The sequence below is a fragment of the Mycolicibacterium boenickei genome, assembly GCF_010731295.1.
GTDB classification, from domain to species: domain Bacteria; phylum Actinomycetota; class Actinomycetes; order Mycobacteriales; family Mycobacteriaceae; genus Mycobacterium; species Mycobacterium boenickei.
The window spans coordinates 6,249,277-6,477,398 of the sequence record NZ_AP022579.1 but is presented as its reverse complement, the minus strand read 5'-3'; the positions used below and the strand labels follow the sequence as shown (position 1 = coordinate 6,477,398).

The following is a 228,122-nucleotide window of genomic DNA, read 5'->3' as shown; positions in this document are numbered from 1 at the left end:
CCAGGTCACCGGTATCCACGAGACCAATACCCGCATCAACGAACAGCCGCTGGTGAAGCTGGATCTGCAGATCTCGGGGCCCGGCATTGCGCCGTTCGCCAGTCAGGACCGTGTGCTGGCCTCGGTGTCGCGGTTGCCCATGATCACCAACCGCAAGTTGGTCGCGCTGGTCGACCCGACCACCAACGAGTACCGGATCGACTGGGAGAGAAGCAGTCTGGTCAGTGGTCTGATGCCTGCGACGTTCACGATCGCCGAGGAGAACAGAACCTACGACCTGACCGGTCAATCCGGCCCGCTGATGGAGATCCTGCAAATCCTCAAGGCGCACGGCATCGGCATCAACAGCATGGTTGATCTGCGGGCCAATCCCGCGGCCCGCGAAGAGGTGCAGGCGGTGGTGCGACGCGCGGACACATACTCTTCGCACGAGCGCTCATCGGCGACGCAGCAGTCGGCGCCGCCTCCGCCCGTGGCGACCACGGAGCCGGGCGCACCGTCGGCGCCCTTCCTCGCGCCGCCGGCACCGTCGACCGCCCAGCGGCTGCAGGAACTGGAAACGTTGCGTGCGACGGGTGCCGTCAGCGAGGAGGAGTACACCTCGAAACGGCAGCAGATCATCGCCGATCTCTGATCTGGTTCAGGATCAACCCGATTGGTGCGTTTACCGTTTGCGTCCGGCAAGTTCACCGGCCGTTTGGCGAACGTGCTCTATGGTTGACCGCATTCATGATCGTTCAGGCACCGTCCAGCGCACTGCGAAAGACGACATATGACCACGGCTGAACCGAAGACGGAATCGACGGGCCAGAAGGTCAGCCTGCCGACGCTGACCGCGATGGTGGTCGGATCGATGGTCGGGTCCGGGGTCTTCCTGCTGCCGCGGCGGTTCGGCGCGGAGTCCGGGGTGCTCGGGGCGATCATCGCCTGGACCATCGCCGGCACGGGAATGTTGATGCTGGCATTCGTATTCCAGCGGCTGGCCACCCGCAAACCCGATCTGGACGCCGGGATCTTCGCCTACGCCAAGGCCGGGTTCGGCGATTACGTCGGATTCAATTCGGCTTTCGGGTTCTGGGCATCGGCATGTGCGGGCAATGCGTCGTACTGGGTGCTCATCATGGCCACCGCCAGTGCGATGTTCCCGCAACTGGGCGACGGCAGCACCGTGCTCGCGGTGTTGGTCTCCTCGATCGGGGTGTGGCTGTTCTGCTTCCTGATCCTGCGCGGGGTCAAGGAAGCGGCGGTGATCAATCGGATTGCCACCGTTGCCAAGATCGTTCCCATCGTGGTGTTCATCGTGATCGCGCTGATCGCGTTCAAGGCCGGGGTGTTCGCCGACAATTTCTGGGGTGGCTGGAAAGCCGAAGGAGGCCCGTCGGCCTCGGTTTTCGAACAGGCCAAGGGCACGATGCTGATCACGGTGTTCGTGTTCATGGGCATCGAGGGCGCCAGTGTGTATTCGCGTTATGCCAAGAAACGCGAGGACGTCGGCCGGGCGACCGTCATCGGATTCCTGTCCGTGCTCGCTGTTTTCGCTCTGGTCACCCTGGTGTCCTACGGCGTGTTGCCTCAGTCCGAACTCGCCAACGTCAGCCAGCCGTCCATGGCCTCGGTGCTCGAATCGATCGTGGGCCCATGGGGTTCGGTGTTCATCCGGGTGGGCGTCGTGCTCTCGGTGCTGGGTGCGTATCTGGCCTGGACCCTGATGGCCGCCGAGATCCTCTACATCCCCGCCAAATCCGAGGACATGCCTAGATTCCTGGCCCGCACGAACAGCCACGACGCGCCGGTGACAGCCCTGGTGATGGCGGGCGGTCTGGTGCAGCTGCTGCTCATCCTGCTGCTGTTCACCTCCGAGGCACTGGATTTCATGCTGGACCTCACCGCGGCGCTGGCGTTGATTCCCTATTTCCTGGCCGCCGGTTACGCCCTGAAGCTGGTGCTGACCCGCGAGACTTACGGAGACCGGAGACCACCGCTCGCGGACGGCGTGGTGGCGGGCCTGGCGACGGTGTACACGTTGTTCCTCGTCTATGCCGCCGGATTCGACCACCTGCTCCTGTCGTGCATCCTCTACGCAGCGGGCGCGGTCCTGTACGTGATGGCCCGCCGGGAACGCGGCCTGCGGCTGTTCACGCCGCCCGAGGCGGTGTTGTTCGTGGTCATCCTGCTCGGGGCGGTGGCCGGAATCGTCGGGTTGTTCACCGGACACATCCAGATCTAGTGCCACACAACGTGAAAGGAAGATGATGTCGAATCCGTCCGCCACGTACGGCGTGCACTCCGAGGTCGGGAAGCTGCGTAAGGTTCTGGTCTGCTCACCGGGGCTGGCCCATGAACGGCTCACTCCGACCAACTGTGACGACCTGTTGTTCGACGACGTGTTGTGGGTGCAGAACGCTCGGCGCGACCACTTCGACTTCATGTCCAAGATGCGTGACCGCGGTGTGGAGGTCGTCGAGCTGCACAACCTGCTCACCGAGACGATCGAGCTTCCCGAGGCCAAGGCGTGGCTGCTGGATCGCAAGATCGTGGCCAACGAGGTGGGCGTCGGGTTGGTCGACGACACCCGCGGATTCCTGGACTCGCTCCCGGAGCGCCGACTCACCGAATTCCTCATCGGCGGCCTGTCCACCCGGGATCTGCCGGCCGAGGTCCGCTCCGGGTACCTGGCTCTGGCCCGCGAGGACACCGGCGTCAACGAATATCTGATGCCGCCGCTGCCCAACACGCTGTACACCCGCGACACCACCTGCTGGATCTACGGCGGGCTCACGCTCAACCCGCTGTTCTGGCCGGCCCGGCATGACGAAACCTTGCTGATGAAGGCGATCTATCAGTTCCATCCCGACTACGTGGGGTCGACGGTGTGGTGGGGTGACCCGGAAAAGTCCTGGGGCCAAGCCACTCTCGAGGGTGGTGACGTACTGATCCCCGGCAATGGCGTGGTGCTCATCGGGATGAGCGAACGCTCGTCCCGGCAGGCCATCACCCAGGTGGCCGCCGAACTGTTCGCCAGCGGCGCCGCGGAGAAGGTGATCGTCGCCGGCATGCCCAAGCTACGTTCCGCCATGCACCTGGACACGGTGTTCACCTTCGCCGACCGCGATGTGGTGACCATCTATCCGGAGATCGTCGACAACATCGTCGCGTTCACCCTGCTGCCCAGCGATACCGAACCGGGCGTCGAGGTGGTGCCGGAGTCCAAACCGTTCATCGAGGTGGTGGCCGCCGCGTTGGACCTGCCGAAGCTTCGTGTCGTCGAGACCGGCGGCACCGCCTACGACTCGGAGCGTCAGCAGTGGGACAGCGGCAACAACCTGGTCGCCGTCGAACCCGGGGTGGTGTTCGCCTACGACCGGAACACCCACACCAACTCTCTGCTGCGCAAGGCCGGCGTAGAGGTGATCACGATCGTCGGTGCCGAGCTGGGCCGCGGCCGAGGTGGCGGGCACTGCATGACCTGCCCGATCATCCGCGATCCCATTCAGTGGTAGGAGTCCAGGAACACGTTCTACTTCTGCTGTTAGCCTGTGGCCAGACTCACTGAAAGGACCCTGGCATGGCGGCAGGTAACGCAACACTGGAAGGCCGGGTGGCATTCGTCACCGGCGCTGCACGCGGCCAGGGGCGCGCGCATGCGGTGCGATTGGCCAACGAGGGTGCCGACATCATCGCGATCGATGTGTGCCGGCCGGTCGACGACACCATCACCTATCCGGCCGCGACGTCGGAGGATCTGGCCGAGACCGTCGCCGCGGTCGAGGCCGCGGGCCGCAAGGTGCTGGCGCGTGAGGTCGACATCCGAGATCTGGCGGCCCAGCAGCAGGTGGTGGCCGACGGCGTCGAGCAGTTCGGCCGGCTCGACATCGTGGTGGCCAATGCCGGGGTGCTGAGCTGGGGCCGGTTGTGGGAGCTGAGCCCCGAACAGTTCGACACCGTCGTCGACGTCAACCTCAACGGCACCTGGCGGACCATCCGGGCCGCGGTGCCCGCCATGATCGAGGCAGGCAACGGCGGGTCGATCATCATCGTCAGCTCGTCGGCCGGGGTGAAGGCCACCCCGGGCAATGGTCACTACGCGGCCTCCAAGCACGGCCTGGTGGCCCTGACCAACACGCTGGCACTCGAAGTGGGCGAGTACGGCATCCGGGTCAACTCGATCCATCCCTACTCAATCGACACTCCGATGATCGAGCCGGAGGCCATGGCTGAGATCTTCTCCAAGTTCCCGAGTTTCCTGCACAGCTTCGCCCCGATGCCGTATCACAAGGTGACCGATGGCAAGAACGAGGGACTCGCCGCGTTCATGGCGCCCGAAGAGGTTGCCGATGTGGTGGCCTGGCTGGCCGGCGACGGTTCGGCCACCCTGTCGGGCAGCCAGATCGCCGTTGACCGGGGCGTGCTCAAGTACTGATCTCCCGCGACCAGACATAAAACTGCCCATTTCCGCGCGGAAATGGGCAGTTTTATTGGGGGCCCCTCCCGCTTGCGGGGGACTGCTCGGCGGACTCAGCCCGGGAGGACGAGAACCGGAACCGGACTGTGCCGCAGGATCTTTGATCCATGTGATCCCAGGAAGACCCGGGCCACCGCGCTGCCCGGCGAGGTTCCGATCGCCAGGATCTCGCCCTCGAGCCAGTCGACGGCATCGAGGGCTTCGCTCCAGTCGTTGCCGGTGACGACCTGCAGTTCCACGTCGTCGCCGATGATCTTGTCGTCCTTCAACCGGGTCATCGCCTGCTGGGCCTGTTTCGCCCACTCCTGCAGGATCGCGTCCTCGGCATGCAGACCGACCGTCGGTGGATACATGTTGCGGCCCCGGACCGCGAAAGTGACCATGCGCATGGGCGTATCGAGCCGCCGGCTCAGGTCGGTCACCCGCTGGACGACGGAAACCGACTCGGGAGTGCCGGGGTAGGCGCACGTGATGCGTGCCAGCGCACCGGATTTCGGCCGCCGGTAACCGCGGGGGCTGATCGCCAACGGGACCGGGCAGGAGTGCAGCAGCCGATCCGCGGTCGAGCCCACCACCACCTGGCCCAGCTGACCCTCGGACGCCGAGCCGAGAACGAGCAGCTCGGCGTCGAGTTCGGCGACCGCCTCCAACAGCCCGCCCGACACCGACCGGTGCGCGAATTTGTGGAAGCTGACGTCGAGACGGTCGTCGAGCGCGGCCACGTGCTGGCGTGCCTGCTCGGCCGACGACGCTGCCAACTGGGCTGCGTACTCGGCATATTCGGCGTCGACGCGGGCGGGCGATGGCGTAAGCCACGGCCGCGGGACGACGGTGGCCACCGCCAGCGAGGTGTTCAAGGTGTGGGCTGCACCGACCGCGAGGTGCAGTGCCGACGCCCCGCCCTTGCCTGCGAGGTACCCGACCACGACGGTCATCGGTTCTCCTCGGCTCCCGGGGTGGTCATGACGTCGTCCTCACCGGCGGCCGCGCCAGGGATGTAGCCGTCGCCGCCGTCGTTGAGGGCACTGTGATGCCGGCTCCACAACAGGTAGAACGCCAGGACGAGGGCTACCCAGATGCTGAACCACAGCCAGGTGATGCGCGGCAGGCCCCACAGCACGAACCCGCAGGCCAGCACGGACAGGATCGGTGTCACCGGGTAGCCGGGAACCTTGAAGGACCGCGGCAGGTCCGGCTCCCGCACCCGCAGGATGATCACACCGATGGACACCACGATGAACGCCACCAGGGTGCCGATCGAGACCAGGTCCCACAGGTAGTCCAGCGGCACGAATCCGGCCAGGGTGCCGGTGACCGCCGCGACGACGATGGTGTTGTTCACCGGAGTCATGGTGCGCGGGTTCACTTTTGCGAACATCGGCGGCAGCAGGCCGTCGCGCCCCATGGCGAACAGGATGCGGGTCTGGCCGTACATCACCACAAGGGTCACCGAGAAGATCGAGATCACCGCACCGAAAGCGAGGATGCTGCTGGCCCAGGTCTGCCCGTGCAGGATGTTGGTGAGCATCACCGACAGCCCGGCTTCGGACTGTTCGTCGGAACCGAACTCGTCGGCGGACTGGGTTCCCAGGCCTGCGAATGCGACCAGGATGTAGATGCTGGTGACGACGACGAGTGCGCCGAGGATCGCCCGCGGCATGGTCTTCTGCGGGTTCTTCACCTCGTCGCCCGCGGTGGAGACGGCATCCAGGCCGATGAACGTGAAGAAGATGGTGCTGGCGGCGGCGGTGATCCCGGCGAAGCCCTTGTCCCAGAATCCGGCGAAATGGTCCGTGGTGAACGCGGTGAACGCAATGGCCACGAACATGGCGAGCACCGCGAGTTTGAGGATCACCATGACGGTGTTGACCGCCGCGGACTCGCTGGCGCCGCGGATCAGCAGTAGCGCGCACATGATGATCAGGACGGTTGCCGGCAGGTTGATCAGGCCGGGGTTGTCACCCCATGGGGCGGCGGACAGCGCGTGCGGCAAGCGCCAGCCGAACCAGTTGTCCAGCAGCTGATTCAGATAGCCGCTCCAGCCGATCGCGGTGGCCGACATGGAGACGCCGTACTCCAGCAGCAGGCACGCCGCGACGCCCATGGCGATGAATTCGCCCATCGTGGTGTAGGCGTAGGAATAGGTGGACCCCGAAACCGGTACGGCTGCGGCCATTTCCGCGTAACAGATCGCCGACAGCCCGGCAGCGATACCGGCCACCACGAACGACACCAGCACCGCCGGACCTGCTTTGGGGACGGCCTGCTGCAGCACGATGAAGATGCCGGTGCCGACCGTGGCACCGACGCCGAACAAGGTGAGTTGGAACGTGCCGATACTTCGTCGGAGGTGGTCGGACGCGCCGTGGGCGACCGGCGCTCCGAAAACCGGCCTTCGCCGCAGCATCTGGCCGGTCAAGTTGTTGGCTGGGGCGGACATGGTGCCTCCTTGGTGCCGGATCAACCGATTATCGGCGCGCCTCGGTCAGGGTGTCAGCGAATTGGTCAACAGCCCAGTCGAGCTCGTCGGCGGTCACCACCAGCGGTGGGGCGAACCGCAGGGTCGAGCCGTGGGTGTCCTTCACCAGCACACCGCGTTCGGCCAAGGCCAGGCCGAACTGCTTGCCGGTGCCCAGGTCCGGGTCGATGTCCACGCCGGCCCACAGGCCCATGCCGCGAACCGCGGTCACCCCGTGCCCGATCAGTCCGGTGAGCCGCTTGTGCAGGTGCTCGCCGAGTTGGGTTGACCGGAGCTGGTATTCGCCACGGCGCAGCATGCCGACAACCGTGGTGCCGATGGCCGCGGCCAGTGGGTTGCCGCCGAAGGTGGAACCGTGCTCGCCGGGGTGCAGCACGCCGAGGATGTCGCGGTCGGCCACCACCGCGGACAGCGGTACCACGCCGCCGCCCAGAGCCTTGCCGAGCAGGTAGACGTCTGGAACCACACCCCAGTGTTCGCAGGCGAAGGTGCGCCCGGTGCGGGCCAGGCCGGACTGGATCTCGTCGGCGATCATCAGCACGTGGTTGCGGCTGCAGATGTCGCGGACCCGGGGCAGGTAGTCGGCGGGCGGGACGATGATGCCGGCCTCGCCCTGGATGGGCTCGATCAGCACGGCGGCGGTGTTCGCGTCGACCGCCTCGGCGAGCGCCCGATGGTCGCCGAACGGCACCGACCGGAATCCCGGCGTGTACGGCCCGAAGCCCCGGCGCGCGGTCTCGTCGTCGGAGAAGCTGATGATCGTGGTGGTGCGCCCGTGGAAGTTGTTCTGCGCCACCACGATATTGGATTCTCCCGCGGGCACGCCCTTGACGTCGGTCGCCCATTTGCGGGCCACCTTGATGCCGCTCTCGACGGCTTCGGCGCCGCTGTTCATCGGCAGCACCATGTCCTTGCCGCACAACTCGGCCAGGGCCTGCGCGAACGGCCCGAGTCGATCGGAATGGAAGGCGCGGCTCACCAGGGTCAGCCGGTCCAGTTGTTCGTGTGCGGCGGCGATGATCTCGGGATTGCGGTGGCCGAAGTTGACGGCCGAGTAGGCGGCCAGGCAGTCGAGGTAGCGCCGGCCGCTCACATCGGTGATCCAGGCGCCCTCGGCGCTGTGTGCGACCACCGGCAGCGGTGAGTAGTTGTGGGCGACATAGCGATCGTCGCGCGCGATCGCGGAGGCGGTCGCAGCATCCGGGGTGGCCTGGTTGTCCACACTGTCCAGCATGGTCATGGGTGCAGCTCCAGGGTGCAGCATTTCACGGATCCGCCGCCTTTGAGGAGTTCGGAAAGATCGACGCCGATCGGCTCGAATCCGGCTTGCCGCAGCTGCGCGGCGAATCCGGTGGCGGCCGCGGGCATCACGACGTGGCGACCGTCGGACACCACGTTGAGGCCGAGGACGTACGCGTCGGCCGAGCCCACTTCGATGGCGGTGCCGAACAGTTCGGTCAAGCGCTTCCGGGCGTCGTCGCTGAAAGCCGGGGGATAGTAGGCGATCGTGGATTCGTCGAGCACGGCCAGTGCGGTGTCGAGGTGATAGAAGCGCGGGTCGACGAGCTCCAGGCTGGTGACGTCAAGGCCGGTGACCGCCGCGATCTCGTCGTGGGCGCGTCTGTCGGTGCGAAAACCGTATCCGGCCAACAGATTCGACCCGACGAGCAGCAGGTCGCCCTGCCCTTCGTTGATGTGTTCGGTGCGCACCGGGCGATACCCGGCCGCGGACATCCACTCGGCGTAGGCGTCGGCCTCGCCCGCGCGCTGCGGGTAGGCGAAGCGGGCCACCACAGCGGTGTCCCCGACCAGGAATCCGCCGTTGGCGGCGTAGACCATGTCGGGCAGGCCGGCGCGCGGTGCCACCAGGTCGACGGTGTGGCCGAGGTCGGCGTACACCCGCCGCAGCGTGTCCCACTGGGCCAGGGCGAGCGTGGTGTCCACGGGTGTGGCGGTGTCCATCCATGGGTTGATGGCGTATTCGACGGTGAAGTATTCGGGGGCGGTCATGGCGTAGTGGCGAGTTGTCGCGGTCCGTGTCGGCGCTACTGTCCCGCCGGTTTGAGGCACGGTGCCGTGCACGACTTCGTCGAAAATCGTCATGAATCGACGATATGAAGTGCCCGTAGCGCAATCAATCGCATCTTGTTGCGTGATATGCAGAGATATATTGCAGGAATCACGTGTTGGCGGCAGTTTGTTGCGTGGAGGTCGATGTGGAGCGTCTGGACGACACCGACGGCCGGATTCTGGCCGAGCTCACCGAGAACGCGAGGGCGACGTTCGCCGAGATCGGGCAGCGGGTGAACCTGTCGGCGCCCGCGGTGAAGCGGCGCGTGGACCGCATGGTCGCCGAGGGGGTGATCCGCGGCTTCACCACCGTGATCGACCGCAATGTCCTCGGCTGGCGCACCGAGGCCTACGTGCAGGTGTTCTGCCAGGGCACCATCGCGCCGGATCAGTTGCGCGCAGCGTGGATCGACATTCCCGAGGTGGTCAGCGCGGCAACGGTGACCGGCACCGCCGATGCCATCCTGCACGTGCTGGCGCGCGACATGCGCCATCTCGAAGAAGCCCTGGAACGCATCCGCTCGACGGCGCGCATCGAGCGCAGCGAGAGCATCGTGGTGCTCACCAACGTCATCGAGCGGGGCCAGCCGTGACGCACCTCATCGGCCTGCGCAAACGTAGGGTGCACTACAACGTTTGACTCCGATCGTGTAAAAACCCCACGTGACTACTTCAACGGGATCAGCGGCGGGCATCGTCATCGTCGGCGGTGGCTTGGCTGCGGCCCGGACGGCCGAACAGTTGCGTCGGTCGGAGTACGCCGGCCCCATCACCATCGTCAGCGACGAGGACCATCTGCCCTACGATCGGCCGCCGCTGTCCAAGGAAGTGCTGCGCGCCGAGACTGACGACGTCACGCTCAAGCCGGCCGAGTTCTACGCCGAGAACGACATCACGCTGCGGCTCGGCTCGGCCGCGCAGTCGGTGGACACCGCCGCCAAGACGTTGAAGCTGGCCGACGGCAGCGACGTGGCCTACGACGAGCTCATCATCGCCACCGGGCTGGTACCCAAGCGGATTCGGTCCTTCGGTGATCTGGCCGGCATCCACGTGCTGCGGTCGTACGACGAGAGCCTGGCCCTGCGCGAGCACGCCGGAAAGGCTCAGCGCGCCGTGGTGGTCGGGGCCGGGTTCATCGGCTGTGAGGTGGCCGCGAGCCTGCGCAAGCTGGGTGTCGATGTGGTGCTCGTGGAGCCGCAGCCGACGCCGCTGGCCTCGGTTCTCGGTGAGCAGATCGGGGCGCTCGTGACCCGGTTGCACCAGGCCGAAGGTGTGGACGTGCGGTGCGGTGTCGGCGTGAGCGAGGTTCGCGGCGCCGACAAGGTCGAGCAGGTCGTGCTGGGTGACGGTACTGAGCTCGACGCCGATCTCGTGGTGGTCGGTATCGGCTCGCACCCGGCGGTCGAGTGGCTCGACGGCACCGGTATCGAGCTCGACAACGGCGTGGTGTGCGACGAGGTCGGCCGCTCCAGCGCCGCGGGCGTGTGGGCCATCGGCGATGTCGCGTCGTGGCGCGATCACGTGGGTGACCAAGCGCGCGTTGAGCATTGGAGCAATGTCGCCGATCAGGCGCGCGCCATGGTGCCGGCGATCCTGGGCCAGGAGGCCTCGCCCGTCGTGTCGGTGCCGTACTTCTGGAGCGATCAGTACGACGTCAAGATCCAGTGCCTGGGTGAGCCCGAGGCCGACGACGTCGTGCACGTGGTCGAGGACGACGGGCGCAAGTTCCTGGCCTTCTACGAGCGCGACGGTGTCGTGGTCGGTGTGGTCGGCGGCGGCATGCCCGGCAAGGTGATGAAGGCCCGCGGCAAGATCGCCGCAGGCGCTCCCATCGCCGACGTCCTGGGCTGACTTCCGCTCTAGAACTGGCCGAGGTAGAACCGGCCGCCCTGGTCGTCGGTGCACTCGGCCATCAATCCGTAGTCCTGCCGTGACGGCTGCTGCAGCACGGTGCCGCCGGCCTCGACGACCCGGGTGACCGCGGTGTCGATATCGGCCACCGTCCACATGGGCACGGTCACGGCAGCCGCGGCACTACCGGCGATCCCCGACATCGGCTGGCTGCCCTGCACACCCCAGCCGTCGTTGATGCGGCCGGGCTCGAAGGTCCACGACAGCACGCGGCCGTAGAACTCCTTGAATGCCGCCGAGTCGGGCACTTCGTAGGTGAGGTACGAAAGTTCGCCCGGCCCAGCCCCGTTGAGCTCGGGGCGCGCGACGACACCGGCGGGTTGGAATACCGCGAATGCGGTGCCGCCCGGATCGGCGGCATCGAGCACGGTGCCGAACTCGAACTCCTGGGTGTCGCCCGGCTCACCGCCCGCGTCGGCGATGGCCTGCCGGGCCCGGTCGAGATCGGTCACGGCGTAGCAGCAGAACAGGGTGGGCGTGCCGGGCATCGGATAGATGCCGATGTGCTGGCGGGTGTTGGTGACCTGGCGGGTGGCCGGGTCGAAGGTCCAGCCCAACACCTGACCGTAGAAGCGGGCGGCCCGCGCGATATCGGGCGCCCAGACCGAGACGTAGCCGACGTCTCCGTGCTGGATCGGCACGACAGGGCGGGACACCGGACCGGTGAGCATCCACCGGTGACCCGACGGGTCGATGATCGACGCGTTGCGGGTGCCGTAGTTCTCGTACGGTTCGCGCTGCACCTGCGCGCCGAGGTTTCTCGCCCGTTCCAGCGCGGCGTCGGTGTCGGGGACGTCCAGCATCAGACTCACCGAATTCTCCTGTGGTGCCGGTGCTTTGAGTCCCAGCTCGGGGAACTCGTCGGCCAGGTAGAACACCCCGTCGGCGAGGGCCAGTTCGGCGTGGCCGATGCGACCGTCGGCCATCACGATCGGCTCTCCGACCGGCTCGGCCCCGAGCGCGTCGACGTACCAGGCGATGGCGGCGCGGGCGTCGGGTACGGCCAGATAGGGGATCGCCGCGGGCCGCGGGGCGGCCGGGGCAGCGGGCACAGCCTCGGGCTGGTTCAGTTCGGCGATGGCAGTGTCGGTTCCGCTCATGTCAACTCCTTCGGCGTGGATGGGCAGGGTGAGGGCCGATTCCAGCCGCGCGCGCAGCCGGGCGGCGAACACCGGATCGGGGGAAACCGGATGGTCCGCGCCGGTCAGCACGGCCAGCGGATCGTGGCTGTTGATCACGACGTCCCTCCCTCCGGCGCCGGGTACTGGGCTCTGAAAGCGCGGCGGGCCCGCACCAGCAGGGCCTCCGTGGCGTGCACGGTCCGTCCGATCAGCTCGGCGCATTCACCCACCGTGCAGTCGTCGAGGTAGCGCAGGGCCAAGACCGTGCGGTGCTGCTCGGGCAGCCGGGCCAAAACTGATTCGGCGACAATGCGATCCAGCTCGGCATCCCAGTCGTCGGCCGGATCCACCGGTTCGGGCAGTTCGGCCACGGGTACGGTGAACCGGTCGTGCCGCCTGCGGTAGTGATCGGCGAGTTTGTGCCTGGCGACCCCGATCAACCAGGGCACCGAGATCGGCGGCGGCGACGGTCTGCGGGCCGCGTCCATGGCGGCCAGGAACGTCTCCGACGTCAGGTCTTCGGCGGTTCCGCGGTCACCGCAGCGTCGTACGAAGTAGCCGTACACCACTGGCAGGGCCTCGTCGTAGCACCTCAGCAGTACCCGCGGAGCGTCAGTTTCGGCGCTCACACCCTTATCGTCGCCGCCGGGGGCCGAACTCCGACGGTGTTGTGCCGAGAATTTTGGCCGGAAAATCATTGGCCCGGGTCGGGCCGGGTGCGTCATGGTGGTCGTCGTGGTGGACGTCGATGCATTCAAGCGGGACGGGTTCGTCAAGGTCGAGCGGGCCGCTCCGGCTGAAATCGCCGATGCGGCCAGGGATCTGCTCTGGGCGCAGATCGGATTGCCCCCTGCCGATCCGGCGTCGTGGACCAGCCCGGTGGTGTGGGCCGCCGATCTCACCGGGGCGGGCCCGTTCGGCCAGGTGGTGAACAGCGCCCCGCTCGCCGATGCACTGGACCAGATCTGCGGAACCGGAGGTTGGCAGCCCCGCGGAGCCCTCGGCAACATCCCGGTCCGGTTTCCCGTCGACCCGCCCGCCGAGGACCGGGGCTGGCACGTCGATGCCAACACCCCGCTGCCAGGAGGTCAATGGGCGGTCAGCGGCCGCCCGCACACCGTTCTGGTGCTGACGCTGCTGTCGGAGGTGGGGCCCGACGACGCGCCGACGCGTATCCGCGTGGGTTCCCACCGCGACGTCGCCGGGGTGCTGGGGCCCGAGCCGATCGACTTCGTCGAGGCCGGCACGCTCGTGGACGAGGCCAGCCGAGACCGTCCGGTGGCTCGTGCCACGGGACGGCCCGGTGACATGTTCGTGGTGCATCCGTTCACGGTCCATGCCGCCGACGTACATCGCGGCAGCGCACCACGTTTCATGTCGCAGGCGCCTGTCGTGCTCGCCGAGGCGCTCAGCCCGCGAGGTCCCGCGGCACTGGCCTGCGTGTGGGACCAGCTAGCGCGGGGTTAGCGCTTCCAGCCCGGGCCGCGCCACCTCGAACGCCGCGGCGATGGCATCGGCCAGGGCGACCGACTCGTCGGCCAGCCAGTGCTCATACGCCGACAGTGCCACGCCCAGCATCAGCCAGCCCGCGGTCTGGGGCATCAGATCGCCGGGTGCCGCGCCGATCCGCTGTGCCACGTAGGCGGCGATGACCTCGCGCCACCCGGCGTACATGGTCATCGAATATGCCTGCAATCCAGCGGTTTCCAGAATCACCCGCATGCGGCGGCGGTGCTGGGCCATCTCCTGGTCGTCGTAGGTGTTGAACGACAGCAGGGCCGTGCGCAGCGCCTCGGCCAGCGGGATCTCTGTGCTCAGGGAGCCGAGCAGCTCGCGCAGGTGTTGCAGGTGGGCGTCGAAGTCACCCCAGGGGATGGCGTTCTTGGAGGCGTAGTACCGGAACAGCGTGCGGCGCGCGATGCCGGCGGCCTTGGCCACGTCGTCGACGCTCACCTCGTCGAAGCCCCGGCTGGCGAACAGGGCCAGGGCGACGTCGGTGATGTGGTCCTGCGTGGTGGACGGGCGCCGGCCGACACGGGGCCCCGATACCTGCCGCATGAAACCCGCCCTTCCATTTGTGCACTCGATGCCATATTCTTGCGACTCAGGTCACAATTGTCGAGACCCACAGTTGCAGGAAAGGTGCGATTCATGGATCAGAACCCGCAGGTTGAAACCGAAACCCAGCTCGTCACCGAGACGCTCGTCGAAGAGGTCTCGATCGACGGTATGTGCGGGGTCTACTGACGGTGTCCGCAGAGGTTGCCGATATGGCTGGGCGCACCGGCGTCGTATTCGACCCTGATGTCAGCTGGCGGTTGCACCACCAGGTGGCGGTGCGGCCCGAGCCGTTCGGCGCCCTGCTGTATCACTTCGGAACCCGCAAGCTGTCGTTTCTGAAGAACCGGACGGTCGTCGAGGTGGTCAACTCTCTGGCCGATCACCCCGACGCCCGGTCCGCGTGCCGCGCGGCCGGTATCGCAGATTCCGACCAAGGTCCCTACCTGCATGCCCTGAGCGTGCTGGTGTCCTCGAAGATGCTCATCCCCGGGAACTCACAATGACTTCTGTTGCCCCTGTGCCGAGGCTCGTCGAACAGTTCGAACACGGACTCGACGCCCCCATCTGCCTGACCTGGGAGCTCACCTACGCCTGCAATCTGGCGTGCGTGCACTGCCTGTCCTCCTCGGGCAAGCGGGATCCGCGCGAGCTCTCCACCGAGCAGTGCAAGGACATCATCGACGAGCTGGAACGCATGCAGGTGTTCTACGTGAACATCGGCGGTGGCGAACCCACTGTGCGCCCGGACTTCTGGGAACTGGTCGACTACGCGACCGAGCATCACGTCGGGGTCAAGTTCTCCACCAACGGTGTGCGTATCACGCCGGAGGTGGCCGCGAAGCTCGCCGCCAGCGACTACGTCGACGTACAGATCTCGCTGGACGGAGCCAACGCCGAGGTCAACGACGCGGTGCGCGGCAAGGGGTCGTTCGACATGGCCGTGCGTGCGCTGGAAAACCTTGCCGCCGCGGGCTTTTCCGATGCCAAGATCTCGGTTGTGGTGACCCGCCACAACGTCGACCAGCTCGACGAGTTCAAGGCGCTGGCCGACCGTTACGGGGCCACGTTGCGGATCACCCGGCTGCGCCCGTCGGGCCGCGGTGCCGACGTCTGGGACGAGCTGCACCCGACCGCGGACCAGCAGCGCCAGCTGTACAACTGGTTGGTTGCCCACGGTGAGCGGGTGCTGACCGGCGACTCGTTCTTCCACCTGTCGGGGCTCGGCGAGCCCGGCGCGCTGGCCGGGCTGAACCTGTGTGGGGCCGGCCGTGTGGTGTGCCTGATCGATCCGGTGGGCGACGTCTACGCCTGCCCGTTCGCCATCCACGACAAGTTCCTGGCCGGAAACATCCTGGAGGATAACGGTTTCCAGAACGTCTGGCAGAACTCCACCTTGTTCCGCGAGCTGCGCGAGCCGCAGTCGGCCGGCGCCTGCAGCGGCTGCGGTCATTACGACGCCTGCCGTGGCGGCTGCATGGCGGCCAAGTTCTTCACCGGTCTGCCGATGGACGGACCGGACCCCGAGTGCGTCGAAGGCTGGGGCGAGCCTGCCCTGGCGGCCGAGCGCGTCAAACCCAAGCCCAGCGGTGACCACTCCCGCGGTACCAAGCAGGGGCCGGTCGCACTCAAGTTGCTGACCAAGCCTCCCGCCCGCGCCTGTAACGAAAGTCCGGTGTAATCCATGGCCCGTGATACCTGGTTCGAGACCGTCGCCATCGCCCAGCAGCGGGCGAAGAAGCGGCTCCCCAAGTCCGCCTACTCGTCGCTGATCTCTGCCAGCGAGAAGGGCGTGACGGTCTCCGACAATGTGGAGTCGTTCGCCGAGCTCGGGTTCGCGCCGCACGTGGTCGGTGCGACCGAGAAGCGTGAGATGGCGACAACCGTGATGGGGCAGGACATCTCGATGCCGGTCATCATCTCGCCGACCGGTGTGCAGGCGGTTGATCCCGACGGTGAGGTGGCCGTGGCCCGCGCGGCGGCGGCACGTGGCACCGCCATGGGGCTGTCTTCCTTCGCGAGCAAGCCAATGGAAGAAGTCACCGCCGTCAACGACAAGATCTTCTTCCAGATCTACTGGCTCGGGTCCCGCGACGAGATCGCCGAGCGGGTGCAGCGCGCCAAGGATGCCGGGGCGGTCGGACTCATCTGTACGACCGACTGGAGCTTCAGCCACGGCCGCGACTGGGGTAGCCCGAAGATCCCGGAGCGAATGGACCTGCGCACGATGCTGCGGATGTCCCCCGAGGTGCTCACCAAGCCCCGGTGGCTGTGGAGCTTCGGCAAGCACCTGCGCCCGCCGGACCTGCGCGTGCCCAACCAGGGCCGGCGCGGTGAGCCGGGGCCGACGTTCTTCGAGGCCTACGGGCAGTGGATGGGGACCCCGCCCCCGACCTGGGAGGACATCGCCTGGCTGCGTGAGCAGTGGGGCGGGCCGTTCCTGCTCAAGGGCATGGTTCGGGTGGACGACGCCAAACGTGCCGTGGATGCGGGTGTTTCGGCCATCACGGTGTCGAACCACGGCGGCAACAACCTGGACGGCACGCCGGCAGCGATCCGCTGCCTGCCCGCCATCGCCGACGCGGTGGGGGACCAGGTCGAGGTTTTGCTGGACGGCGGGATCCGGCGCGGCAGCGACGTCGTCAAGGCGGTGGCGCTCGGTGCCCGGGCCGTGATGATCGGACGCGCTTACCTGTGGGGCCTGGCGGCCAACGGGCAGGCCGGCGTCGAGAACGTGCTGGACATTCTCAGCGGTGGCATCGACTCCGCGCTGCGCGGGTTGGGCAAGTCCTCGATCCACGATCTGACGCCGGACGACATCCTGGTTCCCGAAGGCTTCACCCGGACCCTCGGCGTGCCGCGCACCGACTCCTGACCGCCGGCCCTCGGCGAGTCGTCGGCGTGGCGTGACAGGGGTGGCAGAAGAGACGTACGTGATGCTCATGGCGGGTGTCAGAGAAAGCTAAGGCAAATCAATTGCTGCTTGTGCTCCAACAATTGGCGCACAGTAGGTGAATACGGCCTACGATCGGCACGTGGCTTTCCCCAGCGGGCTCGGGAACTCAACGTCGAGACAGCTACGAAGCGTGTCGCCAATGTTGATCATCCCGGTGGGCTCTACCGAGCAACATGGTCCGCACCTGCCTCTGGACACCGACACGCGTATCGCGACGGCTGTCGCGCGCGAGGTCCTCGAGCAGCTCGACGATGCCTCGGCCGGCGCCTGGATGGTCGCGCCGCCCGTCTCCTACGGCGCCAGCGGCGAGCACGAGGGGTTCCCCGGCACGGTGTCGATCGGCACCGCTGCATTGCAGTCGTTGCTGGTGGAGTACGGACGTTCCGCATCGAGCTGGGCCTCGCGACTCGTCTACGTCAATGGTCACGGTGGGAATGTGGAGGCGCTGGTCGCTGCGGTGGCCCTGTTGCGCCGGGAGGGCCGCGACGTTGGCTGGGTTCCGTGCATCGCCGAGGGCGCGGATGCACACGCGGGGCATACCGAAACATCTGTATTGCTACATATTTCGCCCGGTGATGTCTGGACCGACGACCTGACCGCGGGCAACACCGCCCCGCTGGCCGAGCTGATGCCCGCGATGCGCAGTGGCGGGATCGCTGCAGTCAGCGAAGTCGGGGTGCTCGGTGACCCGACCACCGCGACGGCTGCCGAGGGGGAGCGTATCTTTGCTGAAATGGTCAACGGCTGCGGCGGTCGGATCAGGCGGTGGCAGCCCGACCGGAACGGATTGCTGACATGACCGGACCGAGGCTGCCCGACGGTTTCGCCGTACAGGTGGACCGCCGTGTCAAGGTGCTCGGGGCCGGGGCGGCCCTGCTCGGCGGGTCGCCGACCCGGTTGCTGCGGTTGGCGCCGACGGCGCAGACCATGCTCAACGGCGGCCGCCTGGAGGTGCACGACGCCCAGAGCGCGCAACTCGCCCGGACTTTGCTCGACGCCACGGTCGCCCACCCCCGTCCGCCCAGCGGGCCGTCGCACCGCGACGTGACGGTCGTTATCCCCGTGCGGGACAACGTATCCGGTCTGCATCGGCTGATCGCCGCGTTGCGGGGCCTGCGGGTGATCGTGGTCGACGACGGCTCGGCGGTTCCCGTCGCGCAATCGGAGTTCGCTGGCATGCACTGCGACGTCCAGGTGCTCCGGCACCTCCGCAGCAACGGTCCGGCGGCCGCTCGCAACACCGGCCTGGCCGCGTCGGAGACCGACTTCGTGGCGTTCCTCGACTCCGATGTGGTGCCGCGGCGGGGGTGGCTCGAGGCGTTGCTCGGACACTTCTGCGACCCGGCCGTGGCCCTGGTGGCGCCGCGCATCGTCGGACTGCACACCGCCGACAACGTGGTGGCCCGGTACGAGGCGGTCCGGTCGTCGTTGGACCTCGGGGTCCGTGAGGCGCCGGTGGTGCCCTACGGCCCGGTGTCATACGTGCCCAGCGCGGCCATCATCTGCCGACGCTCGGCGCTGTCCGCGGTGGGTGGTTTCGACGAGACCATGCAGTCCGGTGAAGACGTCGACCTGTGCTGGCGCCTGGTCGAGTCCGGGGCCCGGCTGCGGTACGAGCCGATCGCGCTGGTGGCACATGACCACCGGACGGATCTGCGAGAGTGGTTCAACCGCAAGGCTTTCTACGGCACATCGGCAGCACCGTTGAGCGTCCGGCACCCGGGTAAGACCGCCCCGGTGGTGATCTCGGGCTGGACGTTGATGGTCTGGCTGTTCCTGGCCATGGGGTCCTACGTCGGGTATCTGGGCTCCGTGGTGATCGCGATCTTGACGGGCCGGCGCATCGCCCGCTCCCTCAGTACCGTCGACACCGAACCCACCGAGGTCGCGGCGGTCACGGCACGCGGGCTGTGGTCGGCGGCACTGCAGCTGTGTTCGGCGATCTGCAGGCACTACTGGCCCGTGGCCCTGATCGCCGCCCTGCTGTTCCGGCGGGCCAGACACGCGGTCCTGGTGGCCGCGGTGCTCGACGGCGTGGTCGACTGGGCGAGCCGGCGCGGCAACGTCGACGACGACACCAAACCGGTCGGCCTGCTGGCCCACATCCTGCTCAAGCGCCTGGACGATCTGGCCTACGGCATCGGCTTGTGGACCGGGGTGGTGCGCGAACGTCAGCTGGGTGCCCTCAAGCCGCAGCTGCGGAGCTAAAACCCAATTGACAGATGTACTGATCGTCGGCGCCGGAAGCGCGGGTTCAATTCTGGCTGAACGGCTTTCCAGTGATCCGCGCTGTCATGTCACCGTCGTCGAGGCCGGTCCGGCGCCCAGTGATCCGCGGGTGGCGGCCCAGATCACCGACGGCCTGCGGCTGCCGATCGGGGCGGCCAGCTCGGTGGTCCGCCACTTCCCATCGGTGCTGACGGAGAACCCGCCGCGGCACACCGAGATCATCCGAGGGTCGGTCGTCGGCGGTTCGGGGGCGGTCAACGGCGGCTACTTCTGTCGGGGGCTGCCCACAGACTTCGACACCTGGGCGGTGCCCGGCTGGGGCTGGAGCGATGTGCTGCCGCACTTCCGGGCCATCGAGACCGATCTGGATTTCGATACTGCGCTGCACGGGGACAGCGGTCCGATCACGGTTCGGCGGGTTAATGAATTCGACGGCTGCACAGCATCATTCGTCGAAGCGTCCACCAGATCCGGGTTCGGGTGGGTCGACGACCTGAACGGCTCGGACGCCGGTGCGGTGCTGCCGGCCGGGGTTGGGGCGGTTCCGTTGAACATCAACGGCGGCACCAGAGTCGGGCCCGGCGGTGCCTATCTGATACCGGCCCTGGAGCGGCCCAATCTCGAATTGCGCACCGACACCAGGGTTCATCGGGTGCTGTTCCGGGCGAACCGGGCTGTCGGGGTGCGGTGCGATGACGGTTCGATACTGCACGCTGATCGAATTGTGCTGTGTTCCGGTGCAATCGGATCGGCGCATCTGCTGCTGCTGTCCGGTGTGGGGCCGCCTTCGGATCTCGAGACGCACGGCGTCGAGGTGGTGGCGGGGTTGCCGGTCGGCATGCACACGGTGGACCATCCGGAATGGGTGATTCCGGTGTCCTGGTTGCCCACCCATGACCTGCCGCCGCTGGAGGCCGTGCTCACCACCGCCGACGGGATCGAGATCCGCCCGTACACGGCTGGTTTCGCGGCCATGGTGCACGGTCCCGGGCATGATCCCGCCGAGCTTCCACACCTGGGTGTGGCCCTGATGCGGCCGCACTCGCGCGGGCGGGTCCGGTTGGCTTCTGCGGACCCGGCGGCGGCACCGGTCATCGAGCACCGTTATGACACGGTCGCCGAGGATGTCGACGCGCTGCGCCGGGGTGCCGAGCTGGCCCGCGAATTAGTCAGTCACACAGCGCAAGTCGGTGAGCCGTCGTGGTCGACATCGCAGCATCTGGCCGGCACCGCGCCGATGGGGACCGGGCCCGACGCGGTACTCGACCCGACCTGCCGGGTGCTGGGAGTCGAGGGTCTGTGGGTCGTGGACGGGGCGATCATGCCCGCCATTACCAGCCGCGGCCCGCACGCGACCATTGCCATGATCGGTCACCGGGCTGCTGAGTTCCTCGCGACCTGATCCGGCGGACGACGCGCAGTTGTTCCCCGTCGCGGCCCGGTGCCCAGATGCCCACGAACGCCGCCGCCACTGCCAGCACGACCGCCATCACGAGCACGGCGGAGTTCGTCGCATCGAGGAATGCCTGCTTGGCCAGGTCCGCAACGGCGGTGCCCTGCGGGCCGAGCCGGGGTGCCACCGCAAGCGCTTCGGCCAGCGAGCTCAGGAGCGGCTCACGCACTTCGGCCGGTAGCCCGGTCAGCTTGGGCCCCAGGTGATTCTGGTAGTTGGCGGCCAGGATCGATCCGGCCACGGCGATGCCGAGCGCGGCGCCGACTTCCCGGGTGGTGTCGTTGACCGCGGATGCGACGCCCTGGTTCTCGTCGGGGACCGCCCCCATGATGGCCGATGTCGTCGGGGCGGTGCACATGCCGATACCGGTGCTGATGATCATCAGCGGCCAGGCGTAATCGAGGTAGCCGGAATCGAGTTCGAGCAGTCTCATGCACATCAGGCCGGCCGCGATCAGCAGCAGGCCGGCGGACACGCAGACCCGCAGCCCGAGTCGGGGTAGGTACCAGTGGGTGGTGGCGCTGAGGGCGAGTACCGGAAGCATCAAGGGGCACAGGGCAATCGCGGTCTGGATCGGGCTGTATCCCATGACGAGCTGGATGTATTGCATGCTGACGAAGAAGTAGCCGAAGTTCGCGAAGAACAGGAACGTGATGCCCACCGCCCCGGTGGCGAAGTCGGGTTGTCTGAACAGCCGGATGTCCAGCAGAGGGTGCGGGCGTTTGAGTTCGACCACGGCGAACGCGGCGGCCAGGGCGATGCCGCCGCCCATGCACCCCCAGACCAGCGGGTGCATCCAGCCGCGCACCGGGGCCTCGACCACCCCGAGTACGAAGACCGCGACTGCGCTGCCGATCAGGACGGCGCCGATCCAGTCCAGCGACGCGGCGTCTTCGTCTCGTGACGACGGCACGGTGCAGGTCAGGATGAACAACCCCGTTCCGGCGAGCGCGAAGGTGGCGAAGATCGATTGCCAACCCCAGAAGTGCAACAGGCCACCGGTGATCAGGAAGCCGAAAACGGCCCCTGATCCGACGACGCCTGCCCAGATCCCGATCGCCTTGTTGCGCTCCGACTTCGGGAAAGCAGCGGTCAGCAGGGACAGTGTGGCCGGCATGATGAAGGCCGCGCCGGCCCCGGCCACCGCGCGCGCCGCGATGAGTTGGGCAGGGTCGTCGAACACCATCGGTGCCGCCGAGGCCAGGATGAACACCGCGAGGCCGGCCAACAGCGCGCCCCGCCTGCCGTAGCGGTCGCCGATGGCTCCGGCCGGCAGCAGCAGGCAGGCCAGCACCAGGGTGTATCCGTCGATCACCCACGTCAGTTGGGCTTGCGTGGCGGTGGTCTGGCGGGCGATGTCCGGCAGCGCGGCATTCAGCGCGACCATCGATGCGACGACGATCGAGACATCCATGCAGGCCACCGCGAGCAGCCAGTACCGCTGCCTGATCGACAGATAGGCCATGGCCGGGTCGATATCCTGGCTGGACTCGACGAGGGTGTGCGACATGTCGTGCTCCTTCGTCGATGAAGTTTCGAGACTAACAGTCTCGGAGCGAGACGGTAAGTCTGTTTTTATGGAGGTGTGCGGCGAATGACTGCCGAGAGCGGTGACCCGCGTCCGGCCCGGTCCCGGGCCCGACTGCTGGAGGCGGCGACGGCGCTGTTGCGCTCAGGCGGGCCCAGTGCGGTCACCGTCGATGCGGTCACCAGGGCCGCCAACGTGGCCAGGGCGACGTTGTACCGGCACTTTCCGAGCGGAAATGACTTGCTGGCAGCGGCATTTCGGGCGCTGATCCCGGCAGCGCCGATGCCGCAGGCCGAGGGTTCGTTGCGAGACCGGCTGATCGCGCTGGTGCAGGCGCAGGCCGACTCGATCGCGGAGGCGCCGATCAGTATCACCGCGATGTCATGGTTGGCGCTGGGCGGTGACATGGAGCAACTGCCCTGGCGGACGGGTGACAGCGCCGAGGTACGGACTCTGCGCGAGCGGGTGGCCGAGCACTACGCCGCACCGTTCGAGGCGATCTTCGACAGCCCCGAAGCCGTGGCCGAGCTCGGTGAGGTGGATCGCACGCAGGCGGCCGCGCTGCTGCTCGGCCCGATCGTGCTGGGCAAGCTCAGCACGCTGTCGGAATTCGACTACAGCAGCTGCGTGCGCGCCGCGGTGGACGGATTTCTGGCCACCCACCGACTGCCCGAGCGGCCTCAGCGCAGCGAGTAACGAACCGGCAGGTGCTTGAGCCCGCCGACGAATGTGGTGGCGGAAAGCTCTGGCGTCCCGGCCAATTCGATCGAGTCCAGCCGGCCCGTCAGCTCGGTGAACAAGCTGTTCATCTCCATCCGGGCCAGCGCTGCACCCAGGCAGAAGTGCACGCCGTAGCCGAATGCCAAGTGCTTGTTCGGATCCCGCGCGACGTCGAACCGGTGTGGGTCGTCGAAAACATCCTCATCGCGGTTGCCGGAAACGTAGGCCAGGTAGACGGAGTCGCCCTTGGCGATGGGTGTGCCGCGCACGACGGTGTCGGCCGTGGCGGTCCGCATGAACTCCTTGACCGGCGTGGACCAGCGGATCATTTCTTCGACCGCGGTGCCCATCAGCTCGGGCTGCGCCTTCAATTTGGCCAGCTGGTCCGGATTCTCGATGAGGGCGTGCAGGCCGCCCGAGATCGCGTCCTTGGTGGTGTCGTGTCCCGCGCTGGCGACGATGACGTAGTACGAGGCGGTGTCGACATCCGACAGCGGTTCCCCGTCGATGGTGCCGTTGGCGATGGCCGACGCCAGGTCCTCGGTCGGGTTGGCGCGGCGCGATGCGGTCAGCGCCGAGAAGTACGCGAAGAAGTCCATCAACACCGCGAGGCCGTCCTCCAGGGACTTGCCCCGCTGGTACTCCTCGTCGTCGCCGCCGAACATCTCCTGGGTGAGCATGTGCATGCGGGCGAAGTCTTCCTCGGGCAGTCCGAGCAGCGACATGATCACGTAGAGCGGGAAGTCGACGGCGATCGCGGTGACGAAGTCGCACTCGGGTCCGATGTCGCGCATCTTGTCGACGTAGCGCTTGGCGAGCTCGTCGACACGGACCTTGAGGTCACGCATTGCCTTGGGGCGGAACCAATCTGCGCCGATGGTCCGGACCTTGCGGTGGTGCGGGTCGTCCATGTGGATCAGCGTGCGCAGGCCCATGCCGGCCTCGAGTTGCTGCTTGGCCATGTCATCGGCCGCGGCGGTGGCCAGCAATGGCCGCGGCTCGCTGATGAACAGTTCGTTGTCCCGCTCGACGGCCATGATGTCGGCGTGTTTGGTGATCGCCCAGAAAGGCCGGTAGGGGGCGTTGTCCACCCAGGCCACCGGATTGTTCGCGCGCAAATGGGTCAGTGCGGTGTGCAGGCGTACGTCGTCGGCATAGGCCGTCGGGTCGGCGAGCACCTTCGCGGCGTCATCCATCGTCGGCGCGCTCATACAGACTCCTCCCGGACGGGTTCTTGACGGGTGTCAATTTCCACCATATGTGATCGGCGCCACGTGAGGGAGGGGAATTTCGGAGATCCGGCCCGTACGCTCACAGCCATGCGATCGGGGCGGGGCGCCATCGCGTTGCTGGCAGTGCTGGCGATGCTGGTTGCAGGCTGTGTGCGTGGTGGCGGGCAGGCGCTGGCGCCGCCGCATCCCCTTGGGCCCACCGAGGGACACGTACAGGGCCCGGACCCGGCGCTCGTTCGCACCGCTGCCGGAACCCTGCGCGGCACAGTGGCATCCGACCACCGTTTGTTCGCCGGCATCCCCTACGGCGCCGCGCCGGTGGGGCCGTTGCGGTTCGCCGCGCCGGTTGCCGCTCCGGGCTGGCCGGGGGAGCGTGACGCCACCCGGCCCGGGCCCCGCTGCATCCAGGATCCCGATTCGGACCCCGAACGCGGAGCCAACACAGCGGAGGACTGCCTGAACCTGAACGTCTGGACGCCGCCGGTCTCGGGGGAGAAGCGACCCGTGATGGTGTGGATCCACGGCGGCGCGTTCGCGGGCGGCAGCAGCGGCATCTACGACGCGGGGCGGCTGGCAGCGGGCGGCGACATCGTCGTGGTCACGATAAATTACCGGCTCGGCACTCTGGGGTTCCTTGCCCACCCGGCACTGGGGATTGACGGCAACGTCGGCAACTATGGCCTGGCCGACCAGCAGGCCGCCCTTCGGTGGGTGCGGGACAACATCGCAGACTTCGGCGGCGATCCGGAAAAGGTCACTGTCGCCGGGGAATCCGCGGGCGGTATGTCGGTGTGCGACCATCTGGTGTCGCCCGGATCGGCGGGGTTGTTCCACGCCGCGATCCTGATGAGCGCGCCATGCCAGGCCCAGGCGGACCTTGCTGCCGCGGCCGGCCGCTCGCTCGAGTACGCGGCATCCGCCGGTTGTCCCGACCCCGCGACCGCGGCCATCTGCCTTCGGGCGCTGCCGGTGGATGGGCTGCGGAAACCGGTGTGGTACTTCAATATCGGCAGTGATGAGCTGACGGGCCCGGTCACCGGATCGGCCGCGATTCCGCAGGCGCCGCTGGCGGCCTTCGGCGCAGGCCGGGCCGAACCGGTGCCGATCCTGATCGGCACCACCCGCGACGAGTTCACGCTCTTCGTGGCGTTGCGCTATCTGCGGCTCGGGCAGCGTTACGTCGCGGCCGACTACCCGCGGCTGCTGGCCGAGACGTTCGGTGCCGATGCCGCAGCGGTGGCAGCGCACTATCCGATCGATCGGTACGGCGGTGTGGCGCAGGCGTATTCGGCGGCCGTCACCGACGGTGCCTTCGCCTGTGTGTCGGACCGGATCGCCGGTGAGCTGTCCGGCACCGGTCCCGTGTACGCCTACGAGTTCAATGACCGCGCCGCGCCCGCACCCGAGGTCATGCGGACCCTGCCCTTCCCGGTCGGGGCCAGTCACTCACTGGAGCTTCGCTACCTGTTCGATGTCGGCGGAGCGCCGCCGTTGAGCCCGGCGCAGCAACAGCTCTCGGACCAGATGATCGGCTACTGGAGCGCTTTCGTGCGCACCGGTGATCCCGCCGTCGAGGGTCAGCCCGGCTGGCCCGAGTTCGACGGCGCGGGGACGCCCGCCCGAATGTCGTTGCAGGCCGACGGCAGTCGCGTCGACAATGACTACGCGCATGTTCATCAATGCCCGTTCTGGGCGGGGCTGAAGGAGAAGTGACCTCGATGGCAACACCGGATCCGCAGGCCTTCGCTCGAGAGTGGGTGGCTGCGTGGAACGCGCACGACGTGGATGCGGTGCTGGCGCATTTCCACGACGACGTGGTGTTCAGTTCCCCGGTCGCCGCGCGCGTGCTGCCCGAGACCGGGGGCGTGGTGCGCGGTAAGGACGCGTTGCGGCACTACTGGACGACGGCATTGGCCGGCATGCCGGACCTGCATTTCGAGGTGCTCGGCACCTACTGCGGCGAGTCGGCCCTGGTGATCCACTACCGCAATCAGCGAGGTGGGTTGGTCAACGAGGTGCTGTTGTTCGACGGTGCCCTGGTGCGCGAAGGTCACGGCACCTATCTGGACTGAGGGTTCCTGGTTTGCGGGTCGAGCGTGCGCTCAGATCGTGGTTTCGGCGGAACTCGCGATCTGAGCGCACGCTCGGTTGCCTAGGCCGGCGTCACCCACGTGGTGATGTCGGCGTGCACCACTTCGACGCCGTTGCGGTCGGTGATGCTGACGGGAACCACTACGTCGGTGCCCTCGGTGATCGTGGCGAAATCCGGCGGTGCCAGCTCTGCGGTGGCCCGCAGTGAAGTAGTGGCCTTGGCGAGGTACTGCACGTTCATCGCCTTGGGAATCCAGCGGTGCGTCGTCGGCACGGTGGCCTCCATCAACATGCCCATCGCCATCTCGGCGGCATTGCACGACGCGATGGCGTGCACGGTGTGCAGGTGGTTGTAGACGTAGAACCACTTGGGCACGGTCACCTCGGCCAGGCCCGGCTCCATGCGGACCACGTGGGGGAGGATCGACGCGAAATAGGGCACCCGGGCCATGGCCGCCGCAGAGAATGCCCAGCTTCCCCCGGGTAGCGGCGACAACTTCTTCCATGCTTTGTAGGTGGCGCTGGGCTGTGTCATGCCCAAACCTTACTCAAAAGTAAGTTCCGTGCCCGCATGTGAAGTGCTGCGGCGGTCCGAAGCGGGATTTTCCGCCATGGCGCTTCACGCGGGGCGCACGTCTGGCCGGTCGCGCCGATGTCGGGAAACGGTGGGAAATCCGTGAGTTGGATCCTCATTGCTCCCGGCCGTGTCGACGGGTTCCGACCTGCTCGATCGCGGATTTGGAGGACGCCCCGATCTAAGGCATACTGTTCGGGTTGCCTTGAGCCGGGTATTCCTGGCCGGGCATACGACCGGCGCCCCCACGGGCGCATCCGGTTCCAACATTAGATCGCGGCTGATTTTCAGGGCGAGAAAATGTGCGCGAGGGCGACACGCCCGACCGCGGGGGCCGGTGGACCACAGACAGGTAAACAGCGGCGGCAATACTCGGCGCATCCGCGCGGGGGTACCAGGCCCGACGGGTTTTGGTGGGTTATCTCACCGGGGCTCCGATACGGCCGGCCGATGAACGAAGTAGAGGTAGGAGAAGCGTGGCGGGACAGAAGATCCGCATCAGGCTCAAGGCCTACGACCATGAGGCCATTGATGCCTCGGCGCGCAAGATCGTCGAGACGGTCACCCGTACCGGTGCCAGTGTGGTGGGCCCCGTGCCGCTGCCGACCGAGAAGAACGTGTATTGCGTCATTCGGTCGCCGCACAAGTACAAGGACTCGCGGGAGCATTTCGAAATGCGCACCCACAAGCGACTGATCGACATCCTCGACCCGACGCCGAAGACGGTTGACGCGCTCATGCGCATCGATCTGCCGGCCAGTGTCGACGTCAACATCCAGTAGGAGACCCGAGAAAAATGGCTAGAAAAGGCATTTTGGGCACCAAGCTGGGCATGACGCAGGTGTTCGATGAGAACAACAAAGTCGTCCCGGTGACGGTCGTCAAGGCCGGCCCCAACGTGGTGACCCTTATCCGTACCCCCGAGCGCGACGGCTACAGCGCCGTGCAGCTCGCCTATGGCGAGATCAGCCCGCGCAAGGTCAACAAGCCCGTCACCGGTCAGTACGCCGCCGCGGGTGTCAACCCGCGCCGCCACCTGGCCGAGCTGCGGGTCGACGAGGCTGCTGCCGCCGAGTACGAGGTGGGCCAGGAGCTGACCGCCGAGATCTTCGCCGACGGTGCTTACGTCGACGTGACCGGCACCAGCAAGGGCAAGGGCTTCGCCGGCACCATGAAGCGTCACGGCTTCGCCGGCCAGGGCGCTGCCCACGGTGCCCAGGCGGTGCACCGTCGTCCCGGCTCCATCGGTGGCTGCGCCACCCCGGGCCGCGTGTTCAAGGGCACCCGGATGTCGGGCCGCATGGGCCACGACCGGGTGACCACGCAGAACCTCAAGGTTCACAAGGTCGATGCCGAGAACGGCGTGCTGTTGATCAAGGGCGCCATCCCCGGACGCAACGGTGGTCTGGTGGTTGTCCGCAGCGCAATCAAGCGAGGCGAGAAGTAATGACTTTGAAGATTGACGTTAAGACGCCGGCAGGCAAGAAGGACGGCTCCATCGAGCTGCCCGCCGCGCTGTTCGACGTCGAGCCCAACATCGCTCTGATGCACCAGGTCGTCAACGCTCAGTTGGCCGCCAAGCGCCAGGGCACCCACTCGACGAAGACCCGCGGTGAGGTCTCCGGTGGCGGCAAGAAGCCGTACCGGCAGAAGGGCACCGGCCGGGCACGTCAGGGTTCGACCCGCGCACCGCAGTTCACCGGTGGTGGCATCGTCCACGGCCCGCAGCCGCGCGACTACAGCCAGCGGACCCCGAAGAAGATGATCGCCGCCGCCCTGCGCGGTGCGCTCTCTGACCGGGCCCGCAACGAGCGGATCCACGCGATCACCGAGCTGATCGAGGGTCAGACCCCGTCGACCAAGAGCGCCAAGGCGTTCCTGGGCAGCCTGACCGAGAACAAGAAGGTTCTCGTCGTCATCGGCCGCACCGACGAGGTCGGCGCCAAGAGCGTCCGCAACCTGCCTGGTGTGCACGTGATCTCGCCGGATCAGCTGAACACCTACGACGTGCTCAACGCTGATGACGTGGTGTTCTCGGTCGAGGCCCTGAACGCCTACATCTCGGCGAATACCAAAGAGGAGGTGTCGGCCTGATGGCTACCGTGACCGACCCCCGCGACATCATCCTGGCCCCGGTCATCTCGGAGAAGTCGTACGGGCTGATCGAGGACAACGTGTACACGTTCATCGTGCACCCGGACTCGAACAAGACGCAGATCAAGATCGCGATCGAGAAGATCTTCGACGTCAAGGTGAGCTCGGTGAACACCGCCAACCGGCAGGGCAAGCGCAAGCGCACCCGCTCGGGCTTCGGCAAGCGCAAGGACACCAAGCGCGCCATCGTGACCCTGGCCGCCGGCAGCAAGCCGATCGAACTGTTCGGAGCCCCGGCGTAATCGCCGGGAACTAAGAGGATTTAACTGATATGGGAATTCGCAAGTACAAGCCGACGACCCCCGGTCGTCGCGGTGCCAGCGTCTCCGATTTCGCCGAGATCACTCGTTCGACTCCGGAGAAATCGCTGATTCGCCCGCTGCACGGCAAGGGTGGACGTAACGCGCACGGCCGCATCACCACCCGGCACAAGGGTGGCGGCCACAAGCGTGCCTACCGCGTCATCGACTTCCGTCGCCATGACAAGGACGGCGTCAACGCCAAGGTCGCGCACATCGAGTACGACCCCAACCGCACCGCGAACATCGCGCTGCTTCACTTCCTGGACGGCGAGAAGCGCTACATCATCGCGCCCCAGGGCCTGAAGCAGGGTGACGTGATCGAGCAGGGTCCGAACGCCGACATCAAGCCCGGCAACAACCTGCCGCTGCGCAACATCCCCGCCGGCACCGTGATCCACGCTGTGGAGCTGCGGCCCGGTGGCGGTGCCAAGCTGGCCCGCTCGGCCGGCGTGAGCATCCAGCTGCTGGGTAAGGAAGGCACCTACGCCTCGCTGCGTATGCCGTCGGGTGAGATCCGTCGCGTCGACGTGCGCTGCCGCGCCACCGTCGGCGAGGTGGGCAACGCCGAGCAGGCGAACATCAACTGGGGCAAGGCCGGCCGTATGCGGTGGAAGGGCAAGCGCCCCACCGTCCGTGGTGTCGTGATGAACCCGGTTGACCACCCGCACGGTGGTGGTGAAGGCAAGACCTCCGGTGGCCGTCACCCGGTCAGCCCGTGGGGCAAGCCCGAGGGCCGCACCCGCAAGCCCAACAAGCCGAGCGACAAGCTCATCGTCCGTCGCCGGCGCACCGGCAAGAAGCGCTAGGCCGCGGAAGGAGTAGCAGCGATGCCTCGTAGTCTCAAAAAGGGTCCGTTCGTCGACGACCATCTGCTCAAGAAGGTCGACGTTCAGAACGAGAAGAACACCAAGCAGGTCATCAAGACCTGGTCGCGTCGGTCGACCATCCTCCCCGACTTCATCGGGCACACCTTTGCGGTGCATGACGGCCGCAAGCATGTCCCGGTGTTCGTCACCGAGGCGATGGTCGGGCACAAGCTCGGCGAATTCGCCCCGACGCGCACCTTCAAGGGTCACATCAAGGACGACCGGAAGAGCAAGCGGCGATGAGTACCACAGTCACTGAATACCCGTCCGCACAGGCGAAGGCGCGCTTCGTGCGCGTCTCGGCGAGCAAGGCCCGCCGTGTCATCGATCTGGTCCGCGGCAAGAGCGTCGAGGAAGCCCTCGACATCTTGCGGTGGGCGCCGCAGGGTGCCAGCGAGCCGGTCGCCAAGGTGATCGCCAGCGCTGCCGCCAACGCGCAGAACAACGAGGGCCTGGACCCGACGACGCTGGTGGTTGCGACCATCACCGCCGACGAGGGTCCGACGGCCAAGCGCATCCGTCCGCGTGCCCAGGGGCGTGCGTTCCGGATCCGCAAGCGCACCAGCCACATCACCGTCATCGTGGAGAGCCGTCCGCCCAAGCAGAAGGGCGCGGCCGCAGCCTCGGCGCGTAGCCGTCGTGCGCAGGGCAGCAAGGCTGCTGCCACGAAGGGCACGGCCGAGACGAAGGGAGGCTCGGAGTAGTGGGCCAGAAGATCAATCCCCACGGTTTCCGCCTCGGTATCACCACCGAGTGGAAGTCCCGCTGGTACGCCGACAAGCAGTACTCGGACTACGTGAAGGAAGACGTCGCCATCCGGCGTCTGCTGGCCACTGGTCTGGAGCGCGCCGGTATCGCCGACGTGGAGATCGAGCGCACCCGTGACCGGGTTCGCGTTGACATCCACACCGCGCGTCCCGGCATCGTCATCGGCCGCCGCGGCACCGAGGCCGACCGCATCCGCGCCGACCTGGAGAAGCTGACCGGCAAGCAGGTTCAGCTCAACATCCTCGAGGTGAAGAACCCTGAGTCGCAGGCTCAGCTCGTCGCCCAGGGTGTTGCCGAGCAGCTGAGCAACCGCGTGGCGTTCCGTCGCGCGATGCGCAAGGCGATCCAGTCGGCCATGCGTCAGCCCAACGTCAAGGGCATCCGGGTGCAGTGCTCGGGCCGCCTCGGCGGTGCTGAGATGAGCCGCTCGGAGTTCTACCGCGAGGGTCGGGTTCCGCTGCACACGCTGCGCGCGGACATCGACTACGGCCTCTACGAGGCCAAGACCACCTTCGGCCGGATCGGCGTGAAGGTGTGGATTTACAAGGGCGACATCGTCGGTGGCAAGCGTGAGCTCACCGCCGCCGCGCCGGCCAGTGACCGGCCGCGTCGTGAGCGTCCGTCGGGCACCCGGCCGCGTCGTAGCGGTGCCTCGGGCACCACGGCGACGAGCACCGAGGCCGGCCGCGCCGCGACCGGTGACGATGCACCGGCCGCAACCGAGGCCGCGGCTGCTTCGGCGCCCGCAGCTGAGAGCACGGAGAACTAATCATGCTGATTCCCCGCAAGGTCAAGCACCGTAAGCAGCACCACCCACGGCAGCGTGGCATCGCCAGCGGTGGCACGTCCGTGAGCTTCGGTGACTACGGCATCCAGGCCCTGGGCCACGCCTACATCACCAACCGGCAGATCGAGTCCGCTCGTATCGCCATCAACCGGCACATCAAGCGTGGCGGCAAGGTCTGGATCAACATCTTCCCGGACCGCCCGCTGACCAAGAAGCCCGCCGAGACCCGCATGGGTTCCGGTAAGGGTTCGCCGGAGTGGTGGGTCGCCAACGTCAAGCCGGGCCGCATTTTGTTCGAGATCAGCTACCCCGACGAGAAGATCGCCAAGGAAGCACTGACTCGCGCAATCCACAAGCTGCCGATCAAGGCACGCATCGTGAGTCGAGAGGAGCAGTTCTGATGGCAGTGGGAACTACGCCTGGTGAACTGCGCGAACTGTCCGACACCGAGTTGAAGGACAAGCTGCGCGAGTCGAAGGAAGAGCTGTTCAACCTGCGCTTCCAGATGGCAACCGGTCAGCTGGCCAACAACCGTCGGCTGCGCACTGTGCGCCAGGAGATCGCACGGGTCTACACCGTGCTGCGTGAACGTGAGTTGGGTCTGGCTTCCGGGCCCGGAGGTGAGGAAAGCTAATGGCGGAGACTAAGGGCCCCAAGCACACTCCGCGCACCGAAGAGACCCGTGGCCGTCGCAAGACCGCCATCGGCTACGTGGTGAGCGACAAGATGCAGAAGACCATCGTGGTCGAGCTGGAAGATCGTAAGAGCCACCCGCTCTACGGCAAGATCATCCGGACCACCAAGAAGGTCAAGGCGCACGACGAGAACGGTGACGCCGGCATCGGCGACCGCGTCTCGCTGATGGAGACCCGGCCGCTGTCGGCCTCCAAGCGGTGGCGCCTGGTCGAGGTGTTGGAGAAGGCGAAGTAGCTTTCTCGCGCGAGCAGACGCGAAAACCCCCAAAACTCTCGGGTTTTGGGGGTTTTTCCGTCTGCTCGTCATTGATCGGCGGGCGGCATGAGCACCGTGTCGATGAGATAGACCGTCGCGTTGGCAGTGTGGACCCCGCCGCAGACCACCGATGCGTCATCGACTTTCAGCGCGTCACCCGAGCCGGTCACCCGCACGGATGCACCCTGCACGGTCGGCCGGTTGCCGATCACCTTGGCCGGGCTGGCCTGCCCGGGCACGACGTGATAGGTCAGGATCTTGGTCAGCATCGCGGAGTCCGACTTCAGCACCTCGATGGTGGCCGGGTCGATCTTGGCGAAAGCGTCGTCGGTAGGCGCGAATACGGTGAACTCACCTCCGTTGAGGGTGTCGACCAGGTTCACGTTCGGATTCAGCCTTCCGGAGACTGCCGCGGTGAGCGTCGTCAGCAGCGGGTTGTGCGACGCGGCGACGGTGACCGGATCCTGGGCCATCCCCATGACCGACCCCGGACCGGACGGAACCTTTTCCGCGTACGACGCACAGCCCGGGCCGACCAGGTCTGACGCCGGGTCTGCGGCTATCGGTGCCGCGGGTGCCATGGTCATCTCCGGCGTTGCCGGTGCGGATTGTGCGGTGTCAGTCGAACAGGCGGGCAGCGCGAACAGTGCTGTCGCAGACATCGCCGCCACCGCGGCCATCTTGTATTGAAGGATCAACATTTTCCGACTCCCTGTGGGTGATTGACGGTGACCGCCGTCGCTTTCTCGGTCGGTGGGTATTCGGAGCGGGTGCGGATCCGGATGGGTTTCGATACGAACCAATCCGGCGCGACGTCGGCGCCGAATACCGGGCATGTACACATTGGTGCTCATCGGATTCCTCGGCGGTCTCATCACCGGCATCTCGCCGTGCATCCTGCCGGTGCTGCCGGTCATCTTCTTCTCGGGAGCGCAGAGTGCGCGCGTCACCGAGGCGCACGGCACGACGATCGTTTCCGCGAAGCCCACACTGTCCGAGACACTGCGCCCGTATCGCGTGATCGCCGGGCTGGTGCTGAGTTTCAGCGTGGTGACGTTGGCCGGCTCGGCGCTGCTGCAGCTGTTGCACCTGCCTCAGGACGCGCTTCGTTGGGCGGGCCTGCTGGCGCTGACACTGATCGGGTTGGGCCTGATCTTCCCGCGCCTCGAGCAGCTTCTGGAGAAACCGTTCAGCAGGATTCCGCAGAAGCAGTTCGGTTCTGGAAGTAGTGGTTTCGGCCTCGGCTTGGCGCTCGGTGTGCTCTATGTGCCATGCGCCGGTCCGGTTCTCGCGGCAATCGTCGTCGCCGGAGCGACCGGTTCGATCGGAGCCAACACAGTCGTGCTGACCCTGTCGTTCGCGATCGGCGCCGCGCTTCCTCTGTTTGCCTTCGCGCTGGCTGGGCGGCGGGTTGTCGAGCGCGTCAACGCATTCCGCCGTCAGCAGCGCAAGATCCGGCTGATCGGGGGCATCGTCATGCTGGTGTTCGCGGTGGCGTTGGCTGCCGACGTCCCGGCGAAGCTGCAGCGAGCGATTCCGGATTACACCAGCGGGTTGCAGGACCGGGTCGCCACGGCCGGCGAGGTTCGGGACCGGCTGGGTCCGACCGCCGGCGAGGAGTTGTCGAAATGCCCAGAAGGTGCGGAGGAACTCCAGAACTGCGGTCCCGCACCGGAAATCACCGGCATTGCCAGCTGGCTCAACACGCCTGACGGAGCCCCGGTCGACCTCAAGTCGCTGCGCGGCAAAGTGGTACTCATCGACTTCTGGGCGTACTCGTGCATCAACTGCCAACGGGCGATTCCCCACGTCGTCGACTGGTACGACAGATACCAGGACTCCGGTCTGACCGTGATCGGTGTGCACACCCCGGAGTACGCATTCGAGCGGGTTCCCGGCAACGTGGCGAAAGGTGCGGCCGACCTGGGCATCACGTATCCGGTCGCCCTGGACAACTCGTACTCCACGTGGACGAATTACGAGAACCGCTATTGGCCGGCCGAGTACCTGATCGATGCGAATGGTGTTGTGCGGCATGTGAAGTTCGGTGAAGGCGGCTACGACACGACGGAACGGTTGATCCGCGAGCTGCTGATGGAAGCGAAGGGCAGCGCATTGCCGGCCCCGGTGAACTCAGCCGATTCCACGCCGACGTCGGTGCTGACGCCCGAGACCTATCTCGGGGTGGGCAAGGAGATCAACTATGCGGGCGGTGGCACGTACGACGAGGGCGACGCGACGTTCGATTATCCGAAGAACCTGCCTGGCGACTCGTTCGCGCTGCGCGGGCCGTGGCACCTGGACTACCAGGGCGCCACCGCGCAGGGCGACGGTTCGGCGATCAAGCTCAACTACCAGGCCAGGCAGGTTTACCTCGTCGTGGGAGGGACCGGCACAGTGACGGTGCTGCGCGGCGGTGAGACGACAACCGTGGCGGTGAGCGGGCCGCCCACCCTGCGTCAGATCGTCAGTGATCGCGACGCGCACCGTGGTGAGATCGAGGTCCGGTTGAGCCAAGGGCTGCAGGCTTTCTCGTTCACTTATGGGTGAGCGACGATGAGCAGTGTCGACTCGGCGTTAGGCTACCGATCGATGGCACGCATGCCGGACGTGAGCACCGTCCTCGACGCTCAGTTGCGCCGGGTGGCCCGCGGCGACGCCGAGGCGTTCGCCGGGCTGTATGACGCCACCAGCGCCCGGGTATACGGACTGGTCATCCGCATCCTGCGCGATCCCGGATACAGCGAAGAGACCACGCAGGACGTCTACGCGCAGGTCTGGCGCAATGCGTCGGACTACGACCCGCAGCAGGGGTCGGCGCTGGCGTGGTTGATGACCCTGGCGCATCGCCGCGCGGTGGATCGGGTGCGGTCCGAAGTGGCCTCAAGCCGGCGCGAGGCGCGTTACACCGCGGTGAGCACCGAACCCGACACCGATGTGGTCGTAGATTCGGCGATCCGGTCCGACGAACGACGGCAGGTGGCCGACTGCCTGGGTTCGCTGACCGACCTGCAACGACAGGCCATCGAGCTGGCGTACTACGACGGGCTGACGTACCCGGAGGTGTCGGAGCGGCTGTCGACCAGTCTGGGCACGGTCAAGACCCGAATGCGCGATGGGCTGCGCCGGCTCCGTGATTGTCTGGGGGTGACATGACCAGCGATTCCGAGCTGCCCGATCTGGCGACCGCATACGCGTTGGATGCGGTGTCCGACGCCGAGCGCGCCGACATCGAACGTCGGCTGGCCGATGCGCCCGCCGAGATCGCCGAGGCGTTCCGCGCCGAGGTACGAGCGGTGCGCGAGGCGATGGCGAAGGCCTCGTCGACGTACGCGACGGCGCCACCGGCGTCGCTGCGGCAACAGGCGCTTGCGGTTTCGGGGGCTCCGCGCCGTGACCGCTCCCGTTGGCGCACAGGGTTGGTGGCGGCCGCCGCGGCCGTGGTGGTCGCTGCGGGGGGCTTCGGTGCGGGCCTGGCCCTCCGTCCGGCGAGCGCCCCGACGACGGCGGAACAGGTGCTCTCGGCGGGCGATGTCCGCACGGCGACAGCGCAACTCGGCGCCGGTGGCACCGCGACGTTCATGTACTCCCGCGACGAACGGAGCGGGGTCCTGGTGGTGAACAACGCGGCACCGCCCCCGCCGGGCATGGCCTATCAGATGTGGCTGATGACCGATGCGGGGCCGGCGTCCGCGGGAATGCTGGAGGCGGTCGCACCGTCGACCACTGCCATGGTGCGGGATCTGGGGGATTCGACGGCGTTGGCGTTCACCATGGAGCCCGACGGCGGGTCGCCGCGGCCGACGGGGGAGATGGTGGCGCGGCTTTCGTTGACGTGAGTGGCCCCACCCGGCGAACGAGCCTTCGGGTGAGTTCGAGCCGCTGTTTGCGGCACTTCAACGGCGACCGGAAGTCTCAGCGAATTCGTCCGAAACCTTCCGCGCCGCGCCGTGGGTGCGCATTGCATCACCTTTTCCGTTCATCCAGCTAAGTCCCCACGTGCGGCATAAGCTGCATCGAGTGACTGCCCGCATCTCTCGGCTGTTTGCCACCGCCCTTGTCGCTACCGCGGTCGTCATGCCGGGGACGGCCACGGCCGCCCCGGGCGACGACCCCTCGCTGGTCAGTTCCCCGACGCTGAACCTCCGCACGCTCGGTGTCGATTCGGACATCGCGTTGTACGGCCTTCAGGGGTCGCAAACCCTGACCGTCCCGGTGCCGCGCGGACTGACCCCCGCCGAATTGGTCGGGACCGTGCAACTCCCCGTCAACACCCGCGGCGGGACTCTCGAGGTGACCCAGGATCGGCGGGTGCTGTCCCGGGTACCGCTGCCGCCGGATCAGGCATCGATCACCGTTCCCCTCGCGGGTGCGCGGGTGGTGGGGAATGCGGTGACGGTGCAGTTGAACAGCTACCTGACCATGCCCGACGGGTACTGCGCATACGAGCTGCACAATCCGCTGCGGCTGATCAACAGCGACGTGCGGTTCACCGGTCTGGAACAACCGCCGACCGCGATCGCCGACTTCCTGCCGCCGGTGCTGGACAAGCTGACGCTGTTCGTCCCGCCGAATCCGTCACGGTCCGAGTCCGATGCGGCGATCCGGGTCGCGACGGCGGTGGTGGCCCGCTACAGCTTCCAGCGGCCGGCGGTCGACATCGTCACGACGGACGGGGGACCGGTCGCGGCGCCGCAGCCGCTGGAGCGCCAGGTCATAGTGCGCGAGGGCGACGCACCCGGCCTGAGCCTGCAGGGCCCGAATACGGTTCCGGCCCTGCTGATTTCGGGACCCGCCGGTGAGGTGACGAACCAGGCCCGGTTGCTGTCCAGCGACATTTCGAAACTTGCCGTGCAGTCGAAGGCCGTTGTGGGGCCGCTGTCCAACACCCCCCAGCTGCCCGCTGAGCACACCACGATCCGTCAGCTCGGCCAGCCCGGAGTCAATGCGACCGCACTGGTCAATCCCAGGGTCACCATCCCGCTGGATCAGACCAGGCTCGGTCGGACGGTGCACGATGTGCGGATCCATCTGCAGGGGTCCTACACCCCACTGCCCGCCGGTATCGCGGGCCAAGTGGTGGTCAGCATCGGTGGGCAGACCCTCGATCGGTGGTCGACCGAGGCGAACGGCCGGATCGACAGGTGGGTCGACGTACCGGACCGGCTCCTGCAGCGTTACACCAACTTGGACGTCGCGATCGATGCCGCGGGAAACACCGGCCGGTGCGGTGAATTCCAGCCGATCACGCTGACGATCGACGGCGAGAGCCCGGTGGAGAGCAAGCTGGCGAAACCTCCTGTGCCTGCCGGTTTCCAGTCGCTGCCGCAGGCGCTGATGCCGCGGGTCGAGGTGGGCATGGACGAAGGGTTCGCCGATCTCCGGCGTGCGGTCCAGATCCTGACCGGGCTGCAGCGCCTGAGCTCGCGTCCGTTCGAGGCGGAGGTCCGTTCGGTGGCCGACGCGGTTGCCTCGTCCAACCCTGCCTTGCTGATCAGTGCCGAGGGCTGGAACGACAAGCGGATCGCGCTGCCCGTCGCGGTCGATTCCGAAGGCGTCATCACCGTCGAAGACGTTGACGGGTCGGGCAACTCGTCCACGCTGACCCTGGATCCGAAGGTTGGCTTCGGATCACTGCAGTCCGTGTACACGGGTGGTCGGTCGGTCTTGATCGCTACCTCAAGCAATGCGCCTGCCGAGCTGGACCGGCTGCTCGGCTGGTTGGGCGGTGACGTGGAACTGTGGTCGGGATTGTCCGGTAACGCCGCGCTGGCGATGCCGGGACGCGAACCCTTCTCGCTGACCACGCCGGCCGCCGAGCCGGAAGGTGCGGTCGTCGCGGATCGAAAGTCGCTGCGGCTGTGGGTCGGAGCCGGTGCTGTGGTGCTCGCGGCGCTGGGCGCCGGTCTGGTCGCTTGGCGTGGGCGGTCCCGGGGCACGTCGTGACGACGGCCGCAGACACCCGTGGCGAGTGGGACCGGCTGGCAGCGTGGTGGTTCTCGCTGAATCCAGCGGTCCGGCTGACTGCCCGTTGGGCCCTCATCCTGGCGCTCACCGCAGTGGCATTCCGGCACAGTCTGGCGAACCTGTGGCAGACCACGCTGGCCGGCGGCCTGATCGGATACATGTGGATGGTTCCGGTCGCAGCCGCCCTGGCGGCGGTCGGGATCGATTTCCGTCGCCGCACCGAACTGCCCATCCATGACCGCCAGACCGATGTGATCGTCGGTGTCATCGGGCTCGGCCTGGCACTTATGGTCCAAGGTGTCCTGCTCAAGCGGTACTCCGAGTTCTTCCACCTGGTGCGCCTCGACATCTTCGCGATGTGGGTTTTCGTACTCAGCAGCGCACTGGTGTTGTTCGGGATCCGCCCGGTGGCCAGATTCGGTTGGGCCTGGGCGTTGATGGGACTGTCATCGGCGCTGCCCTATCAGGTGGTCGTGATCCTGCTCGGCGGCGGGAAGTTCCCCGCCGGGATCGGGACGTTGTTGATCGCCGCCGCCGCTTCGGCGATCGCGGTGGGCCGCACGCGCAGGCGCGCGGCCATCGGAGCGGCGGTGTCGTTCGCCTTCGGCCTGGTGGTGCTCGTGGGTCTGGAGGTGCTGGCGCCCGACGCGCCGATCCTCGCATATCAGATGATCCCGTCGCTGACGTCCATCGTGGTGGTCGGCGGCGCCGCGTTCGTGTACCGGCGCCGGAACCTGACCAAGGAGCTGTTCACCCGCAAGGTCGAACCCCTTGCCGCCAAACAGATCTGGTCGGCCATCCCGGTCGTGGTCGCGGTCGCGGTGGGATTGGCGCTCATGCCGCTTCCCACTCAGACGAGTACCACCCAGATCAGCCGGACGGTGCCATTCGACCTGACGCCCGGGCAGGGGCTGGTTGCCCCGCCGGGTTGGTCGATCACCGGGGTGGACACCGTCGCCGACGTATCTCGCTATTACGGCGACGGCGCGAAACTGGTGCGGCAGCGGATGACCGCCGACGTCGGTGATCCGCGGTTCGACAAACTGTCGGCGCCGCGCACCCTCATGGTCGACAGCATCGTCAGCGACCTGCCGTTCTCGTTCGACGCCTACCCCGGTCAGGTGCTCTATGACACCACGGCTGCGCGGCTGAGCAGCCAGCTGTCGATCGACCTCGGGCACGGGGTCACGGGCAAGCTGGTGTCGGCGGTCGACGACCGTCTGTTGGTCACCTGGGACGTGTTGCGGTTCGCGTGGGGTGACCAGGACGAGGAGATGGTCGTCGACATCTTCGCGGTGGACAACCATCTGCCGGACGCGCCGTTTCCCAATCCGCAGCGGGGTCTGGTGTCGACCCTCCGCAATCTGCTGACCGTGCTGTTCCGGGGTAATGCGGTGCTGGTCCAGAGCCGGCCGTCTTTCAAAGACGAGGAGCTGTTGACTGAGTTCGGCCGCGCGTTCGTCGCCGCGCAGTTCGCCCACGCGGAGGCTGCCCGATGACATTCAACGGGACGTTCGATGCGGACAGCGTCACCGAGGAACAGCGGGCGTACGCGCTCGACCGGGCGATCAACGGCCTGCGTGACGACGAGCCGATGCATTCGGCGTCGAAGCCCTTGATGGGTTGGCAGCGGCCGGTGATCGTGGCCGTTCTGATCATCGTGGTCGCCCTCGGTATCTGGAAGCCGCTGGAGACCGTCGTCGTGCTGATCGGGTTGTGCACGCTCGCTTATCTTTTGACACTCGCCGACCGGGTGTTGATCTTCAAGCGCGGCCTCGCGTCACGGCCCATCGTCATTCCCGATGACGTGGCGCGAGCCATTCCGGACGAGGAGTTGCCGCCGTACACCATCCTGGTGCCTGCCTACAACGAGCCGGAAGTGGTGGCCGACCTCATCGCGGCGATGGATGCGCTGGAGTATCCGCGGGACCGCTTGCAGGTGCTCCTGCTGTTGGAGGCCGACGATCACGTGACCATCGAAGCAGCGAAAGCATGCGGAGAGTCAGAGGTCATCACCATCCTGCTGGTGCCGCCGGCGGATCCGCGGACCAAGCCCAAGGCGTGCAACTACGGTCTGCATTTCGCCACGGGGGAGATCGTCACGATCTTCGACGCCGAGGACCTGCCCGAGCCGTTGCAGTTACGCCGGGTGGTCGCGGCGTTCCGCGATCTTCCCGACGAGGTGGCCTGTGTGCAGGCCAAACTGGTGTATCACAACGGGCACCAGAACCTGCTGACCGCCTGGTTCACCGCCGAGTATGCATTGTGGTTCGGCTACCTGCTGCCCGGCATGATGGTGAGCTCGTCGCCGATTCCGTTGGGCGGCACGTCCAATCACCTGCGCCGCGACATCCTGCGGGAGATCGGCGCCTGGGATCCGTTCAACGTCACCGAGGACGCCGACCTCGGCCTGCGCATCGCGTCATACGGATATCGCACCGCTGTGATCGACTCGTACACGCTGGAGGAGGCCAACAGTGACGCGATCAACTGGGTCCGGCAGCGGTCCCGGTGGTACAAGGGTTATCTGCAGACCTGGCTGGTCCATATCCGTGAGCCGCTGAAGCTGTACCGCACCTTGGGGTTACGCAGTTTCGTCCGGTTCAACCTGGTGCTCGCCGGCACGCCGATCATCGCGGTACTCAACCTGTTGTTCTGGTTCATCACCGTGCTGTGGTTCCTGGGCCAGCCCGGGGTGGTCGCGCAGGTGTTTCCGCCGCTCATCTACTTCCCGGCGCTGATCGCGATGATCATCGGCAATGTGACCGTGATGTACATGAACATGATCGCGCTGCGTGAGGACGACCGGTCCGATCTGCTCCTGGCTGCGCTGAGCGTGCCGCTGTTCTGGCTGATGATGAGCATCGCCGCGGCCAAGGGCCTGTACCAGTTGATCCGCCAGCCGTCCTACTGGGAGAAGACGTTTCACGGTCTGTCCGGGCGCCCCGGGGAGGCGGCCGCCGAAGCGAAGGCCGTGGCGTGACCGGCGCCGTGCTCGGCGGCTCGGACCGCCGAATGAAGATCACGGTCTATTTCGCGTTGCTGGTCGTCTACCTCGCGGTCGGTTACTGGCTGCAGGTCGGCCACGACTTCATCATGGGCGACACCCTGTCTCGCGTGGTGGCCACTCAATCCGTGTTGTTCAGCCGCGATCCGCACCTGGCGGCCTTGGGGTTCATCTTCACCCCGGTGTCCGCCATGGTGCAGATTCCCGCAGTCCTGCTGAGCCCGTGGTGGCCCGACATCGCGGTCCGGGCCTTCGCGGGGACGATCATGTCGTCGTTGTTCATGGCCGGCGCCGCCGTGCAGATCCTGAGCATGGGCACCGATCGCGGTCTGCCACGGGCATATTCGGTGACCATCACGCTGCTGTTCGCCCTCAACCCGATGATCGTCTTCTACGGCTCCAACGGGATGAGTGAGGCGCCGTTCATCTTCTTCATGTCGTGGGCGGTGCGTCGGCTCATATTGTGGATGGCCGATGACGATGTGCACCATCTCATCACCGCCGGCGGCATCGCGATGGGGCTGGCCTACCTCACCCGCTACGACGCGCTCGCCTCGGTCGGTTCCGCCGGGTTGCTCGTGGGGATCACCACGTACCTGCGCGCCAAGCCGCCGCCCAGGATGCGGCGGGCCGTCTTGGACATGCTGATCGTGAGCGGCCCGGGTGTCCTGGCGTTCTTCGGGTGGGCAGCCGCGGGCTGGTTGATCACCGGTGAGGCGTTCGCGCAATTCACTTCGCAGTACGGCAACACCGCCATCCTCGAGCAGTCCGGGCAGACGGCGCCCAACTTCGGTAACGGCGTCGAGTTCGCCATGGTCTGCATCATGCTGCTGGCTCCGACCATGCTGCCGCTGGCGTTGTGGGTTGCGATGCAACGCTGGGCGCGCCCGCACTGGCAGGTGCTCGTCGTGCCGCTGACGATGTTCGGTGCTGTGCTGGCATTCCAGACCTACAGCTACGCAACCGGTTCGACGTTCCCATTCCTGCGGTTCTTCATCATCGCCATTCCGATGACGGCCTGCCTGGCGATGCTCGCGGTGCCGGACGGTGTGCTCAGAGAGCCGACCCGACGCGGTAGGTATGCGCCACCGGCGCCGACTGAGACACCGCAGCGCGGTTCCACGGCGCGGTACGTCGCCGTCGCCGCAACGGTTGCCCTGGGCATTCCGCTGACGTTGTTCGGCATGGCGCAACCCAAATATGCGCCACAGGAATACGGGCTCGGCGCGATACTGAACCCCGACCCGTACAACGTCACCGATCGCAAGTCCATCGAGCACCGGATCGCCAGGACGTTCGGCACCGAGCGCAAGATCGCCCAGTACCTGGAGACCCTGAATCTGCCGGACAGCTCGGTGATCACCGACACCGTCTACGGTTTCGGTATCCTGGCCGCGTCGAGCAGGCCGCGGGTCTTCGTGATCCCGTCAGACCCGGATTTCACCGAGCTGCTCAACGATCCGCCCGCCAACGGGATCCGGTATCTGCTCGCGGTGCCGCGGACCGGCCGGGGCACTTCCGATGCACTCAACGTTCGCTACCCGACGCTGTACGACACCGGGGCCGAGGTCGCGACGCTGGAGTTGGAGATCCCCAATGACGGTGATGGCCAGCCGGATTGGCGGCTCTACCGGGTGAACGAGCCAGTCGGCCGGGGATGACGGATCAGCGTGGGTGAGCTGCGAGGAATGCCTGGCAGTCATTGGCCGCCGGAATGGATTTCATGCGATCGTTGAGCCAGCCCAGCGCGGCGACGGGTTCCACCGCTTCCCGTGTGGCGTCGGGCCAGAAGGCGATCTGGATGCCGTCGCCCATCTTGCAGGCTTCGGTGAGTGCCCGCTCCGTCGACGCAGCGGGGATGACCGAGTCCCTCCCGGCGTAGATGATGTACATCGGCGCCGCGGTGGGTCCCTGCGGCAGGTTCGTTTTCTGGAGGTAGCCCCGCAAGGTCGCCAGCGCCTCGGGATCCGCCGGGCGGAGGTCGTCGGCGCTGAGTTTGTCCGCCAGTGCGATTCGTTGTGCGCCATCCCCACAGCCGAGCAGCGCATCCCAATTCTCCTGGGCCGCCCCACGCCGATAGTCGTCGAGTTCGAAGTCGTAGTAGTACTGGTCTTTCAGCGCGGCGAGGTAGGCGATGTAGGCCAGTTTCTGGTCGGTGTTCAGCGTGCCGGCCATCGCGGCATCCGCGAGGTCGTCGATGTTCGCCGTCGGAGCCAGTGACGCGGTGGCGACCAGATTGAGGTCGTAACCGTAGTTGTCGATGAGTTCGTTTGCGGCCCAGGCGGCTTGGCCACCCTCGCGGGCGCCCAGCGCCGCCCAGGATGTCGACGTATCGGGCACCATGGTCCGGGCGGCCCGCACGGCGTCGATCATGTTGTAGCCGGCCGTGGTGGAGTCCAGATAGGGGTGGAAGTCGTACTCGTCGGGTGCACTGGGCTTTCCGAGCCCCTGATAGTCGGGCACGGTCACGACGTACCCGGCCTTCAGCAGCGCCACCACGGTGCTCGCTTCGCCGCGCAGGTCGGGCGACAGGGACGGTGCGCAGTCAGCGGCCGTCCCCGCCGTTCGGTGCCCCAGCGCGACCACCGGGAATCCGTCTTTGGGCGGATTGCCCTTGGGCACGAACACCGTCCCGGTCACGTGCGAGACCGCGTCGTTGACTCCGTTGCGGGAGGCGTACGTGATGGTCTTGGCCGACGAGCTGGCCTCGCGCAGGTCCGGGACCAGATTCTCCAGCGGCGCTTCGGAGAGAACGTGGCCGGCGTCGTCGGGACGTTCGGTCGCGGCCCGGTCCGACGATCCACCGCACGCGGTGAGGACGGCGAGAGCGAATAAGAGCGCGACGACGACTCGAACCATCTGGCGTCCCCTAGCTGGTGATCCGTATGCGGTGGGCGGCCTCCATCATTTCACTGCGGGCGCTGTGGCTACGCCGGATGGCCGATTGGACGACCGTCTTCGGTAATAGATTGGGCAGCATGGCTGTGATCGATGTGACGTCGCACGGTGCCACCGGGGATGGGACGACCGACGACCATGCGGCTGTGATGGCCGCGATCCGGCAGGCTGCCGAGGCCGGTGGCGGCACCGTGTTCTTCCCCGCCGGTGAATACGCGCTGTCGGGTTCGATCGGGAACGGCGCGGACGGGTTCTCCCACGTCTGGCTGCTCGGTGACGGTGAGCGTGCCGCGCGCCTGCGGGTCACCACGAACGTCACGCCGATCAGTGGATGCTGGACCGAAAGCCGGATCGAGAATCTGAAGATAGATACCGACTTTCAGGGCTCGCCGGCACTGGACGTCGACCTGGACAAGAGCTACGTCAAGCACTGCTGGATGGTCGGGTGGACCGATTACGGCATGCGGCTCAACGCCAACACCGAGGGCCTGCTGAATTGGGTCGATGACAATTTCATCGAGCAGAGCACGGGCTACGGCATTTACACCACATACCGGTTCTTCGACTCGTGGATCGTGAACAACAACATCGGATCGACGGGGCCCAACCTGTCGATCGAGGCCGGGCCGGTGCGCATCCTGGCCAACCACCTCGACGGGGCGCCGCAGCACAACATCGAGCTACGCGGGAACAAGCAACTGACGATCATCGGCAACATCTGTGAAGGCGCGCGCCGGGAGGCCATCGTTTTCACGATGCCGCCGTGGCTGGAGTCCGATGACGAGCAGGTGGCGATCGTCGGCAACAACATCACGAACGGCGGCAAGGGCGCGCCGAACCAGTATCCCGCGATCGGCATCTATTCGGTTGACGCCGACCGCCGGACCAAAGGGTTCAACATCACGGGCAACTTCATCGCCAACACCGACGACGGGGCGGGCTGGAGCTACGCGGTGGACGCGCAGTATGTCGACGACATCGCGATCTCCGGAAACCAGTGGGACAACAACGGATACAGCATCGCCCCGGTGCGGGCCGAAGGTCGTAACGTCGGGATTGCGGGCAATACATCGGGCAATCCGGTGTCGCCGGTGCACCGCACGGTCGCGACGTTGTCCGGGGGTGACACGTTCGAGGATTCGCCCGGAGCCGAGTACGTCTACCTGGTCCCGCCGGGGGTTTCGGCCGTCACGCTGCCCACTGCCGCGCGAAACACCTGCCGGTACACCGTCAAGAACGTCTCCGGCGCAGCCGTGACACTGAGTGCCGCACGGGATCAGGAGATCGACGGGAAGAGCGATTTCACCGTTGCGGATCGTGCGGCTGTCGATGTGATCTCCGACGGGGCGAATTGGTGGGCCCTGTGACCGGTACTTGAGCCATTGGTCAGTCACCCATTTTGGGTGAGGAATCTTATCGAGAGAGCGCGAAATCGTAATGAAGGTCAGCGAATTCGCTGCTGGCCCGGCGCTTTCGTACTACGGTCAGGTTCTGTTCGCGCGCATTTCCCAGCACAGCCCGCTAGGTAAAGGTGAACATGACCGCCTCAGGTACCCATTACGACGTCATCGTCATCGGCTCTGGATTCGGCGGAAGTGTCGCCGCGATGCGGGCCGCCGAGAAGGGTTATCGCGTTGCCGTGATGGAATCCGGCAAACGCTGGCCCGATGCCTCGATCGCGAAGACAAGCTGGAATGTCCGGAAGTTCCTGTGGCAGCCAGAGTTCGAGATGTTCGGAGTACAGCGCATCGAACTCCTCGATGATGTGCTGATTCTGTCCGGCGCCGGTGTCGGTGGTGGCTCGCACGTGTATGCGAACACGCTGTATGTGCCGCCGCGGAGGTTCTTCGATGCGCAGGAATGGGCCGGGATCACCGATTGGGCCGACGAACTCGCGCCCTACATCGACCAGGCCCGGCGCATGTTGGGTGTGGTCCGGGTGCCGTACATGCCGACCGATGTTGACCGCTACATGTGGCAGGTCGCCGATGAGATGGGTATCGGGCACACGTTCAACCGGGCGCCGGTGGGTGTGTATTTCGGCACCCCTGACGAGGAAGTCGAGGACCCCTACTTCGGCGGGGCCGGGCCTCGTCGTCGTGGCTGCGTCAACTGTGGCGACTGCATGATCGGCTGCGGGCGCAACGCCAAGAACAAGCTGACGGTCAACTATCTGTATCTCGCCGAAAAGCTCGGTACCGAGGTTCACGAACTACACGAGGTGTACGAGGTCGAGAGGCTGGAGGGCGGCGGGTTCGAAGTGCTGACCCGCCATCCGGGCTGGGCACATCGGGCGGCCCGCGCGCAGCGCCGACGCTACACCGCCGACCAGGTGATCGTGGCGGCACACGCGTACGGGACGGCAAAGCTGCTGCTGCACATGCAGCATGCCGGCAAACTGCGCGGGATGTCGAACCAGCTCGGTGAGCGGGCCCGCACCAATTCGGAGCAATTGCTGAGCGTGAATCGCTCGTACCCCGAGTGGAAGGAGGATCCCGAGAAGATCCACATCACCCCCGGTGCGGTGTCGATCACGTCCGGTGTCTGGCCCGACGAGATGACCAGCATCGAACCGGTCTACTACGGCGTCGGCAGCAACCTGATGGCGTTCATGTTGAGCTACCACCAGCGCGGCGACCAGAAGCATCCGACGCTGAACCTGCTGAAGGAACTCGTCACCCATCCGGGCAACGTGTTGCGTGGCAGCGATCCCCGACATTGGTCGGAGCGCATGGCCGTCCTGCTGTGCATGCAGGCCGACGACACGTCGCTCGAGTTGTATTGGAAGAACGGCATGTTGCGCAGTCGCAAGAGCAGCGTGAAGTCACCGCCGGTACACATCCCCGTGGTCGAGCAGTTCGCCGACCGGCTCGCCGAGACGATGGGGTCACAGCAGTACGCGATGCTGTTCGAATCGATCAACCGCACCGCCTCGGCGCATTTCATCGGCGGCATGCCGATCGGCGACACCGCCGAGGAAGGTGCCGTCGACCCCTATCACCGGGTGTTCGGTCAACCCGGCCTGCACATCTTGGACGGCAGCGTGATGCCGTCCAATCCCGGCGTCAATCCGTCGCTGACGATCACCGCGATGGCCGAACGTGCAATGTCGTTCTGGCCCAACAAGGGTGACCAGGACGGTCGGCCTCCACTCGGATCCGGTTACCAACGGCTGACCGCGACCATGCCGCACCGGCCGGTCGTCCCCGCCGGCGCACCCGGGGAGCTTCGACTGGACGCCCGGCACCAGGACGTCATTCCCGATTACCCGTACTGAGCGCCCAGAATCAGCGAGGTCACCATGACGACACCGAATGCACCGACGCAGCGGCGCCTCGGGCGCGCCGACGAATTGCCGGATGGCGCCGTCAACCCGTATTACCTCGACGACCGCAAATGGCGGGTGTCGGTAGCGCGGGTCGCCGGGAAGCTCTACGCGTTCGACGATCTGTGCACGCACGAGGCATGTCCGTTGTCCGCCGGAATGCTGACCGGAACCACCATTCTGTGCCAGTGCCATGGGTGCCGCTATGACATCGCCACGGGGACGGTACTCAAGGGCCCCGCGGTCCGGCCGCTGGCCACATATGAGGTCACCGAAACCGACGGAATGATAACCATTTCCGGCTGAGCCGTGCAGAGCCGGGAGTATAGGAACCGCCGCAATGCGACATCGTTTTGCTTGCTGTGCGATTCGCTTTGCTGGCAACGCGGCGGTAGTGGCGTTCCTTTGTGGGTCGAATTAGATCGCTGAGTTGGTTTTCCGCGTAATCCGGATCGTACATAGGCATAATTGGCCCGCATGGATCCCAATTCGAAGTCATATCAAGCAGATAAGTCTGACGAATTTCGTGGGAGGCTGCCGCGGCGCAGGATGCTGGGTGGGCTGGCGGTGGCCGGTGTGGCGACCACCCTGATCGCAGCGTGCAACGACGAGTCTGGCGGCGGATCGTCCGGCGGCGGCGGTGGGGGCGCAGTCAAGACCGACAACAGTGTCAAGGGCGCGAGCGAGGCCACCAAGGAAGCCAACAAGAAGGTCGCCGATGCCTTGCCGTTCAACGACAAGTCCGATTTCGAGGATGCCAAACGTGGGCTGCTGGAGCGACCGGAGACCCTGACGATCAAGGACGCCGACGGCAACGTGGTGTGGGACCTTGAGGAATACAAGAAGTACATCGCCGAGGACAAGCCGGCACCGGACACCGTCAACCCGAGCTTGTGGCGAAACGCCCAGCTGTGTATGGAATACGGGTTGTTCGAGGTGGTTCCGGACAAGATCTATCAGGTCCGCGGGTATGACCTGTCGAACATCACGTTCATCCGGGGCAATACCGGCTGGCTCGTGTACGACACCCTCATCTCGCCCGAAACCGCCAAGGCGGCACTGGATCTGGTCAATCAGAAGCTGGGTCCACGACCGATCGTCGCCGTGCTGCACAGCCACTCACATGTGGATCACTACGGCGGCGTGCGTGGCATCATCAACCAGGCCGACGTCGACTCGGGCAAGGTGAAAATCATCGCTCCGGCGAACTTCGTCGAAGACGCGGTCAGCGAGAACGTGATCGCGGGCAACGCCATGGGTCGGCGCGCGGTCTACATGTACGGCGCACTGTTGCCACGTAATGCCGAGGGTGGTGTCAACGGTGGCCTGGGTATGACGGTGTCCACTGGTCTGCCGACGCTGGTCCTGCCCACCGACACGATTTCGGCGTCGGGGCAGAAGATGACCGTCGACGGTGTCGACATGGAGTTCCAGTTCACCCCGGGCACGGAAGCGCCCACCGAGATGAACACCTACTTCCCGCAGTTCAAGGCCATGTGGATGGCGGAGAACACCACCAACACCATGCACAACCTGCTCACCCTGCGCGGTGCGCAGGTACGTGATGCGCGGATCTGGGCGAAGTTCCTCGACGACACGATCAACATCTACGGGCCGAACATCGACGTGAAGTTCCAGAGCCACCACTGGCCGATGTGGGGCAAGGACAAGATCATCGACTACTGGAAGAAACAGCGTGACATGTACAAGTACATTCACGACCAGTCGGTGCGCCTGATGAACAACGGCCTGATCGGTTCGGAGATCGCCGAAGAGATCCAGATGCCGCCGGAGTTGAACAACTTCTGGCCCGACCGTGGGTATTACGGCACGCTGAAGCACAATTCGCGGGCGGTGTATCAGCGCTACATGGGTTGGTATGACGGTAATCCGGCCGACCTGGATGACTTGCCGCCCGAGCCAGCGGGCAAGAAGTACGTCGAGTACATGGGTGGGGAGTCCGCGGTCCTGGAGAAGGCCAAGAGGGACTTCGACAACGGCGAATACCGGTGGACGGCCATGGTCCTCAAGCATGTGGTGTTCGCCAACCCGAACAATGCCGACGCCAAGAACCTTCTGGCAGACAGCTTTGAGCAGATGGGCTATCAGGCGGAATCCGGTCCGTGGCGGTCGGTGTATCTGCAGGGCGCCTACGAACTGCGCAACGGTGTGCCGAGCGCGGGCGGAACCGATGTCGCCAGCCCGGACACCATCAACGCCATGCCTCCGGAGATGATGTTCGATTATCTGGCCGTGCGACTCAATGGCCAGAAGGCCGCTGGTAAGAACATCACGTTGAACGTTGACTTCACCGATCTCAACAAGCAATACGGTCTGCGCGTCGAGAACGGTGTACTCAACTACACGACTGCGCCGATCCCGAACGCCAACGCGAATTTGAAGTTGACCAAAGACACGATGAACCAGATTCAGTTGGGCAAGCTCAAACTCAACGACGGCATCGACCAGAACAAGGTCACGCTCGACGGCAACCGACAATCGGTCGACGACTTCGTCGGCATGCTCGACACCTTCCCATTCTGGTTCAACATCGTCACCCCGTAGCCTGTTGCTTGTTGCCTCACCCAAAATGGGTGAGGCAACAGGCTTCTTGTGAATCTGCGCTCGGCGTCAGTCGGTAAATCATCAACAAGCTGTTGACGCGGAGGCATAATTCACCCCCATGGATCCCAATTCGAAGTCATATCAAGCAGATAAGCCTGACGAATTGCGGGCGCAGTTGCCGCGGCGAAGGATGTTGGGCGGCCTGGCGGTCGCCGGCGTCGCCACGACTCTCGTCGCCGCGTGTAACGACAAGAGCGGTGGCTCCACGTCCGGCGGTGCGGGAGGAGTCAGCACCGACAACAGTGTCAAGGGCGCCACCGAAGCGACCAAGGCGGCCAACCAGAAGCTGCTCGACACACTGCCGTTCAGCGACAAGAGCGATTTCGAGGACGCGAAGCGAGGTCTGCTCGCCAAACCCGACACCCTGACGATCAAGGACGCCGACGGCAATATCGTCTGGGATCTGGAGGAATACAAGAAATATATCGGCGACGACAAACCAGCGCCGGATACCGTCAATCCCAGCTTGTGGCGCAATGCCCAGCTGAACATGCAGTACGGCCTGTTCGAGGTCGTGCCCGACCGCATCTATCAGGTCCGCAACTACGACCTGTCCAACCTCACCCTGGTCAGGGGAGACACCGGTTGGATCCTCGTCGACGTGATGGTCTCGCCGGAAACCGCCAAAGCCGCGCTGGACCTGGCCAACCAACATTTGGGCGCCCGGCCGATCCATGCGGTGGTGATCAGTCACTCTCACACCGACCATTACGGCGGTATCCGTGGAGTCGTCAACCAGGCCGACGTCGACTCGGGCAAGGTCAAGGTCATCACACCGGAAGGTTTCGTCGACCACGCGGTGAGTGAGAACGTGATCGCGGGTAACGCCATGTCGCGCCGCGCGGTCTACATGTTTGGCGCACAGCTACCCCGCAACGCCCAGGGCGGCGTGAATGCAGGACTGGGGCAGACGATTTCGAATGGTGTGCCCACGCTGATCATTCCGACCGACGTCATCACGACCACCGGGACCAAGATGACGGTCGACGGGGTCGACATGGAGTTCCAGTTGACTCCCGGTACCGAGGCGCCGTCGGAGATGAACACCTTCTTCCCGCAGTTCAAAGCCCTGTGGATGGCCGAGAACACGGTCAACACAATGCACAATCTGCTGACCCTGCGCGGGGCGCAGGTGCGCGATCCGCTGAAGTGGTCCCAGTTCCTCGACGAGACGATCCGGTTGTACGGACCGAACACCGACGTGAAATTCCAGAGCCACCACTGGCCGATGTGGGGCAACGAGAAGGTCATCGACTATTTCAAGCGCGTGCGTGACATGTACAAGTACATCCACGACCAGTCGGTGCGGATGATGAACACCGGCATGATCGGGTCCGAAATCGCCGAAGCGATCTCGCTGCCGCCGGAGTTGAACAACTTCTGGCCCGACCGCGGCTACTACGGCACGCTGAAACACAACTCCCGTGCGGTGTATCAGCGGTACATGGGCTGGTATGACGGCAACCCGTCCGACCTCGACGACCTGCCGCCGGCGGATGCGGCCAAAAAGTACGTCGAGTACATGGGCGGAGAGGGGTCGATCCTGGACAAGGCAAAAAAGGATTTCGACGCCGGCAACTACCGCTGGACCGCGATGGTGCTCAAGCAGGTGGTGTTCGCCAACCCGGACAACTCCGATGCCAAGAATCTCCTTGCCGACAGCTACGAGCAACTCGGCTACCAGGCCGAGTCCGGGCCCTGGCGCTCGGTGTACCTGCAAGGTGCCTACGAGCTGCGCAACGGAGTGCCCGACGTGGCTGCGACAAACTCGGCGAGCCCCGACACCATCAAGGCCATGCCGCCCGAGTTGCTGTTCGACTACCTCGGGGTCCGGCTGAACGGGCCCAAGGCTGCGGGGAAGAACATCACGATGAACGTCAACTTCAAGGACCTGAAGAAAGAATATGGCCTGACGGTCGAGAATGCCGTGCTCAACTACGCGCCGGCACCGGTACCGAACGCCAATGTCACGGTCACCCTCGACAAGGCGACGCTCGACGACATCCAGCTCGGGAACCTCAAGCTGCAGGACGCGATCTCGCAGAACAAGGTCACGATTGACGGCAACCGGGCGTCGTTCGACGAGTTCATGGGCCTGCTCGACACCTTCCCGTTCTGGTTCAACATCGTCACTCCCTAGCTACTGCGAGAATGGTGTGCTGCCCTGCCGCCCGCAGGGCGGCACACCGTGCCCGGGACAGTGATCGATAGGAACCAACGTGCAGCCCTCCGGAACATCCTCGATGCAGCCGGTGCCGTGGTTTCTCGCCACCATCCCGTCGTCGAGCCCCGGGATGCTGCCGCGTCCGGCCATCGGCCGCACCCTGAACGAGCACAACACCGGCAGACGGGCCGTGCTCGTCGCCGCTCCGTCGGGGTTCGGCAAGACCGTCTCCGTCGCGCAGTGGGCTCACGAGCGTCAACGTGCCGAACCCGGCTCACTGGCGTGGCTGACGCTGACCGAGCGGATCAACGACCGCAGGGACGTCCTGCGCGGCATCTTGACCGCGTTGCTGAACAGCGCACGTGACGCCGGGGACGGCTCGCTGGATCAGGCCTTGTCCGGGGCGTTCGACTCGGCCTCCTACGATGCGGCGGTTGCGGCCCTGATGGCCATCGATCCGCGCCGGAACGTGACCATCGTGATCGACGATTTCCAATTCGCCCGGTCGGTATGGGCTGATGACGATGTCGTGGAGCTGGTCGAGAACGGACCGCAGTGGTTGCGGTTCGTCCTGATCACGACTGACCCGGTCGGCCCGTCGTGGGCTCGGCTGCGGGTCCACGACAAGGTGGCGGTCATCGGTTCGGCCGAACTGTCTTTCACCCGCGGCGACGTGCAGGCACTCGTCGAGCAACGCGGTACGTCGACCAGGCCCGAGGACGTCGACCGCATCTTGACGGCGAGCGGCGGCTGGCCCGGTGCGGTTCGACTCATCCTGGTCAGCGGCGACGAGGCCGCCGCGTTCTCCGACGATGTCGACCTCACCGACTACATCGGTACCGCGGTGCTGGCCCGGATGCGGCCGGACCTGGCCGATTTCGCGCTGAAGGCCACCGTCTGCCCCCGCGTGGACGAGCATCTGGCCCGCGTACTCACGGACCGTCAGGACAGTGGTGAACTGCTCAATGACTGCGTGGCAGCGGGCCTGTTCCTCGAGCGCATCAGTTCAGGGGAAAGCGCAGTCTTTCAATGGCATTCGATCTTCGTCAAGCATTGCCAGGAGATCCTGAGGCGGCGTCGGCCGGAGGAGTGGACGCGGCTCAACCGGTTGGCGGCGGTCGAGCTGGCCCAGCAGTACCCGCTGGAAGCTGTCGAGCACGCCGTCCGGGGTGATGACCGTTTCGGATATGACATCGTCGCCGACCACTGGCTCGAGCTCCTGCTGCAGTCTCGTTCGGGTGCACTCGATCTGGCCTGCGTGCGACTCACCGAGGCCTTCGGTGAGAATCCCGAGATCCTGATGATCCGGTCCAGCTGTCGTGCCATGGCCGGCGACGACGTGACGGCGGCGCTGTTGTTCAACCGGGCCGCGCGAATGTCGCAGTCGGAGCAGGAGCCGGGGCGGCTCGACCTGATCGCCGATCTCACGCAGCTCCTGATATCTGACGACCGTGACGTGATGGACAGCGCCGCAGGGCGCGTCGAGACCGCGCTGTCAGACCGTGAACTGGTCGCACCGCGTGTCTATGCGTGCGCGCTGTTCGTGCTGGGCTGGGCGGATTCGCGGATGCGGCGCAGTCCGACCCGTGGTTCGGAGTATCTGGAGGCCGCCGTGCACGAGTGTGCGGCCCTCGGGCTGCCGGAGGTGGCTTACCGCGCCAGGCAGAGCCTCGCTTTCGCACTGGCTCACTCGGGCGAATTGGGCCGTGCGCAGCAGGCGCTGCACCTGGCTGTGTCATCCGGCGAATCCACTCCCGAGCTTTGGCTGTCGCACGACGGTGACGGTATCGAACGCTTCACGGCGGGATGGATTCACTTCTGGCATGGTGAGATCACCTCGGCCGTCGAGGATTTGATCCCATCGAGCGGCACCGTCGGCGTGGGGTACCCCGATACGTCGCGGATGTTCCTGGCGTTCAGCGCGGCCACCCTCCGCGACAACCGTGTGCTGGCCGTCGCTGAAGCCGCCGTGGCCCGGATGCCCGATGCCGACACGCACGGAGTGCCGTGGGTCAGCTACAAGACGGCCAGCCGTGCCCGTCTGGCCGAAGCCCGCGGTGATCGCAACCTCGCGCTGGACCTGGCCGCGAGTGTGGTTGGTTCTCAACACGTTCCGATGGTGTCAGCGGTCCTCGCCGGGATGTGCCGTCGTCTGGGTGGTCTGAGCCTGGCCGACCGCCTGGCCCACCAGGCGCTGGAACCGCAGCTACCGGGGTATATCGGCGCGTATGCGCTGTACACGCTGGCGCTGTTGGCCTGGCAGAACGGACAGGCCGAACAGGCTCATCAGCGGATGGAAGAGATGTTGGCCGCCGCGTGCCCCGAGCACGTGCGCTACCAGTTCGTCGACAACCCGGACCCGGTCTGCCAAGAATTACTGGCCGCCCACCGCTCGTATACCGCATACCCCGATTTCGTCGAGCAAGCACTGCTGGCGAGCGAGCATCGCCGGTCGGATTCTGGCGCGGGAAGCCTGACGCCGCGTGAGCGCGAGATTCTGGCCTTCCTGCGGACGCCGATGACGATGCAGGAGATCGCCGACAAGATGTCGATCTCGGTGAACACGCTCAAAACCCACCAGCGCGCCATCTACCGCAAACTCGGTGCGACCAACCGGCGAGAAGCCATCAACCGGGCGGCCCGCTAGCGTGATGCCGTGACCGAAGAACTCGTCGCCGTGTATGACGCCGACGGCAATGTGATTGGCGCGGAGCCACGTTCGCGTGTCTATGCCGAGGGTCTGTGGCACGCCAGCGCCGGTGTGCTCGTGCGTTCTGCCGACGGGGCGCGCATCTATGTCCACCGCCGCACGATGACCAAGGCCGTGTTCGCCGGCATGCACGACTGCCTGGCCGGCGGGGTTGTCGACCCCGGGGAGACGCCGCGGCAGGCCGCAACCCGGGAACTGGCCGAGGAACTCGGTATCAGCGGCCCGCCCTTGGCGGCGCTGGCCTCGGCGGCCTGGGACGGGCAGTGGGCGGGAAAACCCATGCGGTGTCACCTGTTCGCCTACGAGGTGCGCTGGGACGGTCCGATCCACCACCAACCCGAGGAGATCGTCGACGGCTGGTGGTGGACCGACGAGGAGCTGGCAATGCACCTGGCCGACCCGGACTGGCCGTTCGTCCCTGATACCCGGGTCCTGATCCCGCAGCTGCTGCGCTTACGTCAACACCCTTGAGGTAGTGCGAGCGGTGGTCCTTACTGGTGGTAACTCACCATCCAGGAAGATAACCGTGCAAACCGTCTTCGAACGAAACGCCCCTGCAAGCAGCCTCATCGACCGCTCGTTGGCCACATCGGCACTCCAGCCGTTCTGGCTCGATGACCTGCCTGGTCAAACCCGCTACCCGGGGCTGACCAAGCCGTTCTCCCGCTACGACCTGGTCGTGGTCGGCGGCGGCTACACCGGGCTGTGGTCGGCCTTGCTGGCAAAACAGCGGGACCCGGGAATCCGGGTCGCTCTCATCGAGGGCCAGACCATCGGATGGGCAGCCTCGGGGCGCAACGGCGGTTTCGTCGAGGCGTCGTTGACCCACGGTGCCGAGAACGGCCGCAGCCGCTGGCCCGACGAGATCGAGACCCTCGACCGGCTGGGCCTGGAGAACCTCGACGGCATCGAGAAGACCGTCGCTTCGCTTCGCCTCGACTGTGACTTCGAGCGGACCGGCTCGATCGCGGTAGCGGTCGAGCCCTACCAGGCTGCCGAACTGGCCGGTGCCGCACTGCGGCCGGACCAGGTTTACTTCGACCAGCAGGCGATCCGCGCCGAGGTGCAGTCACCCACATACCTGGCCGGGGTGTGGTCCAAAGACGCCGCCGCGCTGGTTCACCCCGCCAAGCTCGCCAGCGAACTCGCCCGTGCCGCAGGTGAACTCGGCGTGGAAATCTACGAGAACAGCAAGGTGCTGGGGCTCCGGCAGGAGCATCGGGACGGGCCGCTGTCGGTGCGGACCGAGCGCGTGTCGGTGCAAGCCGACCGAGTGATCCTGGCGACCAACGGTTTTCCGTCGCTACTGAAGCGTTACCGCTACCACACGGTGCCGGTCTACGACTACGCCTTGATGACCGAACCGCTGACCGATTCGCAGCTGGCCGAGATCGGCTGGGGCAACCGGCAGGGCATCAGCGACATGTCGAACCAGTTCCATTACTACCGGCTGTCGAAGGACAACCGGATCCTGTGGGGTGGGTACGACGCGATCTATCACTTCGGCGGCCGGATCCGGCCCCAGTACGAGGATCGCGATGCCACCTACCGCAGGCTGGCAGGCCACTTCTTCACGACGTTCCCGCAATTGGAGGACGTCAGGTTCACCCACCGCTGGGCCGGTGTGATCGACACCTCGACGCGGTTCTGTGCCTTCTTCGGATCGGCGTACGGGGATCGAGTCGGATATGCCGCCGGATTCACCGGGCTCGGCGTGGCGGCCACGCGATTCGCGGCCGAGGTCATGCTCGACCGATTCGCCGGCGCGCCGACGCCCCGCACCGAACTCGAGATGGTCAAGTCCATCCCGGCACCGTTCCCTCCAGAACCATTGGCCTCAGCCGGAATTCAGGCCACCCGGTGGTCACTCGACCGCGCCGACCATCGTGAGGGGCGGCGCAACGTCCTGCTGAAGGCGCTCGATTCCGTGGGGTTGGGGTTCGACTCGTGAGTGAGCCCGCCCTGCCCAGCGGCGCCGTCGACGCCTCGGCGCTGGTGCTCGACCACACCCCGCTGCCCGACGAACTGGTGGTGGCGGGAGCGCCGACGACAGGACATCGTGACCTCACCGGATTGTCGGACGTGACGATCGGGATCTGGGAACACACGCCCGGGGTGTCCCGCGACGTGGAGGCCGACGAGGTGTTCGTCGTCCTCAGCGGCGACGCGACCATATCGTTCGACGACGGTGGGCCGGCGCTCGATCTCCGTGCGGGCAGCCTGGTCCGGCTGCACGAAGGGCAACGCACCACCTGGACGGTCCGCGAGACGCTGAGAAAAGTCTTCATCGCATAGCGTTCCCTCGTGCCATGGTGCGGTGACGCCGCACAATGGCACGAGGGTGTTGACGTAAGGGCGAAGAAGGCGCGCGGATGGGCAGAACACTGAAGTCCGAATCGCCGAGGCGACGGCGGCGGCAGACGAAGCAGGGCGTGGTGTTGTCCGAGGAGCTCATCGTCGAGGCCGCGCTGCGTGTGTTGCAGTACCACGGCGCCGCCGGCTTGAGTGTGCGGCGCCTCGGTCTTGCGCTGGGGGCCGACCCGACTGCGCTGTACCGCTACTTCCGCGGCATCGAGGACGTGGTGCTGGCGATCACCGACGAACTCCTGCGGCGGGTGGTCGACGGGTGGGAACCGACCGGGCACTGGCGGGAGGACATGCGTGAACTCGGGCTGCGCGTACACCGCGTCTATCTAGAGCACCCGCAGGCCGGAGTGCTCGCCGCGAGCCGGGTGACCGGCGGTGCCCACGAGGTCCAGATCATCGAGACAGTTCTGGGATTACTCCGGTCGGCCGGATTTCCCGAGCGGGAAGCCGTCGATGTGTATCACGCCTTCATCGACCAGATGCTGGGGTTCGCCGCGCTCGACGCGGCGTTCGAGGCGTTGCCTGCCGAACACCGTGAGCGCGACGACGAGACGTGGCGCCACACCTACGCGCAACTGCCGGCCGAGACCCATCCGAACATCGCCGCCACCAGTCGTTTTCTCGACGAGTCGATGAGGCGGAGTGGCTGTGAATCGGCCCTCGAGTTGCTGCTCGACGGTATCTCGTTGCGGCTCGACGGCTACCGGTCCTAGCGGGTCAGACTGCCCTGGCGGCGATGCCGTCGAGCAATTGGCTCAACCCGGAACGGAATTCGGTCTTCTGGTCCTCGTCAGGCTGATCGAATGCGCCGGCGTCGATCGCGGCGGCCAGGGCCGGGAAGCGCGCCGGGGTCACCAGCCGGCGCAGCAACGCGGGGTACTCGCTGTCGTCGACCTCGCGGCCCTCGATGGCCAGTGCCGCCGACCCTCGCGTGAAGATCAGCACGGCGATGACCGCGCTGAGCTTCTCGCGTTCGGTCAGGGCCGTGCCCGACAGGGTGGCCAGCCCGGCGTCCAGCCAGGCGAGTTGGCCGGGATCAGCGGGCAGACCGGCAGCCGCCGTCTGCAGGATCCATGGATGGCGGTGGTAGACGCCCCACAGTTCGTCGGCCCAATGCGTCAGTGCCGCACGCCAATCCGCGCGCTCGGGGGCCGAAGGCGGTGGGCCGGGGCCGGTGGCGAGCATGAACGTCACCAGCTCGTCCTTGTTGGCCACGTGCCGGTACAGCGACATGGTGCCGCACCCGAGCCGCTCGGCCAGCCGGGCCATCGACAGGGCCGCGAGGCCGTCGGTGTCGGCGAGTTCGACGGCGGCGGCGACGATGGCCTCCCTGGTGAGTCCACGTGACCGCCGCGGCGCCGCGTCCGGTTGCCAGAGCAGGCGCAACAGGCGGGGGAGCGGGGTATCTGGGCCGGTCATCAAGGCTCAGAGTAATCAGTGACATCGGAGTGCGTATGCCATACCCTTTTGCGTATGGCATACGCATCGAAGCGCTCGGCGGGGCCGGCGATGGCACTCGGACTGATCGTCGTGGCATTTCTCGGGTATTCACTGCCGCCGTACCTGGTGGGCGGCACCCGGGTGCAGTCCACGTTCGGCTTGCATTACCCACTGCTGGTCGCGCACGTCCTGTTCGCGAGCGTGGCGATGGTGTGCGCGGTCGCGCAGATCTGGCCGGGTCTGCGGCGTCGGCACCCGGTGCTGCACCGGCGCACCGGCCGCGTCTACGTCGCGATGGCGATCCCGGCCGCCGTCTGCGCGATGGTGATCGGGGCGGCGACACCGTTCGGCCCGATTCTTAGGGTCAGCGACGTGGTGCTCGGCGCGCTGTGGCTGTGGTTCACCGTCGACGGCTTTGTGGCGGCGCGCCGGCGGCGTTTCGGCGCGCACCGCCGCCAGATGCTGCGCAGCGCGACTCTGGCGTTGTCGATCATCACCAACAGGATCTGGTCGCCGGTGCTGTATCTGAGTTTCGAGCCGTTGCGCGACAGCGTTTTTGGCGGGAGCGAAGAGAAATTTGTCTGGGCGGTAGCGGGCGTGGGCGGTTGGTTGGGCTGGACGATTCCGCTCCTGCTCGTGGAGCTGTGGATGCGACGACGGCCGGTTCCGGTCACCGCCCGATCATTGAGTGGCGTCTGAATTGGCCGTGATCCGATCGATGATCGCCAATAGGCCGTCGTCCTGCTGCGCCTGCACCGCGTGCCCGCCGAGTGCGCGGTGCAGCGCGCTGTAGTACAGGCCGTCACCGATCAGCTTCACCGCGCGGGCCACGTCGAGGTCGCCGAGCGTGTCGTGAAGGAGGTTCAACCAGTTGGCCGAAACCGTCTCGATGACCGCCCGGGCGTGGTTGTCACCGGCCTGCTGCAGGCGGGATACCGCCACCAGGGTGCGATCGAGCGGAGTACCCGCGTAGTGCGATGACCGGATGTAGTAGCGCGCCGGGCCGTCGGGCGCCGTCCGCATCTCTTCCACGTCGTCAGCGGCCAGCGCCAGCAGTCGGTCGCACAGGGCGCCGGCGAGGCGGTCCTTCGATGGGAAGTGGTAAAGCAGACCGCCTTTCGATACACCCGCCTTTGCGGCCACTGCATCGAGGGTGGCGTACCGCTCGCCTTCGACGGCGAGGACGTCCTCATAGGCATCGAGGATGCGGTCCCGCGACGAAGCCATTCCCAGAGCCTACGACAACGAGCCAGAACTGTACCGTCTGGACGGTATAGTGAGCGGGTTCGGTCGGCGTGATGGTGAGGAGCTGGTGATGCGGGTGTACCGCGACGTGCTCGGCGCGCCGGGCGTGCTCAACATGACCGCTTCCCAGCTGTTCGCCCGGTTGCCGCTGGGCATGCTCAACCTGGCGATCCTGCTGCACGTCCAATCCAAGACCGGCTCCTACGCATTGGCCGGTGCCGCGGTGGCCTGCGTCAGCGTCGGGGAAGCCGTCGCGATGCCGGTAACCGCCCGGCTGGCCGGGCGGGGAATGACGGCGACGCTGGTGGTCGCGGCCCTGGCGAACGGTGCCGCCATGCTTGCCCTCGCTTTCGCCGGCCCCACACCGGCGCTGCTGCTGGCACTGGGGGTGGTGACCGGTGCCTCCGTGCCACCGCTGATGCCGGTGGTCCGCGCGCTCTATCCGCAGCTGGTATCCCGCGACGGGGTGCGCGCCCTGTTCGCGTTCGACACCACTGCACAGGAACTGATCTGGGTTGTCGGTCCGTTGGCCACGACCTTCCTCGCGTCGATGCTGTCGACCGCGATCCCGTTGATCGCCTCCGCGATGATCACTGTCGTCGGGACCGGTTGGTTCCTGCTGAGCGCCAGGCATCTTCGCCCGGCCTCGCGCAAGGGCGCCTCGGCATTCGGTCGGGTGATGGCGAACCGGGCGGTCATCCTCGCGATGGTCGCCAGCCTCGCGCTGGTTGCCTCCTTCATGGCGCTGGAAGTCGGCATCGTCGCTGTGTTCGGCCGCACGGGTCTGACCGCCGGCCTGGCGATCGCAGTGGCGAGCGTGGGATCCCTGATCGGTGGACTGGTGTTCGGGCACCGCCGATTTGGACTCGCCGGCTTGGTAACCGCGCTGGCGACAGTGGCAATCGGGACCGGGGTGTTCGGGGCCGTCGACAACCGCGCATGGGAATTCGCCGCGTTGTTCGTCTCCGGTCTGGGCTTCGCCCCGGCAATGTCGGCGCTGTACCTGATGGTGTCGAGGGAAATCGCGGACCACTCCGCGACGGAGGCGTTCGGCTGGCTCAACAGCGCCGCACTCGTAGGTGGCGCAGTGGGTACCGCCGTCGCCGGCGTGGCGGCCGATGCGCACGGCGGCACCGGCCCGATCGTGGTGTCGACGGTGCTCGCCGTCATCGCGGCGGCCACGCCCGTTGCCGCTCGCCTGGCGGGTCCGTTGGCGGGCCTCACCGATCAACCGCCCACGCGAACCGGCGCGGGCGCGACGGAGCAATGGTCAGCCACGTCAGAGCTGGGATTGAAGGCAACGTCAGTTTCACCAGCAAATGCCGGCGAGCAGGTGTAATCTCCTCCGCGATCAGTCTTACCGGTGTCGAATCGCCAACCGGAGTGAGGTCGCCATGGCTACCGGATCCAACTCAGCGTTCAACGGCAAGATCGAACTGGACATCAGGGATTCCGCACCGGACTGGGGACCTTACGCGGCACCCACCGCCGTCGAGAACGCTCCGAACGTGCTCTATCTGGTGTGGGACGACACCGGCATCGCCACCTGGGACTGTTTCGGCGGTTTGGTGGACATGCCCGCGATGAGCCGGATCGCCGAGCGCGGAATTCGGCTGTCGCAGTTCCACACCACGGCGCTGTGCTCACCCACCCGCGCCTCACTGCTCACGGGCCGCAACGCCACGACGGTCGGGATGGCCACCATCGAGGAGTTCACCGACGGGTTCCCGAACTGCAACGGCCGGATTCCGTACGAGACCGCGCTTCTGCCGGAGGTGCTCGCCGAGAACGGCTACAACACCTACTGCGTGGGCAAGTGGCACCTGACTCCGCTGGAGGAGTCCAACCTCGCTGCGACCAAACGGCATTGGCCGTGCTCGCGGGGATTCGAACGGTTCTACGGATTCATGGGCGGCGAGACCGACCAGTGGTATCCGGACCTGGTCTACGACAACCATCCGGTGGACCCGCCCGCCACACCCGAGGAGGGCTATCACCTGTCGCGGGACCTGGCCGACAAGACCATCGAATTCATCAGGGATGCCAAGGTGATCGCCCCGGACAAACCCTGGTTCACCTACCTGTGCCCGGGAGCCGGCCACGCCCCGCACCACGTGTTCAAAGAGTGGGCCGACCGGTACGCCGGGCGGTTCGACATGGGTTACGAGGCCTACCGCAACATCGTGCTGGAGAACCAGAGGCGGCTCGGTATCGTGCCGCCCGACACCGAGCTGTCGCCCGTCAACCCTTATGCGGATGTCAAGGGGCCCAACGGCGAACCGTGGCCCGCGCAGGACACCGTCCGACCGTGGGAGTCGTTGTCGACCGACGAGAAGCAGCTGTTCGCCCGGATGGCGGAGGTGTTCGCCGGCTTCCTGTCCTACACCGACGCCCAGATCGGCCGGGTGCTGGACTTCCTCGAGGAGACGGGACAGCTCGACAACACCATCATCGTGGTGATCTCCGACAACGGGGCCAGCGGCGAGGGCGGGCCGAACGGCTCGGTCAACGAGACCAAGTTCTTCAACGGCTACATCGACACCGCCGAGGAGGGGCTCAAGTTCATCGACCGGCTGGGCTCACCCGAGACCTACAACCATTACCCCATCGGCTGGGCCATGGCCTTCAACACGCCCTACAAGCTGTTCAAGCGCTACGCCTCCCACGAGGGCGGAATCGCCGACACCGCAATCATCTCCTGGCCCAACGGTATTCGGGCCCACGGTGCGATCCGCGACAACTACATCAACGTCTGCGACATCACCCCGACGGTCTACGACCTGCTCGACATCACGCCGCCGGCGAGTGTGCGCGGGGTTCCGCAGAAACCGCTGGACGGCGTGAGCTTCAAAGTGGCACTGGACAATCCGGAGGCGCCGACGGGCAAGGAGACCCAGTTCTACACCATGCTCGGCACCCGGGGTATCTGGCACAAGGGCTGGTTCGCCAACACCGTCCACGCCGCCACCCCGTCGGGATGGTCGCACTTCGACGCCGACCGCTGGGAGCTCTTCCACATCGAAACCGACCGCAGCCAGTGTCATGACCTGTCCGACGAAGAACCGGACAGGCTCGCCGAACTGAAAGAGCTGTGGTTCAACGAGGCCGGCAAGTACAACGGGCTGCCGCTGGCCGACCTCAACATCCTGGAGACCATGACCCGGTGGCGCCCGTACCTGGTCGGGGAGCGGTCCCGCTACACCTATTACCCGCACACCGCGGAAGTCGGGCTCGGTGCGGCCGCCGAACTGCGCGGGCAGTCGTTCACCGTGCTCGCCGACGTCACCGTGGACGGGGCCGACACCCAGGGCGTGTTGTTCAAGCAGGGTGGCGCACACGGCGGTCACGTGCTGTTCCTGGCCGACGGGCACCTGCACTACGTCTACAACTTCCTCGGCGAGCACGAGCAGTCGTTGGTCTCACCCGATCCGATCCCGTTGGGGCGGCACATCTTCGGTGTCCAGTACCAGCGGGCCGGCACTGTCGAGGGCAGCCACACCCCAGTGGGTGACACCACCCTGTACGTCGACGACACCGCAGTGGCCACCCTGGCCGGGATGCAGACTCACCCGGGCATGTTCGCGCTCGCCGGAGGCGGCATCTGCATCGGCCGCAACACCGGATCGGCAGTGTCCCGGCAATACCGGGCGCCGTTCGCGTTCACCGGCGGCACCATCGGACAGGTCACCGTCGACCTGTCCGGCGAGCCGTACCAGGACCTGGAACGTCAGCTCGCCGTCGCGTTCTCGAAGGACTGAGCGATGAACCCGGCACTGATCCGGTTGGGTATGGGCACGGTCGCCATCGCCGTGCTGTCAGGGTGCGCCACCAGCACTGTCGAGGGTTCGCACGCTGCGACGACGGTCCCTGGCACGACGACGGCCGGCACCACGCAACCTCAGCCCACGACGACGAAATCCGACGAGACCTCGTCGGCGCCGTCGTTCGAGATGCCGGTCTACGGCGTCGAGCCCACCACCACGCGGGTCCTCGCGCCCGGTGAGGTCACCTGCCCGCCCCCGGCCGGACACACCGTCACCGTCCACAGCTCGGTGCCGGGCTCGCCGACACTCACCGTCGGTGTCCCGGAAGGGTTCTCCGAGGCGACATCTCACGGTGAGGGGGTACGGCTGACCGGGCCCGCCGGGATGACCGCCGAGATCACCCTCACGCCGACGAGCCGCGACGCGCGGGACGACTTCGAGCGCTACAGCGACGACCGTGTGAAGAAGTACCCGATCAACAGCGTCAGCGTGTTACCCGGCGACCTGTGCGGCTACAGCGGCCAGAAACTCATGGGCATGGTGGCCGAGCAACCCGGCAAGGCCACGGATTACGCCGACCGCATCGTGCACCTGTGGACCAACAGCGGCGATTTCCTGGCCGTCGTCCGTCTCGAGGCGCCCGGCGAAACACCCGGATTCGACGAAGCCCGCTCGGCGATGCTCGCCGACTTCGGGGTCACGATGCCGGGCTGAACGGCCGGCGGTCGGCGGGACTAGCCTCGGTGCCGTGGCCACCGAACTCATCGAACTTCCCGGCGGGACCTTCCAGATGGGTTCGACGGCGTTCTACCCCGAAGAGACCCCGGTGCACAGCGTCACCGTCGCCGCATTCGCCATCGAGAAGCATCCGGTCACCACCGCCCAGTTCGGGGCCTTCGTCGAGGCCACCGGGTACGTCACGATCGCCGAACGGCCGATGGATCCTGCGTTGTATCCCGGCGTGGACGAGGCCGACCTGGTGCCCGGCGCTCTGGTGTTCCGGCCCACCGACGGACCCGTCGATCTGCGGGACTGGCGCCAGTGGTGGGACTGGGTGCCCGGCGCGAACTGGCGTCGACCGTTCGGCCCCGATCGTGAGCCGGCCGGATCCGACCATCCCGTCGTCCAGGTGGCGTACCCGGACGCCGCGGCGTACGCGGCCTGGGCTGGGCGGCGGTTGCCCACGGAAGCCGAGTGGGAGTACGCGGCACGAGGGGGAGTCGAGGGCACCTATGCCTGGGGAGACGAGGTGACCCCCCGCGGCCAGTTGATGGCCAATACCTGGCAGGGGCGGTTCCCGTACCGCAACGACGGCGCGCTCGGCTGGCGCGGCACCTCGCCGGTCGGAAGCTTCCCGGCGAACGCGTTCGGCCTCTCGGACATGATCGGCAACGTGTGGGAATGGACCACCACGCGGTTCACCGGCCAGCACCGGCTGCAGGCCGATGCGCCGGCGTGCTGCCCGCCACCGGCCACCGCCGATCCCACGGTGAATCACGCGCTCAAGGGCGGTTCGCACCTGTGCGCGCCGGAGTACTGCCACCGTTACCGGCCGGCCGCGCGGTCACCGCAAGCGCAGGACAGCGCGACCACCCACATCGGATTTCGCTGCGTGGCCGGCTGACGGCCGCTGATCGCGATCCGCGGCGATTTGGCGCATTCGCCGTGCTCACCTAGTATGTAGGGGTTGCCTTGGGCAGACCTCGGTTGACTGCTGTTTTGAGTCAGCCCCGCGTGCCCTTCGGAAACAAAGACCGCGCACGTCCAGGTCGGTATCTGGCGTGCATACAAAACCAGGTCAGGAGATCGAGTGATTCAGCAGGAATCGCGGTTGAAGGTCGCCGACAACACGGGCGCCAAGGAGATCTTGTGCATCCGTGTGCTCGGTGGCTCATCGCGACGCTACGCAGGCATCGGTGATGTCATCGTCGCGACCGTCAAGGACGCCATCCCCGGCGGCAACGTCAAGCGCGGCGATGTCGTCAAGGCCGTCGTGGTGCGCACCGTCAAGGAGCGCCGCCGTGCCGATGGCAGCTACATCAAGTTCGACGAGAACGCGGCCGTCATCATCAAGGCCGACAACGACCCCCGCGGCACCCGCATCTTCGGGCCCGTCGGGCGGGAACTGCGCGAGAAGCGCTTCATGAAGATCGTCTCGCTGGCGCCGGAGGTTTTGTGATGAAGGTCCACAAGGGCGACACCGTGCTGGTGGTCTCGGGTAAGGACAAGGGCGCGAAGGGCAAGGTCATCGAGGCCTACCCGACCCGCGACAAGGTCCTGGTCGAGGGCGTCAACCGGATCAAGAAGCACACCGCGCAGTCGCAGAACGAGCGTGGCGCGTCGTCGGGCGGCATCGTCACTCAGGAAGCCGCCATCCACGTGTCCAACGTGATGGTCGTCGATTCCGACGGCAAGCCGACCCGCGTGGGTTACCGCGTCGATGAGGAGACCGGCAAGAAGGTCCGCATCGCCAAGACCAATGGCAAGGACATCTGATGACTGCACCAGAGAAGGTTCAGCCCCGGCTGAAGCAGCGCTACCGCGAAGAGATCCGTGAGGCGCTGAACAAGCAGTTCGAGTTCGACAACGTCATGCAGATCCCGGGCGTCGTCAAGGTTGTCGTCAACATGGGTGTCGGCGACGCTGCCCGTGACGCCAAGCTGATCAACGGTGCGGTCAGTGACCTGCAGCTGATCACCGGCCAGAAGCCGGAGATCCGCAAGGCCCGCAAGTCCATCGCACAGTTCAAGCTGCGTGAGGGCATGCCCATCGGCGCCCGCGTCACCCTGCGCGGCGACCGGATGTGGGAGTTCCTGGACCGGCTGATCTCGATCGCCCTGCCCCGTATCCGCGACTTCCGCGGCCTCAACGGCAAGCAGTTCGACGGCACCGGCAACTACACCTTCGGCCTCAACGAGCAGTCGATGTTCCACGAGATCGACGTGGATTCCATCGACCGTCCCCGCGGCATGGACATCACCGTCGTCACCTCGGCGACCAACGACGACGAAGGCCGTGCGCTGCTGAAGGCGCTGGGCTTCCCCTTCAAGGAGAACTGAGCACATGGCAAAGAAGGCGTTGATCCACAAGGCCAACAAGAAGCCCAAGTTCGCGGTTCGCGCGTACACGCGGTGCAACAAGTGCGGTCGCCCGCACTCGGTCTACCGCAAGTTCGGGCTGTGCCGTATCTGCCTGCGCGAGATGGCGCACGCGGGCGAGCTGCCCGGCGTGCAGAAGTCCAGCTGGTAACACAGACCCCCAACAACAGGTTGCGGAAGGCCTCCCCCAAAAACTGGGTACGGGGAACCGCCGCGAGGAAGGTGAGCCGGTTGTCATGACGATGACTGACCCGATCGCAGACTTTTTGACACGTCTGCGCAACGCCAATTCGGCGTACCACGATGAGGTGACTCTGCCCCACTCGAAGATCAAGGCGAACATCGCCGAGATCCTCAAGAAAGAGGGCTACATCAACGACTACCGCACCGAGGATGCTCGCGTCGGCAAGTCCCTGGTGGTGTCGCTCAAGTACGGCCCCAGCCGTGAGCGCAGCATCGCCGGCCTGCGCCGGGTGTCCAAGCCCGGCCTGCGGGTCTACGCAAAATCCACCAATCTGCCTCGGGTGCTCGGCGGCCTGGGCGTGGCGATCATCTCCACGTCCTCGGGCCTGCTCACCGACCGCCAGGCAGCTCGACAGGGCGTGGGCGGCGAAGTCCTCGCTTACGTCTGGTAGGGGGCAGCAAAACATGTCGCGTATTGGAAAGCAGCCGGTCCTGGTTCCCGCCGGGGTCGATGTGACGATCGACGGCCGCAACGTCTCGGTCAAGGGCCCCAAGGGCACCCTGACCCTGGATGTCGCTGAGCCGATCACCGTCGAGCGCAACGACGACGGCGCCATCGTGGTCAGCCGTCCCGATGACGAGCGGCGCAGCCGCTCCCTGCACGGTCTGTCCCGGACCCTGGTGGCCAACCTGGTCACCGGTGTCACCGAGGGCTACACCCGCAAGATGGAGATCTTCGGCGTCGGCTACCGCGTCCAGCTCAAGGGTTCCAACCTGGAGTTCGCACTCGGTTACAGCCACCCCGTGGTGATCGAGGCGCCGGAGGGCATCACCTTCGCCGTCGAGACGCCCACCAAGTTCTCGGTCTCAGGCATCGACAAGCAAAAGGTCGGTCAGATCTCCGCGGTCATCCGCCGCCTGCGCCGCCCCGACCCGTACAAGGGCAAGGGCGTGCGTTACGAGGGTGAGCAGATCCGCCGCAAGGTCGGAAAGACAGGTAAGTAATCATGGCTGCTAAGACTGAAGCTGCCACCGCCCGTAAGCCGGTGGGGCAGAACATCTCTGAGACCCGCCGCAACTCCCGGCTGCGTCGGCACGCCCGGTTGCGCAAGAAGGTCTCCGGCACCGCTCAGACCCCGCGTCTGGTGGTCAACCGTTCGGCTCGCCACATCCACGTGCAGCTCGTCGACGACCTGCAGGGCGTCACGCTGGCGGCTGCATCGTCGATCGAAGCCGACGTTCGCGCCGTCGAAGGTGACAAGAAGGCGCACAGCGTTCGGGTCGGTCAGCTGATCGCCGAGCGCGCCAAGGCTGCCGGCATCGACACCGTTGTGTTCGACCGCGGTGGCTACACCTATGGCGGCCGGATCGCCGCGCTGGCGGATGCCGCGCGCGAGGGCGGGCTGAAATTCTGATGACTGTCAACGAGAGGACTGCATGATGGCCGAGCAGGCAGGAGCCGCTCCGGCGTCGGAGAACCGTGGCGGCCGCGGCCGTCGCGACGACCGCGGTGGCCGTGGAGGCCGCGACAGCGGCGAGAAGAGCAATTACATCGAGCGCGTGGTGTCGATCAACCGCGTCTCCAAGGTGGTCAAGGGTGGTCGGCGCTTCAGCTTCACCGCACTGGTCATCGTCGGTGACGGCAAGGGCATGGTCGGCGTCGGCTACGGCAAGGCCAAGGAAGTTCCGGCCGCAATCGCCAAGGGCGTCGAGGAGGCTCGCAAGGGCTTCTTCCGCGTTCCGCTGATCGGTGGCACCATCGTGCACCCGGTTCAGGGCGAGGCCGCTGCCGGTGTCGTGATGTTGCGCCCGGCCAGCCCCGGTACCGGTGTCATCGCCGGTGGTGCGGCTCGCGCGGTGCTGGAATGCGCCGGCGTGCACGACATCCTGGCCAAGTCGCTGGGCAGCGACAACGCGATCAACGTGGTGCACGCCACCGTTGCCGCGCTGAAGCAGATCCAGCGGCCCGAAGAGGTGGCGGCCCGTCGCGGTCTGCCGCTCGAGGACGTGGCGCCGGCCGGCATGCTGAAGGCCCGGCGCGAGAGCGAAGCGCTGGCTGCCGCAGCAGCGCGTGAGGGATCGGCATAACCATGGCAGAACTCAAGATCACCCAGGTGCGCGGAACCATCGGCGCACGCTGGAAGCAGCGCGAAAGCCTGCGGACCCTGGGACTGAAGAAGATTCGTCAGTCCGTGGTGCGTGAGGACAACGCTCAGACCCGCGGTCTGATCAAGGCCGTTCATCACCTCATCGAGGTGGAGGAGGTGAAGTCCTGATGTCCGTTATCAAGCTTCACGACCTGAAGCCCGCCCCCGGAGAGAAGACCGCCAAGACCCGCGTTGGTCGTGGTGAGGGCTCCAAGGGTAAGACCGCCGGTCGTGGTACCAAGGGCACCAAGGCCCGCAAGAACGTCCCCGCGACGTTCGAGGGTGGCCAGATGCCGATCCACATGCGGCTGCCGAAGCTCAAGGGCTTCAAGAACCGCTTCCGGACCGAGTACCAGGTCGTCAACGTCGGCGAGATCGCCAAGGCGTTCCCGCAGGGCGGCACCATCGGTGTCGACGAGCTGGTTGCCAAGGGCCTGGTTCGCAAGAACTCCCTGGTGAAGGTTCTCGGCGAAGGCAAGCTGGCCGTCAAGGTCGACGTCACCGCCAACAAGTTCAGCGGTAGCGCCCGTGAGGCCATCACCGCTGCCGGCGGTTCGGCCACCGAGCTGTAGTTTTTCTGCGCGAGCAGACGTGAAAACCCCCTAACCCGCGTGGTTTAGGGGGTTTTCGCGTCTGCTCGCCAGGCTAGGTGAGCCGCGGGATCACATCGGCGGCCAGTCGCTCCATCTGCTCGCGGTCCTCGGCGATCGTCGCGCCGGTCGGGTTGAGCACGATGGTCTGCGCGCCCGCGTCGAGAACCGCACGAAGCCCCCGCACCACCTCGTCCACCGTGCCGGCCACCGCCACCTCGGTGAGCTGCTCGGCCCGGTCCCCGTAGATGCGGCGCAGCCCCGCAGCCACCCGGTCCCGAGCGCGCTCGCTGTCGTCGTCGACGATGAGATACACCCGCTTGCCGATTCGGAACCGGTCCGCATCCTTGCCCTGCTCGTCGATCTCCCGGCGCACCGTGCGCACGGCCTCGGCGAAGGCTGCGGTGGTCGAGGAGCCGGCGCCGAGAAATGCGTCGCCGTGGCGCACGGCCCGGGCCAGCGCCACCGGGGCGTTGGCTCCGAACCAGATCGGCGGGTGCGGGCGCTGAACCGGTTTGGGGCTGATGGCCAGGTCGTCGACATCGCGGAACCGGCCGTGGAAGGTGATCCGGGGTTCGTCCGACCATGCGGCCTTCATCAACTCCAGCCCTTCGGTGAAGCTGGCGATGAAGGTCGAGCGGTCCACCCCGAAGGCCGGGAACTGCCGAAAACCTCCGCCGGGTGCCACGCCGACGTCGAGGCGGCCGTGGCTGAGCCGGTCCACCGCGGTGATCGCGGACGCCAGCTGCAACGGGTCGTGCAGTGAAGTGACCAGAACCGCCACGCCCAGCCGCAGCGTCGTGGTGACCGCCGCGGCGTAGGACAGCAGCTCCAGCGGGGCGATCGTCGGCGCCGGGCCCACGGTCTGCTCGATCGTCCAACCGCCCTCGAAACCGAGTTCCTCGGCGCGAGCCAGATAGGCCTTGAAGCCCGTGTCGTCGAAGCCGTCGTGATCGAGCTGCGGGAGCGAGATGGAGAACGTCACCCGTATCACGGTACGGCGATGGGGTGGGCGGGCAGAGGCTTCTTGTCGTCGCGCGCAGAATCCGCGGATCGGTAGGCTCGATTTCATGTTCGCCTTCCTCCCAGGACTGCCCGGCCAGGACGACCTCAAGACGTTGGTCCGGCGCGTTGACACTGCCCGGCACAACGGCGTTCCCAACGGGTGTGTGCTGGAACTGGACCTGCAGACCATGCCACCGGAGACCGCGGGCTTCGACCCGCTGGCCGTGATCTCGGGCGGCGGACGGCCGCTGGTGCTGCGGCAGGCCGTCGCGGCGATCCACCGTGCCGCCGAGGACGATCGGGTGGCCGGGCTGATCGCGCGGGTGCAGCTGCCTGCTGCCGCACCCGGCCCGGTGCAGGAGCTGCGCGCCGCCATCGCGGCATTCAGCGACGTCAAGCCCACACTGGCCTGGGCGGAGACCTACCCCGGCACGCTGTCCTACTACCTGGCATCGGCGTTCCGTGAGGTGTGGATGCAGCCGTCGGGCACGGTCGGTCTGATCGGTTTCGCCACCAACGCGATGTTCCTGCGCGATGCGCTGGACAAGGTGGGCATCGAGGCGCAGTTCGTGGCGCGCGGTGAATACAAGTCCGCCGCAAACATTTTCACCGAAGACCGCTACACCGATGCGCAACGCGAGGCCGACGGCCGGATGATCGAGAGCCTGCAGTCGCAGGTGTGGCAGGCCATCGCCGAATCACGGCAACTGACCGGCGACACGATCAACACGCTGGCCGACCGGGCGCCGGTGTTGCGGGATGAAGCGGTCACGGCCGGCCTGATCGACCGGATCGGGTTCCGGGACGAGGTCTATTCGCGGATCGGTGAACTGTCGGGTGGCCCGACGGAGGCCGGTGCGGATGCCGACAACCACCCGGATGCCCTACCGCGGCTTTATCTCTCGCGTTATGCCCGGACCACTCCGAAGGTGCCGACGCCGCCCATCCCCGGCCGCAAGTCCAAGCCCACCGTTGCGGTGGTGACGCTGCACGGTCCCATCGTGAGCGGCCGCGGCGGCCCACAGGTGCTTCCCCTGGGCAGCTCCAACGCCGGTGGCGACACCATCGCCGCGGCCCTGCGTGAGGCCGCCTCGGACGACGAGGTATCGGCGATCGTGCTGCGGGTGGACAGTCCAGGCGGTTCGGTCAGCGGCTCGGAAACCATTTGGCGAGAGGTGGTTCGGGCCCGTGAGCGCGGCAAGCCCGTCGTCGCCTCGATGGGTGCGGTCGCGGCGTCGGGCGGCTACTACGTGTCGATGGCGGCCGACGAGATCGTGGCCAACCCGGGCACCATCACCGGATCCATCGGTGTGGTCACCGGCAAGCTGGTCTCGCGCGAACTCAAAGACAAGCTCGGGGTGGGCTCGGATTCCTTGCGTACCAACCCCAATGCGGATGCCTGGTCGTCGAACGCGCCGTTCACCGACGAACAACACACCCAGATCGAAGCCGAGGCCGACCTGCTCTACACCGATTTCATCGCTCGGGTGGCCGACGGGCGCAAGTTGTCGGTCGAGCAGGTCGACAAGGTCGCGAGGGGACGGATCTGGACTGGTGCCGACGCCGTGGAGCACGGCCTCGTCGACGAGCTCGGCGGGCTGCGGACCGCGATCACCCGGGCCAAGGTACTGGCCGGACTGGATCCGGACACCAAGGTGCGGGTGCTGAGCTACCCGGGCTCGTCGTGGCTGGACATGGTGCGGCCCAAGCCTTCCTCACAACCGGCGGCCTCCTCGCTGCCGCAGGCCATCGGAAACCTGCTCGGGCAATCGGTCGTCGGAGTACTCGAAAATGCCGGGCGCACGGTGACCGGCGCCAGTGCCCTCTGGCTGGGCGAGTACCGGTTTTGACGCAAAGGATAATTGCGACGGGGTAACGCGCCGGTGCACCGCGGGCCCGGGGGCTGTAACGTCAGGTCTTGGCAACTGATGAATTGCTGACGATACGACGGCCTGTCCCTGCGGTGTTCAACCCAGTCAGAGCAGCCGTAACAGAGTGCGCGGCGGGGAACGGTGTCGTCAGACACATGGAGGACTCGTGCCCGCGCATAAAAGCCCGATGAAGGGCTTTGGAGACAAACCAGAGATCGACTATCGCGAACCGGCCGAGAATCCGCCGGATCCTGGCGTACTGAAGCGGGCAATCGCCGCATCGGCGATCGGTAACGCCACCGAGTGGTTCGACTACGGCATCTACGCCTACGGCGTCGGCTATATCTCGGCTGCGATATTCCCCGGCGACGCCCAACAAGCCACCCTGCTGGCGCTCGCGACGTTCGCGGTGTCGTTCCTGGTCCGCCCGCTCGGCGGGTTCGTCTGGGGGCCGCTCGGCGACCGGCTCGGTCGCAAACACGTGCTGGCGATAACCATCGTGCTGATGGCCGGTGCGACGTTCTGCGCCGGGCTCATTCCGTCCTACGCCGCGATCGGGATGTGGGCCCCGGTGCTCATGGTCGCGTTGCGGATGATCCAGGGCTTCTCCACCGGCGGCGAGTACGGCGGCGCTGCCACCTTCATGGCCGAGTACGCACCGTCGCGTCGGCGTGGATTCCTCGGCAGTTTCCTGGAATTCGGCACCCTCGCGGGCTTTTCGATGGGTGCGCTGTTGATGCTCGGCTTCTCGGCACTGCTCTCCGATGACCAGATGGGGCAATGGGGTTGGCGACTGCCCTTCCTCGTGGCGGCCCCGCTCGGCCTCGTTGGTGTCTACCTGCGTTCGAAGTTGGAGGACACCCCGATCTTCCGCGAACTCGAATCAAAGGGGGAGCGGGAAGGCGGGCCCGCGTCTGAGCTCAAGGATCTCGTGGTCGAGTACTGGGGCCCCATCCTGCGATTGGGCGGTCTGGTCGTCGCGCTCAACGTGGTCAACTACACGCTGCTCACCTACATGCCGACGTACCTGGAACAGACGATCGGCTTGTCGAGCAGCCACTCCTTGGTGGTCCCCATCATCGGCATGTTGTCGATGATGGTGTTCCTGCCGTTCGCCGGCCACATCTCCGACCGGGTGGGTCGCAAACCGATGTGGTGGGTCTCCCTGATCGGCCTGTTCGTCGCGGGCATCCCGATGTTCCTGCTGATGTCGACGAACATGGTCGGCGCGATCATCGCGTTCGCGGTGCTGGGCCTGCTCTATGTGCCCCAGCTGTCGACCATCTCCGCGACGTTCCCGGCGATGTTCCCCACTCAGGTGCGTTATGCCGGTTTCGCCATCGCCTACAACGTGTCGACCTCGCTGTTCGGCGGCACGGCTCCGGCGATCAACGACTGGATGGTGGCGAAGACGGGCGACCAACTGGTGCCTGCCTATTACATGATGATCGCCTGCGTGATCGGGATGGTCGCGCTGATCAAGGTGCCCGAGACCGCCCGGTGCCCGATCAGCGGCACCGAGATCCCCGGGACACCGGAAGCGCCGCCCCAACTCGATTACGAGACCGAGCCGGAACCAGAGGCCGTGACGGGGACCGGGGCAGGCACGTCAGCCGCGTCCGCCGACCGGTAGCCGGGCGATCAGCCGTTCGACGGCGTCCTCCATGTGGGCCAGCATCAGCTTGTCGGTGAGCGCGACGTCACCGGAGCGGATGGCGCCGGCCAGGGTCTGATGCTCACTGACCCGGTCGGCGGGGGCGTCGTAGGTGTCGGCCAGTGCGTGCACGCACATCCTGGTCTCCACCAGGAAGGTCTGGTGCAGCCGGGACAGCCGTGGGCTGCCCGCGAGTTCGACGAGCACCTCGTGGAAGCGCATGTCGGCCTCGCTGACCTCGTCCAGGTCCTTGGCCGCTGCCATCTCGTCGACCACGGCGAGTAGGGCGTCCCCGGCGCTCGCGTAGTCGCCCTGCAGGATCTGGCGGCTCGCCGTCCGCTCGATCGCCTCGCGAGCCAGGTACATGTCGCGGATCTCGCTCGCGTCCATGGTGTTGACGAACACTCCGCGGTTGCGGATCGCGATCAGCAGACCTTCCTGGGTGAGGCGCTGCATTCCCTCGCGCAGGGGTCCGCGACTGACTCCGAGCTTGCGCGCCAGCTCGGCCTCGCCCAGTTGCGTGCCCGGTGTCAGTGCGCCGTACGCGATGGCCTGCCTGAGCTTTTCGGCGACGATGCTCGGTGTCGATTCCTGCTCGACGGGACTGATGAAGTCGGTCACGGCCTGGCTCCGAACAGGTGGCCCAGCCCGGGGAGCGACGGCACCGGGCCGATCAGCTGCAGCCCCTTCCAGACCGTGACCTGGTTCGCGGTGAGCACCGGTTTGCCGACAGCGGATTCCAGCTGATCGATGAAACTCATTGTGTGCATCGCGGTGTCGGGCACCAGTACGGCCTCGGCATCGGGGTGGTCGGCCGCGGTGACCATCGCGAGCACCTGCGCCTGTTCCAGCCGGCCCACCTCGGCCGCGGTGACGATGCCGTGGCTGCCCATCGACACCACGTCGACGCCGCCGTCGGCCAGGAACGCGACGAAGTGCGCCGCGACGTCCTCAGGATAGGACGCGGCCACCGCCACTCGGTGTATTCCCAAGTGCTGCAAAGCATCTACGAAGGCGATTGACGTGGACGACGCAGGGACTCCGGACGCCGCCGCCACCTCGTCGGCCTGGCGTCGGGCACCGTCGCGGCCGAAGACGAAGCTGCCCGACGTGCATGCCCACATCATCGAATCCGGCCGCGCCGTCCTCAGCCGCACGACACCGTCGGCGAGGCGCTCGGTCCGGCCGAGGTCGAGGAGGGCGTCGACGCGATGCGCGTCCTCGCCGACCGAGGTGATCGCGACCGGCAAGCTGAGCGTCGCGGGCAGCCGTGCCTGCAATGCGTCGAAGTCGTCTTCGGCGCTGTGGCCGGGATAGAGGATCCCCACCGTCGCCATGCTTTTCCTTTCGATGGTGTCCGTGTCGCTTGCCCGCGTTCAGGTTTCCAGCAGCCGCTGACCGGCGCCGACGGCCTTGCGGCCCGCGACGGCCAGGGCCGCCCACATCGTCACCTGGTTGGCGGTGACCACCGGCTTGCCGAGCTCGCGCTCCAGCGGGGCGATCAGATCGTAGGTCGGCAGATTCGTGCAACTGATGACGATGGCCTCGGCGTCGGGACAATCGGTGGCACACACCAACTCGGCTGTGGTCGCATACGGCACCGCCCAGATCCGCGACGTCATGCCGAGGCCCGCGGTGGCGGCCACCTCTATCCCGGCCTCCATGAGATAACTGGTCAGCCCGCTCGTGAGATCGGCGGTGTACGGCGTGACGGTGGCGACCGTGCGCACGCCGAGGTGGCGGAGTGCGGTGAGCATGGATCCACTGGTGGTCACGGCGGCCGGGGCTCCGGCCGCGCGCATCGCCGCGACCAGTGCGGCCTCGCCTGCCATTCCCTTGACGAAGCTTCCCGCAGTGCACGCGTACGCCGTCACCAGCGGCGCCACCGCGAGCACGTTCGCGGCGCCGGCCTCGACCTGCTCGGGTTCGGAGACATGCACCGCCATGTCGACGGTGACCTGCATCGGGGCGTACCGCAACCGCGTGACGTAGAGGCTGACGTCGTTGGGCACCCAGCGCCACAGTTCGCGGTCGAGCGCGAAGTCGTGAGGCGTCACGACACCGATCCCCACCTGCTGCAACGGTGGGGGAGGAACGACATCCTCGAGCGTCATGTCCACAGTGTGAGGCCGAGAGGGCAAACCGGCAACAGATTGTTGACAATCCTACGAGCGTGTTCCTAGCCTCGGAATGGTGCCGCCCCACGCAGCCCGCCCGGTGATCGCGGTGTTGTGCGAGCGTGAGACCGACCGGGTGCCCGGCCTGGACGACGTGGACGCGGAGTTCCGCTACTGCGACGCGGCCGGACTGGGACAGGCCGTGGCGGGTGCACAGGCGGTGTTCCTGTGGGATTACTTCTCCACCGCACTGCGGGAGGTGTGGGCGCATGCGGACGCGCTCGAGTGGATTCACATCGCCGCGGCCGGGGTCGACACACTGCTGTTCGACGAGCTGCGGGGATCCGACGTCGTGGTCACCAACGCCCGCGGGGTATTCGACCGCCCCATAGCCGAATACGTGCTCGGCGCGGTGATCGCGTATGCCAAGGGCAGCCAGGCCGGCTACGACCACCAACGTCGTCACGAGTGGCGCTACCGCGAGACCCGCAGCATCGCGGGCGCGCGCGCACTCGTGGTGGGGACCGGCGGGATCGGCCGCGAGATCGCCCGCCTGCTGCGGGCGGCCGGGCTGTCCGTGCGCGGTGCCGGTCGCGTGGCCGTCGACGAGGATCCTGATCTCGGCACGGTGGTGGCGACCGACGATCTGGCCGAGGCCGTCGGCTGGTGCGATCACCTCGTGCTGGCCGCGCCGCTCACCCCCCAGACGCGGGGGCTCGTCGACGAGGCCGTGCTCAAGGCGATGAAACCCGATGCACACCTTGTCAATATCGCGCGCGGTCCCATCGTCGACGAAGGCGCGCTGCTGGCCGCGCTGACCGAACGCCGCATCGGCGGAGCCACCCTCGACGTGTTCAGCACCGAGCCGCTGCCCGCCGAACATCCGCTGTGGGACGCGCCCGGGGCCGTCATCACCGCGCACATGTCCGGCGACGTCGAAGGCTTCCGCGACGTCCTGGCCGCCCAGTTCGCCGACAACGCGCGACGCTGGCTGGCGGGAGAGCCGCTGGTCAACATCGTGGACAAGAAGCTCGGATACGTGCCGGGCGGCAGGCCGTGACGGTCCCCCAGGCGGTCGAACTGCTCGAGGCCTACCGCGCCAAGACCCTCTCCCCGGTAGAGGCGACCGAGGCGGCCCTGTCCGCGATCGACCGCCACGACGAGGCGGTGAATGCCTTCGTGCTCGTCGACTCCGACGGTGCACTGGCCTCCGCGCGAGAATCCGAAAAACGTTGGTACAAGGGAGATCCGCTCGGTCCGGCCGACGGGATCCCGACGTCGATCAAGGATGCGCTGTGGACCAGCGGATGGCCGACCCTGCGGGGCAGCTGGCTCATCGACGACGCGGGACCCTGGCAGGAGGATGCGCCCAGTGTGGCGCGGCTGCGGGAATCCGGTGCGGTGCTGCTCGGGAAGACCACCACACCGGAGTACTCGTGGAAAGGCGTGACCGACTCGCCGCGGTACGGGGCGACCGGCAACCCGTGGAATCCCGCGATGACCGCGGGCGGATCCAGTGGGGGCAGCGCGGCGGCCGTGGCCCTCGGGATGGGCCCCTGGTCGGTCGGCACCGACGGCGGAGGTTCGGTGCGCATCCCCGCCGCGTTCACCGGCACCGTCGCCCTCAAACCGACCTACGGCCTCATCCCGCTGTATCCGCCGAGCCCGTTCGGCACGCTCTCGCACGCCGGCCCGATGGCCCGGACGGTCGCCGACGTTGCCGCGCTGCTGGACGTGATCACCGGGTTCGACGCTCGCGACTGGTCAGCGATGCCCTCTCCGAGTTCGTCTTTCGGGTCTGCCCTCGACGGTGGCATCGCCGGGTTACGCGTCGCCTACTCGCCGGACCTCGGCTTCGGCGTCAACGACCCTGAGGTGGACGCCGCGGTGCGGGCCGCGGTCGAGATGCTCGCCGCGGCGGGGGCCCACGTCGAGGAGGCCGGCCCGGGCTTCGCCGACCCGGTGCATGCCTTCCACGTGCTGTGGTTCTCCGGCGAGGCAAAGGTGTTGGAAGGCAAGCTGGATGGGCCCGACGCCGGACGTGTCGATCCCGGCCTGCGACGCACGGCCACGACCGGGGCGAGCTTCACCGCGTCGGACTATCTGGACGCGACCGCCGTCCGGATGAAGCTCGGGGAACTGATGGGCCGGTTCCACCGGACCTACGACGTCCTCGTCACCCCGACGCTGCCGCTGACCGCGTTTCCGGTCGGCCAGGATGTGCCCGACGGATCGTCCTCACCGGACTGGACGAGTTGGACGCCCTACACCTATCCGTTCAATCTGACTCAGCAGCCGGCACTTTCGGTGCCGTGCGGGTTCAGCTCGAGCGGCCTGCCGATCGGGTTGCAGATCGTGGGTCCGCGTCATGCCGATGCGCTGGTGCTGCGCGTCGGGCAGGCATACCAGGGCGTCACCGACTGGCATCGCCGCGTGCCCGCGATGCTCGCAGAGGAGGTTTCATGAGCCGGTTGATCACGGTGTCGCTGGACAAGCGTGGCGTCAGTTGCGTGGCCCGGCTTCTCGACGAAGCGGCGCCACGCACCTGCGCCGCGGTGTGGGATGCCCTGCCGCTGGCCGCGCAGGTGTTCCACGGCAAGTACGCCCGCAACGAGATCTACACTCTGCTGCCGGCGTTCGGCGCCGACCCGGGCAAGGAGAACACCACGGTCACCCCGATACCCGGTGACCTGTGCTGGTTCTCGTTCGACTCCGACGACCTGGGCAACCCCGCGTACGGCTACGAGAACAGTGCCGGCACCGGAACCAAGGGCGCGATCGTCGATCTGGCGTTGTTCTACGGTCGCAACAACCTGCTGATCAACGGAGACCAGGGCTGGGTGCCCGGCAACGTGTTCGGCGAGATCATCGACGGGCTCGACGACATGGCGGCCGCGTGTCAGGACCTGTGGATGGGCGGAGCCAGAGGTGAGACGCTGCGCTTCGCCAAGGGTTCGTGATCGTTTGTGTCGCAGCGCGTTCCGCGTATGAAGCGTGGTGGCGGTCTCAAGGCCGATTTTCCGCCGTGGTGCTTCATACGCGGGGTGTCAGCTCAGAGTGCCGCTGATGTAGACGATCTCGCCCATCGGGTCGTTCTCGTCGCGGTCGGGAACGGGCAGACCGTGGCGGACGAACAGCTCCGAACGGACCACACCCGTCATCTGCCAGCCCTTGGCATTCAAATAGTCGGCAGCCGAATGCCTCTCGCCGTGGTAGATCAGCGACGGCATGTCCATGTTCAACCCCATCTGGGTGAACGTCGCAGTGGCGGCGCGGGCCTTCTCCGGGTCGAAATCCTTGAGCCCGGGCACGAACTCGGTGGCCACGGCGCTGCCGGGTGCGCTCAGGGCGGCGATATTGTCGAACAGCCGGTCCTGTGCCTCCGGAGGCAGATAGATCAGCAGCCCCTCAGCACACCACGCGGTCGGGGCGGCCGGATCGAATCCCGCTGCCCGCAGCGCGGCCGGCCAGTCGTCGCGCAGGTCGATCGGTACCGTGCGCCGTTCCGCCGTGGGCTCCGCGCCGAGACCGGCCAGCGTGCGTGTCTTGAACTCGATCACCTCGGGCTGGTCGATCTCGTAGACCACGGTGCCGTCGGGCCAGGGCAGCCGGTACGCACGTGAATCCAGCCCGGACGCCAGGATCACCGCCTGCTTGATGCCCGCTTTGCCGGCGGCAATGAAGTAGTCATCGAAGAACCGGGTCCGCACCGCCATTTCGTCGATGTTGGCGCGGGCCCGGTCGGCGGCGTCCGGTGCCAGCTGCCCCAGCATCTCAAGGCTCAGCTCACCGTCGACCATCTTGGTGAACACGTCGATACCCACCGCGCGGACCAACGGCGCGGCGAACGGATCATCGATCAGCCCGTGGGAGTCCTGGCTGGCGATGGCCCGCCCGGCGGCCACCAGCGTTGCGGTCGCGCCGACGCTGGAGGCCAGATCCCAGCTGTCGCCATCGGTGCGTGCCATCGTGCGCCTCCCGGCCGTCTAGTTCGGTGTCTTCAGTGTTGCTGACAGATAACCAGAATCGCCCGCGAGATCGGCGAGCTCCTCGGGGTAGGGGAAGCCGTGCGACTCGTAGGCCGCGCGGGTGGATTGCACGGTGGCGTCCCACCCCAGCGTGGTGAGGTAGTCGCGGGCGGCTGTCCGCTCACCCGAATAGAACAGGTCCATCAGGTCCACGTCGGACCCGACCTTCTTGGACCACTCGCTGACCCGCTGCGACCACTTGTCCGTGAGCGAGGCGGCGTCCATGTGCTCGGTGGCCAGCCGGCTGCCCGGGGCGCTGAGCGCGGTGATGTTGTCGAACAACCGGTCCTGGGCTTCCGGCGGCAGATAGATCAGCAGGCCCTCGGCGATCCAGGCCGTCGGAACTGCGGGGTCGAAGCCGTTGTCACGCAGGGCTTTCGGCCAGTCCTCCCGGAGGTCGATCGGCACGCAGTGCAGCTCGGCGGCCGGCTCGGCGTCGAGCCCGGCCAGCGTGCCGGTCTTGAACTCCAGCACCGCAGGCTGGTCCACCTCGAACACCACGGTGCCGGCCGGCCAGGCCAGCCGGTAGGCGCGGGTGTCCAGCCCGGACGCCAAGATCACCGCCTGGCGGATGCCTGCCGCGCCTGCGGCAGTGAAGAAGTCGTCGAAGAACCGGGTGCGGACGGCGATCTGTTCACACATCCGCTGCCGATCGAGCATCAGATCGCCTTCGACGCACACCTCGCCGTCGGCGAGCCGGATGCTGTGCTCCAGGCCCACCGCACGCACCAGCGCGTCGGCGTACGGATCGGTGATCAGCGGGTCGGGTTGCTTGCTGGCCAGCGCGCGCGACGCCGCGACACCGGTCGCGGTGGCGCCGACGCTGGTGGCGAGATCCCAGGTGTCGCCTTCGGTGCGGGTCATGGTGTTTTCCTAATCTCGTATTGCGATGACAGCCTGCGAATTACGTTGCGGCGTGGCCGCTTCACTGTCGGGGAAGGCGCGGCCGTATTCGGCGAACAACTCGGGCCGCCGCCGGGCGGTGACCGACCAACCGCTGTCGTTGAGGTAGTCGACGACCGAATTCCGCTCGCCGTCGTACCAGAGGTTGGCCAGATCGAGGTCGAGGCCGTGCCTGCGCCACTGCTCGCTCATCTGGTTGCCGCGCTCGCGCAGGTTCGCCGCGATGTCGGGATGGAACTCGGTCGCCAGTCTGCTCCCCGGCGCGCTGAGCGCGGTGATGTTGTCGAACAACCGGTCCTGGGCTTCCGGCGGCAGATAGGCCAGCAGGCCCTCGGCACTCCAGGCGCTCGGCGCGGCCGGATCGAACCCTGCCGCCCGCAGCGCCGCGGGCCAGTCGTCGCGCAGGTCGACGGCCACGGTGCGGCGTTCGGCTGTGGGGGTGGCCCCGATCTGCGCCATGGTGGCCGTCTTGGCGCCGATCACCTCGGGTTGGTCGAGTTCGTAGACCACGGTGCCGTCGGGCCAGGGCAGCCGGTATGCGCGCGAATCCAGACCGGAGGCAAGGATCACCGCCTGGCGGACCCCGTCCGCTGTCGCGGCTTCTGTGGAATTGCCGCCTCCGGCGGCGGTGAAGAAGTCGTCGAAGAACTTCGTCCGCACCGCCATGATGCCCACCATCAACTCGGCGCCGGCGGCCAACTCACCGTCGAGGGCGATCTCGCCGTCGACGAGCTTGGTGAAGAACTCCACCCCGACGGCGCGGACCAGGTCCGCCGCGTAGGGGTCATTGATCAGCGGATCGGGTTCGGCACTCGCGATCGCGCGGGCCGCGGCGACCATCGTCGCCGTCGCACCCACGCTGGAGGCCAGATCCCAGCTGTCGGTGTCGGACCGTGTCATCGTGTTCCCTACTTCTCGGCGTTGATATAGAGCACCGACGCGGCGTGGGCCTCATCCTCGACCGGCGGCAGGCCGGTCCGGATCAGCAGATCGTTGGAGGAGATGCCGGTGGTCTTCCAGGCATGCCCTTCCAGATACGTCGTCACGTCGGCACGGTCGCCTAGGAAGATCAGCTCGTTGAGGTCGAGGTCAAGACCGTGGGCGCGCCAGCGGTCGGTGAACTCCTGCATCCGGGCCCGGATGGACTCCTCGTCGTTGGTCTCGGTCGCGGGCACGCCTTCCACACCGAAGCGGCTGCCGGGCGCGCTGAGCGCCGTGACCTGGTCGAGCAAACGGTCCTGCGCATCTCCCGGCAGGTACCCCAGCAACCCCTCGGCGATCCAGGCCGTCGGCACCGACGCGTCGAACCCGGCCTCGGCCAGAGCCGTGGGCCAGTCGAAGCGCAGATCGATGGCCACGGTCCGGCGGTCGGTCGTCGGCACCGCGCCCAGGCTCGCCATGGTGGCGCTCTTGAACTCGATGACCTCGGGCTGGTCGACCTCGTAGACGACGGTGCCGTCCGGCCACGGCAGCCGGTAGGCCCGCGAGTCCAGACCGGCCGCCAGGATGACCGCCTGCCGGATACCGGCACGGCATGCGGTCAGGAAGAAGTCGTCGAAGAACCGGGTACGCGCGGCCATGCCGTTGGCGAACCGGATCAGGCCCGTCGCCGCCTCTTCGTCGAGTCCCTCGGTGGTGAAGTTCTCGTCGGCCAGTTTGGAGAAGAAGTCCATCCCGACGGCGCGCACCAGGGGAGCGGCGAAGGGGTCGTCGATCACCGGATCATCGGAATTGGTGGCCATCGCACGTGCTGCCGCAACCATGGTCGCAGTGGCACCCACGCTCGACGCCAGATCCCATGAGTCGTCAGCGGTCCGGGCCATGAATTCCCCTTTGTTCAGTCAGAATCAACGTGTTAGTTAGGTGGTGTAATGAGCTGTCGCCGACTGTACGCTCCGATTCTGAAGAGAAGCTCCGCTCCGCAGCTGGGGGTGGATCCTCGGGCGGATCGGGTGGCCCCGACGCGGGTGCATGGAGGGTCCTCTCCGGGACAACTGTTACTCTCGTAGACTGATTTGACGGCTGAGTCCGCAGGCTGCGCGCCTGCTGGGCGGCCGGACATGACTTGACCATTGACGCTGGCTCCACCCAGCCCCATTTGGCACGCCGCGCTGAGAGGTCGGCTGCGCAGGAGGAAGAGTGCTTTCGGCTTTCATCTCATCGCTGCGGACGGCCGACCTCAGACGTAAGATCCTGTTCACGTTGGGCCTGGTGATCCTGTACCGGGCCGGCGCGTCGATCCCGTCTCCAGGGGTTAACTACCCGAACGTCCAGAAGTGCATCGAGCAGGTCAGCGGCGGAGATTCGGCGCAGATCTACTCGTTGATCAACCTGTTCTCAGGTGGCGCACTGCTGCAGCTGACCGTCTTCGCGGTGGGCGTCATGCCCTACATCACCGCCAGCATCATCGTGCAGCTGCTGGTCGTGGTGATCCCGCGCTTCGAACAACTGCAGAAGGAGGGCCAGGCCGGTCAGGCCAAGATGACGCAGTACACGCGTTATCTGTCGATCGCGCTGGCCATTCTGCAGGCCACCAGCATCGTGGCGCTCGCCGCCAACGGCGGCCTGCTGCAGGGCTGCAGCCTCGACATCATCCAGGACACCTCGGTCTTCGGGCTGATCGTCATCGTGCTGGTGATGACGGCAGGCGCTGCGCTGGTGATGTGGATGGGCGAGCTGATCACCGAGCGCGGCATCGGCAACGGCATGTCCCTGCTGATCTTCGCCGGCATCGCGGCCCGCATCCCGTCCGAGGGCCAGACCATCCTGGAGAGCCGCGGCGGCCTGGTGTTCACCGCGGTGGTTGCCGCGACGCTGCTCATCATCGTCGGCGTGGTGTTCGTCGAGCAGGGCCAGCGCCGCATCCCGGTCCAGTACGCCAAGCGCATGGTGGGCCGCAAGATGTACGGCGGCACCTCCACCTACCTGCCGCTCAAGGTCAACCAGGCCGGCGTCATCCCGGTGATCTTCGCGTCGTCGCTGATCTACATCCCGCACCTGATCACGCAGCTGATCCAGAGCGGTAGCGCCAATCCGGGCAACAGTTGGTGGGACAAGTTCGTCGCCGACTACCTGACGAATCCCGCCGATCCGGTTTACATCGCGATCTACTTCGGACTGATCGTGTTCTTCACGTACTTCTACGTGTCGATCACCTTCAACCCGGACGAGCGCGCCGACGAGATGAAGAAGTTCGGTGGATTCATCCCGGGCATCCGGCCCGGCAAGCCGACCGCGGACTACCTGCGGTACGTGCTCAGCCGGATCACCCTCCCCGGCTCGATCTACCTCGGTACCATCGCCGTTCTGCCCAACCTGTTCCTGCAGATCGGCAACACCGGCTCGGTACAGAATCTGCCGTTCGGCGGGACCGCGGTTCTGATCATGATCGGCGTCGGCTTGGACACCGTCAAACAGATCGAGAGCCAGCTCATGCAACGTAACTACGAAGGGTTCCTGAAGTGAGAGTCGTTCTACTCGGACCGCCCGGTGCGGGCAAAGGCACGCAGGCAGAGAAGCTGTCCGAGAAGCTCGGCATCCCGCAAATCTCCACCGGGGATCTGTTCCGCAAGAACATCGGTGACGGCACTCCGCTCGGACTGGAAGCCAAGCGCTACCTGGACGCCGGCGATCTGGTGCCCGCCGAACTGACGAACCGTCTGGTCGAGGACCGCATCGATCAGGCCGACGCCGCCGACGGATTCATCCTCGACGGGTACCCGCGTTCGGTCGAGCAGGCCGGCGCACTCAAGGACATGCTTGCCGCCCGCAACACCAAGCTCGATGCCGTGGTGGAGTTCCAGGTCTCCGAGGACGAGTTGTTGACCCGCCTCAAGGGTCGCGGCCGTGCCGACGACACCGACGAGGTCATCCGCAACCGCATGAAGGTCTACCGCGACGAGACCGAGCCGCTGCTGGAGTACTACCGCGACGACCTGAAGACCGTGGATGCGGTGGGCGCCCTCGACGAGGTGTTCGCCCGCGCATTGCACGCACTGGGTAAGTGATCAGATTGCCGGGGTTGCGCAAGCGCAAGGTCGTTGCGCAGCGCAGCGCCGGAGAGTTGGACGCGATGGCCGTGGCCGGGGCGCTGGTCGCCTCGGCGCTTCGGGCCGTGCGCGCTGCCGCCGCGCCGGGGGTGTCCACGCTCGAACTGGATCAGATCGCCGAATCCGTCATCCGTGACGGTGGCGGTACACCGTCGTTCCTCGGCTACCACGGATTCCCCGCCAGCATCTGCGCGTCCGTGAACGACCGTGTGGTGCACGGCATTCCGTCGGCCGGCGAGAAACTGGCCGCCGGAGATCTGGTGTCCATCGACTGCGGCGCGATCGTCGACGGGTGGCACGGTGACTCGGCCGTCACGTTCGGGATCGGTGCGCTGATCGCAGCTGACGAAGCCCTTTCTGCCGCAACGAAATCGGCCATGGAGGCCGGCATCGCGGCGATGCTGCCCGGAAATCGGCTGACCGACGTCTCCCACGCGATCGAGGTCGAGACCCACGCGGCCGAGGCCCGCCACGACCGCAAGTACGGGATCGTCGACGGCTACGGCGGCCACGGCATCGGCAGGCAGATGCACATGGATCCGTTCCTGCCGAACGAGGGTTCGCCCGGGCGCGGCCCGTACCTCGAGCCGGGCTCGGTACTGGCCATCGAACCCATGCTCACCCTGGGGACCACCGAGACGAAGATCCTCGACGACGAGTGGACCGTCGTCACTGCCGACGGCACCCGCGCCGCGCACTGGGAGCACACCGTCGCCGTCACCGAAGACGGCCCGCGAATCCTCACCCAGTAATTGACGCCAGCAATCACTACCTGAATCACGGGCCGACTCTGGTGCCCGGCTGCGCGCAAAGGTAGTAATTGAACCGGATCGCCACCAACGTCGTATCACAGACGGAGGTAGGGAATGGATGATCCGGAGGCCGCCATGATGCGGGTGCTCTACGACGAGCATGCTGCCGCGCTGTGGCGCTACGCCCTGCGGCTCACGGGTGACCGGGCCCGGGCCGAGGACGTGGTGCAGGAGACGCTGCTGCGTGCGTGGCGTCACCCCGACGTCACCGCCGACACCGATCGATCGGCACGAGCCTGGTTGTTCACCGTGGCGCGCAATATGATCATCGATGAACGCCGAAGTGCCCGGTTCCGCAATGAAACCGGGGTACCCGATCCCGAACAGGTGGCAGACCACGGCGGGGCAGCTGCCACCCCCGACCAGGTGGACAACGCCTTGGATCGAATTCTGCTGAGTACGGCACTGAGCCAACTCTCCGACGAACACCGGGCCGTGGTCCGCCGGGCCTACTACCAGGGCTGGACCACCGGGCAGATCGCCGACGACCTTCAGATACCCGAGGGCACCGTGAAATCACGGCTGCACTACGCGGTACGCGCATTACGACTGAACTTGCAAGAGATGGGGGTGACACGATGACACAGTTCGGTGTACCCCACATCCCTGACCCGGTGGAATCCGACCGTTACCGGACCTGGGATGCGGCCTACGTGCTGGGATCGCTGGAAAGCAGCGAGCGCCGCGAGTATGAGGCCCATCTGGACGGTTGCCCGCAGTGCCGTGCCGCGGTCGCCGAGTTGACCGGAATGCCGGCGTTGTTGGCCATGCTCAACCTCGACGACGTGCTGGCCCTCGAATCCGAACAGCCCGATCCGCCGCTGCGGCCGGAGGTGCTGCAGTCTGTGCTGGCGAAGGTGAGCTGGGGGCGGCGGCGTTCGCGCTGGGTGACCACGGCAGCTGTCGGCCTGGCCGCGGCGCTGCTGGCCGTCGGTGTGGTGATCGGGATCCGACCCGAGGTGTTCGGCCTGCACAGCGGCACCGAGCAGCAGAGCGCGGAGATGCTGGCGATGAACAAGGTCTCCGACACACCCATCAACGCCAGCATCGCGATGACCAGTTACTCCTGGGGCACCCGGATCGACATGGCCTGCAGTTACGGAAGCTGGGGCAAGCAGGATGCGCCCCCGCAGAACCTGGGCATGGTGGTGATCGGCCGGGACGGCAGCCGCAACGAGATCGCGACGTGGCTCGGGTTGTCCGGCGCCACCGCGCTGCCGAGCGGCAATACCCAGATGCCGAAGGCGGATATCGCTGCGGTGCAACTGGTTACGTCCCCGGACGGCAAGGTGCTGCTGGAAAAGCAGCTCTGAGGCAGCGCGCTCAGCCGGCTTTGTGGGCGCTCAGCAGGAAGCCGGGCATGGTGATGTGCCCGGCACCGTCCCGCTCCACACCGGGTAGCGCCGCAGGCCCGCCGGCCGCGGGGGTGTCGTTGCCGTACAGCTTGGCCGGCCGCACCTCGTCGACGGTCCAGCAGGTGGCGACGGTGTCGCGTAACTCGTCGGCGGTGAAGCCGCTCGGTCCCGGGGCGCTGTCCCCGAACGGTCGGGCCGCAAAGGCCAGGATGAACAGCGCCGCTCCCGGCGCCGACGCGCGGTGGATCGCCCGCACGTACGCCTGGCGCCCGTCGATCGGCAGGGCGTGGAGCAGGCCACTGTCCAGCACGGTGTCGAAGCGGCCGTCGTAACCACCGAAGTCGGTCATGTCGGCCTGGGCGAAAGTCGCTGTGGTCAGGCCACGTTCGGCAGCCGTCGCGGCCGCCTCGGCCACCGCCGTGGCGCTGGCATCGAGCCCCACCACGGTGTACCCCTGTGCGGCCAGCGCCAGCGACAACGCCGCGTGTCCGCAGCCCGAGTCGAGGACTTCGCCGTGCACCTTGCCCTGCTCGATCACGCGGGCGAGCTCAGGCTGTGGTTCTCCGATGCTCCACGGCGGCGGGGTGTCCTGCCGGTACGCGGCGTCCCAATCCAGGTAGGGCTGTGTCATCTGATGCCTCCGATCGCGGGGTCTCGCGGTCGCCGGTGAGAGCGACCCCGTCATCCACTATGCCCAAGATCGCGATGGTCGTGATCGTGGCGTTGCCTGTGAGATCGCGGGGAGTTCGCACCAATCCGCCGGCACGGTGAACCGAGCCCGCCCGCGGGTCGTGTCACTGGCAGAGCACGGAAGTAGGTGACACATGGTCAAGGCGCACAGGGTGGTGGACCACATCGTCGGCCAGCTGGCCGCGAACGGGGTCACGCACATCTTCGGCGTGGACGGTGCCAATATCGAGGACCTCTACGACGCGGCGCACTTCCGCGACGACATCACCGCGGTGCTGGCCAAACACGAATTCTCCGCTGCCACAATGGCGGACGGATACAGCCGCAGCGGCGGCGGGATCGGGGTGGTGGCGGCAACCTCCGGTGGCGGTTGCCTGAACACCGTCCCCGGGCTGGCGGAATCGCTGGCCAGCCGCGTTCCCGTGCTGGCGCTGATCGGGCAGGCCCCGACCACGCTCGACGGGCGCGGGGCCTTCCAGGACACCAGCGGGGACAACGGAAGCCTGGACGGGCACGCGCTGTTCTCGGCGGTCTCGCTGTACTGCCGCAGGCTGCTGGCGCCGGCAGACATCGTTACCGCGCTCCCGGAGGCGCTGGCCGCCGCGCGCACCGGTGGACCGGCGGTGTTGTTGCTGCCCAAGAACATTCAGCAGGCGGATCTGGGGGAGCCCGGGGCAGGCAACGGCCGGGTTCATGCCACCGGGACGGCGGCCCGACATGCCGATCTCGGAGTGCTCGAGCAGGCGCTGCGCGGTGTCGACGGCCCGATCACGATCATCGCCGGTGAGCAGGTGGCCCGCGACGACGCCAGAGGCGAACTGGAACGCCTGCGAGCCACCCTGCGGGCGCGGGTGGCCACGGTGCCCGATGCCAAGGACGTGGCGGGCACCCCCGGATTCGGCTCGTCCTCCGCACTGGGGGTATCCGGTGTGATGGGCCATCCCGGGGTGTCCGCTGCCGCGGCGCAGAGCGCGTTGTGCCTGATCGTCGGCACCCGCCTGACGGTGACCGCCCGGGCCGGCCTCGACGAGTCGCTGGGGCCGGTGCCGACCTACTCGATCGGCGCCCAGGTGCCCTATCTGCCGTGCACCCACCTGCACTCAGACGATCTGCGGGTGTCGCTGACACAGCTGGTCCGGGCCCTGTCCGGGGCCGGCCGTCCGGCTCAGGTGCGGGTGCCGGATACGGCACCGCGAACCGAACTGCGTCCACCGGCCCACGACGGCCCGGGCATCAGGTACCGCGACGCGATGGCCGTACTCGACGGCGCCCTGCCCGACGGCACCGACATCGTCGTCGACGCGGGCAACGTCGGGGCGTCGGCCATCCACTATCTGCCTGCCCGCCGGGACGGCCGTTTCATGGTCGCGCTGGGTATGGGCGGCATGGGTTACAGCTTCGGCGCGGGTATCGGGATGACGTTTCACCGGGCTTCTGCCGCCACCGCGTCCGGCCGCCCGAGGCGTACCGCGGTGATTGCCGGGGACGGCTCGTTCTTCATGCACGGCATGGAGATTCACACCGCGATGCAGTACCGGCTGCCGATCACCTTCGTCCTGTTCGACAACCATGCCCATGCCATGTGCGTGACGCGGGAGCAGCTGTTCTACGACGATCGCTACTCCTACAACAGGTTCGGCCCGAGCCGGCTGGGTGCCGGGCTGGCGGCCATGTTCCCCGGACTGCCGGCGTACGACGTCACCGAGTTCCGCCAGCTGCCCCGGGCGCTCGGCATGGCACTGGACACCGACGGCCCGTCGGTACTGAGCATCGAATGTTCGGCCGACGAAATCCCGCCGTTCGCAGCATTTCTCGCCACCACAGACAGCACACCTTCCACCTCAGAGGAGAACAGGTCCCATGTCACTGCCCGCGCTTGAAGACATCACGGCCCATCGGGCCACCCGAACCCCGCTGGACGGACTGATCCGGATCGAGACCTCGCCGAAGGAGCAGGCCACTCCGATCATCATGGACATGATGCGCTCGGTGTACCCGCACGACCAGGTGTTCGGCCAGTACTGCACCGTCAACGACTACATCGAGTGCCCACCCGACGAGTTGTTCGACTACATGTCCGACACCCGATGCCTCGAGGAGTGGACGTACAGCCTTCGCGGTTTCACCCCGACCGAGGAGCCCGGGCTGTGGCTGGCCCACGACCGGCTCGGTGCCGGGCCGTCCGGCCCGGGCAGCGAGATCTACACCCGCACCGTGGCCAACCGTGACGCGCTCACCGTGGATTACCACTGCGCCTGGGACCAGGGCAAGCACCTGTGGATGATCTATCTGATGCGCATCGTCGATGCGCAGGTGGTTCTGGACAAGCCGGGATCGGTTGTGCTGTGGACGAATTGCCACCATCCGTTCTATGACGAGAACCCCTACCCGGAGACCGCGCCCCCGGCACGGCCGGTCTGGGTGGGTGACTTCTGGGACATGTTCGGCCCCGGCCACCTGCTGGAACTGCGAAATCTCAAGGCAATCGCCGAATACCGCCACCACAACGGCCTGCCGGTCACCCCGGCCTGGATGAAGTGAGGTTCGGTCATGCCTGACCAGACTCCCGTCAGCCTCGTCGACGTCTCCACCTATCTGCCCGGCGACCCGATCGGTGCCGACTACTACGCCGGGTTCGCCGAAACCGATGAGCTGGCCGACAACGTGATGTTCCGGGCGCCCCGGTTCCGCCATCATGTGGGGCCCGAGGAAACCGCGATCGACATGGTCGAGCGGGCCGCCGCCGGCGTGATCGGGCGGCACGGCTCCGACGTCGTGACCGGGGCCGACGTGTTGATCACCCACACTCAGCTGCCGGACATGCCGTTCTACGGCGGGGGTGGCGGTATGGCACACCGGTTGGGCATGAAGCCCAACTGGGTGATCGATCTGCACAACGGTGGATGCGCGGCATTCATCCTCGGGCTCAAGGTGGCCCGCACGCTGCTGCGCGCGGGGGAGGGCCGCACCGCGGTGATCGCGATAGCGCAGAACTCCGCCGGGCAGGTCTTCGATCAACAGACGATCCGGCGCAAGGCGCAGGCGTCGGTGCCCGGCGACGGTGCTGCCGTCGGCCTGGTGACGCTGTCCGACGAGTCACCCATCCTCGACATCGAATGCCGCACCTACGGCGAGTACGCCGGGGACATGACGGTGGTCATGGATCCGCCGCGCAAATGGTGGCAGGCCGGCCCGGGCGAGGCGTGCATCGGCTTCACCGAAAGCAAGATCACCAAGGTGCTGGCCCGGGGTAATCGGCAGGTGCCCGAGGTGTCCTACACGGTGTGCGACCGAATCGGTGTGCAGCCCAAGGATATCGACCTGTTGGTGACCAACCAGCCCAACCGGGCGTTCCTGCGCAACTGGCGCGATGCGCTGGAGCTGCCACCCGAACGTCACGTGGACACCTTTGAAGAATGCGGAAACCTCTTCGCCGCAGGAATTCCCGTCAATCTGGACCGGGCCGTCACCGGTGGTCGGGTGAAGGCAGGCGACACCGTGCTGATGGCCGCCTTCGCCCACGCCGGTGACTTCGCCGGGGCCGCGGCGGTGCGCTGGGGAGGCCGGGCCGGCGACGGCGCCGCCGCGGGGAACGAGTGATGGTGGCACCGCGCACCGCGCTGGCCGACCTCGTCGGCACGCTGCCGCAGGCGGTCAACCCGTTGGCGTTGTCGCTCAACGAATGCCCGTTTCCGCCACTGCCCGCGGTTCGCTCGGCGCTGCGCGCCTGCGACGAGGCCGCCAACCGGTATCCGGAGTTCCTGCCGCAGCGGTTGCGTTCGCTGATCGCCGATCACGACGGGGTGGCCGAGGAGCAGGTGATCGTCGGTGCCGGCGCCACCGGGGTCATCATGCAGGTGCTGCACGCGGTGACCAGTCCCGGTGACACCATGGTGATGGCGGTGCCGACGTTCGACGGATATCCGATCTTCGCGCAGATGGCGCGGTTGCGTACGGTGACGATTCCGCTCGACGCGCACGGCCGTCACGATCTGGAGGCGATGGCCGAGGCCGCCAAGGATGCGAAGGTGGTGGCGGTCTGCCGGCCGCACAACCCGACGGGCACCATCGAATCTGCCGCCGAGATCGAGCGCCTGCTGACCCGGGTTCCCGAGGACACGGTGGTCCTGCTCGACGAGGCCTATGTGGAGTTCTTGACGGCCGCTCAACGCATCGACGGGCCGCGCCTGGTGGCCAGGTTCGGCAATGTCGTGGTGGTGCGCACCTTTTCGAAGGCCTACGGCCTGGCCGGGCTGCGCATCGGCTACGGATTCTGCGCTCCAGATCTCGGCCGCCAGCTGTGGCAGATGCAGCTGCCGTTCGGCGTCGGACTCAGCGCCCAGGTGGCGGTAGCCGCCTCCTACGATGCGGAAGATCAGCTGCGCCAACGTATCCGGATGATCGCCGCGGAACGCCGCTACCTGCAGACGCGGCTGCGCGCACTCGGCGTCTACAGCACGGACGCGCAGGCCAACTTCGTGTATCTGCCCGGCGGCTCCATGCCGTGGCCGGAGGTGTTCGACGGCACCGGACTTCAGCTCCGCCACTACGGAGACGGCGGGGTCCGGATCACCGTCGGATCGCGGCAGTCGAGCCGGGCGGTGCTTGGTGCGGTGACAGCGGCGGCCTGACCGCACGCCCGGGGCCCGGATGCGTGCAGAATGCGCGGGGCCCGCGCGGTGATGCGGTAAGAAGAGGCGTGCCCTCACCACCAGACAAACGTGACCCCATCGCGCAGGCCCGCGCGAACTGGGAGGCCGCCGGATGGGGCGATGTGGCCGGCGGGATGGTCGCGGTGACGTCGGTGATGCGGGCCCACCAGATCCTGCTGGCCCGGGTGGAGTCCGCGCTGCGGCCTTACGATCTCAGCTTCTCGCGGTTCGAGCTGCTGCGGCTGCTGGCGTTCAGCCGGGCCGGGGCGCTGCCGATCACCAAGGCCTCCGATCGCCTCCAGGTGCACGTCACCAGCGTCACCCACGCCATCCGCCGCCTGGAAGCCAACGGTTTGGTGGAGCGCATCCCGCACCCCACCGACGGACGCACCACGCTGGTACAGATCACGAAACTCGGGCGCTCGACGGTCGAGGACGCCACCGTGACCCTGAACCAGCAGGTGTTCGCCGACGTCGGGATGTCGGACGAGGAGTCCCGGGCGTTGGTGGCGTCGATCGAGACGCTGCGCCGACACTCCGGGGACTTCTGACGCCGGGTTCTGGGCCGCCGGGTCAAACCCCGCCTACCCTCGAACGCAGTCGAGGGGAGCGCACATGATCGCCAAACGGGTGGGTGCGGCGCTGGGTGCCGTCGCCGTCGTGTTGATGGCGGCCTGCAGTACCACGACCACCGGGGTGGCCACCGCCCCCGACGACGTCACACCGTTCACCACGTCGTCGAAGGCGCCCAGGTCAACTGCCACAAAGAGTCCGAACGCGGCCCCGGGCTCACCGCGTGGTTCCGCGGGGCTGCCGCCGGAGGCGTTCGCCGAGGTGCGGGCCGCCGGCATTCAGGGTTCGGACAATGCCATCGGGGATCAGCTGATGCTGGCCTGCATCATGGCTGGCGGCAGCTTCAACAAAACCAAGCAGGACGTCGTCAACGTGCTGATCCAGATGGGCAGCAAGCTGCCGCCCGATGCGCTGATGACGATCGTGACCGTGGCGCTCAAGTACGAGTGCCCGGAACTGGCCGGGAAACTCGGCGGTTAATCCGCGATCTTCAGGCTGAGGAACTCCGGGGCCTTGATGACCCGGCGCAGCATGAACCTGATGAACGCGGGCATGTCCGTGGCGTTCTCGTCGCGGTAGACCTCGGGTGCAGTCAGCCGGTACCGATGGCGCCGAGCCTCGAGTTCGCACCCGTTGGCGGCCAGCACATTGCGCACCCAGTCGGCCTGCGAGCCGTAGGTCAGGGCGATGACGAAACCGTTCGGCCGTCGAAACGCCCACAGCGGGGTCCGGAAGGTCCGGCCGGACTTGCGGCCCCGGTGGATCACGACTGCCCAGCCCGGCGCCCATGGCGCGATGAACCGGGTCAGCTGATTGAGGCCGATCTTGTTGGCGTAGGCGACCCATCGCGGAGCGGGCATCGTATAACTCCTCAGTTGTGGAATTAATGTTTCGAGCGTAGACCTGGCCCGATCAAGAAGTCAACGACTGTAGAATTTCGGAACTATGCCGCCCCGAGGACGCCGGCCGGGCCAGCCCGGCACCCGTGAGGAGCTGGTGGCCACCGCCCGGCGGATGTTCGCCGAAGGCGGGTACGACAAGACCTCCCTGCGCGACATCGCGGCCGCCGCGGGCGTCGATCCGGCGCTGATCCGGCACTACTTCGGCAGCAAGGCCGAGCTGTTCCGGGCCACCGTCGGGTGGCCGTTCGACCCCGAGCAGTTCGGCGCGCAGATCCTCGGGCACGACCCTGCCGACCTGCCCGAACGCCTGACCCGCGCATTCTTCGAGCTGTGGGAACAGCCCGACACCCGTGCGCCCCTGCTGGCCATCCTGCGCGGCGCGGCCACCCATGAGGAATCCGCAGCCCTGGTCCGCCAGTTCATCGAGCAGCGGCTCTACCCGCTGATCGCCACCGCACTCACCGGTGCCGATGCCGCGCTACGGGTGGACCTGGCCATGGGCCAACTGCTCGGCATCGCCTACCTGCGCCACGTCCTGCGGATCGAACCGATCGCATCGCGGACCGCCGAGGAGCTGATCGCGGGCGCGTTGCCGGCGGTGCGGGCGCACCTTGTCGGATGAGGTGCGGGCGCGCCTCGAGAGATGACGAGTGACTACTCCATGACCGACGGCAGCGGGATCGTCGCGGTCACCGTGGTGCCCGCACCCGGCCGCGACCGGATGTGGAGCCGGCCACCGACGATCTCGGCCCGCTCGGCCATCGAGAGCAGCCCGTAGCCACCCATCTCGTCACTGCCCAACGGGTGCTCGAATGTGTCGAAACCCTTTCCATCATCGACGATTTCGAGGCGCGCCACGCCGTCGTCGACCGCGAAGGTGAGCCGGGCCCGCTCCGCCTCGGCATGTTTGACCACGTTCTGCAGGCATTCCTGGGCGATCCGGTACAGCGCCAGCTCGATGTGGTCGGGCACCCGCGTCTCGGCGAGGTCGACATCGATCGGGATCCGCGGGATCGAGCGGGCCAGGCTGGCCAGCCCGCCCGACAGGCCGAGGTCGTCGAGCACCGGCGGGCGCAGCCCGCTGATCGCGGCCCTGGCCTCCTGCAGGGTCAGCGCGACCAGTTCGCGGGCGGCCGCCAGCTGTTCGGCCACCGTCCGCGGTTCGACCGCGCGGGCCGCGGCGTCGAGCCGGTAGGACAGCGTCACCAACCGCTGGGAGATGCCGTCGTGAATGTCCCCGGCCAACCGGCGTCGTTCGATCTCCTGCGCCTGGATCACCTGCTCGACGAAATTCTCGTGGGCCCGCTCGCGGGCCACCAGCTGGCGGTGCAGCCGGGCCTGGTGCAGCGCCCCGGCGATCAACCGGCCGATCACCAGCAGCAACTCGACGTCGCGCGGCGTGAACTCGCGGCGGTCGACGGTGTGCACGTTGAGCACCCCGACGAGCCCGCCCGGCCCGGTCTCCATCGGGACCGACACCATCGAGGTGAAGTCCCGCCCGCGCAGCGATTCGAAGGGCTTGTAGCGGGGGTCGGACTCCTTGTCGTGGCTGATCACCACCGGCTGCCGGTGGCTGGCCACCCAACCGGAGATGCCCTGCCCGAGCGGCAGCCGGATCTTGCCGATCTCGGCATCGAACGGCGGCGTGGCCCCGGCCAGGGTCAGGGCACGATCCGAATCGTCCAGCACGTGCACGAAACACACGTCGGTGGCGGTCGCCTCGGTGATCATCCTGGCCGCCGCGGCGGCCAGTGGCTCCACTCCTGGGCCGCTCGACGCCGCGCGGATGAGCTCGCGCAGTAGCGCCAGTTCCCGGTCGGCGGTGAGATCGATGGGTCCGAGATCGCGCTCGGGCTTGCCGGCGGTCACTGGTAGATCCCTTCCCGCAGCGCGGTGGCCACCGCTCCGGCCCGGTCGCTGACCCCCAGCTTGCGGTAGATGGATCGCAGGTGGGTCTTCACCGTTTCCTCGCCGATCACCAGCTTGTTGGCGATCCCGCGGTTGGACAGGCCAGCGACCACGAACGACAGGATCTCGCTCTCGCGTTGGGTGAGGCCCTGCCGAACCCCGGGCCAGAACTCGTCACGTTGCAGCCGGGCCGCGGTGCCGGCCGCGCGGGCGGCCATCCCCGGATCGATCGCGGTCTGCCCGCTGTGGGCGAATTCGAGCTGGCGCACGAGTTCGTCGCTGCTGATGCTCTTGAGCAGATACCCGGCGGCGCCCACCCGCAATGCCTGGAACAGGTACTGCTCGTCGTCGTAGACCGACAACATGACCACCTTGCGGTCCGGGTCCCGCTCACGCAGCACCCGGCACAAATCCAGCCCGCTCGAGCCCTCCATGCGCACGTCGCAGAGCACGATGTCGGGGTTGAGCGTCTCGATCACGCTCAGTGCCCGCTCGGCTCCCACGGCCTGGCCGACCACCTCGACCCGGTCGTTGAACGCAGCAAGCATGGCCTTGAGACCCTCGATGACCATCTCGTGGTCGTCGACCAGCACAAGGCGCACTGGATTGGAGGGCGCCATGGCATCACCCTAGAGGTGGAGACGGCCTTGCGAGGGCAGGGCAGATGAACACCAACTCCCCTAATCCCCCCTACGGGGGACGCGCGGGGCCTGTGACGTGGGCCACTCTCATGGGGTGTCCTCACCACAAGAGAAGTCATGGCGTGCCGGGCGGTTCTGGTGGGACTGTGCCCAGGCCGAAACGAGTGCCCATCCGCTGCGTGCAGTGATCCTGGACCTCGATGCGTTGTCGGACCTCGACGTCGACGGCCACCGCGTGGTCTTCAACGCCGCATTCGCCGCGCACGGTCTGCCCATCGAGTGGGGGGTCTCCCGTTACCAGCAGCTCCTCGCGCTGCATGACGAGCGGCAGCGAGTCGCCGCCGAGCTGCGCAAGCGGTGCGTCGGCCCGGAGTGCGACGTCCTCACCGAGGTGCTCGCCGACGAGATCTGCATGACCAAGGACCTGATGTTCGACGAGATGATCCTCGACGCCGGCCTGACGCCGCGGCCGGGTCTGGAGGATCTGATGAACGACGCGTTCCTGGCCGGGCTGCCGGTCGGCGTGGTCGCCGCGGGTCGCCGGCGCTGGGCCGAACCGCTGGTGCGCCAGCTGGTCGGTGAGGGCCTGGTGGAAACCGTCGTCACCACCGATGACGTAAGCGCGACCGGGGCCGAGCTGTACCGGCACGCCCTGGCCGAACTGGGAGTGGCGGGCCACGACGCGTTGGCCATGACGGGTTCGGTTGCGGGCCTGCGTGCCGCCAACGGTGCCGGGATGGCCGGCGTGCTCATCGACCCCGACGCCGGTACCGGGTCATACGCCGCGGTCGCGGTGCGGCCGGACTTCGCGGGCGCCGACCCGCTGCGCCTGCCGGTATGTCAGCGCCTGCACAGCCAGTGGTGGGCTCAGCGCAGCCCGTCTGCTGCCTAAGCCAGCTGGGGGGCTCGCGTTCGTAACGTGGCGGCGGTGAAACCCGTTTTCTGGCGCCACCACGTTACGAACGCGACGAGAATCAGTTGCGGAGCGTCTCGATCACGGCGCTGAAGTCCTTGTCGGCGTGGTCAACCGCGAATTTCGTATAGATCTCGGCCGCGTGCGTGCCCAGCGGCGCCGACGAACCGGTGGATTCCACGGCCGCCATCGCCAGGCCCAGGTCCTTGTTCATCAGCGCGGTGGCGAATCCCGGCTTGAAATCATTGTTGGCCGGGGAGGTCGGAACCGGGCCTGGCACCGGGCAATTCACCTGCACGGCCCAGCAGTTGCCGGTCGCCCCGGTGATCACGTCGAACAAGGCCTGCTTGTCCAGACCGAGCTTCTCGGCCAGCACGAACGCCTCGCCGACGGCGATCTGCTGCACGGCCAGCACCATGTTGTTGCACACCTTGGCGGCCTGCCCGGCACCACTGGCACCGCAGTGAATGATCTTGCCCGCCATGGGTTCCAGCACTGCGCGGCCCCGCTCGACCGCGTCGTCCTCGCCGCCCACCATGAACGCCAGCGTGCCCGCGACCGCACCCTTGACCCCGCCGGACACCGGGGCGTCGAGCTGGGCGAAGCCGTGCTCGAGGGCGACCTTGTGTACCTCGCGGGCGTCGTCGACCGAGATGGTCGAGCTGTCGATGAACAAGGCTCCTTCGGCGGCAGCCGGCAGCACCTCGGCGTAACAGCTCTTCACCAACGCACCGTTGGGCAGCATGGTGATCACCACATCGGCACCGGCCACGGCTTCGGCGCCGGTGGGGAAGACGTTGACGCCGTTGGCCTTCGCCGCCTCCTGTGCGGCCGGAACCGGGTCGAAGCCGCGCACGGTGTGCCCGGCGGTCACCAGGTTGGCGGCCATCGGCCCGCCCATGTTGCCAAGCCCCAAGAACGCGATCGTGCTCACTCAAGTCTCCCTATCCGGTGGAGCGGGCCCTGGACGCTTCAGAGCGACCGATGACCACCCGCATGATTTCGTTGGTTCCCTCAAGAATGCGGTGCACCCGCAGATCCCGGACGATTTTCTCCAGACCGTATTCGCGCAGATACCCGTAGCCGCCGTGCAACTGCAGCGCCTGATCGGCCACCTCGAAGCACTTGTCGGTGACATACAGCTTGGCCATCGCGCACAGTGTCACCTTGTCGGGGTGGTCGGCATCCAGCGCGGAGGCCGCCCGCCACAACATGTTTCGCGATGTCTCCAGGCCGGTGGCCATGTCGGCCAAGGTGAACCGGATCGTCGGCTCGTCGAGCAGGGACCCGCCGAACGCCTGGCGGTCGGCGAGGTAGCCGACTGCCTTGTCGTAGGCGGCCTGTGCACCACCGAGCGAGCAGGCGGCGATGTTGATCCGCCCCCCGTTCAGACCGTTCATCGCGATCCCGAAGCCGGTGCCCTCGGTGCTGCCCAGCAGGGCCTCGGCCGGAACTCGCACGCCCTCGAAGATCACCTGTGCGGTGGGCTGGGCGTTCCAGCCCATCTTCTGCTCCTGCGCGCCGAAACTGAGTCCCGGCGTGTCCTTTTCGACCACGAAAGCCGAGATGCCCTTCGGGCCGTCGGCACCGGTACGGGCCATCACCACGTACACATCGGAACTGCCGGCCCCGGAGATGAACTGCTTGACCCCGTCGAGGACGTAATCGCTGCCGTCGCGGACCGCCCTGGTCCGCAGTGCCGCCGCATCCGAGCCGGCCCCCGGTTCGGTGAGGCAGTAGCTGGCGATGGCTTCCATCGACGCCAGCCTGGGCACCCAGGTCTTGCGCTGCTCTTCGGTGCCGAAGCTGTCGACCATCCACGCGCACATGTTGTGGATGGACAGGAACGCCGCCAGGGTGGGATCGGCGGCGGCGAGTGCCTCGAAGATGCGCACCGCATCCAGTCGGCGCAACCCGCTGCCCCCTGCGTCCTCACCGCAGTAGATGGCGCCCATGCCGAGTTCGGCCGCCTCGCGCAATACGTCGGTGGGGAAGTGATGGGTCTCATCCCATTCCAACGCGTATGGCGCGATGCGCTTCTCGGCGAACGCGGCCGCCGTCTCGGCGATCACGCGCTCGTCTTCGTCCAGGTCGTACAGATTCACAGGGCCGGTCTTCTCCTCGCGCAAGCGCTCGTCGGTGCGCTACTTCATGGTCGGGATGACGAACTCGGCGCCATCCTTGATGCCCGACGGCCACCGCTCGGTGACGGTCTTGGTCTTGGTGTAGAACAGGATCGAGTGCGGGCCGTGCTGGTTGAGGTCGCCGAATCCGGACCGCTTCCAGCCACCGAAGGTGTGGTAGGCCACCGGAACCGGGATCGGCACGTTGACGCCGACCATGCCGACCTGCACGCGGGACACGAAGTCGCGCGCGGCGTCGCCGTCGCGGGTGAAGATCGCGACGCCGTTGCCGTATTCGTGCTCGGACGGCAGCTTGAGGGCCTCTTCGTAGTCGTGGGCGCGGACGATGCACAGCACCGGACCGAAGATCTCGTCGGTGTAGATCGACATGTCGGTGGTGACGTTGTCGAACAGGGTGGGGCCGATGAAGTAGCCCTTCTCCAGGCTGGCGTCGCCGAAAGTCAGCTCGTTGCTGGCCCGTTCGCGACCGTCGACCACGAGTTCGGCTCCGGCCTCGACGCCCTGGCCGATGTAGTCGCGGACCCGCTCGAGCGCCGCGCCGGTGACGAGTGGCCCGTAATCGGCCTTGGGGTCGAGGCTGTGTCCGACCCGCAGCTGGTTGATGCGCTCGACGAGCCTGGCGCGCAGTCGATCTGCTGTTTCACGACCCACCGGGACCGCGACGCTGATGGCCATGCAGCGCTCGCCGGCGCTGCCGTAGCCGGCGCCGATCAGCGCGTCGACGGCCTGGTCCAGATCGGCGTCGGGCATCACGATCATGTGGTTCTTGGCGCCACCGAAGCACTGTGCGCGCTTGCCGTGTGCGGCCGCGCCCGAGTAGATGTACTGCGCGATGTCGGAGCTGCCGACGAAGCCCACCGCCTTGATGTCGGGGTGCGCGAGGATCGCGTCGACGGCTTCCTTGTCGCCCTGCACCACCTGGAACACGCCGGCAGGCAGCCCGGCCTCGATGAACAGTTCGGCCAGGCGCAGCGGAACCGAGGGGTCACGCTCGGAAGGCTTGAGCACGAACGCGTTTCCGCATGCCAGCGCGGGGCCGGCCTTCCACAGCGGGATCATCGCCGGGAAGTTGAACGGGGTGATGCCCGCGACCACGCCCAGCGGCTGGCGGATCGAGTACACGTCGATGCCGGTGCCGGCGCCCTCGGTGAACTCACCCTTGAGCAGGTGGGGGATGCCCACCGAGAACTCGATGACCTCCAGGCCACGCTGGATGTCGCCCAGTGAGTCGGCGACGGTCTTGCCGTGCTCCAGGCTGAGGAGTTCGGCCAGCTCATCCGCGTTCTGGTTCACCAGTTCGATGAACTTCATCAGCACCCGGGCGCGGCGCTGCGGGTTGTAGGCGGCCCATTCCTTCTGGGCCTCGACGGCGCCCGCGACGGCGGCGTCGACATCGGCGGTCGAGGCCAGGGCCACCTGCGCCTGCACCTCACCGGTGCTGGGGTTGAGCACATCGGCCGTCCGGGTGGATCCGGCGGTGGTGCGCTGGCCGTTGATGAAGTGGGGGATCTGAGTGGTCATGGCGTTCCGTCCCGATAGAGATGCGCAGTTAGGTGGCCCGGGGCATACCCGAGATACTTGCATATCCTAGTAATTGGTCGGAGTGCCTGGCAAGAGGCTGGCGGGAATTCGGAGTCACGACTATTTTCTTTACGGAACCGTTTCGTTAAAATATTCGTGTGCCTGCCACAGATTCGGACGTTGTTGTCGTCGGCGCCGGTCCGACCGGGTTGACGCTGGCCTGCTCTCTGCGGCTGCACGGCCTGTCGGTGCGGGTCGTCGATCGCGCACAGGGGCCGGCGACCACCTCACGGGCCAACTTCCTGCACGCCCGCGGCTCGGAAGTGTTGGGCCGCATCGGTGCGCTGGGAAACCTGCCGAACGAGTCGCTGCGGGCCATGCGCATCACCAACTATCTGGGTGATCGCCCGGTAATGACCCTGGAATTCGGCGATCCTGGCATGCGGACTGCCGCGCCGCCGATGGTGGTGTCCCAAGCCAAGGTCGAAGCGGCGTTGCGGGCTCGGCTGGCTGAGCTCGGGGTTGAACCTGAGTGGGGCCGCGAGGTGCTCAACGCGCACCAGCACAACGACAGCGTCGTGGCCGAGCTCCGCGATGGCGAACGGATCAGTGCGCAGTGGCTCGTCGGTTGTGACGGCACCTCCAGCGTGACGAGGGAGCAGGCGGATATCGAGTTTCCCGGAGTCAAACTCTCCGAGCGTTTCCTGCTTGCCGATGTGCATCTGGATTGGGCGCTCGACCGGGGTGGCACGACCGGCTGGATTCATCCTGACGGGGTGGTGGGCGCGATGCCCATGCCCGATTCGACCGGTCGTGACGACTTGTGGCGAATCTTCGTTTACGACCCCACGCTCGATCAAAAACCCAGTGAGAGTGAGATTCTGAACAGGGTCAAACTTGTCGTGCCGGAGCGGACCGGGCAGGCTGTGACCGTGGGTGACGCCGAGTGGCTGTCGGTGTTCACTGTGCACCGTCGGCTGGCTGACAGGTACCGGAATGGGCGCATCCTCATCGCCGGTGACGCTGCGCACGCCCACGCGCCGTTCGGCGGGCAGGGCATGTTGACCGGTATCGGCGATGCCGAGAACCTGGCGTTCAAGCTCGCTCTGGTTGTCCGAAAGCTGGCCTCTGACAAACTCATCGACACCTATGAGGCCGAGCGTAGGCCCTTGGCCACCGAAGTGCTGCGCGGCACCAGCGCGGTTACGCGGGTGAACGTCGCGAGCAATCGGATCGGCCGGTTTCTCCGCGACCATGTGACCACGCGGCTTTTCGGGCTGGCGTTCATCCAGCGCTGGACGACGTACACGGCCTCGCAGCTGTGGGTGACCTATCGCAGGGGGCCGTTGGGCGGTCGTGGTCGTAAGCCGCGCCCGGGCGATCGCATCGCGGATCTGCCCTGCGCCCGGCGGGACGGCACTGCTACGCGGCTGCACGGTGAGCTCGGCGGGCGGTGGGCGTTGCTGCTGCCCGAGGGAGTTCCCGATGACCTTGAACCGGTTCGCGGACTCGGCGACTACGCCGCGACGCTGTACCACGGGGGCACGGATCTGATGCTCATCCGCCCGGACGCGCACCTGGCGTGGCGAGGGAGGCCGCACGACGTCGACAGTCTCGACCGTTGGCTGACGGCCGCTTTGGGGACGGGGACAGTGCGGTGACGACACCCGGTCGTGGTCGCCCGCGGGACGCGGCGGCCGAGCGCGCAATCCTGCAGGCGGCGTTGGACCTTTTCATCGAGCGCGGGGTCGAAGGGGCCAGTATCGAGCAGATCGCCAAGCGGGCCGGAGTAGGTAAACCCACCATCTACCGGCGGTGGTCGACCAAGGAAGAGCTGATCGCCGCGGCGATGGAATCGTTGATCGCCGAGGAAGTGGTCTGGGCCTCGCCGGAGGCGATCGACCTCGAGTCTCCGTACGAGTTGGTCGAAGCGGCGATCGAAAGCGCGGCCGCGACGACCACCACGCCGCACTACCGGGCGCTGGTCGCGCGGGTCTATGGATCGGCGGTCAGCCATCCCGGGCTGATGGCCGTGTATTGGAATCGCTACATCCTGCCGCGCCGAGTGCTGGCCGCTCGTCTGCTGGAACGCGCGCGCGAGCTCGGAACCGTTTCTGGTGATACCGATTTCGACGTAGCAATCGACATGATGGTCGGTGCGATCACCTACCGGGTACTGCAACCCGACCCGCCCGGCGTCGAGGAGATGCGCCGCTATCTGCGAGCCGTCTACCGTCAGGTCGGGTTGCTTCCCTGACCGTTCTGCTGTTGCCAGCGTTCCAGCACCGCGGGGATCTCGGCCATCAGGAAAGCGTAGAACTCGCGCATCTGGGTCAGCCGGTGATGCGCTGGGCCGTTGCGGTCGGTGGCCGTGATCCCGGCGTCCGCGGCGGCCTGCATGGCCGCGAGTGTCTCGTTCTGGTTGGTGAACAGAATCGCCCACGCATTGTCACGCAGCCGGAAGTGATCGCGCCGGCTGGCCGGGGCGGGAACCCGCTCGGCCAGGCCCACCGACGTCAGCATCTTGAGGGAGCCGGAGATGGATCCGGCGCTGGCCTGCAGGGTGTCGCCCAGCTCGGTCATGGTGACGCTCGGTTGCTCGCTGAACAGCAGGGCGGCGAGTACGCGCGCGGCCATCTTCTGCATGCCGTGACTGCTGAGTACCAGGGCGAGCTGCTCGGCTGCCTGCTGCAGGTCGGTCGATCTGGCCACCGTGAAACCTCCTCACCCGAACCGGTCTTCAATAATTTCTGAAAGTTTAGTACAGTCTGATCCGGTGTTCCGGGAAGCCTGGTCGGAGATGTGGTTTTCGTCTGCGCGGAAAGGGCACTGATGAGCACGGCAACTGACGTCATCGACGTTCGAGGTTTGACATTCACCTACCCCAAGGCCTCCGAACCGGCGGTGCGGGGGATGGACTTCGCCGTCGGAAACGGCGAGATATTCGGATTTCTTGGGCCCAGCGGCGCCGGGAAATCCACCACCCAGAAGCTGCTCATCGGACTGCTACGCGGCCATGGCGGCCAAGCCACGGTGTGGGGGCGCGACCCGGTGGACTGGGGGCCGGACTACTACCAGCGCGTCGGCGTCTCCTTCGAACTGCCCAACCACTATCACAAGCTCACCGGTCTGGAGAACCTCAGGTTTTTCGGTTCCCTCTATGGCGGTGCGACGGCCGACCCGATGGAACTGCTGGACGCCGTCGGCCTGGCCCACGCCGCCAACACCCGAGTTGCCAAGTACTCCAAGGGAATGCAGATGCGGCTGACATTCGCGCGGTCGCTGATCAACAACCCTGAGCTGTTGTTCCTCGATGAGCCCACCTCAGGGCTCGACCCCGTCACCGCCCGCAAGGTCAAGGACATCATCCTGGACCTGAAATGCCGCGGCCGCACGATATTTCTCACCACCCATGACATGTCCACCGCCGACGAGCTGTGCGACCGAGTGGCCTTCGTCGTCGACGGCAACATCGTCGCGCTCGACACCCCGGCCGAACTGAAAATCGCCCGTAGCCAGCGCCGCGTGCGGGTGCAGTACCGCACGTCCGGTGGGCTCACCACGGCCGAATACGGGATGGACGGTCTGGCCGATGACCCGGAATTCCATGCGGTCCTGCGCAATCAGCACGTCGAGACCATCCACAGCCGCGAAGCCAGTCTCGACGACGTCTTCGTCGAGGTCACCGGGCGGCAGCTGTCATGACCCGGTTGCTCACCGCGATTCGGCTCGAACTGACCATTGCGACCCGGCAGAAGTTCCTGCACGCAGGGGTGTTCTCCGGCCTGATCTGGCTGGCGGTGCTGCTGCCGATGCCGCGCGATCTGCGCCCGGTCGCCGAACCCTATGTGCTGGCGGGCGACATCGCGATCATCGGGTTCTTTTTCGTCGGCGGTTCGGTGTTCTTCGAGAAGCAGGAACGCACGCTCGGCGCCATCATTGCCACGCCGCTGCGGTTCTGGGAGTATCTTGTCGCCAAACTCGTGGTGCTGGTGGCCATCTCGCTGTTCGTGGCGATCATCGTGTCAACTGTCGCAGACGGATTCGCCTATCACCCGGTGCCATTGGTCCTCGGCGTGGTGCTCGGTACACTGCTGATGCTGCTGGTCGGGTTCATCACGTCGCTGCCGTTCGCCTCGGTCACCGACTGGTTTCTGGCCGCGACGATCCCGCTGGCGATCATGCTGGTGCCGCCGCTGATCTACTACTCGGGCCTGTGGCCCAATCCGGTGCTGTACGTCGTGCCCACCCAGGGCCCGCTGCTGTTGTTGGGTGCGGCGTTCGACCAGGTCACGCTCACGGCCTCGCAGTTGCTGTATGCGGTGCTCTATCCCGTGCTGTCGCTGGCCGCTCTGTGGCGAGCCGCCCACGTGCTGTTCGGCCGCTACGTAGTCGAAAGGTCGGGTGTGCTGTGACTGCGATATTGGGTTCGACCACCGGCAGGGCGCTGGCTGCTTTCGGCCGCAACGATATTCGCGGCACCTACCGGGATCCGCTGCTCGTCATGGTGGTGCTCGCGCCGGTGATCTGGACCAGCGGCGTCGCAATCCTGACGCCCGGGGTCACCGAGATGCTCGCAGCGCGCTACGACTTCGACCTGGTGCCGTACTACCCGCTGGTGCTCACCGCGTTCTTGCTGCTCACCAGCATCATCATCGCCGGCGGATTGGGCGCGTTCCTCGTGCTGGACGAGGTCGACGCCGGCACCATGGCCGCACTGCGCGTGACCCCGGTGCCGATGTCGACCTTCTTCGCCTACCGCGCGGGCACCGTCATGGCGGTCACCACGGTCTATGTGATCGCGACGCTGTCGTTCAGCGGCATCCTGGAGCCCGGCTTGACCGGCGCGCTGATCCCGATCGGGTTGGTTGCCGGATTGTCCGCCGTGGTGACGTTGCTCCTGATAATCGCCCTGGCGGGCAACAAGGTCCAGGGCATCGCGATGGTGCGCGCGCTGGGCATGCTCATCGCCGGGCTGCCGTGCCTGCCCTGGTTCATCGACTCGCCGTGGAACCTGGCCTTCGGTGTGCTGCCGCCCTATTGGCCGGCCAAGGCGTTCTGGGTCGCCAGCGCACACGGCACGTGGTGGCCCTACCTGGCCGGCGGGGTGGCGTACAACGTGGCGATCGCCTGGCCGTTGTTCCGCCGGTTCCTGGCCAAGAACAGCTGACGGATCAGCTGTCCGCGCGCATCCACGGGCTGATGCCGTACTCGTCGAACCACGCTTGTTCGGCCGGGCGGACCGTGGTGAGCAGGCGAGCATGCAGTGCAGAGCCTCGCTTGCTCAGGTTCACCCGCACCTTGCGACGGTCATCGGCGTCGACCTCGCGGAACACCAGCGCGCGGCCGGCCAACCTGTCGACCACGCGGGTCAACGTGGGAGCGGCGGCCAGGGTCTGGGTGCGCAACTCCGCCATGGTCAGGCCAGGGGAGTCGGCCAGTGCCGCCAAGACCAGCCAGTCGTCGAGTGTCAGGTCTTCTGCGCTGACCTGGCGTTCGATGACGGCGCCGAGCATGCGTGCGGCGCGGAGAAGCTCGCTGCTCGACGGCGTGGCAAAACCGTCCGGTGGGAGCAGGTCTGTCATCGCGGCCGCCTCCCAACTGGCGATTGCCTCGCACCGCTCACGCGAGGATACTTCCAATTGGAATGATTCTAGCCGACCATCTCGTCTGCCCGTTAACAAGGATTGGACTGCGGGGGTGAACGTACGAGTACGCACCGTCGGCCGCGATGCCGAATGGCGGCTGGCGATGGTGGTGCCGCTGCAAGGGCCCGCCGGGATCTTCGGGCCGTCCTGTGAGGCGGTCGGAGACCTGGTCGCGCACGACCTGAACGCGGCCGGAGGCGTCATGGGCCGCGAGGTCCACATCGAGGTGGTCGACGGGGGAGCGCATCCGGCGGCCGTGGCAGCCGAGGTGAAGCGATTGATCGACGACGGGCGTATCGATGCCGTGAGCGGCTGGCACATCTCGTCGGTGCGCCACGCGCTGGCGCCGGTGGTGGCCGGCCGGGTGCCCTACACCTATCCCGCGTTGTACGAAGGCGGCGAGCGCAGACGTGGAATCTATTGCTGCGGTGAGACACCCGACCAGCAGATCGCGCCTGCGCTGCGCTGGATGCGCGACAACCTCGGCATCCGCAAGTGGTTTGTCGTAGGCGATGACTATGTGTGGCCGCGGACGTCATTGTCGGAGGTCCGTCGGTATGTCCAGGAGCTGTCACTGGATCTGGTCGGCGGCTCGTTCGTGGCTCTGGGGCAGGGCGACATCGACCGTCTCGTCGACAAAGTCGCCCGGTCGCGGTGCGAGGCGGTGCTGATGTTGCTGGTCGGTCAGGACGCGGTCGAGTTCAACCGCGCGTTCGCGCAACGGGGGCTGCACGAGGATCTGCTGCGGTTCAGTCCGCTGATGGACGAGAACATGTTGATCGCAAGCGGTCACGATGCGACCAAGGGGCTGTTCGTCGCGGCGTCCTATTTTCGCTCGATGGTGGGCCGCAACTCGATGGAACTGCTCGACCGATATCTGGAGGTGAACGGCTCGGGGGCCCCTGCGTTGGGCAATGCGGCCGAATCCTGTTATGAGGGAGCGTATTTCCTCGCTGAGATGATCCGTCGGTCTGGCGGCAGGGTGGATATCGAGGCGGTCGCAGACGGGGCAGCCTACGACAGCCCGCGCGGCACGGTGGAATTCAGCGGACACCGCACCAGCCAGCCGGTTCATCTCGCGGTTGCCGACGGGGTCGATTTCGAGATCGTCACGACACTGCCTGCCGATCTGCGGGACTGATCCGTACCGACTGTTGACAGTGTGGTGGCCGTCACTTACTTTCATTTGGACATATTCCATCTGGAAGTAATTGAGGTGTCTCGATGGGCAACGTCGGTCTCCTTTACGTCGGTGCAGTGCTCTTCGTCAACGGGTTGATGTTGTTGGACGTGGTGCCCGCACGGTCGGCGGCGGTGCTCAACCTGTTCGTCGGCGCCCTGCAGTGCGTGCTGCCGACCGTCATGTTGGTGATGGCCGCCGGGGACCCCGCCGCCACCCTGGCGGCATCAGGCCTCTACCTGTTCGGATTCACCTATCTGTACGTCGGGATCGTCAACCTGGCCGGTCTGGAACCCGAAGGCATCGGCTGGTTTTCGCTCTTCGTTGCAGGCGGAGCAGTGGTCTACTCCGCCTTGTCGTTCACAGTCGTGAACGATCCTGTGTTCGGGGTCATCTGGCTCGCCTGGGCAGCGTTGTGGCTGTTGTTCTTCCTGGTGCTCGGCCTTCGCCGGGACCGGCTGACCCGCTTCACCGGCTGGTCGGTGGTGTTGCTCAGCCAGCCGACATGCACGCTTCCGGCATTTTTGATGCTCAGCGGCAACTATCACACCTCGCCCGGCATCGCGGCGATCTGGGCGGTGGGACTCGTCGCCCTGTTCTTCGCGGCGAGAGCGATCGCCTCTCACCGGTCGCATCAAACCCCGACGGCCACAAACGAACCCGCCTTCAGCTGAATCATCACCACCCACATCAAGGAGAAGTCAATGAGGCACGGAGATATCTCGTCCAGCAACGACACCGTCGGCGTCGCCGTGGTGAACTACAAGATGCCCCGGCTACACACCCGGGCCGAAGTGCTCGACAACGCACGCAAGATCGCCGACATGCTGATCGGTATGAAGTCGGGTCTGCCGGGCATGGATCTCGTGGTGTTCCCCGAGTATTCGACGCAGGGAATCATGTACGACGAACAGGAGATGTACGACACGGCGGCCACCGTCCCGGGCGAAGAGACCGCGATCTTCTCAGCCGCCTGCCGGGAAGCCGGAACGTGGGGCGTCTTCTCGATCACCGGAGAGCGCCATGAGGACCACCCGAACAAGCCTCCGTACAACACCCTCGTGCTGATCGACGACAAGGGCGACATCGTCCAGAAGTACCGCAAGATCTTGCCGTGGTGCCCGATCGAGGGTTGGTATCCGGGCGACACCACCTACGTCACCGACGGTCCGAAGGGTCTCAAGATCTCCCTGATCATCTGTGACGACGGGAACTACCCGGAGATCTGGCGGGACTGCGCGATGAAGGGGGCCGAACTCATCGTGCGCTGCCAGGGCTACATGTACCCGGCCAAGGACCAGCAGGTGCTGATGGCCAAGGCCATGGCCTGGGCCAACAATTGCTATGTGGCAGTTGCCAATGCGGCCGGCTTCGACGGCGTCTATTCCTACTTCGGCCACTCGGCGATCATTGGTTTCGACGGCCGGACGCTCGGCGAGACCGGCGAGGAAGAGTACGGAATCCAGTACGCGCAGCTTTCTTTGGCCGCCATTCGCGATGCACGAGAGAACGACCAGTCGCAGAATCATCTGTTCAAGCTGCTGCACCGAGGCTATTCGGGCGTGCATGCGGCCGGCGATGGCGACAAGGGCGTCGCCGACTGCCCATTCGAGTTCTACAAGTTGTGGGTGACCGACGCCCAGAAGGCGCAGGAGCGCGTGGAATCGATCACCAGGACCACGGTCGGAGTAGCTGACTGCCGGGTCGGTTCACTTCCGGTCGAGCAGACCATCGAAGCCTGAAGGGGCACGCGTTGCCATACCTCACCGATATGTACCACGAGCAGAACCGCAACTCGATCCGGGTGGCCGAAGAGCCTGCCGCCCAGGTGGATTCCGCCGGAGGTTTCGACCCCGACGAATTGTCACGGAAGCTGAACGCGGCGATTCTGGGACAACGTTCCGCGGTCGACGCGGTGGTGCGCGCCGTCTCGATCGCGCACATCGGTGTGGCCGATCCCGGTCGACCCCTGTCCAGCGTCCTGCTGGTGGGGCCGACCGGAGTCGGGAAGACCGAACTGGTGCGGCAGGTCGCGGCCGCACTGCGGACCGGCCCCGACGACATGTGCCGCATCGACATGAGCGCACTGGCCCAGGAGCACTACGCCGCGTCGCTGTCCGGTGCGCCCCCGGGCTATGCGGGCAGCAAGGAATCGTTCACGTTGTTCGACAAGGCCAAGATCGAAGGCGGACCGTATCTGCCCGGCGTCGTGTTGTTCGACGAAGTCGAAAAGGCCGACGCAACCGTGCTGCGGGCGCTGCTGCACGTGCTGGATACCGGTGAACTGCGGTTGGCCAACGGCCAGCAGAAGATCTCATTCCGCAACAGCTACATCTTTCTGACCTCCAACCTCGGCTCGCTGGAAGCTGCTGCGATGCAGCGGTCCCGGCGGAGACGATGGCGACGTATCGGGCGCCGGCCTGCGGCCAAGACCGCCGACCTGATACGCGAGGCGGTCGAGTCGTTCTTCGATCCAGAGTTCTTCAACCGCATCGATGAGATGGTTGTGTTCGACGAGTTCGACGACGACACCGCAGAAAGCGTGACCCGCAAGGAGATCCACGACCTGGTTGACCGGCTGAAACGTCGCGGAGTGAGGCTCCAGGTGGCGGACGACGTCATCGAATTCGTGCGGCGCAAGGGATTCGATCCGGTGTACGGCGCCAGGGGACTGCGGCGGGCCATCCGCACCGAACTGGCCGAACCCGTCGCGCACACGGTCCTCACCGACCGGTCGTCGCGCCGTCCGCTCGCCATGAGGGCGGACCTTGTGCAGGGCGATCAGGTGTTCGTCTGCTTCGTCGACGCCGAGCAGGCGGACAGCCGGCCGTGAGGTTCAGGAGCTCAGCCCGTTGCGCCACCGCAAGGGCGGCTCGCCGTACCGGCGCTGGAACGCCCGGCTGAACGCGGAATCGGACGTGTAGCCGACAGCGTGCCCGATCTTGCTGACCGAGGTGGTGGTGGACCGGAGCAGGTCCGCGGCGCGATCGAGCCGCCGCTCGGTGACGTAGGCGGCGGGCGGCTGCCCGAACAACCGGGTGAACCGTTCGGCGAACGTCGACCGCGAATGCCTGGCGAGGTCGGCGAGCTCGGTGACCGACCACGGATGCGCCGGGTCGTTGTGGACCGCCGAGAGAACCGGACCCAGTTGGGGATCCATCGCTGCGGTGAGCCAGCCCGGCGCCGTGTCCGCGGACCTGGACCACTCCCGCAGGGCGTGGATGAACAACAGGTCGAGAATGCGGGAGATCATCACTCCGGCGCCGGGGCGCGGCTCGGTGGTCTCGGCCAACAACAGCTGCAGGCTCAATGGCAGCCACTCGTGGCCCGGCGTGCCGGCCCGCATCGCGATGGCCGGTGGCAGCACCGACAGCAGCGGATCGGCCACCGTGCGGTCAACGGCGAAGACTCCGCTGAGCCACCGTGGTGAGGCCGGATCACCCTGCCCGGGAACAATATTCCGGTCACCCTGGGACAGTGGCCGGGCGTCGGTGCGGTCGCCGTGGGAGATGCTGTGCGCGTCGCCTCGGGCCAGCAGTGCCATGTCGCCGGCATTCAACGGCAGGGCCTGATCGTCGATGTGCAGCGTGAGGCCGTCGGACTCGGCGATGTGCAGTACCCGGGCCCCGGCCGGGAGCGTCACGCGGAAGGGCGCCGCCGGTGACCACCGCGTCACCGAATCCCCGCGGAGGCGCACGGTGCGCAGGATCTCCGACAAGGCGTCCGAGCCCTCCGGGCTCGCGGACGTCGGGCTCAGAGGATCGGCAAAGTTTTCCGGCGAATGAGTCATGGCTGTTGCCTCATCCTCCAAATATGGTGGAAGCGCACCGGGTGGTCAACGCCTGGGATTCCGGGACCGAGAAAGGACCGAAGATGACCGAAAAGCCGGCAATTGTTCTGGTGCACGGGTTTTGGGGTGGCGCGGCGCACTGGGCGAAGGTGATCGTGGAGCTGCGCAGGCGCGGCTACGACAAGCTGTACGCGGTGGAGAACCCGCTCACCTCGCTGCGGGAGGACGCTCACCGCACGCAGCAGATGGTCAAGCAGGTCGACGGACCGGTGCTGCTGGTCGGCCATTCCTACGGCGGCGCGGTCATCACCGAAGCGGGGGATCTGCCCAATGTCGTCGGGCTGGTCTACGTCGCGGCCTTCGCGCCTGACGCGGGGGAGAGCCCCGGCCAGATCAGTGAGCAGACGCCGCCCGCGGCCTTCGCCAACATCGCCCCGGACTCGGACGGCTACCTGTGGATCAAACAGGACAAGTTCGCCGAGAGTTTCGCCCAGGACCTTCCCGACGACGAGACCCTGGTGATGGCGGTGACCCAAAAGGCCCCGCTCGGTTCGACTTTCGGCGACACCGTGACCGCTCCGGCCTGGAAGACCAAGCCCGTCTGGTATCAGGTGTCGACCGAGGATCGCATGATCCACCCGGACAACGAACGCCGGATGGCGCAGCGGATGAACCCCCGCAAGATCGTCGAACTCGACGCCAGCCACGCGTCGTTGGCTTCGCAGCCCACCGCGATCGCGGATCTGATCGACGAGGCGGTGGCCGAACTCGGCTAGCCGAGAGGCTCGGCCGGGCCCGCATGCGCCGATCGCACCGCGCCGACGCTGGCGAGGGTGACCAGTGCGACGCCGAGATAGCCGAGCAGCCCGATCTGCTGGCCGAGCACCACCAGCCCGGCCAGAGCCGCGGTGACCGGTGACAGGCAGGTCAGCACGGCGAAGGTGGCGGGCGGCAGCCGCCGCAGGGATATCAACTCCAGCGAGTACGGGATCACCGACGACAACACCCCGACTGCTGCGCCCACCCCGAGCACGCGCCAGTCGAGTGCGTCCAGCTGCACCGAGGCCACGGCGAACGGGGCGACGACGAGGGCGCCCATCGCCGTGGCGAGGGCCAGGCCGTCGACCCGCCGGAACTCTGCGGCCGTCCGCGCGGAGGCCAGGATGTAGCCGGCCCAGGCCACCCCCGCCGCGGCGGCGAAGGCGAATCCGGTCGCTTCGAAATGCCCACCGCCCCCGCGGGGCAGGCCCAGCAGCGCGACACCGGCGAAGGCCAGCAGAGCCCACAGCCAAGCCGCCCGGCGCTTACCGGTGACCACCGAAAGGATCAGTGGGCCAAGAGCTTCGATCGTCACCGCGATGCCGAGCGGAATCCGCTCGATCGCGAGATAGAAGCAGTAGTTCATCGTGCCCAGCGTTGCCGCCAGCGCAATGGCCGCACCCCAGGCCTGCCGGGTCAGTCCCCGCACCGACGGACGTACGGCCGCGCCCAGGATGACGCCGGCCACCGCGAAGCGGGCGAACAATGCTCCCACGGTGCCGACCGCGGCGAACAGGCCGACCGCGAACGCCGCGCCCACCTCCTGGCTGACCGCGGCGATCACCACGAGCAGCGCCGCCCCGAGCGGGGCGCGCGTGGTCACACCGTCACCGGAAGCGGAGCCCCCGTCGCCAGTTCGGCATAGCCCCGCATCAGTCGCAACGCGGTGGGGCGGTCCAGGTCCGGATCCCGTGCCACGATGCGATACCCGAGGTAGTCCTCCATCGCCATCAGCGTCATGGCGATATCGCGCGCGGGGGAGGTCAGTGTGAAAATTCCTGCAGCGGAACCGGTGTCGAGGATCTGAGCGTAGAGATCCACCTGCCGGTGAAAGATGTGCTGTACGTCGGGCCGCCGGTCGAGCACGAAGCCGGCGGCCAGCACCGCCCGCCAGATGGAGCGCCACTCTGCGTCCTCGGGTCCGGACGGCAGCCCGGCCGCGATCATGAACGCGATCTGATCCCGTGCGTCTTCGGTGCGTTTCACCACGGCGAGCCGGTCGTCGTAGAACTTGCTGTCCGAGCGTTGGGCGAGGGCGGAGAGCAGCTGGTCCATCTCCCGGAAGTAGTAGCGCACCGCATTCGGCGTGAGATTGAGTTCGGCGGCCACGTCGGCGATCCGAAAGGTGGTCAGATCGTTGCGCTCGATTAGCGCGATGGCGGCATCGAGGATCTCCTCGCGTCGCTGTGCCTGTCGGTTCGGCCGTCCCACCCGCCCCATCCTTCACGAATCCGTCACTTCGGTTGACGCCGGTGGTTACCCACCGCCATTATTTTCCAATCCTGAAAAGAATCTCGCCACAACTTTCCGGAGGACGCATGCTGGACTGCTCCTCACGGCGGCCGCGTGCACGTGACATCGGCGTCGTGATCGGCGAGCACCCCACGGGCCCGAACAACGCCATCACCGACGTGGCCGGCGTGCGCGTCGGGCACACCACCATCCAGCGGCCCGGGCCCAACCCGGTCAACACCGGCGTCACCGTCGTCGTGCCCCACTCCGGGATCTTCACCGAGCCGGTGTTCGCCGGCGCGCACCGGCTCAACGGCAGCGGCGAACTCACCGGACTGGAGTGGATCCGCGAGTCCGGTGAACTCACCACACCCATCGGCCTGACCAACACGCACAGCGTCGGCGTCGTGCGGGACACGCTGGTCCAAGCCCAGGTGCAGGCCCGCGGCGACGGGCTGTACTGGTCGCTGCCGGTCGTGGGGGAGACCTACGACGGGCTGCTCAACGACATCAACGGCCACCATGTGCGCCCCGAACACGTCGCCGCGGCCCTGGCCGACGCCACCGACGGCCCGGTCGCCGAGGGCAACGTCGGCGGCGGGACCGGCATGATCTGCCACGGTTTCAAAGGCGGGATCGGAACCGCGTCCCGGGTCACCGAGACGGTGGCCGGGCCGTACACCGTCGGGGTGCTCGTACAGGCGAATCATGGCCGGCGGGAACGACTTCGGGTCAACGGCGTGCCCGTCGGGGAGATGGTGAGCCCCGAGCTGGTGCCGACCCCAGACCTTCCGATTCCCTATCCCGCGGGGTCCGGCTCGATCATCGTCGTGATCGCCACCGACGCGCCGTTGCTGCCGCATCAGTGCACCCGGCTCGCGCAACGCTCGGCCCTGGCCGTCGGCCGGGTCGGCGGAACAGGTGAGCAGTACAGCGGTGACCTGATGCTGGCCTTCTCCACCGGCAACCGCGGAATCCCGCCTTACGGGTGGGACGAGAACCCGGACGCCAACCGCCCCGAGATCGCGGTACGGATGGTGGCGCCACAGCTGATGACCCGGCTGTTCGACCTTGCCATCGAGGCCACCGAGGAAGCCATCGTCAACGCGTTGGTGGCGGCCGAGACCATGACCGGCCGGGGCGGGTTGACCGCTCATGCGCTTGATCACAAGCTGCTGCTCTCGGCGTTGGTGTTGGAAGGTCACTGACCGAGGTCGGCGGGCCCGCACGGCCGGGGTAGGAACAGGGACCAGCACATGTTCGGGGGCTGCCAGGGATACGGCGGCGGCGGGTTGTCCCCTTCCCACACAGTGGACGAGACGTTGCCCTGACCACGGTTGACGTAGTGGTAGCTGTGGCAGACGTTCCAGTCCCAGTTCGGCCGGGCATCCGCCGGCGAGTTGAACCCGCCGCCGTAACCGCCCGGTTCGTCACCCGGACACCACTGGTACGGGCCGGCGGCATGGGCCGCCGCCGTTCCGAGGGTCAGACCGGCCAGGGCCAGGCCGCCCGACACGAGCACCGTCGCCGCCAGTCGCAGAGTTCCGTTCATGGTGGCCATCGTCAACCCGCCCGGCAGGCCCCGTATGCAGTAGCGGACTACCTCAATTCAGCCCAGGGGATTCAGCCCCGCACCCTGGCGCGCAGCTCGTCGACGAACGCGCGGGTGTCCTCCCACGTGGGCAGCAGCCCCGCGGCACGCACCTGCTCCAGCGACGGGGCGCCCGCGTCACGCTCGGACAACACCGGCTCGCCCTCGATCGGCCAGTCGATCCCGAGACCGGTGGCCAGGATGGTGTGCTCCCGCTCCGGGTCGTATGGCGCCGAACACAGGTACATGACCGTCGAATCATCCTGCAGCGCAAGGAAAGCGTGGCCCAGCCCCTCGGACAGATAGACCGATCGCCGATTCTGGTCGTCGAGCAGAACCGAATCCCACTGTCCGAATGTCGGGGAGCCGACCCGGATGTCGACGACGACGTCGAGCACCGCGCCCCGCACGCACGTCACGTACTTGGCCTGGCTCGGCGGCAGTTCGGCGAAATGCACCCCGCGCAGCACCCCGGCCGCCGACACCGAGCAGTTGGCCTGCCGCAGGTCGAAGCGGTGCCCGGTCATCTCGGCGAAGCCGGCCTCGGAGAACCATTCGAAGAACAGCCCGCGCGCGTCGCCGTGCAGTTTGGGGGTGATTTCCCAGGCGCCCGGAACGCTCAGCTCGCGCGCGGTCACTGGCCGCGCTCCGAATACGCGTCTTCCACCTTGTTTTTCAGTGGGCCCCACCATGATTCGTTGTCGCGATACCAGTCGATGGTGGCTGCCAGGCCTTCGTCGAAATCGGTGTGTTCGGGCGCCCAGCCCAGTTCGTTGCGCAGGGTCGACGGATCGATGGCGTAGCGCAGGTCGTGGCCTTCCCGATCGGTGACGTGGTCGAAGTCGTCCGGGTCGAGGTCCATCAATCGCAGCAGGGTGCGCATGACGGTGAGATTGCTGCGCTCGCATTCGGCGCCGATCAGATACGTCTGGCCGATGCGGCCGTCGGTCAGGATCTGCCACACCGCGCGGTTGTGGTCGTCGACGTGGATCCAGTCGCGCACATTGGCGCCGGTGCCGTAGAGCTTGGGGCGCCTGCCGGTGAGGATATTGGTGATCTGGCGCGGGATGAACTTCTCCACGTGCTGGTAGGGGCCGTAGTTGTTGGAGCAGTTCGAGATCGTGGCGCGCACGCGATACGACCGCACCCAGGCCCGCACGAGCAGGTCCGCGGCGGCCTTGGTCGACGAGTACGGGCTCGACGGGTTGTACGGCGTGCCCTCGGTGAACCGGGCCGGATCGTCGAGCTCCAGATCGCCGTAGACCTCGTCGGTGGAGATGTGGTGCAGCCGGGCGCCGTGCGCGCGGACCGCTTCGAGCACCGTGAACGTGCCGATCACGTTGCTGTGCAGGAACGGTTCCGGATTCGCCAGGGCATTGTCGACGTGGGTTTCCGCGGCGAAGTGCACGACGGCGTCCGCCTCGCCGACCAACTGGTTCACCAGGCCTGCGTCGGCGACGTCGCCCTGCACCAGCCGAATCTGGCCGTCGACGGACGCCAGCGATTCCCGGCTGCCCGCGTACGTCATGGCATCGAGCACGGTCACCGACGTGGTCAACGCCTCCTTGACGGCGAGGCGCACGAAGTTCGCGCCGATGAATCCGGCGCCGCCGGTGACCAGTAGCCGCATGGGCCAACCCTAACTGGCCGCGGCGTCAGCCTTTCAGACCCAGCGGCCCGGCCAATTCGGTCAAGGTCGGGATCAGCTTGTCCGGACCGCCGAGGACCTGGATCGCGACGTGGTCGGCCCCGTTGGCGACGTGCTGTTGCAGCCGCGCGGCGATCGACTCGGCGGTCCCGTGTGCGACGACCGCATCGATCAGCTTGTCGCTACCCGGCTTGGCGATGTCGTCCTCGGTGAAACCGAGCCGGCGCCAGTTGTTCAGGTAGTTGCTCAGGTTCAGATAGAAGTCGACCGTCTCGCGTCCGATCGCGCGGGCTGCCGCGCCGTCGGTGCTCAGCACCACCTTGTGCTCGGGGGCCAGGAACACCGCCTCGCCCAGCACGTCTCGGGCATGTGCGGTGTGCTCGGGTGTCGTGAGGTAGGGGTGCGCGCCGGCGCTGCGTTGCGCCGAGAGCTTGAGCACCTTGTCGCCCAGCGCGGCGATCACCAGCCGGCTGGTCGGCACCTTGGCCGCGTCCAGGGCATCGACGTACTCCACCAGGGCCTCGTACGGCTTGCGGTATTCGCCGGTGTGCTCGGGATGGCCCACGCCGACGCCGAGCAGGAAACGGCCGGGGTGGGCTGCTTCGATGCGATGAAATGATTCGGCGACCGCATCGGCGTCGGCCGTCCAGATGTTGACGATGCCGGTGGCCAGCTGAAGTGACTGGGTGCGCTCCAGGATGGGCTCGGCGAACGCGAGATCCGCGGCCGGGGAGCCGCCGACCCACAGTGCGCCGTAGCCCAACTGCTCGATCTCGGCCGCCTGCTCGGGCTGCACCGCCCCGAACGTCCACACCCCGTAGCGACCCAGATCGGGCTTGAGCGAAAGTGATTCGGTCATCTGTGAGTCCTTGTCTATGGTCCTCTAGGCCAGGCCGAGCGGCCCGGCGAGTTCGGCCAGTGCGGGTACCAGTTTGTCCGGCGAGGTCAGGACTTGTACAGGCACGTGGTCGGCGCCGGCGTCGCGATGCTGCCGCAGCCGCGCGGCCACCTCGTCCACCGTGCCATGCGCGACGACGGAGTCGATGAACCGGTCGCTGCCCGGTTTGGTCAGGTCCTCGTCGGTGAAGCCGAGACGCTTGAAGTTGTTGAGGTAGTTGCTCAGACCGAGATAGATGTCGAGCGCCTTCCGGCCGATCGACCGGGCCTTCTCTGCGTCGGTGGTGAGCACCGCCTTGTGCTCGGGAGCCAGGAACGCGTCGGGCCCGATCAGTTCGCGGGCCTGCGCGGTGTGTTCCGGGGTGGTCAGGTACGGGTGCGCACCCGCCGAACGGTCCGCCGAGAGTTGCAGCACCTTCGGGCCGAGAGCGGCGACGACCCTGCGGTGTTCGGGCACGCCGTACTCGTCGAGCTTGTCCAGGTATTCGGCGAGCGCGTCGAGCGGCTTGCGGTACTCGTCGATGGCCTCGCGGTGGCCGACGCCGATGCCCAGCAGGAACCGGCCAGGATAGGCGGCCTCGATGCGGTGGAACGATTCGGCCACCGGGCCGGCCGCCGCGCTCCAGATGTTCACGATGCCGGTGGCCAGCTGCAAGGTGGTGGTGGCGGCCAGGATCGGATCGATCCATTCCAGCTCGGCGGGCGGCGAGCCGCCCGCCCAGATCGCGCCGTAGCCCAGCCCTTCGATATCGCGCAGCTGCTGCGGCGACAGTTGCTGGAACTGCGAATAGTGGCCGAACGCGCCGTATGCACCGAGATCGGGCCTGGCGCCCGCTGTGGTCTGGGTCATGAACGTCTCAACCGGGACCCGTGCAGGACCTATTCCGGGGAAATCACGGTGATTCTGGATCTGGCCGGGCTACTCCGACGCTTGAGCCGCCTCTGCCTCCGCGGCAGGTGTCTCCGGCGCGGGTGCCTGCAGCGGCAGCAGCACGATGAACCGGGTGTCGCCGGGCTTGGACTGCACCCGCAGATCCCCGTGATGCTTTTCCACCACGATGCGCCAGGCCAGATCCAGGCCGAGGCCGGTGCCCTGACCGAACGGTTTGGTGGTGAAGAACGGTGTGAAGATCCGGCTGATGTCCTCGGCGGGGATGCCAGGGCCGTCGTCGCAGATCTCCACCCGGATCATCTCGTCGGTCTCGCGGCAGGTGCGCAGGGTCAGCGTGCCGTGGCCGTCCATCGCCTGGATGGCGTTGTCGATGATGTTGGTCCACACCTGGTTGAGATCGCCCGGGTAGCAATGCAATTCGGGCAGTGACTTGTCCAGGTCCTTGCACAGGCTGACCGGTTTGTCCTTGCCGATCTTGTCGCCGAACATCATCAGCGTGCTGCGCAGCAGTTCGTGGACGTCGGCGCTCTGATAGTCCCCGCGGTCCATCTGCGAGTACTGCTTGGCGCCGGCCAGCAGTGCCGAGATCCGCCGGCTCGCCTCGGCGATCTCGTTCATCCGCAGCTCGGTGTCGATCGTGTACTTCAGCCAGCCAAGGGCCGCCTGCAGGGTGGCCGAGGCCTCCCCGTCCTTGAGCGCGTCGTCGACCGACGCCGAGATGCGCTCCAGCCAGTCGATGTCGAGGCCGGCTTCGACGAACGTCGGGGCGTAGTCCCACGCGTACGTTATGTCGTGGTTCTCGAGCCAGTCGCCCATCTCGTCCTCGCGGTCGGATGTTTCCAGCGCGGTGAGCTCCAGCCCCTTGTTCTTGGCGACCTGCTCGGCGACCTCGTCCTGGATCGTCACGAGCATCCGCAGGGCCTGCGGGGTGAACTTGCCGTCGGCCAGCATCGCCAGCTTGTGGCGCATCTTGCCGACGCCTTCGCGCAGGTCGGCCACCGCGCGGGCGGTGGCCGCGGCCGGATTGTTGAGCTGATGGGTCAGCCCCGCGGTGATGTTGCCGAGGGCCAGCAGCTTCTCGCGCTGACCGATGATCTGGCTCTGGCGCCTGCCGCCGACCTTGTGGCCCTCCAGCAGGTGCACGGCCATCGGGAACTGAGACTGCATGAACCCGGCGAACGCGTTGGCGTCCAGCACGAACACCCGTGACGGTTTCGTCAGCCGCACCGACGCCTCGTAGATGTGCTCCTCACCGGGGATGTAGGCCGACCAGGCGCCGAAGTACACGCCGCGCATCGAGGTGCGGTTGGTCTGGATGTCGACGCCGCCGGAGCGCTTCGACATCACCAACTCGCCGTCGAGCATCACGTAGAAGCACGTGGCCGGATCGCCCTCGGTGACGATCGGGCCTGCCGGAAATCTCTCGATGCTGCCGGCCTGACACAACGTGTCGAGTTGCGGGTCGGACAAGTGCTCGAACAGGAACAGCGTCCGCAATTCGTCCCGCACGCACGTCTCGCCCATCTTCAGCTGCTCCTCACGCTTCGGCCAGGTACCGGTGCACGAGCATCACGGCCATCGACCCTTCGCCGACGGCGGCAGCCACCCGTTTGGCGGACTCGGCACGCACATCCCCTGCAACAAACACACCGGGCACACTTGTTTCCAGGTGGTGCGGCGGACGTTCCAGGCCCCAGCCGCACACGTCGCGCAGATCCGGTCCGGCCAGGATGAATCCGTGGTCGTCGCGGGCCACCACACCGTCGAGCCACTCGGTGCGCGGCGTGGCTCCGATGAAGCAGCACAGGCGCGTCGCGCGCACTTCCTCGTGCTCGCCGGTCTGCCGGTTCACCAGCTCCAGGCCGACCAGGTGGTCGTCCTCTCCGATGGCGCTGACCACCTCGGTGCAGGTGCGCACGAAGATGTTGGGTGTCTGTTCGATCTGCTGGATCAGGTAGTACGACATCGAGGCTTCCAGCGACGGGCCGCGCACCAGCAGCGTCACGGACTTGGCCTCACGCGACATGAACATCGCGGCCTGCCCGGCCGAGTTGGCGCCGCCCACGATGTACACGTCCTCGCCGCGACATTCGGACGCGTCCGACACCGATGCGCCGTAGTACACGCCGCGGCCGACGTAGTTGTTCGGATTGTCGGGGTCTGCCCAGCATCCCGGAACCGGGAGCTGGCGGTACTCGACGCCGGTGGCCAGGATGACCGCGCGGGCACCGATGGTCTCGCCGTCGGCGAAGGTGATGGTGCGGGCGGCACCCGCGACGTCGAGGGCGACGGCTTCGCGGGTGGTGATCACCTCGGCGCCGAACCGCTCGGCCTGTCGCCGGGCCGAGGTGGCCAGCTCGGCCCCCGACACTCCGGTCGGGAAGCCCAGGTAGTTCTCGATCCGCGAACTGCGACCGGCCTGCCCGCCGGTGGTGGTGCCCTCGATCAGCACCGTCCGCAGCCCCTCGGAGGCCCCGTACACCGCGGCGGCCAGACCTGCCGGTCCGCCGCCGATCACCGCGAGGTCATACATCGTCAGCGACGGGGTGGTCGACAATCCCAGCATGTCGGCCAGCTCGCCGTCACTGGGTTCGACCAGCGTCTCGCCACCCTCGGTGATCACCACCGGCAGCTGCAGGCCGTCGAGGCCCGCGGCGTCCAGAAGCTGACGGCCCATGGGCTCGTCGGTGGTGAACGCGCGGAACGTGTGCTGGTTGCGGGCCAGGAACTGGCGCACCTCCCAGGACCGCGAACTCCACTGATGTCCGATCACCTTGGTGTGCGGGATGGCCCGGTCACCGACGGCGTGCCAGGCCTCCAGCAGCCCGTCGACCACCGGGTAGAGCTTCTCCTCGGGCGGATCCCACGGCTTGAGCAGGTAGTGGTCGAGGTCGACGACGTTGATGGCGTCGATGGCCGCGGTGGTGTCGGCGTACGCCGTCAGCAGCACCCGCCGGGCCATGGGGTAGAGGTCCATGGCCGATTCGAGGAACTCGATGCCGCTCATCTGCGGCATCCGGTAGTCGGCGACGAACACCGCGACGGTGTCGCCGCGCAGCTTCAGCTCGTTGAGGGTTTCGAGGGCGTCCGGGCCGGATTCGGCACGCACGATTCGGTAGCGCTCGCCGTAGTGGCGGCGCAGATCCCGGGCGACGGCGCGCGACACCGCGGGATCGTCGTCGACGGTCAGGATTACGGGTTTACGGGGCTGGGAGGCGGGGCCAGTCATCGCCACCAATTATGCGCCCCGCCGCCAGCAGTTTTCTCAGCTCGGGTGCTGGCTGTCCCCATTGGTCGCATTGGAGCCCTGAAGCATGGATGCCACATCGATACCGGAGGCCTTCAGCGACTCCAGAATGTTGGCCACCGCCAGCGGGCTGATGCCGAGCAGGCCGCCCACCGCGCCCTGGGTGTCGTTCGCCCCGCCGATGATCGACAGCCGGTCGATCTCGGCGAGCGGGGCGGCCGCCGCCTCGGTCGCCTTGACCACGGAAGCCAGCACGTCGGGCAGCATCAGCAGGCGCGCCGCCTCGGCCGAGTAGCCGTTGAGCGCCGCGGCGATCTCTTTCTTGCCGTTCGCCTCGGCCAGCAGCTTGGCCTCGATGCCGGCGGCCTCGGCCTGCTGCTCGACGCGCAGGGCATCGGCCAGCTCCTTCTTGCCTGCGGCCTCGGCGACCAGTTTGGCCTGCAAGCTGTCGGCCTCGGCCTGCTTCTCGACCCGCAGCGCGTCAGCGGCGGCCTTACGGGCGTCGGCCTCGGCCTGGCCCTTGCGCCGCTCGGTCTCGGCCGCGGCCTCGGCGGCCAGGATCGACGACTGGCGCTGGCCCTCGGCGATCGCGACGTCGGCCTGTCGTTTCGCCTCGGCGGGCGCGATCACGTCGGCCTGCAGCGCGGCCTGTGCCTGCTCGGCGCGGCGCTGCTCCACCTCGATGCGGGCCTGCACGCGGGCCGCCTCGGCCTGTTCGATCGCGATGCCGACGTCCTTCTGGGCGCGGGCATTGGCCAGCGGTCCGGCCTGGTCGGCCTGGGCGTTCTCGGCCTCGGTCTGCGCGCGCAGGCGGGCCAGCTCGACGTCGCGCTTCTGGTTGGCGGTGGCGATCGCGGTGTCGGCCTCGGCCTGCGCGATCGATCCCTCCTGGCGGGCCTTGGCCGACTGGATCTGGGCGTCACGTTCTGCCTCGGCGGTGCCGACCGTCGCGTCGCGCTTGACCTCGGCGATGCGGCGCTGGCCGAGCGACTTCAGGTAGTCGTTGGCATCGGAGATGCCGGCGATCTTGAGGACGTCGACCTCCATGCCGATGCGGGCCAGGTCGCCGCCGGCCTCCTCGACCACACTGCGGGCCAGGCTGTCGCGGTTGGAGTTGAGGTCCTCGACCGTCATGGTCGCCGTGATGCCGCGCAGGCTGCCGGCCAGGATCTCGTTGATCTGCCGCTGCAACTCGTTGAGGTCGGAGGTCAGGAAGCGCTGCACCGCGGTCTGCACGGCCTCGTCAGCCGAGCCGATGCGGACCAGGCCGACGGCCTCGACGTTGACCGGCACCCCGTTGTTGGACAGCGCGTTCTGCAGGTTGATGCTGACGTTGAACGGTTCCAGGCTCATGATGTCGACCCGTTCGATGCCGGGCATCCGGAACCGGGCCCCGCCACGCACCACCTTGGGTGTGCCGCGGCCGGTGAACACCGCCACCTCGTTGGGCGGGACCTTGATGTAGTTCTTGACGTACACCATCGGCAGCACCACCAGGATCAGGATGGCGGCGATGGCAGCGAGGACGACGATGAGCAGCAGGGACACGGTGGTGCCTTTCTGAAGGTTCGGGTGCTCGGGTACTCAGGTTTCTGGGACGGCTCAGGTCTCTGGAACTGCGACGACATGGACGAAGTCCGGGTCGATGTCGGCGATGTAGACGCGGGTGGCCTTCGGCAGCGCCGCGGCCTCGTCGCTCTTGGCGCGGGAGAAGACCCGGTTGCCGTCGGGGTCGACGAAGGAGACCTCGCCCCAGCCGCCCGGCGGGACCTCGAGGGTGACGGTGCCGAGCAGACCGACGTAGGAGGACCGGCTCCGGTGGGAGTTGGACTGCTGGCGACGCATGTAGGGCAGCAGCAGGCCGTTGAGGGCGAACACCAGCACGATGGCGCAGGCGGCGGCCAGGCCGGCGGCCCACATGGCGCCCATCCCGAACCAGGTGCCGACCAGGCCCCCGGTTCCGGCGCCGAGCAGGGCCACCGACAGGCTGGTCAGACTCAGGAACGGCATGCCGTCCCCGTGCCCGACATCGGCGAGCAGGAGGGCGGCCAGTACGGCGATGCCGCCGACGACGAACGCGGCCAGGTACACAGCCATCACGTGCTGGTGGTCTCCGTTCTCGGAGCGCGGATCGGTCCGTACCATTGTCGCTTGATCCCGGCCTGTGCCGCGCACCAATCTTCGGCGTACGGTCGGGCGGCCGGACCTGTTCAGCCGTGATTTTGGCGCAGGCCGTTGAGCGGGTATTGTGGACCAACGGTGCGGCTATCGTGCCGACTTTTTGCGTGCCCCGTCTTGGAACTGCTGAATTTCTGCAATTTCGTCTGGATCCGGCTCACGTCTTGAAGTTGGTCGCCGGCAGCATCACGACGGGCTGCATTGCGACTAATGAAGCTACGAAACGAAAGCAAGGATCGCCGAACAGCATGGCCAAGAAAGACGGTGCCATCGAGGTCGAGGGTCGCGTGGTCGAACCTCTGCCCAATGCGATGTTTCGCATTGAGCTGGAGAACGGACACAAGGTCCTGGCCCACATCAGCGGCAAGATGCGGCAGCACTACATCCGCATCCTGCCCGAGGACCGGGTAGTGGTGGAGCTCTCTCCCTACGACCTGTCCCGGGGCCGCATCGTGTACCGGTACAAGTGACCCGATAGAAGCCCGACCAGTAACGACGAGAACCGGTGACGTGCGTACGTGCGCGTCACCAACAGAGCCAGAAGGATCGAAAAAGCCGTGAAGGTGAACCCGAGCGTCAAGCCCATCTGCGATAAGTGCAGGGTGATCCGCCGGCATGGGCGGGTCATGGTGATCTGCAGCGATCCGCGCCACAAGCAGCGCCAGGGCTGAGCATCCGTCTTCGGACGGATCGCAACAACTGAATGATGAACTCCCAGCACCACTGAACGGATAGGCCGTTCACCCGAGATGCGAGCGAAAGCGAGTATCCACGTCCGGTACGGAGGCCGGACCCCTCAGAGCCCTTAGGGGCTGGTGGGAACGGGCTGGGACCAGACCTCCGCAGAGAAAAAGGAAACCGCCACATGGCACGGCTCGTGGGCGTTGATCTTCCGCGCGACAAGCGCATGGAGATCGCGCTGACCTACATCTACGGCATCGGCCGTACCCGTTCGAACGAGATTCTCGCCGCGACGGGCATCGACAAGAACATGCGCACCAAGGACCTGACCGACGATCAGGTGACCGTGCTGCGCGACTACATCGAAGGCAACCTCAAGGTTGAGGGTGACCTGCGCCGCGAGGTGCAGGCCGACATTCGCCGGAAGATCGAGATCGGCTGCTACCAGGGCCTGCGGCACCGCCGTGGCCTGCCGGTGCGCGGCCAGCGGACCAAGACCAACGCGCGTACCCGCAAGGGCCCCAAGCGCACCATCGCCGGCAAGAAGAAGGCTAGGTAACCCCGATGGCACCACCGAAGAAGGCCGCGGGCGCCAAGCGCGGTAAGACCACCCGTCGCCGGGAAAAGAAGAACGTCCCGCACGGCGCCGCTCACATCAAGAGCACGTTCAACAACACCATCGTCTCGATCACCGATCCCCAGGGCAACGTCATCGCCTGGGCGTCGTCGGGTCATGTCGGCTTCAAGGGTTCGCGTAAGTCGACCCCGTTCGCCGCACAGCTGGCCGCCGAGAACGCTGCCCGCAAGGCGCAGGAGCACGGTGTCAAGAAGGTCGACGTGTTCGTGAAGGGTCCGGGTTCGGGCCGCGAGACCGCCATCCGCTCGCTGCAGGCCGCCGGCCTCGAGGTGGGCGCGATTTCCGACGTCACTCCGCAGCCGCACAACGGCTGCCGTCCGCCCAAGCGGCGCCGGGTCTAGGGAGGATCTAGAAAATGGCACGTTACACCGGCCCCGCCACCCGCAAGTCGCGTCGTCTCGGCGTCGACCTGGTCGGCGGCGATCAGTCGTTCGAGAAGCGCCCCTACCCGCCCGGTCAGCATGGCCGTGCGCGGATCAAGGAGAGCGAATACCGCACTCAGCTGCAGGAGAAGCAGAAGGCTCGCTTCACCTACGGCGTGCTGGAGAAGCAGTTCCGCAAGTACTACGAAGAGGCCAACCGCCAGTCGGGTAAGACCGGCGAGAACCTGCTCCAGATCCTGGAGAGCCGTCTGGACAACGTGGTGTACCGCGCCGGCCTGGCGCGCACCCGCCGGATGGCCCGCCAGCTGGTCAGCCACGGCCACTTCACCGTCAACGGTGTCAAGGTGAACATCCCGAGCTACCGGGTGTCGCAGTACGACATCATCGACGTCAAGGAGAAGTCGCTCAACACCCTGCCGTTCGAGGTTGCTCGGCAGACCGCGGGTGAGCGCCCGATCCCGTCGTGGCTGCAGGTCGTCGGGGAGCGTCAGCGCATCCTCGTGCACCAGCTGCCGGAGCGCGCCCAGATCCAGGTGCCGCTCACCGAACAGCTCATCGTCGAGTTCTACTCGAAGTAATGACTTACCGGTCATCCGACCGGTAGGTACCCAGACGGCATCAAATAGCGGGTGCCGAGAAGGAGAAGAAACACCATGCTGATCTCTCAGCGACCCACACTGGCCGAGGAAACCCTCGCCGACAACCGCTCCAAGTTCGTCATCGAGCCCCTGGAGCCCGGTTTCGGTTACACGCTGGGTAACTCGCTGCGGCGCACGCTGCTGTCGTCCATCCCGGGCGCAGCGGTCACGAGCATCCGCATCGATGGTGTGCTGCACGAGTTCACCACCGTCCCCGGGGTGAAGGAAGACGTCACCGACATCATCCTGAACCTCAAGGGTCTGGTCGTGTCCTCCGAAGAGGATGAGCCCGTCACCATGTACCTGCGCAAGCAGGGCCCGGGTGCGGTCACCGCAGGCGACATCGTTCCGCCGGCCGGCGTGACCGTGCACAACCCGGACATGCACATCGCGACGCTGAACGACAAGGGCAAGCTGGAGGTCGAGCTCGTCGTCGAGCGTGGCCGTGGCTACGTTCCCGCCGTCCAGAACAAGGCCTCGGGTGCCGAGATCGGCCGTATCCCGGTCGATTCCATCTACAGCCCCGTGCTGAAGGTGACCTACAAGGTCGAGGCCACCCGCGTCGAGCAGCGCACCGACTTCGACAAGCTGATCCTCGATGTCGAGACCAAGAACTCGATCAGCCCGCGCGACGCCCTGGCGTCGGCCGGCAAGACCCTGGTCGAACTGTTCGGTCTGGCACGGGAACTCAACGTCGAGGCCGAGGGCATCGAGATCGGCCCGTCGCCGGCCGAGGCAGACCACATCGCCAGCTTCGCGCTGCCGATCGACGATCTGGACCTGACCGTCCGTTCGTACAACTGCCTCAAGCGCGAGGGTGTGCACACGGTGGGCGAGCTCGTCGCCCGCACGGAGTCCGACCTGCTGGACATCCGTAACTTCGGCCAGAAGTCCATCGACGAGGTGAAGATCAAGCTGCACCAGCTGGGTCTCTCGCTCAAGGACAGCCCGGCCACGTTCGATCCGTCCGAGGTCGCCGGCTACGACGCCGCTACCGGTACCTGGACCGCGGACGCCGGTGGTTACGACCTGGACGACAACCAGGACTACGCCGAGACCGAGCAGCTCTAAAGAATTACCGTCCCGGTCCTACCTGATACGGGGACCGGCCCCATTTAGGAGATAGTCGCAATGCCCAAGCCCACCAAGGGTGCTCGCCTCGGCGGGTCGTCCTCACACCAGAAGGCGATCCTGGCCAACCTGGCCACGTCGTTGTTCGAGCACGGTCGCATCAAGACGACCGAGCCGAAGGCCCGGGCGTTGCGTCCGTACGCCGAGAAGCTGATCACCCACGCCAAGAAGGGTGAGCTGCACAACCGGCGCGAGGTGATGAAGAAGATCCGCGACAAGGACGTCGTGCACGTCCTGTTCGCCGAGATCGGCCCCTTCTTCGCCGATCGCGAGGGTGGCTACACCCGCATCATCAAGGTCGAGAACCGTAAGGGCGACAACGCTCCCATGGCGGTCATCGAGCTGGTGCGGGAGAAGACGGTGACCTCCGAGGCGGACCGCGCACGTCGCGCTGCCGCCGCGCAGGCCAAGGCCGCCGAGGCCGAGGCTCCCAAGGCCGAAGAGGCCGAGGAGACCCCGGTCGCCGAGGTCGAGGCCGAGGACGCCGCCATCGCCGACGCCGAGACAGCTGAGGCTGCGGCTGAGGATGACGCTGCCAAGTCGTAGTGACAACATGAACATGCCCGCCACCGATTCCGGTGGCGGGCATGTCTCGTTTGTCCGCCTGCGGCTCGACGTTGCCTACGACGGCACCGATTTCGCCGGCTGGGCGGTGCAGGCGGGGCAGCGCACGGTCGCCGGGGTGATCGACGAGGCGCTCTCGACGGTGTTCCGTACGCCGATTGTGACCCGCACCGCGGGCCGCACCGACACCGGCGTACATGCGACCGGTCAGGTCGCGCACGTCGATGTCCCCACCGACGCGCTGCCGCATGTGTATCCGCGGACCACCCGCCCGGGCGATGCCGAGTTCACGCCGCTGGTGCGGCGATTGGCGCGGCTGCTGCCGACCGACGTCCGGATCCGTGACATCGTCCGGGCGCCTGCGGGTTTCGATGCCAGGTTCTCGGCACTACGTCGGCACTACACCTACCGGCTGAGTGTGGCCCCCTACGGGGTCGAGCCCGCCGAAGCCCGGTTCGTCACACCGTGGTCCAAACCTCTGGACCTCGACGCGATGACAGCTGCATCGCGGGAACTGTTGGGGCTCAATGATTTCGCGGCTTTCTGCCGTCACCGCCCCGGAGCCACGACGATCCGCGACCTGCAGCGGTTGGAGTGGGTGCGCGACGGCTTCTACGTGACGGCATATGTCACCGCGGATGCCTTCTGCTGGAACATGGTTCGCTCGCTGGTCGGCGCGATGCTGGCGGTGGGGGAGGGCAGGCGCTCACCTGAGTGGACCGCCGGACTGCTGAGTGAGACAAGCAGGTCCAGTGACTTCGCCGCCGCCCCGGCCCGGGGGCTCACTCTCGTGCAGGTCGACTACCCCGCCGATGATCAGCTCGAGGCCCGCAACCTGATCACCCGAGACGTGCGGACGGCCGACTAGCGCTGCGGTGCACCGCCGCCAGGCCGGCCACAGCCCTCAGAGCCGCGCCGAGACGAATCTGGCCGCCTGGGCCACCATTCCCGACCGGATGTATCCGGGCGCCAGGTGATCCTGCCACCCGGCCCGCCAGTTGTACGGGCTACTCGGGTTGCAGATCGGATCGTCCGAGTGGCACAGGTCGATGGTGCGATTCTGGTAGGCCGGGTTCAACAGCGTGATCGGTGCGGCCCAGTTGGCGCCGTTGCCGAACAGCGCCACCGCCGCGACGTGCCGGTCGGTGCCCTTTGGTAGTGGACTGTTGAAGGTGAACGCGGCGATGGGCATCGCCAGGATGAGGTCGGTGGCGACGGCACCCAGTGAGTAGCCGCCCAGCACGAGGCGGGTGTTCGGACAGTTGCGGGTCATCCACTGCACGTGGCGGCTCATGTCGTTGGCGGCCACGTCGGCCTGGGTGTCGGCCGGGTATTTCACCGAATACAGGGCGACGTTCGGGCCGCGCAGCGTGCGCAATGCGTTGACGAACGCGGCACCGACTTGCCCGGGACCTGGGGGCTCCATGCGGCCGCGGGCGAACACCACCTCCGCAGGCGGGCACGTGGCGGCCTTCGCGACGCCAATCATGCTGGGCGCCACCGCCATCGGTACCACAACGGCTGACAGGACGGTGATCAGTGCGGCCGACATTCGACGGCCAATCACGGATTAGATGGTATTTACGGTCCCGTCGAGATTAGGTGCCGGTCCGGCAACGATCCGGCGACGAAGCGTTTCCGCCTCAGAGGCGACCGGCCACGAAATCCGCGGCCTGGTTGACCATCCCGCCGTCGATGTAGGCGCCGGCCAGGTGATCGGGCCAGTTGTTCTTCCAGGTGTCGGGGTCGGCGGGATTGCAGATGGGATCGGCGCCATGGCACAGCTCGATGGTCCGGTCGGCATAGACCGGGCTGAAGCGGGTGATGGGACCGACCCACGCGGCGCCGTTACCGAACAGGGCGACTGCGGCGATGTGCCCGTCGGCACCCCCGGGGAGCGGTGTCTTGAAGCCGAAGCCGGTGAACGGAACGGCCAGCACCACGTCGGCGACCGCCGCGCCCAGCGAATAACCGCCGATCACCAGCCGGGTGTCCGGGCAGTTGTTCATCATGTACTGGATGTGGCCACTCATGTCGTTGGCGCCGATGTCGACTTCGGTGTCCGCCGGGTACTTGACGGCGTAGACGCCGATGTTCTTGTTCGTCTTGGCGCGCAGCGCGTTGACGAAGGCGTTCCCGAGGGTGCCGACGCCGGCCGGTTCGGTACGGCCGCGGGCGAACACCACCTCGACCGGAGAGCACAAGGCGGCATTGGCCACCGCTGGAGAACCGGGTAGGACAGCCGAGATGACGGGCAGGACAGCAACAGCCGTCGCGATGATGGCAGCCACACCGGTCCACCGCCGAAACAGTCGGGCTACGCGGCTCGCTACCTGGTTTTCGGTAGGAAGTTCGACCACCTAAGCGATCGTAGCGGACGCGGACTACAAGAGACCGGCGACGAAGTTGGCGGCATCGTTGGCCGGACCTTCGTAGGCCCGGTGCGCCGGAACGCTGTCGCCGTCGCCACAGACCGGGTCGCCAGGGTTACACAGATCGATGGCGCGAGATCCGTACACCGGGCTGGAGGTCAGCGGCAGGCCGAGCTTGGCCGACGGATTGCCGAACACGGCGACCGCGGCGACATGCTCGGGGACGTTCGGAGGCAGCGGCGCATTGAAGCCGACGGCCGGGAACGGGACGGCGGCGATCACGTCGATCACCGCGGCACCCTGCGAGTATCCGCCCAGCACCAGACGGGTATCGGGGCAGTTGTCGACCATCCACTGGATGTGCCCGGACGCGTCGTTGGCGCCGCCGGCCGCGGCCAGGAAGTCGAAGCTGGCCGGGTAGTTCACCGCATAGGCGCCGACCGAGCGGCCGCCGACCTTGTTGCGCAGCGAACTGACGAACGCATTGCCGATCCGGCCGAGGCCGGGGGTGTCATTGGTGCCGCGGGCGAAGACGACTTCGATGTCGGAGCAGGCGGCCGATGCCGTCGGCAAACCCGAGGACAGGGTGGGCACCGCGACGGGTGCGACGACGGCGACGGCAGCGGTCAGCGCTGCCGCCACGAACACGGTGCAGCGACGAACAAGATCAATGGCCACACCGAATCCTAACGTCTGGAACCGCCTAGACGATTCCCGCAACGAAGTTGGCGGCCTGATCCGCCATGCCTGAGGTCACGTAATCGCTGTGCGCGAACGGGTTCCGGCCACGTGAACAGATCGGGTCGCCGTCCTTGCAAAGATCGATGGCTTTGCCGCCGAACACCGACGAGGTGATCGGAATGCCGAACTTGGCCGACGGGTTGCCGAACACGGCCACAGCGGCGACCTGGGGCACCAGCTCGCCCGCCAGCGGCGGTGCCGATCCGATCTCGCCGACCTTGTTGCCGAGCGGCGGGATACCGGCCAGCATGTCGACGACCGCGGCGCCCTGCGAATAGCCACCGAGCACGACCCGCGTGGACGGGCAGGAGGAGGCCAGAGTGGCGATGCGATTGGCGGCGTCGTTGGCGCCGTCGGCGGCGGCGAGGAAGTCATAGCTGGCCGGGTAGTTCACCGCGTAGGTGGACACGCTGCGGCCGCCGAGTCGTGAGCTCAGCCCGTCGGCGAAGGCCTGGCCGGGCCGGCCCAATCCGGGTGCGTCATTGGTACCGCGGGCGAAGATTACCTCGATGTCGGAGCACGGTGCGGCCGCGGCGGGCGCGGCGAGCGCCAGCGGGAAAGCCGCGCTGACCAGGGTTGAGACGATCGCGGCCACCCGGGCCGACTTCCGGAGGAGACTCACGGGGGACATATTCACACAAAATGGTTAGCCGCGGCTAATCGATTGCGCGTTCGGTTGTCTCCTGCAAGGCCATATCCGGCCAGGTCGCCAGCTCCACCTGGGTGGCTGTGTCGGTGCCCGGGTCCGGCTGCTCGCTGCGGTCGCCCTGCCGGGCCACGGCCAGGCCCACCAGCACCACCGCGCCGCCGATCGCCTGGCTCACCGACATGGCCTCGCCGAGCATGATCCAGGCGATCAAGACCGCGAACAGCACCTCGGAGAGTCCGACCAGTGACGCGAAGCGCGGCTTGAGCCTGGCGATCCCGACGATGCCGAGGGTGTAGGCCAGGGCGGTGGGGATCAGGCCCAGCGCGATCACCGGCACCAGCCATGCCGTGGTGTGTCCGGCGATGGTGACGGGGTTGGTGGTGAAGGTCAGCGGCATCACGCCGGTGACGCCGAGGAGCGCCACGGCGGCGGTGCCGATGATCAGACCACCGGCGGCCAGGCTGATCGGGCTGAGTCCGTCGCCGTCGGTGCTGGCCTTGTTGGACATCATGAAGTAGCAGGCGGCACACACCGCGGCGGCCAGGCCCCAGGTGACCCCGGTGAGGTTGATCTGAGCGCCGCTGAACACGTCGAGCACCAGGACGATGCCTGCGATGGCGACTGCCACCCCGGCGAAGGTCATGGCGCTGGGACGGTGCCGGGTGGTGGCCCACACCCAGCCCACGACCAGGATCGGTGCGGTGTACTCCAGCAGCAGGGCCACGCCGACGGACAGGTGCGCGACGGCGTTGTAGTAGCAGAGTTGTGCGCCGGCGATGGGGATCAGGCCGTACCCGACGACCGTCTTCGCGTGGCCGAGCACCTCGCGGATCCAGCCGGGCCGGACGACGCTGGCGAACGCGGCCATCATGAGCGCGCCGCCGGCGAGCCGGGCGGTGACGGCCGCGGTGGGGCTCCACCCGGATTCCATCAGGGCTTTGGCGAAGGGGCCCGACGAGCCGAATGCGAGCGCGGAGCTGACGGCGAACAGTAGGCCGAGCCGGAAGTGGTTATCGGCAGTCGTGCGGTCGAGCTGGGCTTCGGCAGTCATCGGTACACCTCCCTAGGGCATGTCATGAGTAAAATCGATTATGGTAGTGACAGTAAGGTAGAACTTACGGCGACAGGGGGTCATGAGTCAAATGCTTTTTACCTATGACACGGAGCTCACGCTCCGGGCCGCGATGGTGTTGGTGAACACCGATCGGGTAGAAGGCGAACAACTGTCTGACCAGGCCGACCTGAACGCCTACCTGGATGACTTCGGCTGGACCGGTCGGCGGGACCGCGACGACGCCGAACTCGAGGCCGTGCGCGTGCTCCGCGGCCGCATCGGCGAGATCTGGGCGGTGGCCGACGACGAGGAGGAGACCGTCCGCCGGGTCAATGCCCTCCTGAGCGATACCAAGGCGGCGCCGTGGCTGACCCGGCACAAGGAGATGCCCGAATGGCACCTGCACCTGGCCTCGGTCGACGACCCGCTCGCGCAGCGCATGGGTGCCGAGATGGCGATGGCGCTGGCCGACCTGATCCGCGGCGGCGAACTGCGCCGTCTCAAGATCTGCGCCGCCCCGGACTGCGAGGCGGTGCTGACCGACCTGTCGCGCAACCGTTCGCGCATCTTCTGCGACACCGGAAACTGCGGTAACCGCCAGCACGTCGCGGCCTACCGGCAACGCCAGCGCACCGAATAGCACGGCTCCCGAATCGGTGTAATTGCGCTGTCCCCGGCCGGGTTAGGGTTGCGCACGGGGGACATATGGCACGGCGACCGGCCACTCGGTTACAGCTCAGCGGGCATCGATTTCTGTTGCGGCGCATGGCACACGCGCTGGTTCGCGGCGATGCCCGGATGCTCGACGACCCATTGCGCGCGCAAGCGGTGGCGTACGGCGCCGGATGTGTCCTGGCGGCCGTCGGGGTCGCGGTGTGTGCCGTGCTCACGCTCGTGCGGCCAGGCACGGCGCCCGGCCAGGCGCCGATCCTGATGGCGCGCGACACCGGCGCCCTGTTTGTGCGCATCGACGACACAGTGCATCCGGTGCCCAACCTCGCCTCGGCCCGACTCATCGTCGGCACTCCGGCGAATCCGGTTGTGGTCGATGACCGGGTGATTGCGAAGTTCCGGCGCGGGCCGCTGGTCGGCATACCCGGGGCTCCCGTCCAGATCGGCCGGCCGCTGGGCCTTGACGAGTCGGGCTGGGAGATCTGCGATGTCGCCGATCCTGCCGAGACGGTGCTGATGGCCGGCCCGGCGGATCGTGAGGCCTCGGAGTTGCGCGCCGGCCAGGGACTGTTGGTGTCGGCACGTGCGGTTGGCGCTGCGACCTACCTGCTCGCCGACGGGTGGCGAGCCCGAGTCGACCTCCGCGACATCGCCGTGGTGCGTGCGCTACACCTGGAAGGTGTCCCGGTCCAACCGGTTTCGCAGGCGCTGTTGGATTCCGTGCCCGAGGCGCCGGCACTACAGGCCCCGGTGATCGCGGGGGTGGGCGCTGCCGGGCCGGCCGTGCTCGGTGGGCTCACCGTGGGCACCGTGGTCCGGGTGGTGCGCGCCGGCCCCTCCGAGTTCTATGTCGTTCTCGCCGACGGGCTGCAACGCATCGGCAGGGTGGCGGCCGACGTCATCCGCTTCAGCGTGGCGCAGTCCGACGGCGAACCTCCCGTCGTCCCTGCCGATGTGGTGGCCGACATACCGGTGGCCGACAGTCTGGCAGTGGCCAGATTCCCGGAGCGGGTACTGCCTCGCGGACTGGCCGTGGTGTGTGCGCGCTGGGACCCGAGACAAGCCGGCACCGATACGAATACCACTGTGTCGATGGCTGATTCATTGTCAGGTGCCACCGTTCAGCTGGCTCAGGCAGACGGTGCCGGGTCGAACATCGACCGTGTGCGCATCCCGGTCGGCCGCAGTGCCCTGATACAAGCGGGCGGCGTCGTGCGCGGGGCGACCGTCGGTGGACCGTTGTATCTGTTGAACGATCTCGGTGTGCTGTTCGGGATCCGTGACGCCCAGACCGCCGAACACCTGGGCCTGGAGGCCGGCGCCGTCCCCGCCCCATGGCCCATGTTGGCGATGCTGCCGCGCGGTCCCGAACTCAACGGTGACGCGGCCTCAGTCGTGCGGGATGTGGCCCCCGGCATCCGGGTCGCGCCGGCGTAACCGGTTGGCTGCCAGCGTCACCGCGGTCAGCACTGTCATCGCGACACACACGGCGGCACCGCCGAAGGCGATGCGACGGGGCAGGGGATCGGTCGGTGCGGGCACCCCGGGCGCTACCGAAACCGGGGCGGTCGGTGCGGATACCGGCGGCGAGGTGCTGCCGCTCACCGCCGCCAGGGCGTCGATCACACCGTGGCCGACATACGGATTCCAGCCGTCGGCGGGGGTGCGTGCGGTGTCTTCGATGCGGCGCATCACTTCTCGCGCGCTCAACTGCGGGAACCGGGACCGCACGAGGGCGGCGACGCCCGCGACCACCGGTGTGGCATAACTGGTTCCGGATATCGGGGCATCCCGCCCGATCGTGTCGATCAGCTGGTCGCCGTCGGGATGCAGTGACACCAGGTTCTCTCCGGGCGCGGCCACATCCACCCACGGGCCCGCCAGGCTGAAAGCCGATGCGGTGCCATCGGACCCGACCGAGCCCACCGCCAGCACCAGGTCGTCGTACCAGGCCGGGCTGGACACCGAACGCACACCGTTCCAGTCGGGCTCGCCGGGCTGTCCGGCCGGGCCGTCCTGCTGGGTACAGCCCGCGCCGACGTTGCCGGCTGCGGCCACCACCACGACGTTGCGCACATCGACCGCGTAGCGCAGCGCGGCGCCGAGGGCGCGGTCGTCGGGTGCCGCGGCGGCCGGCATGCAGGCCACCGACGAGATGTTGATGACCGTCGCGCCGAGATCGGCCGCGGTGCGCACCGCCATGGCGAGGGTGCCGACATCGCCGACACCGCGTGCCGCACCATCTTCCGCGAACTTGTTGCTGGACTGCCGGATGGCCAGGACGGTGGCATCGGGGGCAACCCCGCTGAATCCGGCAGTCGGTGCACCAGCGGCGATTCCGGCGACGATCGTGCCGTGCCCGTCGCAATCCGCGGTGCCGTCCCCGAGAGACACGTAGTCGCCCCCGCCGATCAGGCGGGGCAGGAGCCGGTGTCGGGCCACCCCGGTGTCGATCACTGCGATCTTCTGGCCGGCACCCCGGGTGAGCGGCCATACCGCGTCGAGATTCAGCGGGCCACCCTCCGCGCCGGACGCGCCGGCTGCCGATTGGTAGCAGGGCTGTCGTTGTTCGGTGGGCCGGACGGGCGCGGGTGGCGCCGGCCGGGGCAGCAAGGTGGAATCTACCGCCGGTGGTACGACGGCTGCGGCAGGTGCGATGGCCAGCAGCGGAAGCCCGGCGATCAGCGTCGCGGCCAATCGCCCTGACCGGTTCACCGCAACCCCAGGTCGCCGAAGAGGTCAAAGGCACCGGCGAGCCAACACGCCAACGGCACCACCGCAGCCAGTGCGCCGTATTCGATGACGTCGGCGAGCCGTGCCACCACCGGACTCTGCACGGTGACCGGCCACAGCACGGCGATCCCGGCGGCTACGGCGAGGATTCCGGCCCAACTTCCGTGCGCGGGGGCCCATGCCACGACAAGGATGAAAGTTGCTGTGAGAGACAGAAATCCGCAGACGACTGCGGCTGTGCGGCAAGGTCCGGATGCGTAGGTACGCGAGCGCAACAACAATGCCACCCCGACAGCGGCGGCGAACGCGACCTCGACGGCCGAGACCTGTCGAAGCCCGGCGAGGGTGAGGATCGAGGTGCCCAGTGCGGCCGCCGCCGCGCACCCGGCCACCAGCCCGGCCAAGGTCTGATGCCCGATCAGTGCACGAGTGTCGGCATCGGATCTGTTGTCGCCCACTACGGCTTCTTCAGCACCGGGGTATCCCGGTACGGTCGGTGTCAGGCCGGCCAGCGCGATGGACAACCTCGGGGTCAGGGGTAGCAATCCCAACCCGACCGCACTCACCAGCGCACCCAACGCCGGTGACGCCACAGGCCACAGCACTGAGAACCCCGTCGTCGCGGCGAGTACCCCGGCCACGGTCACGACCGCGATCAGGACCTGTCTGCCGCAACCGGTCGCCCGGATCAGCACCACGCCCAGCGATCCCGCTGCCGTGGAGGCCAAGAAGAAGTTCGCCGGCGCAGGACCGGCCGGAACCACGAGGAATCCGAGGACCCCCGCGAGTGCCACGGCGGCCACGTTGAACGTCGTGATCACAGTCGCGCTCAGCCCCAGACGCGGCGCGGACACCGTGACAGCCGTGACGATGACGGCCACCGCTGCTGTCGCGGCGACGCGGCCCCATCCGACACTGCCGAGTCCGGCCCATGCCAAGGAAACGATGCCGAGGGCACAGGCCCACAGACAGACGGTGACTCGCAAGGCGATCGGGAATGAATCATCGGTCGAGTCGACCGTCAATGCCGCCATCAGCGGCAGCTCGACCGCAGGCTGATCACGGGATGCGGTCAAGATCAGAAGATCGCCATCCTCAATGTTGTTCTGCACCAAGGTTGCTGACTCATCTAGACCACGACCACCGACGTGTGCCAGCCGCCACCGGTGCGGGGTGCCGTCCCCGGCGTCGAGCGCATCGACGATCCACGGCAACAGGTCGCCGACGGTCATCCCCGTGGGCAGGGACAGATCCACCGTGGTGTCGTGCCTGCCGCAGTGAATCGAGACGTGGCGTAAGGAATCCGGCATCGCATCACCCCCCGGTTGACGCCGATACATGTCACGCTAACCGACCGGACATGGGTCGGGTCGCACCAAAATTTCTGTGCGGAGAGGGAACCCGAGGGGCTCGGTGTGCGTCCAAATGTCGATGGAAACCATCCGCACACCGCACGCCACCCGCGGTCTCCCGGCAGGGGAGCCACCGACCGGGGAGTTGGTGATCGACGCGCCGCCCGCGTTGCCCCGCCACACCCCGGCCGGCCTGCTGACCAGGTTGCTGCCGCTGGTGCTCGTGGTGGCGATGATCGGCATGATCGCGGTATACGTCACCTCGGGTGCGACGGCCGCCCGCGGCCCGGCGTCCACGATGTTCCCGGTCATGATGGCGATGTCGGCGATCGGTACGGCCGCTTACAGTTTGAAGAGCAACGGCCGGCCCCAGCAACTCCACCGGGACCGTTGCGAGTACCTGCGCTATCTCGACGGGATCGACGCCGCGACGGGTGAGACCGGCCGCTCCCAGTGGTCGGCACTGCACGCGGACCATCCTGCGCCCGGATGTCTGTGGACGCTCGCCGGCAGGGAGCAGATGTGGAAGCGCCGCCCCGGCGACCCCGGCTTCTGCGACGTGCGGATCGGCGTGGGGGAGCGTCCGTTGTCCACGCGCCTGGTCACCGGCACCACCGCCCCGGGGCACGAGACCGATCCGGTGACGGTATCGGCTCTGGCGCAACTGATCCGGCGTCGGTCGGTGGTGACCGATGTACCGCTGACAGTGAACCTGAGCGAGTTCGGCCGGGTGACGGTGGGCGGTGGTGCCGATGCGGCCCGAGCCCTACTACGCGCCATGGTCTGCCAGCTCGCCACCGCGCACAACCCGCGGCATGTCCGCATTGCGACCGTCGTCGACGGACCGACCGCGCGGCACTGGGAGTGGCTGAAATGGCTCCCCCACCACACGACCGCAGACGACGGCGGCGAGACCGCCGGGTCCGCGGCGCACACCGTTGTCATCGTCGACTCCGCTTCGACGGCGGTATCCGCCCCCGGCCCGGGGGTCACGCTGCTGGTCGTTGCCGGCGACACCGATACCGAAGCCGATCTGCATCTGGACCTGAACCCCGACGCGGGACGATGCGGCGGTGCCCCATGGCAACCCGACCAGATGACCCACGAGCAGGCCGTCACCTGTGCCCGCAGGCTGGCGCGCTACCGTTCCGGCCACGCCTCCGATGACGCGGGCTGGCCGGCGCTGATCGGTATCGACAACCGCCTCGGAACCGATCCGCTCTGGCCACTCTCGGATCCGCAGCAGTTCCTTCGGGTTCCGGTCGGCCGATGTGGCGACGGCACCCCGGTACACCTCGACCTCAAAGAAGCCGCGCATGACGGCATGGGACCGCACGGGCTGTGCGTCGGGGCCACCGGGTCGGGAAAGTCGGAGTTCCTGCGAACCCTGGTGCTCGGGCTGATCGCCACGCATCCGCCCGAGATGCTCAACCTGGTCCTCATCGACTTCAAAGGCGGGGCAACATTTCTCGGTCTTAACACGGTGAACCACGTCAGCGCGCTGATCACCAATCTGGCCGAGGAAGCCCATCTGGTGAGCCGGATGGCCGATGCGCTGGCCGGGGAGATGACCCGCCGCCAGGAGTTGCTGCGGGCGGCCGGAAATCTGGCAGGCATCGCCGACTACCGACGCCGGGCCGATCTACCGTCGTTGCCGAATCTGCTGATCGTGGTCGACGAGTTCTCCGAACTGCTGCAGCAGCACCCGGATTTCGCCGAACTGTTCGTCGCGATCGGCCGGCTCGGACGGTCACTGGGCATGCACCTGCTACTGGCCAGCCAGCGACTCGACGAGGGCAGGCTCCGCGGACTGGACAGTCACCTGTCGTACCGGGTGTGCCTCAAGACATTCTCGCCCAGTGAATCCCGGTCGGTGCTCGGCATCGCCGACGCGTACGAACTGCCCAGCACCCCGGGAGCGGCGTACCTGAAAACGCCCTCAGGCGAGATCATCCGGTTTCAGACCGCGTTCGTCTCGGAACCCTGCGCGGAGCCCGAGCGGCCCTCGCCATCGGCGCGGGCCGTCCCGCTGCGACCGCGACGGTTCACCGGACTCTGCACCCGGACCGACGAGCGGGCTACCTCACCGTCCACGTCCACTGTGCTGCACCAGATCGTGGAGCGGCTGGCCGGGCACGGCGCACCGGCACATCAGGTCTGGCTGCCGCCGCTGCCGCCGGCCGTCCCACTCAGCGGCGTGTTGCTGTCCGGTTCCGAGCCGCTGGCGGTGGCGATCGGACTCGTCGACCGCCCTTTCGAGCAGCGCCGGGATCGACTGGTGCTCGCGTTGGACGCGGCCCACGGCAATGTGGCGATCGTGGGCGGCCCCCAGTCCGGGAAATCCACGGCCGCCAAGACTTTGGTGGTCGCGCTGGCTGCCACGCATCGTCCCGGCGACGTGGCGATCTACTGCCTGGACTTCGGCGGGGGAGGGTTGAGCGCTCTGCAAGCGCTGCCGCACGTCGGCGCGGTGGCCGGCCGCGCTGACGCCGACCTGGTCCGGCGTATGGTGGCCGAGCTGCACGCAGTGGTCACTGCCCGCGAAGCACGTTTCACCGCCCTCGGCATCGGCTCCATGGCCGAATACCGGGCACGCCGCCGAGATGGGGACCTCGATGATCCGCTCGGCGACGTGTTCCTGGTCATCGACGGCTGGTCGACGTTCCGCGGGGATTTCGAATCTCTGGAGCCGTCGATCACCGCGCTTGCGGTACAGGGGCTTTCACTCGGTGTTCACGTGGTCGTCACGGCGTCGCGGTGGGCAGATTTCCGGCCCGCACTCAAGGACCAGCTAGGAACCCGTATCGAGTTGCGACTCGGCGACCCGGCCGAATCCGAGATGGACCGCAAACGCGCAAGACAACTGGCCCAGAACGCACCGGGTCGCGGTCTGACCCGGGAGGGGCGCGAGCTGCTGATCGCGCTGCCCCGGTTGGATGGCACGCCGAGCGATACCGGGATCAGCGCGGTCCTGGCCCGGACCGGAGACATCCTGCGCCGGCAGCACGGCAATGTCCGAGCGCCAGGTGTCCGGTTGCTGCCGACCCGTGTGCTCGGGCGCGAACTCGGTTCGGTGCCGCGAGAGCGGCCTGCGACCGAGGTCCTGTTGGGCCTCGGCGAACGCGAACTGGCGCCCGTGGTGATCGACTTCGCGGCTCAACCTGATCTGGTGATACTCGGCGACATCGGCTGTGGCAAGTCCACGGCGCTGCGTACCCTGTGCCGCGATCTGGTGGACGTCAACGATCCGTCCAGCGTGCAGATGCTCATCGTGGATTTCCGGCGCGCGCTGTTGGGAGTCGTCGAGTCGGAGCATCTCGCCGGTTACGCGCCCTCCGCCGGTGCACTGGAGGTCGTGTTGCCGAGAGTGCTTGAGACCCTGCGCAGTCGGATGCCGGGTCCTGAGGTCACCCAGCGACAGTTCCGCGACCGGTCGTGGTGGACCGGCCCGGAACTGTATGTCGTGGTCGACGACTACGACCTGGTGGCCGGCAGTTCGTCCAATCCACTCTCGCCGGTGTTGCCCTACCTACCGCACGCCCGTGACCTCGGACTGCACCTGTTGCTGGCCCGGCGATCCGGAGGTGCGGCGCGGGCGATGTTCGATCCGGTCCTGGCTGCGGTCAAGGACCTCGGCTGCATGGGCCTGATGATGAGTGCGAACCCCGATGAGGGTGTGCTGTTGGGATCCGTACGGCCGGTCCGGCTTCCGCCGGGCCGCGGCACGCTGATCACCCGCGGCGCGCCGGATCAGCTGGTTCAGGTCGCGCTGTCCAACTGCCCGGATGAGTCGTGACATCGGCCATCGTCGAGGTGGGTCCGGTGACTGTGCGGGGCCCCGGGCCGGACTCAGATCTCGCCGCGATCGCGGTGGCAGGCATCGACGACGAGATCGTCCTGGTCGACGACGAACCGGCCACGGTTTCGGATCTGTGGGTGGAGGTGCTCGACGCCGCGGCGGCGGGGGCACGGAACCTCACTCTGGTGTGCCCGACCTGGTGGGCTGCCGATCGTTGTGACCGGGTGCGGGAGTCCGCGGCCCGGGCAGGCGCTGAAGTGGTTGTGCTGCAGAGGGTTCAGGTCGTGAGCGCGGCGCTGTCGGGCGCGTGGGTCGTGGTCGAGATCGCCGAAGAGGTCGTCGTGGTGTCTGGCGCCGATACCCGCAGGATCACCTTGGCGCGCCACGCCGAGGAGGATCTGGATCCCGAGACGGTGGTGCGGGCCGTGATGGCGCTCGGCGGGGTACCGGATGAAGTCGCCGTCGATGCTCCGGCGGAGGTCTCCGGAGGTGTCGTGCTGGGCAACGCGGTGGTGGCCGGATTGCGCAGTCGTGGTGTCAGGGCCGCGCTGGCCGGCTCCCGGGCATGGCGGGACGCCCTCGTCGTACCGGATCCTCCGGTCCTGGCAACTCCGGCTGGGCGGCGGGGACGTCCGGGCCGGATCGTGCTCGGTACCGCAATGGTTCTGGCAGTTGCGCTGGGCGGCATAGCTTTCGCTCAGGGCCGACCGGCGGACCAGGTGGCGATGACGGTACTCGTCGAAGGCCGGGTGGGCATGCAGATCCCGGCGGGATGGTCGGTCCGGCGGATCACCGAAGGGCCGGGATCGGCTCGGGTCCAGGTGGTTTCGCCGGCCGACCCGCAGGTGATGATTCATCTGACCCAGTCCGGCATCGGGGACGGCGCGCTCGCTGACACGCTGCGGCGAGCTCTGAGAGAACAGCCGCCCGGGATATTCGTCGACTTCGACGCGTCCGCGGTCGTCGCCGGGCGCCCGGTGGTCAGTTACCGGGAGGTCCGTGAGGGCCGGGAGATTCGTTGGGTGGTGTTCGTCGATGGTCCCGTTCGGATCGCGATCGGGTGCCAGAGTGGCCAGGGGCATGCCGAGGCGGTGCGGGCGCCCTGCGAGGCGGCCGCTGGCTCGGCGCATGCAGCGTCATGAAATCAGATGGAACCGAACCGGCTCGTGCTGCGTCGAATTGTTATATCCCGCAAGACAAGACCGGAGGGCCAGAGAAAATGTCACCAGGACCGACGGGGCCGTTGGGCACCGACTTCGATGTAATGACCAGCGTGGCCGGCCGCATCGACGTACTCAACGACGACGTCCGGGCGATGCTGCGGACCTTCATCGGGAAGATGAGCAGTGTGCCGCCATCGGTGTGGGGCGGGGTGGCGGCCGTTCGGTTCCGCGATGTGGTGGACCGCTGGAACGGTGAATCGCTCACCCTGCACACGTCACTGAGCCGCATCGCCGAGACCATCCGGACCAACGAGCGCACGTTGCGTGCGGCCGCTGACGCCCATGCGCAGCGGCTCGGCACCGTCGGCGACGGAATCTGACCGGAGCCCACGATGGATCACGTTCTGTCCTACGACTTCGGCGAAATCGAGTACACGGTCCGTCAGGAGATCCACACCACCTCGAGCCGGTTCAACGCCGCCCTCGACGAACTGCGTTCGCAGATCGCGCCTCTGCAGCAGGTCTGGACCCGCGAGGCGGCGCAGGCCTATGCCGTTGAGCAGGCTCGGTGGAACCAGGCGGCGGCGGCACTCAACGAAATCTTGTTCGCGCTGGGCAATGCGGTCCGCGACGGTGCCGACGAGGTGGCCGCCACCGATCGCAGCGCTGCCAACACATGGGGAGTCTGACCCGCCCGGAAGAGCCGGTGCGGTCCCGTTCGGAGGAGAGCCGAGCGGGACCGCACACTTCCGTTCTAGCGGCTTGAGTTGGAGTCGCCTGCCCGGCGGGGGCGGCGATGTCCACCGCGCTGTTGTCCGCCGGCGCCGGAGCCGGACCGTGCTGACGGAGCGCCGCTGTTGCGAGACGAACCGTTGGGGCGGTTGCGGCGCTGCTGCTGACCCGACTTGCCCGGCTGCCCGGACTTGGTGCCCTGGCGGCGCGGGGCCGGAGCGGCCTGGGCGACCGGCTCAGGACGAATCGGATCGCCGAAAACCCGCTCACCGGGGGCGATCTCACGCAGCACCGGATGATCGGTCCCGTTCACCCGGGTGATCGTGGGCTTGACCCCGGCCTTCTTGGTCAGGGTGCGGACATCGGAAACCTGTGCGTCGTGCATGAGGGTCACCACGGTGCCCTCGTTCCCGGCGCGGGCCGTGCGTCCCGACCGGTGCAGGTAGGCCTTGTGCTCGACCGGCGGGTCGGCGTGCACCACGAGGCTGACATCGTCGACGTGGATGCCGCGGGCGGCGATGTCGGTGGCCACCAGCACAGCGGCCGATCCGTCGGAGAACGCGGTCAGGTTGCGCGTGCGGGCGTTCTGGGACAGGTTGCCGTGCAGCTCAACTGCCGAGACGCCTCGCGAATTGAGCTGGCGAGTCAGGTTTTTCGCACCGTGCTTGGTGCGGGCGAACACGATGGTGCGGCCCGGAGCGGCGGCCAGATCGGCAACCACGTTGACCCGCGCGGCGTTGTCCACGTGCAGCACGTGGTGCACCATCGCGGTCACCGGGGACTGTGCCGAATCGACACTGTGCACCACGGGATCGTGCAGGTAGCGCTTGACCAGCACGTCGACCCCGGCATCGAGGGTGGCCGAGAACAGCAGGCGCTGGCAGTCTTTCGGGGTGCGGTCCAGCAGCCGCTTGACGCCGGGCAGGAAGCCGAGGTCGGCCATGTGGTCGGCCTCGTCGAGCACGGTGATCTCGACCGCGGACAGGTCGGCGTGGCCGGACCGCATGTGGTCTTCGAGCCGGCCCGGGCAGGCGATCACGATGTCCACGCCGCCTCGGAGCGCGGAGATCTGCGGGTTGGGGCCCACGCCACCGAAGATGTTGACCGACCGCAGGCCGGTGGCCTTGGCCAGCGGGGCCAGCGAGGCCTCGATCTGGGTGACCAGTTCACGGGTCGGTGCCAGGATCAGCGCGCGGGGGCGGTTCGGTGCCCGGCGGGTGCCGCTGGTCGCCAACCGCGCCACCAGGGGCAACAGGAACGCATAGGTCTTGCCGGATCCGGTCCGGCCGCGGCCGAGGACGTCACGGCCTTTCAGTGAATCAGGCAGGGTCGCGGCCTGGATCGGGAACGGGTTCTGGACTCCGTTCGAGGCCAGGGTCGCGACGATCTCGGCGGGCAGGCCGAGTTCGGCGAATGTGGGCACAGCGGTGCCAGGGGTTTCTTGGACAGACAAAATGAAAGCTCCGAAAATAGAGGGCGGTCGTCCTGCCCGGCGCGAGTGATATCTCGCGGCGCTCGGTGTGACGATCGAGAAGGCGGCAAAGGCAGAACAGACAAGCCGCCGTGCCCCGACTATACGGGTAGCGGGCTGGATTCCCCGAGTTCTGGCTGCTGACCAGCGGGTGGTATCCATCACAGGCCAGGCCGGTCAACTATCCTGGCGGTTACGCGTGAATGCCATACCCATGGCCCGACGCCGGGAGAGATGATCGCCGTGGCCGCATCGAGGAACGCGGGAGGCCGGATATCGACCCGGGCACTGCCCGCGAAGGTGCGCGCTATCCACGATCTGTTCATCGAGGGCCAGGTCGACGCCGATTCCCTGGATTCCACCCCGGTGCGGCGCGTGATCATGGAGAGCTGGCAGCGCAGCCTGGCCACCGGCGTCGACCCCGATCTGGGCACCCGGGCGGCCGCCGCCGCGGCGGCGCTGACCGAACTGCGAAACACCCATCCGCTCGCGCCCACCCTGCCGCTGATCCGTCGGCTGCTGGTCGACGACGCCGTCGGCGCCGGGGTGGTGGTGGCGATCACCGCGGCCGACGGCACCCTGCTGTGGGTCGAGGGAGATCCCGGCGTGCGCCGCAAGGCCGAGGCGATGAACTTCGTGCCCGGCTCGGACTGGAGTGAACGGGCGGCCGGGACCAACGCGCCGGGGACCGCGCTGGCGCTGGACCGGGAACTGCAGATCCTCGGGTCCGAGCATTTCTCCCGCACCGTCCACTCGTGGAGCTGCACCGCGGTGCCTGTACACGATCCGGCGACCGGGGTCCTGCTGGGCGCCATCGACCTGACCGGAGGGTCCGCAGTCGCGACACCGCAGACATTGGCGCTGGTCAGAGCCACCGCGGTGGCCGTCGAGAACCAGCTGGCCCTGCTGCGGCTCACCGGACCCGCAGTGCCGGCCGCGGCTGAGGGGGCTCGGTTGACGGTGCTGGGTGCCGATCGCCCGCGCTGGCAGGTGACCGACGCCGCGGGCCGCCCGCAAGCCAGTGGGTTGACCGGCAGGCACGCCGACATCCTGGTCCTGCTGATCCGGCACCCCGAGGGGCTCAGCGCCGATCACCTGGCGATGTTGCTCGACGACAAGGACCTCGACGTGGTCACCGTGCGCGCCGAGGTGTCCCGGCTGCGCCGGGTCATCGGAAGCACCTACATCGAGTCGCGGCCGTACCGCCTGATGGCGCCGGTGGCCAGCGACATGGGCGACGTCTACGACGCACTGGAGGCCGGGAACGTCCCGGCCGCCCTGGACGCGTACTCGGGCGCCCTGTTACCCCAATCCGTCTCGCCGGCCATCGCGCGACTGCGCACCGAGCTGAGCGCCAGCCTGCGCGAAGCGGTGCTGGCCGGGGGCAATCTGAGCCTGCTGCGGCGCTGGTTGGCGCTGCCCGACGGCCGTGACGACCGCCAGGGTTGGCGGATCCTGCACGACCACGCCGAAGCCGACCCGCTGGCCCGGGCACAGGCGCGCGGTCACCTGGCGGGGATCGACTCCGAGCTGGGCTGATCTTCTCGGCAACGTTGCTTTCGATCAGTGCAACTGTGCTGCAACCTACTGCTGACTACCTTTAGTGACGACCGACACATCTGGGTGTCCGATGCAGGAGATTGCCATGACTGTTTATGCACGTCCGGGTGCCGAGGGCGCCCTGATGTCGTTCGAGGCCCGCTACGACAACTACATCGGTGGCGAGTGGGTCGCCCCCGCCGAGGGCCGCTACTTCGAGAACCCGACGCCGGTCACCGGCCAGGTGTTCTGCGAGGTGGCCCGCTCCACCGAGGCCGACGTCGAGAAGGCGCTCGACGCCGCCCACGCCGCCGCGCCGGCATGGGGCAAGACCTCGCCTGCCGAACGCGCCGTCATCCTCAACAAGATCGCCGACCGGATCGAGGAGAACCTCGAATCCATCGCGCTGGCCGAGTCGTGGGACAACGGCAAGCCGATCCGCGAGACGCTGAACGCCGACATCCCGTTGGCGGTCGACCACTTCCGGTACTTCGCCGGTGTGCTGCGCGCCCAGGAAGGCTCGCTCTCGCAGATCGACGAGGACACCGTCGCCTACCACTTCCACGAGCCGCTCGGCGTCGTCGGCCAGATCATCCCCTGGAACTTCCCGATCCTCATGGCGGTCTGGAAGCTGGCCCCGGCGCTGGCCGCGGGTAACGCCGTGGTGCTCAAACCTGCTGAGCAGACCCCGGTTTCGGTGCTCTACCTGATGTCGGTGATCGGTGACCTGCTGCCCGCCGGTGTGGTCAACGTGGTCAACGGGTTCGGTGTCGAGTGCGGCAAGCCGCTGGCCTCGAGCAACCGGATCGCCAAGATCGCCTTCACCGGTGAGACCACCACGGGCCGGCTGATCATGCAGTACGCCAGCCAGAACCTGATCCCGGTGACGCTGGAGCTCGGTGGCAAGAGCCCCAACATCTTCTTCTCCGACGTGCTGGCCGCCGCCGACGATTTCCAGGACAAGGCCCTGGAAGGGTTCACCATGTTCGCCCTGAACCAGGGTGAGGTGTGCACCTGCCCGTCGCGGTCGCTGATCCAGGCCGACATCTACGACGAGTTCCTCGAGCTGGCCGCCATCCGCACCAAGGCCGTGCGCCAGGGCGACCCGCTGGACACCGAGACCATGATCGGTGCGCAGGCCTCCAACGATCAGCTGGAGAAGATCCTGTCCTACATCGAGATCGGCAAAACCGAAGGCGCCCAACTGATCACCGGTGGCGAGCGGGCCGATCTGGGTGGCGACCTCAACGGCGGGTTCTACGTGGCGCCGACGATCTTCACCGGGCACAACAAGATGCGGCTGTTCCAGGAGGAGATCTTCGGACCGGTCGTGGCGGTGACCTCGTTCAAGGATTACGACGACGCCATCTCGATCGCCAACGACACCCTCTACGGCCTGGGTGCCGGTGTGTGGAGCCGCAACGGCAACACCGCCTACCGGGCGGGCCGGGACATCAAGGCCGGTCGGGTGTGGACCAACTGCTACCACGCCTACCCCGCGCATGCCGCGTTCGGCGGTTACAAGCAGTCCGGCATCGGCCGCGAGAACCACAAGATGATGCTCGATCACTACCAGCAGACCAAGAACCTGTTGGTGAGCTACGCCAACAAGGCGCAGGGCTTCTTCTGAACCTGGTAGCCCCCTGATCTGCCGTCGAGTGTGGAGCTGTTGCGACATCTGACCCGCACGCTCGCAACAGCTCCACACTCGCGGTACCGGTTCTGACCCTTGCGTCCGACGCTCATCGCAGCGTTACGGACACGTAAATCTTTGTGCTGCAATAAATATCGTCGTCATCCTCTGGCCTGGAGTCAGTTTCCCGTTGGGGTGGACATCGTGACCGCCGAGGGTGATACTCATCTAGTCAAAGGTTGAGAAACCTACCTTTAACCTGGCGCCGACGGGTGGAGTGACAACCCTCCTCGAACCGGCCCCACATGCGAATAGCTTTGTCAATGAAGGAGTTTGAAATGGCGGGTGTGGAAGAACACCTGGAGAGCGCTGACTATCTGAACAAACGTCAGCTCAAATCCGGAAGCGCTGGGTGGCTGCTACTGGCCGGCCTCGGCGTCAGCTACGTGGTCTCCGGGGATTTCTCGGGCTGGAATTTCGGTCTCGAGCAGGGCGGCTTCGGTGGCCTGCTGATCGCCGTGGTGGTCATCGCCGCCATGTACTTCTGCATGGTCCTTGGCCTCGCTGAGCTGTCCTCGGCGCTGCCGGCGGCCGGCGGCGGCTACACCTTCGCCCGTCGCGCGCTCGGCCCGTGGGGCGGCTTCGCCACCGGCACCGCGATCCTGATCGAGTACTCGATCGCACCGGCCGCGATCGCCACGTTCATCGGCGGCTACGTCGAATCGCTCGGCCTGTTCGGCATTCACAAGGGCTGGTGGGTCTACCTGGCGGCCTTCGTCATCTTCATCGGGATCCACCTCGCGGGCGTCGGTGAGGCGCTGCGGTTGATGTTCGTCATCACCGCGATCGCGCTGCTCGGCCTGGTCATCTTCGCCGTGAGCGCCATCGGCCACTTCGACGTCGCCAACCTGACCGACATCGCCCCCGACGCGGCCGCGGTGGGTGCGTCGAGTTTCCTGCCGCACGGTTACCTGGGCATCTGGGCGGCGATCCCGTTCGCCATCTGGTTCTTCCTGGCGGTCGAGGGCGTCCCGCTGGCCGCCGAGGAGACCGCCAACCCGGAGCGCAATGTGCCGCGCGGCATCATCGCCGCGATGACGGTCCTGATCATCACCTGCGTGACGGTGCTGTTCCTGACGGCCGGTGCCGGCGGCGCCGACGCGATGTCGACCGTGGACGACCCGCTGGTGCAGGCCCTCGGCGGTACCGGGTTCGCCGCCAAGGCGGTCAACTACATCGGCCTGTTCGGACTGATCGCGAGCTTCTTCTCGATCATCTACGCCTACTCACGGCAGACGTTCGCGCTGTCGCGGGCCGGTTACCTGCCCACCTCGCTGTCGGTGACCAACAAGCGCAAGGCCCCGACGCTCGCGCTGATCGTCCCGGGCATCATCGGCTTCCTGTTGTCGCTGACCGGCCACGGTGATCTGATCCTGAACATGGCGGTCTTCGGTGCGGCGCTGAGCTACGTGCTGATGATGATCAGCCACATCGTGCTGCGGGTCAGGGAGCCGGAGATGAAGCGGCCGTACCGCACCCCGGGCGGCATCGTCACCACCGGTTTCGCCCTGGTCATCGCGGTCGTCGCGCTCATCGCGACCTTCGTGGTCAGCCCGGTGGCCGCCGGTCTGTGCCTGGCTGTGTTCTGCGCGTTCATGCTCTACTTCGCGCTCTACAGCCGCCACCGCCTGGTGGCCAACTCGCCCGACGAAGAGTTCGCGATGCTCGCGGAAGCGGAGAGTGCCCTGAAATGAAGTACCACCAGCAGGTTTCGGGGGTGACCTACAGCTTCGACGGTCTGGTCGAGGTGATGGCCAAGGCCACCCCGCTGCGCTCCGGCGATCAACTCGCCGGGTGCGCGGCCGAGCACGACGGGGAACGCGCCGCGGCCGCCTGGGTGCTCGCGGACCTGCCGCTGGACACCTTCCTCAACGAGGAACTGGTGCCGTACGACACCGACGAGGTGACCCGGCTGATCATGGACAGCCATGACCGGCAAGCCTTTTCGGAGATCTCGCACCTGACCGTCGGCGGGCTGCGGGACTGGCTGATGGACACCGCGGCGCATGACCACAGCGCCGAGCGGTTGGCCGCCGTCGCACCGGGACTGACCCCGGAGATGGTCGCCGCGGTCAGCAAGATCATGCGCAACCAGGATCTGATCGCGGTGTCGGCCGCCGCGGAGGTGACCGCGGCGTTCCGCACCACCGTCGGCGCGCGCGGCACCCTCGCCACCCGGCTGCAGCCCAATCATCCGACCGATGACCCCCGCGGGATCGCCGCCGCGGTGCTCGACGGGCTGCTGCTGGGTTGCGGTGACGCGGTGATCGGGATCAACCCGGCCACCGACTCGCCGCAGGCCACCGCGGATCTGCTGTACCTGCTCGACTCGATCCGCACCCGCTACGACATTCCCGCCCAGTCCTGTGTGCTGTCGCATGTCACCACCACGATCGGTCTGGTCGAGGCCGGGGCGCCGGTGGACCTGATGTTCCAGTCGGTGGCGGGCACCGAGGGGGCCAACTCCGCATTCGGGGTGAACCTGCAGCTGCTGCGCGAAGGCAATGAGGCGGCGCGCAGCCTGCGCCGCGGAACCGTCGGCGACAACGTCATGTACCTGGAGACCGGGCAGGGTTCGGTGCTCAGTTCCGGCGCGCATCTGGGTGTCGGCGGCAAGCCGGTGGACCAGCAGACGCTGGAGGCCCGGGCCTACGCGGTGGCCCGCGATCTGGAGCCGCTGCTGGTCAACACCGTCGTCGGTTTCATCGGGCCGGAGTATCTGTATGACGGCAAGCAGATCATCCGGGCCGGCTTGGAAGACCACTTCTGCGGCAAGCTGCTCGGCCTGCCGATGGGGGTGGATGTCTGCTACACCAACCACGCCGAGGCCGACCAGAACGACATGGACAACCTGCTGACGTTGTTGGCCGCGGCGGGAGTGGCGTTCGTCATCACCGTGCCGGGTGCCGACGACGTGATGCTCGGCTACCAGAGCTTGTCGTTCCACGACGTGCTGACCACCCGACGCACCCTGGGCTTGCGCCCGGCCGCCGAGTTCGAGGCGTGGCTGCGCAGCGTCGGCATGGTCGACGACTCCGGCAAGCTGACCCCGTTCGACCTGGAGCGCTCGGTGCTGCGGTCCCTGACTTCCGCGGAGCCGTCATGAGTGCCAATGAGGTTGCGGTTCAAGAGTTCTGGGACGAGCTGCGCAAGACCACCCAAGCCAGGATCGGGTTGGGGCGCGCCGGCAACGCGCTGCCCACCCGCCGAGTGCTCGAGCTGGCCGCCGCACATGCCGCAGCGCGTGACGCCGTGCACGTGCCGCTGGACGTGGATCGACTCGCCGCGGAGGTGCATACGGTCGGCATCGGTGAGCCGACGGTGGTGACGAGTAAGGCCACCTCCCGCGACGAGTATCTGCGCCGCCCCGACCTGGGCCGCGAACCCGCCGAGGGCATGCAGGTGCCCGACACCCCGGCCGACATCGGCTTCGTGCTGGCCGACGGATTGTCACCGACCGCGCTGGACCGGCACGGTGCGACGCTGCTGGCGGCGTTGGTGGCCGAGCTTCAGGACCGCTACACCCTGGCCCCGCCGGTGATCGCGACGCAGGCCCGCGTGGCCCTTGGCGATCATGTTGCTGCCGCGGCCCACATGCGGACGGTGCTCGTCATCATCGGGGAGCGGCCCGGCCTGAGCGTCGCCGACAGCCTCGGCATCTACCTGACCCACCTGCCGATGCCCGGCCGCACCGACGCCGATCGCAACTGCATCTCCAACATTCACCCGCCCGACGGCCTGGGATACGCCGAAGCCGCGCGGGTAGCCGCCGGGCTGGTCGACGGTGCGCTGGCGTTGGGACGCTCCGGCGTCGACCTGAAGGACACCTCACGGACCTCGGCGCTCGGCACCCCCGGCGTCGTCGAACTCACCTGAATCCACCAGACGGGAACCCTTGATGACCTCACGCGCACCGCTGTCCCTTCTCGTCGCCGCGGTGACCGCGGTGCTGACCGTCGCCGGGTGTGGGTCCGGCACCGAGTCGGCGCAGTCGTCGGGCAGCTCCGAGAAGGGCGCGGCGGCACCGGCCGCCGACTGTCGCACGCTGGCCGAGAACCCCGGTTGGTACGGCGACAACCGCGACCGGATCGACACGATGCTCGCGGAGTTGGGAACCTGCGGGGCCGACGGCTCGGTGGCCGACGGCGCGCCGGTGGCGCTGTTCGACTGGGACAACACCCTGGTCAAGAACGATATCGGCGACGCGACGTTCTTCTGGATGGTGCGCAACGGCAAGTTGCGGGCCCCGGCAGGCGGGGACTGGTCGACCACCAGCCCGTACCTCACGCCGCAGGCCGTCGGGGCGCTGTCCAAGGCGTGCGCCGCGGCCAAACCGGGCCAGCCGATGCCGACCGACACCGACCTCGGGTGCGCCGACGAACTGCTGTCGGTCTACACCGAGGCGAAGACGCGCGCCGACGAGCCGGCGTTCGCCGGGTTCAACGCCCGCCGGGTCGAACCGGCCTATGCCTGGAACGCGCAGATGCTGGCCGGCTGGACGGAATCCGAGCTGACCGGTTTCGCCGAGGCCGCCCGCAAGGAGAACCTGGAGGCGCCGGAGGGCACCGAGCAGAAGGTGGGCAGCGGCGAGGAAACCGGTTGGGTGCGCTACTACTCGCAGATGCGTGATCTGGTGGAAACGTTGCGCGCCAACGGTTTCGACGTGCGGGTGATCTCCGCTTCGCCGGAGCCGGTGGTGCGGGTATGGGGTGCCGAACTCGGATTCACCCCGGACAAGGTGATGGGTGTGCGGACCGAGCTCGACGGTGGCGTGCTCACCTCGAAGCTGGTGCCGTGTGGCGGTGAGACGGCCATTCCGTACATCGAGGGCAAGCGGTGCCGGGTGAACGAAGACGTCTTCGGCGTCAAGGGTCCTGCCGCGTTCGAACAGCAGGCCGAGCCGAAGCGTGCGGCCTTCGGCGCCGGGGACTCCGACACCGACGTCACGTTCCTCACCGATGCCACCGCCCTGCGCCTGGTGCTCAACCGCAACAAGACCGAGTTGATGTGCTCGGCCTACGACAACGCCGACGGTCGTTGGCTGGTGAATCCGATGTTCATCGACCCCAAGAAGAAGCAGGGCGACCCGTACGAATGCGCGACGGAGGGCTACATCGAGCCCAGCGGCAAGGAAGCCCCGCTGCACCGTGCGGATGGAAGTGTGGTCCCTGACCAGCAGGACGCGGTGTCCTGAGAGCCGAGTGTTGGCTTGTGTGCGAGATTTCTCGAAAATCTGGTACACAAGCCAACTTTCGTCAGTATGGACCGCCTGCGGAGCGCAAGGCGGCGCGAGTGCGGCCGATGATCGTGCCCTGGCGATACCTGAGCAGGTCGGCGCCGACGCGGACGATGCGCCAGCCGAGGTCCTGGTACTCGACGTTCTGATCGATGTCTCGAGTGCGTTGCCTCGGATCGGTCCAGTGCTGAATACCGTCGTACTGCACGCCCACCTTCCACTCCGGCCAGCCCATGTCGATCCGCCCAACCTGTCGGCCGTGGTCGAACACCTCGATCTGGGTGTGCGACGGACGCATCCCAGCCTCGGTATAGAGGAGGCGGAGCCGCGTCTCCTGCGGTGATTCGGCGCCTTCGTCGGCCAGGTCGAGCACTTGCCGCAGTTGCACCACCCCTCGAGCGCCACGGTGACGATCGGCGAGCGGTGTCACATCGGGGATCTTCAGGCGAGTGGCCTGGATGAGTGCGTCGACATGGATCACCGCCGCAGTGAGTCCGCGGCGGCGGCCCAGATCAAATGCGGTGCGTTGAGGCGTGGTCGCGCGGACACCCCGGACCAGGCAGGTTTCGTCATCGGCGAGCGTGTCGCTGTGGACGAGGATGCCCGATGGCCGTGAGCGGCTCGGTTGGTTGAGCTCGGCCGGGTGCCTGGCATCGATCCACAAGGTGCCGTGCAGAGCGGCCGCGGACAGCCCCATGACCGTGGCTTGCCTGCCCGACCACAGCCAGGCCGCGACGGCCTTGTCCGCCGCTGTCAGCTCGGTGCCCCTCGGCACGTAGACATTGCGGAACACAGCCTCATACCGCGTGCGCAGTTGGTAGCGGTTGAGCCTGCCGGCGGCCAATGCCTCAGTGCCCAGAAATGGCATGCGAATAGGACGTCGACGGCCGGGTTGCCGGTTCCCGTTGTGCCCAGCGTTGGCTTGTGTGCGAGATTTCTCGAAGAACTCGCACACAAGCCAACGCTCGACCCCAGAAGGCGCGTTTTGACCTGCGAGGACGCCCACCGGTAAGCTGCTCCGTTGGTGTGTGCTGCCCTTTTGGGTGAGCGGGTCCCGGGTCAACGTCGGTCGCCGGGATATCAACCGCACATACCTGACCGGCACCCGGATCAACCGGGACTCAACCCGAGATAGAAGAGGTAAGCGCTGTGCCTACGTACACGCCGAAGGCGGGTGACACCACGCGTCAGTGGTACGTCATCGACGCCCAAGACGTGGTGCTCGGCCGGCTCGCCGCTGCAGCTGCCAATCTGCTGCGCGGCAAGCACAAGCCGACATTCACGCCGAATGTCGACGGTGGCGACTTCGTCATCGTCATCAACGCCGACAAGATTTCCGTCAGCGGTAACAAGCTGACCAACAAGTTCGCTTACAGCCACTCGGGTTACCCGGGCGGTCTGCGCAAGCGCACCATCGGCGAGCTGCTGGAGAAGCACCCGACCCGCGTCGTCGAGAACGCGATCATCGGCATGCTGCCCCACACCAAGCTCGGTCGGCAGATCCAGAAGAAGCTCAAGGTCTACGCCGGCCCGGATCATCCGCACGCCGCGCAGCAGCCGGTTCCGTACGAGATCAAGCAGGTGGCCCAGTGACCGAAACGATTGAGAACGGCAGCGAGAACACCGGGGTCGTCGAAACCGTTGTCGAGGTGGAGCAGGAGCACCGCGAGCCGGTCATCATCGACCGCCCGATCCAGACCGTCGGCCGCCGCAAGGAGGCCGTGGTGCGGGTTCGCCTGGTGCCCGGCACCGGCCAGTTCAACCTGGACGGCCGCACCCTGGAGAACTACTTCCCGAACAAGGTCCACCAGCAGCTGATCAAGGCCCCGCTGGTGACCGTCGACCGCCTCGAGCAGTTCGACATCTTCGCCCACCTCGATGGTGGCGGCCCGTCGGGCCAGGCCGGTGCCCTGCGCCTGGCCATCGCCCGTGCACTGATCCTGGTGCAGCCGGAAGACCGGCCCGCGCTCAAGCGCGCCGGCTTCCTGACGCGTGACCCGCGTGCCATCGAGCGCAAGAAGTACGGCCTCAAGAAGGCCCGCAAGGCACCTCAGTACAGCAAGCGCTGATCTGTCGCCTTACGGCCGAACGAACCCGCCGGGTGTGTCCTGTACACACCCGGCGGGTTTGTTTTGGGTTGGCCTGCTCTCGTCGACTTCTACGTATGGGCTGCTCATGGCGGCTTTTCACGCCCGTGAGGTAGAAATCGGCGCCGCCTGAACAAATCTTTTTCGAGATTCGGGTTTGAGGATCTGCATCGCGTGGAAGCCCACCTGGTGGAGAGCTGGGGGCCGCTTTGTGTCAGCAGGGTTTATGCCCGCAGGACCTTCCTGCCACCGGTACACGTCGCGCAGACGTCGGGGGACCGGATGCCGCTCTCCCATCGGAAGGAGCAATTGTGGGGAACTTCGTGAAGACGGCGGCTGCGGGCGCGATGCTCGGCGGTTCGCTGCTGTTTACCGTCGGCCTGGGTATGGCTCATGCGGCACCGGACACGGCCGGCGACGGCAAGGTGAATCTCACCCTCGGCAACATCTCGGTTCTGGAGAACGTGGACGACGCCGCGGCCGCCCAGATCGCGGCAGGGGTGTGCGAGAACACCGACACCGCATCGCTGACCACCGCCGTTCAGGGGGTCGACGCGAACGGTTCCGACCATGTTGTCTGCACCAACAACCTCGGGACCATCTCGTTCAGCCAGAACGGCACCACGGAGCGGCCCGGTAGCGCCCCGCAGGGGACTGCGCCGCACAGCCTCGCTCCGACGACGGCGCCGATGGCACCGACGACCGTGGCGCCGGGAGGCACCCACTCGTCGTCCGGCACTGACGGCAGCTAGGGATTTTTCGCCGATCCCCGCCCGCGAGTCAGCCCGCGGGCGGGGATGCGGTGATCACGAACGGGTATCGATCTGGCCCCGGGATGGTCGCTGACCTCGTCGGTTGTGTTTCGAGCAGCCAATTATGAGAAGTTTAAGGGCATGGGTCGACTGTTCGGCACCGATGGGGTGCGCGGAGTCGCCAATCGCGATCTGACTGCTGAACTGGCAGTTGCACTCGGTTCGGCGGCGGCACGGCGTCTCGGCAACTCCGCGGGGCATGGCCGGCGGGTCGCCGTGGTGGGCCGCGATCCACGGGCCAGCGGCGAGATGCTGGAAGCCGCCGTGATCGCCGGCATCACCAGCGAGGGTGTCGACGTCCTGCGGGTCGGTGTGCTGCCGACCCCGGCGGTGGCGTACCTGACCAGTGCGTATGACGCCCATTTCGGTGTGATGATCTCCGCCTCGCACAACCCGATGCCCGACAACGGCATCAAGATCTTCGGCCCCGGCGGGCACAAGCTCGATGACACCGCCGAGGACCGCATCGAGGAACTCGTCAACGGCGGCCCCGGGCTGCGCCCGACAGGGGCAGGCATCGGCCGGGTGCTCGACGCCGAGGATGCGCTGGACCGCTATCTGCGCCATGCCTCCAAGGCCGTCACCACCCGACTGGAGGGGCTGACCGTCGTCGTCGACTGCGCGCACGGCGCGGCTTCGACGGCCGCTCCGCGGGCCTATCGGGCCGCTGGGGCCAACGTGATCGCGATCAACGCCGAGCCCAACGGGCTCAACATCAACGACGGCTGCGGATCCACCCATATGGAGGTGCTGCAGGCGGCCGTCGTCGAGCACGGCGCCGATCTGGGTCTGGCCCACGACGGCGATGCCGACCGGTGCCTGGCGGTGGACGCGGCGGGCCAGGTGATCGACGGCGACGCGATCATGGTCGTGCTGGCGCTGGCCATGCAGGAGGCCGGCGAATTGGCCTCGGACACCCTGGTGGCCACGGTGATGAGCAACCTGGGATTGCACCTGGCCATGCGGGCCGCCGGTATCGAGGTCCGCACCACCGGTGTGGGGGACCGTTACGTCCTGGAGGAACTGCGGGCGGGCGAGTTCTCGCTCGGCGGTGAGCAGTCCGGCCACATCGTGTTGCCCGCCTTCGGCACCACCGGCGACGGCATTGTCACCGGTCTGCGGCTGATGTCGCGGATGGCCCATACGCGCGCTACCTTGGCTGCCCTCGCCGAGCCGATGCAGACGCTGCCGCAGGTTCTGATCAACGTTCACGTCGACGACAAGGCCGCGGTGGCCAAGTCTGCGTCGGTGCAGTCCGCGGTCGCCCAGGCCGAGGCCGAACTCGGCGACACCGGACGAATCCTGTTGCGGCCCTCGGGTACTGAGCAGGTAGTTCGGGTGATGGTCGAGGCCGCCGACGAGAACACGGCCCAGCAGCTCGCGGTGCGGGTGGCCGAGTCGGTCAGCGGCCAGTCGGTCTGACGAGCGCTCGCGCGAGGAACATTCAAACCCGAGGGAACCCGATAAGGGCTGGCTGCGTCTAAACCGGGCATGGGAGATGTAACTGCCGCACGTGTCGACGCCGAGGCGCTGCTTCAGGTGGCGCGTCAGTACGGTGCCGCTGCCGAAATGATCGAGTCCGCCGCCCAGGTGTGGCTGCGCTTCGACGGCGCGACGGCCGGCCGCGAACACATCGCGTCTGGTGATTCGCTGCGCACTGCGCTCGATGAACGGATCGTGTCTCTTCGCCGGTGGGCGCGGGCGGCGGGGGAGGTGGCCGCGGTCCTGAGGGGCACCACCGATCGCTACCTGGCCGCGGACGCCGGCGCGGCGGCCCGGGTGGGCTGAGGCATGGCCCAAACCGGTGATGTCGCAGGGCGTTTGGATCAGGGACAACCAGCGGTCGATACCTTTGCCGAGTTCGCCTGGGCCTGTGCGCTTTTGGGCTACCAGCATCCCGACCTCACGGTGCACGCCGGTCAGCTGCACGACTGGTACGCCACGGAAGACGGCCTGGATCTCCGGATGCTCGATGCCGACTGCACCGCGTTGACGACGGCTGCCGAGGCGGCCGAGCAGGCACTGCGTCTGCAGGACGAGCAGCTGACCGCACTCGACCAGGCCTGGCAGGGGCGCGGTGCGCAGGCCGCGCGCGAGTTTCTGTATCGCCATGCCGGCGCTGCCCAACAGGCCGTTGCCGCCGTGCGAGGAGCCGCCGACGTCCTGGCGGCGCTGCGTGATCAGCTGTGGCGGGCGGTCGACACCAAGGTCGCCGTGACGGAACGCATCGAGGCGCGATGTGCGGGCCAGCGCCAGGACTGGCTGGCCGCGGCGCGGACTGTGCGGACCGGGCTCGGCGATCGCGACCTGGCCAGTGAACTGATCGACGCGCAGGTGAAACCGTTCGTCGCCAACGACATCGGTTCCGACTGGGTGCCCGCGATGCGTTCGGCGACTGCGGCGGTGTCCGACGCTTACGCCGCGGCGATCACCGCCCTCTCCGATGGGCCGGCACCGGCGTTCGAGATCCCCGGTGATCTCGGACCGTCATGGACGCCGCGGATCGGCGCGGCGGTGCCGGCGGATCCGCCCGGGGCCGGTGCCCGGACCGTCCCGGCGGGGTTCGCGCCGTCGCCGGGTTCCGGGCCGGCGCCGTGGGCATCGCAGGCCGGTTCGATGGACCCGGCGCCGCCGTTCGCTCAGATGCCCGCTACGGCACCGACCGCCACGCCACCGACGATCGGTTCGGCCGCACTGCCGGAATCGCCCATGGCGCCGGCCACCAGTCCGGCCGCAGCAGATCCGGCGGCCGGATGGGGTTCGGCACTGGGCAACGGCGGATTGCCCGGGACCGACTTGTCAGGTGGCGGGTTGTCAGGCCTGGGATCCGGGGCCTCGGGCCTGGGCCGACAACTCGCCGACCTGTTCGGTGGGCTGATCGGAGCAGCGGACGGATCGCTGGGGTCGAGCGCCGACACCGCGCTGCCCGAACTCGATGCACCGGAAACCTCCGACGAGCTGGACGACGCCGACGACGCCGACGACGCCGAAGACCTCGACAATCTCGACGAAGAAGAACTCGAACCGGACGACGACGCGGCAGCGGAAGATGTTGCGGCCGAGGAGGACGCCGAGGAGGACGAGGACACGGAAGCCCCGGAGGTCGAGGAGGTGTCTGCCGACGCGCCAGGGCCCGCGCCCGCCGAAACCACTGTCGCACCTGCCGCTGAACCGCAGCCCGTCGCAGCGCCCGGCGTTCTGGTCCCGCCGGTCGACGAGGCAGCACCGGCGGGCGAGACACCGTGTGCGATCGCTGCCGACGAGCTACCGCAGGTCGGCAGCTAGCCGTACCGAGCCGCGGATCCTGATCCCTGCCAGTGGGACTTTCGGCGCCAGATCGGGTGCCTCGGTGTTAGACCTTGTTGTGACGTGAAGCACAGTTGCCGCGAGAATTTTCGGAGGGGTCTTTCGATGACGATGGAATCCGGGTGTGAGGTCCGCCAGATCGAAGCCGAAGCGCCGCCGGCACGCTTCGCCCGTGGCTGGCACTGCCTGGGTTTGACCCGCGATTTCGGGGACGGGAAACCTCACGGAATCAACGTGTTCGGCCAGAAGCTCGTGGTCTTCCGCGGCGGTGACGGCAGGATCAACGTGCTCGACGGATACTGCCGGCACATGGGCGGTGACCTGTCCCAGGGCCAGGTCAAAGGCGACGAGATCGCCTGCCCGTTCCATGACTGGCGGTGGGGTGGCGACGGTCGCTGCAAGAACGTGCCGTACGCCAAGCGCACTCCTCGACTGGCCCGCACCGCCACCTGGACGACCCTCGAGCAGGACGGGATGCTGTTCGTCTGGAACGACCCCGAGGGCAATCCGCCGCCGGCCGACGTGACGATTCCGCGCATCGAAGGCGCCACCAGCGATCAATGGACCGATTGGCATTGGTACACAACGGTCGTCAACGCCAACTGTCGTGAGTTGGTCGACAACGTGGTGGACATGGCGCACTTCTTCTACGTGCACGGATCACTGCCCACGCACTTCAAGAACATCTTCGAGGGCCACATCGCAACGCAGTACATGAACGCCAACACCCGCGCCGACCGCCGGGATGTCGGCGGGTCGACCATGCTCGGCACCACATCGGTGGCGTCCTACTACGGGCCGGCCTTCATGATCGATGATCTGACGTACCACTATCCCGACGGCGACCATCACAGCGTGCTGATCAACTGTCACTATCCGATCGACGCGAATTCTTTTGTCCTGCAATACGGCATCATCGTCAAGAAACCTGAGGGGGTGTCCGACGAGCTGGCGTTGCAGAGCGCCATCGCGCTCGGCGACTGGGTCAAGATCGGCTTCGAACAGGACGTGACGATCTGGAAAACCAAGGCTCGCATCGACAACCCGCTGCTGTGCGAGGAAGACGGACCGGTATACCAGCTGCGTCGATGGTACGAACAGTTCTATGTCGATGCCGCCGATGTGGCCGCCGACATGGTCGACCGGTTCGAATACGAGATCGACACCACGAGCGCGCAGCACGCCTGGACCCAGGAGATCGAGGACAACATCGCCGCAGGCCTCACCACCCAGCCGGTGCCATGACTGTCCGTCTCGATCCTCGGCTCGACGAAATGCCGATGATGCCGGTGTCGTGCCGCAGCTGCGGCGCTGTCGTCCTGGCGCGGAAGAGCAGTTGGCAGCAGACCAGCGTGCAGTGGGATGCCGCGGCGACCGGGCTGTGCCGGCAGCGTCGCGACGTTGAGGCGCTCGCCGGCCTCAGCGACCGCGGGCTGTTCCTTGGCTGCTCCGCGATGCGGGATTCGGTGGTGGCCGCCGCGGTGGACGGGGTATTGCCGGTGGCGGACGGTCGGCCCTGACAACCACCGTGGTCACCCGAGGGCTCGATTTCTGGGTCAAGATGGTCCGATGAGCGCGACCAAGACCGTCAAGACCGGGCCCGGACGGCCCGCGGGTATCGACAGTGGTGACACCCGGCAACGGGTCATCGATGCCGCCTGCCGGTGCTTCGCCCAATTCGGCTACGGACCGGCCACCAACAACCAGATCGCCGAGATGGCCGGCGTCACGGCGGGGTCGGTGTATTACCACTTCGGTACCAAAAACAAGCTGTTCGAAGCAGTTTGCGACGACGTCTACGGCAAGATCCTGGCCAGTGCCGCGCCGGCGATGGCCGGGCCCCACTCGATGCACGAGTTGCTGCGGGCGGCGCTGACCGAATCGATCCGCATCAACCGCGAGTTTCCCGAACTCGCCGGTTTCGTCGCGACGGCACCGATCGACGCCCGCAGGCACCAGGAGCTGATCGCGGGTTATGCGCGTCAAGGAGCTCGGATGACGGACGCGCTCGCGCGTTCGGTGGTCGAGGGTCAGCGGGCCGGGCTGATCGCCGCCGAGTACGACCCGGTTCAGGTGGCGCGGGTGATCGGCGCGATTGTCGACGGTTTCGCGCACGCGGCGGCGGTCACCGAACCGGAGGAGATGGACGGCGTGAACCGGTTGTTCGAATCGCTGCTGCTGAACGCCGCGCTGGGCAAGCGTCCCGCTGCCAAGGCGTCCGGCTAACCGGTCCTCAGGACATCGATGGTCTCCAGCTTCCGCGTGTAGAGCACCGGATACACCGCGGCGGCCAACACCGACACCATCAGCGCCGCGACGGCCGTGAGCAGCGGCAGACCCGGCGCCGCCCACTCGACCTTGATGCCGTAGTACACCGGCGATCCCAATGACCACAGGTAGGTCATGCCGATGCCCCCGAGCGTGCCGCAGATGGCGACCAGCAGCCCGAGGAGTCCGGCCTGGGCGATGATGACGGCCTGTTCCTGACGGCGGGTCACGCCGATCGCCCGCAGCACGGCCCGTTCCCGTTTGCGCTGCAGCAACCCGAGTATGAACACGTTCAGCACGCTCAACCCCGCGGCGGCCATCACCACGTACCCCGCGATCGTGAACGGCTTCAAGAAGCGGGTGATGCCGGAACTTGCCGCTGAGCGCCATTGTTGGTTGTCGTACACCGAGAGGCCGGCATCGAGTTTGAGGTAGTCCTCGCGGTGCGCGGTCGCGTCCTCTGATGAGAGATATTGCACCGCAACCTGATCCCGCACGGCCGCCCAGTCCGAACGGGCCAAGCCGTCCGATGTCAGGACGATGTCGCCGACCGCGGTGTCATCGACCATCCGGGAACGGAAGATGCCGGCCACCTGAAACTGTTTGGGGCCGTGAACAGTTGGCAGGGTGACTGTGTCTCCGGGCGTGGCGCCGAGCCGGCTCGCGGCAATCTGGCTCAGGCCGACCTGCCCCTCCTGCAGTCCCTTCCACAACCCGTCGTCGTCGCGGACGGGTGGATACAGCGCCTGGCTGTACCAGTCGCCGGGTTCGACTCCGATGACGAGCTGCGACAACGTCCCCGAGGAAATCGTCGAGCGCCAGCGCGACGACACCGCGTGCCCGTCAGCGGCTTTGGTGATCAAGTCGTATGTCGGCACGGCGATGTGGCCGTCCCGTTGATCGAGCACCGATTGGGCAGTGATCAGCAGGGCCGAGGGCAGCCGGTCGGCCTTTTCCGCGGCAACCTGCGCGCTGCCGAGCAGTTGCATACTCTGCGAGCCGATGGCCAGGCCGGTGCCGTCGACGAGTATCGCGGCCGACAATGCGAACAACACCGCGTAGCGCCGGACATCGGCCCGCAGCAGCCGCCCGAGGTCGGGACGCGCGACCGTCAGCACGTCGATCAATTTCTCGGCACCGCGCGGGGCGAACCAGATCGTCACCAGGATGACTCCGTACAGCCCGGCGGTCATCCCGTTGATACCGACATTGAGTGGCAACGAGCCGCGTTCGAAGACCTTCAACAACACCAGAGCGCCTGCGGCGATGACGATTCCGGCCGGCAGCGGCCACATCGGAATCGTCCTTACGCGCTGCACACCGCCAGCGCTCGCCATCGATGCCAGCGGTCCCTCGCGGACCAGCCGCAGTGCCGGACCGGCCATCGCCAGGACACCGGCGACCATCCCCGCGACTGCACCGATCAGGATCAGGCTCGGCGTGAAATGTGTGGTGATGGTGCCGCCCGAACCGGCCAACATGGCCCGGCCGAACGTGTTCACCAGATAGCTGCCGAGGGCGAAACCTCCTGGTACTCCGAGCAAGCCACCCAGGAGGCCCAGCACGACACCTTCTCCGAGCATCCCGCCGAAAAGCCCGGCGGGTTTGGCGCCGATGGCGCCGATGGTCCCCATCACCGCCCGGCGGTCCTCGATGGACAACAGGATGGTGTTCACCGCGATCAGGCAACCGATCAACACCCCGGCCAGCACGGTGAGATTGAAGCTCTGGGTGCCGTTTTCGAGCAGCGCGGGTAGGTGCGGCCGAGGCGGTCCTGCCGTTGCGACATCGGTGACGACGCGATTGACCTCCGCGGTGATGTCGGCGCCGTCTTCGGGTACGACGAACGCCGTCGTGGCATATCCGGGTATGCCGAGCAGGCCGGCGGCGACATCGGCTGACGGTGCGAACATCACGTAGCCGTCGTTGATCCCTGCTACCCGGTCGAACTCGGGGAACGTCCAACCCACGTGTGCCGAACCGGATGGCAGGCCGGGGATGCGCAACTCAGCACCGGGCGCGAGGCCGTGCCGCTGCGCGATCACGGCCGGAATCAGCATCGGAACGCCAGGGCCGTCGGTGGCCTTTCCCTCCCGCGCCCGCTGCTCACATTTGAACGACCCGACGAGCATCTCGACCTGGCATGACCCGCCCAGCAGAAAGAACCCGTGACTGAATCCGGGGGCCTCGACCGGTGTCAGGCCCGCCACGATCGGGATGACGGCCTTGGCCCCGGTGACCTTGGCCGTCAGGTCATCGACCGCCCCGACGGGTAACCGGCCGCCGACGTTGGGGACGACTTCGACCACTCCGCGGTCGGCGGCGTGGGTGAGCGCCGGGCCGAATGCGTCGAAGGGGCGGTTCAGTTCGGCCTTGAGGATGAGCGTTCCCAGCACCACCGTCACCCCGACCGCGACGCCGACCACGCTCAGCAGCGTGCGGCGCCAGTCGGTGATCAACGCGTTCAGGTGAATGCGCCGGAAGGACGACCACGCGGCCCGCAGCCGGCGCATCAGAGTACTTCGACGGGTTGGGCCTCGGCTGAACTCACGCGCCCGTCGACGAGGTGCACCTCGCGGGTTCCGTATCCGGCCGCGGTCCGGTCGTGAGTCACCAGGACCACTGCGGTGCCGTCTTCTTCTGACATGGCGCGCAGGAGATCGAGGACGCCGATCGAGGAATGGCTGTCGAGATTTCCCGTCGGCTCGTCGGCCAGGATGATGGACGGTTCGGCGACCAGTGCGCGGGCCACAGCCACCCGCTGCATCTGCCCGCCGGACATTTCGGCGGGGCGGTGCCGGGCCCGGTCGCCCAGGCCGACCCGGTGCAGTAGCTGCAACGCACGAGCATCGGCCGAGCGGGCCGGTACACCGTCGAGAACGAGCGGCAACGACACGTTCTCGATCGCGCTCAGCGTCGGCACCAGGTTGAAGAACTGGAAGACGAATCCGAGGTTGCGGCGGCGGAATGCGGCGCGGGCCCCGGTGCTCATCGCCCACACGTCCCGCCCGGCTACCGTCACCGTGCCGTTGTCAGGTTCGTCCAGCCCGCCGGCAAGGTGCAGGAGGGTCGATTTACCGGACCCTGACGGCCCGGTCACCACGACGAACTCTCCGGCGTGCAGTGAGAAGTCGATGCCGTCGAGCACCCGCACCTGCTCGTCGCCGGTGCGGTAGGTCTTGGTGACGTTTTCGAGCTGCAGTACCGGCGCCATGGCGTCTCCCTTGGTCACGGTGGGGCGATTCGATGGTCACCTGCCCGGAGCCGCGCGGCGTGAGTAGTGCGGTACTGCATTCCGGGCGACCGCGTAGCGGTATTACTCACGGCGGCCGACGGAGGTGTCAATATCGCTGTTCGCCGCTGACGGGCGCCTTATCCTTGGGCAATTGAGGGTGCAGGGGTCCCTTGATCGGTGGTTGTGGGATGACAGCGGACGCGACGTGCGGGGCTTGCCGGACTGGATTGCGGGAGAACGCCAAGTTCTGCGACGAGTGCGGCGCCCCCGTCCGTAGCACCGCGGAGTACAAGCAGGTCACGGTGTTGTTCGCCGACGTGGTGCGGTCGATGGAGCTCGCGGCAGCGTTGGACCCGGAGCGTTGGCGTCAGATCGTGACGGACTTGGTGGAGCGGTCGACGGCGGTGGTGCGCCGCTATGGCGGCGGGACCGTGGAGTTCACCGGTGACGGGCTGATGGCGGTGTTCGGGGCGCCGTCGGCGCTCGAGGATCATGCGCTTCGCGCGTGTCTGGCGGCGCTGGCCGTCCAGGGCGAGGCGACCCGACTGGCCGACGAGGTTTCGCGGCGTGACGGAGTGACGCTCCGCCTGCGGGTGGGCCTGAACTCGGGTCGCGTGATCGCCGGCGACATCGCGTCGGCCCCGCTGGGCTACACCACCACCGGTGAATCCGTCGGGTTCGCGAAGCGGATGGAATCGGTGGCGTCGCCGGGCGGCGTCATGTTGTCGGAGTCGACGGCACACCTGGTCGAACATGCCGCGGTCTTGGGTCCGCCCGAACTGGTGCACATCAAAGGTGGTGCCGCACCGGTGCCGGCACGCCGGTTGCTCGGGGTGGGCCCTGGCCGCGCCGCACGATCGCGTCGAGAAGCGAGCCTGGTCGGCCGCCATCGGGAGATCGCGGTGCTGAACACCGCGCTGGACCGCGCGGTCGATGGCGACGGCTGTGCGCTGACAGTGGTGGGGCCGCCAGGCATCGGCAAGAGCCGGTTCGCGCGGGAGGCCTCCAATCTCGCGGCCTCCCGTGGCGTACAGGTGTTCTGGACCTTCTGTGAATCCCATGCGCGTGATGTTCCCTTCCATGCCGTGGCCCGGCTGCTGCGTGAGGCCACCGGCGTGGCCGACCTCCACGGTGAGCCGGCCCGTACCCAACTGCGGCAACGGATTCCAGACGCCGACGCGGAGGATCTGCTGCTGCTCGCCGACCTTCTCGGCTTCGCGGACCCTGACGTGGCTCTGCCCCAGATCGATGCGGAAACCCGGCGGCGACGATTGACCGACATGCTCAATGCGGCCGCCCGGGCCCGCGCCGAGCCCGCGCTCTACATCATCGAGGATGCGCACTGGATCGACCCGGTCAGCGAGTTGATGCTGAGCGACCTGCTTGCCGTGATCCCGCAAACCCCGTCGATGATGCTCACCACGACGCGCCCCGAATACCGGGGAACGCTGGCGGGTGCAGCTGGCGCCCACTCCATAAAGCTTGCCCCGCTGGATGATTCGGAGACGACGACGCTGATCGGTGAGCTCGTCGGTGCGGATCCGTCGGTCGGAGAGTTGACGACGATCATCGCAGGCCGAGCCGCGGGCAATCCGTTCTTCGCCGAGGAGATGGTGCGGGAGTTGGTGCAAAGCAGGGTGCTGACCGGCGAGCCGGGTGGGTACGCGTGCCGGGTGGACGTCGCCGAGGTGAGCGTGCCGGTCACCGTGCAGGCGGCCATCGAGGCGCGTATCGACCGGCTGAGCCTCGCCGGCAAGCGAAGCGTCTACGCGGCCTCGGTGATCGGGGCCCGTTTCGATGCCGAACTGATGACTGCGCTGAGCCTCCGTGCGGCCGTCGACGACCTGGTCGCAGCGGAACTGATCGATCAGGTACGGCCGAGCCCCAACGCCGAGTACGCCTTCCGCCATCCGTTGATCCACGCGGTGGCCTACGAATCGCAGCTGAAATCGGATCGCGCTGAGTTGCACCGTCGGGTGGCCGCGGCCATCGAATCGCGTGACCCGGCCGCCGCGGACCAGAATGCCGCGCTGATCGCCGAACACCTGCAGGCCGCGGGTGAGTTGCGTCCCGCCTACGGGTGGCACATGCGTGCCGCCGGATGGGCGGCCAATCGCGACATCGACGCTGCCAGGGTCAGCTGGGAACGGGCCTTCCGCGTCGCAGACCGCCTGCCCGACGATGATCCGGACCAGCTGTCGATGCGGATTGCTCCACGAACCATACTGTGTGCCAGTGATTTTCAAGCTCGTACCGCCCACGAGACCCGTGGCCGATTCGACGAGCTGTGTGAGTTGTGCGAGGCGGCCGGGGACAAGGTGTCGCTGGCCATCGGCATGACGGGGCGGGCCACCGAGCTCGCGTACTCCGGCCGTTCGCGGGAAGGCGCGCAGCTGGTCACCGAGCAGATGGAACTTCTGGAGTCGATCGGCGACCCCAACCTGACCATGGCATTGGCCGTCATTGCTTTCGTCAACTGGGGAGACGTCGGGCGGTTCGACCAGATCCTGCAGTGGTCGCAGACCGTCATCGACCTCGCGGCCGGTGATCCCACCAAGGGAGCCGGCTACGGCGTGGGCTCCCCGTTGGCGCACGCACTGGCCTGCCGCGGTGCCGCACGATGGTGGCTGGGCCGTCCCGGGTGGCGCCGGGACCTCGCGGATGCCCTCGAGATGGCCGAAAATCGCGACCCGACCACGGTCGGCTTCGTCGTCGCCTGGACTTACGGCGAAGCGATACCGTTCGGGGTACTGCGTGCCGACGACAGTGCGGTGCGAGCGGGCGAAGAGGCCCTGCAGGCCGCGCAAACGGCAGGCAACCTTCACGCGCTGGGCCTGGCTCAACTCGCATTGGGGGCCACGCTGCTGTTTCGGGACTCCGCGGCCGATCGGCACCGTGGGTTGGAGGTCATGGCGCAGGCCCGCGATTTGACGCGTGAGCACGCGCCGTTCATGGTTCCCATCGCTGAGTTGTTCATCGCGCGGGAGCGGGCCGGGCGGGGTGATCGGGATGCGGCGATACCCGTGATGCGCGACGTCGTGACCGAGCTGCACCAGAGAGAGCGGCTCGCCTACGAGGCATGGGGATCAGGCCTGCTGGTCGAGGTGTTGCTGGACGCAGCCACCGAGAATGACTTGGACGACGCCCGGCGATTGATCGATCGGATCGCCGATCTGAGTTCCCGTCTGGAGTCGGTGATCATGGACGTCATCCTGCTGCGGCTGCGGGCACTTCACGCCCGGGCTCGCGGTGACGAGATCGCGTTCCTGGACCTGGCGGCCCGCTACCGCACGATGGCGGGAAGCCTTGGCTTCGAAGGACATGTCGACTGGGCCGAGGCGATGAGCCGGGCTGCGCTGTAAGCGCCGTCATGAGTGCTTCTTGTGCCGGAGCAGGCTGGCGATGTCTTCCCGGCTGGTGGTTTCGGTCTTGAGCATCGCCCGGTAGACGTGGCTTTCCACGGTGCGCACCGACAGCGTCAACCGCGATGCGATCGCCTGGTTCGACAATCCCTCGGCGATCAGCGACACGATCTCTCGCTCCCGATTGGTCAGCGGCAGGGTCTCGGCGGCTGCGCGCAGCGTCGGGGTGCTGACGCCGCAGCGTTCTGCGAGATCAGCGGCACGCGTCGAGCACTTCAGCGCCGATCCCCGCAGACCTTGAACGCGAAACACCAGCGAGGCATGGGCGGCACAGTCGATGGCGGTGACGAGATCTCCGATGTCTTCGAAATCCAGCGAAACATCCGACAACCCGGCGGCATCAGCCTTGCGCAGGGATTCGGCGAAGCGAGCCGCCAGACCGGCCCGCGGCCCCTCCACGGTCGACGCGAGTTCGCGCAAGCGGGCGCCGACGGAACGCTCGCCGAACTGCGCCGCGGTCTGCAGGCAGAGCACCTCGGCTGCGAATTGCCCTTTGGTGCGGGCTTGTTCGGCCGCCGCCACGGTCAGTGCTATCGCCTCGCTGACGGCGCCCTGGCTGCCCGCCACCCACGCCCGGGCGATGGCCCGTTCGTAATTCAACGATCGGAATTTGCGTGACCGGTCGTCAAGCGCTGCCAGGTGCGCGGTCGCTTCGTCGGTGGCGCCGCGCATGGCGAGTGCGGTCGCCTGGGCAACCTGGTAGCGGTATGCCCAGCCGGTGAGGTAGCCCGCGCTGGAGAGGCCTGAAGTCGCCTGTGCGAGAAGTGAGCACGCGGTGGGTAGGTCACCCGCACCGAGAGCGGCCCGGCCCGCCACAGCCGCGCCGAGTAACTGGGCGGTCCCCGGCAGGTCAGCGGACTGAGCCCGGAAGTGGTCGGCCAGCTCGACCGCCTCCTGGACCTCACCGGACAGCAGCAGTGCACTGATGTGCGCGTCGGCGATGTTGAACCTCATCTGCGGTGCGTCGAGAGATCGGTCCGCGACTGAATACCCGGTTTCTGCGGCGGCGACGGCCGCCGTTGTATGCCCGGCATCGGCGGAGACGGCAGACACCACCCAGGCGATCTCCGCGCCGACGATCGCGGGAAGGCGTTCGAGGTCAAGGGTTTCGGTGTACTCCGCGGCTCCGTGCGGATCGTCGGTCGCAAACGCGTAGACCGCGAGGAAGGCATCGGTGTAGATGATGCGGGCCTGCGGTGAGAGGCCCCTGGACGCCTCCGCGATCAGGTGCTTGGCTTCGGTCGGGGAGCCGAGTGCCCACAGCATGTTGCTGGCCCGCAGGAATGCGAGCCGGGCGCGTTCTGTGTCGGTGAGCGGCTCGGGATCGATCCCCGCGAGTACGGCTTCAGCCTGCTCGCCGCGGCCCAGCCATGACAGTGCGTGGGCGCGAACGAAATTGGGCTCCGGCCCGGCGCCGGCGTGGGCCGCTGCCTCGGCGAGCCGGTCGGCCAGGGGGAGGTCAGCGAGCCAGACGGCGCCGTGGGCGGCCCGGACCAGGAGGTCGGGATCCGGTGGGAGGTCGGAATCGAGGCTGAGGGTGGCGCGGCGGACCACCATCCGGAGGTCGTCGCGGTCAGCGGCCGAGGCGAGTTCGGTGGCTACCAGGCCGCGTAGACGCCGCAGCCGGGTGGCAGGCGCGCGTCGGCGCCGAACCTCTCCGTAGAGCGGATGCGCGACGCGGACCTCCATGCCGCCGGCGACCGGTTCGAGTGTGATGAGCCCGCGGGTGTCCGCGTCCTCGACAGCCGTTGCTGCGGTGATGCGTTGCAGCGCAGCCAGTCCGATCGGCTCACCGACCGCCAGGGCGTCGACCACGTCGCCGACAGAGGTGGGTAGGTCACCGATTCGGGACTCGATCAGCTCCACGAGCCCGGGCGGCACGACCGGGTCACCGGTCCATTGCCATACGCCGTGCTGCCGAACCAATCGGCCTTCGGTGATCTCGTGCTCGACGATGTTCTGCAGGTACAGCGCGTTGCCCTGGGTCAGGGTCCACAGGCCGCGGGCGGCATGAGGGGCCACCGGCCCGCCGAGCACGGTAGCCAGCAGCGCCGAGGTTTCCTCGGCGCTGAGCGGCTGAAGATCGATCCGCTCGAACTGACCGAGCTTCAATATCTCCAGTAGCGCAGCGGAATTCGGCTCGTCGCGGACGGTGAGAATGACCTTCGCCGCACCCCGCTGCACCACCTGGTGCACGACGAACGTCGACAGTTCGTCGAGCAGGTGGACGTCGTCCACGCCGATCACCACCGGTGCACCCGATGATGTCGCCGTCAGCGCCTCGATCACTTCGCGCAGCAACCGGATCGTGTCGGTGGTGCCAGAGCCGGCCCACGCGCTGAACGCCCCGAGCGGGACGGACTGCGCCGAGGACGTACCCACCACCCAGCGGCAGTCGTGGCCTCCTGTGGTGGCGGCCGCCAGTGCCTCGCGCGCGATCCGGCTCTTTCCGACGCCGGCGGCCCCGCACATGAGGACCCCGGAGACACCCGCTGCCGAGAGGGCCGCCTCGATGGCGGCCATCTCCCTGGTGCGACCGGTTAACGGCCACGTCAAACGCACCGTTGCAGCTTAGGAACCGTCAGCGGGTGATGGGGCGGATTCTGGGCAGGACCCGGGGACGGGTGCCTAGCGGGTGAGGGAGACGAGCTCCTCGCAGAACTTCACGGTCTCGGCGGTGTCGGTGGCCAGCGGGTGCACCAGCATCGTGGTCACCCCGGCCTCGGCGTAGGCGGCCAGGCGTTCCTTGACGAATCCCTTGGGCCCGACCAGCGACACGTTGCGCACCAGGTCGTCGGGCACGGCGGCAATGGCTTCGGCCTTCTTGCCGGCGAGGAACAGGTCCTGGATGTGATCGGCCACCTCGCCGTAGCCGTACCGGCTGGCCAGCTTGTGGTAGAAGTTCTGGCCCCGGGCGCCCATGCCACCGATGTAGAGCGCCAGTTGAGGTTTCGCCCAGGCGAGTCGGTCGTCGACATCGTCGCCGATGGCCAGGCTGGCGCTGACCATGACATCCAGCGGTCCCAGCTCCGGATCGCGCTTGGCCGCCCCGGCCCGCAGGGCGTCGCCCCATACGTCATCGGCCTTCTCCGGGAGGTAGAACACCGGTTGCCAGCCCTCGGCGATCTCCGCGGTCAGCTCGACGTTCTTCGGTCCCAGAGCAGCGATCGTGATCGGAATGCGCTCACGGACAGGGTGATTGATCAGGTGCAGCGATTTGCCCAGCCCGGTTCCCCGGTCGGCGGGCAGCGGCAGCTGGTAGTACTTGCCGTCGTAATCCAGGTTCTCGCGGCGCCACACCTTGCGACAGATCTCGACCACCTCGCGGGTGCGGCCCAGGGGAGCGTCGAACGGCACGCCGTGGAAGCCCTCCATCACCTGCGGGCCCGAGGTGCCGATACCGAGGCGGAACCGGCCGTCGGACACGTAGTCCACGCCGGCCGCGCTCATCGCCATCAGGGCCGGCGTGCGGGTGTAGATCGGGACGACGCCGGTGCCGAGCTCCATGGTGGTGGTCTTGGCGGCCAGGTATCCGAGCTGGCTGATCGCGTCGTAGGAGTACGCCTCGGCGACCAGGGCGATGTCGATGCCCACCTTCTCCAGTTCGACGACTTGGTCGGCGGCTTCTTTGAAGCCGCCGGCATAACTCAGGAAGATGCCAGTGCGCATCGCAGGAGTGTAGCAACCCAACCAGTTGGTTGGGAGCGGCGGTGTTGACGGCAGGCCGGACCCCGCCGATCGTCGAGATGCAACGCAGAGTGGTCAGTAAGGCGCGGTTGGCGGGTACTGATGTGTGTACGGCGAGGGTGGCAGCAGCTTCTTGTTGTGTTGATCTGCGGCCCAGTAGGCCCAGACCATGCCGCCGATCCAGGTGAAGAACCAGAGGAACCACGTGACGCCGAGGGTGAAGAACCCGATCAAGAACAACAGGACATTGATGCCGAACATGATGAAGGCGCCCGGGACGGTCGCGTAGAGCATGCCCAGGCAGCCGAACAGTCCGGCCAGCAGCGCAGCCAACCCGGGGTTCTTCGTCGGCATGGCAGGCGCGTACATGTTGACCTGGACTGGGGCTGTCCCCGGGTATGGGTAGGGGTGTGGGCCGGCGGCGAAGTAGCCGGGCGGCGGGCTCAGTTCGGGCTGCAACATCGGCGGTGGTTGTGGTGTCGGCTGTGGTGGGACCGCCGGCAGATGGTTTTCGTCGGCCTGGCTCATGATCGCCCCCTGGGTTCGCTCGGTGAGCTGAGGCTACTCCCGGCAGGCCGCATCTGCGTGGGCAATTCTTGCTCGTCGAGCAGGGCGCGTGGCCGGTGTGGGAGTGCGCCCGCGGGCGAACTGCGAACGCGTCAGCGTTGCCTCAGCGTGATCAGTTCCTCGGTCAGTGCGCGCGCGGCCGCGATCGGCTTGGTGGAGCGCTCCAGCTTGGAACCGAGCAGGGCGCCATCGTAAAGCAATTGGATGTTGCGGGCCAGTGCCGTGGGGGAGTCGACGCCGGCCTGTTTCAGTAGGGCGGTCAGCGTGGCCCGCAGCCATTCGCGGTGTGCCTGTACCGGTTCGAGCTCTACGCCGGGGTATTCGGTGGCGGCGTTGGCGTACAGGCAGCCGCGGTAGTCGCGCCGGGTCGCCGAGCGTGAGGCGAGGTCGAAAAAGGTCAGGATGCGCCGCACCGGATCATCGACTCCGGCGACCGCCTGCTCCCAGCGGTTGCGATCAGCGTGATCCAAATCGGTGAGGTAGGCGATCACCAACGCGTCTTTGGAGCCGTAGGTGCTGTAGAGGCTCGCCTTGGCGACCCCCGCCACGCGCAGGATCTGGTCGATGCCGACGGCGCGAATGCCCTGGCCGGCGAACAGTTCTGCTGCGGTATTGAGCAGTCGCTGAGCCGGCGGGAGGGTGTCTGCGCTCGGCGCAGGCTTGGGCGCGGTAGCGGTCTGGGGCGTGCTCATGCCAGTCAGCGTAGCCCGCACCGAGGCATAGACAGACCTGTCTGTCTATGCGAATGTCGGTGCCGTTCCGTCCCTGCGATGCCGAGGATTGCCACGTGACTCTGTACCTCTACGAAATCACCCCCGACTCCACCGATGCCGCCGCGGCAGGACAGCTGCTCAAGGCGCTCGACGCCGAGATCGCAGGCGGCGGTGGCGAACTGATCGAAGCTCAGGTCACCGCGCAGAGCCGGCGAATCTTTGCGATCGCCGAATTCGGACAGGATGCGACCGCTCTCGACGCCACCCAGCTGGCGGCCGCGACCATCTCGGGCCCGCATCAGGTTCGGCTTGTCGGCGCGGACCTGTCGGTTCTCAAAGCAACCCGGCCACAAGCCGGTTACCTGGTCGAGTGGGACCTGCCGGCCGACCTGGACATGGAGTCCTACCTGGCCCGCAAGAAGGCCAACGCCCCCAAATACGCCGATGTGCCCGAGGTCCAGTTCCTGCGCACCTACGTCCGTGAGGACATGGACAAGTGCCTGTGTTTCTACGATGCGCCCGACGAGGCTGCAGTGCGCCGGGCCCGCGACGCGGTGAGCACCCCGATCGACCGCCTGCACGGATTGGACGGGCCGCTCCCGTGACCGCCGCGCTCGCGGAATCCGCACTGGACCGGGTGGCGCACACCGTCGCCGCCCGCGCCGCCGATCTCGATGAGCAGCGCACCGATGTCCGTACCGACCTGGCCGAACTCGGCCGCGCTGGGCTGCTCGACCTCGAGCTCTCCGACATGGTTCGCGTCATCGACGAGGTGTCGGCCAACAGCCTGGCCGTCGGCTTCTCCGCGTGGGCACACCACATGACCATCCGGTACCTCAGCGCGGCGCCCGGAGGCGGGTTCGGCGAGCAGGTCGGCAGCCTGGCCGCAGCACAGCGGATTGGCGTCACTGCCATGGCCGCCGGGCTCAAGCAGGTCGCCGGTCTCGGTCCGGTACCGATCACCGGCGACACCGCCGGCGCAGACCTGATCGTCAGCGGACCGATTCGCTGGGCCTCCAACGTGTTTCCCGATGCCCTGATCGTGATGCCGGTCCGCGTCGGGGAGCGGACGCTGGTCGTCGCGGCGGATGCCAGTGCCGACGGTGTGACCGTCGACCCCGCTCCCGCACTCACGGCGCTCGGGGCCACCGCGTCCACCTCATTGCGCCTGGAGCGGGTCCGGGTGCCGGCACATCACGTGCTCACCAACGACCTCGATGGGTTCATCGCCGGGATCCGGCCCGCGTTCCTGTTGTTGCAGACCGCGTTCTGCGCCGGCGTCACACGAGCGGCGCTGACCGCGGCCACCGAGGCGCACACCGGCCCGCTGGCCCGATTCGGCGGCGAACTCGAAGACGCGGTTGCCCGTGCCGACGACGTCAGCTCGCGGCTGTATCGCTGGGCCGCGGACCCCGCTGCGGCGAAAGTGCCCGACCTGATCCGGCTGCGGCTGGATGCCGCGCGGGTGGCTGTCGACGGCACCCGCCTGGAGCTCTCGCTGACCGGCGGTGCCGGCTACACCCTGGGAAGTGCCGCCAACCGGCGGTTCCGGGAAACCGCCTTCCTACCCGTGCAATCACCTTCGGAAGGACAACTGCGGTGGGAACTCACGCGCTACGAATAGCCGACGGCGGCAAGCATTTCGGTGCGACACCGGCTCTCACCGGCATCGATCTGCAGATCCGCACGGGCGAATTTCTCGCGGTGCTGGGTCCCAGTGGCAGCGGCAAGTCGACCTTGCTGCGGATCTGCGCCGGGCTGGACGACCTGAGCTCCGGCACATTGACCTGGTCAGGCGACGGTGGTCGGCCCCGTACCGGGGTGGTTTTCCAACAGCCACTGCTGATGCCGTGGCTGACCGTCGCGGACAACGTGGCCTTCGCGCGCCGGTTCACCGCGCAACGGAGCGGGTTCGACGCCGACGATGCCGCGAAGCTCATCACCAGGTTCGGATTGGACCACCTGGCCGCCCGGTACCCCGACGAGTTGTCGGGTGGCCAGGCCCAACGGGTGGCGATCCTGCGTGCCGTCGCCACCCGCCCGCAGCTGCTGCTCCTCGACGAACCGTTCAGCGCGCTGGATCCGGCCACCCGTACCGATCTGGTCGGCTGGCTCCGGGAGCTGGCACGGGCACTGGACGTCACCGTGGTGCTCGTCACCCACGATGTCGACGAGGCGTTGTCGCTGGCGCAGCGCATCGTGCTGCTCGACGCCGGCCGGATCAGCGCTGACTGGACGGTCGGCAGTGATGGAACCCCCACGCGTGGTGAGATTCTCGCCCAGTACCGCGTCGATGCCGCGGTGGAGGTGCCGTGACGGTACTGACCAGGCGCTCCCTGCTGGCCGGCGCGGCCGGATTGACCGCTGCCGGTGGACTCTTCGGCCTCGGCGGGCTGGCGCACAGCGCGGTGAGCAGTGCACCGGGCGCCGAGGGTGCGTTGCGGGTGGGCTATCTGCCCATCACCGATGCCGCACCGCTGTTGATAGCTCACAGTGCCGGGCTGTACCCCGCCGGGGCGGTGAGTTCGGCGCGGCCGGTGTTGTTTCGCAGCTGGGCCGCGCTGGCCGAGGCATTCATCACGCGGCAGGTCGACGTCGTACACCTGCTGATGCCGATGGCAGTCCAGTTGCGCTACACCCTGGGCGCCGGGGTCCGCGTGCTGGGCTGGAACCACACCAACGGATCAGCGCTGACGGTGGCGCCGCACATCCGGGAGCTGAGCGATCTGGCCGGCACTCAGGTGGCCATCCCGTTCTGGTGGTCGATCCACAACATCGTGTTACAGCAACTACTCCGGGCCCATGGCCTGCGACCGGTATTGCGGCGCAGTGCTTCCCGTGCCGACCGGACCGTGGAACTCATCGTGATGAGCCCATCGGACATGGTGCCCGCCCTGGCCAACGGCACGCTGGGCGGATACGTGGTGGCCGACCCGTTCAACGCCGTCGCGCAGATCAAGAAGATCGGCCATATCCACACCTTCCTCGGCGACGTCTGGCGCGATCACGCCTGCTGCGCTCTGGTCACCCGGGACGATGTCATCGCGAGCCGTCCGCAGGCCGTCCAGGCTGTCGCCGATGCCGTGGTAGGAGCGCAGCAGCGTATCGACGCCGACCGCGCGGCCGCGGCGGCCGCGCTGACCGGCGGCAAGTATCTACCCCAGCCGACACCGGCGATCGCGCTGGCACTGACCTACCCCAAACCGCCCTATCCACCGGCACATCCAGATTGGCAGCCACAGCGCCTCGGGTTCCAGCCGTTCCCTTATCCGAGCTTCACCCGCCGCCTCGCCGAGGCGATGCACGACACCATCGTCGACGGCGACCGCCGGTTCCTGGACCGGCTCGACCCCGATGTGGTGCACACCGATCTCGTGGAGGACCGGTTCGTCCGACGATCCCTCATGGATCACGGCGGCCCCGGCGCCTTCGGATTGACCGCCGACCTCACCCGAACCGAACAGGTGCAACCGCTATGACCGTCGTCAGCGCCCAAAAATCCCGGACGTCCGAACATGTTTCGAGCTGGTGGGGGCGCCTCGCCCCACCGGTCACCGCGATCCTGGTCGCCGTCGTGCTGTGGTGGTTCGCGACCTCCGTGCTCAGCGGACCCGAATCGGTGTTGCGTCAGACCGCGCCGCAGCGCGTCTTCCCGGCGCTGGCCGGGCTCCTCGACCGCGGTGTGCTGCTCAGCGATCTCGGCGTCAGCCTGTGGCGGTTGTTGATCGGCCTGGCGGTCGCGGCCGTGATCGGGATGCCGCTGGGTTTGTTGATGGGGTCTTCGGGCATCGCCGAACGCGCGGGCGGGCCGATCATCGCCTTCCTGCGGATGATCTCGCCACTTTCGTGGACACCGATTGCGCTGGCGGTGTTCGGCATCGGCAATCAGCCGGTGATCTTCCTCATCGCCGTGGCCGCGGTCTGGCCGGTGCTGCTGAACACCGCGGCCGGGGTGCGCGCCGTGGACCCGGGGCTGCTCAACGTGGCGCGTTCATTTCACGCGACGCGCTGGGAGCTGCTGGTCGCCGTGGTCCTGCCGGCGATTCGCACCCACGTGCAGACCGGGATCCGGCTGGCGCTCGGTGTCGCGTGGATCGTTCTTGTGCCGGCCGAGATGCTCGGGGTGCGTTCGGGTCTGGGCTATCAGATCCTGAACGCTCGCGACCAGTTGGCCTACGACCAGGTGGTCGCGGTCATCGTCGTGATCGGCCTGCTGGGATTCCTGCTCGACGCTGTCGCGCGCTGGTTGTTGAGCCCGGTCCGTCGCGCTTGACCAGCGAACTCTACGACTGCTTGCGGGATGCCGCGTCGATCGCCGGCAGGTAGATGTCGTCTACCAGCTCGGCGACGGTGCTCGATTGGATCGTGTTGCGGGCGAACAGCAATTCATTGCGCATGAGTGCCAGAATGCTCAGTGCCACGCGGTCCGAAATCTCAGCGGGCCCTATCTCGCCTCGTTCGCGTGCGGCGTCCAGTGCCCGGCGAATCGTGTGGTCGGTCTGCGCGGCCACCTTCGTCTGGAAAGTCTCCAGCGTGGCGTCGTCGGATTCGGCGATGAGACTGCGGTAGGTGTCGATTCCGATTTCGTGCCACTGGTTCACCAGGGACTGGACCATGCCCACGATGTCGTCACGAAGATTCTGGGACGGCACTTCGGCCGGTGGGGTGCGCAGGGTCGGGAGGGCGTCGGTGACCATCTGCGCCCGAGAACTGTAGCGGCGATACAGGACTGGCTTTCCGGTCTTGGCGCGGCGGGCTACGCCTTCGAAGGTGACGCCGGAGTATCCGCGATCTGTCAGCTCTGCCCAGGTGGCATCGCGGATCGCCGACATCAGCACGTCGTCCCGGCGACGTGTTGCCGGCTCGGGCTCCGCGGTCACCCTTCGGTTAGGCACGTTGCGTATCTTAATCGTCCGCGCTAGCATCTCCACCATAGGGAACGATACGTATCTTATTTTCATGTGACGTGAAGGCGGGAGTCCATGGCTGTCCGATTGCCTGATGTCGCTGATCTCGATCCCGCGGGACGCGAGGTCTACGACTTGTTTCCGGCCAACCTGTCCCGAGGCTTGGCCATGACCAGATCGAGCGCGAAGCCCTACCTGGCACTCGGTCTGTCCTTTCGCACGGGTGCCTTGTCGCCCGAAACGCGGGAGTTGGTGATTCTGCGAGTCGGTGCGGTGACAAGCGCCGAGTACGAGATCCATCACCACGTGCGCGAGGCGCGCGATGCCGGAATCTCGGATTCGATGATCGACAACCTGCTGTCAGGGGCCACATCGTTCGGAGACCGGCGGGTCGATGCGCTCATCGCTTTCGTCGATGACCTGCTCGCGCGGATCAAGGGTGGTGGAGCGGACACGGCGAACCTGCAGGAGTTCTACTCCGACAACGAAATCGCCGAGATTGTCCTGCTCGCCGGGCACTACGTGATGACCGCGCTGTTCATCAACACCCTCGGCATCGTCCCCGAGGAGGGCGACGTCGATGGCACGAGCATTCTGGCTGATGCCACCGCCAAGCTGCACGAAGAACGGGTGAAGGACCGACGATGACCGACGAAATTCCTTTTCAGGAAGGCTTGTTCGAGCTCGGCGGGGGAGCGCATGTATATCTCTCCGGCAACGAGGCGCTCGGCCTGGCCAACGCGGGCCTGGTGGTCAGCGCAGGGGAGGCCCTGGTGATCGACACGCTCTATGACGTGCAGCATGCGCGGGCAATGTGCGCCTCGATGGAGGAGCTGACCGCGGCCGCGCCGGTGCGGTATGTCTTCAACACCCACACCGATGGCGACCATTTCTTCGGCAACCAGGTGTTCTCCAGGGATGTCGAGATCGTCGCCAGCGAGGCCGCCAGTGCGTTGATGACCCAGGACCATGCCGACCTCACTGCGAAACTGCTCGGCACGGACACCAAACCGGACGGCGCGTTGCACGCGCTGGAACCGCTGGGCCGGCCGTTCAACTTCTCCGAGGTGCGGGTGCGGCCGGCGGATACCACGTTCACCGGTGAGAAAGCCTTGCGAGTGGGCAATCTCGACGTGGAGTTGCATGAACTCGGTCCGGCGCACACCGTCGGTGACGCCATCGCCTACCTACCCGAGTTGGGCGTGTTGTACGCGGGAGATCTATTGACACATAACGTTGTCGCGGTCACCTGGTCGGGTTCGATCCCGAACTGGATCAACGCGCTGGAGCGCATCCGCGCCTTCGGAGCCCAGAAAGTCGTGGCCGGCCACGGCCCCGTACTCCTCGGGGGTGAGATCAACGCGGCCATCGATCGCGGAATCCGATTCTGGTCGAACCTGCACACTGACGCGACGCGCCTCTACGACCAAGGGGTACCGGTCGCAGAGGCGGTCGCTCGAATGGACATCCAGAACTATCCGGAAGCCACTGCGACGCTGCCGATCATCGTCACCGCGATCTACCACGAACGCGACCCGGACATCCCTTATCTGGATCTCACGCAGGCGATCGAGTCCATCGCTTCGCAACTCACCCAGCACATTTGAACCCCTGGGCGGCGCACCGTGACCGTGCCGCCAGTCACCTGACCGTGCGTATCAGCTTCTTGTTGACGAACTCGCCGATGCCGAGCGTGCCGAGCTCACGGCCGAAGCCTGATCGCTTGATGCCCCCGAAGGGCAGTTCGACGCCGTCGGCCTGGACTCCGTTGATGAACACCATGCCGGCGTCGATCTTCCCGGCGACCCGCTGGGCTTGTTCCGCGTCGGTGGTGAAGACGTAGGAGCCGAGGCCGAACGGGGTGTCGTTGGCCAGCTCCAGGGCCTCGTCTTCCGAAGCGGCCTTGAACACCATGGCGATGGGCCCGAACAGTTCTTGGTAGTAGACGTCGTTGTCGGGCTTGACGTTGGTCAGTACACCGGTCGGGAAGTACGCACCGTTGCGTTGCCCGGCGCTAGTGAGCGTCGCGCCCTGTTCGACAGCACTGTCCACCTGTGCCTGCAACCGATCGGCGGCCAATTCCGATGACAGCGGGGTGATGTCGTCGGCGGCGGCGAGCACCGCGGCGGTGAATTTCTCCAGGAATGCGTCGTAGAGGTCGTCGGCGACGATGAACCGTTTCGCCGCGTTGCACGCCTGCCCGGTGTTGTCGAGACGGGCCGCCACCGCCTTGGTGACGGTGTCATCGAGATCGTCGGTGGACAGCAGGATGAACGGGTCCGAACCGCCCAGTTCGAGGACGACCTTCTTCAGGTTGCGTCCGGCGATCTCGGCGACGGCGGCACCGGCCCGCTCGGAACCGGTCAGCGAAACCCCGGCCACCCGCGGATCTTCGATGAGTCTGGCCACCTGCTCGTTGGTGGCGTAGATGTTGACGTACGCCCCGGCCGGGAAACCGGCATCATCGAAAATCTGCTGGATCGCGGCGGCCGACTCCGGGCACTGCGGGGCGTGCTTGAGCAGGATGGTGTTGCCGACACACAGATTGGGGCCGGCGAACCGGGCGACCTGGTAGGCGGGGAAGTTCCACGGCATGATCCCCAGCAGGACGCCGTACGGGCTGTTCGTGATCACTGCCTCGCCGGTGCCGTCGAGCAGGTCGATCGGCTGGTCGCGCAGGATGGCCTCGGCGTGGTCGGCGTAGTACTCGTAGATCGAGGCGCTGAACTTGACTTCGCCGACGGCAGCGGCGAGCGGTTTACCCATCTCGCGCACGATGATCGAGCCGAGTTCGTCCGCGCGCTCGGCATGCAACTCACCGACACGGCGGATGAGGGCCGCGCGCTCGGCAACGGTCGTCTCGCGTGCCCACGTCTTGCCGGCTGCCACGGCGACCGACAGTGCGTTGTCGATCGCGGCGTCGGTTGCGGTCGGGTACTCCTTGACGACGTCGCCGGTAGCGGGGTCGGTCACGACATACAGGCTCATTGGTGTTCTCCAGGGTTTGTGTGGTCAGTACAGTTCGATGACGAGTTTGTCGCTGAGAGAGCGGGATACGCAGAGCGCCATTTCCTCGTTGTTCGCCTTCACCGCTGCCGACAGGCAGTTGTCGCGGTGGTCCGGTGTGCCCTCGACGACGCCGGAGACGCAGGAACCGCAGATGCCTTCCCCGCACGATCTGAACACGTCGCATCCGGCTTCCTCGAGCACGTCGAGGATCGAGCGGTCGGCCGGCACCTCGAAGACCTCGCCGGTGGTCAGTTCGACGGTGAATGCCGTGTCGCCGGAGGTGTCGACCTCCTTCGGTGTGAACGCCTCGAGGTGGATGTGGTCCGCGCCGATCGCAGGGGTGAACGCGGCAACCACCTGATCCATGAATCCTTCTGGGCCGCAGGTGTATACGTGGGTGTCGGACGAGACCCTGGCTGCCATCTGCTCGAACAATGCGGGGTGCTCGGTGCGCGGCACACCGGTGTGCAGGGTGACGAAGTCGCGGTACTCGACTCGTTCGGTGAGGAAATCGTCGAATGCCATCTCATCCCGTGACCGTGCGAAGTAGTGCAGCTCGAAGTCGGCGCCCCAGCTGTACAGCTCGAACGCCATGCTCATCAGCGGCGTGAGGCCGATGCCGCCTGCGATCAGAATGTGCTTGGCGGCTGCTGGGACGATGCCGAGCATGTTGCGCGGCTTGCTGATCTTGAGGTGGTCGCCGACCTTGAGTTCGTGCAGGGCAGCTGAACCGCCGCCAGGCCCTTCCCTTTTCACTGCGACCCACATCGACGAATCATCTTTGGGCGAGCCGGCCAGCGAGTACTGACGCAGCACCCCGGTGGGGCCGGTGACGTCGATGTGGGCGCCGGAGCGCCATTCGCTGAACGGGGACCCGTCGAGCTGTTCCAGGCGCAGACCTCGGATATCCGGTGTCTCCACCTGGATCTCGGCGATCCGGACGACGATGCTGTTTTCCATCATCGGGCTCCCAGGTCGGGCTGGCCGGCCGCGATGAAGCCGGCCAGCAGCTGGTACAGCGGTTCGAGGGGCCCGTCGTCATCTTCCGGGTGGAACTGCACGCCCAGCACCCAGTCCGTCGGGTGTTCCACGCCCTCGACGATGCCGTCGAGGGCCCGGGCCGCGACCACAAGCTCATCGGCCACGGCATCGACGGCCTGGTGGTGGCCGGACCGCACGACGAGGGGACCGGCACCGAGGATGACGGCCAGCCGGGTCTCGGGTAGTACCTCGACCTTCTCGTCGATGAAAAGGTGTTCGCCCGGCCCGCCTCGGTGGAGTCGGTAGTCGGTGATGTCGCCGATGATGGTGCCGCCGTAGCAGACGTTGATCAGCTGCGAACCGCGGCAGATGCCCAGCACCGGCCGACCGGCGTCGACATAGGCCCGGATCATGTCGAGGCTCACGCGGTCCGCCCGAGCGTCGACCCCGTAGGAGTTCGGCAGCGTTACGTCCGGCCCGCCGTAGCAGGCCGGGGCGATGTCGCCGCCCCCGAGCACCAGCAGACCGTCGGCATCGACGACGACGTCGACGGATTCGGGTTCGGAGGTGTCCACCAGCTCGAAGCTGGCCCCGAGTTCCGCCAGCGCCGTCAGCGCGGTACGGGTGAAGCGGCGGTGTAATGCCGCGACCGATGCGGTGAGATCCGGGAAGTTGAGTGACACCAGTACCGCGATGTGCGGGCGCCCCGGCCGCCGGCCGGGTGCACCGGACGGTTCGACTTCGCCGCGCAGGACGACGGGGTTGGTCATACGAGGGCCTCGATCCTGGATTTGGCGGCTCGTTCGGAGAGGTCGGCGAAAAGTGCCGCGTCGCTGCGCGAGGACGAGTGGAGGTCCTCTGGATGCCATTGCACGGCCAGCAGATTCCCGTCGGTGTGTTCGAGGGCTTCCACGCAACCGTCGTCGGCCGTGGCGACGACCCGCAGGTCCCTACCGAGCGCACCGACCGCCTGGTGGTGATACGACGACACCCGGATCCGGGTGGAACCCACGACCTGGATCAGCCTGCTGTCCTCGGCCACCGCCACGTCGTGTACCGCATTGCCGTGCGCGACGTCGCTCGGTGCGAGGTGCTGGACCAGATCGCCGCCCTGCACCACGTTGAGGATCTGCATGCCGCGGCAGATCGCCAGGGTCGGGATGCCTAGCCGCACGGCGCACGACATGACGGCCATGTCGAACGCATCCTGGTGTGCCACCGGATCTTCGGTCTCGACGACGGGCTCCTGGCCGTAATGCCGGGGGTCCAGGTCAGCTCCGCCGGGCATGCAGATGCCGTCGAAGCGGGCCAGCCGGTCGGCCGCCTCCGCGGCAGGGTTGCCGTCCGGGCCGTGCAGCACGAGCGGTTCACCGCCGCCGGTCCACACCGCCTCGCAGATCGCCTCTGCCGCCAGCGTCGCGCTGAACCGCAGGATCGGTACGCGGGCGGCGCGCCGGCCCGGCACCGCGATCAGTGGTCGCATCTCAGCTCACCTCGAAGGGGTAGTCCAGCGTCGGCAGCCACTGGGCCCACGCGGATTTCAGGCGTCCGTCGGCGATGATCCGTGCCAATGCACCATCAAGGGCCGCGAGGGTTTCGGGCCGGTCCTTGGCGACCGCGATGCCCCACGGGTTGTTGGTCTTGACGACGAAGGCAAGCTCGAAATCCGGGTCGGAGTCGCCGAGCGGGACGAACACGACGTCGTCGTCACAGACGGCGTCGACCTCACCCGAGCGCAAAGCGCCGAGCATGTCCTCGTAGACGTGCTCCGATTCGAACTCGACCACCTCGGCGCCGGTGAACGAGGCGGCCAGGTTGTAGTTGGCCGAGGCCCGGATGGCGGCGATCCGCTTACCCGCCAGGCCCGTGGGGTCGGGAACCGCCTCGCCGCGGCGCATCAGGATGCCTTCGTGGAAGATCCCGTACGGCCGGGTGAAATCCGCCTGCTCCAGCCGGGCCGGGATGATGCCCTGACCGCACAGGACGCCGTCCACGCGGTGGTCGCGAGCGGCGGGCAGCATGTCGCCCCACGGCATGACGACCCACTCGAGGTCCCGGTCCAGTTCGGCCGCAAGGAGTTCGGCCACGGCCGGCTCGTAGCCGGCCCGGCCACCGGGGGCCGAGACGAGCCCGAACAGCGGTGGCGCGTCGGCGTCGATGCAGGCCAGTCGCAACGGCTCGGTCACGGGGTGTCCTCCCAGTACATCGTGCGCTCCCAGTCGGTGATCGCGCTGTTGAACCGGGCCCACTCGTCGGTCTTGTACTCCAGCAACAGGTTCCCCAGCGGGGCACCCAGTGCATCGATCAGGTAGTCGTCAGCTTTGAACGCGGCCAGCGCATCGCCGAGGGTGAGCGGCAGCGCCCCGAACAGTTCGGGGCCGGTCGACTCATAGCTCGAGCCGACGGTGGGTGCCCCGGGGCTGATCTGGTTCTTCAACCCGTCGTCGATCGACACCAGCATCGCCGCGTGGGTCAGGTACGGGTTACACGCGGCATCGGGGAGCTTGTACTCGAGCCGGCCGTTGGCCGACAGGCGCACCGTGCAGGTCTTGTTGTCGAGGCCCCAGTTGATCTTCGACGGGGCGAACTGACCCGCGTCCCAGTATCGCTTGTAGGAGTTGACCGTCGACCCCATGATCAGCATCGCGCCCGGGGTGTGGGTGAGCAGCCCGCCCAGGGCGTACTGTCCCTCTTCGGTCAGGTGCAGGTCGTGGCGACCTTCGTCGGCGAGGATGTTGACGTCGCCGCGCCAGAGGCTGAAGTTGTGGTGGCAGCCGTTGCCCATGTAACCCTGACCGGGTTTGGGCATGAAGCTCGCCTCGATGCCGAGCTCCCGGGCGACCTGCTTGCAGATCTGCCGGTAGGTCATCAGGCGGTCGGCCGTTGCGTCGCCGTGGTCGAACATCCAGTTCAGCTCGACCTGACCGGCATCCTCGAAGTCGCCTTCGACCATCTGGAAGCCCATGAACTTCGCGTAGGTGATCACCTTCTGATAGATCGCGCGATACCGCTCGAGGTGCTCGATGTGATAGGCGGGACTCGAATCGGGGCGGGACGACGTGGTGAAACCTGGCCCTTCCCAGGTCATCTCGGGCTCGGTGCCGGTACGGAGCTCCAGGCCGGTGCGATCGGTGAACGCGGCATGCAGTCGCTTCATCAGTCCGCGGGTGTCGGTCGGCAGGGGAGCACCGGGATCGACCATCACGTGGTCGGGCTCATACAGGCTGCAGAAGACGCGGGCGGTCTTGTGATCCCACGGCAGCACCGAGAAGGTGTCGAGGTCGGGCATCGCGCAGTACTCGGCGGCGCCGACACCGCCGCCGAGCAGCACGCCCTCGCGGGTGGTCTGCAGGTTGGCGATGGCCGTGCGGTGCTGCATCACCCCGCGGGTCGCCAACCGGGCGAATTGGTCAGCGGGAACGACTTTTCCGACGACTCTGGCGGTGATGGTGACGGCTTGGAAATAGACGAATTCGACGCCGTACTCCTCGATCGCCGCGAGCGCGGCATCGAGGGCTCCGGGGGCGGAGTTGGCCTCACGGTGTTGGTCGAGCGCTGTTGTGCTCATGGACGCGGACCTTTCGGGATGGGTGTGATGGGTGGAGTGGATGGCCCGCTCAGGCCGGGGTGAAGCTGATCGGGAGCTTGTTCGCGCCGGTGTTACCCGAGTCGGGCATCCAGTCGGCACCGTCGAGCAGCTTCGGGTCGCGGAGTCGGCGGGCCAGCAGCGGCAGCGCCTCGGCCATGTCGGCGCGGGCGACGAAGTGCCCCAGACAGTGGTGCGCTCCGCCACCGAAACCGAAGTGCGGCTTGCGGTCTGCGGCGATGTCGAAGCTGGGCTCCCCGAACACCCGTGGATCGGTGCCCGATGATTCGCTGAACAGGTGGACGGTGGTTCCGGCGCTGATCGCCAGGCCCTGGTATTCGAAGTCCTCGGTGGCCTCGCGGGTGACCCAGCGGACGGTCGGGTTGGTCCGCATCACCTCCTCGACCGCCTTGCCGCCCAGATCAGGGTTCTGTGCCAGCAGATCCCACTGCGCGGGGTGGTCGATGAAGCTCTGCATCGCCAGGCCCAGCTGGTTGCGGGTGGTGTCGTAGCCGCCGAAGATCATCAGGACGAAAGCGTCCCGCAGTTCGTCGGCGGACAGCCCACCGTCGTTCTTCGCCTGCACCAGCGTCGTCGTGAAATCATCGCGCGGGTTGGCCTCACGGTCGGCGATCGTGGCGTCGGCGTATTCGAACAGCGTCGCCAGTGCGGCCTCGATCCGGGGCAGCTCCTGCTTGAAGGTGATGCCCATCGCCAGCCCGATGGTGGCGGACTCCCGGGCGATGATCTGCCACTCCGACTCGGGCAGCCCCAGCATGATGGCGATGACGCGGGCGGCGTACGGATCGGCGAACTCGCCGATGAACTCACACTCGCCCCGCTCGGCGAAAGCGTCGATGAGTTCGCCTGCCAGCGCCTGGAATCGGGGCACGAGGCCCTTGATCAAGCGCTTGGAGAACGCCGGGTTGAGCAGGGTTCGCAGGCGGCGGTGCTCATCACCCTCCTTGTTGAGGATCCAGCTGTTCCACCAGTCCAGGAACGGGCCGGCGGTGACGCCGTTGTGGGCCGGCCAGTGCACGCTGCCCTGGCGCAGGCTGGGATGGCGCATGAGCTCACTGACCTCGTTGTAGCGCAGGACGGCGATCCCGTACTCGGTATGGGCGAACCAACTGGCTTCCCGGGCCTCGTGGACCATGGTCGAGGTGATCGAGAACGAGGGATCGGTCACGTTCAGGCGCGGTGCCTCGGTGCCGGTGGTGATGGTGTTCGGAGTCACGGTCTCTCCTCTGGTGATCGTAATCTGGCGGGTCGGCTAAACCGGCTGCGCCGCAATGGGTTTCTTCGGCGACTCGGTCGGCGCTGTCGGGATCGCGTCGGCGTGCGGCGTGGTGCCGTTGGAGTGGGAACGGACGATGGCCATGTACAGCAGACCCAGACCGATGACGACGGCTGACATCAGCAGCACGATGTAGTTGTCGTACCAGGGCGCCTCGGGCGTCCGGGGCCAACAGATGTTGATGATCGCGGCGACGCCATAGACCAGGGCGCCGACGTTGACCACCATTCCCCACCGGCCGAGGCGGTACTTCCCGCTCGGGGTCCACCCTTTGATGCGTGCCCGCAAGGCGGCGAACACGACCATCTGGAAAGCGATGTAGATGCCGACCGAACCGAAACTGATGAGCTTGGTCAGCGCGTCGGTGGAGACGATCGATCCGATGATGAGGGCGGCGGGGATGACGGCGGCGGCGAGCAGCGCGTACGGGGGCACGTGGCGTTTCTTGTCGAACCGGGCCCACAACTTGGAGCCGACGATCATGCCGTCGCGACCGTACGAGTAGAGCAGTCGGCTGGCCGCGGCCTGCAGGCTCAGGGCGCAGGACACGAACGAGATCAGCACGATGCAGAGCACGATCTTGGATCCCACCGGACCGAAGGCCGTGGCCAGCACCGTCGAGATCGGATCGACGTCCTCGCCGCGGATCACCGCGCCGATGTCGACGACCGACAGAACCAGGCTGAGGCAGACGAAAGTGGCTGCGGCGCCGCCGATGTAGATCGTCCGTCGCATCGACTTCGGGATCTGCACTCCGGGGTTACGGACCTCTTCGGCGACGTCACCGCAGGCCTCGAATCCGTAGTACTGGAAGACGCCGATCAAGCTGGCCGCGAGAAACGCGTAGAGGAAGCTGTGCTCGCCTTGTGCTCCGAAGCTGTCGAACAGCACGCCCAAACCGTGGTGGCGTTGGGTGAGCAACAGCCACCCGCCCACGATCAGCGCGCCGATCAGCTCGGCGGTGAAGCCGAAGATGGCGAAGTAACTCAGCATCTTGGTGCCGGTGAGATTGATGACGGTGGCCAGCAGCAGCACGATCAGTGCGCAGACGACGGTGGTGTAAACCGTTGAGGTGAAACCGAATACGGTCGCCACGAACGGACCGGCGCCGTAGGCGACACCGGCGATGGTGGCCAGCAGCGCGAACATGTACACCCACCCGGTCATCCACGCCCATTTGCGGCCCCACAGTCGGCGGGCCCACGGGTACACGCCGCCGGCGACCGGGAACTGGGCGACGACCTCGCTGAACACCAGCGCGACCAGCATCTGCCCGAAGCCGGCGATCAGCAGGCTCCAGATCATCGGCGGGCCTGCCGCGGCGAGTGCGAACGCGAAAACGGTGTAGATGCCGACGACCGGCGAGAGATAGGTGAAGCCGAGCGAGAAATTGGCCCACAGGCTCATGTCTCGTTTGAACTCGGACTGGAAGCCGAGCGCGGCGAGTTGCGCGTGGTCCTCGTCGTGCGGCTCGGGAGATTTCGACATAGGCGGCCGGCTTTCTGTGTCAGGGGCCATGTTCAGGGGCGGGCTGTGAGGCAAGCCATAGGATTAAAACATAAAGGACCATAGTTCATAGTTCAAGACTTATCGCGTACCATCGTCGAAATTGCCCTGGCAGGAGGGAACAGTGGCGGTCGAACAGTTGCGCGGCCTGACCGCGGTGGGGGCTGTGTTGTCGCCGCTGGCCGGTAGTGGCCCACGCACGGATGCCGTGGTGGCGCGGATCTCTGCCGCGATCGGCCTCGGGGTGATCTCTGACGGGGAGCAACTTCCGAGCGAGATCGATCTGGCCACTCAACTGGGCGTATCGACCGTGACCCTGCGTGAGGCGCTGGCCATCTTGCGGGAGCAGGGGCTGGTGGTGACGAAGCGAGGTCGCGGCGGCGGGAGCTTCGTGCGTGCGTCAGCCGAAGACGTGCACACACGATCGCTGGCGCTGTTGCAGGAGCTGACCGTCGAGGGCTTGCGTGACCTGGGGGACGAGCACTTCGCGGTCGCCGGTGCGACTGCCGTGCTGGCGACCCGCCGAGCTGTGTCAGCCGATATCGCCCGGCTACGGACGCTGGCCGATCGCTTGGCGAACAGCGAGGACGCGATCTCCAGCCGCCGTGCCGACAGTCGCTTCCAGATCGAGATCGCGGTGTGTTCGCAGTCCGCTCGCCTCACCCGCGCGGAGGTGAACATTCAGGCTGAGCTGGCGGCGATGGTCTGGTTGCCGCGGCTGGGGTTGGACCCCGCGGTCGAGGCGGCCACACATCACCGTCTTGTCGACGCGATCGAGGCCGGGGATGAGGCGGCCGCGCGATCATTGGCAGAGGAGTACGGCGCGCTGACCATCCGACGGCTCATCGGCCTGCGGATGGAGCTCGCCAGAGCATGAGTCCGCAGATCGATCCGGCATCCTGCCGGGCGCCGGTGCCTAGGCTGACGCCGATAGAGACGGAAGGGCATTCGAGATGATGGCGAACGGAACGGACCGGTCGTTTCGCGCCGAGAACGGCGACCCGGCGCTCGAGTTGGTGTCCGCGGAGGTGACCTCACTCGTCGAGGACATCTTCGCCTCGCTGAGCAGGGTCGCAGTCGCAACCAGTGCACTGTGGGACCGCATCGAAGCCTCGGGTGCCAGGCCGGCCTCGACTGACCTCGCGGCACTCCGCGACCCGGTGATCGCTGAATTGCATCGGCAAGCACATTTGGTGAACGGGGTCGGATTCGTCGTCGCAGACAGCGCGCTGGCTGACGTTCCGCGGTTCCTCGAGTGGTGGCAGCCGAACCCCAAAACCGGAGGAGAGGCACAACGACTCGAACTGGATCTCAATCCGGGCAGCGAGTACTTCTACGACTACTCAACGATGGAGTGGTATTCCGGGCCCCGCGATCGTGGCACCCGGTGCGTGTACGGGCCGTACCTGGACTACACCGGCGTCGATCTGTACGTGTGTACGTTCGCCGTGCCGGTGACCTCCGAGCGTGGAGAATTCATCGGCGTGGCAGGGGCTGATGTACCGGTGGCCCGACTGGACGCCGCACTGTTGCCGACGTTCGCCGCGCATCGCACGCCCGTGGCGCTTACCAACTCCGAGGGGCGCGTGATCGTCGCCAACGACGCTGAGCATGTCGCTGGATCCAAGCTCGAGGACCCGAGTTCGCCTACAGCTCTTCCGGTTTCAGCGACACCATGGTCGTTGGTGTCGCTGAGCGGCACTTTGTGAGTGGCCGGCTGACCGGCCGCGCCGGCTCAGCGGACCAGGCAGTCGGTGTGCCGAAGCAGTAGCGCGAGTTCGGCCAGAACACTGGCCCCGCGGGCCACATCGATGACGTTGTCGCGGCCCAGTTCGGCGCGCATCCGGCCGAATCGCCCCAGCGCCGTCGCTGCGCCGTCCCGCCACAGGCGCAGTGCTTCCTCCGGGTCGGCGGCCAGACTCAGCACCGCAGCCGTCAGCTGATGGTGGGTGTCGGCGAACTGGTCGCGGATAGCGCTGGTGCCCATGGCATCCCACCAGGTCGACGTGGTGTGTGCCCGCAGTCCGCGGTCGATCCAGTCCAGGTCGAGTTGGTCGTCGATCGCCAGGAACACCTGCGCCACCGCGATGATGTCGACGCCCATTCTGGTGGCCGTGCGGCTGAGGTCCAATGAGTCCGGGCGCAGCCGCGCCCAACGGTCGCCGAAGTCGCGGCGGTGCCGGTGCAGGGTGTCGACGTGTCGCCGGTAGGCCGCGATGGTGGTGCCGATGTCCAGGTTGCCGCCGTGGCGGCGCAACAGGCGCCCCGCGGCGTGTTCGATGAAACGCTGCACCGAGCGGAGGGCCGCGTCGCGCCGGGACGGGCCGCCGACGGTCCGCTCCAGCACCTCACGCCACATGTCATCGATTCCGAAGAGGTGGCGCACCACGGTGTAGGCCGCCGCAACCGCCGGGGTGGATACGCCCAGGCGTTCGTCGAGTTGATAGATCAAACCGGGGCCGACGTGGTTGATCAGGTCGTCGGCGATCTGGGTGGCGATGATCTCCCGGGCGAGCCGATGGCAGCAGATGTCGGCATCGAGGTGGGTGTGGAACGGCACGGGGAAGTAATCGCGCAACGCGGCGGAGAAGATCGGATCGTCGGGTACCTCGGAGTCCAGCAGCTCGTCGCGCACGACATTCTTGGAATGTGCCAGCAGCACCGCGATCTCCGGACGCGTCAGGCCGCGGCCTGCGCGGGTACGCGAGACGAGTTCGGCTCTGCTTGGCAGCATTTCGGCGGCGCGACTGATACCGGATACCTGCTCGAGATTCTCGATCAGTCGTTCGTGGCGATTGAGCAGCGCAGGGGCTTGGGCTTCGGCCAGACCGATGGCCACCACCTGGTTCTCGCAGCCTCGCAGAACCGCTGCGGCGACCTCGTCCTGGCAGCCGGTCAACATCTCGTCGCGGCCGGTAGCGCTGACGCGCTCCGCGCGCAGGGCCGATTGCAGGGCGATCTTGAGGTTGACCTCGCGGTCGGACGAGGCCACTCCCGCGGCGTTGTCGATGAAGTCGGCGTTGATGCGTCCGCCGGCCAGAGCGTATTCGATGCGGGCACGTTGCGTCAGCCCGAGGTTCCCGCCCTCGCCGATCACCGCCACCCGCAGCTGGTCGGCGTCGACGCGGACGGCATCGTTGGCCGGATCCGCCGCGTCGGTGTTGTTTTCGCGCGCCGACTTCACGTAGGTGCCGATGCCGCCGTTCCACAGCAGGTCCGCATTCGCGGTGAGGATGGCCCGGATGACGTCGTCGGGCGTGACACTTTCGGCGGAGATGCCGAGCGCCGTGCGAGCCTTCGCGGGCAGGTCGATTCGTTTGGCATTGCGCGACCAGACCCCGCCGCCGGGGGACAGGGCGGCGCGGTCGTAGTCGTCCCAGCTGCTGGTCGCCAGCGCGGCCAGTCGGGTTCGCTCGGCGTAGCCGGCCCGCGGGTCAGGGTCCGGATCGACGAAGATGTGCCGGTGATCGAAGGCGGCGACCAGTTTGAGATTGGGCGACAACAGCATTCCGTTGCCGAAGACGTCACCTGACATGTCGCCGATGCCCACGACGGTGATGGCGTCGGCGTCGGCGTCGCGTCCGAGGTCGGCGAAGTGTGCGCGGACCGACACCCATGCCCCGCGAGCGGTGATGCCCATCTTCTTGTGGTCGTATCCCGCCGAACCACCGGACGCGAACGCATCTCCCAACCAGAATCCGCGGTGCATTGCCAGCTCGTTGGCGACATCAGAGAATCGGGCGGTGCCCTTGTCGGCGGCCACCACCAGGTAGGTGTCGTCTCCGCCGTATCTGACGGTGTCCTCGGGCGGGCGGACACGATCGCCGAGCAGGTTGTCGGTGAGGTCGAGCAGTCCCGAGACGAAGGTGCGGTAGCACTGTTCGACGCTGACCGCCGGGTTCTTGCGCACGAATGCGCCCTTGGCGCCGACCGGGACGATCGGTGAATTCTTCACGGTTTGCGTCTTCATCAGGCCGAGGACTTCGGTGCGGTAGTCCTCCGGCCGGTCGGAGAATCGAAGCCCACCGCGTGCGACCGGTCCACTCCGGGCGTGGATCCCTTCGACGTCGTCACTGTCGACGAAGATCTCTCGGAACGGCACGATCGGACCGCGTGGGTGGAGCTTCGAGGAGTCGATCAGATACGAGGCGTGCGGTTTGGGCCTGCCGTCGGGATCGCGCTGAAACCAGTTGGTGCGCAACGTCGCCGACACGAAGGAGGCGAACGCCCGCAGTATCCGGTCCTCGTCGACCGACGTGGTCGCCTCGATCAGCCCCGCCAAGCGGTCCTGCAGGTCGGCCACCCGTGATTCTCGATCACACAGCTGCGGATCGAACCGCGCCGCGAACAGCTCCACGAGGGTGGCGACGAAGTCTGCTTGGCCCGCCAAGGTGTCGAGGACGTAGCCGTCCGACATGGCCAACCCCGCTTGGCGTACGAACCGGCTGACCGAGCGCACCAGGATGACCTCGCGCCACGTGATGCCTGCCGAAATGACCAGGCGCGCATAGTCATCGATCAGGAAACCGTGGGCGCTGCGCGCAGCGAACGCATCGGCCAGCTTGATCTCGCTGTCGGCACGCCAGTCGGCAGGGGTGACGAAATCGAACACTGCCACGGTCAACGGCAGGCCGGGAGCTGCGACCGGATGCTGGCCCGCCACCTGAAGGCCGAAGTGCTCGAACAGAGCGCAGGCCTCGGTCAGCAACGGCGCCGGTTCCGCCCAGGCGACCAGGGCGCGGGGCGTGCCTGCGGCGCCGGGGTCGACGAAGATCATCTGTTCGCGCGGTGGCAGACCCGATGGCTGCATCCGGTTGAGCGCATCGGCGATCGCGTCGGTTTCGACTCGCCCGGCGGTGGCGACGTCACAGCTCATCACAGTCTCTCCATTCGGCGTCCTGCTGTTCGAGGCCCACAGTGTCGAAGGAGTCGCCGCTGATCTGGAATGTCCAGAATGGATAGCTGATGTTCCAAAATTGTCCGATTCGGCGATGTGACATTCGCGCGATGATTCATACGCTGACGTCACATCGACGGAAGGAACGAGCGAGATGACGATGCTCGACACGGTGGTCGGCGGTCCGGAACTGCGTCAGGAACGCCGACTGGTTACCGAGGTGCCCGGGCCGCGTTCGCGCGAACTGGCTGCCCGCCGCACCGCCGCCCTGCCGGCGGGCCTGTCCAGCGGCGCGCCGATCTACGCGGCCGGTGCCGGCGGCGGCGTGATCGTCGATGTCGACGGCAACTCGTTCATCGACATGGGTAGTGGCATCGCGGTCACCACCGTGGGCAACGCCGCGCCTGCCGTCGTCGCGCGCGCCACCGACCAACTGGCTCGTTACACCCACACCTGTTTCCTGGCCACCCCGTACGAGCCCTACATCGAGGTGGCCGAACGGCTCAACCAGCTGGCCCCCGGAACACACGAGAAGCGCACCGCACTGTTCAACACCGGCAGCGAAGCCGTCGAGAACGCCGTGAAGTACGCCCGCGCCGCCACCAAGCGGCCGGCTGTGGTGGTGTTCGACCACGCCTTCCATGGCCGTTCGCTGCTGACGATGACCATGACCGCCAAGAACCAGCCCTACAAGCACAGTTTCGGGCCGTTCGCGCCCGAGGTGTACCGCGCGCCGATGGCCTACCCGTACCGTTGGCCGTCCGGCCCGGAGAATTGCGCCGCCGAGGCGTTCAGCCAGTTCACCCAACTCATCGACGCCCAGATCGGCGCCGACGCGGTGGCCTGTGTCGTGGTCGAACCCATCCAGGGTGAGGGCGGATTCATCGTTCCCTCCGAAGGATTCCTGCCTGCGGTGGCGGACTTCTGCCGCGACCGCGGCATCCTGCTGATCGCCGACGAGGTGCAGGCCGGAATCGCCCGCACCGGAACGTGGTTCGCCAGTGAGCATGACGGCTTGGTGCCCGACATGATCGTCACCGCCAAGGGCCTGGCAGGCGGCATGCCACTGGCCGCGGTCACCGGGCGCGCCGACGTCATGGACGCCGCGCATGCCGGCGGGATCGGCGGCACCTACAGCGGTAACCCGGTGGCCTGTGCGGCGGCCTTGGGCGTCTTCGACGAGATCGAGCAGCATCGATTGCTGGACCGCGCGCAAGCCATCGGCGACATCCTGGTGCGCGAACTGCGCGGAATCGCCGACACGACAGAAGTCCTGGGTGACATTCGCGGCCGTGGCGCGATGATCGCCGCCGAACTCGTCGTTCCGGGCACACGTACCCCCAATCGCGACGCGGTGGCCGCCGTCAGCCGCCACTGCCTGGACAACGGCGTGCTCACCCTGACCGCCGGAACCTTCGGCAATGTGCTGCGCTTCCTGCCGCCGCTGTCGATTTCGGATGACCTGCTCGTCGAGGCCTTGGGCGTTGTCCGCGACGCCTTTGCCGCGCTCTAATTCACCCACCGCATCTCGCTTAGGAGTTACCTCATGACGACCACCGCTGCCGCTCCGGCTGCCAAGAAGTCCGTCTACCGGCCGTTGGAGTTGTTCGATACCGACCGGTTGCTCGATCAGGATGAGCGCGATATCGCCGCGACGGTCCGCCAGTTCGTCGATACCCGGCTCAAACCGAATGTCGGTGAATGGTTCGAATCGGCCACGTTGCCTCGGGAGTTGGCCAAGGAGTTCGGCGGCCTCGGGGTACTCGGGATGCATCTGCAGGGGTATGGCTGTGCGGGCACCAATGCCGTGAGCTACGGGCTGGCGTGTATGGAGCTGGAAGCCGGTGACAGTGGGTTCCGCAGTTTCGTCTCGGTGCAGGGCTCGCTGTCGATGTTCTCGATCTACCGCTACGGCTCGGAGGAGCAGAAGAACGAGTGGCTGCCCCGGCTCGCGGCCGGGGAGGCGATCGGGTGTTTCGGTCTGACCGAGCCTGATTTCGGTTCCAACCCTGCCGGGATGCGCACCCGGGCGCGTCGCGATGGTTCGGATTGGGTGCTCAACGGCACCAAGATGTGGATCACCAACGGCAACCTGGCCGATGTGGCCACGGTGTGGGCGCAGACCGACGACGGGATCCGGGGTTTTGTGGTGCCCACCGACACCCCGGGCTTCACCGCCAACGAGATTCACCGCAAGCTGTCCCTGCGCGCCTCAGTGACCTCCGAGCTGGTCCTGGACAATGTCCGGTTGCCGGCTTCGGCGCAGCTGCCGCTGGCCGAGGGGCTCTCGGCCCCGCTGTCGTGTCTGAACGAGGCCCGGTTCGGCATCGTGTTCGGTTCACTGGGTGCGGCCCGCGACAGTCTGCAGACCGCGATCGACTACGCCGGTGCGCGTGAGGTGTTCGACCAGCCGCTGTCCAGTTACCAGCTCACCCAGGAGAAGCTGGCCAACATGACCGTGGAACTCGGCAAGGGCATGCTGCTGGCGATCCATCTCGGCCGCATCAAGGACGCCGAAGGGGTGCGGCCCGAGCAGATCAGCCTGGGCAAGCTCAACAACGTGCGCGAAGCGTTGGCCATCGCGCGGGAGTGCCGGACCTTGCTGGGCGGCAGCGGCATCACCCTCGAATACTCACCGCTGCGCCACGCCAACAACCTCGAATCGGTCCTCACTTACGAAGGCACCTCCGAAATGCACCTGCTGTCCATCGGCAAAGCCCTCACCGGCCAAGCCGCCTTCCGCTGAGCCGCCGCAACCTGATTGGAGCAATCGGATGACCACGCACACACCCGCGCGTCTGCGGCACCTCATTGCCGGACAATGGATTTCCGGCGAGGGTGACAGCGTCCGCAGTGTCGATCCTTCGCGGCCACAGTCTGTCGTCGCAGAAGGCGGGGCCGCGAGCGCAGACCACCTCGAAGCGGCGGTGGCAGCTGCCGGCGACTCGGTTCGCGCGTGGGCAGCCACCCCGATGGCGGCGCGCGGCGGCGTGCTGCTGGCCGCGGCCGAGATCCTCGACGACAACGCCGGCGAGTGGGGGCGCGACCTGTCGGTGGAGGAAGGCAAGACGCTGGCCGAAGGCATCGGTGAAGTGCGTCGCGCGGCCCAGATCCTGCGTTACTACGGCAACGAGGGGGACCGGCAGGCCGGCGAGATCTATGCCTCCCCGCGGGCCGGTGAACAGATCCTGGTGACCCGCAAGCCGATTGGGGTCGTGGGCGTCATCACCCCGTTCAACTTTCCGATCGCCATCCCGGCGTGGAAGATCGCACCGGCCCTGATCTACGGCAACGCGGTGGTGTGGAAGCCGGCGAGCACCGTGCCGTTGCTCGCGACGCGCCTGGCGAGTGCGCTCGACATCGCGGGTCTGCCCGCGGGTGTGCTCAATTTGCTCATCGGCGGCTCGGCCATCGGAGACGGGATCGTCAACCATCCCGGCGTCGATGCCGTCACCTTCACCGGATCCACCGATATCGGGCGGCGGATCGCCAGCATGGCAGCCGCCCGTGGGGTGCCGGCGCAAGCCGAGATGGGCGGTAAGAATGCCGCCGTTGTGCTCGACGACGCCGATCTGGACCTGGCGGTCGAGCAGGTGATGTTGGGTGCCTTCCGGTCGACCGGCCAGAAGTGCACGGCCACTTCCCGATTGATCCTCACCGAGAACATCGCCGACCGTTTCCTGGACGCGCTCGTCGACCGGGCCGGGGCACTCGTCGTCGGCGATCCGGTTGATGAGGCCACTCAGATGGGGCCGGTCGTCAGCGAGTCGGCACACAAGTCCATCACGACCGGCATCGAAAGTGCGCGGACCCAGGGGGCGACAGTCCTGGCCGGCGGGCAGTCGTATACGGACGAGATGCGGGCTCAGGGCTACTTCATCGCGCCGACGGTCATCGAACTCGGCGACCGGCCCGCCGACCTGTGGACCGACGAGTTGTTCGGCCCAGTGCTCGCGGTGCGCCGCGCGGCCGACGCCGAGGAAGCGTTCGCGCTCGCCAATGACAGCGAATTCGGCCTTTCGGCAGCGGTTTTCACCCAGGACCTGACCCGCGCCCTGCAGGCGATCGAACACATCGACGTCGGGGTGCTGCACGTCAACTCCGAATCCGCGGGTGCGGATCCGCATGTGCCGTTCGGTGGCGCCAAGAAGAGCGGGCTGGGTCCGAAGGAACAGGGATCGGCTGCCCGGGAATTCTTCACCCACACCACAACGGCGTACGTGCGCGGCGGAGCGCCGCGCTCATGATCGCCGGCGCACTCGACGGAATCACCGTCGTCGACTTCAGCCGCGTGCTCGCCGGCCCGTACGCCACGATGATGCTCGGCGACTTCGGGGCGGACGTCATCAAGATCGAACGGCCGGGCGTCGGGGACGACACCCGCGAATGGGGCCCGCCGTATGACGCAGACGGCGTGGCCACCTACTTCAATTCCGTCAACCGCAACAAGCGTTCTGTGGTGCTCGATCTCACCGATCCCGACGACGTTGCCCGGGCCCGCGAGCTGGTCAGCGGCGCCGACATCGTCGTCGAGAACTTCCGGCCGGGCACCATGGAGAAGCTCGGTCTCGGTTACGACACCCTCCGCGAGATCAAACCCGACCTGATCTACTGCGCCATCACCGGATTCGGCCGTGCCGGCGGCGCCGAGCTGCCCGGCTACGACCTGCTGGTCCAGGCCGTCGGCGGGCTGATGAGCATCACCGGCCCACAACCCGGCGAGCCGACCAAAGTTGGTGTTGCGATGGTCGACGTGCTCACCGGCGCGCATGCCCTCAGCGGAATCCTGGTGGCACTGGCCCATCGTGACCGTACGGGGGAGGGGCAACGCGTCGACACCGACCTGTTGTCAGTGTTGTTGTCTTCCATGGTCAACCAGGCCTCGGGATTCCTGGGGGCCGGCGCCGTCCCGGCCGCCATGGGCAACCGGCACCCCAGCATCGCGCCGTATCAAACCTTCAACACCGCCGATCGCCCCATCGCGCTGGCCGTCGGTAACGACAAGCAGTTCCGGCTGCTGGTCAATGCGCTAGGCCTCGACGCGCTCGCCGACGACGAACGCTTCACCTCCAATGCCTTACGGGTGCGCCATCGAGATGCACTCTGCGCACTCCTGGAGGCCAGGTTCAGCGATCACGGCGCCGACCACTGGTACGACGTCCTCACGTCCGTTGGGGTGCCCGCCGGACCCATCAACGACATGGCCGAGGCGTTCAGCTTCGCCGAGAAACTGGGTTTGGCCGCGACGGTCCCGGTGCCCGGAAGCAGCACCCCTCAGGTCGCCAACCCGGTGTCGCTGTCGGCGACGCCGGTGCAGTACCGCAGCGCACCGCCCCGGCTGGGGGAGCACCTGCCCAGCGACGCCGCAGGCATCACGGCGTGAGCAAGGTGGTTGGCTGGGTGGTGTAGCTGCTCGGCGTGATCACGTTGTCTGATCCCGGCACGCCAGCGCGGCCGCGACGAACTCGTCTCGTATCGGGTTGTCGGTGGCTGCATTCCAGATCAGGGTGACGCGACTCGGGCCGAGGTCCTCGATCGGCACCGCACGCACGTCTGGCCGCCGGTAGTACGCGGTCGTGGAGTGCGGCAGGATGACGAAACCCTCACGCGCGGCGACATGTTCGAGTTTGTCCTCCACGGTGCGGAACTCTTCGCGGGGTGGTGCCCAACGTTGGCCGGGCCCGACGATGTCGGTCTGCCAGCCCGGAACCATCGCGGGGTCCGGCAGCAGCAACACGCGTGATGCGAGATCCGCCAACCGTACCGATCCGCGCGCCACCAGATCGTCGTCGGCGGGCAACACCGCGTCCATCGGCTCTTCCAGGAGCGGGGCGCTGCCCAGCCCGCGGTGGTCGACGGGTTCGCGCGCGTAGACCACATCCACCTCGCCGGACCTGACCAGCTCGGCCTGCTGCTGCCACGGGATCTGGCGCACCACCGCGCGGCGGCGCGGGTCGCCTGCCTCGAACGCGGCGGCCGCCGCGGTCGCGCGAAGCCCGGCCATCACCCCGACCGTCACGGTCACGGTGTGCCCAGCGGCTCGGGCCAACCGCTGCCGCAGCGCTCGGGCGTCGTCGAGCAGAACTTTGGCATCCTGCAGCAACTGGGCGCCGGCGGTGGTCAGTTGGGTACCGGCGCTGTCGCGGAGGAACAGTTGGGTACCGAGCTCGTTCTCGAACGACCGGATCTGTCGTGACAGCACGGGCTGCGCGATGTGCAGGCGCTGCGCGGCACGCCCGAAATTGAGCTCCTCGGCGACTGCGACGAAATACCGCAGCTTGCGCAGGTCGAGATCGGGCACGCCCATGCCTTGAGGGTATCGCCGAACGGCGAAAAGAGTCTTGGACGACCGAGCTCGGGTGAACTCACAGTGGACTCATGAACCTCAAGAACGCACGGGTCCTGGTCGTCGGCGGTACCTCGGGTATCGGTCTGGGCGTCGCGGAAGCGGTGGTGGACCGAGGCGGCATCTCGATCGTGGTGTCGCGCAACCAATCCAACGTCGATCGCGCCGTGGCCGGACTCGGCGAGACCGCTCGCGGGATGACTGTCGACCTCGGTGACCCTGCGTCGCTCAGTCACCTCGTCGACGAGGTCGGGCAGATCGAGCATCTCGTGTTCACCGCAGGGGAGTCACTCACCATGGTCGGACTGGCGGAACTCACCGCCGAAGTGATCGGTGACTTCCTCGGCACCCGCTTCACCGGCCAACTGCAGGTCATTCGCGCTTTCGCGCCCCGGATCACCCCGGGCGGGTCGATCACGTTGACCAGTGGCACGGCCGCTGAGAAGCCCGGACTGGGAGTGCTGCCCACCGCGGTCTGCGGTGCGATCAACGCGATGACCCGGGCCCTGGCCGTCGAACTCGCCCCGCTGCGCGTCAATGCTGTTGCCCCGGGGCCGATCCGGACACCACTGTGGTCGGCGCTCGGTGAGGCGGATCGGGACGCGGTGTACGAGCAGTTCGCGAGCAATCTCCCCGTGGGCCGGATCGGAGAACCCACCGATACCGCGTCGGCCTACGTCTATCTGATGGAACAGGAGTTCGGCACCGGCGTGGTGCTGACCGTCGACGGCGGTACCACCCTGGTGTGACGCCCGGCTACGGCTTGAGCAGCGCCACGACCTTGTCCTCCAGTGCCACCGGATCGGCGTTCGGGTCGGCGTGCTCGGTGTGCGGCAGATCGCCCTCAGGATCAGCGAAGTCGCGGTAGGTCTTGTCGCCGGCCAATGTGGCCAGCAGGTACCCGGTGAGCAGGCCGCGGACGATCTTCTGGGTGTCCTTGTCTGCGCCGGGGAGCCCGATGAAACGCGCCAGGCGACGCCCCTCGACCAGACCACCGGCCTGCGCCTTGCTGACCGTCCGCAGCGTCGCGCCGTCCCACGCGCGGGCCAGTTCCACGGCGTTCGAGCGCAGTGTCATCGGGTCGCCGGGGGCAGTCAGGACCAGGCCCGGTACCCGCAGCGTCGACGCGGGCTGTTCGGCCGGCGGCTTGGTCACGGTCGGGAACAGCGACACCACGGCCTTCGGGCGGGCCGGGTCACCACCCATACCGGCGGCGGCGAACACCGCGGCCGATCCGCCGAAACCGTGCCCGACCACACCGCGCTTCCCCGGGTGCACGCTGATCTTGCCGGTCCCCAGCCGCACCCCGGTGATGATCTCGAGGGCCGCGCCCAGATCGAAGGCGAAATTGAGCACTGACGGAGCCAGGCCCGTCTCGGTGTCGGGCGCCGCCGCGACGATGCCCCACGACGCCAGGTGCTCGAGCGTGCCGGTGTAGTTCTCCGCGCGTGTCATCCATTCGTGGCCGAACACCACACCGGGCAGGTTCAGGCCGGACTCGGGTGTGTACACCACTCCTGGCATGCCGGCGAACGCCAGGTCACCGCGCAGAACCCGATGCGGTCCGCGGCGGGTCAACCCCGCGAAGAGCTTCTTTGTGCTGGCCACGCGTTGACCGTAGCGCAGGCCGTCGCGGCGCGTGAGCGGGCCGATCGCGCCTGAGGCGCGCCCGGGTGGTTTCGCCGTGGGGTGATATGTGTCAAACGCCGTCGCGCGGAATCGGGCCAGCGCTCCGACTGCACTACCCTGGGACCCTATGTGTGGAATCGTCGGCTACGTCGGGGCGCGCCCGGCCCGAGACATCGTGGTCGACGCGCTGCGCCGGATGGAATACCGCGGCTACGACTCCGCGGGCATCGCGCTGATCGACGGCAACGGCGGGTTGACGGTACGTCGCCGCGCGGGCCGGCTGGCCAACCTGGAGGCCACCCTCGCCGAGACCGACGAAGGTGTGCTGACCGGTAGTACCGGCCTCGGCCACACCCGCTGGGCCACCCATGGCCGTCCCACCGACCGCAACGCGCATCCGCACCGCGACGCGGCGGGCAAGATCGCCGTCGTCCACAACGGCATCATCGAGAACTTCGCCGTCCTGCGCGCCGAGCTGGAGGCCGCCGGGGTCGAGTTCGCCAGCGACACCGACTCCGAGGTGGCCGTGCACCTGGTGGCCCGGCAGTACGCCGACGGCGACACCGCCGGGGACTTTCCCGCCTCGGTGCTGGCCGTGCTGCAGCGCCTGGAAGGCCACTTCACCCTGGTGTTCGCGAACGCCGATGATCCGGGCACGATCGTCGCCGCCCGCCGGTCCACGCCGCTCGTCGTGGGTATCGGCGAGGGAGAGATGTTCGTCGGCTCCGATGTGGCGGCTTTCATCGAGCACACCCGCAATGCCGTCGAACTCGGTCAGGATCAGGCTGTGGTGCTGACCGCCGACGGCTACCGGATCACCGACTTCTTCGGCCGGGACGACCTGGAGGCCGGCCGGGACTACCGGGAATTCCACATCGACTGGGACCTGGATGCCGCCGAAAAGGGTGGCTACGACTACTTCATGCTCAAGGAGATCGCCGAGCAGCCGGCCGCGGTCGCCGACACCCTGCTGGGGCATTTCGTCGACGGCCAGATCGTGCTCGACGAGCAGCGCCTGTCCGATCAGGAACTGCGCGAGATCGACAAGGTCTTCATCGTCGCCTGCGGCACCGCCTACCACTCCGGTCTGCTGGCCAAATACGCCATCGAACACTGGACCCGGCTGCCCGTCGAGGTCGAGCTCGCCAGCGAGTTCCGCTACCGCGACCCGGTGCTGGACCGCAGCACCCTGGTGATCGCGATCTCGCAGTCCGGCGAGACCGCCGACACGTTGGAGGCGGTGCGGCACGCCAAGACCCAGAAGGCCAAGGTGTTGGCGATCTGCAACACCAACGGCAGCCAGATCCCGCGCGAGGCGGACGCGGTGCTCTACACCCGGGCCGGGCCGGAGATCGGTGTGGCCGCCACCAAGACGTTCCTGGCCCAGATCGCGGCGAACTACCTGGTGGGGCTGGCGCTGGCGCAGGCCCGCGGGACCAAGTACCCCGACGAGGTCGAGCGCGAGTACCACGATCTGGAGGCCATGCCGGCATTGATCGGCCGCGTGCTGGCCGGCATCGAATCGGTGGGGCAGTTGGCCCGGCAGTTCGCGACGTCGCCGACGGTGCTGTTCCTGGGCCGGCACGTCGGCTACCCGGTGGCGCTGGAGGGTGCGCTCAAGCTCAAGGAGCTGGCGTACATGCATGCCGAGGGCTTCGCCGCCGGCGAGCTCAAGCACGGTCCGATCGCGCTGATCGACGAAGACCTGCCGGTGATCGTGGTGATGCCGTCACCCAAGAACGCGCAGATGCTGCACGCCAAGCTGCTGTCCAACATCCGCGAGATCCAGGCCCGCGGTGCGGTGACCATCGTGATCGCCGAGGAGGGTGACGACACCGTCCGGCCGTACGCCGATCACCTGATCGAGATCCCGGCGGTGTCAACGCTTTTCCAGCCGTTGCTGTCGACCATCCCGCTGCAGGTGTTCGCGGCCGGGGTGGCCCGGGCGCGCGGGTACGACGTCGACAAGCCGCGCAACCTGGCCAAGTCCGTCACCGTCGAGTAGCGGCTGCACCTCGAATGTCGGCTTGTGTGCGAGTTTCCGGAGAAATTTCGCACACAAGTCAACGTTGGACGACGTTGATCGAGGTCTGATGGATCTACGGGTTCCCGAGGTCAACATCGCCGGGCGGTGGGACCGGGGTGGGCTGGGAGCGTTCGTCTCCGATGCCGCGTTCGAGCATTTCCTTGGCACGTACCGGGCCGGGATGGCGGCTTTGCCGCAGTTCGAACTGTTCGACGTGCCAACCTCGTTCGGGTCCGTGCGGGCTTACCGTTTCGCCGGGCCGGACGCGGGCGCACCGGTGGTGCTGTTGCCGGGCCGCAACGCGTCGACGCCGATGTACCGAGGCAATCTCGGGCCGCTCCTGCAACGCCGCACGGTCTACGGCATCGACCTGCTCGGTGAGGCGGGTCTGTCCGTGCAGCACAGGGCGATTCGCGGGGGTGCGGACCAGGCGCAGTGGCTCGACGAGGCACTGGCCGGTCTCGAGCTGGACAAAGCGCATCTGCTCGGGGTGTCGATCGGCGGCTGGACCGCCGTGAACTACGCGGTGCACCGGCCGCGGCGGATCGCTTCGCTGGCCCTGCTCGACCCGGTGGTCACCTTCACCGGCATCCCGGCCAAGGCGATGCTTGCCTCGGTGACGCTGTTCGCGCCGGGGGTGCCGGAGAGTTGGCGCCGTCGGGTGCACAGCTGGATAGCCGGCGGCTCCGACATGGCGGGCGCCGAGATCGAGTCCGCGCTGATCGATGCCGGGGCAAAGGATTTCACGCTGCGCACCCCGATGCCGCAACTGTTCACCGATGACCAGTTGCGGAGGCTGGACGTTCCGGTGCTGGCGTTGATCGCAGGCCGCAGTGTCATGCTCAAGCCAGATCGCGCAGTCGTGCGGGCACGAGAGCTGTTGGCGCGCGGGCAGGTCGAACTCTGGGCCGATGCTTCACATGCCATCAACGGCGAATATCCGGAAGAGATCGCGCGACGTGCGGGGCAGTTCTGGGACGATCCTCAGGCGCGGATCACCGACGGCCCCAACGCTTCGTAGCGTTGCGCTTCCCCCGGGGGCAACTCGGTGCCGGTGACGATGGACTCGAAGTCGGAGACATTCGCGAACCGGCAGAAACTCGTCTCCCCGAACTTGGAGTGCGCGGCCACCAGCACGCACCGTTGCGCGACCTGCACCGCGGTCTGCTTCACCGCCGCCACGGCGGGATCCGGTGTGGTGAGGCCGTGCTCGGCAGTGATTCCGTTGGTGCCCAGGAAGGCGATGTCGATGACCAGGCTGCTCAACCGCTCCACCGCCCAGTGGTCGACGGTGGCCAGGGTGCGTCCGCGCATGCGCCCACCGATCATCATGACGGTCACCGTCTCGCTGTGTGCCAGCGCTTCGGCGGCCAGCAGCGAGGACGTCACCACGGTCAGCTCCTGATCGGCGAGCTGTTCGGCGATCAGCCGCGGCGTGAAACCCTCGTCCAGGTAGACGGTTTCGGCGCCGTGCAACAGATGTGCCGCCGCGGCGGCGATGCGGTGTTTCTGGGCCAGATCCACCTGGCTGCGGTATTCGACCGTGGATTCGAACGCGGCGGTCTCCAGGGGGATCGCGCCGCCGTGCACCCGTTTGAGTAGGCGCCTGCCGGCCAGGGCCTTGAGGTCGCGGCGGATGGTCTCGGCCGCCACGTCGAGTTCCTCGGCCAGCGTCAGCACCTCGACGCGGCCCCGGCTGCGCGCGAACTCCACGATGCGACTCTGACGGGTATCTGAATCCACGCTTGCCATTCTGGGGCACCCGGGTGTGGCGTCGGCTATTTGCTGTCCGAAAGCACTGCACGTATGTCGTCGGCGCTGGTCGCCGCCCGCAGCCGGGCCACCTCGTCCTTGTCCAGGAAGACGTGGGCGATCTTGGTCAGCAGGGCCATGTGGTCATTGCCCAGCCCGGCGATGCCGACGACGAACTCGGCGGGCTTGCCGTTCCAGTCGATGGGTTCGGGGTAGCGCACGAAGGAGATCCCGGTGCGGCGGATCGCGGTCTTGGCTTCGTTGGTGCCGTGGGGGATGGCCAGGCCGTTGCCCATGTACGTCGACACCGACTTCTCGCGCTCGTGCATGGCCTCCACGTAGGCCGGGTCGACAGCATCCGCTGCGACCAACAGGGCACCGGCCTCGTCGATGGCGGCGTCCGCCGAGGTGGCGGTGCCGGCCAGCACGATCGATTCCAGCGGCAACACCTCACTCGCAGTGCTTTCGGGCTGCTGTTCGGTTTTCTGGTCTTCGCGCAAGGGCTCATCGGCAGCTTTCGCAGCGGATTCTGAGTTGGTGTCTCGCAGCATCTCGACGATCTCGTCGTAGCGCGGTGTGCTCATGAAATCCTCGACCGAGACGTGAACGGCCGAAGCGGTTTTCAGCCGGGCCCGGTCGGTCAGATCGCGGTGCGTGACCACCAGGTCGTAGGTGTCGGTGAGGTTCGCGATCGATTGGTTGGTGACGGCGATGTCACCGAAGCCTGCGGACCGAATCTTCTTGCGCAGCACCGACGCACCCATCGCCGATGACCCCATGCCGGCGTCACAGGCGAACACGATGTTGGACACCGGCCCCCGGGGCGCACCGACCAAAGCGGACGCCACGCTGGATTTCTTGCCCTTGAGGGCCTCCATCTCCGCGGTGGCCGCGGCCAGATCGGGTTCCTCAGCGGCCCGGTCGGTCTTGAGCAGCAGCGAGGCGACGACGAACGAGACGGCGGTGGCCCCGAGCACCGACAGCGTCACGCCGAGGAAGCTGCCGCCTGCGGTCTGCGCGTAGATCGCGATGATCGAACCGGGCGCGGCCGGGGCGCGCAGCCCGGAGCCGAACAGTACGTTGATGAAGACGCCGGTCATGCCGCCGAGGATGGTGGCCGCGATCAGCTTCGGCTTCATCAGCACATACGGGAAGTAGATCTCGTGGATCCCGCCGAAGAACTGGATGATCGCGGCGCCCGGTGCCGAGGCGCGGGCGGCGCCGCGGCCGAACACCATGAACGCCAACAGGACTCCCAGGCCGGGGCCGGGGTTGGTCTCCAGCAGGAACAGGATCGACTTGCCGGTCTCCAGCGCCTGGGTGGTGCCCAGCGGGGTCAGCACCCCGTGGTTGATGGCGTTGTTGAGGAACAGCACCTTGGCCGGCTCGATGAGCAATGAGGTCAGGGGCAGCAGGTCGTGGCTGACCAGGAAATCCACCGCGTTTCCGGCGGCACGCGTGAACGACGACACGATCGGTCCGACACCGAAGAACCCCAGGATGGCCAGCAGCATGCCGAGAATCCCTGCGGAGAAGTTGTCGACGAGCATCTCGAAACCAGGCCGGATCTTGCCCTCCCAGAGCGCGTCGGCCTTCTTCATCGCCCAACCGCCCAGCGGCCCCATGATCATCGCGCCCATGAACATCGGGACGTCGGCGCCGGCGACCACCCCCATGGTGGCGATCGCGCCGACGACGGCACCGCGGTTGCCGTGGATCATCCGGCCGCCGGTGTATCCGATCAGGACAGGCAGCAGGTAGGTGATCATCGGGCCGACGATGCCCGCACCGTCGTAGCTGCCCCAGCCGCCGATCCTGGCGACCCAGCCGTCGGGGTCTCTGAGTCCGGACAAGATGGCCTGCAGCCAGCCCTGCTCGATGAACAGGGCCGTGATCAGGCCCCAGGCGATGAAGGCGCCGATATTCGGCATCACCATGTTCGACAGCGAGGTGCCCAGCTTCTGCACGTGCACCCGAACTCCGGTGCGTGGCGCTTCGACAGTGGACATCTGACGACCTCCGATCTTGCCGGCTGCTGGGTGACGCCGGTCACATGCCCACTCAGTACACCGCATAAGTGGGCACTAGTGCAAGCAATCGGGCGTAAATGGGCAGAAGAAAATGTGGTTTTATGACCGGATTGGGGTTAGGGTGCTGATATCAACTCGGTTACCGCCAGTCCCTGTGAGTCGAGAGGACCGTCATGAAAGCCCTGCGCTACTACGCCCCCGAGGACGTCCGACTGGAGGATGTGCCGGAGCCTCAATGCGGCCCCGACGAGGTGAAGATCCGGGTGCGCAACTGCTCTACCTGCGGCACCGACGTCAAGATCCTGCACAACGGGCACCAGAACCTGACCCCGCCGCGCACCATCGGCCACGAGATCGCCGGTGACATCGTGGAGGTGGGTGCCCAGGTAAACACCGCGAATGGCACCGATTGGGCTGAGGGGGACCGGGTTCAGGTGATCGCGGCGGTCCCGTGCGGCGAGTGTCACGAGTGCCGCAAGGGCTGGATGGCCGTCTGCCAGAACCAGACGTCGATGGGCTACCAGTACGACGGCGGCTTCGCCGAGTACATGATCGTTCCGCGCCAGGTTCTCAAAGTCGATGGGCTGAACCGGATTCCGGACAACGTCGGTTACGACGAGGCGTCGGCGGCCGAACCGTTCGCGTGCGCGATCAACGCGCAGGATCTGCTCGGCATCGAAGAGGGGGACACCGTCGTGGTGTTCGGTGCCGGCCCCATCGGCTGTATGCACATCCGCATCGCGCGCGGTGTACACAACTGCGGCCCGGTGTATCTCGTCGACGTGAACGAAAGCCGGCTCAAGATGTCGGCGGATGCCGTGCATCCCGACGAGGTGATCAACGCGTCGGAGGTCGACGTGGTCGAGAAGGTGATGGAACTGACCGGCGGCCGCGGCGCCGACGTCGTCATCACCGCCACCGCGGCCAACGTCACCCAGGAGCAGGCCATCGCCATGGCGGCCCGCAACGGGCGCATCTCGTTCTTCGGTGGACTGCCCAAGACCAACCCGACCATCACGTGTGATTCGAATGTGGTGCACTACCGGCAGTTGCACATCCACGGGGCCAATGGCTCCGCGCCGGAGCACAACAAGCGTGCGCTGCAGTACATCTCGACCGGCCAGGTTCCGGTGAAGGACCTCATCACACGCCACATCCCGCTCGACGAGGTGCTCGACGCCTTCTCGATCGTGCAGAACGGTGAGGCCATCAAGGTGACGGTCGAGCCCGCTGCTGCGACCGCATCAGTCTGAGATCAGTACAGCTCGTTCTCGTAGTGATCGTCGATCACCGCATGGAGTGACCCGGCGAGGTCGCCGAGTTTCTCGGCCATCTTCGCCGCGCTCTCGGTAATCGAGAGGGTGTAGAAGTCGCCGCCCAACGTCACGGCGTGGGCCAGTCCGCGGCTGTCGCCCTCCCACAGCTTGGCCCGGATCACCGCCTTGCCGCATTGCCCGAACACTTCGCGGATGCGCACGATGGTGGCCAACACAGCGGGTTTGCCGTCGGCGCTGAGCATCTCGAGCAATTCGGGGTCGTCGGTGACGAACGCGTCGCCGTTGACCCGAATGACCTCGCGGATGCCCGGCACAAAGAAGACCAGACCGACCGCGGGGTGGGTGGTGATGTTCTCGTGGCTGTCGGCAAGTTTGTTTCCCGGGCGGTCGGGGATGGCGAGCGTCCACGGGTCCAGGATCCGCACCGAACCCGGTGGGTCTCCTCGCGGGCTGGTGTCCAACTGGCCGTCGGCGCCCACGGTCGCCATGCAGAAGAACGGGCTGTGGGCGATGAACCGGGCCGAGAACTCACCCAGCTTCGGTTCTTTCTTCTCCGCGATGAACCGTTCGGGGTGCCCGACGATCTCCCTGATCCGCTCCATCGAGACGGGGGTGTACGAGTCTGCCGCTGTACCTGGCGTTTTCATCATCGGGCCCCTTCAGACATCGAGCACGAGCCGCGGAGTGCGGGCCCGGGACACACAGATGAACATGCGATCGTTGGCGGCTCGCTCGGACTCGGACAGAATGTCGTCGCGATGATCGGGCACTCCCTCGACTACGGCGGTCTCGCAGGCACCGCAGATACCTGAACGGCACGACGACGGCACGTTGACGCCGGCACCTTCGAGCGCGCCGAGAATGCTCTGGCCCGCTTCGACATCGACGGTCTTGCCCGACGCCGCACACACCACCTCGACCGGCTTGTCGTCGACGGCCGGCGCCCGTTTCCTCGGCGTGAAGCGCTCGAGACGCAGGCTGTCCGCCGGCCAGTGCGCGGTGGCATCCTGCAGCGCCGACAGCAGCGCCGACGGGCCGCAGGCATAGATCTTCGTCCCGCACCGGACCTGGGCGAAGTGCTCACCGAGAGGGATGCGACCGTCGGCGTCAGAGGCGTAGAAGCTCACCCGTTTTCCGTATTCCCGGAGCTCGTCCGAGAACGGCATCGAGGTGGCGGTGTGTCCACCGTAGAGCAATTTCCAGTCCAGGCCCCAGGATTCGGCCTGGCGGATCATCGGGAGGATCGGGGTGATTCCGATGCCGCCGGCCACGAAGACATATGAGCCGGCCCGATGCAGCTCGAAGGTGTTCCGCAGAGCGGCGACCGTAAGTTGTTGTCCTGGCCGCAGAAACGCGTGCACGTACTCGGAACCGCCGCGGCTGGTCCGTTCCCGGCGTACCCCGATGCGGTAGTACGACCGCTCACCGACCGGGCCGCACAGCGAGTACTGGCGCTGGATACCGGTCGGCAGGAGTAGATCGATGTGCGCTCCGGGTTCCCAGGCCGGCAGCAACTCGCCGGAACGCGGCTGCAATTGCACGGACACCACGCCGTCGGCCTCCCACCGAAGTTGGCGGACGGCGACGCCGATCCCGTCGGCTGTCGGCTGACTGCCCACAACACATCCTCCTTCCGTATTAACAGTGTTAATCGCAGGTCAGAGCGTAGTGTTAACATCGTTAACGTGTCAACCGCCTCGACTGGTCACGATCGCGTGGCGCTGGGCGACCTGTCGGTGGCCCGCGTGGTCGCGGAAGCCCTGGCCCTGGTCAACGCCGGCGGACTGGAATCGCTGACCATGCGCCGGTTGGCCGACCGGCTGCGGGCTCACCTACCGACGATCTACCGGCTGGTCGACGGCAAGGACGCCCTCATCGACGAGATGGCCGAGACGATTCTGGCGAAGGCGCTTGAAAACTCCGACACTGCCGACTCGGAGTGGACCGCTCGCGTCAAAAGCCTTGCTGCGGGCCTGCGTTCGGCTCTGCTGGCGCAGCGCGACGGAGCCCGAATCGTCGGCGGCAACTACGCGGCCAAGCGGGCCAATCTGACCTTCGTCGATACGCTGGTCGGCAGTATCCAAGCGGGCGGTCTGGCTCGCGAACGCGCCTTGTGGGCTGCCAGCTCGCTGTTCTGCTACATCCTCGGCGAGGTGCTGGAACAGCAGGGCGCGGCCGGAGGTGAGGCCGAGACGCTCGACGGCGTGGTGCAGACCGGGGACTATCCGCACCTTGCGTCGAGCCCCGTCGAGCGGCTGCTCGACTTCGACGCGCGATTCGACTTCGGGCTGAACCTGCTCATCTCGGGCATGCGTTCCGGTGCGGGCGGTCCCTGACCGGCGACACCGTTGTTGCTCATGCCCAGCGCCAGGCCGCACGCGATCAGACCGATGCCGGCCCACACTGCGCTGCCGGGAATCGCCCCGGTGACCGGGATGCCGATCGCCGCGGCCGCCACCGGTGCCACGCCGGTGAGCAGCCCGGCCCGCCCGGCGCCCAGCCGGCGCACGCACGTGTACCAGAGCACGAAGGCGAGCGCGGTGACGCACACGGCCAGATAGCCGATCGCCAGGATCTCGCCGCTGTCGAAAGCGCCTGCCGCACTCCACCCTTCGGTGGTGAGCGCGAGGGTGCCGAAGATCACCGCAGCCATCCAGGTGGTGTGCACCGAGACCCCTGCGGCGCCATGTGAACCGAGCACCGGCACCGCCAGCAGCGTGAAACCGGCCTCGCAGGCGAAAACGACTACGGCCCACAGCAGTCCGATGGCATCGGTGCGGCCCAGCTCTTCGACGATGACCGCCCCGACGCTCACCACCACCGCGGCGGCCACCACACGTGCCTGGGTGCGGTGCCCTTCGAGTAGGGGTCCGCCGACGGCCAGCGCCAGCGGCACGCACGCCACCGCGACCGCCAGCGCCGCGGGTTCGGCGTGGCGCGATCCGTACACCAGGGCCACGTTGAACAGCACCAGGCCGCTGACGGTGACGCCAAGCAGCCAGAGCCACTCGGTGCCTCGAGGGCGCCGCAGTCTCTGGCCGGTGAATCGGACCCATGCGAGCAACAGCAGACAGGCGATGCCGTAGCGCAATGCCTGCGCGGTGTGCACTGGCGCATCGGCGAGCGCACCCGAGACGGCAACGCTGCCGCCGACGAACGTCATGCCGAGGGCTCCGGACAGGCCGGCGCGGGTGGGGCTGGACATGTTCTCATGCTGGCGCCAATATGGTCCAACAAACAGAACCAAGTTTGGACATTTGTCATGGACCAAATCGCAGGCGCGGACTTCCTGCAACTCGATCCGTCGACCGCCCCGGCGCGCGGACTCACCGACTGGCTGGCCGACGCGCTGCGCACCGCGATCGCGGACGGGAAGCTCACGCCGGGCACCCGATTCCCGCCCACCCGGGTGCTGGCGAGCGAACTGGCAGTCTCCCGGGGTGTGGTCGTCGAGGCCTATCGGCGTCTCGCCGACGAAGGTCTGGTCAGCGGGCATGCCGGCGGCGGCACTCATGTACTCGCACAGCCAGTCCGGCCGTCCCGGGCCGAACCCGCTCCGCCGGCGCCGCCGGTGTCACGGCTGCCGCGCCCTCGCCTGCCGGTCGGTCAGGGAATCGACCTCTCACCGGGCGTGCCCGATCTGTCGGCATTTCCGCGCAGCACGTGGTTGCGCGCCGAACGCGCGGTGCTGGCCGAAACCTCGCCGGAAGACCTGGGCTACGGAGATCCTCGCGGCCATCCGCGGCTACGCTCCGCGCTCGCACCTTGGCTGGGGCGCACCCGCGGCCTGCGGATCGATCCCGATGACATCCTGGTGGTCGCCGGCGTCGCCCAGGCCGTTGCGTTGCTGGCCCAGCAGTTGCGCGATGAGGGCCTCGACACGATCGCGGTGGAAGATCCCGGCTCGCGCGGGGCCGTCGACGAACTCGAGTACTGGGGTCTGCGCCCGATGCCGGTTCCTGTCGACGCCGACGGCATCCGGGTTACCGAGTTGGCCGCCACCGGCGCACCCACCGTCTTCCTCACCCCGGCGCATCAGTTCCCGACGGGTGTGGTGCTGGGCCCGCACCGCCGACGCGAGCTGCTCGAATGGGACGGGGAGCTGATCATCGAGGACGACTACGACGCCGAATACCGCTATGACCGGGCACCCGTGCCCGCGCTGCACCCGTCGGCGCCCGATCGCACCGCGTATGCCGGGAGCACCTCGAAGAGCCTGGCCCCCGCGTTGCGTCTGGGCTGGGTGGTCGCGCCCCCGCGGCGGCGTCCCGGCCTGGTCGCGGCCAAGCATGCCACCGACCTCGGCAGCCCGACCCTCCCGCAGCTGGTGCTCGCCCGGTTGCTCGAGTCAGGCGAATACGACCGGCACGTTCGGCTGGTGCGCACGCGGCACCGGGCCCGCCGGGACGCCCTGCTGGAGGTGCTGACCGAGGCGCTGCCCGGGGTGACGGTGAGCGGTGTTGCCGCCGGCCTGCACCTGCTCGTCACGCTGCCCGAGGGCGCTGATGACATTGCGCTGGCGGACGACCTGCGTGATGCGGGCGTCCTGGTGCATCCCGTGTCGTGGCACCGGCGGCTGCCCGGATCGCCCGGTCTGGTTCTCGGGTATGCGTCGCAACCACCGGACCGGTTGCGCGAAGCCGCGGCCACGATCGCGCGGATCGCACGAAAGTGACGCAGCGGCCTGGTCGGCGCAAACTCCTGACTGTCCCGAGCAAACACACGTAACCTGTTGGCGCGCGGCAAAGTCGACGACACATCGAGCGGAGCGGGAGCTGATGCGGTACTACTACTCGGCCGATGAGATCCGTGCGGCCGAGGCGCCACTGCTGGCATCGCTGCCCGACGGTGTGCTGATGGGCCGCGCCGCCTATGGACTGGCGACGGCGATCGCCACCGAACTGAAGATGCGGACCGGTGGTGTCGCGGGCCGGCGGATCTGTGCGGTGGTGGGTTCCGGCGACAACGGGGGCGACGCGCTGTGGGCGGCGACGTTCCTGCGTCGTCGCGGTGCGGCTGCCGACGCCGTCCTGCTCAATCCGGAGAAAACTCACGCCAAGGGCCTGGCCGCATTCCGGCGGGCCGGTGGTCGCGTGGTGTCCGGTATCGCTGCGGCAACCGATTTGGTGATCGACGGGGTCGTCGGCATCTCGGGGCGCGGGCCGCTGCGCCCCAATGCCGCGGCGGTCTTCGAGGCCAACGCCGCGCCGGTGGTCGCGGTCGACATCCCCAGCGGCCTCGATGTGCAGACCGGGGCCGCCGACGGCCCACATGTGCGTGCCGCCCTGACGGTGACGTTCGGCGGCCTCAAACCGGTACACGCCCTGGGGGAGTGCGGTCGTGTCGAACTCGTCGACATCGGGCTGGACCTGGCACCCACCGATCTGGCGGGGCTCGAGGTGGCCGACGTCCGGGCCCGCTGGCCGATCCCCGGTCCGCACGACGACAAGTACACCCAGGGCGTGACAGGTGTGGTGTCCGGTTCGGCAACCTATCCCGGTGCGGCCGTGTTGAGCACCGGCGCCGCGGTGGCCGCCACGTCCGGAATGGTCCGCTATGCGGGAAGTGCTGGACCGCAGGTACTTTCGCACTGGCCCGAGGTGATCGCCGCGCCCAGCCCGCAGGAGGCGGGCCGGGTCCAGGCCTGGGTGGTCGGGCCCGGACTGGGCACCGATGACACGGCGAAGGCCGCGCTGCGTTTCGCGCTCGATTCCGATCTGCCGGTGATCGTCGACGCGGACGCGCTGACGCTGCTGGCCGCCGATCCCGGGTTGCTCGCCGGCCGCAGGGCGCCGACTGTGCTGACGCCGCATGCCGGCGAATTCCAGCGCCTGGCCGGTGATCCGCCCGGCGCCGATCGCGTCGCTGCCGCCCGCGACCTGGCCGACCGGCTCGGGGCCACCGTGCTGCTCAAGGGCAACGTCACGGTCATCGCCGAACCCGGTGCCACGACGTATCTCAACCCGGCCGGCCAATCCTGGGCCGCCACAGCCGGATCCGGTGATGTGCTGTCCGGGATCATCGGTGCTCTGCTGGCCGCCGGACTGCCCTCCGGTGAGGCCGCCGCGGCGGCAGCATTCGTTCATGCCCGCGCCGCCAACCTGTCGGCAGCCGATCCCGGTCCCAACCCGGCGCCGACGTCGGCGTCGCGCATCCTCGCCCATGTCCGCGGCGCGATCGCCGCGCTGTAGCAGAAAAGGATCTCCATGCCGCACAAGCACCCTCGTACCCAGCACATCTCGCCGGCCTATACCGGCAGGCTGGCGATGGCCCCGGTTCCGTCCCTGCGCCTGCCCGATGAGGCGATGGAACCCGGTGCGGCGTACCGCTTCATCCACGACGAGCTGATGCTCGACGGCAGCTCACGGCTGAACCTGGCGACGTTCGTCACCACGTGGATGGACCCCGAGGCCGAGAAGCTGATGGCCGAGACGTTCGACAAGAACATGATCGACAAGGACGAGTACCCGGCCACCGCCGCGATCGAAGCGCGCTGCGTGAGCATGGTCGCCGACCTGTTCCACGCCGAGAACCTGAGCGACGAGGACTCGTCGGCCGCGTGCGGAGTCTCCACGATCGGCTCCAGCGAGGCCGTGATGCTGGGCGGCCTGGCCATGAAATGGCGCTGGCGCGAGAAGGTGGGGTCAGGAAAGGACGGCTGGAATGTCAGAAGACCCAACCTGGTGATGGGCGCCAACGTCCAGGTGGTGTGGGAGAAGTTCTGTCGCTACTTCGACGTCGAACCGCGCTATCTGCCCATGGAGAAGGGCCGCTACGTGATCACCCCCGAGCAGGTGCTCGACGCCGTCGACGAGGACACCATCGGCGTTGTCGCGATCCTTGGCACCACCTACACCGGGGAACTGGAGCCGATCGCGGAGATCTGCGCGGCGCTGGACCAGCTCGCACAAACCAAGGGTCTGGACATCCCGGTCCACGTCGACGCCGCCAGCGGTGGGTTCGTCGTCCCGTTCCTGCACCCCGACCTGGAATGGGATTTCCGGTTGCCGCGCGTGGTGTCGATCAACGTCAGCGGCCACAAGTACGGGCTGACCTACCCGGGCATCGGCTTCGTGGTGTGGCGCAGCAAGGAGTACCTGCCCGAGGATCTGGTGTTCCGGGTCAATTACCTCGGCGGCGACATGCCGACATTCACCCTGAACTTCTCGCGGCCCGGCAACCAGGTGGTGGGCCAGTACTACAACTTCCTGCGGCTCGGCCGGGCCGGATATACCCAGGTGATGCAGTGCCTGTCACAGACCGCGCGCTGGCTGGGCGACGAGCTACGCGACAGCGAGCACTTCGACTTGATCACCGACGGCTCGGCCATCCCCGTGGTCAGCTTCCAGCTCAAGGGCAAGCCCGGATACACCGAGTTCGACATATCCGAGGGACTGCGTGCCTTCGGCTGGCAGGTGCCGGCCTACACCATGCCCGAGGGCGCCACCGACGTCGTGGTGCTGCGGGTCGTCGTGCGGGAGGGATTCTCCGCGGATCTGGCCCGGGCGCTCAAGGAGGACATGATCACGGTGCTCGGGCGCCTCGACAAGCTCAAGCCGAGCGGAGCATTCAACGATCTACAGCCGTTTGCGCACTAGAAAGGCCCTACCGGTCCGCTGATCAGCCTGGATACGTACCTCTGGGACAATGGTCGGCGGTGATATGACATGCAGACGACCGAACTCGAGACATCGCTGACGCCGCACGCATCGCCGCAGGCGGTGGTGGACCTCGGCGCGATCGACCACAACGTCCGCCTGCTGCGTGAGCATGCCGGCGACGCCCGGGTGATGGCTGTGGTCAAAGCCGACGGTTACGGGCATGGTGCCGTCGAGGTCGGCCGGGCCGCGCTGGCCGCCGGGGCCGCCGAACTCGGTGTGGTGACGATCGCCGAGGCGCTGGCCCTGCGCGCCGGCGGAATCACCGCTCCCGTGCTGTGCTGGCTGCACCCACCGGGCACCGACTTCGTCCCCGCTCTCGAGGCCGACGTGCAGGTTGCGGTGTCCTCGGTGCGTCAAGTCGGCGACGTGGTGGCAGCAGTGCGTCGGACCGGCCGCACCGCGACCGTCACGGTCAAGGTGGACACCGGGTTGAGCCGCAACGGTGTCAGCCCGGCCGATTTCCCCGACGTGATCACTGCGTTGAGCCGCGCCCAGGCCGAAGGGGCGATCCAGCCGCGCGGCATCATGAGCCACCTGGTGCACGGCGACGAGCCGGACAACCCGTTCAACGACCTGCAGGGCAAGCGCCTCACCGCGATGCGCGAGCAGGCCGCGGCCCAAGGTGTGGTGTTCGAGCTCGCTCACCTGTCCAACTCGCCCGCGGCGATGACCCGTCCGGACCTCGCGTTCGACATGGTGCGGCCCGGGATCGCGGTCTACGGGCTGAGCCCGATCCCGGAGCGCGGCGATATGGGGTTGATCCCCGCCATGACATTGAAATGCCCGGTGGCGCTGGTGCGTTCGGTGCATGCCGGTGACGGGGTGTCCTACGGCCACCGGTGGATCGCCGACCGGGACACCACGCTGGCCCTGCTCCCGGTGGGCTACGCCGACGGCATCTTCCGATCGTTGAGCGGCAAGATCGAGGTGGAGATCAACGGCAGGCGCTGCCCGGCCGTCGGGCGGATCTGCATGGACCAGTTCGTCGTCGACCTCGGTCCGCACACCACCGACGTCGCCGAAGGCGATGACGCGATCCTGTTCGGTCCCGGAACCCAGGGCGAACAGACCGCCCAGGATTGGGCCGAACTGCTGGGCACCATCAACTATGAGGTGGTGACCAGCCCGCGCGGCCGGATCGCCCGCACGTATCTGCAGGCAGGTCGCGGGCGTTGAGTCGCAATGCTCAGTGGCTCGCGGGCGCGGCCGGGGTGACCGCTGTCGGCACCGTGGCCGGCCGGTCCGTGGCGCGGTCGCTGACCCGCCGCAGGGCAGGCGAGGATCCGTACCTCGGCGAGGACTTCGAACGCCTCGACGCCGACCGAAGCTCCGTGGTGACGACCGATGACGGGGTGCCGCTCGCGGTGCGCGAGGTCGGCCCCAACGACGCCCCGCTGACGGTGGTGTTTGCCCACGGTTTCTGTTTGCGTATGGGCGCCTTCTACTTTCAGCGCACCCGGCTGGCCGAGCAGTGGGGTCCGCAGGTGCGGATGGTGTTCTACGACCAGCGCGGCCACGGTCAGTCCGGCACCGCATCACCCGACACCTACACCGTCGAACAACTCGGCCGTGATCTGGAATCGGTTCTGGCCGTGACGGTTCCGCGTGGACCCGCAGTGCTCGTCGGGCATTCCATGGGCGGCATGACGGTGCTCTCGCATGCGCGGCAGTTCCCGCACCGATATCCGAAACAGATCGTCGGCGCCGCGGTGATCTCCTCGGCGGTCGAAGGCGTGGCCCGCTCGCCGCTGGGGGAGATCCTGCGAAACCCGGCGCTGGAGGCGGTGCGGTTCGTGGCTCGCTATGCCCCCGGCGCGGTACACCACACGCGCGGTGCGGCCCGATCGGTGATCGGCCCGGTGCTGCGGGCGGCGTCCTACGGCGATGAGGCGATCAGCCCGAGCGTGGTCGAGTTCTCCCAGCGGATGATGCACGGCACCTCGATCACCACGCTCGTCGAGTTCCTGCATGCCCTCGAGGTGCACGACGAGGCCGGGGCGCTGCGGGTGCTGGCGAAAGTGCCGACTCTGATCGCCTGTGGTGACCGGGATCTGCTCACCCCAATGGAATACTCAAAGGCCATGGCCGCACAGCTACCCCGCTCCGAACTGGTGATCGTCGGAGGAGCGGGTCATCTGGTCCAGCTTGAGGAGCCCGTGGTGATCGACGACGCACTGGTCCGTCTGGTGGAGCGGGCCACCCCCTCCAAACTGGTCACCCTGAGCCGTCGGGTCCGCGACCGGGTCCGGTTCCGTGGCTGAGCGCAGCGCCGGCACAGCCGAACTGGCCACCACCGAGGACACCATCGCCCTGGGGGCGATGCTGGGCGCCGGGCTCAAGGCCGGTGACGTGGTGGTGTTGTCGGGGCCACTGGGTGCGGGCAAGACCGTGATGGCCAAGGGCATCGCCCAGGCCATGGATGTGGACGGGCCGGTGGTCTCGCCGACGTTCGTGCTGGCCCGGGTGCACCGCCCCCGACAGTCCGGCCGCCCCGCGATGGTCCATGTGGACATGTACCGATTGCTCGATCACCCCGGCGTCGACCTGCTGGGGGAACTCGACGCGCTCGATCTCGACACCGATCTCGACGATGCCGTGGTGGTGGTCGAGTGGGGCGAGGGTCTGGCCGAACGTCTTTCCGATCATCACCTGGACATCCGGATCGAGCGCGACACCGAAACCGAGACGCGCACGGTGATCTGGCAGTGGAGCACCCCATGAATGTGTTGACCATCGACACCGCGACCCCGGCGGTCAGCGCCGGCGTGGTCCGTCGTGACGAGGACGGCGCGGTGCACACCCTCGCCGAGCGGGTGACCGTCGACGCCCGGGCGCACGCCGAACAGCTCACGCCGAACGTGCTCGGCGCGGTCTCCGACGCCGGGATCACGGTGGCCGATCTCGACGCGGTGGTCGTCGGGTGCGGACCGGGCCCGTTCACCGGGCTGCGGGTGGGGATGGCCAGTGCCGCGGCGTTCGCTCATGCGCTGGGCGTTCCCGTGCACGGGGTGTGCAGCCTGGACGGCATCGGAATCCACACCGATGGCGACGTATTGGTGGTCACCGACGCGCGTCGCCGCGAGGTGTACTGGGCGCATTACCGCGACGGGGTCCGGGTGGACGGTCCGTCGGTCAACGCCCCCGGCGATGTGGCGGCGGTGCTGGCGAGTTCGGTCGCCGCGGTGGCAGGTTCGCCCGAGCACGCCGCGCTGTTCACCCTGCCCCGGCTCGACGTGGTGCACCCGACGCCCGCGGGCCTGGTGCGTGCGGTCGCCGATTGGGATGACCCGCAACCGCTGGTGCCGTTGTACCTGCGCCGACCCGACGCCAAACCCGCCGTGCCCAAATCTCCTGCGGCGGTTCGGAAATGACCGTGTTCGACGCGCTGACCCGGGCCGATGCCACGCGGTGCGCCGAGCTGGAAGCCAAGCTGTTCGCCGGGGACGACCCGTGGCCGGCCCGGGCGTTCCTCGCCGAGCTCGACGCCAAGCACAACCGCTACATCGCCGCGCGCAGCGACGGAGTGCTTGTCGGTTATGCCGGAATCTCGCGGCTGGGCCGAATGCGCCCGTACGAGTACGAGATCCACACCATCGGCGTCGACCCCGACTTCCAGGGGCAGGGGATCGGGCGCCGGCTGCTCGACGACCTGCTCGACTACGCCTCGGGTGGAACGGTTTTCCTGGAAGTCCGCACCGACAACGAACCGGCCATCGCGCTGTACGAGAGCGCCGGATTCGTCAACATCGGCCTGCGCAAGCGGTATTACCGCGCCAGCGGGGCCGACGCGTACACCATGCAACGCCTTCCCCAAGGGGGCCCGACGTGATCATTCTGGCCATCGAAAGCTCTTGTGACGAAACGGGAGTCGGCATCGCCGACCTCGCCATTGACGACGGTGGCGGGGCGACCGTTTCTCTTTTGGCCGACGAAGTCGCCTCCAGCGTCGACGAGCACGCCCGCTACGGCGGCGTCGTCCCCGAGATCGCCTCCCGCGCGCACCTGGAAGCCCTGGGGCCGACCATGCGCCGGGCCCTCGACGCCGCAGGCATCGAGCGGCCCGACGTCGTCGCCGCGACCATCGGACCCGGGCTCGCCGGGGCACTGCTGGTCGGGGTGGCCGCCGCCAAGGCGTACGCCGCCGGCTGGAACGTCCCGTTCTACGGGGTCAACCACCTGGGCGGACACCTGGCCGCCGACGTCTACGACCACGGGCCGCTGCCCGAGAGCGTGGGCCTGCTGGTCTCGGGCGGGCACACCCACCTGTTGCACGTGCGGTCGCTGGGTGAGCCCATCATCGAGCTGGGCAGCACCGTCGACGACGCCGCCGGGGAGGCCTACGACAAGGTGGCCCGACTGCTCGGGCTGGGTTACCCGGGCGGACGGGTGCTCGACGAGCTGGCCCGCACCGGTGACCGCGACGCGATCGTCTTCCCGCGCGGCATGACCGGGCCCAGGGACGACCCGTACGTGTTCAGCTTCTCCGGCCTCAAAACCGCGGTGGCTCGCTATGTGGAGGCCCACCCGGAGGCTTCGCAGGCCGACGTGGCGGCCGGTTTCCAGGAGGCCGTCGCCGATGTGCTGACCGCCAAGGCTGTGCGCGCCGCCACCGATCTCGGGGTGTCCACCCTGCTGATCGCGGGCGGGGTGGCGGCCAATTCCCGGCTTCGGGAACTCGCCGAGGAACGCTGCGCGGCAGCGGGTCTGACGCTACGAGTGCCGCGGCCCCGGCTGTGCACCGACAACGGCGCCATGATCGCCTCGTTCGCCGCGCATCTGATCGCGGCAGGCGCGGAGCCGTCGCCGCTGGATGCGGCCAGCGATCCGGGGCTGCCGGTGGTGAAGGGCCAGGTTGCGTGAGCGTCGACAAGCTCGAAGTCACCGAGCTGCTGTACCGCTACGCCGAGCTGATCGACGCCGGCGACTTCGACGGCGTCGGGGAGCTGCTCGGCCGTGGTGAGTTCATGGGGGTGGCGGGTGCGCCGGCCATCGCCAAGCTGTTCGCGTCGACGACGCGCCGGTTCCCCGAGCACGGCAACACTCCACGGACCCGGCATCTGGTGCTCAACCCGATCGTCGACATCGACGGGGAGCGCGCCACCGCCCGCTCGACGTTCTGCGTCGTGCAGAAGACCGACACCGTGGCACTCCAGCCCATCGTCGTCGGGCGCTACGCCGACGTCTTCGCCCGTGACGAAAACGGTTGGTACTTCACCGAGCGCAAGGTCGACGTGGAGATGGTCGGGGACGTGTCGGACCACCTGATGATCGACCCGCGGCAGTACGAAAGCTAGTCAGCGCGCTTCGTTGATCTGGTGGACCCGCACGCTGACCTCCAGTTGGAAACGGTCGGCGGGGTTCTTCAGCGACAGCCCGGTGAGTTCCTCGATCAGTTTGATCCGGTACAGCAGGGAGTGCCGGTTCAGGAACAGCGCCCGCGCCGCCGCGCTGGTGTTCGTGGCCTCGTCCAGCAGGATCTCCAAGGTGTGCACGAGTTGTCCCCGCCGGGTCCGGTCGTAGTCCACGAGCGGCTGCAGCGTCTGCAGGATGGTCGCCATGCTGCGCGGGTGCTGCCGCAGCACCTCGGCGAACTGCATCGGACCGGCCGGGCCCTCGGGCAGCGACGGCGATACCGGTGCGGCAACGGTGACCGCATGGCCGTTGGCGGGCGCCAGCAACGCCCAGATCACGAGATCATCGGGAAGCATGCTGAGTCGCTGTGCGGAATCGACCAAGCCGGACACCGTCGATTCCGTTGGAGCCGAAGAGAAATGGCTCATCACCAGGTCGTCGGTGACCGACGACGTTACCGTCAGGCCGGCGGCGAGAGCCAGCTCGTGCAGTGCTTTGGCGAACCCGTCGGCGGTGTCGCTCCACCGCGGGTCGTCGCGCACCCGGCGCCCGATGACCATCTGCACCCGGGTGTCCGGTGGCGTCGGGCTGACCAGCGGCAGCAGCGTCTTCTGGACGTCGGCGAAGGCAATCTCCCAGGGCAGCAAGACAAATGGGCACGCATGCTGGTCGGCGAGGGGGACCATCAGCTCGAGGAGATCGTGCGCGTCCACGTCCGGGGGTGGGCTGAGGATGATGCCGGCGGCCGGTGAGGCCACCAGGGAGACGAGGAATTCGCGCACACCGGGTTGACGGAGGTCGGCGCCGGTGGTCAACACCAGGTCACCCGGCCGGACGAAGTCCTCGGCGGGTGCGTGGATGATGTCTACCCAGCGGACCTCGCGGGCCAGCCCGCGGTGCCCCGCGACCACTGACCCCTGGTCCAGAGGTGGAATCGTCAAGACCGCCGCCACGCTCAGCGACGAGTCCTCGGACATGCCGCTTCCCTTCTGATCAACTGCTCGGCGGTGCGTAGAAGCCGACGGTATCAGCGACCAGTGACGGCAGTGGCCACCTGCCCGGCAGGTGGCCACCGACGCCGGGGGTTGTTCAGCCGACCGACGACATCGAGGCCAGTTCCTCGGTGGACCGTCGGCTCAGCAGCATGCCCACGGCGAAGAACACCAGCGGCAACAACCCGAAGATCACCGCCAGGGTGGGCGTGCCGCCGACCACCAGGGTCAGGTTGGACACCACCAGCACCAAGGCCCCGGCCAGGGCGAGCGTCGCGAACGAGGCCAGCACCACCTTGCCGGTCGAGTTGCCGCGCCGGACGAAGAAGATCACCACCGAGATCGTGGTCAGCAGCCACAGCAGCGCGAGGGCCAGGATGCCGAGGCCACCGCCCGGTCCGAAGATCTGCAACACCGGGTCCAGCTGCAGCGCGGCGCAGATGCCCATGACCACGAACGAGGCCACGGTGATGACCAGCGAGGCGTTCGACGGGGAGCCGTGACGCTCGTGCACCTTGCCGATCTTCGTCGAGAACACACCGCTCTGGCCGAGCACGAACGCGTACCGCGACGCGATGTTGTGGAACGCGAGGGCACATGCGAAGACACTGACCGCCCACAGGACGGTGTTCAGATCACGCCCGACCATGCCGAGGTACTTGCCCGCGGTGTTCACCATGAAGTTGTCGGGGTCGTCGGTGGCCAGCTGGATGGCGTCGTGCCCGCCGTTGCCCTCGACGAGGGCCCAGCTGGTGAACGCGTAGAACACGGCGACGATGCCCACCGCCCAGTAAGTGGCACGCGGCACCGTGCGATCGGGATCCTTGGCCTCGTCCCGGAAGACCGCGGTCGCCTCGACGCCGACGAATCCCCACAAGGCGTACAGCAGCGCGATGCCGAAGCCGCCGGCGATGCCCTGCGGCGTGAACGAGTCGCCGGTGAGGCCGTGCTCGCCGCCGCGCACCACGATGACCAGATCGACCACCATGAGGATCGCGACCTCGGACACCAGGAAGACACCGAGAACCTTGGCGCTGAGGTCGATGTCGCGGTATCCGAGCCACGCGACCGCCGCCAGCACCAGCCCGGTCAGCAGCCACCAGGGGAGATCAGGCCCACCGAACCGGGTGATCAGCTCGTTGAGGATGACGCCGTCGTAGGCGGCGACGGCGATCAACGTGGCCATGTAGGCGGGGAGCGCGAGCACGGCCGCACCGGTGCCGGCCGCCCGGCCCAGCGACTCCCGGATGTAGGCGTAGAAGGCGCCGGCGTCGGTGACGTACTTCGACATCGCGACGAAGCTGGCCGCGAACAGTCCGAAGATGACACCCGCGACGATGAAGGCGACCGGGATACCGGTCGTATTGCCCAACGCCATCGCGATCGGCACATTGCCGCCGATGGTCGAGAGCGGCGCCGAGGCAGCCACCACCATCAGCACGATGGCGGGCACGCCGAGGTGCCCGCGCAATTTGGCCGGACTGCCGGCAGACGATGTGTCAGGTGCAGGCTGGTGGCCCGCGTTGACAACCTCGGTCATGGGTTGATTCCTCCTAACTGCCGGTCGCAGGTGGCGGCCGGGTGAAGTCCGGGGCAAGTTTGCGAGAACCACGGGCCGCTCCGCCAGCGCAGTCGGTCACTTTCCAACACCTTGTTGTAAGGCAGCTCACATCGGCCGCGCCGGCGTCACACATTGTGTTGGAAGGTGCCGTGCGGGCGTTGTTTCCGCCGCGGCATTCAGTCGATGCTTGGCCGGTCACGCGACAGAGAGGTACGACGACCGCCATGAACCCGGACAGCAGCGAAACCGAGCAGGATTACCGGCTGGGGCGCATCCGACTGCTGGATGAGCAGCGCGTCAACCTGGACGGATTCGCTCAGGCCGACCCAGAGCTGGGCATGATCTCGCACCTGTCGCCGCACGATCCGGAACCTTCCTGGAAGGTGGCCGCCGACGGCACCGTGCTGGAGATGGATTCGAAGGCGGCCGCCGATTTCGACACGATCGACGAGTTCATCGTCCGCTACGCCGTCGACCCGGCAGAGGCGCCGCAGTCGATGGCGATGAGCGAGGTCGACCTGGCCCGGATGATCGTCGACTCCGCGGTGCCGCGTGAGGAGGTGCTGCGCGTCTGCGGCGGATTGACCCCGGCCAAGATGGCTCGGGTCGTGGCGATGCTGCAGCCCGTCGAGATCCAGATGGCGATGATGAAGATGCGGGCCCGCCGCACCCCCGCGAACCAGGCCCACGTCACCAACCGCCTCGACGATCCCCTGCTCATCGCGGCCGACGCCGCAACCGCCGTCGTTTACGGGTTCCGGGAACTGGAAGCCACCGTGCCGGTGCTCGACGACGCCCCGGCCGTCGCGGTCGGCCTGCTGATCGGTTCCCAGGTGCCCGCGCCGGGAGCGCTGACGCAGTGCTCGGTCGAGGAGGCCCGCGAGCTCGAACTCGGGGTGCGCGGACTGGTGTCCTACGCCGAGACGGTGTCGGTGTACGGCACCGAGCAGGTTTTCACCGACGGTGACGACACCCCGTGGTCGAAGGCGTTTCTCACCTCGTCCTACGCCTCCCGCGGTATCAAGATGCGGCTGTCCAGCGGTGCGGGCTCAGAGGTGCTGATGGGCCAGGCCGAGCGCAAGTCGATGAACTACCTGGAGTCCCGCTGCGTCGCCCTGGCCAAAGGTATTGGTGCACAGGGTGTTCAGAACGGTGGTATCGACGGAGCCTCGATCACCGCGTCGGTTCCGGGCGGTGTCCGCGAACTCATCGCCGAGAACCTGATGGTGATGCTGCGCGGGCTCGAATCCTGCAGCGGCAACGACTCGCTGGTGTCCGAATCGACCATGCGCCGAACCAGTCGGACGCTACCGGTGTTGTTGTCGGGGTCGGATTTCATCTTCTCCGGATTCGGGTCGGTGGTGGCCTACGACAACATGTTCGGGCCGTCCAACTTCAACGCCGCCGACCTTGACGACTACCTGGTGATGCAGCGCGACTGGGGCGTCGACGGCGGGTTGCGGTCGGTGGACCCGACCACGCTGGAAGCCATGCGCCGTCAGGCCGCCGAAGCCACCCGGGCGGTTTTCGAATATCTGGGGCTCGCCGATTTCGACGACCAACATGTGGAAGCCGTTGTCGGGGCTGAGGGTTCCAAGGATCTGCCCGACACCGACGGGGTGAAGATACTCAGCGCCGCCCGGATGATCGAGCAGTCGGGCCTCACGGTGCTCGACATCGTCGCCGCCCTCGCCGAGACCGGTTTCACCGATATCGCCGAGCGCGTCCTCGGCATGGCCAAGGCCCGCGTCACCGGCGACTACCTACAGACGGCGGCGATCTTCGACGAGCAGATGAACGTGTTGTCGGCCCTGCAGGATCCGAACGACTACCGCGGGCCCGGCACCGGATACCGGCCGACGGCGGAGCGTCAGGCCCAGATCGACGCGGTGCGGCAGGCCCGGTCGGTGACCGATCTGGTCAAGGAGCAGGCGACCTTCGCCGATCCGGATCGGCTGGTCGTGCGGGGCCCCGCGGGCGTGGGTGACGATCCCCGCGAGGTCGTCATCGGGGTGTCTCCCGCGTTCGGGGTCAAGCTGTTTCGCACCCTGTCGGGCATGGTCGTCTACGACGCGTTGGAACAGATCCTGGCCGGGTTGGAGGAAGAGCAGTGCGTACCGCGCCTGGTGCGGATCGCCGACTCCGTGGACCTGGGGGTGATCGGCAAATCCGCGGCCCGGCTGTCCGGGTCCGGGATCGGCATCGGATTGCAGGCCAAGGGCACCACCCTGATCCACCGCCGCGACCTTCCGCCGCTGGCCAACCTCGAATTGCTCAGTGTCGCACCGCTGATCACGCCGGAGATGTACCGCCTGATCGGCATCAACGCCGGCAGGCACGCCAAGGGCGCGACACCCGCCCCGATGCGCAACGCGTACACCGACGAGGCGATCACCGCCCGGTACCACACCAGGGTGGTGTCGATGGTCGCCATCGAGCGGTCCGAAAGCGATCGCGAAGACCGCGGCGTGAACATGGAATTGGAGCTCAAGCGATGACGATCACCGCCCACTCGGGCCGCAGCCTCGATGAGGTGACGGTCGAGGCAGCCCGCAACGGTGACCTTGTTCTCGACGACATCCGGGTGAGCCGGGAAACCCTGCTGGCACAAGCGGATACCGCGCAGCGTTCCGGCTCGGTGCAGTTGGCGATGA

The 228,122-nt window shown here is 67.2% G+C and carries 226 protein-coding genes (2 of these 226 only partly in view); 149 read left to right on the top strand and 77 right to left on the bottom strand.

Translation table 11 applies throughout. The features are described from left to right. The 4 genes from G6N57_RS31060 to G6N57_RS31045 all read left to right on the top strand — a co-directional run. Positions 1-634, top strand: partial view of an SHOCT domain-containing protein gene (locus tag G6N57_RS31060; RefSeq protein WP_077742236.1) — the 3' portion only. Its footprint begins 242 nt before the window's first position; 634 of the gene's 876 nt are visible here — the last part of the coding sequence; its start codon lies beyond the left edge, outside the window; it ends in the stop codon at positions 632-634. Between the two features lie 138 nt (positions 635-772). Further along, complete coding sequence (locus tag G6N57_RS31055; RefSeq protein ID WP_077742235.1) at positions 773-2,227, top strand: basic amino acid/polyamine antiporter; 1,455 nt, start codon at positions 773-775, stop codon at positions 2,225-2,227. Positions 2,228-2,252: 25 nt separating this feature from the next. Continuing rightward, a complete protein-coding gene (arcA, locus tag G6N57_RS31050; protein ID WP_077742638.1) occupies positions 2,253-3,500 on the top strand; it encodes an arginine deiminase in 1,248 nt (415 codons plus the stop codon). A 65-nt stretch (positions 3,501-3,565) separates the two neighbouring features. Beyond that, positions 3,566-4,420: a mycofactocin-coupled SDR family oxidoreductase gene (locus G6N57_RS31045; protein WP_075921646.1), complete on the top strand. Its 855-nt coding sequence runs from the start codon at positions 3,566-3,568 to the stop codon at positions 4,418-4,420. 95 nt (positions 4,421-4,515) lie between these two features. On the opposite strand, the gene G6N57_RS31040 is transcribed toward G6N57_RS31045, so the two are convergent. The 4 genes from G6N57_RS31040 to ddaH are packed head-to-tail and all read right to left on the bottom strand — an operon-like array spanning position 4,516 to position 9,044. Further along, entirely contained in the window at positions 4,516-5,397 is an 882-nt protein-coding gene (locus tag G6N57_RS31040; RefSeq protein WP_077742234.1) for a universal stress protein, read from the bottom strand. After that, positions 5,394-6,902, bottom strand: coding sequence for an amino acid permease (locus G6N57_RS31035; protein WP_077742232.1), 1,509 nt, complete (start codon positions 6,900-6,902; stop codon positions 5,394-5,396). Before G6N57_RS31035 ends, G6N57_RS31040 begins: the two co-directional genes overlap by 4 nt. A gap of 28 nt (positions 6,903-6,930) precedes the next feature. Continuing rightward, complete coding sequence (rocD, locus tag G6N57_RS31030) at positions 6,931-8,181, bottom strand: ornithine--oxo-acid transaminase (protein WP_077742231.1); 1,251 nt, start codon at positions 8,179-8,181, stop codon at positions 6,931-6,933. After that, the gene (gene ddaH, locus G6N57_RS31025) at positions 8,178-9,044 is read right to left on the bottom strand and encodes a dimethylargininase (RefSeq protein WP_077742230.1); all 867 of its coding nucleotides are present in this window, start codon (positions 9,042-9,044) and stop codon (positions 8,178-8,180) included. Before ddaH ends, rocD begins: the two co-directional genes overlap by 4 nt. A 113-nt stretch (positions 9,045-9,157) precedes the next feature. Here ddaH and G6N57_RS31020 point away from each other — a divergent pair, with 113 nt between their 5' ends. Together G6N57_RS31020 and G6N57_RS31015 are read left to right on the top strand one after the other, a co-directional pair. Beyond that, the gene (locus G6N57_RS31020) at positions 9,158-9,604 is read left to right on the top strand and encodes an Rv2324 family transcriptional regulator (RefSeq protein WP_077742637.1); all 447 of its coding nucleotides are present in this window, start codon (positions 9,158-9,160) and stop codon (positions 9,602-9,604) included. Between the two features lie 70 nt (positions 9,605-9,674). Then, a complete protein-coding gene (locus tag G6N57_RS31015; protein WP_077742229.1) occupies positions 9,675-10,862 on the top strand; it encodes an NAD(P)/FAD-dependent oxidoreductase in 1,188 nt (395 codons plus the stop codon). An 8-nt stretch (positions 10,863-10,870) separates the two neighbouring features. On the opposite strand, the gene G6N57_RS31010 is transcribed toward G6N57_RS31015, so the two are convergent. Both G6N57_RS31010 and G6N57_RS31005 read right to left on the bottom strand, forming a co-directional pair. Beyond that, positions 10,871-12,160: a VOC family protein gene (locus G6N57_RS31010; protein ID WP_174814534.1), complete on the bottom strand. Its 1,290-nt coding sequence runs from the start codon at positions 12,158-12,160 to the stop codon at positions 10,871-10,873. Next, positions 12,157-12,672 (bottom strand): RNA polymerase sigma factor, encoded by a 516-nt coding sequence (locus G6N57_RS31005; protein ID WP_077742228.1) that lies wholly within the window; start codon positions 12,670-12,672, stop codon positions 12,157-12,159. Before G6N57_RS31005 ends, G6N57_RS31010 begins: the two co-directional genes overlap by 4 nt. Before the next feature lie 106 nt (positions 12,673-12,778). Here G6N57_RS31005 and G6N57_RS31000 point away from each other — a divergent pair, with 106 nt between their 5' ends. Beyond that, the gene (locus G6N57_RS31000) at positions 12,779-13,510 is read left to right on the top strand and encodes a phytanoyl-CoA dioxygenase family protein (protein ID WP_234815548.1); all 732 of its coding nucleotides are present in this window, start codon (positions 12,779-12,781) and stop codon (positions 13,508-13,510) included. Here G6N57_RS31000 and mftR read toward each other — a convergent pair. Beyond that, entirely contained in the window at positions 13,496-14,101 is a 606-nt protein-coding gene (gene mftR, locus G6N57_RS30995; RefSeq protein WP_077742225.1) for a mycofactocin system transcriptional regulator MftR, read from the bottom strand. The two genes, G6N57_RS31000 and mftR, sit on opposite strands and share 15 nt — an antisense overlap. A gap of 93 nt (positions 14,102-14,194) precedes the next feature. Here mftR and mftA point away from each other — a divergent pair, with 93 nt between their 5' ends. From mftA to mftG, 7 genes are all read left to right on the top strand, one after another. Further along, positions 14,195-14,290 carry a mycofactocin precursor MftA gene (gene mftA / locus G6N57_RS30990; RefSeq protein WP_019344466.1) on the top strand — a complete coding sequence of 32 codons (96 nt, stop codon included), beginning with the start codon at positions 14,195-14,197 and terminating at the stop codon, positions 14,288-14,290. Positions 14,291-14,313: 23 nt separating this feature from the next. After that, positions 14,314-14,607 (top strand): mycofactocin biosynthesis chaperone MftB, encoded by a 294-nt coding sequence (gene mftB, locus G6N57_RS30985; RefSeq protein ID WP_019344465.1) that lies wholly within the window; start codon positions 14,314-14,316, stop codon positions 14,605-14,607. Then, positions 14,604-15,782, top strand: a complete 1,179-nt coding sequence (gene mftC, locus G6N57_RS30980; protein WP_077742224.1) for a mycofactocin radical SAM maturase — start codon at positions 14,604-14,606, stop codon at positions 15,780-15,782. Before mftB ends, mftC begins: the two co-directional genes overlap by 4 nt. A 3-nt stretch (positions 15,783-15,785) precedes the next feature. After that, positions 15,786-16,976 (top strand): pre-mycofactocin synthase MftD, encoded by a 1,191-nt coding sequence (gene mftD / locus G6N57_RS30975; RefSeq protein ID WP_077742222.1) that lies wholly within the window; start codon positions 15,786-15,788, stop codon positions 16,974-16,976. Positions 16,977-17,112: 136 nt separating this feature from the next. Beyond that, positions 17,113-17,856: a mycofactocin biosynthesis peptidyl-dipeptidase MftE gene (mftE, locus tag G6N57_RS30970; RefSeq protein ID WP_077742220.1), complete on the top strand. Its 744-nt coding sequence runs from the start codon at positions 17,113-17,115 to the stop codon at positions 17,854-17,856. Continuing rightward, entirely contained in the window at positions 17,853-19,265 is a 1,413-nt protein-coding gene (gene mftF, locus G6N57_RS30965) for a mycofactocin biosynthesis glycosyltransferase MftF (RefSeq protein WP_077742219.1), read from the top strand. The genes mftE and mftF overlap by 4 nt, the downstream gene beginning before the upstream one ends. Before the next feature lie 7 nt (positions 19,266-19,272). Further along, on the top strand, positions 19,273-20,688 hold the full coding sequence (gene mftG / locus G6N57_RS30960; RefSeq protein WP_077742218.1) for a mycofactocin dehydrogenase MftG: 1,416 nt from the start codon (positions 19,273-19,275) through the stop codon (positions 20,686-20,688). On the opposite strand, the gene G6N57_RS30955 is transcribed toward mftG, so the two are convergent. Further along, positions 20,618-22,249: an MFS transporter gene (locus tag G6N57_RS30955; protein WP_077742216.1), complete on the bottom strand. Its 1,632-nt coding sequence runs from the start codon at positions 22,247-22,249 to the stop codon at positions 20,618-20,620. The genes mftG and G6N57_RS30955 overlap by 71 nt on opposite strands. Before the next feature lie 84 nt (positions 22,250-22,333). Here G6N57_RS30955 and G6N57_RS30950 point away from each other — a divergent pair, with 84 nt between their 5' ends. Next, positions 22,334-22,963: a TetR/AcrR family transcriptional regulator gene (locus G6N57_RS30950; protein ID WP_077742214.1), complete on the top strand. Its 630-nt coding sequence runs from the start codon at positions 22,334-22,336 to the stop codon at positions 22,961-22,963. Here G6N57_RS30950 and G6N57_RS30945 read toward each other — a convergent pair. Continuing rightward, complete coding sequence (locus tag G6N57_RS30945) at positions 22,948-24,198, bottom strand: cytochrome P450 (RefSeq protein WP_077742212.1); 1,251 nt, start codon at positions 24,196-24,198, stop codon at positions 22,948-22,950. The genes G6N57_RS30950 and G6N57_RS30945 overlap by 16 nt on opposite strands. 108 nt (positions 24,199-24,306) lie before the next feature. On the opposite strand from G6N57_RS30945, the gene G6N57_RS30940 reads away from it, so the two are divergent. Both G6N57_RS30940 and G6N57_RS30935 read left to right on the top strand, forming a co-directional pair. After that, the gene (locus G6N57_RS30940) at positions 24,307-25,932 is read left to right on the top strand and encodes a carboxylesterase/lipase family protein (protein WP_077742210.1); all 1,626 of its coding nucleotides are present in this window, start codon (positions 24,307-24,309) and stop codon (positions 25,930-25,932) included. 5 nt (positions 25,933-25,937) lie between these two features. Then, complete coding sequence (locus G6N57_RS30935; protein WP_077742635.1) at positions 25,938-26,291, top strand: nuclear transport factor 2 family protein; 354 nt, start codon at positions 25,938-25,940, stop codon at positions 26,289-26,291. 80 nt (positions 26,292-26,371) lie between these two features. On the opposite strand, the gene G6N57_RS30930 is transcribed toward G6N57_RS30935, so the two are convergent. Next, a complete protein-coding gene (locus tag G6N57_RS30930; protein ID WP_077742208.1) occupies positions 26,372-26,845 on the bottom strand; it encodes a hotdog fold domain-containing protein in 474 nt (157 codons plus the stop codon). Between the two features lie 515 nt (positions 26,846-27,360). Here G6N57_RS30930 and rpsJ point away from each other — a divergent pair. From rpsJ to rpsQ, 11 genes are read left to right on the top strand one after another with little or no spacing between them, the layout of a single operon-like run. Beyond that, entirely contained in the window at positions 27,361-27,666 is a 306-nt protein-coding gene (rpsJ, locus tag G6N57_RS30925; RefSeq protein WP_003883485.1) for a 30S ribosomal protein S10, read from the top strand. Between the two features lie 14 nt (positions 27,667-27,680). Then, entirely contained in the window at positions 27,681-28,331 is a 651-nt protein-coding gene (gene rplC / locus G6N57_RS30920) for a 50S ribosomal protein L3 (protein ID WP_036441262.1), read from the top strand. Further along, positions 28,331-28,978, top strand: coding sequence for a 50S ribosomal protein L4 (gene rplD, locus G6N57_RS30915; protein ID WP_065461616.1), 648 nt, complete (start codon positions 28,331-28,333; stop codon positions 28,976-28,978). Before rplC ends, rplD begins: the two co-directional genes overlap by 1 nt. After that, positions 28,978-29,280 carry a 50S ribosomal protein L23 gene (gene rplW / locus G6N57_RS30910; protein WP_077742206.1) on the top strand — a complete coding sequence of 101 codons (303 nt, stop codon included), beginning with the start codon at positions 28,978-28,980 and terminating at the stop codon, positions 29,278-29,280. Before rplD ends, rplW begins: the two co-directional genes overlap by 1 nt. A gap of 29 nt (positions 29,281-29,309) precedes the next feature. After that, positions 29,310-30,146, top strand: coding sequence for a 50S ribosomal protein L2 (gene rplB / locus G6N57_RS30905; RefSeq protein ID WP_029106856.1), 837 nt, complete (start codon positions 29,310-29,312; stop codon positions 30,144-30,146). A 21-nt stretch (positions 30,147-30,167) separates the two neighbouring features. Then, positions 30,168-30,449, top strand: coding sequence for a 30S ribosomal protein S19 (gene rpsS, locus G6N57_RS30900; protein ID WP_003883480.1), 282 nt, complete (start codon positions 30,168-30,170; stop codon positions 30,447-30,449). After that, on the top strand, positions 30,446-30,910 hold the full coding sequence (rplV, locus tag G6N57_RS30895) for a 50S ribosomal protein L22 (RefSeq protein WP_077742202.1): 465 nt from the start codon (positions 30,446-30,448) through the stop codon (positions 30,908-30,910). Before rpsS ends, rplV begins: the two co-directional genes overlap by 4 nt. After that, entirely contained in the window at positions 30,910-31,743 is an 834-nt protein-coding gene (gene rpsC, locus G6N57_RS30890; protein WP_036389073.1) for a 30S ribosomal protein S3, read from the top strand. Before rplV ends, rpsC begins: the two co-directional genes overlap by 1 nt. A 2-nt stretch (positions 31,744-31,745) precedes the next feature. Beyond that, the gene (gene rplP / locus G6N57_RS30885) at positions 31,746-32,162 is read left to right on the top strand and encodes a 50S ribosomal protein L16 (RefSeq protein WP_019348878.1); all 417 of its coding nucleotides are present in this window, start codon (positions 31,746-31,748) and stop codon (positions 32,160-32,162) included. Continuing rightward, the gene (gene rpmC / locus G6N57_RS30880; protein WP_036441250.1) at positions 32,162-32,395 is read left to right on the top strand and encodes a 50S ribosomal protein L29; all 234 of its coding nucleotides are present in this window, start codon (positions 32,162-32,164) and stop codon (positions 32,393-32,395) included. Before rplP ends, rpmC begins: the two co-directional genes overlap by 1 nt. Then, on the top strand, positions 32,395-32,691 hold the full coding sequence (gene rpsQ, locus G6N57_RS30875; protein ID WP_036441247.1) for a 30S ribosomal protein S17: 297 nt from the start codon (positions 32,395-32,397) through the stop codon (positions 32,689-32,691). Before rpmC ends, rpsQ begins: the two co-directional genes overlap by 1 nt. A gap of 68 nt (positions 32,692-32,759) precedes the next feature. Here the strand turns inward: rpsQ and G6N57_RS30870 are convergent, their stop codons facing one another. Continuing rightward, on the bottom strand, positions 32,760-33,413 hold the full coding sequence (locus G6N57_RS30870; protein WP_077742200.1) for a fasciclin domain-containing protein: 654 nt from the start codon (positions 33,411-33,413) through the stop codon (positions 32,760-32,762). A gap of 133 nt (positions 33,414-33,546) precedes the next feature. Between G6N57_RS30870 and G6N57_RS30865 the strand changes: the two genes are divergently transcribed. The 7 genes from G6N57_RS30865 to G6N57_RS30835 all read left to right on the top strand — a co-directional run bounded on the left by G6N57_RS30865 (position 33,547) and on the right by G6N57_RS30835 (position 43,347). Then, complete coding sequence (locus tag G6N57_RS30865; RefSeq protein WP_077742197.1) at positions 33,547-35,262, top strand: cytochrome c biogenesis protein DipZ; 1,716 nt, start codon at positions 33,547-33,549, stop codon at positions 35,260-35,262. 42 nt (positions 35,263-35,304) lie between these two features. After that, the gene (locus G6N57_RS30860) at positions 35,305-35,868 is read left to right on the top strand and encodes a sigma-70 family RNA polymerase sigma factor (protein WP_077742195.1); all 564 of its coding nucleotides are present in this window, start codon (positions 35,305-35,307) and stop codon (positions 35,866-35,868) included. After that, positions 35,865-36,551: an anti-sigma factor gene (locus G6N57_RS30855; protein WP_077742194.1), complete on the top strand. Its 687-nt coding sequence runs from the start codon at positions 35,865-35,867 to the stop codon at positions 36,549-36,551. The genes G6N57_RS30860 and G6N57_RS30855 overlap by 4 nt, the downstream gene beginning before the upstream one ends. A 181-nt stretch (positions 36,552-36,732) precedes the next feature. Next, complete coding sequence (locus G6N57_RS30850; RefSeq protein ID WP_234815549.1) at positions 36,733-38,658, top strand: cellulose biosynthesis cyclic di-GMP-binding regulatory protein BcsB; 1,926 nt, start codon at positions 36,733-36,735, stop codon at positions 38,656-38,658. Beyond that, entirely contained in the window at positions 38,655-40,178 is a 1,524-nt protein-coding gene (locus G6N57_RS30845; protein ID WP_077742634.1) for a hypothetical protein, read from the top strand. Before G6N57_RS30850 ends, G6N57_RS30845 begins: the two co-directional genes overlap by 4 nt. Beyond that, positions 40,175-41,662 (top strand): glycosyltransferase, encoded by a 1,488-nt coding sequence (locus G6N57_RS30840; protein ID WP_077742190.1) that lies wholly within the window; start codon positions 40,175-40,177, stop codon positions 41,660-41,662. The genes G6N57_RS30845 and G6N57_RS30840 overlap by 4 nt, the downstream gene beginning before the upstream one ends. Positions 41,663-41,694: 32 nt before the next feature. After that, positions 41,695-43,347, top strand: a complete 1,653-nt coding sequence (locus tag G6N57_RS30835; RefSeq protein ID WP_165777753.1) for an ArnT family glycosyltransferase — start codon at positions 41,695-41,697, stop codon at positions 43,345-43,347. A gap of 4 nt (positions 43,348-43,351) precedes the next feature. Here G6N57_RS30835 and G6N57_RS30830 read toward each other — a convergent pair whose 3' ends face one another. After that, positions 43,352-44,545, bottom strand: coding sequence for a lipase family protein (locus G6N57_RS30830; RefSeq protein WP_077742187.1), 1,194 nt, complete (start codon positions 44,543-44,545; stop codon positions 43,352-43,354). A 119-nt stretch (positions 44,546-44,664) separates the two neighbouring features. Here G6N57_RS30830 and G6N57_RS30825 point away from each other — a divergent pair, with 119 nt between their 5' ends. The 10 genes from G6N57_RS30825 to G6N57_RS30780 all read left to right on the top strand — a co-directional run bounded on the left by G6N57_RS30825 (position 44,665) and on the right by G6N57_RS30780 (position 58,488). Then, positions 44,665-45,951, top strand: a complete 1,287-nt coding sequence (locus G6N57_RS30825; protein ID WP_077742186.1) for a glycosyl hydrolase family 28-related protein — start codon at positions 44,665-44,667, stop codon at positions 45,949-45,951. Between the two features lie 170 nt (positions 45,952-46,121). Next, the gene (locus G6N57_RS30820; RefSeq protein ID WP_077742633.1) at positions 46,122-47,861 is read left to right on the top strand and encodes an FAD-dependent oxidoreductase; all 1,740 of its coding nucleotides are present in this window, start codon (positions 46,122-46,124) and stop codon (positions 47,859-47,861) included. 24 nt (positions 47,862-47,885) lie between these two features. Beyond that, the gene (locus G6N57_RS30815) at positions 47,886-48,215 is read left to right on the top strand and encodes a Rieske (2Fe-2S) protein (protein WP_077742185.1); all 330 of its coding nucleotides are present in this window, start codon (positions 47,886-47,888) and stop codon (positions 48,213-48,215) included. A 270-nt stretch (positions 48,216-48,485) separates the two neighbouring features. Then, positions 48,486-50,474, top strand: a complete 1,989-nt coding sequence (locus tag G6N57_RS30810) for an alkyl/aryl-sulfatase (protein ID WP_234815550.1) — start codon at positions 48,486-48,488, stop codon at positions 50,472-50,474. Positions 50,475-50,592: 118 nt separating this feature from the next. After that, positions 50,593-52,674, top strand: coding sequence for an alkyl/aryl-sulfatase (locus G6N57_RS30805; protein WP_234815551.1), 2,082 nt, complete (start codon positions 50,593-50,595; stop codon positions 52,672-52,674). A gap of 79 nt (positions 52,675-52,753) precedes the next feature. After that, entirely contained in the window at positions 52,754-55,345 is a 2,592-nt protein-coding gene (locus G6N57_RS30800) for a LuxR C-terminal-related transcriptional regulator (RefSeq protein WP_133118285.1), read from the top strand. Between the two features lie 9 nt (positions 55,346-55,354). Then, entirely contained in the window at positions 55,355-55,879 is a 525-nt protein-coding gene (locus tag G6N57_RS30795; RefSeq protein ID WP_077742180.1) for an NUDIX hydrolase, read from the top strand. Between the two features lie 55 nt (positions 55,880-55,934). Next, positions 55,935-57,359: an NAD(P)/FAD-dependent oxidoreductase gene (locus G6N57_RS30790; protein WP_077742179.1), complete on the top strand. Its 1,425-nt coding sequence runs from the start codon at positions 55,935-55,937 to the stop codon at positions 57,357-57,359. Then, a complete protein-coding gene (locus G6N57_RS30785; RefSeq protein WP_075921613.1) occupies positions 57,356-57,703 on the top strand; it encodes a cupin domain-containing protein in 348 nt (115 codons plus the stop codon). Before G6N57_RS30790 ends, G6N57_RS30785 begins: the two co-directional genes overlap by 4 nt. Before the next feature lie 77 nt (positions 57,704-57,780). Continuing rightward, the gene (locus tag G6N57_RS30780; protein WP_077742178.1) at positions 57,781-58,488 is read left to right on the top strand and encodes a TetR/AcrR family transcriptional regulator; all 708 of its coding nucleotides are present in this window, start codon (positions 57,781-57,783) and stop codon (positions 58,486-58,488) included. Positions 58,489-58,492: 4 nt separating this feature from the next. Here G6N57_RS30780 and G6N57_RS30775 read toward each other — a convergent pair whose 3' ends face one another. Beyond that, positions 58,493-59,194: a TetR/AcrR family transcriptional regulator gene (locus G6N57_RS30775; protein ID WP_077742177.1), complete on the bottom strand. Its 702-nt coding sequence runs from the start codon at positions 59,192-59,194 to the stop codon at positions 58,493-58,495. A 54-nt stretch (positions 59,195-59,248) separates the two neighbouring features. Between G6N57_RS30775 and G6N57_RS30770 the strand changes: the two genes are divergently transcribed. Beyond that, a complete protein-coding gene (locus G6N57_RS30770) occupies positions 59,249-59,914 on the top strand; it encodes a DUF2306 domain-containing protein (RefSeq protein ID WP_077742176.1) in 666 nt (221 codons plus the stop codon). On the opposite strand, the gene G6N57_RS30765 is transcribed toward G6N57_RS30770, so the two are convergent. Further along, positions 59,897-60,442 carry a TetR/AcrR family transcriptional regulator gene (locus G6N57_RS30765; RefSeq protein ID WP_077742175.1) on the bottom strand — a complete coding sequence of 182 codons (546 nt, stop codon included), beginning with the start codon at positions 60,440-60,442 and terminating at the stop codon, positions 59,897-59,899. The genes G6N57_RS30770 and G6N57_RS30765 overlap by 18 nt on opposite strands. 49 nt (positions 60,443-60,491) lie before the next feature. On the opposite strand from G6N57_RS30765, the gene G6N57_RS30760 reads away from it, so the two are divergent. The 14 genes from G6N57_RS30760 (at position 60,492) to rplO (ending at position 70,224) form a co-directional block, all read left to right on the top strand. Then, on the top strand, positions 60,492-61,799 hold the full coding sequence (locus G6N57_RS30760; protein ID WP_234815552.1) for an MFS transporter: 1,308 nt from the start codon (positions 60,492-60,494) through the stop codon (positions 61,797-61,799). 55 nt (positions 61,800-61,854) lie between these two features. Beyond that, entirely contained in the window at positions 61,855-64,218 is a 2,364-nt protein-coding gene (locus G6N57_RS30755; RefSeq protein WP_077742174.1) for an arylsulfatase, read from the top strand. Positions 64,219-64,221: 3 nt separating this feature from the next. Beyond that, a complete protein-coding gene (locus tag G6N57_RS32155; RefSeq protein ID WP_234815553.1) occupies positions 64,222-64,938 on the top strand; it encodes a hypothetical protein in 717 nt (238 codons plus the stop codon). Positions 64,939-64,972: 34 nt separating this feature from the next. After that, a complete protein-coding gene (locus G6N57_RS30745) occupies positions 64,973-65,848 on the top strand; it encodes a formylglycine-generating enzyme family protein (RefSeq protein ID WP_077742173.1) in 876 nt (291 codons plus the stop codon). 186 nt (positions 65,849-66,034) lie between these two features. Continuing rightward, positions 66,035-66,403, top strand: a complete 369-nt coding sequence (rplN, locus tag G6N57_RS30740; RefSeq protein ID WP_003883432.1) for a 50S ribosomal protein L14 — start codon at positions 66,035-66,037, stop codon at positions 66,401-66,403. Then, positions 66,403-66,720, top strand: a complete 318-nt coding sequence (gene rplX, locus G6N57_RS30735; RefSeq protein WP_003883431.1) for a 50S ribosomal protein L24 — start codon at positions 66,403-66,405, stop codon at positions 66,718-66,720. Before rplN ends, rplX begins: the two co-directional genes overlap by 1 nt. Next, entirely contained in the window at positions 66,720-67,283 is a 564-nt protein-coding gene (gene rplE, locus G6N57_RS30730) for a 50S ribosomal protein L5 (RefSeq protein WP_036441172.1), read from the top strand. Before rplX ends, rplE begins: the two co-directional genes overlap by 1 nt. A gap of 4 nt (positions 67,284-67,287) precedes the next feature. Beyond that, positions 67,288-67,473 (top strand): type Z 30S ribosomal protein S14, encoded by a 186-nt coding sequence (locus G6N57_RS30725; RefSeq protein WP_003883429.1) that lies wholly within the window; start codon positions 67,288-67,290, stop codon positions 67,471-67,473. Positions 67,474-67,558: 85 nt separating this feature from the next. Beyond that, positions 67,559-67,957 (top strand): 30S ribosomal protein S8, encoded by a 399-nt coding sequence (gene rpsH / locus G6N57_RS30720; RefSeq protein ID WP_036441169.1) that lies wholly within the window; start codon positions 67,559-67,561, stop codon positions 67,955-67,957. A gap of 13 nt (positions 67,958-67,970) precedes the next feature. Next, positions 67,971-68,510, top strand: coding sequence for a 50S ribosomal protein L6 (gene rplF / locus G6N57_RS30715; RefSeq protein ID WP_036441167.1), 540 nt, complete (start codon positions 67,971-67,973; stop codon positions 68,508-68,510). A gap of 2 nt (positions 68,511-68,512) precedes the next feature. Next, positions 68,513-68,920 carry a 50S ribosomal protein L18 gene (rplR, locus tag G6N57_RS30710; protein ID WP_097925752.1) on the top strand — a complete coding sequence of 136 codons (408 nt, stop codon included), beginning with the start codon at positions 68,513-68,515 and terminating at the stop codon, positions 68,918-68,920. 25 nt (positions 68,921-68,945) lie between these two features. Beyond that, positions 68,946-69,593: a 30S ribosomal protein S5 gene (gene rpsE, locus G6N57_RS30705; RefSeq protein WP_077742630.1), complete on the top strand. Its 648-nt coding sequence runs from the start codon at positions 68,946-68,948 to the stop codon at positions 69,591-69,593. A gap of 2 nt (positions 69,594-69,595) precedes the next feature. Next, entirely contained in the window at positions 69,596-69,781 is a 186-nt protein-coding gene (gene rpmD / locus G6N57_RS30700) for a 50S ribosomal protein L30 (protein ID WP_029106891.1), read from the top strand. Beyond that, complete coding sequence (rplO, locus tag G6N57_RS30695) at positions 69,781-70,224, top strand: 50S ribosomal protein L15 (protein WP_065461556.1); 444 nt, start codon at positions 69,781-69,783, stop codon at positions 70,222-70,224. The genes rpmD and rplO overlap by 1 nt, the downstream gene beginning before the upstream one ends. 73 nt (positions 70,225-70,297) lie before the next feature. On the opposite strand, the gene G6N57_RS30690 is transcribed toward rplO, so the two are convergent. After that, a complete protein-coding gene (locus G6N57_RS30690; protein ID WP_077742171.1) occupies positions 70,298-71,227 on the bottom strand; it encodes an LLM class flavin-dependent oxidoreductase in 930 nt (309 codons plus the stop codon). A gap of 85 nt (positions 71,228-71,312) precedes the next feature. Here G6N57_RS30690 and sppA point away from each other — a divergent pair, with 85 nt between their 5' ends. Next, positions 71,313-73,097, top strand: coding sequence for a signal peptide peptidase SppA (gene sppA / locus G6N57_RS30685; RefSeq protein WP_077742170.1), 1,785 nt, complete (start codon positions 71,313-71,315; stop codon positions 73,095-73,097). Between the two features lie 208 nt (positions 73,098-73,305). After that, positions 73,306-74,751 (top strand): MFS transporter, encoded by a 1,446-nt coding sequence (locus G6N57_RS30680; RefSeq protein WP_077742169.1) that lies wholly within the window; start codon positions 73,306-73,308, stop codon positions 74,749-74,751. Here the strand turns inward: G6N57_RS30680 and G6N57_RS30675 are convergent. The 3 genes from G6N57_RS30675 to G6N57_RS30665 are packed head-to-tail and all read right to left on the bottom strand — an operon-like array spanning position 74,728 to position 76,886. Beyond that, on the bottom strand, positions 74,728-75,393 hold the full coding sequence (locus G6N57_RS30675) for a GntR family transcriptional regulator (RefSeq protein ID WP_077742168.1): 666 nt from the start codon (positions 75,391-75,393) through the stop codon (positions 74,728-74,730). The genes G6N57_RS30680 and G6N57_RS30675 overlap by 24 nt on opposite strands. After that, positions 75,390-76,109 (bottom strand): maleate cis-trans isomerase family protein, encoded by a 720-nt coding sequence (locus G6N57_RS30670; protein ID WP_162563993.1) that lies wholly within the window; start codon positions 76,107-76,109, stop codon positions 75,390-75,392. The genes G6N57_RS30675 and G6N57_RS30670 overlap by 4 nt, the downstream gene beginning before the upstream one ends. Before the next feature lie 39 nt (positions 76,110-76,148). Beyond that, positions 76,149-76,886, bottom strand: coding sequence for a maleate cis-trans isomerase family protein (locus G6N57_RS30665; protein ID WP_197908776.1), 738 nt, complete (start codon positions 76,884-76,886; stop codon positions 76,149-76,151). 79 nt (positions 76,887-76,965) lie between these two features. On the opposite strand from G6N57_RS30665, the gene G6N57_RS30660 reads away from it, so the two are divergent. Genes G6N57_RS30660 through G6N57_RS30650 form a run of 3 tightly spaced genes read left to right on the top strand, consistent with a single transcriptional unit; the run spans position 76,966 to position 79,849 of the window. After that, positions 76,966-77,949, top strand: coding sequence for a D-2-hydroxyacid dehydrogenase (locus G6N57_RS30660; protein WP_234815554.1), 984 nt, complete (start codon positions 76,966-76,968; stop codon positions 77,947-77,949). Then, a complete protein-coding gene (locus G6N57_RS30655) occupies positions 77,946-79,355 on the top strand; it encodes an amidase (protein ID WP_077742166.1) in 1,410 nt (469 codons plus the stop codon). Before G6N57_RS30660 ends, G6N57_RS30655 begins: the two co-directional genes overlap by 4 nt. Beyond that, the gene (locus G6N57_RS30650) at positions 79,352-79,849 is read left to right on the top strand and encodes a DUF3830 family protein (protein ID WP_077742165.1); all 498 of its coding nucleotides are present in this window, start codon (positions 79,352-79,354) and stop codon (positions 79,847-79,849) included. Before G6N57_RS30655 ends, G6N57_RS30650 begins: the two co-directional genes overlap by 4 nt. A gap of 87 nt (positions 79,850-79,936) precedes the next feature. On the opposite strand, the gene G6N57_RS30645 is transcribed toward G6N57_RS30650, so the two are convergent. The 4 genes from G6N57_RS30645 to G6N57_RS30630 are packed head-to-tail and all read right to left on the bottom strand — an operon-like array spanning position 79,937 to position 83,643. Continuing rightward, positions 79,937-80,857 (bottom strand): class I SAM-dependent methyltransferase, encoded by a 921-nt coding sequence (locus tag G6N57_RS30645; protein WP_077742164.1) that lies wholly within the window; start codon positions 80,855-80,857, stop codon positions 79,937-79,939. Positions 80,858-80,875: 18 nt separating this feature from the next. Next, positions 80,876-81,781 carry a class I SAM-dependent methyltransferase gene (locus G6N57_RS30640; protein ID WP_077742163.1) on the bottom strand — a complete coding sequence of 302 codons (906 nt, stop codon included), beginning with the start codon at positions 81,779-81,781 and terminating at the stop codon, positions 80,876-80,878. A gap of 9 nt (positions 81,782-81,790) precedes the next feature. Next, positions 81,791-82,720: a class I SAM-dependent methyltransferase gene (locus G6N57_RS30635; protein WP_077742162.1), complete on the bottom strand. Its 930-nt coding sequence runs from the start codon at positions 82,718-82,720 to the stop codon at positions 81,791-81,793. Positions 82,721-82,728: 8 nt separating this feature from the next. Continuing rightward, the gene (locus tag G6N57_RS30630; RefSeq protein ID WP_077742161.1) at positions 82,729-83,643 is read right to left on the bottom strand and encodes a class I SAM-dependent methyltransferase; all 915 of its coding nucleotides are present in this window, start codon (positions 83,641-83,643) and stop codon (positions 82,729-82,731) included. A 316-nt stretch (positions 83,644-83,959) separates the two neighbouring features. On the opposite strand from G6N57_RS30630, the gene secY reads away from it, so the two are divergent. The 5 genes from secY to G6N57_RS30605 all read left to right on the top strand — a co-directional run bounded on the left by secY (position 83,960) and on the right by G6N57_RS30605 (position 87,994). Further along, entirely contained in the window at positions 83,960-85,285 is a 1,326-nt protein-coding gene (secY, locus tag G6N57_RS30625; RefSeq protein ID WP_077742160.1) for a preprotein translocase subunit SecY, read from the top strand. Next, entirely contained in the window at positions 85,282-85,827 is a 546-nt protein-coding gene (locus G6N57_RS30620; protein ID WP_003883414.1) for an adenylate kinase, read from the top strand. Before secY ends, G6N57_RS30620 begins: the two co-directional genes overlap by 4 nt. After that, positions 85,824-86,621: a type I methionyl aminopeptidase gene (gene map, locus G6N57_RS30615; RefSeq protein WP_036441106.1), complete on the top strand. Its 798-nt coding sequence runs from the start codon at positions 85,824-85,826 to the stop codon at positions 86,619-86,621. Before G6N57_RS30620 ends, map begins: the two co-directional genes overlap by 4 nt. A gap of 114 nt (positions 86,622-86,735) precedes the next feature. Next, positions 86,736-87,263, top strand: coding sequence for a sigma-70 family RNA polymerase sigma factor (locus tag G6N57_RS30610; protein ID WP_077742158.1), 528 nt, complete (start codon positions 86,736-86,738; stop codon positions 87,261-87,263). Next, positions 87,260-87,994, top strand: a complete 735-nt coding sequence (locus tag G6N57_RS30605) for an anti-sigma factor family protein (protein ID WP_077742157.1) — start codon at positions 87,260-87,262, stop codon at positions 87,992-87,994. Before G6N57_RS30610 ends, G6N57_RS30605 begins: the two co-directional genes overlap by 4 nt. A 10-nt stretch (positions 87,995-88,004) precedes the next feature. Here G6N57_RS30605 and G6N57_RS30600 read toward each other — a convergent pair whose 3' ends face one another. Then, positions 88,005-88,667 carry a class I SAM-dependent methyltransferase gene (locus G6N57_RS30600; RefSeq protein WP_077742156.1) on the bottom strand — a complete coding sequence of 221 codons (663 nt, stop codon included), beginning with the start codon at positions 88,665-88,667 and terminating at the stop codon, positions 88,005-88,007. A gap of 193 nt (positions 88,668-88,860) precedes the next feature. Between G6N57_RS30600 and G6N57_RS30595 the strand changes: the two genes are divergently transcribed. The 6 genes from G6N57_RS30595 to G6N57_RS30570 all read left to right on the top strand — a co-directional run bounded on the left by G6N57_RS30595 (position 88,861) and on the right by G6N57_RS30570 (position 94,431). Then, positions 88,861-90,606 carry a thiamine pyrophosphate-binding protein gene (locus G6N57_RS30595; RefSeq protein ID WP_162563992.1) on the top strand — a complete coding sequence of 582 codons (1,746 nt, stop codon included), beginning with the start codon at positions 88,861-88,863 and terminating at the stop codon, positions 90,604-90,606. Further along, positions 90,587-91,267, top strand: coding sequence for an SRPBCC family protein (locus G6N57_RS30590; RefSeq protein ID WP_077742155.1), 681 nt, complete (start codon positions 90,587-90,589; stop codon positions 91,265-91,267). The genes G6N57_RS30595 and G6N57_RS30590 overlap by 20 nt, the downstream gene beginning before the upstream one ends. A gap of 9 nt (positions 91,268-91,276) precedes the next feature. Beyond that, positions 91,277-92,326 (top strand): 3-oxoacyl-ACP synthase III family protein, encoded by a 1,050-nt coding sequence (locus G6N57_RS30585; RefSeq protein ID WP_097925753.1) that lies wholly within the window; start codon positions 91,277-91,279, stop codon positions 92,324-92,326. After that, positions 92,326-93,357: a pyridoxal phosphate-dependent aminotransferase gene (locus G6N57_RS30580; RefSeq protein ID WP_097925754.1), complete on the top strand. Its 1,032-nt coding sequence runs from the start codon at positions 92,326-92,328 to the stop codon at positions 93,355-93,357. The genes G6N57_RS30585 and G6N57_RS30580 overlap by 1 nt, the downstream gene beginning before the upstream one ends. 68 nt (positions 93,358-93,425) lie before the next feature. Then, the gene (locus G6N57_RS30575; protein WP_077742153.1) at positions 93,426-93,929 is read left to right on the top strand and encodes a MarR family transcriptional regulator; all 504 of its coding nucleotides are present in this window, start codon (positions 93,426-93,428) and stop codon (positions 93,927-93,929) included. A gap of 64 nt (positions 93,930-93,993) precedes the next feature. After that, positions 93,994-94,431, top strand: a complete 438-nt coding sequence (locus G6N57_RS30570; RefSeq protein WP_077742152.1) for a hypothetical protein — start codon at positions 93,994-93,996, stop codon at positions 94,429-94,431. On the opposite strand, the gene G6N57_RS30565 is transcribed toward G6N57_RS30570, so the two are convergent. Beyond that, positions 94,428-94,811 carry a nitroreductase family deazaflavin-dependent oxidoreductase gene (locus tag G6N57_RS30565; protein WP_077742151.1) on the bottom strand — a complete coding sequence of 128 codons (384 nt, stop codon included), beginning with the start codon at positions 94,809-94,811 and terminating at the stop codon, positions 94,428-94,430. The two genes, G6N57_RS30570 and G6N57_RS30565, sit on opposite strands and share 4 nt — an antisense overlap. 85 nt (positions 94,812-94,896) lie before the next feature. Between G6N57_RS30565 and G6N57_RS30560 the strand changes: the two genes are divergently transcribed. Further along, a complete protein-coding gene (locus tag G6N57_RS30560) occupies positions 94,897-95,475 on the top strand; it encodes a TetR/AcrR family transcriptional regulator (RefSeq protein ID WP_077742150.1) in 579 nt (192 codons plus the stop codon). Between the two features lie 32 nt (positions 95,476-95,507). Here the strand turns inward: G6N57_RS30560 and G6N57_RS30555 are convergent, their stop codons facing one another. Continuing rightward, positions 95,508-96,686: a GAF domain-containing sensor histidine kinase gene (locus tag G6N57_RS30555; RefSeq protein WP_097925780.1), complete on the bottom strand. Its 1,179-nt coding sequence runs from the start codon at positions 96,684-96,686 to the stop codon at positions 95,508-95,510. A 32-nt stretch (positions 96,687-96,718) separates the two neighbouring features. Next, positions 96,719-97,381 carry a response regulator gene (locus G6N57_RS30550; protein WP_075923509.1) on the bottom strand — a complete coding sequence of 221 codons (663 nt, stop codon included), beginning with the start codon at positions 97,379-97,381 and terminating at the stop codon, positions 96,719-96,721. A 115-nt stretch (positions 97,382-97,496) separates the two neighbouring features. Here G6N57_RS30550 and G6N57_RS30545 point away from each other — a divergent pair, with 115 nt between their 5' ends. Continuing rightward, entirely contained in the window at positions 97,497-98,294 is a 798-nt protein-coding gene (locus tag G6N57_RS30545; RefSeq protein WP_165777749.1) for an HAD family hydrolase, read from the top strand. 82 nt (positions 98,295-98,376) lie between these two features. Here G6N57_RS30545 and mmsB read toward each other — a convergent pair whose 3' ends face one another. Genes mmsB through G6N57_RS30530 form a run of 3 tightly spaced genes read right to left on the bottom strand, consistent with a single transcriptional unit; the run spans position 98,377 to position 101,980 of the window. Next, positions 98,377-99,249 (bottom strand): 3-hydroxyisobutyrate dehydrogenase, encoded by an 873-nt coding sequence (gene mmsB / locus G6N57_RS30540; RefSeq protein WP_077742148.1) that lies wholly within the window; start codon positions 99,247-99,249, stop codon positions 98,377-98,379. A gap of 10 nt (positions 99,250-99,259) precedes the next feature. Continuing rightward, a complete protein-coding gene (locus tag G6N57_RS30535) occupies positions 99,260-100,420 on the bottom strand; it encodes an isobutyryl-CoA dehydrogenase (RefSeq protein ID WP_077742626.1) in 1,161 nt (386 codons plus the stop codon). 39 nt (positions 100,421-100,459) lie between these two features. Continuing rightward, positions 100,460-101,980 carry a CoA-acylating methylmalonate-semialdehyde dehydrogenase gene (locus tag G6N57_RS30530; protein WP_077742147.1) on the bottom strand — a complete coding sequence of 507 codons (1,521 nt, stop codon included), beginning with the start codon at positions 101,978-101,980 and terminating at the stop codon, positions 100,460-100,462. A 158-nt stretch (positions 101,981-102,138) separates the two neighbouring features. On the opposite strand from G6N57_RS30530, the gene G6N57_RS30525 reads away from it, so the two are divergent. Beyond that, positions 102,139-103,641: an FAD-dependent oxidoreductase gene (locus G6N57_RS30525; protein WP_077742146.1), complete on the top strand. Its 1,503-nt coding sequence runs from the start codon at positions 102,139-102,141 to the stop codon at positions 103,639-103,641. Continuing rightward, entirely contained in the window at positions 103,638-104,237 is a 600-nt protein-coding gene (locus G6N57_RS30520; protein WP_077742145.1) for a TetR/AcrR family transcriptional regulator, read from the top strand. The genes G6N57_RS30525 and G6N57_RS30520 overlap by 4 nt, the downstream gene beginning before the upstream one ends. Here the strand turns inward: G6N57_RS30520 and G6N57_RS30515 are convergent. Next, positions 104,216-104,674, bottom strand: coding sequence for a GbsR/MarR family transcriptional regulator (locus tag G6N57_RS30515; RefSeq protein ID WP_077742625.1), 459 nt, complete (start codon positions 104,672-104,674; stop codon positions 104,216-104,218). The two genes, G6N57_RS30520 and G6N57_RS30515, sit on opposite strands and share 22 nt — an antisense overlap. 138 nt (positions 104,675-104,812) lie before the next feature. Here G6N57_RS30515 and G6N57_RS30510 point away from each other — a divergent pair, with 138 nt between their 5' ends. Genes G6N57_RS30510 through G6N57_RS30500 form a run of 3 tightly spaced genes read left to right on the top strand, consistent with a single transcriptional unit; the run spans position 104,813 to position 107,150 of the window. Then, the gene (locus G6N57_RS30510; RefSeq protein ID WP_077742144.1) at positions 104,813-105,685 is read left to right on the top strand and encodes an ABC transporter ATP-binding protein; all 873 of its coding nucleotides are present in this window, start codon (positions 104,813-104,815) and stop codon (positions 105,683-105,685) included. After that, a complete protein-coding gene (locus tag G6N57_RS30505) occupies positions 105,682-106,395 on the top strand; it encodes a fluoroquinolone export ABC transporter permease subunit (protein ID WP_077742143.1) in 714 nt (237 codons plus the stop codon). The genes G6N57_RS30510 and G6N57_RS30505 overlap by 4 nt, the downstream gene beginning before the upstream one ends. After that, positions 106,392-107,150 (top strand): Rv2686c family ABC transporter permease subunit, encoded by a 759-nt coding sequence (locus G6N57_RS30500; protein ID WP_077742142.1) that lies wholly within the window; start codon positions 106,392-106,394, stop codon positions 107,148-107,150. Before G6N57_RS30505 ends, G6N57_RS30500 begins: the two co-directional genes overlap by 4 nt. Before the next feature lie 4 nt (positions 107,151-107,154). On the opposite strand, the gene G6N57_RS30495 is transcribed toward G6N57_RS30500, so the two are convergent. Next, the gene (locus G6N57_RS30495; protein WP_077742141.1) at positions 107,155-107,565 is read right to left on the bottom strand and encodes a MarR family transcriptional regulator; all 411 of its coding nucleotides are present in this window, start codon (positions 107,563-107,565) and stop codon (positions 107,155-107,157) included. Between the two features lie 166 nt (positions 107,566-107,731). Here G6N57_RS30495 and G6N57_RS30490 point away from each other — a divergent pair, with 166 nt between their 5' ends. The 4 genes from G6N57_RS30490 to G6N57_RS30475 all read left to right on the top strand — a co-directional run bounded on the left by G6N57_RS30490 (position 107,732) and on the right by G6N57_RS30475 (position 111,641). Continuing rightward, entirely contained in the window at positions 107,732-108,769 is a 1,038-nt protein-coding gene (locus G6N57_RS30490) for a substrate-binding domain-containing protein (RefSeq protein WP_077742624.1), read from the top strand. An 83-nt stretch (positions 108,770-108,852) separates the two neighbouring features. Continuing rightward, positions 108,853-109,482 (top strand): AmiS/UreI family transporter, encoded by a 630-nt coding sequence (locus tag G6N57_RS30485; protein WP_077742140.1) that lies wholly within the window; start codon positions 108,853-108,855, stop codon positions 109,480-109,482. A 30-nt stretch (positions 109,483-109,512) separates the two neighbouring features. Further along, on the top strand, positions 109,513-110,550 hold the full coding sequence (locus G6N57_RS30480; RefSeq protein ID WP_075923523.1) for an aliphatic amidase: 1,038 nt from the start codon (positions 109,513-109,515) through the stop codon (positions 110,548-110,550). Between the two features lie 11 nt (positions 110,551-110,561). Beyond that, positions 110,562-111,641 carry an AAA family ATPase gene (locus tag G6N57_RS30475; RefSeq protein WP_077742139.1) on the top strand — a complete coding sequence of 360 codons (1,080 nt, stop codon included), beginning with the start codon at positions 110,562-110,564 and terminating at the stop codon, positions 111,639-111,641. A 3-nt stretch (positions 111,642-111,644) separates the two neighbouring features. Here the strand turns inward: G6N57_RS30475 and G6N57_RS30470 are convergent, their stop codons facing one another. Beyond that, positions 111,645-112,598 (bottom strand): cupin domain-containing protein, encoded by a 954-nt coding sequence (locus G6N57_RS30470; protein WP_077742138.1) that lies wholly within the window; start codon positions 112,596-112,598, stop codon positions 111,645-111,647. An 83-nt stretch (positions 112,599-112,681) separates the two neighbouring features. Here G6N57_RS30470 and G6N57_RS30465 point away from each other — a divergent pair, with 83 nt between their 5' ends. Beyond that, positions 112,682-113,374 carry an alpha/beta hydrolase gene (locus G6N57_RS30465; RefSeq protein ID WP_077742622.1) on the top strand — a complete coding sequence of 231 codons (693 nt, stop codon included), beginning with the start codon at positions 112,682-112,684 and terminating at the stop codon, positions 113,372-113,374. Here G6N57_RS30465 and G6N57_RS30460 read toward each other — a convergent pair. Beyond that, the gene (locus G6N57_RS30460) at positions 113,371-114,240 is read right to left on the bottom strand and encodes an EamA family transporter (protein ID WP_077742137.1); all 870 of its coding nucleotides are present in this window, start codon (positions 114,238-114,240) and stop codon (positions 113,371-113,373) included. The genes G6N57_RS30465 and G6N57_RS30460 overlap by 4 nt on opposite strands. Further along, on the bottom strand, positions 114,237-114,857 hold the full coding sequence (locus tag G6N57_RS30455; RefSeq protein WP_097925755.1) for a TetR/AcrR family transcriptional regulator: 621 nt from the start codon (positions 114,855-114,857) through the stop codon (positions 114,237-114,239). Before G6N57_RS30455 ends, G6N57_RS30460 begins: the two co-directional genes overlap by 4 nt. Before the next feature lie 98 nt (positions 114,858-114,955). Here G6N57_RS30455 and G6N57_RS30450 point away from each other — a divergent pair, with 98 nt between their 5' ends. Further along, the gene (locus G6N57_RS30450; RefSeq protein ID WP_077742136.1) at positions 114,956-116,077 is read left to right on the top strand and encodes a DmpA family aminopeptidase; all 1,122 of its coding nucleotides are present in this window, start codon (positions 114,956-114,958) and stop codon (positions 116,075-116,077) included. Here G6N57_RS30450 and G6N57_RS30445 read toward each other — a convergent pair. The 9 genes from G6N57_RS30445 to G6N57_RS30405 all read right to left on the bottom strand — a co-directional run bounded on the left by G6N57_RS30445 (position 116,071) and on the right by G6N57_RS30405 (position 125,241). Then, positions 116,071-116,421: a hypothetical protein gene (locus tag G6N57_RS30445; RefSeq protein ID WP_234815555.1), complete on the bottom strand. Its 351-nt coding sequence runs from the start codon at positions 116,419-116,421 to the stop codon at positions 116,071-116,073. The two genes, G6N57_RS30450 and G6N57_RS30445, sit on opposite strands and share 7 nt — an antisense overlap. 71 nt (positions 116,422-116,492) lie before the next feature. Then, entirely contained in the window at positions 116,493-117,098 is a 606-nt protein-coding gene (locus G6N57_RS30440; protein ID WP_077742134.1) for a dTDP-4-dehydrorhamnose 3,5-epimerase family protein, read from the bottom strand. Next, entirely contained in the window at positions 117,095-118,090 is a 996-nt protein-coding gene (gene rfbB / locus G6N57_RS30435; protein ID WP_077742133.1) for a dTDP-glucose 4,6-dehydratase, read from the bottom strand. The genes G6N57_RS30440 and rfbB overlap by 4 nt, the downstream gene beginning before the upstream one ends. A 25-nt stretch (positions 118,091-118,115) precedes the next feature. Next, positions 118,116-118,967 (bottom strand): LLM class F420-dependent oxidoreductase, encoded by an 852-nt coding sequence (locus G6N57_RS30430; protein ID WP_077742132.1) that lies wholly within the window; start codon positions 118,965-118,967, stop codon positions 118,116-118,118. A 24-nt stretch (positions 118,968-118,991) separates the two neighbouring features. Then, positions 118,992-119,855, bottom strand: coding sequence for an LLM class F420-dependent oxidoreductase (locus G6N57_RS30425; RefSeq protein WP_077742131.1), 864 nt, complete (start codon positions 119,853-119,855; stop codon positions 118,992-118,994). 69 nt (positions 119,856-119,924) lie between these two features. Next, on the bottom strand, positions 119,925-121,421 hold the full coding sequence (locus tag G6N57_RS30420; RefSeq protein ID WP_077742130.1) for an ATP-binding protein: 1,497 nt from the start codon (positions 121,419-121,421) through the stop codon (positions 119,925-119,927). Positions 121,422-121,434: 13 nt separating this feature from the next. Further along, entirely contained in the window at positions 121,435-123,126 is a 1,692-nt protein-coding gene (locus G6N57_RS30415) for an NAD(P)/FAD-dependent oxidoreductase (protein ID WP_077742129.1), read from the bottom strand. A gap of 36 nt (positions 123,127-123,162) precedes the next feature. Then, positions 123,163-124,692 (bottom strand): flotillin family protein, encoded by a 1,530-nt coding sequence (locus tag G6N57_RS30410; RefSeq protein ID WP_077742128.1) that lies wholly within the window; start codon positions 124,690-124,692, stop codon positions 123,163-123,165. 54 nt (positions 124,693-124,746) lie between these two features. Further along, positions 124,747-125,241 (bottom strand): NfeD family membrane protein, encoded by a 495-nt coding sequence (locus G6N57_RS30405; RefSeq protein ID WP_235652691.1) that lies wholly within the window; start codon positions 125,239-125,241, stop codon positions 124,747-124,749. Positions 125,242-125,570: 329 nt separating this feature from the next. On the opposite strand from G6N57_RS30405, the gene infA reads away from it, so the two are divergent. The 8 genes from infA (at position 125,571) to truA (ending at position 130,224) form a co-directional block, all read left to right on the top strand. Then, complete coding sequence (infA, locus tag G6N57_RS30400) at positions 125,571-125,792, top strand: translation initiation factor IF-1 (RefSeq protein WP_003418601.1); 222 nt, start codon at positions 125,571-125,573, stop codon at positions 125,790-125,792. Positions 125,793-125,879: 87 nt separating this feature from the next. After that, positions 125,880-125,993 (top strand): 50S ribosomal protein L36, encoded by a 114-nt coding sequence (gene rpmJ / locus G6N57_RS30395; RefSeq protein ID WP_003879483.1) that lies wholly within the window; start codon positions 125,880-125,882, stop codon positions 125,991-125,993. Between the two features lie 194 nt (positions 125,994-126,187). Next, entirely contained in the window at positions 126,188-126,562 is a 375-nt protein-coding gene (rpsM, locus tag G6N57_RS30390) for a 30S ribosomal protein S13 (protein ID WP_004571523.1), read from the top strand. Positions 126,563-126,567: 5 nt separating this feature from the next. Further along, a complete protein-coding gene (gene rpsK, locus G6N57_RS30385; RefSeq protein ID WP_004571524.1) occupies positions 126,568-126,981 on the top strand; it encodes a 30S ribosomal protein S11 in 414 nt (137 codons plus the stop codon). A gap of 14 nt (positions 126,982-126,995) precedes the next feature. Beyond that, positions 126,996-127,601, top strand: coding sequence for a 30S ribosomal protein S4 (gene rpsD, locus G6N57_RS30380; RefSeq protein WP_036440999.1), 606 nt, complete (start codon positions 126,996-126,998; stop codon positions 127,599-127,601). Between the two features lie 75 nt (positions 127,602-127,676). Continuing rightward, a complete protein-coding gene (locus tag G6N57_RS30375) occupies positions 127,677-128,732 on the top strand; it encodes a DNA-directed RNA polymerase subunit alpha (RefSeq protein WP_077742127.1) in 1,056 nt (351 codons plus the stop codon). A gap of 60 nt (positions 128,733-128,792) precedes the next feature. Beyond that, complete coding sequence (rplQ, locus tag G6N57_RS30370; RefSeq protein WP_077742126.1) at positions 128,793-129,338, top strand: 50S ribosomal protein L17; 546 nt, start codon at positions 128,793-128,795, stop codon at positions 129,336-129,338. Positions 129,339-129,345: 7 nt separating this feature from the next. Continuing rightward, positions 129,346-130,224 (top strand): tRNA pseudouridine(38-40) synthase TruA, encoded by an 879-nt coding sequence (gene truA / locus G6N57_RS30365; protein ID WP_077742125.1) that lies wholly within the window; start codon positions 129,346-129,348, stop codon positions 130,222-130,224. Between the two features lie 36 nt (positions 130,225-130,260). Here truA and G6N57_RS30360 read toward each other — a convergent pair whose 3' ends face one another. From G6N57_RS30360 to G6N57_RS30340, 5 genes are all read right to left on the bottom strand, one after another. Further along, a complete protein-coding gene (locus G6N57_RS30360; RefSeq protein ID WP_077742124.1) occupies positions 130,261-130,908 on the bottom strand; it encodes a cutinase family protein in 648 nt (215 codons plus the stop codon). A 91-nt stretch (positions 130,909-130,999) separates the two neighbouring features. Continuing rightward, complete coding sequence (locus G6N57_RS30355) at positions 131,000-131,647, bottom strand: cutinase family protein (protein WP_234815556.1); 648 nt, start codon at positions 131,645-131,647, stop codon at positions 131,000-131,002. 93 nt (positions 131,648-131,740) lie between these two features. After that, complete coding sequence (locus G6N57_RS30350; protein ID WP_077742123.1) at positions 131,741-132,406, bottom strand: cutinase family protein; 666 nt, start codon at positions 132,404-132,406, stop codon at positions 131,741-131,743. Positions 132,407-132,431: 25 nt separating this feature from the next. Further along, positions 132,432-133,100, bottom strand: a complete 669-nt coding sequence (locus tag G6N57_RS30345; RefSeq protein WP_077742122.1) for a cutinase family protein — start codon at positions 133,098-133,100, stop codon at positions 132,432-132,434. A 25-nt stretch (positions 133,101-133,125) separates the two neighbouring features. Next, a complete protein-coding gene (locus G6N57_RS30340; protein ID WP_077742121.1) occupies positions 133,126-134,169 on the bottom strand; it encodes an EamA family transporter in 1,044 nt (347 codons plus the stop codon). 91 nt (positions 134,170-134,260) lie between these two features. On the opposite strand from G6N57_RS30340, the gene G6N57_RS30335 reads away from it, so the two are divergent. Next, positions 134,261-134,812 carry a CGNR zinc finger domain-containing protein gene (locus tag G6N57_RS30335; protein ID WP_077742120.1) on the top strand — a complete coding sequence of 184 codons (552 nt, stop codon included), beginning with the start codon at positions 134,261-134,263 and terminating at the stop codon, positions 134,810-134,812. Positions 134,813-134,937: 125 nt separating this feature from the next. Continuing rightward, the gene (gene eccB, locus G6N57_RS30330; RefSeq protein ID WP_234815557.1) at positions 134,938-136,281 is read left to right on the top strand and encodes a type VII secretion protein EccB; all 1,344 of its coding nucleotides are present in this window, start codon (positions 134,938-134,940) and stop codon (positions 136,279-136,281) included. Here eccB and mycP read toward each other — a convergent pair. Then, positions 136,234-137,559 carry a type VII secretion-associated serine protease mycosin gene (mycP, locus tag G6N57_RS30325; protein WP_077742118.1) on the bottom strand — a complete coding sequence of 442 codons (1,326 nt, stop codon included), beginning with the start codon at positions 137,557-137,559 and terminating at the stop codon, positions 136,234-136,236. The genes eccB and mycP overlap by 48 nt on opposite strands. Continuing rightward, on the bottom strand, positions 137,556-138,887 hold the full coding sequence (gene eccD, locus G6N57_RS30320; protein WP_162563991.1) for a type VII secretion integral membrane protein EccD: 1,332 nt from the start codon (positions 138,885-138,887) through the stop codon (positions 137,556-137,558). The genes mycP and eccD overlap by 4 nt, the downstream gene beginning before the upstream one ends. Before the next feature lie 121 nt (positions 138,888-139,008). On the opposite strand from eccD, the gene eccCb reads away from it, so the two are divergent. The 4 genes from eccCb to G6N57_RS30300 all read left to right on the top strand — a co-directional run bounded on the left by eccCb (position 139,009) and on the right by G6N57_RS30300 (position 144,580). Further along, positions 139,009-142,725 carry a type VII secretion protein EccCb gene (gene eccCb / locus G6N57_RS30315; RefSeq protein WP_077742619.1) on the top strand — a complete coding sequence of 1,239 codons (3,717 nt, stop codon included), beginning with the start codon at positions 139,009-139,011 and terminating at the stop codon, positions 142,723-142,725. After that, positions 142,722-143,870, top strand: a complete 1,149-nt coding sequence (locus tag G6N57_RS30310; RefSeq protein ID WP_077742116.1) for a type VII secretion-associated protein — start codon at positions 142,722-142,724, stop codon at positions 143,868-143,870. Before eccCb ends, G6N57_RS30310 begins: the two co-directional genes overlap by 4 nt. Positions 143,871-143,947: 77 nt before the next feature. Further along, positions 143,948-144,271 (top strand): WXG100 family type VII secretion target, encoded by a 324-nt coding sequence (locus tag G6N57_RS30305; RefSeq protein WP_077742115.1) that lies wholly within the window; start codon positions 143,948-143,950, stop codon positions 144,269-144,271. 12 nt (positions 144,272-144,283) lie between these two features. Beyond that, entirely contained in the window at positions 144,284-144,580 is a 297-nt protein-coding gene (locus G6N57_RS30300) for a WXG100 family type VII secretion target (RefSeq protein WP_077742114.1), read from the top strand. A 65-nt stretch (positions 144,581-144,645) separates the two neighbouring features. Here the strand turns inward: G6N57_RS30300 and G6N57_RS30295 are convergent, their stop codons facing one another. Further along, on the bottom strand, positions 144,646-146,046 hold the full coding sequence (locus G6N57_RS30295) for a DEAD/DEAH box helicase (RefSeq protein ID WP_077742113.1): 1,401 nt from the start codon (positions 146,044-146,046) through the stop codon (positions 144,646-144,648). A 282-nt stretch (positions 146,047-146,328) separates the two neighbouring features. Here G6N57_RS30295 and G6N57_RS30290 point away from each other — a divergent pair, with 282 nt between their 5' ends. The 6 genes from G6N57_RS30290 (at position 146,329) to G6N57_RS30265 (ending at position 154,520) form a co-directional block, all read left to right on the top strand. After that, positions 146,329-147,633 (top strand): helix-turn-helix domain-containing protein, encoded by a 1,305-nt coding sequence (locus G6N57_RS30290; RefSeq protein WP_097925757.1) that lies wholly within the window; start codon positions 146,329-146,331, stop codon positions 147,631-147,633. Positions 147,634-147,739: 106 nt separating this feature from the next. Continuing rightward, the gene (gene adh, locus G6N57_RS30285) at positions 147,740-149,263 is read left to right on the top strand and encodes an aldehyde dehydrogenase (RefSeq protein WP_077742617.1); all 1,524 of its coding nucleotides are present in this window, start codon (positions 147,740-147,742) and stop codon (positions 149,261-149,263) included. Between the two features lie 341 nt (positions 149,264-149,604). Further along, a complete protein-coding gene (gene eat / locus G6N57_RS30280) occupies positions 149,605-151,020 on the top strand; it encodes an ethanolamine permease (RefSeq protein WP_077742616.1) in 1,416 nt (471 codons plus the stop codon). Continuing rightward, entirely contained in the window at positions 151,017-152,432 is a 1,416-nt protein-coding gene (locus G6N57_RS30275) for an ethanolamine ammonia-lyase subunit EutB (RefSeq protein ID WP_077742112.1), read from the top strand. Before eat ends, G6N57_RS30275 begins: the two co-directional genes overlap by 4 nt. Beyond that, a complete protein-coding gene (eutC, locus tag G6N57_RS30270; protein WP_077742111.1) occupies positions 152,429-153,202 on the top strand; it encodes an ethanolamine ammonia-lyase subunit EutC in 774 nt (257 codons plus the stop codon). The genes G6N57_RS30275 and eutC overlap by 4 nt, the downstream gene beginning before the upstream one ends. Before the next feature lie 22 nt (positions 153,203-153,224). Further along, entirely contained in the window at positions 153,225-154,520 is a 1,296-nt protein-coding gene (locus tag G6N57_RS30265; protein WP_077742110.1) for an HAD family hydrolase, read from the top strand. Positions 154,521-154,581: 61 nt separating this feature from the next. Here G6N57_RS30265 and G6N57_RS30260 read toward each other — a convergent pair whose 3' ends face one another. Continuing rightward, positions 154,582-155,430, bottom strand: a complete 849-nt coding sequence (locus G6N57_RS30260; protein ID WP_077742109.1) for a putative endonuclease domain-containing protein — start codon at positions 155,428-155,430, stop codon at positions 154,582-154,584. 281 nt (positions 155,431-155,711) lie between these two features. On the opposite strand from G6N57_RS30260, the gene rplM reads away from it, so the two are divergent. From rplM to G6N57_RS30215, 9 genes are all read left to right on the top strand, one after another. Beyond that, a complete protein-coding gene (gene rplM, locus G6N57_RS30255) occupies positions 155,712-156,155 on the top strand; it encodes a 50S ribosomal protein L13 (protein WP_019347553.1) in 444 nt (147 codons plus the stop codon). Next, positions 156,152-156,631 carry a 30S ribosomal protein S9 gene (gene rpsI / locus G6N57_RS30250; protein WP_065508699.1) on the top strand — a complete coding sequence of 160 codons (480 nt, stop codon included), beginning with the start codon at positions 156,152-156,154 and terminating at the stop codon, positions 156,629-156,631. Before rplM ends, rpsI begins: the two co-directional genes overlap by 4 nt. Positions 156,632-156,960: 329 nt before the next feature. Beyond that, the gene (locus tag G6N57_RS30245) at positions 156,961-157,401 is read left to right on the top strand and encodes a hypothetical protein (protein WP_077742108.1); all 441 of its coding nucleotides are present in this window, start codon (positions 156,961-156,963) and stop codon (positions 157,399-157,401) included. 141 nt (positions 157,402-157,542) lie between these two features. After that, positions 157,543-158,883: a phosphoglucosamine mutase gene (gene glmM / locus G6N57_RS30240; protein ID WP_077742107.1), complete on the top strand. Its 1,341-nt coding sequence runs from the start codon at positions 157,543-157,545 to the stop codon at positions 158,881-158,883. 69 nt (positions 158,884-158,952) lie between these two features. Then, positions 158,953-159,249 (top strand): type VII secretion target, encoded by a 297-nt coding sequence (locus G6N57_RS30235; RefSeq protein ID WP_077742106.1) that lies wholly within the window; start codon positions 158,953-158,955, stop codon positions 159,247-159,249. Between the two features lie 3 nt (positions 159,250-159,252). Beyond that, complete coding sequence (locus G6N57_RS30230; protein WP_097925758.1) at positions 159,253-160,746, top strand: hypothetical protein; 1,494 nt, start codon at positions 159,253-159,255, stop codon at positions 160,744-160,746. Between the two features lie 126 nt (positions 160,747-160,872). Continuing rightward, positions 160,873-162,012 carry a 3-ketosteroid-9-alpha-monooxygenase, oxygenase component gene (locus G6N57_RS30225; RefSeq protein ID WP_077742105.1) on the top strand — a complete coding sequence of 380 codons (1,140 nt, stop codon included), beginning with the start codon at positions 160,873-160,875 and terminating at the stop codon, positions 162,010-162,012. Further along, positions 162,009-162,287 (top strand): ferredoxin, encoded by a 279-nt coding sequence (locus G6N57_RS30220; protein ID WP_077742104.1) that lies wholly within the window; start codon positions 162,009-162,011, stop codon positions 162,285-162,287. Before G6N57_RS30225 ends, G6N57_RS30220 begins: the two co-directional genes overlap by 4 nt. A gap of 49 nt (positions 162,288-162,336) precedes the next feature. Continuing rightward, entirely contained in the window at positions 162,337-162,993 is a 657-nt protein-coding gene (locus G6N57_RS30215; protein ID WP_077742103.1) for a TetR/AcrR family transcriptional regulator, read from the top strand. On the opposite strand, the gene G6N57_RS30210 is transcribed toward G6N57_RS30215, so the two are convergent. Then, positions 162,990-165,548 (bottom strand): ABC transporter permease, encoded by a 2,559-nt coding sequence (locus G6N57_RS30210; RefSeq protein WP_077742102.1) that lies wholly within the window; start codon positions 165,546-165,548, stop codon positions 162,990-162,992. The genes G6N57_RS30215 and G6N57_RS30210 overlap by 4 nt on opposite strands. After that, complete coding sequence (locus G6N57_RS30205) at positions 165,548-166,249, bottom strand: ABC transporter ATP-binding protein (protein ID WP_077742101.1); 702 nt, start codon at positions 166,247-166,249, stop codon at positions 165,548-165,550. The genes G6N57_RS30210 and G6N57_RS30205 overlap by 1 nt, the downstream gene beginning before the upstream one ends. A 209-nt stretch (positions 166,250-166,458) precedes the next feature. Between G6N57_RS30205 and G6N57_RS30200 the strand changes: the two genes are divergently transcribed. Continuing rightward, entirely contained in the window at positions 166,459-169,632 is a 3,174-nt protein-coding gene (locus G6N57_RS30200) for an ATP-binding protein (RefSeq protein ID WP_077742100.1), read from the top strand. Positions 169,633-169,638: 6 nt separating this feature from the next. On the opposite strand, the gene G6N57_RS30195 is transcribed toward G6N57_RS30200, so the two are convergent. The 4 genes from G6N57_RS30195 to G6N57_RS30180 form a co-directional block, all read right to left on the bottom strand. After that, positions 169,639-172,215: a LuxR C-terminal-related transcriptional regulator gene (locus G6N57_RS30195; RefSeq protein ID WP_174814602.1), complete on the bottom strand. Its 2,577-nt coding sequence runs from the start codon at positions 172,213-172,215 to the stop codon at positions 169,639-169,641. Positions 172,216-172,320: 105 nt separating this feature from the next. Then, a complete protein-coding gene (locus G6N57_RS30190) occupies positions 172,321-173,361 on the bottom strand; it encodes an LLM class F420-dependent oxidoreductase (protein WP_077742098.1) in 1,041 nt (346 codons plus the stop codon). 93 nt (positions 173,362-173,454) lie between these two features. Then, the gene (locus G6N57_RS31855; RefSeq protein WP_197908773.1) at positions 173,455-173,907 is read right to left on the bottom strand and encodes a hypothetical protein; all 453 of its coding nucleotides are present in this window, start codon (positions 173,905-173,907) and stop codon (positions 173,455-173,457) included. Positions 173,908-174,038: 131 nt separating this feature from the next. Beyond that, a complete protein-coding gene (locus G6N57_RS30180) occupies positions 174,039-174,638 on the bottom strand; it encodes a TetR/AcrR family transcriptional regulator (protein ID WP_077742097.1) in 600 nt (199 codons plus the stop codon). 95 nt (positions 174,639-174,733) lie between these two features. On the opposite strand from G6N57_RS30180, the gene G6N57_RS30175 reads away from it, so the two are divergent. Genes G6N57_RS30175 through G6N57_RS30155 form a run of 5 tightly spaced genes read left to right on the top strand, consistent with a single transcriptional unit; the run spans position 174,734 to position 178,932 of the window. Then, on the top strand, positions 174,734-175,264 hold the full coding sequence (locus tag G6N57_RS30175) for a DUF4242 domain-containing protein (protein WP_077742614.1): 531 nt from the start codon (positions 174,734-174,736) through the stop codon (positions 175,262-175,264). Further along, positions 175,261-176,283, top strand: coding sequence for an acyl-CoA dehydrogenase family protein (locus tag G6N57_RS30170; protein ID WP_077742096.1), 1,023 nt, complete (start codon positions 175,261-175,263; stop codon positions 176,281-176,283). Before G6N57_RS30175 ends, G6N57_RS30170 begins: the two co-directional genes overlap by 4 nt. After that, complete coding sequence (locus G6N57_RS30165) at positions 176,259-176,975, top strand: ABC transporter ATP-binding protein (RefSeq protein ID WP_077742095.1); 717 nt, start codon at positions 176,259-176,261, stop codon at positions 176,973-176,975. The genes G6N57_RS30170 and G6N57_RS30165 overlap by 25 nt, the downstream gene beginning before the upstream one ends. Beyond that, entirely contained in the window at positions 176,972-178,138 is a 1,167-nt protein-coding gene (locus G6N57_RS30160; protein ID WP_077742094.1) for an ABC transporter substrate-binding protein, read from the top strand. Before G6N57_RS30165 ends, G6N57_RS30160 begins: the two co-directional genes overlap by 4 nt. Beyond that, a complete protein-coding gene (locus tag G6N57_RS30155) occupies positions 178,135-178,932 on the top strand; it encodes an ABC transporter permease (protein ID WP_077742093.1) in 798 nt (265 codons plus the stop codon). Before G6N57_RS30160 ends, G6N57_RS30155 begins: the two co-directional genes overlap by 4 nt. Before the next feature lie 10 nt (positions 178,933-178,942). Here the strand turns inward: G6N57_RS30155 and G6N57_RS30150 are convergent, their stop codons facing one another. Then, a complete protein-coding gene (locus G6N57_RS30150) occupies positions 178,943-179,491 on the bottom strand; it encodes a TetR/AcrR family transcriptional regulator (protein WP_165777754.1) in 549 nt (182 codons plus the stop codon). 150 nt (positions 179,492-179,641) lie between these two features. On the opposite strand from G6N57_RS30150, the gene G6N57_RS30145 reads away from it, so the two are divergent. Continuing rightward, positions 179,642-180,214 (top strand): carboxymuconolactone decarboxylase family protein, encoded by a 573-nt coding sequence (locus G6N57_RS30145; protein WP_077742091.1) that lies wholly within the window; start codon positions 179,642-179,644, stop codon positions 180,212-180,214. Continuing rightward, positions 180,211-181,173, top strand: a complete 963-nt coding sequence (locus G6N57_RS30140; RefSeq protein ID WP_077742090.1) for an MBL fold metallo-hydrolase — start codon at positions 180,211-180,213, stop codon at positions 181,171-181,173. Before G6N57_RS30145 ends, G6N57_RS30140 begins: the two co-directional genes overlap by 4 nt. A gap of 34 nt (positions 181,174-181,207) precedes the next feature. Here G6N57_RS30140 and G6N57_RS30135 read toward each other — a convergent pair whose 3' ends face one another. From G6N57_RS30135 to G6N57_RS30100, 8 genes are read right to left on the bottom strand one after another with little or no spacing between them, the layout of a single operon-like run. Beyond that, entirely contained in the window at positions 181,208-182,554 is a 1,347-nt protein-coding gene (locus tag G6N57_RS30135) for an NAD-dependent succinate-semialdehyde dehydrogenase (protein WP_077742089.1), read from the bottom strand. 24 nt (positions 182,555-182,578) lie between these two features. Beyond that, on the bottom strand, positions 182,579-183,535 hold the full coding sequence (locus G6N57_RS30130; protein ID WP_077742088.1) for a PDR/VanB family oxidoreductase: 957 nt from the start codon (positions 183,533-183,535) through the stop codon (positions 182,579-182,581). Then, complete coding sequence (locus G6N57_RS30125; protein WP_077742087.1) at positions 183,535-184,326, bottom strand: gamma-glutamyl-gamma-aminobutyrate hydrolase family protein; 792 nt, start codon at positions 184,324-184,326, stop codon at positions 183,535-183,537. The genes G6N57_RS30130 and G6N57_RS30125 overlap by 1 nt, the downstream gene beginning before the upstream one ends. Continuing rightward, on the bottom strand, positions 184,323-185,039 hold the full coding sequence (locus G6N57_RS30120; protein WP_077742086.1) for a gamma-glutamyl-gamma-aminobutyrate hydrolase family protein: 717 nt from the start codon (positions 185,037-185,039) through the stop codon (positions 184,323-184,325). Before G6N57_RS30120 ends, G6N57_RS30125 begins: the two co-directional genes overlap by 4 nt. A 1-nt stretch (position 185,040) precedes the next feature. Continuing rightward, positions 185,041-185,742: a substrate-binding periplasmic protein gene (locus tag G6N57_RS30115; RefSeq protein ID WP_077742085.1), complete on the bottom strand. Its 702-nt coding sequence runs from the start codon at positions 185,740-185,742 to the stop codon at positions 185,041-185,043. Further along, entirely contained in the window at positions 185,739-187,124 is a 1,386-nt protein-coding gene (locus G6N57_RS30110; protein ID WP_077742084.1) for a glutamine synthetase family protein, read from the bottom strand. Before G6N57_RS30110 ends, G6N57_RS30115 begins: the two co-directional genes overlap by 4 nt. 49 nt (positions 187,125-187,173) lie before the next feature. After that, positions 187,174-188,379, bottom strand: a complete 1,206-nt coding sequence (locus G6N57_RS30105) for a cytochrome P450 (RefSeq protein WP_097925760.1) — start codon at positions 188,377-188,379, stop codon at positions 187,174-187,176. Positions 188,380-188,415: 36 nt separating this feature from the next. Beyond that, positions 188,416-189,927 carry an APC family permease gene (locus G6N57_RS30100; RefSeq protein WP_097925761.1) on the bottom strand — a complete coding sequence of 504 codons (1,512 nt, stop codon included), beginning with the start codon at positions 189,925-189,927 and terminating at the stop codon, positions 188,416-188,418. Between the two features lie 142 nt (positions 189,928-190,069). On the opposite strand from G6N57_RS30100, the gene G6N57_RS30095 reads away from it, so the two are divergent. Beyond that, positions 190,070-190,822, top strand: a complete 753-nt coding sequence (locus G6N57_RS30095) for a FadR/GntR family transcriptional regulator (protein ID WP_197908771.1) — start codon at positions 190,070-190,072, stop codon at positions 190,820-190,822. 76 nt (positions 190,823-190,898) lie between these two features. Continuing rightward, a complete protein-coding gene (locus G6N57_RS30090) occupies positions 190,899-191,654 on the top strand; it encodes a cache domain-containing protein (RefSeq protein ID WP_077742082.1) in 756 nt (251 codons plus the stop codon). Between the two features lie 26 nt (positions 191,655-191,680). On the opposite strand, the gene G6N57_RS30085 is transcribed toward G6N57_RS30090, so the two are convergent. After that, a complete protein-coding gene (locus G6N57_RS30085) occupies positions 191,681-194,821 on the bottom strand; it encodes an NAD-glutamate dehydrogenase domain-containing protein (RefSeq protein ID WP_077742081.1) in 3,141 nt (1,046 codons plus the stop codon). Between the two features lie 181 nt (positions 194,822-195,002). Here G6N57_RS30085 and gabT point away from each other — a divergent pair, with 181 nt between their 5' ends. From gabT to G6N57_RS30065, 4 genes are read left to right on the top strand one after another with little or no spacing between them, the layout of a single operon-like run. Beyond that, positions 195,003-196,355 carry a 4-aminobutyrate--2-oxoglutarate transaminase gene (gene gabT / locus G6N57_RS30080; RefSeq protein ID WP_097925785.1) on the top strand — a complete coding sequence of 451 codons (1,353 nt, stop codon included), beginning with the start codon at positions 195,003-195,005 and terminating at the stop codon, positions 196,353-196,355. Positions 196,356-196,388: 33 nt separating this feature from the next. Further along, positions 196,389-197,588, top strand: a complete 1,200-nt coding sequence (locus tag G6N57_RS30075; RefSeq protein WP_077743956.1) for an acyl-CoA dehydrogenase family protein — start codon at positions 196,389-196,391, stop codon at positions 197,586-197,588. A gap of 28 nt (positions 197,589-197,616) precedes the next feature. Next, complete coding sequence (locus tag G6N57_RS30070) at positions 197,617-199,089, top strand: aldehyde dehydrogenase family protein (protein ID WP_077743955.1); 1,473 nt, start codon at positions 197,617-197,619, stop codon at positions 199,087-199,089. Next, positions 199,086-200,225 carry a CaiB/BaiF CoA transferase family protein gene (locus G6N57_RS30065; RefSeq protein ID WP_077743954.1) on the top strand — a complete coding sequence of 380 codons (1,140 nt, stop codon included), beginning with the start codon at positions 199,086-199,088 and terminating at the stop codon, positions 200,223-200,225. Before G6N57_RS30070 ends, G6N57_RS30065 begins: the two co-directional genes overlap by 4 nt. Positions 200,226-200,264: 39 nt before the next feature. On the opposite strand, the gene G6N57_RS30060 is transcribed toward G6N57_RS30065, so the two are convergent. After that, positions 200,265-201,149 carry a LysR family transcriptional regulator gene (locus tag G6N57_RS30060; protein WP_097925762.1) on the bottom strand — a complete coding sequence of 295 codons (885 nt, stop codon included), beginning with the start codon at positions 201,147-201,149 and terminating at the stop codon, positions 200,265-200,267. A gap of 71 nt (positions 201,150-201,220) precedes the next feature. Here G6N57_RS30060 and G6N57_RS30055 point away from each other — a divergent pair, with 71 nt between their 5' ends. Beyond that, positions 201,221-201,937, top strand: a complete 717-nt coding sequence (locus G6N57_RS30055; protein WP_077743953.1) for an SDR family oxidoreductase — start codon at positions 201,221-201,223, stop codon at positions 201,935-201,937. Between the two features lie 7 nt (positions 201,938-201,944). Here G6N57_RS30055 and G6N57_RS30050 read toward each other — a convergent pair whose 3' ends face one another. Beyond that, the gene (locus G6N57_RS30050; protein WP_077743952.1) at positions 201,945-202,796 is read right to left on the bottom strand and encodes a dienelactone hydrolase family protein; all 852 of its coding nucleotides are present in this window, start codon (positions 202,794-202,796) and stop codon (positions 201,945-201,947) included. Positions 202,797-202,944: 148 nt separating this feature from the next. Between G6N57_RS30050 and glmS the strand changes: the two genes are divergently transcribed. Both glmS and G6N57_RS30040 read left to right on the top strand, forming a co-directional pair. Then, positions 202,945-204,822: a glutamine--fructose-6-phosphate transaminase (isomerizing) gene (gene glmS / locus G6N57_RS30045; RefSeq protein WP_077743951.1), complete on the top strand. Its 1,878-nt coding sequence runs from the start codon at positions 202,945-202,947 to the stop codon at positions 204,820-204,822. Between the two features lie 88 nt (positions 204,823-204,910). Then, positions 204,911-205,864 (top strand): alpha/beta fold hydrolase, encoded by a 954-nt coding sequence (locus G6N57_RS30040; protein WP_077743950.1) that lies wholly within the window; start codon positions 204,911-204,913, stop codon positions 205,862-205,864. Here the strand turns inward: G6N57_RS30040 and G6N57_RS30035 are convergent. Continuing rightward, positions 205,828-206,586 (bottom strand): DeoR/GlpR family DNA-binding transcription regulator, encoded by a 759-nt coding sequence (locus G6N57_RS30035; protein ID WP_077743949.1) that lies wholly within the window; start codon positions 206,584-206,586, stop codon positions 205,828-205,830. The genes G6N57_RS30040 and G6N57_RS30035 overlap by 37 nt on opposite strands. Positions 206,587-206,621: 35 nt before the next feature. Continuing rightward, entirely contained in the window at positions 206,622-208,604 is a 1,983-nt protein-coding gene (locus G6N57_RS30030) for a PTS mannitol transporter subunit IICBA (protein ID WP_077743948.1), read from the bottom strand. 194 nt (positions 208,605-208,798) lie between these two features. On the opposite strand from G6N57_RS30030, the gene G6N57_RS30025 reads away from it, so the two are divergent. Beyond that, complete coding sequence (locus G6N57_RS30025) at positions 208,799-209,878, top strand: zinc-dependent dehydrogenase (protein ID WP_077743947.1); 1,080 nt, start codon at positions 208,799-208,801, stop codon at positions 209,876-209,878. 2 nt (positions 209,879-209,880) lie between these two features. Here G6N57_RS30025 and G6N57_RS30020 read toward each other — a convergent pair whose 3' ends face one another. Together G6N57_RS30020 and G6N57_RS30015 are read right to left on the bottom strand one after the other, a co-directional pair. Next, on the bottom strand, positions 209,881-210,549 hold the full coding sequence (locus tag G6N57_RS30020) for an MSMEG_1061 family FMN-dependent PPOX-type flavoprotein (protein WP_234815558.1): 669 nt from the start codon (positions 210,547-210,549) through the stop codon (positions 209,881-209,883). 12 nt (positions 210,550-210,561) lie between these two features. Further along, positions 210,562-211,521, bottom strand: a complete 960-nt coding sequence (locus G6N57_RS30015; RefSeq protein WP_077743945.1) for a PDR/VanB family oxidoreductase — start codon at positions 211,519-211,521, stop codon at positions 210,562-210,564. A gap of 66 nt (positions 211,522-211,587) precedes the next feature. On the opposite strand from G6N57_RS30015, the gene G6N57_RS30010 reads away from it, so the two are divergent. Beyond that, entirely contained in the window at positions 211,588-212,238 is a 651-nt protein-coding gene (locus G6N57_RS30010; protein ID WP_234815559.1) for a TetR/AcrR family transcriptional regulator C-terminal domain-containing protein, read from the top strand. Here the strand turns inward: G6N57_RS30010 and G6N57_RS30005 are convergent. Then, a complete protein-coding gene (locus tag G6N57_RS30005; RefSeq protein WP_097925763.1) occupies positions 212,124-213,107 on the bottom strand; it encodes a DMT family transporter in 984 nt (327 codons plus the stop codon). The two genes, G6N57_RS30010 and G6N57_RS30005, sit on opposite strands and share 115 nt — an antisense overlap. 57 nt (positions 213,108-213,164) lie before the next feature. Between G6N57_RS30005 and pdxR the strand changes: the two genes are divergently transcribed. From pdxR to G6N57_RS29955, 10 genes are all read left to right on the top strand, one after another. Further along, complete coding sequence (pdxR, locus tag G6N57_RS30000; protein WP_077743943.1) at positions 213,165-214,577, top strand: MocR-like pyridoxine biosynthesis transcription factor PdxR; 1,413 nt, start codon at positions 213,165-213,167, stop codon at positions 214,575-214,577. 103 nt (positions 214,578-214,680) lie between these two features. Beyond that, a complete protein-coding gene (locus tag G6N57_RS29995; RefSeq protein WP_077743942.1) occupies positions 214,681-216,093 on the top strand; it encodes an NAD(P)H-hydrate dehydratase in 1,413 nt (470 codons plus the stop codon). Positions 216,094-216,108: 15 nt separating this feature from the next. Then, complete coding sequence (locus tag G6N57_RS29990) at positions 216,109-217,500, top strand: glutamate decarboxylase (protein WP_077743941.1); 1,392 nt, start codon at positions 216,109-216,111, stop codon at positions 217,498-217,500. A 69-nt stretch (positions 217,501-217,569) separates the two neighbouring features. Beyond that, a complete protein-coding gene (alr, locus tag G6N57_RS29985) occupies positions 217,570-218,739 on the top strand; it encodes an alanine racemase (RefSeq protein WP_077743940.1) in 1,170 nt (389 codons plus the stop codon). After that, positions 218,736-219,824, top strand: coding sequence for an alpha/beta fold hydrolase (locus G6N57_RS29980; protein WP_036440832.1), 1,089 nt, complete (start codon positions 218,736-218,738; stop codon positions 219,822-219,824). Before alr ends, G6N57_RS29980 begins: the two co-directional genes overlap by 4 nt. Further along, positions 219,817-220,284 (top strand): tRNA (adenosine(37)-N6)-threonylcarbamoyltransferase complex ATPase subunit type 1 TsaE, encoded by a 468-nt coding sequence (gene tsaE, locus G6N57_RS29975; RefSeq protein WP_077743939.1) that lies wholly within the window; start codon positions 219,817-219,819, stop codon positions 220,282-220,284. Before G6N57_RS29980 ends, tsaE begins: the two co-directional genes overlap by 8 nt. Next, positions 220,281-220,934: a tRNA (adenosine(37)-N6)-threonylcarbamoyltransferase complex dimerization subunit type 1 TsaB gene (tsaB, locus tag G6N57_RS29970; RefSeq protein WP_077743975.1), complete on the top strand. Its 654-nt coding sequence runs from the start codon at positions 220,281-220,283 to the stop codon at positions 220,932-220,934. Before tsaE ends, tsaB begins: the two co-directional genes overlap by 4 nt. Then, positions 220,931-221,392 (top strand): ribosomal protein S18-alanine N-acetyltransferase, encoded by a 462-nt coding sequence (gene rimI / locus G6N57_RS29965; RefSeq protein ID WP_077743938.1) that lies wholly within the window; start codon positions 220,931-220,933, stop codon positions 221,390-221,392. Before tsaB ends, rimI begins: the two co-directional genes overlap by 4 nt. Beyond that, positions 221,389-222,423: a tRNA (adenosine(37)-N6)-threonylcarbamoyltransferase complex transferase subunit TsaD gene (gene tsaD, locus G6N57_RS29960; protein ID WP_077743937.1), complete on the top strand. Its 1,035-nt coding sequence runs from the start codon at positions 221,389-221,391 to the stop codon at positions 222,421-222,423. Before rimI ends, tsaD begins: the two co-directional genes overlap by 4 nt. Then, on the top strand, positions 222,420-222,857 hold the full coding sequence (locus G6N57_RS29955; RefSeq protein ID WP_077743936.1) for a nuclear transport factor 2 family protein: 438 nt from the start codon (positions 222,420-222,422) through the stop codon (positions 222,855-222,857). The genes tsaD and G6N57_RS29955 overlap by 4 nt, the downstream gene beginning before the upstream one ends. Here G6N57_RS29955 and G6N57_RS29950 read toward each other — a convergent pair whose 3' ends face one another. Continuing rightward, on the bottom strand, positions 222,858-223,892 hold the full coding sequence (locus G6N57_RS29950; RefSeq protein WP_077743935.1) for a PucR family transcriptional regulator: 1,035 nt from the start codon (positions 223,890-223,892) through the stop codon (positions 222,858-222,860). It abuts the gene before it with no gap. 112 nt (positions 223,893-224,004) lie between these two features. Next, a complete protein-coding gene (locus G6N57_RS29945) occupies positions 224,005-225,447 on the bottom strand; it encodes an APC family permease (protein WP_077743934.1) in 1,443 nt (480 codons plus the stop codon). Between the two features lie 245 nt (positions 225,448-225,692). Here G6N57_RS29945 and G6N57_RS29940 point away from each other — a divergent pair, with 245 nt between their 5' ends. Both G6N57_RS29940 and G6N57_RS29935 read left to right on the top strand, forming a co-directional pair. Beyond that, complete coding sequence (locus G6N57_RS29940) at positions 225,693-227,966, top strand: propanediol/glycerol family dehydratase large subunit (RefSeq protein ID WP_077743933.1); 2,274 nt, start codon at positions 225,693-225,695, stop codon at positions 227,964-227,966. After that, positions 227,963-228,122 carry the beginning of a diol dehydratase small subunit gene (locus G6N57_RS29935; protein ID WP_077743932.1) on the top strand. 200 nt of this gene lie beyond the right edge of the window, so the window shows 160 of its 360 coding nt (coding positions 1-160); the start codon lies at positions 227,963-227,965; its stop codon lies beyond the right edge, outside the window. The genes G6N57_RS29940 and G6N57_RS29935 overlap by 4 nt, the downstream gene beginning before the upstream one ends.

Coding starts and splice junctions, on each gene's coding strand:
- G6N57_RS31055 (WP_077742235.1), top strand. CDS start 773: ATGACCACGGCTGAACCGAAGACGGAATCGACGGGCCAGAAGGTCAGC.
- arcA (WP_077742638.1), top strand. CDS start 2,253: ATGTCGAATCCGTCCGCCACGTACGGCGTGCACTCCGAGGTCGGGAAG.
- G6N57_RS31045 (WP_075921646.1), top strand. CDS start 3,566: ATGGCGGCAGGTAACGCAACACTGGAAGGCCGGGTGGCATTCGTCACC.
- G6N57_RS31040 (WP_077742234.1), bottom strand. CDS start 5,397: ATGACCGTCGTGGTCGGGTACCTCGCAGGCAAGGGCGGGGCGTCGGCA.
- G6N57_RS31035 (WP_077742232.1), bottom strand. CDS start 6,902: ATGTCCGCCCCAGCCAACAACTTGACCGGCCAGATGCTGCGGCGAAGG.
- rocD (WP_077742231.1), bottom strand. CDS start 8,181: ATGACCATGCTGGACAGTGTGGACAACCAGGCCACCCCGGATGCTGCG.
- ddaH (WP_077742230.1), bottom strand. CDS start 9,044: ATGACGATTTTCGACGAAGTCGTGCACGGCACCGTGCCTCAAACCGGC.
- mftR (WP_077742225.1), bottom strand. CDS start 14,101: ATGCGGCAGGTATCGGGGCCCCGTGTCGGCCGGCGCCCGTCCACCACG.
- mftA (WP_019344466.1), top strand. CDS start 14,195: ATGGATCAGAACCCGCAGGTTGAAACCGAAACCCAGCTCGTCACCGAG.
- mftB (WP_019344465.1), top strand. CDS start 14,314: ATGGCTGGGCGCACCGGCGTCGTATTCGACCCTGATGTCAGCTGGCGG.
- mftC (WP_077742224.1), top strand. CDS start 14,604: ATGACTTCTGTTGCCCCTGTGCCGAGGCTCGTCGAACAGTTCGAACAC.
- mftD (WP_077742222.1), top strand. CDS start 15,786: ATGGCCCGTGATACCTGGTTCGAGACCGTCGCCATCGCCCAGCAGCGG.
- mftF (WP_077742219.1), top strand. CDS start 17,853: ATGACCGGACCGAGGCTGCCCGACGGTTTCGCCGTACAGGTGGACCGC.
- G6N57_RS30955 (WP_077742216.1), bottom strand. CDS start 22,249: ATGTCGCACACCCTCGTCGAGTCCAGCCAGGATATCGACCCGGCCATG.
- G6N57_RS30950 (WP_077742214.1), top strand. CDS start 22,334: ATGACTGCCGAGAGCGGTGACCCGCGTCCGGCCCGGTCCCGGGCCCGA.
- G6N57_RS30945 (WP_077742212.1), bottom strand. CDS start 24,198: ATGAGCGCGCCGACGATGGATGACGCCGCGAAGGTGCTCGCCGACCCG.
- G6N57_RS30940 (WP_077742210.1), top strand. CDS start 24,307: ATGCGATCGGGGCGGGGCGCCATCGCGTTGCTGGCAGTGCTGGCGATG.
- G6N57_RS30935 (WP_077742635.1), top strand. CDS start 25,938: ATGGCAACACCGGATCCGCAGGCCTTCGCTCGAGAGTGGGTGGCTGCG.
- G6N57_RS30930 (WP_077742208.1), bottom strand. CDS start 26,845: ATGACACAGCCCAGCGCCACCTACAAAGCATGGAAGAAGTTGTCGCCG.
- rplC (WP_036441262.1), top strand. CDS start 27,681: ATGGCTAGAAAAGGCATTTTGGGCACCAAGCTGGGCATGACGCAGGTG.
- rplD (WP_065461616.1), top strand. CDS start 28,331: ATGACTTTGAAGATTGACGTTAAGACGCCGGCAGGCAAGAAGGACGGC.
- rplW (WP_077742206.1), top strand. CDS start 28,978: ATGGCTACCGTGACCGACCCCCGCGACATCATCCTGGCCCCGGTCATC.
- rplB (WP_029106856.1), top strand. CDS start 29,310: ATGGGAATTCGCAAGTACAAGCCGACGACCCCCGGTCGTCGCGGTGCC.
- rpsS (WP_003883480.1), top strand. CDS start 30,168: ATGCCTCGTAGTCTCAAAAAGGGTCCGTTCGTCGACGACCATCTGCTC.
- rplV (WP_077742202.1), top strand. CDS start 30,446: ATGAGTACCACAGTCACTGAATACCCGTCCGCACAGGCGAAGGCGCGC.
- rplP (WP_019348878.1), top strand. CDS start 31,746: ATGCTGATTCCCCGCAAGGTCAAGCACCGTAAGCAGCACCACCCACGG.
- rpmC (WP_036441250.1), top strand. CDS start 32,162: ATGGCAGTGGGAACTACGCCTGGTGAACTGCGCGAACTGTCCGACACC.
- rpsQ (WP_036441247.1), top strand. CDS start 32,395: ATGGCGGAGACTAAGGGCCCCAAGCACACTCCGCGCACCGAAGAGACC.
- G6N57_RS30870 (WP_077742200.1), bottom strand. CDS start 33,413: ATGTTGATCCTTCAATACAAGATGGCCGCGGTGGCGGCGATGTCTGCG.
- G6N57_RS30865 (WP_077742197.1), top strand. CDS start 33,547: ATGTACACATTGGTGCTCATCGGATTCCTCGGCGGTCTCATCACCGGC.
- G6N57_RS30860 (WP_077742195.1), top strand. CDS start 35,305: ATGGCACGCATGCCGGACGTGAGCACCGTCCTCGACGCTCAGTTGCGC.
- G6N57_RS30855 (WP_077742194.1), top strand. CDS start 35,865: ATGACCAGCGATTCCGAGCTGCCCGATCTGGCGACCGCATACGCGTTG.
- G6N57_RS30840 (WP_077742190.1), top strand. CDS start 40,175: ATGACATTCAACGGGACGTTCGATGCGGACAGCGTCACCGAGGAACAG.
- G6N57_RS30835 (WP_165777753.1), top strand. CDS start 41,695: ATGAAGATCACGGTCTATTTCGCGTTGCTGGTCGTCTACCTCGCGGTC.
- G6N57_RS30830 (WP_077742187.1), bottom strand. CDS start 44,545: ATGGTTCGAGTCGTCGTCGCGCTCTTATTCGCTCTCGCCGTCCTCACC.
- G6N57_RS30825 (WP_077742186.1), top strand. CDS start 44,665: ATGGCTGTGATCGATGTGACGTCGCACGGTGCCACCGGGGATGGGACG.
- G6N57_RS30820 (WP_077742633.1), top strand. CDS start 46,122: ATGACCGCCTCAGGTACCCATTACGACGTCATCGTCATCGGCTCTGGA.
- G6N57_RS30815 (WP_077742185.1), top strand. CDS start 47,886: ATGACGACACCGAATGCACCGACGCAGCGGCGCCTCGGGCGCGCCGAC.
- G6N57_RS30805 (WP_234815551.1), top strand. CDS start 50,593: ATGGATCCCAATTCGAAGTCATATCAAGCAGATAAGCCTGACGAATTG.
- G6N57_RS30780 (WP_077742178.1), top strand. CDS start 57,781: ATGGGCAGAACACTGAAGTCCGAATCGCCGAGGCGACGGCGGCGGCAG.
- G6N57_RS30775 (WP_077742177.1), bottom strand. CDS start 59,194: ATGACCGGCCCAGATACCCCGCTCCCCCGCCTGTTGCGCCTGCTCTGG.
- G6N57_RS30770 (WP_077742176.1), top strand. CDS start 59,249: ATGGCATACGCATCGAAGCGCTCGGCGGGGCCGGCGATGGCACTCGGA.
- G6N57_RS30765 (WP_077742175.1), bottom strand. CDS start 60,442: ATGGCTTCGTCGCGGGACCGCATCCTCGATGCCTATGAGGACGTCCTC.
- G6N57_RS30755 (WP_077742174.1), top strand. CDS start 61,855: ATGGCTACCGGATCCAACTCAGCGTTCAACGGCAAGATCGAACTGGAC.
- G6N57_RS32155 (WP_234815553.1), top strand. CDS start 64,222: ATGAACCCGGCACTGATCCGGTTGGGTATGGGCACGGTCGCCATCGCC.
- rplX (WP_003883431.1), top strand. CDS start 66,403: ATGAAGGTCCACAAGGGCGACACCGTGCTGGTGGTCTCGGGTAAGGAC.
- rplE (WP_036441172.1), top strand. CDS start 66,720: ATGACTGCACCAGAGAAGGTTCAGCCCCGGCTGAAGCAGCGCTACCGC.
- G6N57_RS30725 (WP_003883429.1), top strand. CDS start 67,288: ATGGCAAAGAAGGCGTTGATCCACAAGGCCAACAAGAAGCCCAAGTTC.
- rpsH (WP_036441169.1), top strand. CDS start 67,559: ATGACGATGACTGACCCGATCGCAGACTTTTTGACACGTCTGCGCAAC.
- rplF (WP_036441167.1), top strand. CDS start 67,971: ATGTCGCGTATTGGAAAGCAGCCGGTCCTGGTTCCCGCCGGGGTCGAT.
- rplR (WP_097925752.1), top strand. CDS start 68,513: ATGGCTGCTAAGACTGAAGCTGCCACCGCCCGTAAGCCGGTGGGGCAG.
- rpsE (WP_077742630.1), top strand. CDS start 68,946: ATGGCCGAGCAGGCAGGAGCCGCTCCGGCGTCGGAGAACCGTGGCGGC.
- rpmD (WP_029106891.1), top strand. CDS start 69,596: ATGGCAGAACTCAAGATCACCCAGGTGCGCGGAACCATCGGCGCACGC.
- rplO (WP_065461556.1), top strand. CDS start 69,781: ATGTCCGTTATCAAGCTTCACGACCTGAAGCCCGCCCCCGGAGAGAAG.
- sppA (WP_077742170.1), top strand. CDS start 71,313: ATGTTCGCCTTCCTCCCAGGACTGCCCGGCCAGGACGACCTCAAGACG.
- G6N57_RS30680 (WP_077742169.1), top strand. CDS start 73,306: ATGAAGGGCTTTGGAGACAAACCAGAGATCGACTATCGCGAACCGGCC.
- G6N57_RS30670 (WP_162563993.1), bottom strand. CDS start 76,109: ATGGCGACGGTGGGGATCCTCTATCCCGGCCACAGCGCCGAAGACGAC.
- G6N57_RS30665 (WP_197908776.1), bottom strand. CDS start 76,886: ATGACGCTCGAGGATGTCGTTCCTCCCCCACCGTTGCAGCAGGTGGGG.
- G6N57_RS30650 (WP_077742165.1), top strand. CDS start 79,352: ATGAGCCGGTTGATCACGGTGTCGCTGGACAAGCGTGGCGTCAGTTGC.
- G6N57_RS30645 (WP_077742164.1), bottom strand. CDS start 80,857: ATGGCACGCACCGATGGCGACAGCTGGGATCTGGCCTCCAGCGTCGGC.
- G6N57_RS30640 (WP_077742163.1), bottom strand. CDS start 81,781: ATGACCCGCACCGAAGGCGACACCTGGGATCTCGCCACCAGCGTCGGC.
- G6N57_RS30635 (WP_077742162.1), bottom strand. CDS start 82,720: ATGACACGGTCCGACACCGACAGCTGGGATCTGGCCTCCAGCGTGGGT.
- G6N57_RS30630 (WP_077742161.1), bottom strand. CDS start 83,643: ATGGCCCGGACCGCTGACGACTCATGGGATCTGGCGTCGAGCGTGGGT.
- G6N57_RS30610 (WP_077742158.1), top strand. CDS start 86,736: ATGGATGATCCGGAGGCCGCCATGATGCGGGTGCTCTACGACGAGCAT.
- G6N57_RS30605 (WP_077742157.1), top strand. CDS start 87,260: ATGACACAGTTCGGTGTACCCCACATCCCTGACCCGGTGGAATCCGAC.
- G6N57_RS30600 (WP_077742156.1), bottom strand. CDS start 88,667: ATGACACAGCCCTACCTGGATTGGGACGCCGCGTACCGGCAGGACACC.
- G6N57_RS30595 (WP_162563992.1), top strand. CDS start 88,861: ATGGTCAAGGCGCACAGGGTGGTGGACCACATCGTCGGCCAGCTGGCC.
- G6N57_RS30590 (WP_077742155.1), top strand. CDS start 90,587: ATGTCACTGCCCGCGCTTGAAGACATCACGGCCCATCGGGCCACCCGA.
- G6N57_RS30585 (WP_097925753.1), top strand. CDS start 91,277: ATGCCTGACCAGACTCCCGTCAGCCTCGTCGACGTCTCCACCTATCTG.
- G6N57_RS30580 (WP_097925754.1), top strand. CDS start 92,326: ATGGTGGCACCGCGCACCGCGCTGGCCGACCTCGTCGGCACGCTGCCG.
- G6N57_RS30570 (WP_077742152.1), top strand. CDS start 93,994: ATGATCGCCAAACGGGTGGGTGCGGCGCTGGGTGCCGTCGCCGTCGTG.
- G6N57_RS30565 (WP_077742151.1), bottom strand. CDS start 94,811: ATGCCCGCTCCGCGATGGGTCGCCTACGCCAACAAGATCGGCCTCAAT.
- G6N57_RS30560 (WP_077742150.1), top strand. CDS start 94,897: ATGCCGCCCCGAGGACGCCGGCCGGGCCAGCCCGGCACCCGTGAGGAG.
- G6N57_RS30550 (WP_075923509.1), bottom strand. CDS start 97,381: ATGGCGCCCTCCAATCCAGTGCGCCTTGTGCTGGTCGACGACCACGAG.
- G6N57_RS30530 (WP_077742147.1), bottom strand. CDS start 101,980: ATGACCACTCAGATCCCCCACTTCATCAACGGCCAGCGCACCACCGCC.
- G6N57_RS30510 (WP_077742144.1), top strand. CDS start 104,813: ATGAGCACGGCAACTGACGTCATCGACGTTCGAGGTTTGACATTCACC.
- G6N57_RS30505 (WP_077742143.1), top strand. CDS start 105,682: ATGACCCGGTTGCTCACCGCGATTCGGCTCGAACTGACCATTGCGACC.
- G6N57_RS30495 (WP_077742141.1), bottom strand. CDS start 107,565: ATGACAGACCTGCTCCCACCGGACGGTTTTGCCACGCCGTCGAGCAGC.
- G6N57_RS30490 (WP_077742624.1), top strand. CDS start 107,732: ATGGTGGTGCCGCTGCAAGGGCCCGCCGGGATCTTCGGGCCGTCCTGT.
- G6N57_RS30485 (WP_077742140.1), top strand. CDS start 108,853: ATGGGCAACGTCGGTCTCCTTTACGTCGGTGCAGTGCTCTTCGTCAAC.
- G6N57_RS30480 (WP_075923523.1), top strand. CDS start 109,513: ATGAGGCACGGAGATATCTCGTCCAGCAACGACACCGTCGGCGTCGCC.
- G6N57_RS30470 (WP_077742138.1), bottom strand. CDS start 112,598: ATGACTCATTCGCCGGAAAACTTTGCCGATCCTCTGAGCCCGACGTCC.
- G6N57_RS30465 (WP_077742622.1), top strand. CDS start 112,682: ATGACCGAAAAGCCGGCAATTGTTCTGGTGCACGGGTTTTGGGGTGGC.
- G6N57_RS30455 (WP_097925755.1), bottom strand. CDS start 114,857: ATGGGGCGGGTGGGACGGCCGAACCGACAGGCACAGCGACGCGAGGAG.
- G6N57_RS30450 (WP_077742136.1), top strand. CDS start 114,956: ATGCTGGACTGCTCCTCACGGCGGCCGCGTGCACGTGACATCGGCGTC.
- G6N57_RS30445 (WP_234815555.1), bottom strand. CDS start 116,421: ATGAACGGAACTCTGCGACTGGCGGCGACGGTGCTCGTGTCGGGCGGC.
- rfbB (WP_077742133.1), bottom strand. CDS start 118,090: ATGCGGCTACTGGTCACCGGCGGCGCCGGATTCATCGGCGCGAACTTC.
- G6N57_RS30430 (WP_077742132.1), bottom strand. CDS start 118,967: ATGACCGAATCACTTTCGCTCAAGCCCGATCTGGGTCGCTACGGGGTG.
- G6N57_RS30425 (WP_077742131.1), bottom strand. CDS start 119,855: ATGACCCAGACCACAGCGGGCGCCAGGCCCGATCTCGGTGCATACGGC.
- G6N57_RS30420 (WP_077742130.1), bottom strand. CDS start 121,421: ATGGGCGAGACGTGCGTGCGGGACGAATTGCGGACGCTGTTCCTGTTC.
- G6N57_RS30415 (WP_077742129.1), bottom strand. CDS start 123,126: ATGACTGGCCCCGCCTCCCAGCCCCGTAAACCCGTAATCCTGACCGTC.
- G6N57_RS30405 (WP_235652691.1), bottom strand. CDS start 125,241: ATGGCTGTGTACCTGGCCGCGTTCGTCGTCGGCGGCATCGCCGTACTG.
- infA (WP_003418601.1), top strand. CDS start 125,571: ATGGCCAAGAAAGACGGTGCCATCGAGGTCGAGGGTCGCGTGGTCGAA.
- rpsM (WP_004571523.1), top strand. CDS start 126,188: ATGGCACGGCTCGTGGGCGTTGATCTTCCGCGCGACAAGCGCATGGAG.
- rpsK (WP_004571524.1), top strand. CDS start 126,568: ATGGCACCACCGAAGAAGGCCGCGGGCGCCAAGCGCGGTAAGACCACC.
- rpsD (WP_036440999.1), top strand. CDS start 126,996: ATGGCACGTTACACCGGCCCCGCCACCCGCAAGTCGCGTCGTCTCGGC.
- G6N57_RS30375 (WP_077742127.1), top strand. CDS start 127,677: ATGCTGATCTCTCAGCGACCCACACTGGCCGAGGAAACCCTCGCCGAC.
- rplQ (WP_077742126.1), top strand. CDS start 128,793: ATGCCCAAGCCCACCAAGGGTGCTCGCCTCGGCGGGTCGTCCTCACAC.
- truA (WP_077742125.1), top strand. CDS start 129,346: ATGAACATGCCCGCCACCGATTCCGGTGGCGGGCATGTCTCGTTTGTC.
- G6N57_RS30360 (WP_077742124.1), bottom strand. CDS start 130,908: ATGTCGGCCGCACTGATCACCGTCCTGTCAGCCGTTGTGGTACCGATG.
- G6N57_RS30345 (WP_077742122.1), bottom strand. CDS start 133,100: ATGTCCCCCGTGAGTCTCCTCCGGAAGTCGGCCCGGGTGGCCGCGATC.
- G6N57_RS30340 (WP_077742121.1), bottom strand. CDS start 134,169: ATGACTGCCGAAGCCCAGCTCGACCGCACGACTGCCGATAACCACTTC.
- G6N57_RS30335 (WP_077742120.1), top strand. CDS start 134,261: ATGCTTTTTACCTATGACACGGAGCTCACGCTCCGGGCCGCGATGGTG.
- eccB (WP_234815557.1), top strand. CDS start 134,938: ATGGCACACGCGCTGGTTCGCGGCGATGCCCGGATGCTCGACGACCCA.
- eccD (WP_162563991.1), bottom strand. CDS start 138,887: ATGCCGGATTCCTTACGCCACGTCTCGATTCACTGCGGCAGGCACGAC.
- eccCb (WP_077742619.1), top strand. CDS start 139,009: ATGGAAACCATCCGCACACCGCACGCCACCCGCGGTCTCCCGGCAGGG.
- G6N57_RS30305 (WP_077742115.1), top strand. CDS start 143,948: ATGTCACCAGGACCGACGGGGCCGTTGGGCACCGACTTCGATGTAATG.
- G6N57_RS30300 (WP_077742114.1), top strand. CDS start 144,284: ATGGATCACGTTCTGTCCTACGACTTCGGCGAAATCGAGTACACGGTC.
- G6N57_RS30290 (WP_097925757.1), top strand. CDS start 146,329: ATGATCGCCGTGGCCGCATCGAGGAACGCGGGAGGCCGGATATCGACC.
- adh (WP_077742617.1), top strand. CDS start 147,740: ATGACTGTTTATGCACGTCCGGGTGCCGAGGGCGCCCTGATGTCGTTC.
- eat (WP_077742616.1), top strand. CDS start 149,605: ATGGCGGGTGTGGAAGAACACCTGGAGAGCGCTGACTATCTGAACAAA.
- G6N57_RS30275 (WP_077742112.1), top strand. CDS start 151,017: ATGAAGTACCACCAGCAGGTTTCGGGGGTGACCTACAGCTTCGACGGT.
- eutC (WP_077742111.1), top strand. CDS start 152,429: ATGAGTGCCAATGAGGTTGCGGTTCAAGAGTTCTGGGACGAGCTGCGC.
- G6N57_RS30265 (WP_077742110.1), top strand. CDS start 153,225: ATGACCTCACGCGCACCGCTGTCCCTTCTCGTCGCCGCGGTGACCGCG.
- G6N57_RS30260 (WP_077742109.1), bottom strand. CDS start 155,430: ATGCCATTTCTGGGCACTGAGGCATTGGCCGCCGGCAGGCTCAACCGC.
- glmM (WP_077742107.1), top strand. CDS start 157,543: ATGGGTCGACTGTTCGGCACCGATGGGGTGCGCGGAGTCGCCAATCGC.
- G6N57_RS30235 (WP_077742106.1), top strand. CDS start 158,953: ATGGGAGATGTAACTGCCGCACGTGTCGACGCCGAGGCGCTGCTTCAG.
- G6N57_RS30230 (WP_097925758.1), top strand. CDS start 159,253: ATGGCCCAAACCGGTGATGTCGCAGGGCGTTTGGATCAGGGACAACCA.
- G6N57_RS30225 (WP_077742105.1), top strand. CDS start 160,873: ATGACGATGGAATCCGGGTGTGAGGTCCGCCAGATCGAAGCCGAAGCG.
- G6N57_RS30220 (WP_077742104.1), top strand. CDS start 162,009: ATGACTGTCCGTCTCGATCCTCGGCTCGACGAAATGCCGATGATGCCG.
- G6N57_RS30215 (WP_077742103.1), top strand. CDS start 162,337: ATGAGCGCGACCAAGACCGTCAAGACCGGGCCCGGACGGCCCGCGGGT.
- G6N57_RS30210 (WP_077742102.1), bottom strand. CDS start 165,548: ATGCGCCGGCTGCGGGCCGCGTGGTCGTCCTTCCGGCGCATTCACCTG.
- G6N57_RS30205 (WP_077742101.1), bottom strand. CDS start 166,249: ATGGCGCCGGTACTGCAGCTCGAAAACGTCACCAAGACCTACCGCACC.
- G6N57_RS30200 (WP_077742100.1), top strand. CDS start 166,459: ATGACAGCGGACGCGACGTGCGGGGCTTGCCGGACTGGATTGCGGGAG.
- G6N57_RS30195 (WP_174814602.1), bottom strand. CDS start 172,215: ATGGCCGCCATCGAGGCGGCCCTCTCGGCAGCGGGTGTCTCCGGGGTC.
- G6N57_RS30190 (WP_077742098.1), bottom strand. CDS start 173,361: ATGCGCACTGGCATCTTCCTGAGTTATGCCGGCGGCTTCAAAGAAGCC.
- G6N57_RS31855 (WP_197908773.1), bottom strand. CDS start 173,907: ATGAGCCAGGCCGACGAAAACCATCTGCCGGCGGTCCCACCACAGCCG.
- G6N57_RS30180 (WP_077742097.1), bottom strand. CDS start 174,638: ATGAGCACGCCCCAGACCGCTACCGCGCCCAAGCCTGCGCCGAGCGCA.
- G6N57_RS30155 (WP_077742093.1), top strand. CDS start 178,135: ATGACCGTCGTCAGCGCCCAAAAATCCCGGACGTCCGAACATGTTTCG.
- G6N57_RS30150 (WP_165777754.1), bottom strand. CDS start 179,491: ATGTCGGCGATCCGCGATGCCACCTGGGCAGAGCTGACAGATCGCGGA.
- G6N57_RS30145 (WP_077742091.1), top strand. CDS start 179,642: ATGGCTGTCCGATTGCCTGATGTCGCTGATCTCGATCCCGCGGGACGC.
- G6N57_RS30140 (WP_077742090.1), top strand. CDS start 180,211: ATGACCGACGAAATTCCTTTTCAGGAAGGCTTGTTCGAGCTCGGCGGG.
- G6N57_RS30135 (WP_077742089.1), bottom strand. CDS start 182,554: ATGAGCCTGTATGTCGTGACCGACCCCGCTACCGGCGACGTCGTCAAG.
- G6N57_RS30130 (WP_077742088.1), bottom strand. CDS start 183,535: ATGGAAAACAGCATCGTCGTCCGGATCGCCGAGATCCAGGTGGAGACA.
- G6N57_RS30125 (WP_077742087.1), bottom strand. CDS start 184,326: ATGACCAACCCCGTCGTCCTGCGCGGCGAAGTCGAACCGTCCGGTGCA.
- G6N57_RS30120 (WP_077742086.1), bottom strand. CDS start 185,039: ATGCGACCACTGATCGCGGTGCCGGGCCGGCGCGCCGCCCGCGTACCG.
- G6N57_RS30110 (WP_077742084.1), bottom strand. CDS start 187,124: ATGAGCACAACAGCGCTCGACCAACACCGTGAGGCCAACTCCGCCCCC.
- G6N57_RS30100 (WP_097925761.1), bottom strand. CDS start 189,927: ATGTCGAAATCTCCCGAGCCGCACGACGAGGACCACGCGCAACTCGCC.
- G6N57_RS30090 (WP_077742082.1), top strand. CDS start 190,899: ATGATGGCGAACGGAACGGACCGGTCGTTTCGCGCCGAGAACGGCGAC.
- G6N57_RS30085 (WP_077742081.1), bottom strand. CDS start 194,821: ATGAGCTGTGACGTCGCCACCGCCGGGCGAGTCGAAACCGACGCGATC.
- gabT (WP_097925785.1), top strand. CDS start 195,003: ATGCTCGACACGGTGGTCGGCGGTCCGGAACTGCGTCAGGAACGCCGA.
- G6N57_RS30075 (WP_077743956.1), top strand. CDS start 196,389: ATGACGACCACCGCTGCCGCTCCGGCTGCCAAGAAGTCCGTCTACCGG.
- G6N57_RS30070 (WP_077743955.1), top strand. CDS start 197,617: ATGACCACGCACACACCCGCGCGTCTGCGGCACCTCATTGCCGGACAA.
- G6N57_RS30065 (WP_077743954.1), top strand. CDS start 199,086: ATGATCGCCGGCGCACTCGACGGAATCACCGTCGTCGACTTCAGCCGC.
- G6N57_RS30060 (WP_097925762.1), bottom strand. CDS start 201,149: ATGGGCGTGCCCGATCTCGACCTGCGCAAGCTGCGGTATTTCGTCGCA.
- G6N57_RS30055 (WP_077743953.1), top strand. CDS start 201,221: ATGAACCTCAAGAACGCACGGGTCCTGGTCGTCGGCGGTACCTCGGGT.
- glmS (WP_077743951.1), top strand. CDS start 202,945: ATGTGTGGAATCGTCGGCTACGTCGGGGCGCGCCCGGCCCGAGACATC.
- G6N57_RS30040 (WP_077743950.1), top strand. CDS start 204,911: ATGGATCTACGGGTTCCCGAGGTCAACATCGCCGGGCGGTGGGACCGG.
- G6N57_RS30030 (WP_077743948.1), bottom strand. CDS start 208,604: ATGTCCACTGTCGAAGCGCCACGCACCGGAGTTCGGGTGCACGTGCAG.
- G6N57_RS30025 (WP_077743947.1), top strand. CDS start 208,799: ATGAAAGCCCTGCGCTACTACGCCCCCGAGGACGTCCGACTGGAGGAT.
- G6N57_RS30020 (WP_234815558.1), bottom strand. CDS start 210,549: ATGAAAACGCCAGGTACAGCGGCAGACTCGTACACCCCCGTCTCGATG.
- G6N57_RS30005 (WP_097925763.1), bottom strand. CDS start 213,107: ATGTCCAGCCCCACCCGCGCCGGCCTGTCCGGAGCCCTCGGCATGACG.
- pdxR (WP_077743943.1), top strand. CDS start 213,165: ATGGACCAAATCGCAGGCGCGGACTTCCTGCAACTCGATCCGTCGACC.
- G6N57_RS29995 (WP_077743942.1), top strand. CDS start 214,681: ATGCGGTACTACTACTCGGCCGATGAGATCCGTGCGGCCGAGGCGCCA.
- G6N57_RS29990 (WP_077743941.1), top strand. CDS start 216,109: ATGCCGCACAAGCACCCTCGTACCCAGCACATCTCGCCGGCCTATACC.
- alr (WP_077743940.1), top strand. CDS start 217,570: ATGCAGACGACCGAACTCGAGACATCGCTGACGCCGCACGCATCGCCG.
- tsaB (WP_077743975.1), top strand. CDS start 220,281: ATGAATGTGTTGACCATCGACACCGCGACCCCGGCGGTCAGCGCCGGC.
- rimI (WP_077743938.1), top strand. CDS start 220,931: ATGACCGTGTTCGACGCGCTGACCCGGGCCGATGCCACGCGGTGCGCC.
- G6N57_RS29950 (WP_077743935.1), bottom strand. CDS start 223,892: ATGTCCGAGGACTCGTCGCTGAGCGTGGCGGCGGTCTTGACGATTCCA.
- G6N57_RS29945 (WP_077743934.1), bottom strand. CDS start 225,447: ATGACCGAGGTTGTCAACGCGGGCCACCAGCCTGCACCTGACACATCG.
- G6N57_RS29940 (WP_077743933.1), top strand. CDS start 225,693: ATGAACCCGGACAGCAGCGAAACCGAGCAGGATTACCGGCTGGGGCGC.